Origin of the sequence: Natrinema ejinorense (assembly GCF_002494345.1) — an archaeon.
GTDB lineage: Archaea > Halobacteriota > Halobacteria > Halobacteriales > Natrialbaceae > Natrinema > Natrinema longum.
The window spans coordinates 3,799,981-3,988,345 of sequence record NZ_NXNI01000001.1 but is presented as its reverse complement, the minus strand read 5'-3'; the positions used below and the strand labels follow the sequence as shown (position 1 = coordinate 3,988,345).

Here is a 188,365-nt window from a genome sequence, read left to right as displayed (position 1 = left end):
ACGCTGACAGTGGACGGCGGGCGGCAAAAACGGTCCCCTCGAGGACCGACGAGAAAAAGGGTATCCTCGACGACGGGACGGCGATATCGTCCGACACTGTCTGGCGGCTACGTTATTGGCGGATATGTTATGATAAATCGTCGAACGATCCGTTCCAGAGGCGCTCCCGAACGGGATGGCTGGTTGGAAAACCCTAATAAACTGGTAACCGCGGAATTTTTCAATCGGAATCCCGTAGGTTACACCGTATGGGATTCGGGAGCTACGACGAATCCGAGCAACAGGAAGTCGACGCTGATTTTGACGACGACGACGCGGTTCAGTCGGGAGAGAACAGCCACAACGGAACCATCGAGTTCGAAAACGGTGCGTCCAGCGACGAACTGCTCGATCGGCTCAAGGAGATCAAAGACGAGAACGACTAGCGGATGAAAAACGGGGTGCGGGCGCTGGGCGTCGCCGAATCGTATCGGGGCGATGCCGATCGTGGCCGGCAGAGCACGCTGGCCGGGGCCATCGTTCGCGCCGACCGCGTCTGCGACGGCCTCGCGTACGGTTCCTGTCGCGTCGGTGGGACCGACGGAACCGACGCCGTCATCGATCTGATCGACGGACTCGACCGTCCGGACGCCCGGTACGTCCTGCTCGGCGCCGTCGCCCCCGCGTGGTACAACCTCCTCGCGCTTTCGCGCATTCGAGCGGCAATCGAGCGGCCCGTCATCGCCGTCACCTTCGAGGCCAGCGACGGCCTCGAGGCCGGCCTCCGGGACGCGTTTTCCGGCCCCGAACTCGAGGCACGGCTCGCGACCTACCGAGCGCTGCCCGACCGGCGCGAACTGTCGGTCGGCGACGAGACCGTCTACGTCAGGCAGGTCGGCCTCGAGGCCGCCGAAGCCGACGACGTCGTCCGGGCGTTCACGCCCGACGGCGGCCGTCCGGAGCCGATCCGGGTCGCGAAGATGGCGGCTCGAGCGGCCGATTCGTACGCCCGTTCGTTCGAGTGAACCGGCGCGAGAGCGATCCGTGTCGCGAACCCGACCGCGAAGCTCGACTACCGGAGGCCGGCCGTCGCGGCCGTAGTTGCTCGACCGATCGGATATAGACCTTACTGGATTCTATACCGGAGCATTACTGTATTCGTCGCGCCGGTCTCGATGGGAATTCGTCACGTCGGTCTCGATGGGAATTCGTCACGTCGGTCTCGATGGGAACCGGCCGGGAGATCACGACCGGCGGCTGCGTCCCGAAAGACGTAGGAGGCGACCGACTGAGCCACCTGTATGGGAGAGATGGAGGATCTCTGTGTCACGGAGTGTACGCGCTGTCCGGCGCTCGTCGACTCTCGAAGCCGGATCGTCAACGGTGCCGGACCGGACGACGCCGACCTGTTGTTCGTCGGCGAAGGGCCCGGAGCCAACGAGGACGAGCAGGGCGAGCCGTTCGTCGGCCGCAGCGGCACCGTTCTGGACGACGGGCTCCGGGACGTCGGCCTCGAGCGCGGCGACATCCGCATCACCAACTGCGTGCGCTGTCGCCCTCCGGAGAACCGCGATCCGAACAAAGACGAACTCGCGAACTGTCGAGGCTACCTCGAGCGGGAGATCGCCCGCCTTGAGCCGGAAGTGATCGTGACGCTGGGCAAGGTTCCGAGCGAGCATCTCCTCGAGCGCTCGGTCGCAGTCACCAAAGAGGCGGGCAGCCTCGAAGAGGTACGAATCGACGGCACGCCGCGGCGACTCCTGATCTGTGTCCACCCGGCGGCGACGCTGTACGACCGCAGTCAGGAGGAGACGTTCGAGAACGCGCTCCAGCGGGCGGCCGAGCTCGCGGGTGTCGCGGACAGCGAGGGGGGCCAATCGCGGCTCGACGGCTTCTGAGCGCGCCTCTCGAGTTCGATCCGGCTCTCGATGGAGGGCGTACCGGCAAAACTGTTATTTTCACACAGGCGGTCATTTCGGGTATGTCCCCCGCTTCGGACTCCCCTCCGGCCTCGAATCCGTCGTGGCGGTACGGCGTCTACCTGTTCCCGATTCCGCCGCTGTTGTTGGTCGTCACGTACGCGACGGTGAGCCTGTTTACCGTGGCAGCGCAGGCCGAATCCCCGCTGCTAGCGATCGGAGCGTTCGCCGCGACGGTCCTCACCGGCTGGGTCGCGTACCTGATCGCGGCGGTGGTAGCGGTGGCGCTGGCCATGGACGCGCTCGCGCTCCGCGATCATCCGGCGTGGAATCCGAATCCGTGGCTCGCGGCCGTACTCGGCGTCGTTCACTTCGGCGGCGCGTTTCTGGCGGTTCCGTATCTCGCCTCGGTGCCGGGAATCAGCTACTACGTGTATCGCCGTCGGCAGTCCGTCGACGGCGATGGCAACGGCGGTCACGACGGCGAACGCGGATCGATCGACCCCTCGAGTGGCGAGTACTCGACGTGAGAGTAATAGGCGGTTGCCCGAATGGTAATTCACTTCAACGCGGCTCACCGAGTACGCGTATGAGCACCGTTTCGTCTCCACAGGAGGAAGCTCTCGCCTCCGTCGTCATCGTCGACTACGGACTCGGGAACCTCCGCAGCGTCACCCGCGGCCTCGAGCGTGCGGGTGCCGACGTCGAGATCACCGACGATCCTGCTTCGTTCGCCGCGGCCGACGGCGTGGTCCTGCCGGGCGTCGGCGCGTTTCGGGAAGGCGTCGAGAACGCCGATCCGCTCCGCGAGGACCTCCTCGCGGTCGCCGACAGCGGCACACCCCTCTTTGGCATCTGTCTGGGTATGCAGATGCTGCTGACGACCAGCGAGGAAGGGGAAACCGACGGCGAGTCCGCCGTTCAGGGGCTGGATCTGATCCCCGGAACCAACGTCCGGTTCGCCGAGGGGCAGAAGGTGCCACACATGGGCTGGAACGAACTCGAGGTCCAGCGCGAGCACCCGCTCGTAGAGGGTGTCGACGGAAACTACGCCTACTTCGTCCACTCCTACTACGCCGCCCCAGACGACGAGGCCGCAACGGTCGCGACGACCGACTACGGACGCGAGTTCCCGTCGATCGTGGCCAACGACGAGGGGACCGTCTTCGGCACGCAGTTCCACCCCGAAAAGAGCGGCGAGACCGGGTTGCAAATCCTCCGGAACTTCGTCGAGATCTGCGCCGAGGAGTAGTCGGGGCTCGAGAACACGGGTTTCGAGCGTCTGGGTTTTGATTCGAACGCCTTGGTTTCGATATCGCCTCGAGGCGCTGTTCTCTGGTCCGGCGAACCGATCACGTCTGCGGACTCGGTCTCGTCCACAGAACCGAGCCCGTCCACACAGCGTCAGCGACGATTCGAGACGACTCCCTGGAGACACGGGTCCGGAAGACGACCTCGTGGAGACACACCCCTCGGTGCCGCTGTATGCAGCCGGCAGATGGCTTGTCCATCGGTGAATCGCCGGAATCGTCGATCGCAGCTTCTGAAATGTTGCCGGTCACGATAGTGGCGCCAAACGGAAACACCACTCCTATATACCCGTTCTGCGTTACCGTCCATTGATAGTATTGGACGGATCGTCCGGATGGTATTGGACGCCTTTCCCCGCTCGAGAAGAACGACGCGTTTAGCTCTCGGGTGTGCTATGCGTCTGGCTTTCGGGTGTCCTGTGGTCCGTCTTAGCGCTGATTCGGTCCGTTCGGGTGCTGCCTCCATCCCGGACTATCGATCGGGCCGCGCCGTCAGAGCCCATCCCGTCAGAGCCCATCGATTGGGCCGCGCGCCTCCCTCTCGAGCACCGCTTCGAGTCGACACACGATCGGGTCGTTACAGCGGCACTGTGGGGTGTGTGTCCCCACATACAGCGGCACCGAGGGGTGGAAACCGGCCGGCACACGGTCGATAGAAACGCTTTTTATTCGATACAGCGGAACTACGGTATCGTCCCGCAGCCCGAACTCGACTCCCGCCGGCCGGAACGGGCAGCTACCCCACGGATCCCGCCGGACAGGTGGCGTCCGTCCTTCGTGCGACCGACCACCATACAGCGGCACTCCGGGGTCCGACGAGCGAAATACGGAATCGAGGCGACTATACAGCGGCACTGCGGAGTGCAGTTCCGTCTATACAGCGGCACTCCGGGGTTTCCGGGGGACGCCGTGAATCCCGGCGCGCCTGCGCCGCCCCGACGAGTGACGATGGGCGACCGGGACGCCTATACAGCGGAACCGAGGGGTGGATTTTCACCTATACAGCGGCACTCCGGGGTGTTTTTCGCCCATCTCAGGAACGCAAGCGGACGAGCTCCGTGTATACAGCGGCACTCCGGTTCGGAACGGTTAAGTAGTCGTCGCGACTTGTCCTCGCTATCCGAATGTCGGATTCGATGGATTACTTCGGCAGCGAGAACGAGATCTTTCGGAACAAGGAGTTGCTGCAGGTTTCACACCTTCCGGACGGCGATCGGATTATCGGCCGCGAGGCCGAACTGACGAATCTCGCGAACGCGATCAAACCCGCGACGCGGGGGAACACGCCGAACAACGTTCTCGTCTACGGGAAGACGGGAACCGGAAAATCGCTGTGTTCGAAGTTCATCACGAATCAGGCCATCGAACGGGCGAAGGGCAACGAGGTCTCGATCGGCGTCGCCTACATCGACTGCCTGCAGGAATCGACCGAAACGCAGGCCGTCCAGTCGGCCGGGCACCAACTCAACGAGCAGTCCGAGACGGACGTCTCGATCCCCCACTCGGGGCTGAGCACGGCCGAATACTACCGCCGACTGTGGCACATCGTCGACACCCGTCACGACGTCGCGCTGATCATCCTCGACGAAGTCGACAAGATCGAGGACGACGACATCCTGATGCAGCTCTCGCGGGCCGTCGAATCCGGCAAACTCACCGAGAGTACGGTCGGCGTCATCGGTATCTCGAACAAGGTCCGCTACAAGGACTCGCTGGACGAGCGAATCAAATCGAGCCTCTGTGAGCGGGAGTACGTCTTCTCGCCGTACGACGCGACCCAGATCCGGGAGATCCTGCGCTCGCGGTCGGACGCGTTCCACGAGGGCGTCCTCGAGGACGGCGTCGTCCCACGCGTGGCCGCACTCGCGGCCCGCGAACACGGCGACGCGCGGAAGGCGATCGACATCCTCCGATTCGCCGGCGAGATCGCCGAGGAGAACGACCTCGAGACGGTCACCGAGTCCTGCGTCGACCAGGCCCACGAGCGCGAGGAAACCAGCCGATTGGCCGAACTGATCTCCAAGAGTCCCAGTCACGCGAAACTCGTCCTCGAGGCGATGGCGCTGTCGACCCAACAGAAGAAAGGCGACGACGCGCCGGTAACGACCAACGAGGCCTACGACCTCTACAAACGGCTCTGTGACCGTGATGGCTCCGAACACCTGAAACTGCGCCGGGTTCGGGACATTCTCTCGGAACTCGAGTTCCTCTCGATCATCGAACAGGAGCGCAAGTGGGCCGGCAAGGGGAAGGGCAACTACATGGAAAACCGGCTGATCGACGAGCCGGAGGTCATCATCGCTGCCTGTAACGAGTCCGAGTAGCGGCGCTCGATCCGAACAGCGTAACGCCAGTCATCGAGTTCGCGGGCGACGAGCGAAACCGGATTACAGCAGTTCGCGGACCTCGGAGTACCACATGTCGTGGTAGTCGACGTGACCCACCCGACGAGCGATCGCGACGGCAAGCGAGTGCCAGCAGCGCTCGGTCGGATCGTCGGCGTCGAGGTTGTACTCGCTGTCCTTGCAGGTACAGCCGCCGTCTTCGACGATGTACTCGTCGTCGTACCCGACGACGATCGTGAAATCCCGATAGGATTTCACGCGGTTTTCGCCGACCGCTTCGATGGCCCGAACCCCGCGGTCACCGTGAATCTCGGAAATGTCGCCGACGATCTCGGGCGTGAGTTCGCCGGCTTCCTCGAGAGCCGCTTGCCATCGCTCGACGGGGTTGGCCTCCGACACGTCCGTGACTGTGCGCCGAACTGTAAAATCGGTTTGGTTGTGTTCTGCTCGAGCGTCGTGCTGCTAGGTCGGTCGGGTGACGTGACGGAACGATCGAAATCCGCGGTACCTGATCGCTGGCGGAACGCGAAAATAGATCCGATACCGAGTAGCGCTGATGAGCCACTGCCACCGGGTCAGGTCCCCGCTCAGGGGGAGAGGTACAATCGGGGCGATCGGGGCGCTTTACGTTCTGCTCGCGCTCGGATGGGCGTTCGAACGGCTGACCGCAGGCAGTCCCGTTTCGAGCGTCGCCCTCGTCGCGAGTTTCATCGGCGTTCCCGGCTTGGTGCTCCTGTACGGCAGCTATCGATTGCCCCGGGCGGACGTTCTTCCCGAGTTCTATCCGACGATCGTCCACTGGTGTCTCGGCGGACTCGGGGTGTTGCTCGGCGTGCTCGCCCTCTACCAACTCGAGCCCGCGGAGAGCGTGACCGATCCGTTTCGAGCGGCGCTCGTTCTCTCGGCGTTCGGGAGCGTCGCGGGCTTTGGCGTCGGGATCAGCGACGCGTTCGCCAAAACGCGAGCCCGCGAACTCGACCGACGTAATCGAGAGCTACAGCGAATTAGACGGCAACTCGAGGACGCCAACGGCGAGCTCGCGTCCTCGAACGAACGCCTCGAGCAGTTCGCCTACGCGGCCTCCCACGACTTACAGGAGCCCCTTCGAATGGTGACGAGCTACCTCACGCTGATCGAGAATCGGTACGGGAACGACCTCGATAGGGACGGCCGGGAGTTCATCGGCTACGCCGTCGACGGCGCCCAGCGCATGCGCGAGATGATCGACGCGCTCCTCGAGTACTCCCGCGTCGGGACGCAGGGCGATTCGTTCGAACCGGTCGACCTCGAGACCGTCTTTGCGGCCGTCAGGAAGGATCTCGAAGTGCCACTCGCCGAAAGCGACGCGACGCTGGAGACGGCGGCGTTACCCCGCGTCGAGGGCGACGAGAATCAACTCCGACAGCTGTTTCAAAACCTGGTGAGCAACGCGATCGAGTACAGCGGCGACGACCCCCCACACGTTCACGTCACCGCCGAGCGAAACGGGTCGAACTGGACGGTGTCCGTCGCCGACGAAGGGATCGGCATCGATCCCGACGACCAGGATCGAGTCTTCGAGGTGTTTCAGCGACTCCACAGCCGCGAGGAGCACGACGGGACCGGGATCGGCCTCGCGCTGTGTAAACGGATCGCCGAGCGCCACGGCGGCCAGATCCGGGTCGAGTCCGTGCCGGGCGACGGCTCGACGTTCTCGGTGACGCTGCCGGCGGTCAGTGCCCGCGTCGAGTGAGCCCCACACGGTCGTCGTCGACGTCGCCCGTCGGGCACCCGTCCGAGACCACACGGTTTTTCGCCCGCTACCGACGAGAGGGCGTATGCGCGTCACCGAGGGCGGGGTCGAACTCGAGGTCCCCGGCGAACAGACGGAGGGGATCGAGGAGTCGGTCTTCTACAACCCGCGACAGGAGCTGAATCGGGATCTGACGATCGCGACGCTGCGGGCCTATCGCGAGCGCGAGGAGCGGGCCACATCGTATCTGGACGCGATGACTGCAAGCGGCGTCCGCGGCGTTCGGGCCGCCGCCGACGGCTGGGACGTCACCTGCTGTGACGTCGACGAGGAAGCGGTCGAACTCGCACGATCGAACCTCGCGCGAAACGACTGCGAGGCGACGGTCGAGCACCGCAACGTCAGCGCCCTCATGCACGACGAGCCCTTCGACGTGATCGATCTCGACCCCTACGGGACGCCGATGCCGTTCGCCGACGCCGCATTCGCGAACTGTCGCGACCTCGTCTGTGTGACCGCGACGGACACCGCACCCATGTGTGGGGCACACTTCAACAGCGGCGTTCGCTCGTATTCCGCGATCCCCCAGAATACCGACTACCACGCCGAGATGGGCGTTCGGATCCTCGTCTCTGCGCTCGCCCGAAGCGCCGCTCGCTTCGACGTCGGCGTCGAACCGATCCTGACCCACGCGACCAGCCACTACGTTCGGACCTACCTCGAACTGACCAACAAGCCCACGTCGGCCGACGCCGCGATCGACGAGCTAGGCTATCTCTACCACTGCGAAGACTGTCTCTACCGCGAGGCCGATTCCGGGCTGATCGCCGATCCGCTCGAGACGTGCCCCCACTGCGACGGCAATCGGATGCTCACCGCCGGCCCCGTGTGGCTCGGGCCCGTCCAGGACCCGGCGTTCGTCGGCGCTGTCCGGGACGAAATCCCCTATACGTTCGACACCGCACCGGAGGCACGGGAACTCTGTGACACGCTCGCGGCGGAACTCGACGAGCCGACCCACTACGACCAGCACAAGCTCTGTCGCAACTGGGGGCTGCCCGCGAACGCGATGGACGAGTTCCTGGCCGATCTCCGCGAGGCGGGGCACGCGGCCTCGCGAGCCCACTACGGCGGGACGACGTTCAAGACGGACGCGAGCGTCGGCGAGATCCGCGCGGCGACTGCGTCGAATCTCGGCTAATCGAGTTACTCGACGTCGGCGTAGAGGCGGACGAGCCCGCACTCGGGGCAGCAGACGCCCTGCAGTTTCGTCGTGTTTTTCAGGCCGATCTTCCCCAGCAGCCCGTCGCGTTTCCCGGTCGCGATGGACAGGCTCATGCCCTCGGTGTCGCGAACGGGGACCGATTCCATCGTCACGCCACAGTCCGGACAGCGTCGCTGGTCCATACGAACCCATCGACGGAATGTTGGAAAAGGATACTGTCCCGGAGCGGAACGGCCACGAACGGACCGAACTGCGGCCGTCGATCGATACTGACCGGATCAACGGCTCGGCGATCGAAACCGACGGATACAGCGCTGGGGTGGGGTCCGGGTCGGTGCGACCCGCGGCCGTCACAGCGTAAGCGTTCGTTGTGGTTCCATCCGACGGGATTAGATATACCGGCCGGCGTGGAAGGGTCGCCCGTGATCGATCACAGACGGGGACTCGAGCTGACCGGAGCAGCGCTTCGGCTCGCGCGGACCGAACAGCTGACGCTGCTTGCGGCCGGCGTCGCGTTCTACGGGTTCATCTCGCTCGTACCACTCATGTTGCTCGCGCTGGGAATCGCCGCGTCGATCGGCGGGGAGGCGCTCGCAGCGCGGCTCACGGCAGCAGCCAGCGACATCCTGACGCCGACGGCCCAGGAGCTACTCGCCGAGACGCTCGTCGACGATACCGGTCGGCAGGGAGCGACCATCGCCGGCATCCTCGGGCTGTTGTGGGGGTCGAGCCGCGTCCTTCGGGGCCTCGATCGAGCCTTCTCGCAAGTGTACGGCACTGCGGGGGAGAAGTCGCTCCTCGATACCGTCTGGGATGCGACGATCGTCTCCATCGGCATCACGCTGGGACTCGTCGTCGTCGGTGTCCTCGAGCTCGTGCTCCGGTTCGTTCCCGGATTCGGCGTGTTGGTCGTCGGCCAACTGTTCGTCGTTCTCGGCCTGGTCGCGACGTTCCTGCCGCTGTACGTCGTCTTTCCCGACGCGAACGTCGGGCTTCGCGAGGCAGCTCCCGGAACGATCGTCGCCGCCGTCGGCTGGTACGCGCTGGGTCAGGGGTTCTCGCTGTATACCAGCCTGGCAACAAGCTACGCGATCTACGGTGCGCTCGGTGCCGTGTTCCTCGTCCTGGTCTGGCTGTACGTCGGTTCGATCATCCTGGTCTTCGGCGCAATCCTCAACGCCGTCCTCGTCGACCGTGAAGTGGATCGGCAGCTACAAAGTCCCGGACACCGACAGATTTCCACAGAAGCGATGACCGACGACGCTACGGGTGCCGACGAGGGAGCCACGGAGGACCGCGCGAGCGACGCTGGGGAGAGACGGCGGGCCAGCGCCCGGACCCGGGATCGCGCCGGCGACGCGGAAGTCCTCCGCGAGGAGATCGAGCGGCTGCGCGACCGCGTGGACGCCTTCGAAGACGACGTCGAGGACAGGACCGTTCGAAAAGAGTCCCTCGAGGGCGAGCTCAAACGCTACGTCCGACGACGGGTTCGGCGCGGCCACGCACAGGACTGGGGCCCATACCTCGTCTTGCTGTACGGAACGGCGATGTCGATCGCCGCGTTCTACTTCCTCGAGGGTCCCTGGGCGATCCTCTCGATGCTGGTCGTCTGGACCTCGACGCTCGGCGTCTACGTGCTGATGGTCCTGTTTGGATTCGGCATCTCCCTGCTCGGAATCCCCGGCCGCCTCCGGAACCTGATCGGCGACCGACGCTCCTGAGGAGGCGTCTGGCCCCCGCCCCACTCGACCATTCCGCCCGCCTCTCGTTCCCGTTCTCGGCTCCCGCTCGGAATCACTCCTCGGTGACCCCGTTCGTTGCTCCCGGACCGGCGATCCCCGCCGTACTCGAGTCGTCCTCCCGTCGTCTCGCGTGTGCATCGCCCTGCTGTCGTCTTACGTGTTCGTCGCCCTACTGTCGTGTGGGAACGGTTTGGTGGACGAACCGTCGTACTCGGTCCGTGTACGTCGCCGGTCGATGGAGATTACAAATGTGACCGACGCCGGCGAGGACCTCGACGCGACCGTCCTGTGCGACAGCGGCGTGAGCCGCTTCCCCGCGGCGCATGAATTTGTCGTTCTCGCCGTTGAGGATCAGCGTCGAGCCGGGATAGGTCGAGAGCTTCGCCCGAAAATCCTCGCCGGCGATGTCGGGTCCCGCGTCGCCGAACTGTTTCGGATAGAAGCCGGCCTCGATGATCTCCCGTTCGACGTCCGGCGGCAGGTCACGTTTCCGAACCCAGCGCGTTGCCAGTTTCTCGATCGCGCGTTTCCCGAAATCGGGTTTCGTCAGCAACCGCGCGACGCCACCGGTGAGCCGCGTTCCGAGTTCCATCGTCCCCGTCGGATTCACGCTACTCCCCGACAACACCAGCCCGTCAACCTGATCGGGGTGGCGGTAGGCGTACTCCGTCGCCACGTAGCCACCCAGCGAGAGCCCGACGAACACCGCCGATCCGTCGGTCCGTCTCGCGACGGTATCCTCGAGAACGTCGACCGCGGGCTCCATCCGAAACGGCTTGCCGGCGCGGGTGCCGTGTCCCGGCAAATCGGGGGCGACGGTGTGATACTCGTCGGAGAACTCGCGCTGTTGGGGGAGCCACATCTTCCGCGTGAATATCGCGCCGTGGACGAACACGATCGACTGTGCGTCGGACGGACCGGCGACGTCGACGCCGCTCTCACCTGTCGCAGTCATAGTCACAGGCAAGTACCACGAGGGCGGCCTTATACCGCCCGCCGACACACGACGACGCACAGCGCACGGAGTTCCCGATGGGGGCCCCGTCGATAGCAGCATCGACGATGATCGCCTCGCGAGCGGAACGCGGACGGCTTCGGACGGGGGCCGAGACGATCTTCACGAATCGCCTGCCAGGGGTTCAGCCGTCGCGCTCGAGCTGGTCGCCACCGAACTCGTCGTCGCTGCCGATGCGGGAGGCCTGCGGGCCGTCCTGATCCTGGTACTTCGAGCCCCGATCGCTGCCGTAGGGCCGCTCCGCCGGCGTCTTGAGCTCGGTAAACGTGAGCTGGGAGATACGCATACCGGGCGTGAGCGCGACCGGGGCGGAGCCGAGGTTCGATAGCTCGAGGGTGATCTGTCCCCGATAGCCGGGGTCGCACAGTCCTGCGGTCGCATGCACGACCACGGCGAGCCGCCCCAGCGACGAACGGCCCTCGACGTGGGCGATCAGATCCGCCGGGATTTCGACGCGCTCGTAGGTCGTGCCAAGCACGAAGTCACCGGGATGGAGAATGAAGTCGTCCCCCTCGTCGACGACGGTTTCGGTGATGTACTCGTCGATCTCCTGCTCCGAATCGGGATGAATACAGGAGATATTCGTCCGCTGAAACTCGAGGAACTCCCGACCTAACCGGAGGTCGACGCTCGCGGGCTGGATCTGTAGTTCCGGGTCGTCGAGAGGGTCGACGACGAGGTCGCCGGCCTCGAGACGCTCGAGGATATCCGCATCGGAGAGGATCATACCGAGTAGGAGCGAGCCACGGGACCCTAAATTCCTCGGTCCGCCGTCGATCGTCCCGAGCCGGACGGACTGGCCCACGACGCCGAAATTACCATAACAAATCCGAACATTCAGCTCGATCGGCCTAATCGGTTATACCACTGTTTCACGAAAGCAATCCCATGGACGGGACGCAGACCCGATTCAACGGCGACACGAGGGTTCTGCACCAGCGAGCGGTCCGAATTCCGCTTCCCGATATGGACGCCGAGCGGGTGTTCCACGAGAACATGATGACCGTGGCGGCCGCTCGAGAGCGGAAGGCCGAACACCTCGCTGACCCCACAGTGTCGGTTCTGGACGCCTACGAAGCCGAGCTCGATCGGATCGCCGAGACCTTCGAGCGGCGTCTTCGACGGATCGCGGGCAACGACTACGAAGAGGCTGCGATGGCGTACAACCGGGGAGAGCGTGACGATCGGATCGGTGCGCTCGCCGCGTACTACTTCGAGGGGGCGTGGCGGGCCCAACAGCGGGCCACTATTACGGACATGCTGTTCGCTCCGCTCATCCTGCGCTATCCCGACAGTTTCACCATGAACATCCGGTTTGCCAGCGGCTACACGACGAGGAAGTCCGTCCAATACGAGTCGCCGGCACACTCGTCCGACGAACTGGACGAGGAGTACGCCGAGACCTACTACGAGGAGAGTCTGTACTCACAGCAACAGGCGGCAGACTACATCCGAGAGACCGCGGAGATCATCCGCGAGGAGTTCCCCGATCCCGAGGAAACAGCGTTCGAAGACCGCAAATACGGCGGCGTTGTCTCGGCCAGCGGCCGGCGCGGGTCGGTGTTCTCTGCGATGCTCGAGCGCGTCGAACCCGACCCCGATCGGTTTTCGGAACCGGTCGACGAGCCGACCCTCGTCGATGCGGGCCCGGAAGCGGACCGAACGGAACGAGCGCTCCTCCGCGATAGCGAAATCGTCCACTGAACAGCGAACGGTATAACAGCCTGGCCCCGCTGGATCGACTCGAGAACCGATGACTCCCCGCGCGTTCAGGATCGCCTACGACGGGACGGAATACCACGGCTACCAGCGCCAGCCCGACGTCGCCACCGTCGAGGATGCGATCTTCGACGCGCTCCGCGCACTCGACGTCCTCGACCCTGCCGCCGACAAACCAACCGGCTACGCCGCCGCCGGCCGCACCGACGCCGGCGTCTCCGCGCTCGCACAGACGATCGCACTCGAGGCACCCGACTGGCTCGCGCCGCGGGCGTTGAACGCCGACCTCCCGGCCGACATCCGGGCGTGGGCGGCCGCCGACGTGCCGGCGGAGTTCCACGCGACCCACCACGCGAGCCACAGGGAGTACACGTACCATCTGTACGCGCCGCCCGCTGGTGAGGGTGTGTCCGCTTCGGACCGCGAGCCGGTCGACCCCGCCGTCGACGACGACCGTTTCCACGCGGCCTGTGAGGCGCTTTCCGGGAGCCACGACGTTCACAATCTGACGCCCGACGACCACAACACCGAGCGGTCGCTGACCCTCGCGGCGAACCGGGACGGCGACTACCTCCTCGTCACCGTCAGCGCGGGCGGCTTCGCTCGAGAACTCGTTCGGCGACTCGTCTCGCTGGCTCGTGAGATCGGGACCGGCGAGTCGACGCTGGCGAAGGTCGACCGCGTCCTCGAGCCCGATCCATTGCCCGGCCACGAAGGGATCGCACCCGCCCCGCCGGAGCCGCTCGTCCTGACCGACGTGGCCTACCCCGAACTCGCGTTCGAGATCGACGACGCCGCGGCCGCGAGCGCTCGAGCGGTGTTCGATCGCTGCCGGATCGATCGCCAAACGGGAGCGCGGGTCGCCCGAGAGGTGGCCGACGGGATGCGCTGACAGCGGGACGACTCGGCTCGAGGCAGCCACCGTGCCCGCAGTCTGCCATCCGTGTAGGAGCGTTTTTTACGGCCACGGACACACGTCGGCGCATGGAACTGTCCCCCGAGGAGTACGGTGCCTACTGGCGCGCGTCGATCCGTGTCGCTGCGGGCGTGCTCGTGATCTTCTTCGGACTCCGTCTCACGTCGCCGCTGCGAACCCATCCCGAGGTCGGTGCATCCGCCCTGGGCGTCGTCCTGTTCGTCTTGCTAGTCCTCGTCGGAACGTTCCTCGCCACGCTCGGCTTCGCCCGCGTCGTTCGGACGGCGGTCGACGCCGAAAGCTAAGTAGTCACCGAAACGATTTACACACCGATCGCAACGCCGTCGGACGATCAAGTGTGCAATGACGTTCAGTGAGTACTATCGGCCTCGAGTACCCCTGGCCGTGAAATCGGTCGCATCGTTTCCGTTTCGGAACCGATCCATCGAGAACAGTTCGTAGACCGAACGATCTCGTTATCGAACCGGTTCGAGGGCGTTCGTTGCCCGCTCGCATTCGAGCCGTCCCCGGTCGTCGCAAGCACGCCGTCACGCCGGCGTGTGGCTCAGTCGTCGCCGGAGCCGACGGGCGCGGCGTCAGCGGACTCCGCGCCAGATTCCGAATCGGTCGACGGGGCGTCGAACAGCGGGCTCCCCGCACCGGGGACGAACGTGTTGAGCGCCAGCGCCGACAGCGCGGTCACGATGACCGACTGTCCGAAGAACAGTTCCGCGCCACTCGGGAGTCCCGCGAGGGCTTCGGGCGTCGTCGCGACGCCGAGCCCGAGGCCGAGCGAGACGGCGACGATGACCGTGTTCCGACGATCGAGATCCACGTGCGTGACGATCAGTCGGAACCCGCTCGCGGCGACCATCCCGGCCATCAGCAGGACAGCGCCGCCGAAGACCGCGCTGGGGATCGTCGTGACGGCGGCGCCGACCTTCGGGCTCAGCCCGAGGACGGCGAGGAAGACGCCGCCGATGCCGACGACGTGACGGCTCATCACGCCGGTGAAGTTGACGATGCCGACGTTCTGAGAGAAGGAGGTGATCGGGAACGCGCCGAAGACGGCACCGATCGAACTCAGCAGCCCGTCGTTGAACAGCCCGCCGCGGAACTCCTCGTTCGTCGGATTGCGTCCCTCGGCGGCCGTGACGCCGGACATGTCGCCGACGGTCTCCATCGAGGAGACGAGAAAGAGGACGGCGAAGGTGGCGATCGCGATCGGTTCGAACTCGAAGCCGAAGCGGGTGGGCGACGGCAGCGCGATCCAGGCGGCGTCGCCGACGGTCGAGAAGTCGACGAGTTCGAGACCGGTGGTGAACGTGAGGGCGATGGCGGCCGCGTACCCGACGCCGATCGCGACGAGCACGGACAGCAGTCGCGTGACGCCGCGCGTGAACATGTTGAGGCCGACGGCGATCGCCAGCACGACCGCGGCGAGTCCGATGTGGTGCAAGGCACCGAAGTCCGACGCGCCGACACCGCCGGCAGCGTAGTCCATCGCGACGGGCACGAGGTAGAGGCCAATGATGACGACGACGAGTCCGGTCACCAGCGGCGGGAAGAAGGGTTTGATGCGTTTGAACTGCCAGCCGATCAGTCCCTCGACGACGAATCCCGTCACGAGGATCGCGCCGAAGACGGCGGCCATCCCGTAGTCCGCGCCGATCGAGATCGACGCGCCCACGAACGTGAAACTCGAGCCCATGACGATCGGCAGGCGCGCGCCGACGGGCCCGACGGTGTACGCCTGTACCATCGTCGCCAGCCCCGAGAACAGCAGGACCATTTGGACGAGGTAGGCCGTGTCGCCGTCGAGACCGACGCTGGTCCCGACGGCATAGGCCACTGCCGTCGCCGGGACGATCATCACCGCGACGTGTTGTAGGCCGAGCAGAATCGATTTCGGTAACGGCGGTTTGTCGTCCAGACCGTACTCGAGTTCGATGCCGCCGTCCGGTTCCGTCGACATTGTATGGCCGCCAGGTTGCAGATGGGTGTACAAAAAGATTCGCAAACACGCTCAAATGGGCGAGTTAGGTGCCCCATATGTGCACATAGATGCATACCCTGTGCCGAATACACGGGAGCGTCTTGCCCCCGTCGAGCTACCGGCTCGAGACGGACCGTTGGCCGCCGCCGGTCCTCGGCACGTCTACCGATGCGCCGAGTGGACGGTCACCTCGCCGTCCTCGACCGTGATGTCGACGAGGCTCGTCGCCTCGTATTCCGTGTCGTCGAGCGCCGACTCGCCGACCTTGCGCAACACGACGACGATGTCGACGATTTCGGCTCCGATGCCGTCGAGCGCGTCACAGATCGCAGCCAACGTGCCGCCGGTCGAGAGCATGTCGTCGACGATCACGACCCGGTCCCCCGCTTCGACGTCGTTGATGTACATCTCCGACTCCGAGTACCCCGTCTCCTGATGCAGGGAGACCTCCCCCTCGAGCCCGTAGGCCCGCTTTCGAATAACGACCAGCGGAACGTCGGCCTGCAGGGAAAGCGCGGTCGCGAGGTGGATGCCCATCGCCTCCGGCGCGACGATCTTGTCCACGTCGAGGTCCGCGGTCCGCATCACCTCGACAACGACCTCCCGCAACAGGGCGGGATCGAGCTGTGGAACCCCGTTGCTGATCGGGTGGACGAGGTACTCGTATCCGTCCTTGTCGATGATCGGTGCGTCGTCTAACGACTCGAGGAGCCGGTTCATACTGGCGATTCGGGAAATCGGAGTGAAAAGCCGTTCGTTCTGCCGCTCGCCGGTCCCCGTCGCGAACCCGCGGCACGACCGGGAGGGTGAACCATCGTCTTTCCGGCCCCTGAAGGGGTCCGACACGCTTTACCGACACCGCTTCGAACGCGTGTCTATGAGTTCCGTACCCGAACGCTCGGAGGTCGACGAGCAGTATACGTGGGACCTCGAGAGCATCTATGCGACCGACGACGACTGGGAAGCCGCCTACGAGGCCGTCGCCGAGCGCATCGACGAACTCGAGGCCTACGAAGGAACCGTCACCGACGACGCCGAGTCCCTCCTCGAGACCCTCGAGTTGCGCGACGAGATCATGCGGGAGGTGTCGACGGTCGCCGCCTACGCCCGGATGCGTCGCGACGAGGACACGACGAACCAGGAGTACCAGGCGCTGACCGCCCGATCGCAGTCGCTGGCGGCCGACGCCCAATCCGCCGCCTCCTTTATCGAGCCCGAACTCCAGGAGCTGACCCTCGAGGAGTTCGACGCGATGGTCGACGAGGAGTCGGGCCTCGAGACCTACGACCACTACGTCGACGACGTGCTCCGGATGAAACCCCACACGCGCTCGGCCGAGGTCGAAGCGCTGCTGGCGGACCTGAGCGAGGTGACCGGCGCGACGGGTGAAGTGTACAACATGCTCTCGAACGCGGACATGGCGTTTCCCACCGTCGAGGATCCCGAGGGCGAGGCCGTCGAGATCACCCAGAGCAACTTCACCAACCTGCTCAAGCGCCCCGATCGGGACTTCCGACGGCGCGTCTACGAGGGCTACTTCGACGAGTGGGAATCGGTGCGCAACACCGTCGCGGCCAGCTACAAAAACAGCGTCAAAGCCGACGTCAAGACCGCTCGAGCGCGCAATTACGACACTGCACGCGAGGCCGCCCTCGACGGTCCCAACGTCCCCGTCGACGTCTACGATACGCTCGTCGAAACCGTCCACGACAACATCGACAAGCTCCACCACCACGCCGACCTCAAACAGCGGGCCCTGGAGGTCGAGGAGCTACGGATGTGGGACCTCTACATGCCCCTGACCGGCGATGAGGGGCCCGACCTCGAGTACGACCAGGCGACCGAGTACGTCGTCGACGCGCTGGCTCCGCTGGGCGAGGACTACCAGTCCCGCGTCGCCGAGGGACTGGACTCCCAGTGGATCGACGTCTACGAGAACGAGGGCAAACAGTCGGGGGCGTACTCCGGGGGCACCTACGATACCCAGCCGTTCATCCTCCTGAACTACCAGCAGGACATCTCCTCGATGTACACGCTGGCCCACGAACTCGGCCACTCGATGCACTCCGAACTCACGAAAGACGAACAGCCGTTCGTCTACTCGAGCTACGAGATCTTCGTCGCCGAGGTCGCCAGCACGGTCAACGAGGCGCTGTTGACCAACCACCTGCTGGAAACCGTCGACGATCCACAGTTCCGGAAACACGTCCTCAACGAATTCCTCGAGCGCGTGCGCTCGACGCTCTACCGTCAGACCCTCTTCGCGGAGTTCGAACACGAAGCCCACCGGCTCGAGGAGGACGGCGAGCCCCTCACTGCAGACCGCCTCGACGAGCTCTACCGCGGGCTCAAGGCGGACTACTACGAACCCGCCGCGATCGACGACCGCATCGCCCGCGAGTGGATGCGGATCCCGCACTTCTACCGGGCGTTCTACGTCTACCAGTACGCGACCGGCATTTCGGCGGCGCTCGCGATCGTCGACACCATCCTCGAGGACGGCCAGTCCGCCGCCGACGACTACCTCGAGTTCCTCCGCCGGGGCTCCCGGGAGTACCCGCTCGAACTGCTCCGGATCGCCGGCGTCGACATGAGCAGTTCGGAACCGATCGATCGCGCTCTCGAGACCTACGGCGACCGACTCGAGGAATTCGAGTCGCTGCTGGCCTGATCGTCCGTTCGAGCGCCCCGTACCGGCGATCCGTCCAAACGGGACGTGCAGCCGACAGTCTCGCGGCGCGTGATCGTGTCCGGGCGAAATCCCTCCGGGACCCAAAGGCACATTTACTGTCGGAATCCTATCGGGGTATATCAGGATGTCTCGAAGCCCGTCTATTCCAGACCGACCTCACCGCGATATCGACTCAGATCTCCCCGACGACGAGCGGCTCGAGGCGCTCCGCGGGCACTACGAGGACCTCGTCGACGTCAACGACCAGCTGTCCGAACAGCTCGACGACGCCGAGGACCGCCGCGAGCGCCTCCGGGAGAAGGTCGACCGCGTCGAACGCGAAAACGAGACGCTGAAGAGTTCGTCGCTGTACATCGCGACGGTCGAGGACGTCCTCGACGACCAGGTCATCGTCAAACAACACGGGAACAACCAGGAGGTGCTCACCGACGTCTCCTCGCGTATCGGCGACCGCATCGAACCCGGCGATCGGGTCGCGGTCAACGACTCCTTTGCGATCCAGACGATCCTCAACACCGAGACCGACGCACGCGCCCAGTCGATGGAGATCACCGCGAAGCCGGCGGTCACCTACGCCGACATCGGCGGCATCGACGAGCAGGTCCGGGAAGTCCGCGAAGCCGTCGAGCAGCCCCTCGCCGAGCCCGAACTGTTCGACGAGGTCGGGATCGACCCACCGAGCGGCGTCCTCCTCTACGGGCCGCCGGGGACGGGCAAGACGATGCTCGCCAAAGCCGTCGCCAACGAGACCGACGCCACCTTCATCAAGATGGCCGGCTCGGAACTCGTCCGCAAGTTCATCGGCGAGGGCTCGCGGCTCGTCCGCGACCTCTTCGAGATGGCTCGCGAGCGCCAGCCCGCCATCATCTTCATTGACGAGATCGACGCCATCGCTTCGCGGCGCACCGAATCCAAGACCTCCGGCGACGCCGAGGTCCAGCGAACCATGATGCAACTCCTGAGCGAAATGGACGGCTTCGAGGCCCGCGGCGAGGTCCGCATCATCGCCGCAACCAACCGCTTCGACATGCTCGACCGCGCGATCCTCCGGCCCGGCCGGTTCGACCGCCTCATCGAAGTCCCCGAACCCGACCGCGACGGCCGCGAACAGATCCTGCAGATCCACACCCGCACGATGAACGTCGCCGACGGCGTCGACTTCGCCGACCTCGCCGACGACACCGACGGCTACTCCGGGGCCGAAATCGAGAGCCTCGCCACCGAAGCCGGCATGTTCGCCATCCGCAACGACCGCAACGAAGTCTCCCATCAGGACTTCACCGAGGCCTTAGAGAAGATCGAGAAAGACGACTCGAGCGACGTGATCTCCTCGGCCGGTTACTTCTATCAGTAACGAAAGCCGGACCGAGTTTCCCGTCGAATCGAATTCTGCTCTGACTGTCGCCGTTCGCCTACTCCGTTTTCGAGACCGCGTGGACGGTGCCCTCGTTGTCGCCGACGTATACCGTGTCGTTGACGACCGCAGGTGACGATTGCATTCCACCCGCGGCATCCGCCTGCAACTTCTCGCGGTGCTCGCCCGTGTCGCGATCGATGGCGTGCAGTCCGTCATCGGACCCGAAGTAGACGCGATCGCCGGCGATGACCGGAGATGTCACGTACACGATCTGCTTGAGATCGTCCGCCCGCCACCGTTCTCGTCCCGAGTGCGGCTCGAACGCTCGAACCTCGCCCGTGTTCCACGTTCCGACGACCAGTAGGTCGTCGTCGACCGCCGGTGACGGGTACAGCATGCCCAGCTCGCCGGCTCCGCTGTTCCACTCTTCCGTCCCGGTTTCCCGATCGAGTGCGTGGACGATACCGCTCTGGGTGCCGACGTAGACGGTGCCGTCGCGAACGGTCGGGGCTGCGACGACGCCTCCGCTCGCATCGAACTGCCAGCGTTCCGTGCCGTCATCGGCATCCAGCGCGAGTACGCGGCTGTTCGTCGAACCGGCGTAGACGGTTCCGTCGACGATCGCCGGCGGCCCGAAGAGTTCGCTCCCGACGTCGACCGACCACTGCTCCCGCCCGGTCTCGGCCTCGAGTGCGATGAGCGCCGCCCCCTCGTCGTCGCTGCCGACGAAGACGGTTCCGTCGACACACGCGATCGAACGGGACCCGTGCGTGGTCGGGAACGTCCACTCCGTATCGCCCGTCTCTGCATCCAGCGCGAGTGCCGTCCGCTCGCCGCGTCCGTTCAGGTACACGCGCCCGCCGTCGACTGCCGGCGCTGCGAGATGGTCTCTCCCGCCGGTCGATCGCTTCCACAGCACTTCTCCGGTGTGTTCATCGAGGCAAGCGGTTTTCCCCGCGCCCCTATCGTGGACGTACACCCGTCCATCGACGACGATCGGCGTGGACCGTATCTCGCTGCCGATCTCGACCGACCAGCGCTGACCCGACGAGAGCGAAACTGGGTCGGACTGCGGACTCACACTCGTTCGTGCCAAGTCATATCCATCAGTGGGCCACTCGTCTGTCTGGACGAACGCCGGACCGGAGTCGTTCATTTCGGCGAGCGACGTGCATCCGGCCGTCAAAAGGGGGAGTGTTCCCGCTAGGTATGCTCTACGTTTCATTTCACTCAGTTATAAAAATTGGCGTGAATGGTTATAGTCTTAGTCGTTCCTCGTTGCGTCCATATTGGAATGTGCCTCTGCATCCCAGTCAAAATTGCTTGTAATATCTGACGATCCAGTGAACTTCTCATCTGCTTGAATATCTACTACAGATACCGACGTAAGTGGATCGTACGCCTGATGATCGTCTCCATCAAACACCATCTCGTAATGTCCACCTTGATCTAGATCTCGATTACAGTGTTGGATACCGTCTTTCACGTATACTGTACTCCCAAGGGAGACGCCAGCCCCGGACGGAAGCGTAGCTCCTACAGAAACGTCGTATCCTCGCTCACGTTTATACAATTCACCTAATGGATCGGCGTCACGGAAGATTATGTCGTAATCGTCCGTCTCAAATTTCATGCTCTGATCTTTCAGCCATGGATGATCTCCGACTCCGGAGTCTGGCTTCCACTGAAGATCCATGAGGACCATATAAATATAACTATCATTAATCTTCTCAGGAGCTCGGTATACTCGAAGTCCCGTCTCAACCTTTCCATCGTTCCGGATAGCGTTGGACAAGTCAATCTCACCTGTCATGGCGTCTACCCAGATCATTTCGGAATCCACATCATGATCTGGAGCAGTTGCTTGCACCGAGAACCCGGAGTTGTTACTTCTCTTTTCTCTGAATTCTGCTTTTGAGAGGTCGGAATCGGTCACCTTCATGTTGCCATGAATTGTCTCATCCTCTCCCTTCTCATCGCTTGAGTTCGACTCGGCCGCTACTGACGACCCAGAAACGACTGTTGTTCCAATAACTGTGCCAACGCTTCGTTTGATCAACGTTCTGCGATTGAAGCCTTTCATTCTTCATATAACAATGCCGTGGACATACATATAAATTCATCTTATAGAGTAAAATTAAAATAATGATATGGTCGTCCAAATATGCTGCAAAAACATCAAATATCATTGTGTTTGTCTGCTATAACCATAACGAATATCCTACAATTACAGATTACATTTGATATTTGGACATAAGATGGTGTAGATGATGGGGTAGGGGTGTGAATTACTGCATATTATACCGGAATAAAATTGGTATTCGATCCAAACAATACACAGGTCACGAGATCGCAACGCCTTACGCTGTTCGCCCCTAAAAACCAATATGAGCACGATTCGAGTCGTCTGGGGGTCGGCATCGGCTCCCACGGCGATGGCCTCCTACGATGCCGCGCTCGCGGAGGCCGGCATCGAGAACTACAACCTCGTCTCGGTTTCCTCGATGATCCCCGCTGAGACCCCCGTCGAAGCCGTCGGCACCGCGCCCGATCTCGGCCCCGCCGGCGAGCGCCTGACCGTCGTCGAGGCTCGAGCCACCACCGCCGGTCCCGGCCGCGTAAGCGCCGCGCTCGCGTGGACCCAGTCGGTCGACGACGGCCCGGGGCTGTTCTACGAAACCGCGGGCGAGATGGATCACGAGACCGTCGAACGCCGGGTCCGCGAGGGACTGGCCGCGGGACAGGACCTGCGCGAGTGGGAGTTTGGCGATTCGGCGGTCGCCGTCGAGAGCCAACAGGCCGAGTCGGGAGCACACACGACGGCGGTCGTACTCGCGGTCTACGGCGAGAGCGAGCCGATCCTCTCGGATTGACTGAAGGCGAACCCTTTTGAACCGGCGGCACATTGCTACGGGTACACACTTCTCATGAACGGAAATACGCCGTACGCAGGGCTACCGGGCGAGACTGGTGCTGGGCAGCGTGCAGCGGCGGACGTTCCGGACCTCTCGAGTACGCAGAAACGACTGCTCCACCGCGACGTCTCGCGGATCGCCGCCCGAACCCGCGAGTTCCTTCCCAGCGAGTACGTCGTCGACGCAGACGTCTCGAGCGGGATGACCGGGCCACAGGTCACCGTCGCGGTCCGCCCGCCGGTCGGCCACGCCGTCAGTGCCGGCTTTACGCCCGACCTGGAGGAGGCGGCCGCCGAAGAGGTCATCACCGCCGACGAACGCGACGAAGTCGCCCGCGGGCTGGCCGCCAGCGCCGCCCTGCAGGTGAAACAGGCCGTCAGCAACAACGTGCGGCCGACCGGGAAGTAATCAATACAGTAGCTGTTCGAGCTGGTGGCTCCGCCGTTCGAGATCGATCGCTGGCTCGACCGACGGATCGGCACTGAGCCGATCGAGGACGAGCAACGGATCCGTCCCGGCTCGTTCGACCGCCTCGAGCAGGGGTTCGATCGCGGCGCGGTTCGTCGCGAGCGACGAACACAGACCGACCGCGAGCGCAAGCGGGATCGCACGCTCGGGGGTAGTGGGGAAGGCGTCGCTGACGCGCAAAAAGTCGGGCTCGCGATCCACGGCTCCGTTTCCGGCCGCGTCGAGCGTCGCGTCCGGCGTTGGCTCGAGGCGCAGACAGCGCGGACAGAACGAAACGACAGCGGCCTCCGACGGCGCGTCAGCGCGGTACTCGTCCGGAACTGAAAACGAAACGACAGCCGTGCCGCAGTCGGGACAGGTCATCGGGATCGAGAACGCGGGTGAATATCGGATCGAGGGCGGGAAGGCGGTCGGTGCGCCTTACTGGTTCGCCGCGGGCGACTGCGCGGCCGTATCCGGCTGCACGTCTTCGAGTTCGTCCTGTTTTGCTTCCGCTTCTTCGGCGGCGGCCGCCTCGGCCTCTCGCTCTGCCTTCTCTTCGGCCTCTTTCTTCTCCTTGATCTTCTTCAGGCGGAACGTCTCCTCGCGCTCCTGTTCCTCGAGTTTCTGCTCGATGTACTCCTGGTTGTCGTAGAGCTCCGGCAGGAGCTTGAACTCGAGGGCGTTGACGCGTCGCTTGGTGGTCTCGATCTCGCGGAGCATCTTTTTCATCGCCGTCTCGACCTCGGCGGCGAGGATGATGCTCTCCAAGAGGTCCTCGTAGGCTTCGGCGGCCTCGTCGATGCGGGCGGAGGTGCCCATGATCCCGTAGCCGCGCTGATCGAGGCTCTTGGAGACCCGCGAGGACTCGATCTGTGGGACGACGACGCCCATGATGTTCTTGGACTCGGTGGTGATCTCGGGGTGTTCCTGCAGCGCCGCCGCGGCACCGCGAACCGCGACGTCACCTTCCATCGCGCGGGCCATGTTGATCTTCTTCTGGGCGTCCTCGTAGTCCTGTGCGAGGTCGCCACGGACGTCCTGTGCCTTGTCCAGGATGTCCATGAACTCCATGATCAGCCCGTCGCGTTTCTTCTCGAGGGTGCCGTGGCCCCGCTCGGAGAGCTCGATGCGATCCTCGATCGCCATCAAGTTCTTGCGGGTGGGCTTGACGTCGTTGGCCATCTTGTGGGGGGATAGCGGCCCCAGTCGGATAACTGTTTACAGTTTTCCGCGCACTGCTCGCGCTCAACGTGGGGAAATCGGCGTCGCGAGTCGCGCTCGGGGACGGGTTCCTACCCGAGAAACAGGTCGATCATGTCTCCCGACGACTGTCCCTTGTAGAGTTCCGAATAGCCGCAGTTCGTACAGCTCACGACGTGAAAACGGCGGTTTTGGATGTCGAACATCTTCGAGAGCCCGCCCCCGGTCGTCGCGATCTCGTCGATCTCCGTCTCCGTGTGGTCGCACTTCGGACAGCCGCGATCGTCGTCTCTCATAGTCGACGGTTTCGTGTCAGTTCACAAAATCTTTGTGCACGGCTCCACGAGTGAACGCCACGCCATGTCCGCCGCTCTCGGTATCCTCGTCGTCCTCGCGTCCCTGGCGGTTCCGCTCGTCCTCTGGCTGGCGATCAGTCGGGAAACGTCGGACCCGACGGTGGTCGACCGCGCGGAGGCGGAACGGATCGCGAAGGAGCGCGGCGGCCGCGATACGGCACGCTCGACTGACGGCACGGACCGTTCCGCCGCCGACGACCGCGACGGGTGGGGCGATCGACGGACGTAGCCCGGGCGTTCTCGCCGCGACCGTCGCTACGCGTCGACGCCGCTATCCCGACTCGAGGACGTGAACCCGATCCTCGTCGATCGAGAGCGCCAGGGAGTCGCCGGCTCGATAGTCGTCGATCCCATCGGCGCGTAGCGTCACGGTCGTCTCGTCCGGGAGCGTCGCCGAGAGGTGGGTCCGATCGCCGAGATAGGTCGCGTCGGCGACTTCGGCGTGGATCGGTCCCGACCCGACCTCGAACGCCTCGGGGCGGACCGCGACCGTCACGTCGCCGTCCGTTCGGGCTGTGACCGGGAGTTGCGCGAACCCGAGATCGACGTGCCCGTTCGTCGCCGTCCCCTCGAGCAGGGTCGAACTCCCGACGAAGTTCGCGACGAAAGTGTTCGCGGGACGGCGGTAGATCTCCGCGGGCGTCCCCACCTGTTCGACGGTCCCCTCCGCGAGGACGGCGATCCGGTCGCACATCGCCATGGCCTCCTCCTGATCGTGCGTGACGTAGAGGGCGGTGACCTCGAGGTCGGCCAGCAGGTCGCCGACTTCCTCGCGCAGGCGCGTCTTGAGTTCCGCGTCCAGCCCCGTCATCGGTTCGTCGAGCAGGAGGACGCGGGGTTCGATCGCGAGCGCCCGTGCGAGGCCGACCCGCTGTTGTTGGCCCCCCGAGAGAGTCGTCGGGTCGCGGTCGGCCAGCTCGGCGATGTCGAGCATGGCGAGCAGTTCGTCGGCCCGCTCGCGGCGCTCGGCCTTCGGGACGCCCTGCATCTTCGGCCCGAAGGCGACGTTCTCGCGGACGGTCATGGTGTCGAACAGGGCGTAGGACTGGAAGACCAGCCCGACGTTGCGTTCCTCCGGCGGGACGTGGGTGACGTCGACGCCGTCGAACAGCACTCGCCCGTCGCTCGGCGTCTCGAAGCCCGCGATGGTTCGCAACGTCGTCGTCTTCCCGCAGCCCGACGGACCGACGATGCCGAGTATCTCCCCGTCGCGGATCGTCAAGTCGATCCCGTCGACGGCGACCTCGTCGCCGTAGGCCTTGGTCAGCGACTCGAGGGTGATCCGGCTCACGAACGACCACCCCGGTCCGTGGAGCCAGTTCGAGCGCGGTGTCGTCCGCGATCGATCGATGCCGGTTCCGAGCCGCCAGTGAGCGTGTGTATCAGTCTCATCGTTGTCGTACGGTCGTGAATCCACTACTGCCAAGCCACTGCAAGACGAGGATCGCGGCGACGACGATCAGGAAATACACCGAGACGGCCGCCGCGGACTGCAGATGGGTCGCGTTCGAGATGTTCCGATAGAGGAAGATCGCGAACGGGTCCGGGCTCCCGCTCGCGACCATGTACGTGAAGTTGAACTCCGCGGCCGCGAGCGTCCAGGTGATAATCGAGCCCGCCACGATCCCCCGCTTAGCGTGTGGTACGACGATCGTCAGGAACGTCCGGGGCCACGATGCGCCCAACGACCGGGCGCTCTCCTCGAGGCGGACGAGGTCCATCGACTGGAACGAACTCTGTACTGTCAGGACCATGTACGGCGATTTGAGCAGGCAATAGCCCGCGATCAACCCGAACGCCGAACGGCCGAACTCGGGGTAGGTCTGGACGAAGGCGATGCCGAGGATCAGCCCCGGAACGAGCGGCAGGATCGCGACCGTGTTCACCCAGTCCCGTGCGAAAAACTCGTACCGCGCGAGCGCGTACGCGATGGGGACCCCGATCACTACGTTCAAGAGCATCCCACCGGTCGCGATGGCGAGACTGAACGCGAGGCCCGGAATCGCGTTCGTCCGGACGCCGTAGTCACCGAAGCCAAGCACCTGTCGCCAGTGCTCGAGGGTGACGAATCCCCGCGGGACGACGCCCGTCGCCGACTGAGCGAACGAGGAGACGAACGTGACGACGACGGGGACGGTCAGGAACGCGACGACGATCGAGACGACGCCGACGAGGATCGGTCGACCGAGCATGGTCGACAGCGCGGATCCTGACCGCGACCACTCCGCGGACGCGTCGGCGGTGACAGTACCGCCATCGGAGCGTGTCTCCGGTCGGTCAGCCCCGGTCCCCACGCTCGAGTCGTCGGCCGCGGTCGTCGGCTCGATAGGGTCGGTCATCTCAGATCCCCACCGTGTCGTTCTCGACGAACCGCAGCCCGACGAACGTGAACGCGACGATGAAGACGACGTAGACGAGCCCGATCGCGGCCGCGACGTCGGGCTGGTACGAGCCGACGCTCGTCTCCTCGTGTATCTGGAGCGTGATCACGCGGTGACTCTGCAGGATCAGGACGGTCCCGAAGATCGCGAGCCCGGAACGGAACGTGAGGATCGCCGCCGCGACGATTCCCGGTCGAATTTCGGGGAGCGTCACGTGATAGAACGTCTCCCAGCGGCTCGCACCGAGTGCGCGGGCCGCTTCCTCGGCCTGCGTGTTGACCTCGGCGTAGGTCCCACGAAGCACCATCGTCGCTCGCGGCAGCAGCGAGTAGACGTAGCCGAGGAACAGTCCGCTGATTGCGGTCGCACTCGCCAGATCGAGCGCGCTCTGCCCCGTCGCGACCGCCACGGCGTTCGTCATCAGCCCCTGTCGGCCCAGGAGGACGACGATCAGATACGCGACGATGATCCCCGGCAGCGCGATCGGGAACGAGACCGCCGCGACGACGGCCCGCTCGGCGGGGAGGTCGTACTTCTCGAGGACGTGGGTGACGGCCACGCCGAGTGCGACGCTGACCAGCGTCGCCAGCCCGACGAACCACAGCGTGTTCCAGGCGACCCCCCGGTACTCGGCGGTCGTCGCGAGGGTTCGCCAGGCCTCGAGCGACCAGCCCGTCATCCAGATCGTGTCCTCGGCGAGGCTGATCCGTGCCAGCATCGCGAGCGGGACGAACCCCGCAACTATCGCGAGGACGAAGAAGGGCAGACACATGATCGCGATCCGCCGGCGTTCGCGGTCGCGTTCGGTCGTCGGGCGGGCAGTCGCGACGGCAAGCGTCGCGACTCGACGGACCGACGCCGACATCGATTGCCGAAGAGACATACCGTGCTCTCACTGGGCTCCCTGTAGCGGGGTTCGGTCGACGAGCGTTTCTTGAATGTCGGCTTGCTTCGAGACGAGTTCCTCCTGATCGATCGTGAATCCCGCCGCCTCGTAGGACGACTGGTCCGGGAACTCGTCGGGCTGGTCGAGTTCGTTCGCCCGGATCGGACGGACGTAGGCGTCGAAGAACAGCTTCTGGCAGTCCTCGGTCAGGACGTAGTCCATGAACAGCTTCGCCGCCTCGGGATTTGGCGCGTTTCGCAACAGGGCGTAGCCGTAGGGGACGTTCATCGCGCCCGGTTCCCCCTCGGGCCCCTCGAGGATCGCGACCTCGATCTGGTCCTCGTCGAACTCCTCGTTGTTGTACTTGAGGTTCAGCCCGGTGTAGTCGTACTCGATGACCGTCGAGATCTCGCCCGCAGTCATCGGTCCCTCGACGTTGCGTCGGAAGTCCGCGCCGTGCTCGGCGATCGCCTCGTGGTACTCGATGACCGGATCGAGATCGTCCAGATCGCCGCCGTAGGCCCGGTTGACCGATAGCGCGGAGGCCTGTCCGTTGGCGGTGTGTGGCGGCGTAAAGGCCAGGTCCTTCGCGATGTCGGGATGTTTCAGGTCCTCCCACGTTTCGGGGGCGTCCAACCCCCGCTCCTCGTAGACGTCCGCCCGGTAGGTCACCGCGGTCGTCATCTGCCGCGTCGCGGTCACGTGGCCGTTGTCGGTCTTCAGATCGTCGGGGACCACGTCCCAGTTCGCCGGCTTGTACTCGGTCGTCAACTCGTCGTTCATCGCCTCGAGGCCAAAGGAGTAGCCGCCGTTGTACGCCGAGTGGGTCGGGTTCTGCGCGTTGGCTCGCATGTCCTCGAGGGCCTCGCCCGACGATCCCTGCGCGTCGTAGAGTGGGATGCCATACTCCTCTTCGAAGGCTTCCATGACGGCCCCCCAGTTCGACCACCCGGTCTGGACGCAGTAGATCTGTAGCTCCTCGGGGAACGCCGCGGCGTCGACCTCCGTTTCGTACTCGCCGTGACCGACCGTGTAGGTCTGGCCGCCGCTCCCACCGACGAAATCGCCCAGACACCCTGCAACCGAGAGCGTACTCGCAGTCACGCCACTCGCAAGCACCGATCGCCGCGTCGTCCCTGTCGACTCGGACATAGATACGCAAGCCGACAAGAGACACTAAGCCGTTGCTATGTTAGAAATATGATCCTATATAGTGTCTCGGAGCGGAACATATCGCTCGGCGACACTTTCGAACGACTCGATCGAGCTGTTAGGAGAGCGGTCCGCTTCTCGGGTTCGGCTTACCCCTGTCCGACCATTCGTTCTTCGTCCTCCCACTCCTCCTGACGGAGTTCGTATTTCTGCACTTTGCCCGTCGCGGTCGTCGGCAATTCCTCGACGAACTCGACCCGGTGGACGGTCTTGTACCCCGCGAGGTTCTCCCGCGTGAAGGCCTCGAGGTCGCGTGCCGTCACGTCCGGATCGGCCGGATCACCGCTGTCCGGGACGACGAACGCCTTCGGCGTCTCACCCCACTCGTCGCTGGGCGCTGGAATCACCGCCACGTCCGACACCTCGGGGTGGTCGAACAGGGTGTCCTCGAGTTCGATACTCGAGATGTTCTCCCCGCCCGAAATGATGATGTCCTTCTTCCGGTCTTGAATCGCGATCATGCCGTTCTCGTCGATCGTCGCGAGGTCGCCGGTGTGGTAGTATCCCTCGAGTCGGTCGGTGAAGGCCTCCTCGGTCGCCTCGGGTTTCTCCCAGTACTTCTCCATGATCTGGTTGCCACGGACGACGACCTCGCCGAGGGTTTCGTCGTCGTGGGGAACGTCCGCGCCGTCCTCGTCGACGACGCGGATTTCCGTTCCGAGATAGGCCAATCCCTGCCGTTTCTTGATCCGGAATCGGTCGTCGCTGTCGTCCGCGAAGTGTCGGCGCGCGTCGGAGGTCGTGATCAGCGGCCCGGTCTCGGTCGCCCCGTAGACGTGTTTCAGGTACCAGCCGAACTCGTCCTCGACGGTCCGGATGGTCGCCTCCGGCGGCGCACTGCCCGCGGTCGCGAGCCGCACGTCCCGCTCGCCGGTCGTCTCCGGCTCGTGCTCTTCGTAGTGGTCGATCAGCATGTTCAACACCGTCGGCGCACCGCACATGTACGAGACGTCCTCGGATCGCACGGTCTCGAAGATCTCCCCGGCGTCGATACCGCGCGTGCAGACGTGTTTCGCGCCGATTCCCGTCACCGCGAAGATGTGGCCCCAGCCGTTCGCGTGGAACATCGGCAGCGTCCACAGGTAGACGTCGTCGTCCGCGATCTCCTGATGGCCGACCAGCAAGTAGGCGTGGATCGTCTCGCAGCGATGCGTTCGGCAGACCCCCTTCGGATCGCCCGTCGTTCCCGAGGTGTAGTTGATCGTGATGATCTCGTCCTCGGCCATCTCGGGGCGCTCGTAGTCGGTGCCCGCGTCCTCGAGTACCGCGTCAAACGATTCCCAATCGCCGTCCACGGCATCCGCGTCGTTCGTGACGAACGTCTCCGTCGGTACCTCGTCGCGGATCTCCTCGATCCTGTCGGCGAAGTCGTAGTCGGCGTAGATGGCGTCGACGCCCGCGTCCGACAGGATGTACTCGAAGTCGTCGGGCGTGAGCCGGTAGTTCAGCGGGGTGTGAACCGCCCCGAGTTGCATGATCCCGTAGGCCGCCTCGAGGTGATAGTGCGTGTTCGGGTCGAGGACGGCGACCCGATCGCCCTTCTCGATCCCTCGCTCCTGCAGCGCCGCGGAAAATCGGTCGGCTCGCTCGCCGAGTTCGTCGTACGTGAACCGTTCGCCCGTGGTGGCGACCACCGCCTCGTCGTCGCCGTAGTGCGTTCGTGCCCGGTCTAAGAACTCCGGGACGAGCAATGGTTTGTGCATACATACCACAATTAATCAACGAGGTATACGGTTGTTTCGATTTGTTACATTACCTGACAGTTCCTGTGGCCGCCGCCGTCGACCCGACGCTACCGCCCCGGCTTGCCGGGCCGCCACACGCCTTCGGCTCGATCCATCGCCGAGACGACGACGATGTGGGGGAGAGTCAACACGGCGACGAAGACGAGATACAACGCCGCGATGCCGAGGTCGGATCGGGGATCGCCCGGGACGGCGACGGCGAATCCGGCAAGCAACACGACCGACAGGGCGGACAGCGGGGCGGCGTCCCGCGCGAACCGACCGAGTGCGGGGAGCCACCGACCGGACCGGAGCGCGTCGGCCGCGTCGTCGTCGACCAACAGGAGTCGCGCGACGTGTCGGATCGCGTGCCACAGCGGGAAGTACGTCCCCACGGCGAGCAACGGCGGCACCGTCAGGAAGTAGATCCACAGGAGGACTGTCTCGGCAGCATCGATCCGCCACCCGCGGTCGTTCGCGCCGGCGCGGAGACGACCCAGCGTCAGGGTCACGATCGTCAGCGCGAGGAATCCGCCCCCGAGTACGAGCCGCACCCTCGGTTCGAAGAGCTGTTCCCAACTGCCCAGCGACCCCTCGCCGAACAGCGCGACGAACGCCGTCAGGACGCGCCGATACGTCTCCGGAAAGCCGAGCAGCGGGACCAGCATCGGCAGGCCGCCGCGGACGACCACGAACAGGACGCGCTGAACGCGCGTCTCGAGGTGGTCGCCCCCGGCGAACGTCACTGCAGCGTGGAGGTCCCCTTGCCCCCAGTGGAACCACGTCATCGCGATGAACGCGACGGCTGCGAAAACGGGAGCGAAAAACCAGAGAGCGGCGTAGGCACCGCCCAGCAGGAGGTAGAGGGCCCCCACGGCGAGTACGCCTCGCCGGGTCGGGGTCGTGCCTCGAGCGCGGGCGACGGCGAGGTGATCGACGGCCCCGTGTGGCAGCCCGAAGACGACGACGCTCAGCGCGAGCGGGACGTACTGTACTCCGGGTGGGATCGTCGCTCCCGCGGCGACTGTGACGACGAGCACGGCGACGACGACCCACGAGGGGACCAGGAGAGCCGTTCGGAGACGCCGGCGGCTGGCCGACGAGAAGCCGGCGAATCGATCTACTGCCACCGTGGGATCACCAACTCGTCCGGTACTAGCCCGTGAGCGCTAAAGAGGTTCGTGGCCCGGAATTCGGCGTCCGTGGCGGGGTGGGTTGGAGACATGTTTGGTTCGGGACCACCCGTTCCGACGGGCCGGCGTCGGATGGTCGCGGTGGCGGTCACGTCGTGTGAGTCTCGAGCGGGGATCGCTGGTGGGACTTACGGAGCCGTCGCCCGCGCACGCGAGATGTCGGTCGCAGCGTCGAGCACCGAGTGGCTCCGGAGCAACACGAATCCGAATCCGACCTTCGCGGAGAGGTCGAGCATCATGAACGCCGCGGTCTCCCAGTACAGCGGGAGGATACCGAGTCCCTCGGTCCCGACGAGCCACACGACCGGGTACGCGATCCACAACACGATCAGCAGGTTCTGGAGTCGGTTCACCAGGGTGGAGACTTCCGCCGGAAGGCCTCCGGAGAGTTCGTCCAGCGATCGCACCAGGAAGTACAGCAAGAACAACAGCGCCGCAGTGCTGATACCCCACCACGTGAGCCGGAAGACGACGGCCGCCGTCGCTAACGCACCGCCCAGCCCGGTGGCGATCATGAACACGTCCAGCCCGACGAGGGTGTATATCGTGTTCCGATCGGCTCTGGCGAGCAGCGCCAGGTCGAGTAACAACAACGGCGTCGTGAACAGCCAGTCGGCGTATCTGGCCCAGTAGATGTCGAGGGTCTCTCCCGCCACCTCGATCTCCGTCAGGCCGAAGCCGGTCGCCATCGCGAAGTACGACGCCGCCGCGATGGCGGTGATGAAGATCGTGATGACGTAGAACAGTTCCTGCTCGGGATCCCGCAGGTTCCAGCCGCTGGCGATGAAGTACACCATCCCGAGGGTCATCCCGAGCGTACCGATCCACAGCCATATCGACTCAGCACCTGGTGGTGCCATGTCTGTGGGTCTAGGTAACAGCCGACAATAATGAAACGCCAAACAGGGTAGGTGCGTTTCGCCGGATCGAGCCCGAGGATTCCGTCGTGGAACTAGTCACGGTTCGCCGTCCTCAGACGGTTTAGCCGTCCGATAGCGGTCGAAGGAGTATCGAAGCCGCTCGGAGACGAGCGACTACTCGAGTCGGAAGCGTCCCGATCCAACGGCAAAAAGCGTCGCGTCGCAGCGGACCTGCGACGATCAGTCCGCCTGCACGGCTTCGGCCGTCTCGTCCTCGCGGTAGTGCTCGTCGATGAGGTCCTCGTCGATGCGGTTGAGCGCCTCTTTGGGGAGGTCCGAGAGCAGGTCCCAGCCGACCTCGAGCGTGTCGTCGATCGAGCGGTTGGTGTCGTACCCCTGCTGGACGAACTCCTCCTCGAAGCGGTCGGCGAAGTCGAGGAACTTGTTGTCCCGCTCGGAGAGCGCTTCGCGACCGACGATGTTCACGAGGTCGCGCAGGTCCTCACCCTCCGCGTAGGCGGCGTACATCTGGTCGGAGACGTCGCCGTGGTCTTCGCGGGTCAGGCCCTCGCCGATCCCGTCGTCCATCAGCCGCGAGAGGCTGGGCAGGACGTTGACCGGCGGCTCGATCCCCTGACTGTTGAGGTCGCGATCCATCATGATCTGACCCTCGGTAATGTAGCCGGTCAGGTCGGGAATCGGGTGCGTGTCGTCGTCGCCGGGCATCGTCAGGATCGGGATCTGCGTGACCGACCCATCCTTGCCCTCGATACGACCGGCGCGCTCGTAGAGCTGTGCCAGGTCGGTGTACATGTATCCGGGGTAGCCACGGCGACCCGGGACCTCCTCGCGTGCGGCACCGATCTCGCGCAGTGCCTCACAGTAGTTGGTCATGTCCGTCAGGATGACGAGGACGTGGTAGTCCTTCTCGAAGGCCAGGTACTCGGCCGTGGTGAGCGCGAGTCGCGGGGTGACCTGCCGCTCGACTGCGGGGTCGTCCGCGAGGTTCATGAAGACGACCGAGCGCTCGAGCGCGCCGGTGCGCTCGAAGTCGTCCATGAACTCGTTTGCCTCCTCGGCGGTGATTCCCATCGCACCGAAGATGACTGCGAACTCCGAGCCCTCGCCGGACTCGTCCTCTTCGGGGACGGTCGCCTGGCGGGCGATCTGGAGTGCAAGTTCGTTGTGTGGAAGCCCCGAGCCGGAGAAGATCGGGAGCTTCTGCCCCCGAACCAGCGTGTTCATGCCGTCGATGGCAGAGACGCCGGTCTGGATGAACTCCTCTGGGTACTCCCGCGAGTAGGGGTTGATCGCTTTCCCGACGATGTCTTGGCGCTTGTCGGGGACGATCTCCGGACCGCCGTCGATCGGGTTCCCGGAGCCGTCGAGCACCCGTCCGAGCAGGTCCTCGGTGACCGGCATTTTCATCGTCTCGCCCAGGAAGCGAACGGAGGCGTTGCGGTCGATCCCGCCCGTGCCTTCGAACACCTGGATCGAGACGATCCCTTCGCTCGATTCCAGCACCTGGCCGCGCAGCGTTCGCCCGTCTTCGGTCTCGATCTCGACGATCTCGTCGTAACCGACCGGCTCGTCGACCTCGGCGAACACCAGCGGACCGCTGATTTCCGTGATAGTCTGGTACTCTTTCATCGTTAGTACAGTGCTCGTAGTTGTTCTTTGAGGTCGTTCTCGATCTCGTCGATGAACTCCTCCCACTCCTCGGCCGTGCCCATCCGGTTGAGCTGTGGCGCAGCGTCGACGTCCGTGATCTCCTCGGGTGGCACACCGGCGTCGAGTGCCTCGAAGGCCTCGTCGTTGAACGTCTGGATCGCACCGAGCATCCGGTAGGTCTTCTCGGGTTCGCAGTAGGTGTCGACGTCGTGGAGCGCGTTTTGCTGGAGCCACGCCTCACGCAGGTAGCGTGCGACCTCGAGGGTCAGCTGCTGGTCCTCCGGCAGCGCGTCCTTGCCGACGAGTTGGACGATCTCTTGGAGTTCGTCCTCCTCGTCGAGTACGTCGACTGCCCACTGGCGGGTCTCCGCCCAGTCGCCGGCGACGTTGCTCTCCCACCACGGGTCGAGCTGGTCCTTGTACAGCGAGTAGGACTCGTTCCAGTTGATCGAGGGGAAGTGCCGACGCTCCGCGAGGTCGGCGTCCAGCGCCCAGAACGTCTTGACGATACGCAGCGTGTTCTGGGTGACCGGCTCGGAGAAGTCACCGCCCGGCGGCGAGACTGCCCCGACGACCGAAATCGACCCTTCGCCGCCGTTGATCAGCTGGAACTTGCCGGCGCGCTCGTAGAACTCGGAGAGTGCGGCCGCCAGGTACGCGGGGTAGCCCTCTTCGCCGGGCATCTCCTCGAGTCGACTCGAAATCTCCCGCATGGCCTCGGCCCACCGCGAGGTGGAGTCGGCCATCAGCGCGACGTCGTAGCCCATGTCGCGGTAGTACTCCGCGATCGTGATGCCCGTGTAAATACAGGACTCGCGGGCTGCGACGGGCATGTTCGACGTGTTGGCGATGAGGCAGGTCCGGGCCATCAGCGGGTTCCCGGTCTGTGGGTCCGGCAGTTCCGGGAAGTCCTCGATGACCTCGGTCATCTCGTTGCCGCGCTCGCCACAGCCAATGTAAACGACGATGTCCGCGTCGGACCACTTGGCGAGTTGCTGCTGGGTGACGGTCTTCCCGGAGCCAAAGGGTCCGGGAATCGCCGCCGTCCCGCCCTTCGCGAGCGGGAAGAGGCCGTCCTGGACGCGCTGGCCCGTCACCAGCGGCTCGGTCGGCGTCTCCTTGTCACCGGCGGGCCGGGCTTCCCGAACCGGCCACTCCTGGTGCATCTGGATCTCCTCGCCGTTGTCGAGTTCGACGACCGTCTCCTCGACGGTGAACTCGCCGGCCTCGATGGCCGTGACCTCGCCGCCCTCGTAGTCCGGCGGCACCATGACCTTGTGGTCGATGGTGACGGTCTCCTCGACGATCCCGACGACGTCGCCGGGTTCGACGGTATCGCCCGTTTCGACCTCGGGGGAGAACTCCCACTGCTTCTCGAGGTCGATCCCCGGGGCGTCGACCCCGCGGTCCAAAAAGGCCGTCCCCATCTTCTCCTCGAGGACGTCGAGTGGCCGCTGGACGCCGTCGTAAATGGAGTCCAGCATGCCGGGTCCGAGGTCGACGCTCAGGGGCTCGCCCGTGTTCTGGACGGGTTCGCCCGGGCCGACGCCGGAAGTTTCCTCGTACACCTGAATCGTGGTCAGGTTCCCTTCGATCTCGATGACCTCGCCCATCAGCCCTTCGTCGCCGACGTAGACGACGTCGTTCATCCGGGCGTCGAGGTCCGTGGCGGTCACGACGGGACCGCTCACGCTTTCGATTACACCGTCTTCGTCGACGGATTCGATTTCTTCTGCCTGGCTCATAGTTTAGCTGTCTTCGTCCTCGTCCATCAGGTCGATCCCGATCGCGCGTTTGATCTGGTCGCGCAGCCCGCCGCCTCCCGTACCGCTGCCGATCGTGACGACGACCGGCTCGACGCTCGTCTCGACTTCCTGGCGAACGTTTCGCGACAGGTGCTCGAGGTCGTCGTCGTGCATGACGACGATCCCGACGCCCTCGTCTTCGAGGGCTGTCGTTGCAGCGTCGTCCAGCCGTTCGTCCTTCTCGTCGTCCGGGACGTTCTCGAACCGACGGACGCCAGCGAGGCGGAAGCCGGTCGTAAACTCCGGACTGCCAACGACTGCGATTTCCTGGCTCATAGGATCACCAGCTCCTCTTCGATCTCGGTTTCGTCGAGTCCGACCTCGCGACCCCGCGCGATGGCGCGGATGTTCTCGACCTCGCGTTCCTTCCCGAGAACGAACGACAGAACGGGTGAGATCGAGGTCGGATACACGCTCGAAAGCAGGTCCGCGTACTCGAGCAACGCAGCGTCAAGTGCGTGCTCGAACTGTATAAGGCTGTCAGCATCCCGCAGTCGGTCGAGCGCCCCCGAGAGGCGGTCGCCGTAGCGTTTGTTCTCGGCGATGTGATCGACGAGGGCGTCGTAGTCACCGACCAACCGGTTCAGATCCGACTCGTCGAACAACACGCCACCCTCGATGTAGTAGGCCGCGGGATCGAGATCCGAACCGCTTCGCGCGAGACGCAACGCGTTCCGGGCGTTCCGGAAGTCGATCTCGGCCTCGAGGAACTCGACGTACTTCGCTTCCGGCCCCTCCTGGGGCCGACCGAGATCCGCGAGCAAGTTCTCGTAGAACGCCCGATCGAGCGCGTTCTCGAGGGGGACGAGCGCGCCGCTCTCTTCGTACTCCTCGAATGCGACTTCGAGCTGCTCGGCGAAGATCGTCCCATCGAGCAGTTCGATGACGTCCTCGATCGAGTCGACCTCGACGAGCCGATCGATCGTCCCGTCATCGAGTTCGCCAGCGCGAATGAGGTCCGTCCGAATATCCTCGGGGTCGGTATCCGTGTAGATGCCACGGATGATCGTCTTCAGGTTCCAGACGTCGAACTTCCGGAGGTACCGAACGATGCGGTCGTAGAGTTTCCCCTCCGACCACTCGAGCAAGTCGTCGAAGTGCTTCGCGAGGTTGCGGTTGAGCGCGTACTCGATCAGGTCGACGCCCGAGAACCGCGTTCCGAGCTCGTTGATCTCGCGCTCGTACTCCGTCTCCTCCATGAACCGTGCGATCTCGCTCGGCCCCATCCGGATCAGCTTTCGGTAATCCTCGTCGGACAACATCGCCGCTCGACGCGAGCGAACGCGAGCGTTCACGTACTCCGGATTCGAGGCACCCGTACTCATTGCTCGAAGAGTCTGTTGCTGATTTCCTGGAGATTGTCTTCCCATACGTCCTCGAGCACCGAGTCGAACGTGTTGTTGACGCGGACACGGGACTGGTCGCTCTCGACGACGACGCCGCCGAGACAGTCGTACCCGCCGGCGTACTGGTAGCCGTCGTACTCCTCGAGGATCGATTCGAGCACCTCTTCGTCGTCGCTGCGGCCGTAGACGTTGACGTCGTCGCCCTCGTCGAATTCGACCGTCGCCGCCTCGAGCAGGTCACGAGTGAGCGCTTCGCGGGTGTCTCCCTCGAGAGCGGCGAGTTCGTCCTCGACCGCGTCGCGGACCTCCGCGAGGGCGTCGCGGCGTGCCTCCAGTCGTTTCTGTTTCGCCTCCAGCTTCGCGCTGGAGAGTCGCTGTTCGCGCAACTGCTCGATCTCGCTCTCGACCTCGGCTTCGGCGTCGGCGATGATCTCGTCGGCGTCCTCTCGGGCGGCTGACTCGATCTCTTCGGCGCGCGTTTCGCCCTCACTGCGGATGTCCTCCGCACGCGCGTGAGCCTCTTCTCGAATGTCCTCAACGACTGTGTCCAGACTCATTGTAAGAAAGTTCGATGGGGACGCTTTAGACGAAGAGCGCGACCAGTGCGAAGATCACGAGCGTCTCGGGCAGGACCGTCAGGAGAATCCCGATACCCGGCGAGATGGAGTCCTCGGCGAGTGCCCCGACGACCGACGCACCGATCGCTCGCTCCGCATAGCCCGCGCCGATAGCTGCGAGACCGATACCGATCGCCGCAGCCCCTCCCTGCTCGAGCATCGGGCCACCGCCACCCTGCTGCAGTACGACGTTCTCTGCGAAACTGTTCAGTGCAAATGCGACCTCGGGTAGAGTTTCGATTGTCATGATTGAGTTTCCTCGTGGTTTTGCAACCGGACAGGTGGTACTACTCCCCAGCGTGTTCTTAAAACTTCCCAAACTAAACCGCCGATTTCACCGGCGTAGCCGTTAATACTCGGTATCCAGAGGTATTACCCTTTCGATGAAGGTCCCGGAATGCGTGCCCGATTGCCACGCGGAACGAGTCCGTGGCGTGGTGGCCGGCGACGTCAGTCGTCGTCGGATCGAATCCCACCGAAGGGTTCGAACTTCCGGCCACCGCCCTCGTAGAACCGATTGAAGAACTCGACGTACTCGAGACGGATCCCCTGCAGGCCGGCGCTCGTAATGCCGAGCAGGAGGACGACGATGTGACCCACGACGAGGATGACCACGCCGAGGATGGCCATCACGAGACCGCCGTGGAGCAGGCCGCCGAACATGACCTCGGACACTTCGTGACCGTGGTAGGTCCCCTGTTCGAGCATGTGCTGGGGTGCGTGGCTGGTACCGAAGTGCCACTCCGCGCCGTGATCGGTCTCGACGACGTACACCCCGAAGAAGAGCATGTTGACGACGAACGCCATGCCCGCCTTCGCCAGGATGACCGCCGCGATCCGCAGGTACGAGAGCACGTCTCCGAGGACGTTGAAGCTCTCGAGCCCGCCGATGATGATGCCGAGGACGCCGTAGTGTTTGACTTCGCCGTAGACCATCGTCACGAACCCGATCGCGATGAGCGGGAGTCCGACGTACATCCCGATTTCGGTGGCGAAGCCGGTGAATCCGAGTTCGAACGCCGCCTCGGAGCCGTTCCCGAACGAGGTGAACAGGAACTCCGGCTTGACGCTCTCACCGTGGCGACTGAAGATCCAGACCCAGACGCCGATCATGAGCAGCGCCCACGAGCCGTTCTCGAGGAACGCATCGCCGACGCCGTGATCGAGATCGTTGAAGAAGCCGAAGGCGTACCCGAGGGTAAGGTGGGCCAGTCCGATCAGGACGCTCACCATCAGCCACGTCGTTCCGTAGTTCGCGTACACGGGCTGCAGTCCCTTGTGCAACGGCGGACTCCCGCCAAAGACGATGTCTCCCAGGAAGTGCATCCCGAAGAACTCGCCGTAGAGGACGCCGAACAGCATCGTGAACCCGCCGGCCCACATGCCGATCGCACCCAGACTTCGGATGATGTCCTCGTCGAACCGGCTGTACATGAGGAAGCCGGCGGTTGTGTAGATCATCCCGTAGCCGAGGTCGCCCAGCATGAAGCCGTAGAACGCCGGGAACGTCAACAGCAGGACGATCGTCGGGTCGAGTTCGCTGTACTTGGGCCGGTCGATCAGCCGCAACAGGAACTCGAAGGGCTTCGCGGGGCCGGTGTTGTCCTGAATGACCGGCGGTTCGTCGACCATCGTCACGACATCGCCGCTGGCAGCGGTCGTACCGCCGTCGGCGATCGCCTCCTGCGTCGCGGCCTCCCGCTTTTCCTCCTCGGTCGTCTCCTCGGCACCGCCGGAGCCGCCGTGGTCGACGTCTTCCGTCCGCGTCGGATACCCCTCGTCGTTGTAATCGGCTCTGACGAGTTCTTCGGTTTCGACACTGTCGCCGACCGCGTCGTTCAGCGTGGCGACGAGTCGGTCGTACTCCTCGGAGGGAAGCCAGCCTTCGGCGACGAACGCGTGGTCCGTCGTCGCGAACTGCAGCGGCGCTTCCGCCTGCTGGACCTCGATCGTCAGTTCCTCCTCGACTCGCAGGAGGAAGGCCGCTTCCTCCTGTTTGATCTCCGCGAGCTCCGCGTCGATCTCTTCGAGTTGGGACTCGAGGTCCCGCTTCCGGCTCTCGAGGTCCGCGACGTAGTCCTCGGGACTCTGTTCGGTGTCGGGCACCTCGTAGCGGGTGAACTCGACGCCGACCAGGGCGTCGTCGATCGGCTCCTCGTCGGCTCCCTCGGCGGGCGCGGCCACGATAGCCACGACGTCGCCACCGGTGAACGTCTCGAACGCCCGAACGTCGTCGGACGCGTCGACGGCAGCCTCGACTTCCTCGAGGGGGCCCTCGCCGACGAGCACGTCGACCGTCTCGTACCCCGACAGCAGGTCGAGGTCGATACCGAGTTCCGCAAAGGGTGCCACGCGGTCGATCTTCTCGTCGACCTGCCGCAGTTCGTCGTTGATCTCCACGCGGCGGTCGTCGAGGTCGTTGATCCGCGTTCGGATCTCCTCGAGCCGGGCTTCCCAGCCCTCCTCGAGCGTCCCCGGATCGGCCTCGTCGGCCGATAGCTCGAGGGTACTCTCGAGGGCGCGGACGGTCACCAGCTTCTCGGATGCGTCGTCGGCACCCGTCATCGGGTCGCCGTTGTCGAATCCGTCCCAGGAGCCGTCGTAGTCCGAGAGGTGGACGAGACTCAGCTCGTGGACCGCCTCGATGACCGTGGGCATGACGCGCCTGGAACCGGTCACCGAGACCTTGCTCATACGCTCAGGTCTGAGCATGGACGTCCTCCTGGAACAGGTCGACGACGTGGTCGGTCACGTCGCCGACCCGTTTCCGGGCGCGCTCGGCGAGTTCCTCACGCTCCTGTTCGCCTGCTTCGAGGACCTGCTCGCACTCCGCATCGATCTCCTCGCGAGCCTCCTCCAGGCGGCGCTCTTTGAGCTCCCTGGCCTCCTGTTCCGCTTCCGTGCGAATCTCCTCGGCACGTTCCCGGGCCTCGGCTATCCGCTCGTCGCGGTCGTTGTCTGCCAATGCGACGATCTCGTCGGCCTCTTCCTCCGCCGACTTAATTCGTTCGAGAACCTCTGGCCTCGGCATATTCTAAGCAGTCGGACGTTTGCCAGAGCGCGTATATGGTAGTTGCGAAAGTGACTCAGCGCGATCCGAGCCCGAACGGACGATAATCACGTTTTACTTCGCCTTCACAGCGTCGGGAACGGCAGACATATGCCGATCCGATCGAAACCCCTCACTAATGGGACTTCTCGAGAACAAGGCCCGTGCTCGACTGTTCTATAAGTACCTCTCACGGGTCTACGATCAGGTGAACCCGTTCATCTGGACCGAGGACATGCGCACCGCGGCGCTTTCGTTGCTCGACATCGAGGACGACATGACGGTCCTCGACGTCGGCTGTGGCACCGGCTTCGCCACCGAAGGGCTGCTCGAGCACGTCGACGAGGTCTACGCGCTCGACCAGAGCGAACACCAACTCGAACAGGCCTACGAGAAGTTCGGCAAACGCGCGCCGCCGGTTCACTTCCACCGCGGCGATGCCGAACGGCTGCCGTTTGCGACGGACACGTTCGACGTCGTCTGGTCGTCGGGTTCGATCGAGTACTGGCCGACCCCGATCCTCGCGCTGCGGGAATTCCGTCGCGTGCTCAAACCCGGCGGCCAGGTGCTCGTCGTCGGCCCGAACTATCCCGACAACGTCATCAGCCAGCTGCTGGCCGACTCGATCATGCTCTTTTACGACGAGTACGAGGCCGACGAGATGTTCAAAACCGCCGGTTTCGAGGACGTGAAACACGCGTTCATGGGTCCGTCCTACGACCCCGACGTCGCGATCACGACGATCGGACGCGCACCCGAGTGACGCCCCGGGGCCGAGCGGACCTCATCGGACCGTCGTCTCGAGTTCGGCGATCCGGCGGCCGTCGACGTCGAGCGAGACGGTGATCGAATCGTCCGTCTCGAGCGTCGGAGAGTTCGTCTCGGCGACGGACACGCCGGCCCGTTCTCCCGCCGTCCACTCCGGATCGGCCTCCCGATTGAACGGGCCCTCGGGTGAGCCATTGAACCCGCTCGCGCCGACGAACGGGACGGGCGGCTGTTCGGTGAGTTCCGTCCCGTTTATCGCGATCGTCACCGAGAGTGCCTCGACGTCGACGGGATCACCGGCGACGTGCTCGATCGTGATCGAGGAGCGGTCGCCGTCGGCCGAGAGTTCGAACGTCGCCGTCGGACCGGGAGCCTCGAGTGACCATGCGCCGACGCCGACCGCGACCACCGTCGCCAGGCAGACGGTAATTGCGAGCAACGCGAGGACGCCGACGAGCGGGCTCACCGCGCGTGGCGCGCTCGAAGTGGAGCGTCGTCGGGGACGGAACCGCTTTGGGATCACGCATCGCTCTGGCCGCTCCTTCGCGTATAAATGACAGTCAACCCAGACGTGGAAAAACACGTTCCCGGGTCGAAGCCGAATCGTGACTCCGTCCGGACACACCGAATTAGGACGTGATCGTCGCGTTGACGGTCCCGTTTGCAGTCCGTGCCGTCAGCTCTGATTGGCCGAGGGTTGGAACGATCCACAGCGACCCGTCCTCGCCGGTTTTCCCGATTTCGATCCCGTCAATGATGATGGTTGCCTGCTCGGGTTCGCCGGTCGCCTGGTCGGTCACCGTCACCTCGATCGGACTGTTAACGTTCTCCGCCGGCGGCGTCTCGTTGATCGACAGCTCGAGCCCGTCATTGGACCGCGTCGTCTCGTCCGTTACGGGGAGCGATTGTGTGGTCAGTTCCTGTGTCTCGCGATAGACGTTTCCGGTCTGGGTATTGAAGTAGAAATCGAGCCGGCCCTGATCAAGCTTCGGCTCCGCCCAGTAGTGATCAGGACTGTTTTCCTGGAAGTGGGGCCCGTCGTCGCTGGAGGCCCATGGGTAGAGGTCCTCCGCGTGATTGTACGCGTCGCTGTGGTCGAGCTGGTTCGAGCCAGTTTGGTCGCGATTATCGAATCTGGCCGTTTCGACGAGGTATCGGTCCCCGTCTACCATCGCGAGGCTGTACCCCGTCTGTGAAGCCGAGACGGTCACGTCGAGTCCGCTCCCGCGTGTCGGCCGATCGGTGAGTGCTTCGAGGTTCTCTCGGAGCGGCGTTCGATGGTACTCCAGGGTCTTGTAGTCGGAGTAGTCAGCCGGCAGCGAATACCCGGAGACCTGGTTTGCTCGTCCCTCGAGTTCCCGAAGGGTATCGGCCAGCATCGCCGCCTCCTTGTGGTTTCGCAGCAACGTCTGGAGGAGTTCGTTCGTCGATTGCTCGCCGGCTGCGTATGCTCGTACCGCCTCGCGCTCGCGTTGCTCGAGTTCGTCGGCCCGTTCGTTGATACGCTCGTAGGCCTGCTGGACCATCGCTGCTTGCTGCTCAGTGGTTGCATCGTCGAACTCGTCGTCGACGAGCGTGTACTGCTCGTAGTCGAGCCTGAGTTCGTCGTCGGCATTCGCGAAAACCAGCCCGAGGCCGCTCCCGTAGTCGGTGTACTCGCTTCTGACGTCACCGGTCAAGGGGAGACGGTTGGTCGTGTTCTCGGCCTCGACCGGGGCCGTTCGATCCGGGAGTTCCTGCTGGAGGGTCGCCGCCGATCCGTCGAGGCGCTCGCCGCTAGGGGCCGCTGCGACGACGGTCATCGCAGGCAGCGAGAGGACGAGGAGGAACGCGAGGAGGGCAGGCGTCGCGTTGTTCATCGCCACACCGTATGGCCTCCTGATACAAAAACTGGTCGTCTATCGGTCAGGCACGGAGACGCCCGTTACAGACCCGGTTACGACGTATTACGCCGTTCAGCCGCGTCAGAAGGAGTTTATTATCGATGGAAAGTGTTTTTTCCCCGTGGAAACCACCCAATTGGTACACATGCGGATGTCCACCGCCGCCGCACTCGCCCTCACAGTCCTCCTCGCTACGTCCGGTCTGGGGGCAGTGGCCGCCGCCACACCGTCGGCGCCTGCGTCGACGACTGGTGAGCGGTCCCCGCCGACGTCTCCCTTCCCAGCCTTAGCCCTCGAGCAGCCAGAGTCGGTATCGGCCCTCCAATCGTCCTCGTCGCCCCTCGAGAGCCCCGAGACGCGGCAGGTGATCCGGGTTCGAATCACCGACGATGGCGATGCCGAATGGTATATCGAAAGCCGGTTCCTCGTGACCGACGACTCCGAGGCCGAAACCTTCCACGACTACGCCGACGCGGTCATGGCGGGCCAGCGAGACCCACAGTACGATCCGCGAGTGTTCGACCGGTACGCGAGCCGCGTCGCCGAGTCGAACAGCCGCGAGATGGACATCGAGAACGCCGGCTGGGACGGGGCACGAATCGAACCCCTCGATACCGACGACGAACCGGCCACAAACGGCGACGATGTCCGGGTCGGTATCCTTTCGTATTCGTTCACCTGGACGAATTTCGGAACCGTCGACGGGGATCGGATTCGCGTCGGCGACAGCTTCCAGACGACCGAGGGACTCCTGTTCGAGTCGTTAGCGAGCTGGCAACGGCTCGTCATCGAACCCCCGGAGAACTACGGCTTCGTCGACGCGCCGACAGGGACCGAAAACGGCTCGCTCGTCTGGAACGGGCCCTATCACTTCGAGGAGGACGGGCTCGAGATGACGCTCCTTCAGGGAGCTGGCCCGAATTCGCCGAACTCGAATACGACCGTGCTGATCGCTGCGCTGCTCGGAGTCGTCGCCCTCATCGGGGCTGGCGGCTACGTCCTCGCGAGGCGAAAGACCGACGACGACCGGGAGGGGGCGACCGATCCGCTGGCGTCGCTCGCAACCACCGGGCCACTCGGGCTGTTGAAGCGACTCGATCCCCGCGAACGTGACGGGAACGGTTCCGATGGGACCACGACCCACGGCGATGGGGGCGCCGAACCGGTCGCCAACGCGGCGGTCGACTCGCCCGCAGCCGCCGATACCGACGGCGGATCGGGCACCCACCTCGAGTTCGAGGAACCGGTTGACGACGAAATCGATCCCGAACTGTTAAGCGACGAGGAACGCGTCCTTCGATTGCTCAAACGAAACGGCGGTCGGATGAAACAGGCGTCCATCGTCACGGAGACCGGCTGGTCGAACGCCAAGGTCTCACAACTCCTCTCGAAGATGGACGACGACGACGAGATCGAGAAGCTCCGGATCGGCCGGGAAAACCTCATCACGCTGCCGGGCGTCGATCCGACCGAGGTGGAGTGATCGTCTCGGTCCGGGACGGTCGATCCGCCGGCAGGCTCAGTTCTCGCTGGTCTCCGACCCGTCCTCGGTGCTGGACGAGTCGTCCGCGTCCGGGTTGTACTGGATGTCCCTGCCGACGGAGTCGTAGATGTCGTCCCAGTCTTTGTCCTCGTCCATCAGGAAAACCTCGACGGTCAACGAGCCCGCACCGAACTCTTCGATACCGGCCGGCCGAACGTCGATGTGGAACGTCCCGTTCTCTTCCATGCGAACCTCATCCGTTCGCTCGAGTAGCTTCTGCTCGTCCTCGTTGATCTTGACGAAGAAGTACGGTTCACCCTCCACGTCACCGTGTTCCGGCGGATCGACGTCCTCCATGCTGGTGTTGGCAACGACCTCGAGGTTGAAGTTCGAGTAGCCGTCACCACTCGCTACGGGTTCTTTGTCGACGAACTCGACGGATTCGATTCGATCCTCGCGTTCGTCTTCTATCGGACGGTTCGGTTCCTCGGGCGGGGACCACTCCGCATCAGCAGTGTCGTCTCCGTCGTCCGTGTCGTTCGCAGTTCCGTTCGATTCGATGTCGTCGCTAGTGTCGGTTTCTGTGTCGTCGGAACCGTTCGATTCCGACTGGGTTTCGTTCAATGGCTCCGAATCGGACTCGGTCGCTTGGTCATCCGCCTGCGATCCACCGAGAGCACTGCACCCGGAGAGGGCGACGAGCAGTGCAACCGCGACGACTGCTATGGTTCGGGATTTCATCGTAGCCGCCCATTTCGGGACACCCGCCATTATTACAACCCGGATAAGTGGCACCGACTCGCTCGGCGATGAACGGGACACGATAGTCTCGAGACGGCCATATTCGGGGGGTTGCACGCTGTGGGACGATCGTTATAGCGTGCACAATCGATGCGAATCCCAGTTCGCTCGCGGTCCTCCGCTAGCGGCGTCCGCTCGACGACCTGCCACGTGGACCTTTTTTCTCGTCGGGTTCGCTTCGCTCACCCACCTCCAAAAATCACCATCAAAAAGCCGCTCGCTCACCGCGTTCGCTCGCGGTCTTTATGCCAGCGGCGTCCGCTCGACGACCTGCCACGTGGACCTTTTTCTCGTCGGGTTCACTGCGTTCACCCTCCTCGAAAAATCTCCACCAAAAAACCGCTCACTCGCTTCGCTCGCTCGCGGTACTCACGCTAACGGCGTCCGCTCGACGACCTGTCCGTCGTAGGTCGGATACTGCTCGACGATTTCGCCGTCGTCGAGGTCGCCGTCCTCGATCATCTCCTCTAAGAGCCACCAGGCGACCTCGACGTGGTCGGGTTTGACGGTGTAGAACTCCTCGGGGACGCCCAGGGCTTCGAACTCCGCGGGGTCGGCGTGGGTCTTGCCGTAGACGAGCGTGCCGTCGTCGGTGACGTCGTCGAACTCGCGGCGGATGTTGCGGGCCATGCGTTTGAGGCGGCGACGATGCTGGGCAGCGTCCTTGAATACGGACGTACAGAAGTAGACCTTCTCGTGGTCGCCCATCACCTCGAGGATCTCTTCGCGGGAGCCGTCGACGGCGCTCATGTGGTCTTCCTTGAGTTCGAACCCTTGTTCTTGCATCCGTCGGTAGTTCCCGTCGCTCATCTCGAACTCGTTGACGTTACAGAACTCGGCTGCGCCCTCGTCGATGAGTTCGAGGAACTCCGTCTCGGGGCGGATGCCTGGAATCTCGAACGCGGGGGTGAGCCCTTCTTCGCGGGCGATGTAGAGGATCTCCTCCCACTCGGTCCCGTGGAGGTCCCCCCACTGTTCGTACGGCGGATGGAACCGAATCTCGTCCAAGCCGGCCTCGGAGAGTCGCCGCATGTTCTCGCGGCCGCCGGTGATACCGGTATAGAGGTGGGTGTGGTGATCCTCGCCGAACTCGTCTTTGAGCAACTCGAGGTAGTGACAGGTCCGGCCGAGCGCCTCCTGGGGCTCGCCGCCGGTGATCGACGTGCCCAGCGCGTCCATTCGGTGGGCCTCGGTGAGCACGTCCTCGTCCGCTTCGACGAGTCGCTCGTTAGCGTAGACGTCGGTGACGTTCTTGCGGTTCTCCCCGAGCGGGCAGTAAAAGCAGTCGCGCTGGTCGCAGTAGCCATAGACGAACAGCACCATCTTGCCACCTTTCGCACACTGCTCACAGCCCTTCGAGATCATTCGACGGAACGTAGCCACCCGAGCCTCAAAAGCCGTGCGAAACTGCAGTGGACTGGAGCGTGTCGACGCCTCGTTTCTAGCCACATGTTATTATACGATGGGGATGGAAGGGAGAACAGCCGATGTCAGCGAGGATCCACGTCCTGTGTGTCGACGACGATCCGAGCGTTCGCGACTTCCTCGCGACCGCCCTCGAGCGAACGAACGACGAGTTCGACGTAACGACCGCTGACAGCGGGCGTGCGGGGCTTGCGATCCTCGACGACGTCGATGTCGACTGTCTCATCAGCGACTACGAGATGCCCGGAATGAACGGACTCGAGTTCTTCCAGGCCGTCCGTGACCGCGATCCGGACGTCCCGTTTCTCCTAGTTACGGGCGCTGATCCGGCGGAGATCGCACGCAAGGCGATCGATGCCGGCGTGACCGACTACCTGCGAAAGGAGACTGCCACCGCCCAGTATACGGTCCTCGCACATCGAATCGAGAACGCCGTCGAGAAACGCCGTGTGGAAGACCGTCGAGCGGAGATCGATCGGCAACTCGAGCGGTACCGGTCGGTCGTCGAGAACGCTGCCGACCCGATCTGTCTCTTCGATCGGAACGGGACGATTACGATGGTAAACGACGCGGCGGTCGACTGGCTGGGGTACGACCGAGATCGACTGCTCGGGTCGACCATCGGGACGTTTCTCACCGACGAAACGGCCGCAGGTGCAAGCGATGTGTCGGACCCAGAGACCACAGCAGCGCCCCCGGAGAGATCGCGCTTCGAGTGGACGTTCGAAACCGGGGATGGACGACGGGACGGCGAGATGAGCGTCGCACCGCTGGATATCGACGACGAGCCCGCCGGCTCCATCGGCATCGTTCGGAAACTCACACGCCACGAGGAACGACGCCGCGAACGCTACCGGGACGAGACGATCCTCGAGACCGCACCGTTCGGGCTGTTCGTACTCGATGCGGACGCGACTATCGTCTGGTTGAACGACGAGTATCTGTCCAAATTCGAGGAGACCAAAGACGAACTCCTGGGGATGGCGTTTCCGACGCTCATCGAACGCGGATACTATCGCGAGTCGACGATCGATCAGTACATCGAGGCCGTCCGTCAGCTCCTCTCCGCGGACACCGACGACGAGAAAGCCACGTACAACGTCCGCTTTCGCCGACCCGACGGCGACGAACGGATCTACGATGTCCATACGAAATTGCTCCCGCTCGAGGACGGCGAGTTCGCCGGAACCGTCCACGCGTTCCGCGATATCACCCAACAGGAACGCTACCGACGCGAACTCGAGCGCCAGAACGACCGGCTCGAACAGTTCGCCAGCCTCGTCAGCCACGACCTCCGAAACCCGCTGAACGTCGCACAGGGGCATCTCGACCCCCTCGACGAGCAACTGGACAGTCGACACGTCGACGAACTGCAGTGGTCGCTGTCGCGGATGGGGGAACTCGTCGACGGGCTGTTGCAGTTGGCCCGGCAGGGCAAAACGATCGGCGAGCGGGAATGGCTCCCGCTTGCCGGCGTGGCTCGCGACGCGTGGTCGACCGTCGATACCGGTGGTGCCCGTCTCGAGATCGACGGCGAGATGCGAGTGTACGGCGACGACGCTCGACTTCGGACGCTGTTCGAGAACCTGTTCCGAAATTCGGTCAAGCATGGAACCGACGAGGCCGGCACCGGCGAGACGGAGCCGCTGGTCGTCACCGTCGGGTCGCTCGCGGCTGATGGGGACTCGACCGGCGACGAGACGAGCCGACGTGGGTTCTACGTCGAGGACACGGGCGTGGGACTGCCGGCCGATACGGACTCGGTGTTCGAGTTCGGCTATACGACGAAGCCGGACGGGACCGGCTTCGGGCTGGCGATCGTCACGGAAATCGCCGAGGCTCACGGCTGGTCGGTCACGGCTCGGAACGGATCGGCCGGCGGTGCTCGGTTCGAGATCACGAACGTGACGACGTCCGACGCCGACGTCGGATCGATACCCGACGAATCCGACGCCGGGAGGGACGGCTCCGGCTGATTTCGACTGCTATCGACGCCGTTTCGGCGTCCCAGAAGAGAAAAATACCGCGGCGTACAACTACGACCCGATGCTGTTGGTCCTCTGTGTCGATCTCGACGACGATCTCGGCCGGAAGACCGGTTTCTCGACGCCGGTTATCGGCCGCGCTCCAGTCGAGGAGGCAGCGGTCGCACTCGCCACCGCGGATCCGGAGGACTCCGACGTCAACGTCATCTTTCAGGGATTGCACGTCTACGACGACCTCGCCGACCGCGACGAGAACGTCGAAGTCGCCGTCGTCACCGGTAACGATCAGGGCGACGTCAGCGCCAACCGGGAAGTCGGCGACGAAGTCGACACCGTCCTCGCGAGTCTCTCGACCGCGGAAGACGTCACGACCCTCGTCGTCACGGACGGCGCACAGGACGAGTCCGTCATCCCGATCATCCGTTCGCGTGTCCCCATCGACGGCGTTCGGCGGGTCGTCGTCCGGCAGGCACAGGATCTCGAGTCGATGTACTACACGATCAAGCAGGTGTTAGACGACCCCGAGACGCGCGGGACGGTCCTCATCCCCCTCGGTATTCTCCTATTGATCTATCCGCTCGCGCTGATCGGGACCGTCCTGGACATGCCGGGGTTCGTACTGGGAATGACGTCCGCGCTGCTTGGGTTCTATCTCATCTCGCGCGGGCTCGGCCTCGGCGACCGGCTGGACACCGCCGTCGAACGCGCCCGCCGCTCGCTGTACGCCGGCCGAACGACGCTGCTGGCGTACGTCGTCGCCGCGGCGCTGTTCGTCCTCGGCGGCGTCAGCGGGGTCGACACGCTCGAGGGAGTCCAACGATCGACCGCCGGCGACCTCGAGGTTCCCGTCATGCTCGCCGCACTGGTCAACGGCTCGATCCTCTGGCTGGCCGCGGCGGGGCTGACGACCAGCCTCGGACAGATCACCGACGAATACATCGCCGGCTCGCTTGAGTGGCGATACCTCAACGCCCCCTTCTACGTAGTCTCGATCGCGATCGTCCTCTATGCGGTGAGTGCGTTCTTCCTCGAGGAGGTGGGCATCACCTATCTCGCGACGGCACTGACGGCAGGGACGCTGCTCGGAATTATGAGCACGCTTACCTTCGCCGTCGCAGAATCGTGGTTCGACGATCCGGACCGCGAAGAGGGGACGCGGGCCGAACGCGTCTGACCTGGACCCGATCTCCGCGAACCCAACGGCGGTGCTCGCCGGTGTCGGAGCGAGTCGCCGCTTATCGCTCGCGCTCGACGACGAATTCCGCGAGATCGAGCAAATACTGTCGGGCCTCGGGATCGGCGACTTCGACTCGATCCAGGGCGTCGATCGCTCGATCGGCCTCCCGCCGGGCGTGAGCGTTGGCTTCCTCGGGCGTGAGATCCGTCACCTGGACGACCGACGGGCGCTCGAGTGCTGCGTCGTTGCCGGTCGGTTTGCCCAGTTCCTCGGGATCGGCGACGGCATCGAGCACGTCGTCTCTGATCTGGAAGGCGATACCGACTCGTTCGGCGTACTCGCCCAGTGCCTCGACGGTGACGGGATCGGAGTCGGCAGCGATCGCCCCGAGTTCCGCCGCCGCCCGGAACAGCGCCCCGGTCTTGCGGCGTGCCAGGGTCATGTACTCTTCCTCGTTGGTCGGCTCGGCGGACAGTTCGGTCGCCTCGCCGATGCCGAGTTCGACCATCGCTTCGGCGACGACGCGGGTCGCGTTCGGGTCGGCCGAAAACAGGGCGAACGCCTCTCCGAGCAGCCCATCGCTGGTGATGATCGCCGGGCCATGACCGAACTCGGCCCAGGCGCTGGTCGTCCCGCGTCGCAGCTCCGAGCGGTCGATGATGTCGTCGACGACCAGCGAGGCCGCGTGAACGAGTTCGATCCCGACGCCGAACTCGACTGCGTCCTCGGCCCGTCCGCCGACGGTCTCACAGGCCAATAGCGTCACCATCGGTCGGACGCGCTTCCCGCCCGAGAGCGCAACGTGGCGCACTTCGTCGCTGAGCGTCTCGGGTTCGACCCCCTCGACTACCTCGACGAGACGCTCCTCGATCAGCGCCCGTCGGCGCTCCAGCAGTTCCATCACCCGCGCTTAGGACGGCGGTGAAAAGTACGTGACGGTTCGACCGTCGACTCGGTCTTACTCGTCGTCGAACTGAGTGAAGGTGAATTCGTCGTCCGACGACCCGTCAGCGTCCGTGTCGTCGGCCTCCGACTCGGACTCGATTCCCGTCTCGGCCGCCCCGTCTTCGTCGGCATCGTTTCCGTCTCCCGCGTCGGTCACGCCCCTCGTGGCCTCCGTCGATGCTCGGTCGTCCGGTTCGGACTCGGTTATACTCTTGGCCACCGCATCGGGATTTCCATCACGGTTCTCAACCATGTCGTCGCCGTCGATGTTCGTTTCCTCGAACTCGAAGGACATCTCGTGGTCGGATTCGTACCCCTCGACGGAGACGTCTTCCGCTCGGTCGGTTTCGAAGTGATCGAGCGTCTCGCTCAGGTGTGCCGCCTGATCGGTGAGTGAACTCGCACTCTCCGACACCTCCGAAAGGGCGGAGGTTTGCTCTTCGGCAGCCGCCGCGACGCGCTGGGATTCGGCCGCGGTCGCTTCGGAGATGTTCGTCGCCGACGAGACCATGGCGACGACCTCCTGCGTCGAGGCCGCTTGTTCCTCGGTCGCCGCGGAAATCTCCTGGACGCCGTCGTTGGTCCGATCGGCGTAGTGGGAGATCTCGTCGAGCGCCTCCGCAGCGTTTTCGACGGAGCCGACGTGCTCCGAGATCCGCTCTGCGGTGCGCTGGACCTCGGTCGCCGTTTCCGTCGTCTGTTCGTCGATCCGCTCTAACCGCTGTTCGATGTCCTCGGCGGTCGATTTCGTGTCCGCGGCCAACTCCTTGACCTGCGTAGCGACGGCACCGAACCCGGAGCCGTCCTCGCCGCTGTCGCCCCGCGAGGCTTCGATGTTCGCGTTCAGGGCGAGCATGTTCGTCTCGCGGGCGACGTCGGAGATGAACTCGACGAGTTCGTCGACCTGTGCCATCTCCTCTTCGAGGTCCTGGATCGCATCGACGGCATCGGTCGACTCCGATTCGATCACGTGCATCCCGTCGATCGCTTCCTGTGCCGCTTGGCGACCGAGTCGTCCAGTTTCGGCCGTCTGCTCCGCGAGGTCGGCGACGTTGTTCGAGGAGGCCGCGATCTCCTCAGTCGTCGTCGACAGGTCACTCATCTCTTGGTTAACCGACTGCAGGTTCTGGTTCTGGCGGTCCGCACCGTCCGAAATCGACTGAATCGACTCGGAAACCTGCTGTGACGCCGAACGAACCTCCTCGGAGCTGGCAGTCACCTGTTCGCTGGCCGCCGCCACCTCGTCGGCGAAGGCCTTGACGTTGGCCGTCGTCTCCTCGAGTTCCACGAGCATCTCGTTGAACGCGACCGCGATATCGGTCATCGCCTCGCTCTCGCTCTCGGGGTCGAGCCGCTGGGTTAGATCACCGTCGGCACACTCGTCCATCACGCTGCTGAACTCCTCGGCTTTCATCTCGAGGTGGCGATTCATCGATTCGGTCTGCTCGCGGGCCGCTTCCGCCTCCTCACGGGCGACCTCGGCCGCCTCGATCTGGTTTCGCAACGAGGTGCGCATGCTGTCGAAGCCATCGTACAGCCGGCCGATCTCGTCGACACGGTTCGTCTCGAGATCGACGTCGAGGTTGCCTTCTTCCATCTCGGCCGTCCGGTCGCGGAGCCGAGTCAGCGGGACGACGGTCTGCCGTCCGAGGACGCCGCCGATGACTCCGAGGGCGATCAGACTCGCAAGCACCATCGTGATGACGTTGGTCTCGACATCGTTCGCGACGCCGTAGGCTTGCTCCGCCGGGACGCTCGTGACGGCGACCCACTGAGTGTTGCCCACGGGGACGTACGCCCGGACGACATCATCGTCCTGGGTACGAGTCATCCGGCCGCCGAGGGCAGCCTCGACCGCATCGCTGTCGGCCGCGTCAGCGTCGAGCGACGCCGACTCGGCCTTGAAGACTGTCGCGCCGTCGCCGCCGATGATGGCCGTCGAGGCGGACGTGTTCTCCTCGTGGAGTTGGTCGACCTGATACTCGAGGGTGCCGATGATGACGACGGCCCGATCGTCGCGGTCGGTGACCGGACTGGCGAAGGCCATCACCTGATCCTCGAGGCTCGGCGACTTGTAGGCCGACTGGGAGTGCCAGACGGACTCGTCGAGTCCGAGGTTGTCCTCGAAGCCGTCCGTGGCCCACGGTTCCTCCAGATCGGCGAACGATTCGCCGCGGTAAGCCGCGTTCGTGCTCGTGACGATCTCGTTGTTCTCGGTGTCGACGTAGTGGATCGCACGGACGTCGACGTCCATCCGGGCCTGCTCTTCGACGAGTTTGCCCTGGACTGCCTGCGGATCGCCCTCCCGAAGGACCGACGAATCGGACGCCGTCCGGGTCTGGACGCGCATCGACTCGACCCAGTTACTGATCGTATCCGCATGCGTTTCGGCGGTCGATTCGAGCTGTTCGTTCGAGTCGGTCCGGACCGTCTGGTCGATCTGGACGTAGCTGACCGCCCCGACGCTCCCGATCACGAGCACGACCGCCAGGATCGAGACCACGAACTTCAGGAGGTACCGCCGCCTGATGAACGACGGCACCAGCGATGCGAGCGACACCATTATGGACTCACCCGGTCTATTTCGGCGATTCCGCCGGAAGCACTTTCGTCGAACTCCCAGTACTGGATGACGCCGTCGGTCACGTCGCCGTTCTGGTCGAAGTTAACCGAGCCGGACGCCCCCTGATACGTGACGGCATCGCCCTCGGCCGCGAGTTCGATTCCCTCCGCGAGGTTGTTCGGGGTGATCTCCTTCCCGTCTCCGGTCGTGACAACCGGCATGGCGCTGCCGATCGCTTGGCCGTCGTTTTGCCCAGCGTAGGCGTTCGCGAGCAGCAAGACGGCGCTCGCGTCGTACGAATGGGGCGTGAAGATGCTCGGTTCGGTGTCGTACTCGCCCTCGAATAGCTCCGTGAACGTCTGGTTACCCGGCCCGTTGACCAGCGGCGCGGTGCCGCGGATGCCGTCGAGCGAGTAATCGATCTCGTCGTGGAGGGCCCCATCTTGCATCCCGTCGGTAACGAGGATGTCTTCCGGGGCGTCGGCACCGAGGTCAGTGAGTACCTGGCCGCCGGTCTCCGGATAGCCGATCACGAGCAACAGGTCGGGATCGTCCGTCCTGGCCCGCTCGATGGCCGCGTCGTAGGAGTTCGAGTCGCCTTTCAGCGGGACCTGTGACGTGACCGTGCCGCCGTGTGTGCGCTGGAACGATCGCGTGAACGCCTGGCCCAACTGCCAGCCGTAGTCGTTGTTCTCGTAGAGGATCGCGGCGTTGTCGTGGCCGAGGTCGTTCGCCGCCTCCTGAGCCAGAACGATCGCCTGCAGCCGGTCCGACAGTGCGGTCCGGAAGACGAGACCGGCGTCGTTGAGCGACGTGATCGTCGGCGACGTCGCGCTGGGCGAACAGCAGACGGTCCGGTACGGAATGAGTACCTGCTGTGTCGCCTGTAGCGTCACGTCGGCCGCCGCCGGACCGTTGACCATCGGGTACTCCTCGTTGGCGAGCGTGGAAGCGCCTTGAACGCCCGCGGACGGGGACGTTTCCGTGTCGACGACAGTGTAATCGATGTCGAGCGATACGTCGTCTCGTACTTGTTTGATCGGGAGTTCTGCGGCGTCTCGAATCGGTTTCCCGAGCGACTCGAGATTGCCGCTCAGCGGTTGCATGATACCGAGTTTGAGCGTCCGGTCGGTACCACCAACGTCGGTCCCGGACTCGGCATCGTTCGAGTCGAGTCCGGGTACCGAACTGAGACAGCCGGCAAGACCGCCGAGACCAGCGGTACAGAGACCAGACAGCAGCGTTCGTCGATTCGATTGTCCGGGCATATCTCCGAATCCAACTCATACCATATAACTATACTGTCTGCAAGATCCGAACAGTTAGCTGGCTATCAATAGAACGGCGATATCACCGGTCGAGAAACCGGGATCGCCGCCAGTAGTCGACGGTGACACTCTCGACCGGGAACTGATCGTGTGGCGTGGACCGCCCGACACCGAGGACGCGTCGCAGAAAGTCGGCGTGCACCACCGCAACTGCAATCCCATCGAAACGGCCACTCGTTTCACCGCGGCGCTACGCGCCGCGATTCCGTTCGGCCGGATGCTATCGCTTCCCCGTCGAACTCCTCGATGCGGTCCGACACGACGTGCGACCACCTTTTTCCGCTCGAGTCGCTCGCTCAGTTCGCGACCGCTCGCGCAAAAATTTGGACCGAAAAACCGCTTATTCGTCGAACTCCTCGATGAGTTCCGGCACGACGTCGAAGAGGTCGTCGACGATCGCGTAGTCGGCGATGTCCATGATCGGCGCGTTGGGGTCCGTGTTGATCGCGACGATCGTATCGGAGCCTTTCATCCCGGCGACGTGTTGTACTGCACCGGAGATCCCGATAGCGATGTAGACGTCGGGCGTGACGACCTTTCCGGACTGGCCGACCTGCCGGTTCTTGGGCAGCCAGCCGTTGTCGACGATCGGACGGGACGAGGACAGTGTCGCGCCGAGCGTGTCCGCAAGGTCGCGGATCAGATCGAGGTTCTCCTCTTCTTCGATCCCGCGGCCGACCGAGACCAGCAGGTCGGCCTCGCTGATGTCGACGTCGCCGCCGCCGACTTCTTCGAAGCCGTTGACAGTCGACCCGATCGCGTCTTCGTCGATGTCCGCGTCGAAGGCCTCGATCGCGGCGTCGCCGGTTCCCTCAGCGGCGGGCCACTCGGCACCGCGGATGGTGACGACGGCGTCGCCCTCGAGTTCGTTCGTCGTCTCGACCTTGCCACCGTACATCTCGCGGGTCGCGACGAGCGTCTCGCCGTCGTTGTCGAGGCCGATCGTGTCGGTGACGACCGGGAGATCGAGTTGATTGGCGATCGCGGGCGCGTAGTCGAGCCCGTTGACGCTGTTGGGCGTCAGCACGTACTGCGGGGCGAGCTCGTCGTAGAGCTGCGTGATCGCCTGCGTGTAGACATCGTGGTTGAACTCCTCGCCGTGGGAGACGGTGTGGATCGCGTCGACGCCCTCGCGGTTGAGTTTGTCGGCGAAGTCGTCGACGGTGCCGCTGATAACGGCGAGGTGGAGGTCGCCGCCGGTTTCGTCGGCGAGCTGGCGACCGGCGGTGATGATCTCGTAGCTGACGTCGCGCAGTTCGCCACGTCGGTGGTCCGCGACTGCGAGGACGTCCGTCATTGTGCCACCCCCTTGTCACGGAGCAGTTCACCCAGCTCCGAGGCCGTCTCCTCGGCGCTGCCCTCCCAGAACGTCGCGTCGCTTTCACTTTCGGGCTCGTACATGTCCGTCAGCTCGAGTTCGGTTTCGATGGTGCTCTCGTCGACGCCGATGTCGGCCAGCGTCTGGACGTCCATCGGTTTCTGCTGTGCCTGCCGGATGCCACGGAGGCTGGCGTAGCGGGGCTCGTTGATCCCCGTCTGGATCGTCAATACGGCGGGAAGATCGATGTTCGTCAGCTCCTCGACGCCGCCCTCGAGTTCGCGTCGCACGGACGCGATGCCGTCCTCGAGGTCGTGCTCGAGGTGGTTGACGACGGCTCCCCACTGGAAGCCGATGTTCTCCGCGACGGAGACGCCGGTCGCGGCGAAGCTGTCGTCGCCGGCCTGCACGCCCGAGAGCACGAGGTCGGGGTCTTCCTCCTCGATAACGGCGCTGAGGATCTCCGTCTTGGCGTTGACGTCGAGGAGGTCGACGTCCTCCAGCGCGTCGTCCCAGACGCGGACGGCGCGGTCGGCACCCTTCGCGAGGGCCTGACGGATGGTCTGTTCACAGTCTTCCGGACCGATGGTGACCGCGACGACCTCGTCGGCGATGCCGCCTTCCTGGAGCTGGACGGCCTCTTCGATCGCGTAATCGTCCCACTCGTTCAAATCGGCACCGAGATACTGATCCGCGATCTCGGTTCCGTCGATCTCGAACTCGTCTTCGACGGTCGCCACCTCTTTGACCGTAACGAGAATTTTCATCGTCTGTCACTGCTACGCCCATACCGTAAATCTTTTCGAAACCGCCCGTCGCGTGGAAGGCGTTCAGTTTCCAGAATTCACAAATCGTCGCTCGGAGATTAGACTTGCTGTCGGTTCGTTCAACGTGGACTACCAGCATTTCACTCGAACGCGGTCACGAACGCAAAGACGGAAACGGTTTAACGCCACCGCTGGTAGTGTCGACCATGGCAGACTGTCCACTCGCAGATGACTGCCCGATCTTCTCGGAACGGATCTCGGGAATGGGATGTCAACACTACGGTGACCGGGGTGGCAAGGAGTGGTGTAACCACTACAACCAGCCGATCGAAGACCTCAAGACACAGCCGGTCAAGCCGGGTGAAGAGGTCGTCATCGACGTCGTCGACATGCACGAAAGCGGTGCCGGTGTCGGCCGAACCGACGACGGGTTTATCGTCATGGTCGACGGCGTCCTGCCGGAGGCTCGTGCACGAGTCGAGATTACACGGGTCCACAGCAATCACGCCCGTGCCGAGGAACTGGAACTCCTGCCGATGACTCCCGACGGCGAGACCGAGGACACGGACGAAACGGACGGGACGGACGGCGACGTCGCCGCTGACGAAACCGATGCGGACGACGGCGACGGCGGCCCCGAACGTGAGCGGCTCGGGAGCCGTGACAACTTCTGGGGCTCGTAAAGACGCCCTCGAGTGGACAGTTCGCGCAGCCGGTTTCTTCGTCGGGTTCGCGCTGTCACCCATGCAGTGAGATCGCCCCGTCGGCCGCGTCGCAGTCGCACGAACGGCGACGTATGGTGGGCACGATCGGGCCGCGGTCATCCGTTCGCGACGTTCCGCTTCACATAACGTTTTCTCGATTCCTGTTGGATCGATCCTCATGGAACGCATTTCGCTGTCGAACTCGGCGTTCGAGGGGGACAACAACGCCTACCTCTTTTCGGACGGTTCGGAGACGGTACTGATCGATACCGGCGACTGGATGGCGACGACGCGAGAGCAACTCGAGGCCGCCCTCGCCGACCGCCGACTCGGCTTCGACGACGTCGACCGGATCTTCCTCACCCACTGGCACCACGATCACTGTGGACTGGCCGGCGAGATTCAGGCCGAGAGCGGTGCCGAGGTGTACGTCCACGCCGACGACGCGGCGCTCGTGGAGGGCGACGAAGACGCCTGGGACGAGATGTACGATCGACAGAAGCGATACTTCGCGGAGTGGGGGATGCCCGAGCCGAAGCAGGAGGTCCTGCTCGAGCACATGGCCGACGGCGAGACGACGGTCGAGACGCCGACCGTGACGGCGTTCGAGGACGGCGATACCTTCTCGTTCGACGACACCGAACTCGAGGTCGTCCACACGTCCGGCCACGCCGCCGGCCTCAGCATGTTCGAGGCGGACCTCGACGGCGGGCGGGCGGTTTTCTCCGGGGACGCGTTGCTGCCCGTCTACACGCCCAACGTCGGCGGGGCCGACGTTCGCGTCGAGCAGCCACTCGCGAAGTACCTCCGCGCGCTCCAGGGGATCGTCGACGCCGACTACGACCGCGCGTGGCCGGGCCATCGCGATCCGATCGACGACCCCGCCGATCGCGCCAGGCACATCATCGACCACCACGAGGAGCGCTCCTGGCGAGTCCTCGACGCCCTCGATCGGAAGGGGCCCTGCGACACCTGGACGGTCAGCGCCGACCTGTTCGGCGACCTGGAGGGCATCCACATCCTCCACGGTCCCGGCGAGTCCTACGCGCACCTGGAACACCTCGAGCGGGCGGGCACCGTCGTCCGCGAGGACACCGAGTATCGCCTCGCCGACGGCGTGTCGGACGAACTGGCCGCGACCGACGGGGAGCGCTGGGAACTCGAGTACTGAGCGCCGTCACTCGAGCAATCGCCCTCGACCGGGTTACTATAGGTACCCCTGAAACGATTGACGCGCTGATCGCAACGCAGTCGTGCGATCAGGTGTGCACAGACTGTCAGGGGCTCCGATAGCGGCGGTGCCGGGACCGTGGAAGCTTTGATCCCGCCGACGGCTAGATGGTCGTATGCAGACGCGAGCCTGTAACCGCAAGCGAGGCGAGTCGCCGTGATCGACGACATCGAGGAACTCCTCGCGGAGATCGGGTTCGATCCCGAGACGAGCGTGTTGACCTACCGGCAGGCACAGGTGCTCGCACTGCGCGAACGCGACATCTCACAGGCGGATATCGCCGCGGCGCTGGGAACCTCGCGGGCGAACGTCTCCTCGATCGAATCGAGTGCCCGCGAGAACGTCGCGAAAGCCCGCGAGACGGTCGCGTTCGCCGAAGCGCTTCGTGCACCAGTTCGGGTTCGCGTCCCGGCCGAAACCGATCTCTACGACGTTCCACAGATGGTATACGAGGCCTGCGACGAGGCCGGCGTCAAGGTCGATCACACCGCGCCGGACCTGATGAAGATCGTCAGCGACGCCGCGGGGGCGGCCGTCACCGGCCGGCAGGTGTCGACCCCGCTGATCGTCGGGGTCACGTCGGAGGGGATGGTTCGCGTTCGGCACCAGGAGTGAGTTCGATACCGGTTCCCAGAGAGATTTGTACGCCGCCGCCATCGATGCCGGTATGGACTTCGAACTCGACGGCAACAGCGCACTGGTGACCGCCGCCTCGAGCGGCCTCGGATTCGCGAGCGCACGGGCACTCGCCGAGGAGGGCGCAAACGTCGCGATCTGTGGTCGGGACGAGACGCGTCTCGAGGCGGCCCGCGAGGAGCTCGCGGGGACGGCGACGGGCGACGTTCTGGCCGTCCAGGCTGATCTCACCGATCCCGACGACGTGTCGGGGCTCGTTCGCGAGACGGTTGAGGCGTTCGGCGGCCTCGATCACGTCGTCACCTCCTCGGGAGGACCGCCGAGTACGACGTTTCTCGAGACCGACGAGCAGGACTGGTACCAGGCCTACGACCTGCTGGTGATGAGCGTCGTCTGGACGATCGAGGCGGCCCACGAGCACTTACTGGAGTCCGAGTACGGAACGATCACCTGCATCACCTCTCGAACGGTCCGGGAGGTCGCGGACGGCTTGCTGCTCTCGAACTCGGTGCGGCGGGGCGTGATCGGGCTCGTCAAGACGGTGTCTCGGGAGTTCGCACCCGACATCCGGGCCAACGCGGTCCTGCCAGGGACGATCGAAACGCCCCGGATCGAGGAACTCATCGAGGCTGGCGTCGAGCGTGGGACCTACGACGACTACGAGGACGGGCTGACGGCGATGGCGAGCGAAATCCCGATGGATCGCATCGGCGACCCCCGAGAACTCGGCGACGTCGTCGCCTTCCTCTCGAGCCCGCGGGCGAGTTTCGTCAACGGCACAGAGGTGCCCATCGACGGCGGGCTGTTACGGAGCTAGGGCCTCGAGTGTCGGCCCGTCGACCTGTCACGCCCGCGATCTGACAGCCGGCGCTAGGTTCTCCGAACCGTAACCCTCTCGGATTCCCTTGGGAGAGTTCGGATGTGTACGGTTCGATTCGAGTCATCGGCTACCTCGCGTTGCTGGTGACGCCGGCCACGTTGTTCCTCGGTGCCGTCCGTGCGCCGCCCGAACTCCACGTCGGTGCGGTTGGCATCCCGCTCGGTGTCGGGCTCACCGGAACCGTCGTCGCCGCGACGGAGCGACGGCAGCTCTCGAGGCTCGACAGGAGTGGACTCACACGAGACGACGCCGTCGACGCGGTCGCGGTCGCAGTCGCGGCAGTCGTCACCGACGCCCTGAGCGTTCACGCCGGCCTCGGCCCGGTCCTGGCCGCCGCCGCCGTCGGTTTGCTCGTCGGCATCTGGCTCCCCCGAATCGACGGCCCGGCCTACTGCGGGACGTTCGTCGGGATGGCCTCGCCGGCCGTGTTCCCGTCGCTCGAGGGGGTCGCGATCGCCGGGGTGATCGCCGGCCTCGCGTTCGTCGCGACGGCCGGCTCGTTCGACGGCTTCGGTGGTAAGTACGGGACGATCGCGCTCTTTGGCTGCATCGTGACGGTCGCCTTGCTCGACGTCGACTACGCCGCCGCCAGCGCGCTCGAGCCGCGACTCGCCCTGCCGGTGGTCGCCGTCGCCGGCGTCGCGGCGGTCGCGACCGTCGCGCTTCGGACCCACGGCGGGGCCAGTTCCGTCGTCGCCTCCGCCGTGATCGGACTCGTCGCCGGCGTCGCGCTCCCCCCGCTTTTCCCGGCACTCGGGTCGACGCTGGCCGCGGTCGCGTTCTGTGCTTCGTTCGTCGGAATGTCGGGCGACGAGCGACTGGCGACCACGGTCCAGGTCGCCGCCGCCGGCTGCCTCTGTGGCCTCGTCTATCTCGCGGTCGCGCCGTCCCTCTCCGGGGCGGGTGGCAAACTGGGGACCACCGCGTTCGCTTCCTGTCTCGCCGTCGCCGGCGCGGTGCGACTGCCCGCCGTCGTTCGCTCGAGGCTCGGACGCACCGTCTCGAGCGGGTGACGGCGAAGCCGGTTCCCGCCCCTGGGCCCGGATCGCGCGTCGACTCGAGGAGTACTTTGAATAGTCGCTGTATCTGACAGTCGGCTAACTACAATGCCCCCGCTTCGCAACACCCTCGCGGACCTGTCCGACGAGCGGTTCCGAACGGCGGTCCTCCTCGGTCTCGCGTCGATTCCGTTCACCGTCGCCCTCTCGTGGGAGTCCGCGCCGATGTCGTTTTCGGGCGAAGCCGTCGTCGTCGCCGGCTTGCTCGCTGGCCTCCACTACGCCGACCGCTCGGCCGAGGACGGGGACATCGGTCTGCTCGAGGCCGTTCGATACGGCAAACGACCGTCCGTGAGCCGCCGGGCTGGTGTGGTCGCCGGCGCCGTCGGCTCCGCGCCGGCGATCGGCTGGGAGATCGCTTACACGGCCGAACTCGCGTGGACGCTTTCGGGCTGGCAGAGGGCGGTCGCTGCCGTCGCGCTCCCGATCGTCGTCCCGTTTCTCGTCGCGCTCTTCGGGCTCGGCGGCGGCGTCGGCGCGGCCGTCGGCGACTGGCTGGTCACGCGAGTCGATCGGACTCGAGACAGGGCCCGTTCCCGGGCGGATTCCGATGCGGACGGCGACGTCTCCGGCTGGTGGCGGTGGGTCGCCGCGTACCTCGTCTTCGCGCCGGCGGTCCTGCTCTCCGTGTTCGCCGTCGGTCCCGAGAACGGTGCCGTGTTCGTTCTCTCGGCGCTGGCGTTGCTCGTGCTGATCCCGTTCGCCGTCTTCGTGGCCGTCGCGCTCTTCGAGGACGCGGTCACCCTCCGCGAGACGGGACGCGAGTGGAATCCCAACTACTGGACGTACGTCGGCGTGCCGCTGGCCGCCTACGTCGTCGTCTACCTGCTCGCGACGGTGCTGGAGTCGGCGAACCCGTCGGGGGACGGCGTGTACGGGTTCGTCGTCGCGCTCTGGGTCTCGGCGGCGGTCTACCTCGCCCACAGGCGTCGGTACGTCGGCACGTAGAGCGACCCGCCGCTCAGTCGGCCGAAATTTCGCAGGTCCCCTCGTAGGCCACGTCCGAGACGGACTCGATCTCGGGGTCGTCGCCACAGACCGGACACGCCGGGTTCGGCTGGACCGGCACTTCCTCGAAACTCATGCCCATCGCGTCGTACAGCAGGAGGCGACCCTCGAGGAGATCGCCCTTCCCGAGCAGGTACTTGACGACCTCCGTGGCCTGGATGCAGCCGACGGTGCCGGGGAGGACGCCGAGGACGCCCGTTGTGGCACAGTCGGGGACGGTGCCGGGTTCGGGGGCTTCGGGGAAGAGACACCGGTAGCACGGTCGCCGCTCGTCGCCGCCGCGCTCGTTCGTGAAGGAGGTGATCTGGCCCTCGAAGCGGTAGATCGCGCCGTGGAACAGCGGCGTCTCAGTGAGGACGCAGTGGTCGTTGAGCAGGTAGCGGGTCGCGAAGTTGTCGCTGGCGTCCAGGACGACGTCGTACTCCGCGACGAGGTCGTCGACCGTGTCGGCGGTAACGCGGATCTCGTGGGTCTCGACGTCGATGTCGGGGTTCAGTGCCGTCACGTAGTCGGCGGCGCTCTCGACTTTCGGTCGGCCGACGTCGGCGTCGCCGTGGACGATCTGTCGTTGCAGGTTCGAGCGCTCGACGACGTCGTCGTCGACGATCCCCAGCCGGCCGACCCCCGCGGCGGCGAGATACTGGATCGCCGGCGAGCCGAGGCCGCCCGCGCCGACGACCAGGACGGCGCTCTCGAGCAACCGCTGTTGGCCGTCCGGACCGATCTCGTCCATGATGACGTGTCTCGAGTAGCGATCGAGTTGCGTTGCGTCGAGGCGCAGGTCGCTCATACTGAGCCGTTGGGCCGAGAGCGAGAAAAGTTCGCGGGTCGGGGTCGTCTCCGCGAGAGAGCGATGGCTCGAACTCGTGGGATGTGTGGCGTTCGCTGTCGATCGATGGCACCGTGGATATTCCCCGCCGTAGGCGGGGCAACAACGTGTGGTCTCGCGGAGGTGGCAGCATCTTCAGCGACCCAACGATTTAATAACGTGGTGTGCCTTCACACACCTATGGCAACCTCACCCACTGATGCCGGTGACGACGTCATCGATCAATTCCTGTCCGATCGCGGTCACTCGGTCGAACGAGTAGGGTGGGAGCAGGAGTATAACAAGAAGCAGTGCCCCGAATGTGGCGGCCTCCACGATACGTCCGCGAGTTCCTGTACCGTCTGTGGGTGGCAGCCGGCGCCGTAACCCTCCAGTGGCGACGAGCGACGGCGGCCGCTGCGTAACTATCCCGTATTTTTATCACCGATAATTCGACAGGATTATAACCTTTTATCGATCACATCGCAGTGGGAATACCAATGCCGGAATGCCAGAACTGCGGCGCGTTCGTCACCGAGACGTACGCCCGCGTCTTCACCCCCCGCGGTGTCGACGACCCCCGCGTGTGTCCGGACTGTCAGGACAAGATCCGCGACGGCGCCGACGTCCGAGACGCCCGCTCTCCCCGCGATCCCTGAGCGTCAGTTCCTGTCGAAGAAAACCCACGTCACTTATAGGTATCGCGCTCCTGTACAGCTACAATGACTACGACGGACACGACGGTCACCCGCCTGTTCGGTGGTCCGGGAAGCGGCAAGACGACTGCCCTTCTCGACCACGTCGAGGACATTCTCGAGCAGGAGGGCGTTACGTTCCGGGATATTCTCGTCGTCTCGTATACGCGAGCGGCAGCACAGGAGGTTCGGGAGCGTCTCGCAGACCGGCTCGACGAGAGCCCGCGTGCGCTGCAGGGAAACGTCTGTACGATGCACGCGAAGGCCTACGAGCTGCTCGATCTCTCTCGGAGCGACGTTATCGGCGAGTCGGACAAAGAGGAGTTCTGCGAGGAGTACGGCATCGAGTACGAGGACGAGTATTCGGGTGCCGGCCGCCGAACCGCTCGATCGACGACGATCGGCAACAAGGTCATCGCGACGAGCCAGTGGCTCCAGCGGACCAGCCGTGAGGTGTCGGACTGGTACGACGTCCCCTTCCAGTGGGACGAAGAGGAAGTCCGTCTCCCGCCCGAGATCGACCCCAACGCCCAGGAGGGGAACAAGTACACCCCGACCTGGCCCAGCGACGACGACCGAATCGACGTTCCCGAGACGATCCGGGCCTGGCGGTCCTACAAGGGCGAACACGGCAAGATCGGCTTCGCCGACATGCTCGAGCGGGTCAAACAGCGATCCTTGCTGCCGAACGTCGACTACCTGGTGATCGACGAGTTTCAGGACATCACCACGCTGCAGTACGACGTCTACGAGGAGTGGAAACCCCACATGGAGCAGGTCCTGATCGCCGGCGACGACGACCAGGTCGTCTACTCCTGGCAGGGTGCCGACCCCGCATTGCTCCTCGAGGAGGAGGTCGACGAGGACGTCATCCTTCCCAACTCCTATCGGCTGCCCTCGAACGTGCTCAACGCGGTCAACAAGGAGATCCGTCACATCGATCACCGCCAGGACAAGGACCTCAAGCCACGTACCGAAGGCGGTGCCGTCGAGGCGCGCACGAACGGCTCGATGCTCGACGTCGTCCGGATGGTTCGGCGCACGCTCGTCGAGGGCGATGGCACGATCATGGTGCTGTTCCGGGCCCGCTACCAGATGTTCCAGTTCATCGATGAGTTCATCACCGAGGGCGTCCCCTTTACCTCGCTGACTGACCAGCGGATGTGGACCGATCGGCTCACCCAGTACGTCCGCGCCGTCGAGGCGATCGACGCGGGTGAGGACGTCACCGGCCTGCAGGCCCGCCGACTCGCCGACATGCTCCAGGAGTCGGCGTTCGGTACCAACGATCGCGACGCCCTCTTCGACGAGATCGACGAGCGCCAGGAGGAGGCCGGCATCGACGACCTGGAGCAACTCATGATCCCCAGCGAGGTCATCGTCGACCACGCGCCGTTCATGCCCGATCCCGCCTCGGCGGCCGACATGCTCCGGAAAGTCACCAACTTCCAGAAGAAGAGCGTCCGCTCGTACTTCGGGATCGGCGAGTACAAGGGAATGGACACCGACCGCGTCCGCGTCGGTACGATCCACTCCGCGAAGGGCCGCGAGGCGGACCACGTGTTCGTCGGCACCGATCTCACCGAAAAGGTCGTCGAACAGATGGTTGCCACCGTCGACGATCCCGAGGCGGTCCCCGGCTGCGAGGAGTTCACCAAGACCACCTCGCCCGTGCCCGTGCTGACGGACAACGAACGCCGCGTCTTCTACGTCGGTATGTCCCGCGCCCGCGAACGCCTCGTCTTGCTCGAGAACCTCGTCGACGGCGCGCCGACGCTCCCAATCGACGTCCTGTTGCAGAATCGGCTAACCGACTCGACGCTCGAGGAGCTGATCGAGCAGGCTCAGGAACCCATCGAGGCGGACGCGGACGAGCTCGAGGCGGAAGCCGAAGCGCCGTGACCGGTCGGACCGACCGCGACGCCACGGCTGGCGGCCGGATCGGTGATCGCCCCGACGTCGGCCGCGAGCGCCGCGACCACGCGGCCGACGTCTTCTCGACGGTACTCGCGGACCGCGACGCCACGGCCGTCGTCCACGTCGGCACTGCTCGCGATCCTGGAATCCGGTACGTCTGCCCGACGCCTCCCACTGATCTCACCGCGATCGCGTACGTCGGTGACGACGACGAGTGGCTCGTCCGGTCGGCGGGCGACGACGCGAGCGGGCACCCCGCCCGGCGACTCGCAACGACGCTCGCGGATCGCGGACTCGAGGGGACGGTACTGACGCCACCGCGAGTGCCCCACGACGCCGCTCTCTATCTCGAGGGGGCGGGCGTCGAATTGGCGTCGACGAACGCCCTCGAGCGGGCGCGAACGACGAAGACGGACGGCGAGCGGACGGCGATCGCGGCCGCCCAGCGAGCCGCCGCCGCCGGGATCCGCCGAGCGGCGTCGCTACTGGCGGATGCGACGGTCGCCGACGGGCTGCTCGCGGCCGGCGGCGAGCCGAGTACCGACGCCGAACCGTTGACGACCACCCGGTTGCGGACCGCCATCGACGAGGCGATCGTGCGCGCGGGTGCGTTTCCGGTCGGGAACACTATCGTCAATCCCGACTCGAGGGACGGAACCGATCCCGATGAACCGCTCCGACCGGGCGAGCCGATCGTTCTCGAGGCTGCGCCGCGCGGGCCGACCGGCTACTACGGCGGGCTGGTTCGGACGCTCGTCGTCGACAGCGACGGCGGCCGCGAGCGGCGGGTCCACGTCGGCGTCACGCAGTCGTTTCGCTCCGCGCGATCGATGTTGACCGCCGGACCGGAATCGGTGACCGCCGTCGCAGCCGACCTCGAGGCGGAGGTACGCTCGTTCGGGTTCGGCGAGGACGACGCGATCGAAACGCGGGTGTCCGGTGTCGGGCTCGAACCCCTCGAACGGCCGATCGACGGCGGTGACGACGTCGGCCCGGGGAGCGTGGTTCGACTCGACGTGGCCGGACAGGTCGGTGCGGAGAGTCGGATTCGGATCGCCGACGTGCTCGCAGTCCACGGCGAGGGCGAGCGCCCCGACTGGCTCGCCGCGCCGTCGCAATCGCTCGAGCCGACGGCGCTCCTGGAGTGACCGCCGCCGCGGGTTGCGGGGCGTGGAGTGTCGACCGTTGGACGATACTGTCGGCCAGACGGACGGATACAGCGTCTCCAACTGCGTCGTTCGAGTGGTGGGTGCCACTCGAGAAGGCGATAACGCTCGGCGAGCGATCGACCCGTCGCTACCGTTCGTCGTCGGGTTCGGTGTCGGGCTCTTTCGTGACCGTTCCGACGACTCGCTTGACCAGCAGTTCGGGAATGTCAGTGGGCATCGTCAGCCAGTGTTGGACGGCCACGAGGCCGATCGCGAGTCCCAGAAGCGCCACGCCGACGGCCGTTTGGTCCCGAACGAGCAGGAGTTCGAGCCCGGCGATCGCGGCGGGAAGCGCGAGGACGAGCGTTCCCGCGAGTTTGATCGTGTCGATAATGCCGCTCATTGGCTCCAGATAGCGGGCCACCGGCTAAAAACACGGCGACGTGTGCGATCGCCGGGTCGTCCGATCGATGCCCGACAGTCGGAGTCCACGTTTCCTCGAGCGCCCGTTCGGTCACAGCGACCCTCGAGCCGAGGCGCTTCGACCGGGGCTCACGACGCGATAGCGGCTCGGATCGTGCACACGGCTTCGTCGCCGTCCCGTGGCTCGGTCGCCGAGCCACGTCGGCGGAGAGTCGCCACTGCGTGGCGGAAATCGTGGAGAAGCGACGGAGCCACCGGACGGTCAGTCGTCGGCGGGAACCGCTCGCGTGTCCGCTCGCTCGGAAGCCATAGCGAGCACGTCGTCGAAGAAGTCGAGGGTGTCTTCGGGGCCGGGGTTCGCTTCGGGGTGGTACTGACGGGTGAGCACGTCGTACTCGATGCCGTCGATCCCTTCGGGCGTGTCGTCGTTGACGTTGATCTGCGTGACCTCGAGGTGCTCGCCGGGGTCGGCGACGGTGTAGCCGTGGTTCTGGGTGGTCATGACGACCTGCCCCGACTCGAGGTCGAGGACCGGCTGGTTGACGCCGCGGTGACCGAAGGTCATCTTCTCGGTCGAGCCGCCCAGCGCCTCGGCGACGATCTGCTGGCCGAGACAGATGCCGGCCACGGGCGTGTCCTCGACGAATTCCTCGACGAGCGTGATGGCCCCCTCGAAGTTGACCGGGTCGCCGGGACCGTTCGAGATGAACAGGAGATCGGGGTCGACGGCCTCGACATCGGCGACGTCGGCGTCGTAGGGGAACACGTGGACGGTCGCGTCACGCTCGAGCAGCGAACTGATGATCGAGCCCTTCGCGCCGCAGTCGATCAGGGCGACCGTCTCGCCGTCGTTGTCCGCGCCGTGGGCGACCGGCTCGTCGACGCTGACCTGTGCGCCGATGTCGGTGTGATCGCTCATGGCCTTGCACTGCTCGAGCTCGGCCAGCGCGTCTTCTTCGGTGACGTCCTCACCGACGGCGATGCCACACTTCATGGCGCCGCCGTCGCGGATGTCGGTGACGATCTCGCGCGTGTCGAGGTGGTCGACGGCCGGGACGCCCTCGCTTGCGAGCCAGTCGACGACGTCTTCGGTGAGTTCCTTCGCGACGACGCCACGCGGGTGGACGCGGTCGTCCTCGAACCGCTCCTCGCGGACGCCGTAGTTACCGATCAGGGGGTACGAGAAGGTCAGGATCTGTTCCTCGTAAGAGGGATCAGTCAGACTCTCTTCGTAGCCCGTATACGCTGTTGTAAACACGATTTCGCCGCGAGCCGTTCCTGGCGCACGACCACGCCCCTCGAGTACGTGACCGCCTTCCAGTGCGACGTAGGCTTCCGTCATTACGATCTACGTATCGGATGGACCATCATAAGTGTTGTCTTCGAAGCTCAGTTACGATTTTCGTAATCGGTAAATGCGAGTTCGACGTAGGTACGCATCTCCATGGACGACCTGGACCGACAGATCCTCGATATTCTCCGGCGAGACGCCCGCACGCCGTACACCGAGATCGCCGACGAGGTCGGCACGAGCGAGGGAACCGTCCGCAACCGCGTCGAGCGCATGATGGACGACGACGTCATCGAGCGCTTTACCATCTCGACCCGGACCGGCAACGTGCAGGCGATGCTCGAGATCAGCGTCGCGGTCGACGTCGACACCAAGGCGGTCTCCGAGCGGATGGCCGAGTGGGACGAGGTCGACTTCGTCTGGATGGTCTCGGGCGAACAGGACGTCGTCCTCGTGGTCGACGCCGCGGACACGCGCGGGGTCAACGATCTGATCACGAAGGCCCGCGATCAGGAGGAGGTCGTGAGCACGAAGACGCGGCTGATTCTGGACGAGGAACTCGGCTAGGACGATCGGTCGAACACGTCAGTCGAGTGCTCCCAACCGGCCGGTCGGCCGCTGGTCGACGGTCACGTGCTGGAAGGCATATGCCAGCTCGAAAAGTGGTCCGATGAACGCTTTAGCGAGCAGTTCGATATCGATCGGGACGATAACCGTAGGCAGTCTCGTATGCGCGGAAAACTCTTTCTAGAGCATGTATGAAAGTAGATAGTCGATGATATCGGTCGTTTATTTGCGAATAGTGACCAAGAGCTATAAGAATGGGTAGTTAAATTTATTATATAACATTCTATTCATTAATATAATAATTATTATAAAGGGAAACATTGAAATATACCTATAGCATTCATTTAATTATGGGTGTACGGTATTGGGTTCGTATCATACTTACGGTTATTGTTTATAGTGCTGGAATTAGTCTTGCTAGCTATGTTTTTGTATCGTCCACAACTAACGTTTTAATTGCTCTTCCGGTTGGCAGTGGATTCCTTCTCCTTATACACGCGACAAGAACGTCGCACCTTGACGAACTTGGCTACGCGATTATGGTTATGTGGGCTGTGATTCTCGCGATATCAGTCGTTTCCGGAATCCTAAACGAATATACACAAACGATGAATGGGAATCCTTCCGCCATAATTGGCATCTTCAGTATTACTGGCGTTCTTATTGTTAGCTATCTATTGGTAGTAGTCTATTTCAGGAATACTATGTGGTCGCTTTTATAATGGCTCCTAAGCAGGATATTATATAAATTATGGCTCAAATAAAATTTAGTATAGAATAATTAGTTATTTATACTATAACCCCATGAGTAGAAGATGGAATGGAATCAGATAGATTCCCAACACGAAGGGACGCGATAAAAGGAATAGTTACAGTCAGTACTACAATGGTAGGAACAGCTTCTGCTAAATCAAAAAACGGATCTGAATTAGATCCTCAAGAACATATTAAGAAGTTAATCGAGAAACACGGGACGCTTCGTATCGGACGTGGATATTTCTTGAATGACGAAGACGAAGTCATCGTTGACACTACTGGAAAACGTTATTCTGCATTCGATCAGGATTACGAAATGGACATGGTGAAATTCCATCAACACCTCCATTTCGAGGACGAATATAGTACACGTACGGAGACTATACTTAAATTTGATGAAAAACAAGAACTGTCCGCTATGTCTGTGAACGATTCACACTCCCCCTCAGGATCAGCCACATTAATTAATAAAGTAGATGGAGAAAAATATCAGAAGGATTTTTCATTGAATGAATTCGAAAGAAAAACATCAGAAAAAGAAGAAGAATACATTGCTAACGAGGGTCCTACTCAGGATTCAAGCCCAATATCTCTAAACAGTGGATCATGGCATATTGGTACTTCAGACGATGGTACAGAAGACCTTGACCAAGGGATCCCAGTTATTAACACCGTCGGTGCAAATTATAAAACTAGTGACAATAGATGTGGTGTCGCACAGCAAAGTACATACTTAACAGTAGACGCTAGTGCTACAGCAGAAGTTTATGAAGAGAAATCAGTTGATGAGGACATTTCTAATGCTACAATAAAATATGATGGGAGTATCATGGGAGTGATTTCGACTGTTGGAATGGGAGGTTCTGTAACAGCAGAAGGGTTCATAAGAGATGATTCAGGCGAAGAATCAACATTATTGATGGATGTCGATACAGGTATAGCTGAAATACCATATCTCACAAATAGCGGTGATGTGGACGAGGAGTTTGGTCCTAATGATGGTGTCATAGGAGACAAGTCATACTTGGATTATGAAATGACTACGGATATTGAATCAGGTGACATAGAAATTGGTGTTCGAATGGAGGTAGCATTTAACGGACTTAAGGGAGGTATTACACAAACCAATTTCATGCCGGCAGAGAGGTTTTATCAACCAGAGGATCTGGGAACTAGGTACTCTAGTATTCGTGTTGATTACTGATTAAGTGCGACCATAGGATAGTTCGACATCAGTAGACTGAGATCACAGGGAGACTGATCGACATCTCTCAGTCGGACTCTTCTTCACCTGGCGGCGTCCCGACACCCGGCGTCGGCCGTTCGATCGCGTCGATCACGTGTTTGCGCTCGTGGATCGCTCGGTAGGCCCGACGGAGCAGGCGGTCGAAGCCGGACCGGGCGACCCGTGCGCTCACTCGGCCGTTGCGGATCGCGTCGACGATCGACTCGGGCGTGAGCCGGTCCGCTTCGACGACCGTGTACGCCCGGCCCACCTCGAAGGGGTAGTGGGCGTCGCTGCCGCCGACCAGCGGCAGGTCCCGCTCGGCGGCCAGTTCCTCCACGAGCGGCTGCGAGCGGGGGTGTTTGCCGTTGACCTCGATCGCGTCGAAGGGGACCTCCTCGAGTTCTCGCACCGTACTGTTCCGAAACGGGTGGGCGACGATGGCGGCGCAGTCCCGGTCGTGTGCCAGCGCGACCGCCTCCTCGGGGGAGAGCGCGCCGGGTTTCGTCGCCGCCGGGGGATCGGGGCCGACGACGAGGACGTGGCCGCGGTCGGTCGTGATCTCGATCCCCGGCAGCGTCGCGACCGCGGGGGAGGGATCGAACGCCGTGTAGTAATCGTGGTTCGTCGTCGCGACGCCGTCGAGGCCGCGGCGCTTGGCCATCCCGGCGAGCAAGCGAACGCCCAGCGGATCGAACCGGTCGCCAAGCGAGCGCCGACCGTGGAAGAATCGCGTGTGCGCGTGGAGATCGACCGTATACATACCGGGGCAAACGCCGGCCAGATCCTTTTGGATGCGGCCGGCATGGGCTGCAGTATGCCATCTCACGAGACGAGCGGCCGCGTTCTCGTTCTCAACCCCGTCAGCGGGGGCGGGGATCACGTCGACGAGGTCGTCGGCCTCGCGACCGAACACGGGTTCGAGGTCCGGACGACCGAGGAGAGCGGCGACGCGAAGCGCTTCGCCCGCGAGGCCGCCCCGAGCGCGGATCTCGTCGCCGCGGCCGGCGGCGACGGCACGCTCAACGCCGTCGTCAACGGCATCGCCGACGCGGAGGCCCTCGAGACGACCGCCGTCGCCGTCGTCCCCGCGGGGACGGGGAACAACTTCGCCGCGAACGTCGGAATCGAGGGCCTCGAGCACGCCTTTACCGTCGTCGAGGACGGCCGCCGGCGGGAGATCGACGTCGGCACGGCGAACGGTCGGGTGTTCGTCAACTCCTGTGTCGGCGGGATCACCGCCGAGGCGAGCAGCGAGACGACCACCGAGAGCAAGGCGGAGCTGGGCGTGCTCGCCTACGTGAAAACCACCCTCGAGACGGTCGGCGAGTTCGACTCGCTCCCGCTGCGAGTGGAGACCGCGACGGGACTCAACGGCGAGCGGGCGCGGGCCTGGGAGGGCGAGGCGCTGTTCGTCCTCGTCGGGAACTGTCGGCGCTTTACCGGGGCGCGAACCGCACAGGCAAACGTCGAAGACGGCCTCCTCGAGGTGACGATCATCGAGGACGCGGCGACGACCGATCTGCTCGGCGGCGCGGCCCTCGAGGGCCTGTTCGGCCAGAAAAGCACGCACATCGTCCGCCGTCGGGCGTCGTCGCTGGTGATCGAGAGCCACGCCGACGCCATCGAGTACAGCCTCGACGGCGAGATGCTCGAGACCGAAACGATCCACCTCGGGACGGAGCCGGCGACGCTCACCATCGCCGTCGGCGATGGCTATCGACCGGATCCGGACGACGGGAAGCGGTGGCCCCTCGAGACGCGCGGATAGACGGACTGTATCGATTCGAAACCGTCGGGACGAGACGATACTGGTTTCAAGAGTCGTCGTGAGTGTACGACTATGAGCACGCCGGAGGAGGACCTCCAACACGAGAACGCCGGACAGGACGTGATCGCCGTCGACGCCGACGACACCGAACTCGAACTCGTCAACCGACTCGACGCCCATACCGGCGAGGGAATCCGCCATCGGGCCTTCACGTCGCTGGTCTTCGACGGCGAGGGGAACGTTCTCCTCGCCCAGCGAGCGCCGGACAAACGTCTCTGGGGAACGTACTGGGACGGCACCGTCGCCTCCCACCCCGTCGAGGGACAGAGCCAGGAGGAAGCGACCCGCCAGCGACTCGAGGAGGAACTGGGGATCACCCCCGATCAGTACGACGACCTGGAGCTAACGGATCGCTTCGAGTACAAACGCTACTTCGAGAACGCGGGCGTCGAACACGAGGTCTGTGCCGTCTTGCAACTGACGCTGACGGACCGCAGCCTCGACCCCAACGAGGAGGAGGTCGCCGGGCTGATGTGGGTCCCCTACGAGCGACTGCACTCCAATCCGGAGTGGTACCGCCAGCTTCGGCTCTGTCCGTGGTTCGAGATCGCGATGCGACGGGACGTCCGGTGAGACTCGACGGCCGAACCGACCGACACCGGCCGGAGCCGGGGGCAAACACCACATCGAGGGAGCCGCCGCGAAACCACGACGGACCCGACCGCGACTGAGCACTCGAGCCCACGGAGGGCGACGCCGGTGCCCGAGCCCGATCGGCGCATGGCCTCCGCTCGAGACCGAACGCCGCCGGAAAACAGTACACGAACGGGAGGTTTATAGGGGAGTGCTCACACATGCAGGATAGACTGCGATGGTCACTGGCACGCTCAGACGGCTTCTCCGGGGGAGTACGATCGCGTCGTCCGCGTCGGCGGACGGATCGACCGCCGCGGGGGCGACGGCGGAATCGGAGCCCACGCCCGGGACGGGGCGGGTCGCCGACGAGTCCCTCGATATCTGTCTCCTCAGTTATCGATCGAACCCGTATTCCGGCGGACAGGGCGTCTACGTGAAATATCTGAGTCGGGCGCTGACCGCCCGCGGCCACTCCGTCGACGTGATCTCGGGGAAACCCTACCCCGAACTCGACGACGACGTCGGACTGGTGAAACTCCCCGGCGAGAACATCGTCGACGAACTCGACAGGCTCGGACAGTTCGAGCCCGCCTATCTCGGCGACCCCCTCGCGCTCTACGAGTGGCTCAGCGCGCTCACCGGTGGCTTTCCGGATCCCTACGCCTTCGGCCGCCGGGTCGTCGACTACTTCGAGGAGCAGGAGCCGTCGTACGACGTCGTCCACGACAATCAGTCGCTGTGTCACGGCCTCAACACGCTCCGCGAGCGGGGCCACCCGGTCGTGGCGACCGTCCACCATCCGATCACCGTCGACCGCGAGGCCGACCTCGCCGCGGCCGATAGCTGGGGGGAACGCCTGCTGATCCGTCGCTGGTATCGCTTCCTCCGGATGCAACGCGAGGTCGTCCAGGAGCTCCCACACATCCTGACCGTCTCCGAATCGGCCAGACACCGCACTGTCACCGACTTCGGGGCCGACCCCGAGTCGGTTCGTGTCGTCTACAACGGGATCGACACCGAACTGTTCGAACCCCGCGAGCGCACGCACGACCGCCCGCGCGTGATGACGACCGTCAGCGCCGACGTCCCGCTGAAAGGAACACGACACCTGCTCGAGGCCTTCGCGACCGTTCGGGGAGACGTCGACGCCGAACTCGTCGTCGTCGGGGAGTTCGACGAGGGCGGCGACTGTGCCCGACTCGTCTCGAAACTCGGGATCGAGGAGGCGATCGAAACCCACAGCGAGATCAGCTACGAGCGGATGATCGAGCTCTACGGCACCGCCGACGTGGCGGTCGTCCCGTCGCTGTACGAGGGCTTCGGCCTCCCCGCCGGCGAGGCACTGGCCTGTGGCGTTCCGGTCGTCGCCACCACCGGCGGCGCGCTCCCCGAAGTGGTCGGCGACGCGGGGGTACTCGTCGAACCGGGCGAACCCGACGCGTTAGCCGAGGGGATTCGGGAACTGCTCACGGACGAGCAGCGCCGTCAGCGCCTCGGCGAGCAGGGCCGCGAACGCATCGTCGAGGAGTTCGACTGGGATCGGGCCGCCCGCGAGACGGTCCGAACGTACCGCAACGCGATCGAAACGCAGTCACAGGTGGGATAAGATGGAGACGATCGATTTCGACCGGATGACCCTGACGCCGAGTCTGCGCGTCCTCGACGTCGGTTGTGGCGAGGGCCGTCACGTCCACGCCGCCGCCCTCGAGAACGTCGCCGAAGTCGTCGGGCTCGACCTCGAACGGGAGAGCCTGCACGCGGCCCAGGCGGACTACGAGGAGTACATCGCCGGCGAGACGGACGTGCCGGTGACCTTCCTGTCGGGGGACGCGCTCAGGCTCCCCTTCGAGGACGGCGCGTTCGACGTCGTCTGCTGTACCGAGGTCTTAGAGCACATCCCCGACTACGAGGCCGCCATCGACGAACTCCGGCGTGTCTGTGCGCCAGGGGGCACGCTCGCGGTGAGCGTGCCTCGAGCCGGCCCCGAGCGGGTCTGTTGGGCGCTCTCCGACGAGTACCACGAGGTCGAGGGCGGTCACGTCCGTATTTTCGACCGCGAGGAGTTACAGGCCGCCATCGAACACCGCGGGTTCCGGCGGGTCGACGGCCACTTCGCCCACGCCCTGCACGCGCCCTACTGGTGGCTGAAGTGTCTCTGGTGGGACCGCGACGAGCGGGGCGACCCGCCGCTGCCCTTGCGGGCCTACGACCGGTTTTTGGAGTGGGACGTGCTGGAATCCCCCCGCCCGGTCCGGCTGCTCGAGCGGGCGCTCGATCCTGTCGTCGGGAAGAGCGTCGTCTACTACTTCCAGCTGGAGGGGGCGGCGTGAGCAACGTCGCCTCGGGACGGTCGCTCGCCGACTGGGAGCTCGCGCCCGCAGTCGACTACATCGAACGCGTCCAGCGATCGGACGGGCTCATCCCCTGGTATCCCGACGGCCCCGCCGATCCCTGGGATCACGTCGAGAGCGCGATGGGGCTGTCGGTCGCCGAGCGCCACGAGGCCGCCCGTCGGGCCTACCGGTGGATCGCCGACGCCCAGCACGAGGACGGATCGCTGTGGGCGACCTACGGCGAGGCCGAGGCGGGCGACGGCGCACACGCCGGCGACGAACCCCGCAAGGAGACCCACCGCAGCGCCTACGTCGCGGTCGGCGTCTGGCACCACTACCTGTGTACCGGCGAGCGGGCGTTCCTCGAGACGCTCTGGCCGACCGTCCGCGACGCCCTCGAATTCGCCTGCGCCCAGCAGGCCGCGACCGGCGAGATCTACTGGACCGTCGGCGCGGACGGCGAGGTCTACGAGGACGCCCTCGTCGCCGGCTGTGCCTCGATCTACAAGAGCCTGGCCTGCGGGGCGGCGATCGCCGCGGAACTGGGCCACACCGACGCTCGCGAGCGCTGGCTCGCGGCCCGCGCCGACCTCGGTGCCGCGATCCGCGAGCGGCCCGACCGCTTCGATCGCACGTGGGAGAGCAAGTCCCGCTACGCGATGGACTGGTTCTATCCCGTCCTCTGTGGCGTGCTGGGCGGCGACCCGGCGCGACAGCGCCTCGAGGCGGGGATGGATCGCTACCTCGAGGCGGGACTGGGCTGTCGCTGCGTGGCGGACGAGCCCTGGGTGACCGTCGCGGAATCCTGCGAACTGGTCGTGTCGCTGGCCGCGGTCGGCGAGGCAGAACGCGCGCGTGAGATCTACGAGTGGCTCTTCCAGTGGACCGACGACGAGGGGGTCTTCTGGACGGGGTATCAGTTCGAGGACGAGGAGTTCTGGCCGGGCGAGCGGCCGACGTGGACGGGCGGGGCGGCGGTGCTGGCCGCGGACGCGCTGTCGGGGGTGTCGCCGGCCGCGGATCTGTTTACTGATCCCCTGCCGGAAAGGGAGTGAACTGTAGTGCTCGAGAGTGCTGGGACCGTCGGAACCGGACCGAGCGGCGGCTCTGAGGAAGGGGCGCATTTTCTCAGTGTGAATGCGCTGAGACTACTTTACGGAGTCTGCCTCCGAGATACTTGGTAAGGGGATAGCCAATGGACGAAGCGACGCAGGAGGAAGTCGAAGAGGCGATTCTACAACTCGAAGACGAGGACGATTCTGACGAGATCATCGTAGCGGATCGATAGCTGTGTCCCCAAGGGGACAGTACCAAAAAATTACAGTGCCCCGTCCCACCTCCGCACAGCAGTCCTCCAGTTGAATCACATGAAACGGGGGTCGTATTCCATGCTTTTATTGGCAATCTATCTGAGTGTATATCATGCCATCAGAATCGGTCATTGCGGCTTCAGCAGCGATTATCGGCGGTATTGCCCCCAAAATTGTTGACTTCCTGCTTGAAAGCCGGTCTCAAAACCAGACGGACAAGAGAGAATTCCATCATGAAGTTGTTTCATTAACCGATAGGGCGATACGGTCATATGAACAATATGTTCAAGATTACGAAAAGGGCGATGAAATCCCGTATACTAACGCGACACGCTGCAAGGGTCGTCTTCCAGATAATGAAATCAGGCAATTCAACATCAATAGACCGGGGCTTGCTACTGATGAATTGATAAATGACCTAAGGAATCTTCAAAATGTGGCGTGGGATATAGATCAATTTAATCTACCTCCTCGAACTGAGATGGACCCACTTACGGTGGAAAAGAGTGAGGAATATCTTGAGTTAATGAATCGGTTCTACAATATTTCAAGGAAGGTCCATTCAGAATCACTGTCTCAACTGGAGTAGTACCCCTGAGGGGAAAGGGCAATTGCGCGGCACGCGCTCTGTGCGCCGCGCTAGTGAAAATTTACCGAGCCTGCTTAGAGAGGGAATTCAGACATGAATGTTCTTTAGGCTAAAACACAGTCTTTGACCAATGAGTAATGAACTCGATGAGCAAACCATTGAGCCTGAAGAAGCAGAACGGATCGAATTCAGTTTGATTTTGGATATTATCTTGGATGATGCTGAATCGTTTGAAGAAATAAATATAGAAGATAAGGACGCGACAAGAGGTACACTCTCACGACTACGTCTTATAAAAGTCGCTGCCGACGCCTACAAAGAAGTCACAGAATTTGAAGACGAGATATCTATGATCTCTGACGATCTCGGTGACGATGCAGGGGCTGTGGCTCAAAAAGCTAGAAACATTCAGACTAGTTCTGATAAGTTAATACTCCTGTTTTCTATCGCGTCGGAAATGATGCAAGAGTATTCAGCAGAACTTCTCAGAGACCATATGATTGTTGATGAATTTAAGGAATCGAATAAGACTCAGGATCTCTTAGAGAGAGATCTAAACCAAACTGTCCGAGAAGAATTACTTTTGCGTACGGGAATTATTGACGAAGGGCTGAAAAGTGAAATGGTTCACCTCCGAAAATTTAGAAATCAGCTGATACACGGAGATCCTGTAGAGGCACTAAACAAGACACCAAATGAGTTAGAGTCCGAAATTGAACGGTGCCTTCAGACAATCAATGAGCTATTAGAGCATTCCTCTGAAAATCTATCCACAGAGTTGGCCATAACTGTTGAGACAGATAATACGGAGTCTTAGAAGAATTAGGCTCTGTTGAAATCCTATTCGTTAGACATCTCATCTGATGAAACTGCTGTGAGGTAGGCGTGCGAACTAATGGGATTCGTCGACAGTGAACTCGACCGCCAGATATGGCGTCGTTCCCAAAACAAGGAATCGGTGGGTTCCGGACTGAGGCCCGCCATCCAGAGGGAAGGCTCGCTCTGTCAATTATTGAGTAGGGTGCGGTATGTATGGTCCTGTTTAGGTGTTTCGGAGGTTCTACAGACATCATTGGGGTGATTCTCTGTGTGTTTCTATTTAACAAATGGAAAGTAATTCCACAATGTTTTAGTTCCTCAGTTCACAATTACTATTTTCATGGCCGATGGTAATTCCGGGCGGTACTTGACGAGACGAACCGCTCTGAAACTGTCCGCCCTCTCCCTCAGCACCACAGCGACCACCGGTCTCGCAACCGCAACCACCACCGACGACCCACGAGAAAAGGCAAAAACCCTCTTCCAAAAACAGGAGACCTCCAAAGCAGTTGAAATCCTCGAAGACGCCGGCATCCCGCACAAACACGCCGAACACTCCGTCCCAATCTCCGACGACCCCAGCGCAGCAGACTCAACCAACGACGAAGATGGCATCTCAACCCAAGACTTCTTCACCAACCCCGAATCGAACAAGATCAGCACCCTCCTGTACGAAACCTATACCGATGGCGTCTGGCACCTCAGTACGGGCTGGAACCTCACCCGAAACTCAGATTTCGATGGCCCCGAACCCACGGACGCACTGATTCTTGCCTGGGACGACTCCCACTTCAAATACGATCCCAACTCCCTCGACTACGAAGTCACGCACGAGTACGACATGCCGTCAGGGACCGTCACCCACACCGACGGCCACACCCTCGAAGGCGGAAAATACGTCGACTACATGGAGGTGTCCAACGGCCCACTCATCGGTGACTACAACAACGGCATCGGATTCCGAATCTTCGACCACGCACAGGAATCCACCGGCGTCAGCGTGTACTGGCCCCAGCGACAGTACGGCCATGCAAATATCGAAATCGAACGTCAGGCAGACGGCCCCGCAAACGTCCAGACGCGGTTCGAACACACCTGGTCGATCGGCAACGTCTCCCAATTCGACCCGATATTCAACACTAGCATTTCAAAAAATGCTAGCTCCGTTGACATCACTATTCCAGTTGAAGCTGATTCTTGGAATAAAGATGCTCTGAAAGAAATCCCAGACAACACCTGAAAATACATCAGTTGAACTGTCGAAGAACCGCTGGACAGCACGCACGATTCCAACACCATTTTTACGCTGCAATAATCGAACCCAAACATGGAAAAAGACGACAGACGATTTATCATTCTAGCTGCCTTAGCAGCAATGATACTAATAAACAGCCTCGAGAACCAACCCGCCAGATGGTTCCAACAAGTCTCCTTTTTCCTCTCATACGGCATACTCGCCTATCTCATCTATCTACTCGGAACCAACCTCGTACAGGCAATCCAACAATAAAGGGATGTGTTGGGTCGCGCCCTGAACGACCCGCTGGAGTGGCGTCGAGGAACGACGCGAGGTCGTTACGCTGTCGTAACCCGGGTCCCAGCTGGGGTCGTAACGCGCAGGCACTCGTCGGGGACTCGCCCATTGCTGGACGAGTCCCGGACGAGTCTACGGACCTCACGCTGGCCGACCCATGCTTGCAGCGCCAGTCCGGGTGGAAGCGTTTGGGTTCGTGATAAGTTGGGGCGATCGCCCACGTAGGTGTGTTACGGGAGTCTTGTTTGGTGGTTTGCCTGTATCTACCGGTTAGAATGATCGGTCGATATTGTGAACAACGCAGGTGATAGCGAGTTCTCGAAACTGTTTCCACCAGTGCCGTGACCGGACGAACGCACCGTACTTGCGTTTGAGTCGGGAGTTCACAGTCTCGTTCTGACTACGCTGACCATAGAGATCAGCATCCAGTCGAGCATTCCACGCCTTGTGGAGCGACGAAAACTCGCGGTGCTTGATGAGCGGTCGAACACCGGTCTCACAGGCTACTGCGCGAACCTTCTGGTCGTCGTATCCCTTGTCGCCAAGGAGAACCGCTACGTCCCCGGTATTCCGCTTGATGAGCGACGGTGCAATCTTTGAGTCGTGCTTTCGTGTCGTCGTTACGTGTACGTCGATAATCGCGTTCGACCTCGTGTCCACCAGAAGAGTCACCTTCAACTGCTGAATCGTTAGCTTCGTTCGCTTCGTGTAGTGTTTCGAGGCGTGACTCCGGTCAAACCCTGAAGCGTCGATCCCAACGATACCGTTAGTCGGGAGAAGCGTGACCGAGAGGTTAAGCAGAACACGCCAGACAGCCATATCGAGTCGGTTGAACGCTTTGCACAACGTTGAGGGTGACGGGAGTTCGTCCAAGTTGATGGCTCTCCGAATGCGGGGCATCTCGATGAGTTCGTCGAGAAGCGCCCGATACGTCGTGTTCTTCCGAACTTTGAGACAGAGTAGAACGATGTGCTGGTGGAGTGTGTAGCGTCGTTTCGAGAACTTCGAGGAGTAGTGAGCGACAGTTCGTCGGGCCAAGTGGACTGCCTGCTCAACGAACTGGAGCAATCGTGACTTTGGGAGGGCCTGCATTCACTTACACTAGCTGTCGAGCCTGTAACCCTGTGAGGATTTCAACGGTAGTGTTCAGATAAGCTGATTCCATGCGAAGCTGAACGATCTGAGCCAGTCGTCGGCAGTTTCTGCTTCGGCGTTGCTGAAGCAGTTTGAGAAGCAGAGTGTTCGTCGTTTTATCTCTCTAAAGACACGTTCAACAGCATTTCGATTTCCATGCTTTTCGTATCTGAAATCGAAGCCGTGGCGCTGACATGCATCTTGTAACGAGTGCGACCCATCAACGAGAAACACGGCGTCAGAGACGTTGTGTTTCTCGGATAGTTCCGTAAGAAACGAATGAGCGAGAACCTTCGTTGTTGTCGGTTCAAGCTTTGTATGGAGCAATTCGTTTGTCTCTGGATCGATTGCGGCGTACAGCCAATACTGCTCATCGTTCAGTCGGATCACGGTCTCGTCAACCGCAACGTGATCCGGACACCGGCCAGATTCGGGCTGTAGATCGGCCTTGTGTACCCAATTGTGAACAGTAGACCGAGCGCGTTTGACACCGAATACCTCAAGAACAGAGACAGTATTCGAAAGCGAAAGTCCAGCGAGGTGCAGTTGAATACTGAGCTTCATCAGCAATCGCGGTGTCGCTTCTCGTTCAACAAACTCTAAGTTGATCTCGTCTAAACAACCGTTGAGGCGGTCGTTTTCGGGCATAGATCACTCAGAAAACGAACCGCCTCATCCTTCATCCTTATCTGAACACCGCCATTTCAACAGAGCCAAGAATTATAGCATCGCTCCTTGGACCGTCCCCGCCTAAGGGGTTGCATGTCGACAGAATCCGATCCCCGAATATGCACACAAACCGCTATTCGTTATGTGTATATATCGAATCCATCCACCGGTTGGCCTATTAGTTTTCTCGAGCAGCCAGCGTGTTCCGCTGATTTTGGTCCGAAATAGGTTATTCAGCGAGTCGAAAAGACAGGATTTCAGGTATCGTGGGTACGAGTTCGTTACGATGGTTCGAGGTCGTCACTTTCCAGTTCCCCCTCGAGATAGGCGCGACCTCGATCCGTAATTCGGTAATAGCCTCGATCGTCGTCTACTTTTTCCAGTAGATCGTGATCCACTAAAACAGGAAGGCGTCTTTTGATCGTAGATTTTGAAACGCCCTCCAAATTGTATTCTGCAACCGCTGGGGGAATAGCGATCCCCGCTTCCTCGAAAATTTCGAGAATCGCGGGATCAGACTTCGTCATCCACGAAACCAGCGGGCGCATTCAGTCGGAAGTCACGCTTTCCTATCATAACTGCAGGTGGCATGCAGTTGAATGGGATTATACGAGTTCTATTTGATCCCATATAGGGTCAATTATAAGTCCTCTCCGTCCGTTAATCAGAGCAACGGAGGCCAGACGGACCCACGACTACCCACATCGGTCCTCGAAAATGCGGACCCGGTGCCCTACCACCGGCCCGCGTGGCTTCCGTACCCTGCCGAAAGCCATGTCAGACGACGATTCGCGGGATCTTGAACGTCCCGCTCGAGCAGACGCATCGCCCCCAAATACCACGGACGACCGGCGCGCGTGGGCCAAACTCACCGGCTTCCAGCGCGACTGTCTCGAGGCCGTCGCCCGCCGCGAACACGAGGGCTACCCCTGCTATCCCTGGGGGATCGCGGAGACCATCGAGCGCTGGTATCCGAGGGTCAGCCCCGGCCGACTCGAGTCGAGCCTGCGCGCGCTCGTCGATCGCGACCTCGTCACGACGCGCGATGGCTTCCCGGGCTCCGTCCACGCCTATCGCCTCACGGGTGCCGGGCGCGCGCTGCTCGTCCAGCGCGCCGACCGGCTCGCCGTCCTCCGCGAGCGACGACCCGACCACGACGCGATAACGGAGGGGACCACTCGAGGGGAGGGGGCCGATCGGTCGAGTGGGACTCGAGACGAGGACTCGAGTGGCGACTGAACGTCACTGCACACCCGCTCGCACGACGGCCGTCAGATCCTGGGAAACGGGACGGCGTCCTCCCTCGAGGGAAGTCCCTGATCTGGCAGAACAACTGTTATAGTCGTACTCCATCTAGTGAAGAATACGATGTCCCCCTCTCAGACCTTCGACGACGAAGAGGTCGCTACTGTCGTTGGGTTGCACGTTCTCGGCGAACTCACCGTTACGGAAGGTGCAGACCGGTTGGGAATAGATCCGGGGGAATTTCGTGACATCTTGCTGGAGGCCGATGTCGTTCCCCGACATGGGCCAGCGACTCGACAAGACATCGACGACGAAATCGATGTTGCCCGCCGAATCGAATGACGGACGACTCCGACAGTAGTGATTCGATCGAGGGAGTTGTGTTAGATACGACCGTCCTGTCGAACTACGCTGCATCGGATTCTGTCGGATTCCTCACCGCTACGTTCGCTCACCCGCTGTCAGTAGCTGCTGTGAAAGAGGAACTCGAACGGGGGAGTAAACAGGGTCGTCCCTATCTCGAGGAGGCGCTCCGATATTTGACTGGGAGCGGCCAGACGGAGACGATTCCGGTAGGGAGCGTTCAGGACCGATCGATCCAGCAAATCCAGAAATTAGACTACGGCGAACGGCACGCTCTCGCCTACGCACGAGATCACGGATGGGCACTAGCGACGGATGACATGGAAGCTCGATCGGCAGCAGAAACGGTCGATGTTCCGTGTACCGGGTCGCTCGGGATCCTTATTCGTGGGATCGAGAACGAAGAAATATCTGTAGCAGAAGCAGAATCCTGGCATACGACGTGAGTCGAAAAGAACGGGTATTATTCACCTGTCGATAGCGTCACTGAACTCATCGAATAGCTGAACGAGACGTGTTCCCCAGCCCACCGACGTTGCACGTCGATAGAATTCGCGTCACGAATATCCATACGAGTCGTATCTCGTCGTGTGTCTCTCTCAGGCCGATCGAGCGCTTGGCCGATCATCGCTCTCCGATGAACCGATACGACCTGCCGGTTTGGTCCGAACTATAGTAGCAACTGAAACGATTTACACACTGATCGCAACGCTGTCGTGCGATCAGGTGTGCAATGACTGTCAGTTGCTACTATAGGTCGATCGACCCCGCCCGTTGCAAGGGTAAGGACTCGAGTTTACTCACCGGCCAACCACGAGCTACGTATGCGGCTACTCGATCGGCGAACGACGATCAAAGCGATCGGCTCGAGCCTCGCACTCGGCGGGCTCGGTGCCACCGTGAGCGCACAGGACGACGAGGAACCGGACTACGGCGACTGGTTCGACGACGTCGACGACTACGAGGAAACCGAGGACCTCACCGGGGAGGACGAGGTCACGGTCGACGTCGGGGCCGGGGACGACGGCCTCCAGTTCGATCCGCCCGCGATCCGCATCGACCAGGACGCGACGGTCGTCTGGGAGTGGACCGGCGAGGGCGGCAGTCACAACGTCGTCCACGTGCCCGAAGACGAGGAAGAACTCGAGATCGAGGGCGCGACCGGCGCGGACGAACCCGTCTTCGAGACCGAAATCACGGACGAGGAGGGCATCACCTTCGAACACCAGTTCGAGGAGACGGGGACGTACCTCTACGTCTGTGAGCCCCACCGAGAACAGGGAATGAAAGGCGCAGTCGTCGTCGAGTAAGGTCTCCGGTCGGTCCCGGAATCGGCGGCCCCGTCACGACCGGCTCGAGTCCGGCCGAGCGCTCGAGGACGGGAGCCGCCCGATGCCGGTATCACAGACGACGCACGATCGAAGGCCGTTGGCCTCGGTAAATCGATCGAACAGCCTCGAGAGACGAACGTCGTGGCTCGCGAGCACGCCCCCCGGCGTGAGGTGAGCGAGCGCCGTCTCGTACTCGAATCGCATGTGGGGCAACCGGTGGTCCGAGTCGTGCAGAAAGAGGTCGACGGGGCCGACGGTCTCGAGTAGCTCCGGGAGTACCTCGCGTGCGTCGCCCTCGCGAAGCTCCCAGTGGTCCCGACAGCGATCCGGGATCAGGTGGCCGTACTCGAAGGGGCCGGGCGGTCCGCCGGGGAGATCCACCGCGTAGAGCGTCCCGCCGCCGTTCTCGGACAGTGCGGCGAGGATGTGCGCGTCGAACGACCCGAAGAGCACGCCGGTCTCGACGACCGTCTCGACCGCGAGTGCGCGACAGACGACGTAGAGCGTCACCCCATCGCGCCAGTGGGTCGTGTCGGTGGCGACGCCGGCCTCGTGGATCTCGGCGACCCGGTCGGCGTAGCTCTCGTGGAACCACTCGAGGTCGTCGTATTCCTGCTCGTACGCCCGCAGTTCGGCGGCCGACGCCGGGAGCACGTCGGCCAGCCGCTCGGCCCGCTCGCGCGTCTCCCGGCCGTAGTCGAGTCGACGGCGCTCGAGCCCCAACCGAGCTTTCCGAACGGCGTAAATCGCGTCGCGAAGGGGGGTCGTCATCGGTAACCCAGCGCCTCGAGGCGCGATTCGACCGCGGGTTCGTTCGCGCTGGCCGGGTCGTCGTCGCGGAGTCCATCCGGAAGGGCGGGATCGCACGTCCCGCGATCCTGCCCCTCGCTGACCGCCCAGGGCACCCGGCGCAGGGCGGGAACTGGCGTTCCGGGCGGGTGCGACCAGACGCCGAACTCGCCGATGGCGTTGCCGTGATCGCTGGTCATCGCGACCCGTCCGTCGCAGTTCGCGAGGAGTCGCGCGACGTCGTCGAGCACCCACTCGAGGTTGTCCCGGTAGGCCGCCCAGACCGCGTCGTAGGAGAGTTCGCCGTTCCGAAGTTTGATCCAGGGGTCGTTCATCGAGTCCGTGTCGTCGTCTTCCTCGGCTTCGGCCTCGGCCAGCGCCTCCAGTGCCTCGCGTTCCTCCGGCTCGAGGTCCGCGAGGTCGATCTCCTCCTCGTCGTCCCCGTCGGTGAACTGCCCCCAGTGTTCGATGTCGGCCGAGCCGAAGAACCAGCCCGGTTGCGACCGGAAGGGGGCGTGGGGTTGCATGTAATGAATCAGTACGCGGTCGACGCCCAGCTCCGCCCGGTTGCGCCAGATCGCGATCGCGGCGTCGGTCAGCGGGTCGGGCGGGATCGTCGAGATGTCGTCGTCGACCCACTCCTCCCGCCAGGCCTCGTGGAAGACGCCGAAGTCGTCGGCCTCGAGCGGGAGGACCTCGTCGGAGGTGACGAGAATGTGCTCGCAGGGCTGGGAGGAGAAGGGGTTGCCGGTGACGTAGGCGGTCCGGGCCATCTCCTCGCGGTACTGCGGGGCGAACGTTCGGTCCATCCACTCGGCGGACTGGGACCCGACCGACCACAGCGAATCGACCCCGTCGGCGTCGGGCAGCGCCGGATGGCCGGCCCTCGCGACCTCACGCATGAGATCGAGGCGACAGCCGTCGAGGACGCAACAGACGTCCCACTCACGCTCCCAGATCGGCGTGGCGGGGACGAGTTGCGAGAGCGTATAGCCGATGCGTCCGGTCGCGATCTTGCCGGATACCGTCGCGAAATCAATCACCGTCGGCTCCTACCTGAGTGGTGGATCCGATTCTGTTAGTAGCTTTTGATCGCCAGCGTGACCGTTCGGAGCGACGGACCGGCGACTCCCGCTCGAGACGCCGGGTGGCCGACCCCGCCGCTGGCCCGGCGAGTTCCCAGCAACTATGCCACACTGTGACAAGGCTTATTAGGACGGTGTTCGTAGCTTCGGTCGAGGACCACCCCGGTCCCGTCCGACGAAATGAGCTCCTCACCACCGACAACCGAGACGTACGAAGTCCCGCTCTCCAGAGACGAGCAATGGGTCGTCCACCACGTCCTGTCGACCCGCCTCGACGAGGCCCTCGACGCGGACGAACGACCACCCGAGTGGGTACTCGAGGTCATCGAGATACTCGAGACCGACGGCGACACGGAACGATTCACCGGCCTGCAGGCCGATCGCATCTATGCGGAACTCGCCACGTACGTCGACCACGAGGAGACACCCGACCGGGACGTCGATCACGGATCGGCCGTCCTCGAACGACTCGAGGAGATCCAAGAGACGCCGGCATAACGGCCGCCAGCGCTCGAGCGCTGGAGACACTCGCTGGTAGATTTATTAGACGAACGGGACGAACGCCCTCGAGCAGCCACGCGGTCGGCCCGGCTCAGGGCCGCGTCGTCGCCCAGACGGCCGTGATCGCGAGCAAGATCGCGGGTGCGAGCGGGAGAATCAGCAACGCGAAGCGATACCCCTCCGCACTCGGCGGGAAGAGATAGATCGCCATCGGGGCGACGAGAAATGCGAAGACCAGGACACCGACGAGGATCCAGCCGCGCCAGTCGAACTCCCGGTCGATCGTCGCTGGATGGGGCGGATCGGCGCCGTCTCCGTCGTCGGCCGACGAATCGGTCCCCTGTTCGTCGTCCGCGCCGGCATCGAACGCCGCAGGATCGTGGACGTAGCCGCCGTCGTCGCTCGAGGTCACTATCGGATCGTTCGACCGCAGAGTGAAAGCCCTCACGGTTGGCCACCCTGACGTTCCACCGGATCGGGGCGGTCGGGAAGCGTCGACGGGGTGGTCTAGAGTTCGCTGTCCGGTCGGACGACGACTTTGCCGAACCCTTCCCGGTTCTCGATGATCTCGTGGGCGCGTGCGGTTTCGCTCATCGGCAGTTCCTCGCGGATCGCGGGCTCGAACGTCCCGTCCCAGACGAGTTCCAACACGTCGTCGACTTGATCGGGCGTGGCCATCGTCGAGCCAATGATCTGGAGCTGATTCCAGAAGATACGCGGAATGTCCGTCTCGGGATTGCCGCCGCCGGTACCGCCACAGGTGACGAGTCGCCCGCCCTTGGTCAGGCTCTTCAGCGAGTTCTGCCAGGTGGGCGCGCCGACGTGTTCGACGACGATGTCGACGCCGCGACCACCCGTCTCCGAGAGGACCCAGTCCGCGAAGTCCTCCTCTTCGTAGTTACAGACGTGGTCCGCGCCGTGTTCCTCGGCGTAGTCGAGCTTCTCCGCCGTACTGCCGGTCGCGTAGACCTCCGCGCCCGCGTAGTCGGCGATCTGGAGGGCAGCGTGGCCGACCCCGCCGCTGGCCCCCAACACGAGCACCGACTCGCCGGCTTCGAGGTCGGCCCGTTCGATGAGCATCCGCCACGCGGTCTGGAAGACCAGCGAACTCGAGCCGGCGACCGTCCAGTCGACGTGGTCGGGAACGGGAATCAGGTTGTCCTCGGGGATCGCGGCGTATTCGGAGTGGACGCCGGTGACGTGTTCGCCGATGATGTGAAAGCGCGGGTCGAGCGTCGGGTCGTCCATCCGCAGGTCGCCGACGCCGGCCGAGAGCGCGACGTGGTCGCCCTCCTCGAAGCGGCTGACGTCCTCGCCGACGTCCTCGACGACGCCGGCCCCGTCGCTGCCCGGAATGTGGGGCATCTCGAGGTCGATCCCCGGCATTCCCCGCCGGGTCCAGATGTCCAGGTGGTTGAGGGCGGCCGCCTTGATGTCGACCAGTACCTCGTCCCGATCGATTTCGGGGTCGGGATAGTCGCCGTACTCGATGACGTCCGTGTCGCCGTGTTCCGCGAATTGGACTGCCTTCATACACGCAGGCAACGGAAAGCCGATGCATAACAGTTTGGCAACCCGACGCGGCGTGCCCCCTCTTCGCCCAGTACTTTACCCACTCCCTCCCGAAGACGAGGTATGACGGAAACGGCTGCGGACGAGACGTCCGACGATAGCGACGGGACGCTCTGTACCGGTGTCCTCACGATCGCCTCGGATCGAAGCCTCGAGACCGACGAACCCGGGGAGGCACTCACCGAGATCCTCGAGGCCGACGGCAACGAAGTCACGGTGCGAGAACACGTCGGCCCGGATCACGATACCGTCCAGTCGATCGTCTCGCGATTGATCGACCGCAACGACGTCCACGTCGTGCTCACGGCCGGCGCGACGGGCGTCGAATCGACCGACGTCGCCATCGAGGCCGTCGCCCCGTTACTCGACAAGGAGCTGGCGACCTTCAGCGAACTCTTCACCGTGTTGGCCTACGACCGGGTGGGGACGAGCGCCGTGACCGCGCGGACGCTTGCCGGCATCGCCGACGAAACGCCGGTCTTCTGTCTGCCCGGCAACGCCGATGCGGTCCGCCTCGCACTCGAGGAGATCGTCCTGTCGGAAGCGCCCGAGATCATCGACTGTCTCCGGGAGGACGAGCCGGACACCGAGGACGACGACAATGCCGAGGACGACCTGGACGCTGCGGCCGACGACGACGCCGAAAACGACCCGGACGCCGCGGCCGGAGACCCAACCGAAGTCGACGCGACCGACGGAGGTGCCTGACGTGGGGGCCGCCGACGACGATCGAGGGGACCACGGCACCGATAAGGAGTCCATCCGCGAGCGCGTCTGGGACGACCTCGAGGAGAGCGGCGAGGCCCGGTTTCCGTTTCCACCCCACGGCCGGATTCCGAACTTCGCCGGGGCGGACGACGCAGCCGATCGGCTGGCCGAGCAACCGGAGTGGACGGACGCGACGACGATCAAGGCCAATCCCGACGCGCCGCAACTCCCCGTCCGACGGCGCGCGCTCCGCGAGGGGAAGACGGTCTACATGGCGGTGCCGCGACTGCGAGACGAGAAGTGTTTCCTGAAACTCGATCCCGCGGCACTCGAGGACTACGACGCCGCGACGACCGTCTCCGGTTCCTCGGAGCACGGCGAACAGGTGGGGCCCGACGAGGTCGACCGCGTCGATCTGATCGTCTCCGGGAGCGTCGCCGTCAGCGCGGAGCCGGAGTCCGCACGGACGGGGAGCGACGATCGCCACACGACCGACGACGGCGGCCGGATCGGCAAGGGCGAGGGCTACAGCGACCTCGAGTACGCCGTGCTCCGAGAGCTCGGACTCGTCGACGCGTCCACGCCGGTGGCGACGACGATCCACGAACGGCAATTGATCGACGAGCGCGTCGCGATGGGGGACCACGACGTCGCGATGGATCTCGTCGTCACGCCCGATCGGGTGATCCGACCCGAGGGGAGCGACCAGCCGACGGGGATCGACTGGGACCTGCTCGCCGACGAGCGACTCGAGGAAATCCCCGTTCTCGACGGGTTCCGAGGGAACGTCTCGTAGCAACTGAACGTCACTGCACACCGACTCGCACGACAGCGTTGCGGAGTCAATCGTTCCAGTGGCTCCTCTCGCTCGCGGCGCTCCGGACTCGAAATCGGAACGATCCCGGGGTCGATTCGCTGGACGTCGGTCTACCCAGTCGTAGCAATGAAAGGGTGTCCATCCCCGGAACGCGGCGGAACCCGCCGCGTTCCGAACGCCAGATTCCCAAAAGCGACACGAGCCGGGTGGGTGAGCGGCTCGCGTCAGCGAGAATCGATTGGCAGTGGTGGGGAAGGGTGCTGTGGTGGGATTGCTGGAAGTCGCGGGAAGGCGGTGGATGCCATCGGTGGGATCTGCCCGTCGACCTCCATCACGACGTGATGGCCGATACCACTTGAACGGGGGTGATGGTATACCGATTTTACGCCGAATTACGCCGAATTCAACGCGAGTTCAGCCGCCCGAATTCCGGCTCGAAAAAGTTTATACTGGCTTCATAGCCGACTCCGGTCCCGAAAAAACTGCGTCCGGAGACCGGATCGACGCTGTCGTACGGACGCCTGTCAGTCAGTGGCGGCCCAGCGCCACAGCGAGTCGCGGGTGCGCCGGGACCCGGCGACACCGGAGCGTCTCACTCGACCAGTTCGTCGGCGACGACGTGTGCATCCATCAACTGTGGATCGATCGCGATATCGAGTTGCCCCTTGACGAACTCGGGGACCGTTCGTCGCGCGTAGACGACGGTCCGCACGTCGTCGTTCAGATCACAGACGATCGGGATGGTGGTCGCCTGTCCCACGTCGGTCAGGACGTACAGGTCGACCCCGACGACGCCCGCCTCTTCGAGTTGGGGTCGAGAGATGACGCCATCGAGCCGGGTCACGTCGACACCCTCGCCCTCGAGTGCAGCGCCGATGCCGTCGTCGTCGGGGCCGGCGACGACCGCGGTCGTCGTGGAACTCATTCGTACTCGATGGTCGCGGGCGGTTTGTGGGTTACGTCGTAAACGACGCGGGCGACGTTCTCGTGGGACCCCGTAATTCGGGACTGGATGCGCTGGAGGGTGTCCCAGTCGATCTCCTGGGCGCGGGCAGTCATCCCGTCGCGTGACTCGACCGAGCGGACGGAGACGACCCAGCCGTGGACCCGATTGTCACCCTTGACACCCGTCGCCTTCCCGATGACGGCAGCAAGCGCCTGCCAGGGCTCGTATTCTTCGAGTTCCTCCTCGACGACGTGGTTGGCCTCGCGGGCCACCTCGAGTTTCTCCGCGGTGATCTCGCCGATGATCCGCACGGCGAGGCCGGGACCGGGGAACGGCATGCGCTCGGAGATGATCTCCTCGAGGCCGAGTTCGCGTGCGACCTCGCGGACCTCGTCCTTGTAGAGGTCGCGCATGGGTTCGACGATACCCTCGAAGTCGACGACCTCGGGGAGGCCGCCGACGTTGTGGTGGGACTTGATCGTTCCCTCGCTCTCGATGCGGTCGGGGTAGATCGTCCCCTGCACGAGATAGTCGGCGTCGACGTCCGTGGCGACCGTCTCGAACTCCCGGATGAACTGTTCGCCGATGATGTGGCGCTTCTCCTCGGGATCGGTGACGCCTTCCAGTGCGTCGAGGAAGCGGTCCTGTGCCTCCACGATCCGGAGACTGTCCATGTAGCCGAAGGTCTCGCGGATCTCCTCGGTCTCGCCTTTCCGCATCAGCCCGGTGTCGACGTAGACGGGCGTGAGCTGGTCGCCGATCGCCTCGTAGGCCAGCGCGGCGGCCGTCGAGGAGTCGACGCCGCCCGACAGCGCGATGACGGCGTTCGCATCGCCGATTTTCTCGTCGATCTCTGCGACTGCGTCGGGGACGAACGTCTCGGTATCTACCATCAGTGGGTTACCTCCGTTTCGGCGTCGGCATCGTCGGGTTCGCTCTCACTCTCGGCATCGGGTTCCTCGAGGACGGCCTCGACCAGCCCGAGGAAGGGTGGACTCGGCTGCCCCGGTCGGGACGTGTACTCGGGGTGAAACTGCGTGCCGAGGAAAAACGGGTGGTCGTCGAGCTCGAGGATCTCCATCCGGTTGCCCGCGGTACCGGAGAAGACGAGGGGTTCGTCCTCGAAGCGGTCGAAGTACTCGGGGTTGACCTCGTAGCGGTGGCGATGTCGTTCCGAGCAGGACGTGTCGCCGTAGAGGTCGTAGGCCAGCGTCTCGGGTTCGATGACGGTCGTGTGCTCGCCGAGTCGCATCGTGCCGCCCATGTCCTCGACCTCGTACTGTTCGGGCAGGATGTCGATGACGGGATGGGGCGTGTCCGCCTCCATCTCGGCGGAGTGGGCCCCCTCGAGACCGAGCACGTTCCGGGCGTACTCGACGACGGCCATCTGGAAGCCCAGACACAGGCCCAGGAAGGGGACGTCGTTCTCGCGGGCGTACTGGACCGCCCGGATCTTGCCCTCGGAGCCACGCATTCCGAACCCGCCGGGGACGATGACTCCGTCCATTCCCTCGAGTTGGCCGTCGTGGCCCTTGCTCAGTTCGTCGGCGGCCACCCAGTGGACGTCGACGTCCACGCCGACCTCGAAGCCGGCGTGTTTCAGCGACTCGTGGATCGACATGTACGCGTCCTCGAGGTCGTACTTCCCGACCAGCGCGATGTCGACCGTCCCTTCCTTCTCGGTGGTGACGATCTCACGCCAGTCGTTCGCCCGCTCGCCCTCCGGGAGCGCCTCGTCGTCGAGCCCGAAGTGCTCGAGGACGTACTGGTCGAGCCCTTCGTCTTCGACCATCAGGGGAACGTGATAGACGTCCTCGACGTCGGGGTTCGAGAACACCGCTTCCGTGGGAATGTCACAGAACAGCGCGATCTTCTCCTTGGTTTCGGGGTCGAGCCGATCCTCACAGCGGCCGACGATCACGTCGGGCTGGAGGCCGATCGACCGGACTTCCTTGACCGAGTGCTGGGTCGGCTTGGTCTTTTGCTCGCCGTTTTTCGAGTACGGGACGAGGGTCACGTGGGTAAAGAGGACGTTCTCCTCGGGTTCCTCGTGGGCGAACTGGCGCAGGGCCTCGAGGTAGGGCATCCCCTCGATGTCCCCGACGGTACCGCCGACTTCGATGATACAGACGTCGGTCCCTTCCGCGGCCTCGCGGATGCGCCGCTTGATGTCGTCAGTGATGTGTGGAATGATCTGGACCGTCTTGCCCAGGTAGTCCCCCGCGCGTTCCTTCTCGATGACGTGCTGATAGGTCTTCCCCGTCGTGATGTTGTGATCCGAGGTCATGTCGATGTCGAGGAACCGTTCGTAGTTCCCGAGATCGAGGTCGACCTCGCCGCCATCCTCGAGGACGTAGACCTCCCCGTGCTGGTAGGGATTCATCGTCCCCGCGTCGACGTTCAGGTACGGGTCGATCTTCACCGCGGTGACGTCGAACCCGGCGTTTTTGAGGAGCCGGCCGGTGCTCGCGGCCGTGATCCCCTTGCCGAGCCCCGACATGACGCCGCCGGTGACGAAGATGAACTTGTTCCCCAGCGAGGGGTCATAATGAGTGTCCGATTCCGTCGGCATACCGAGTGTGCGCGCGACCGCTTGAAAACGATTTCGGGACCGCACCGCCTCCGACAGAGATTGTCACTCCTCGCCGGCGGTGCCACCGTTCACTCGGCCGTCGATCCCTGTGGGTTCTCGTCTTGCACTTCGACGATCGCGGCCTGCTCGAGGGATTCGATGCCGCCCTCCATCCGCACCTGGACGGTCCGTCCGGGGAGGGCGGGGTCCCCCTCGTCGATCGGGTCCTGTGGCACCGAGACGGCTGTGACCCCATCGAGCGTGAGCGAACGGCGCTGAATCGGATCACCCTCGTACTCGACGGTATCCCACGTCTCGACGTCGAGGTCGGCCATGTCTTTGCCGAAGTATCCTTCGGCATCCGGGTTGACCGTGTCTTCGGTCTGGGACTCACCGGTCGTCCTGTTGTCGTCGAACTGGACCTCCTCGTGTTTGTACTGGCGGAGCTGGACGAGCATACCGGGTTCACCACGAGCAGCGTGTTAATGCTTCCAGTGGAAGTCGCCGGGGGCCTCCGACTCGAGTCGAGAGAACTGGCGACCGCCACCGAGAAGTGGCCGCTGTTCGTGGACGCATCTATGACCGATCTGCGCGTTACCGTCGACGGCCGCGAACTCGAGGCCACGTGGACCGACGATGCACCCGAAACGCGAGCCGCGCTCGAGGACGCACTGCCGGTCGCCGGCGACGCGATCCGCTGGGGCGAGGAACTCTATTTCGATCTCGCGCTCGACGCGCCGCCGGAAAACGCCAGCGCGGCCGTCCCCGAGGGCGCGATCGCCTACTGGCCGGCCGGGAAGAAACTGTGTCTCTTCTGGGGCGAGACGCCGGCCAGCGAGGACGGCGAACCGCGCGCCGCCGCGCCCGTGACCGTCGTCGCGCGCATCGACGAGACGGTGGCGCTGGCCGATCTCGAGGGTGGGGCGCGGGTTCGCCTCGAGCGGACTGAGGGGTGAACGAGCGCTGCGAGCGACCCCGAGGCCGAAACCCGTCCGCTACTCGCCCCAGAAGCGAACGCTGGAACGAAGTGTACACGACAGGTCGTTCAGTCAGGTAGATTTCCGGCTATCGAGATAGTTGTTGACGACCATCGGTGCGACGACACCGACGAAGAGGAGTACCCCCAGCAGAATTTCCGATGGGAGATCGGTTACCCAGAAGCCTCCGTACGCGAGGACGAAAGCGACGACGACGAATCCACCGACCACTTTGTTTTCACGGGAAACCATATCACCCGTTCCCGCTCGATATCACAAAATAATGTCGGTCAAGTGAATATTATTTGCCCCAGAAGGGATCCCGGCTACGCTGCTTGTCGAGGTACATGTTCAGCGCCTCGAGTTCGTCGCCGGGAATCTCGCTGGCCAGTTCCTGCTCGAGGATCTTCGCGTGTTTCTCCGGGATCTCGATCCAGAGTTCGTCGTCCTCCTCGATCTGGCGGCCGACGGTCGGGCCGTCGATGGCGACGGAGACGCGGTTGCCCGCGCGGGCCTCGTCGACGTCCTCGCCTTGCTCCTGAATGCCCTTGACCTGGCCGACCCGGTCGGGGTCGTTGCCCTCGAACTTGACGACGTTCGCGTTGTTCTGGATCGTTCCCGAATTCACCTCGACGCCGACGACCGCGGGGTCGTTCTGGCGGAAGGTGTGATCCGGCAGGATGCGAAAGCGGGCGGGCCGGGTGATGTTGTCGAGGATGGTGTCCTGCTGGGCCTGCTCGATCCCCTCGACGTACTCCTCGTACTCCTCGATGAGTTGGTAGATGACCTCGTCGGTAAAGATCGTCACGTCCTCGATCTCCGCGCGCTGTTCGGCGTCGTCGAGGACGTCGACGTTGAATCCGAGAATTGCCTTTTGCTTGCCGTCCTCGGCCGTCGAGGCGACCGAGACGTCCCGCGGTGCAACGTCGCCGACCTCCGCGCGGACGATCGGCACCTCCGCGTCGTCCAAGGCGTCGGCCATCGCCTCGAGGCTCCCGAGGGTGTCGGCTTTGACGACGACGCCCTCTTCGGCGGTGTCGACGGCGATGTCCGCGAGTTCGGCCTGGACCTCCGCGACGACCTCGTCGATGTCACGGTCGCGGACGACCCGGACCGGCGCGCCGGCCATCGCATCTGCGAGTTCGGGGGCGGCGACCTTGATCCCGGACGCGGCCGACACTTCGTCGACCTTCTCGAACCGGCTCTCGGTCCGGATTTCCGCGAGCGGCCGCGGCTGGAGCAACGCGCGCACCTCGGTGACGATCGGCTCGTTCTGTCCGCCGACGACGATCCGATCGTCCGAACGGATCGTCCCGTCGTACAGCACCGTATCGATCGTCGTCCCGAACCCTTTCTCCTCTTTGACCTCGAGGACGGTGCCGACCCCGGGACCGGCGACGTCGATCTCCATCTCCTCTTTCATGTAGCGCTGGGAGAGCCCCATCATGACGGTCAGGAGGTCGGGGACGCCCTCGCCGGTCATCGCCGAGACGGGGACGACGCCGACGTTACGCTGGAAGTTCTGGACCCGCCAGTAGAGGTCCGCGGAGAAGCCCTCGTCGGAGAGGTTTCCGATGATCTCGTAGAGGCTCTCGTCGAGGCGCTCGCGCACGCGATCCGACTGGGCCTCGTAGGTGTCGTTGATCGGGGAATCCTCGTTGGCGTTCCAGCCCGGAACGGTGTCGATCTTGTTCGCCGCGACGATAAAGGGGGTTTCCGAACGCCGGAGGATGTCCAAGGCCTCGAGCGTCTGGGGCTGGAAGCCGTCGTTGACGTCGACGACGAGAATGGCGATGTCGGCCAGCGCGCCCCCGCGGGACCGGAGCGTCGTAAAGGAGTGGTGCCCCGGCGTGTCGATAAAGAGGAGGCCGGGGAGGTCGAAGTCGTCCGGGTCGACGAGATCGCCCGCGATCGTGGAGATGATGTCCAGCGGGACGGCGGTCGCGCCGATGTGCTGGGTGATCGCGCCTGCTTCGCCCTCGATGACCGCGGAGCCGCGGATCTTATCGAGGAGACTTGTCTTGCCGTGATCGACGTGTCCGAGGACGGCGACGATCGGCGTTCTGAGAGATGTGGGGTCGCGTGTATCCGTATCCGACATGGTGAACCACCCGAGAAGGTCTTACCTAAAACCTCCGTAGCGCCGTAGTTAAACCCATCGTCATCCGCGTTCCGGAGGCCGCGACGCGAGCCGCGGTCACGCCCGCCACCGATCGGCGCTCCGGACATGGGAGGGATCGCCGGCTTAGACTCGAGCAGCGTGCCATCGCCGTTCGGTCGGCCGGATCGCGCGACGATCCGCTCGTCGCCGACCGCCGCCCGATTCCGACGCCGTTGCGCGCGGTCCCCCATTGTTTAATACCGATTAGTAAGTACGGGCATACATGAGCGATATACTCGCTGAAAACCTCTCGGGGAAGTCCGTCATGGGGTCCGACGGCACCGAGCTTGGACTGCTCTACAACATCACGATGGATCTGAAATCCGGCAAGCTCCACGACCTCGTTATCGAGCCCGACGAGGAGCTGCCTCGGCGCGGGGTCGACTTCGATCTCGACGACGCCGGTCGCTTTCTCGTTCCCGTCAACCGCGTTCAAGCGGTGAAAGACTACATCGTCGTCCAGCGCTAACGGTATGTACGTTCTCGACTCCTCCGCTTTTATCCACGACTTTCACACGACAGAACAGACTGCAACGATCCCGCTCGTCCGCGAAGAACTCGAGGACGAGAGCGCCTATCGCTACGACGCGATGGAAGGCTCCGGGATGCACATCCACATTCCCAACGACGACACCACCGAAAAGGTCGAGCGGGCCGCGCGCGAATCCGGCGACCTCGAGGTGCTCTCGGATACCGACGTTCGGCTCGTCGCGGCGAGTTTCGAACTCGACGGCGTTCTGGTGACCGACGACTACGCGATGCAAAACGTCTCGGAGAAACTCAACGTCGACGTCGAGGTGATCGCTCGGGAGGGCATCGACGAACAGCGCCACTGGCGGTTCCAGTGTCAGGGCTGTGGTCGGGAGTTCGACGAGGAGAAGGATCGATGCCCGATCTGCGGATCGGCGCTTGCCCGAAAGAATCCGTCGTAACCCACGATCGCGCTCGGTCGCGGTCGGCCGTTCGATCCTGTCGCCGTCGGCGACTCGGTCTCTCGGTCAGCCGTAGGTGAAATACAGGCTCACGAACGTCACTGCGTTGTACACCCCGTGGATCAGTGCCGGTACGAGGAGGTTGTCCGTTCGTTCGTAGATCGTTCCGAGGACGATCGAGAGCCCGAATATCGTCCCCAAACTGGCAATCACGGCACCGATACCGGCAGTGGCGTACGCGAGGACGTGTACTGCAGCGAAGATCACGCTGGCCACGGCGACGGCCCCGGGTCGCGAGAACGTCTCGTACAGGGACTTCTGAATCACGTTCCGGTAGAGCAGTTCCTCGAACGGACCGATAATCAAAATCGCGAGGGGAGCCAGTATCAGCATCAGTTCAGGGTTGTCCTGAGCTCGCTGGGTCGTCGAGTGATCGGCGCTCTCGACGCCGGCCGATTGCATGAGCGTGGAGATTGCAAAGAGTGCCCCGAAGAGGACGAACAATCCGCCGAGTATCCAGCCCAGTTCCCGCAGCGTGGGTCGTCGGAGGTCGATAAAGGACAGGTCACGGTCGGTCATGGCGAGGTAGCCCGCGGTGACGAGCATCGCACCGATAGCCATCGACACCTGGGTGAAGACGGCTTCTTCGAACGTCGAGAGCGGCTCGAGAAGCGGGACGATCGGAATCGCGAGGATCGCAATCACGACCGGTGTCGCGAGCAGTCCTGCGATCCCGACGGCAGACAGTGACACGACCTGCAAGCTCCGGCGCTTGAGTCCCGTCGGGGTGATTCCGTAGTAGTCGGCAACCCCCATCGCAGCGGCCAGCCCCGCCGTGACGAACGCGACGAAGACGACCGGTATCGACACCGATCCCGTCGGCAAAGCGGCGGGCGCGGTAACCCCCTGATTCAGCGCGTAGCCGGCGAGCAACACGACCAGAACGCTCGAGGCGGCGGCGATCGGCCCCCCGATCCGCCGCTCGAGCCCGGCGTGGCGTCGAACCAGAAACGTGAGGACCGCCGCGAGGGCGAAGCCGACACCGGCGAGGACGATCGGGTCGTCGACGCCGCGGCGAACGGGGACGAGCAGTGCGACCATCGTGATTCCGGCCAGGACGGTCCCGATCCCTGGAACGACGTTGGAGGCGATCGGGCCGGCCTCGTCGGCCCGTGCGGTCTCGGTCATACGTACGTATTCGTGTGCGGATTCATATGCGCACCGCAACTCGACGTTCCGGCTCGGGAAGGACAGCCGGTCGCCGGCGAGCGATCGACCCGGCGGTTATCGCTCTACCCGAAGCTCGGTTTTTTCGGCGACAGCATCGGCCTCTTCGAACTCGCCACCGCCGAGCAGCCCGCGAGTCGCTTTCTTCGCCCACTCGACGGCCGGCTGCTCGAAGGTATTGACGCCGTAGAGTTCGCCCGCGAGCACGCAGGCGGCTTCCATCCCGTAGAGCAGGCCGCCGAGTTCGTACTCGTCGACGGCCTCGAGTTCGACGCGGACGTTCGGTCGGCCGGCGGCCGCGAGGCTGGCTTCCGTGGCTTCGAACTCCGCCTCGAGCAGTTCGCCCAGCGTCGCGTCGCCCAGATACGCCAACTCCTCGACGTCGGTCGCCGGGATCGATCGGTCCGGACGCTCCCGTGTCGTGACGAAGCTGACGAGTTTGTCCCGCGGGCCCGCACGATAGAGCTGGAGCTGCGAGTGTTGGTCGGTGACGCCGAGTGCCCGCACGGGCGTCTGTCCGAGGTCGTCTTTTCCCAGGCTCTCGGCCCACAGCTGGGCGAACCACTCCGCGGCGGTCTCCAGGGACTCCGCGTAGGGCATCACGGCGTTGACCCCCGCCCCGCGCTGATCCAGCGCGTAGGTCGTCGCGCCGTAGGCGTAGGCAGGACAGTCGAACAGCGAGCCCGTCAGCGTCTCGCGCTCGGCGGCCGCGCCCGCGATCAGGGCCTCGAGGTCGTGTCCGCAGACGGCCGCGGCGACCATGCCGACCGCCGACAGCGCGGAGAAGCGACCCGGAACACCGTCGGGAACCATCAGCGACGGCAGCCCGTGCCGCGCCGCGAGGTCGCGAAGCGGGCCCGATTCGCCGGTCGTGACGATCGTTCGCTCGGTCCAGTCGACGCCGGCCGACTCGAACGCCTCGCGGACGACGAGGAAGTTCGCCAGCGTCTCCGCCGTCGTCCCCGATCGGGACACCACGTTGATCGCCGCGTTCTCGAGGGACACTCCGGCGAGCCGACTCGAGACCCACTCGGGGTCGACGTTGTCGAGGAAGACGGTCTCGGTTTCCGAGTCGAGCGCGTTCGTGATCGTCGCCGCGCCGAGCGAACTGCCGCCGATGCCGACTGTGAGCAGGGCCTCGGCATCGGCGACCGGCTCCACCGCGGCTCGGATCGCGTCCGGATCGGTTCGGTGGGGGAGGTTCAGCGCCTCGTAGCCGTGTTCTTCGTTCGCCATCCCGCGTTCGATCCGCTCGTGGGCAACCGCCACCTGCTCGTCCAAGCGCTCGAGGGACTCCCTCGAGACGCCCGGCGACGCGACGGACGCGAGTGCGTTACCGATATCGACGTTCATGTCTCAGCAGGCGACCGCCTGGGCTAAAGACGTTCCGTGACGGCATCGCGACGCGATGGTGGTGGGAGAGTGCGTGCCTGCTCGAGTGTCTCGCGTGCTCAGTACGGGCGGAAAAGCGAGGGATCGACTCAGGCGGTCGGGCTCGTTTCAAACTCCGGGAGGACGGCGTACCACGACCACAGCGCTGTCGCGACCGCTGTAACCACATAGATCGAACCCACCGAGAGGGCCGAGTACCATCGTGTGACCAAGAAGATGGCAGCCACACCGCCGAGGAGTATCCCAACGATCACGGACAGGACGATACCGGCCTGAGACTGTACCTGAAGTTCGCCCTCCGTTCGGAGGCGGATTCCGATCATACCGCCGGTTAGGACGGCCCATGTAAGGATCGGCAATCCAAATACAGTGACCAACGTCCCGTCTACCCACGCGAACTCGGAAACGATAATCGCCCATCCGACCAGTCCGAGACCCGCCCAGACGACGCTTCGCCAGAGTTCCTCGGTGACGATGCGCCGAGTGTTCACATTCATGTTAGAAATTTGTGGTGACTGTTGGTATAACAGTTTGGGTGTCTGAGAGGCCAGCGATCAGTTCGTACACCGGCTGGGCGGCTATTCCCGTCGAAAGCCGACTCTCGATATCTATCGGAAGCCGAAACTCGGAAAGCGATTCGCCCGCTACGACCCCCCATGACCGAAAAGACCGGAACCTTCGTCGTTACACACGCCGAGAGCGAGTCGGCGGTCGTCCGCGACGTCGAAACCGCACAGGTCCACACCCTCGGGTCGAACCCCGGCCTCGAGGTCCACGATGTCCTCGAAGCGACCGTCGCGCCCGAGCCACCCATGGAGATCACCTGGGAGGTGATCGACGTCGACGACAGACGCACGATCGAACTGGTCGACAGCGACCTCGAGCCGACCACCCACGAGAAAGAGCTAGCCGCAGAGAGCGACGTCGGCGATCTCGTTCGAGAGGAGCGGGCCGGGACCGGCGAAATCCACGTGTTCAGCGTCCCCGAGGGGGAGGCCGAACCCGCGGCCCGGGACGTCCTCGCGGACGAGGAGACGATCGCTCGAGCGGCCCGGCTCGAGGCCGTTCGCGTGGAAGTGCGTCGGTCGGCCGACGACGGCGTCGTGAGCGTGCGCTACCTGCCGGACTGATCGACGGACCGCGCGGTCGGAATTGAGAAAGCTTACTTCGGGGGGAGACAAGTGGTCGGGTATATGGCGTATTTCGACGTACCGGAGATCGATTACACCCGGTACAGCAACCGCCAGCTCGCGGCGGTTCCGCTCGCGGTTCTCGCAGTTGCACTGCTCGTTCTCAGCGGCTCGTTTCTCGTATACGGCTCGCCGGTTCCGTTGGGAATGGACTTCACCGGTGGATCGGAACTAACCGTCCAGACGACGACGCCGGAAGGCGAGATTTCGGCGGCGTTCGAGGAGACGCCCGAATCCGTGACCGGAACGGCGGGTGCCAACCAGTATATCGTCCGCTTCTCCGAGACTGACGCACAGTCCCTGAGCGATCAGGCCGAGGCGAACCTCGAGCAAGACGGCGACGCCGAGATCGTCCGGTCGGTGTTGTCGACCTCGGCGAGTTTCGGCGAGGGGAGCCAACAGACGGCCATGATCGGGGTCGTCGTCGCGTTCGTCGGGATGAGCGCGATCGCGTTCATCCTCTTTCGGACGTTCGTCCCGTCGATCGCGATCGTTCTCTCGGCGTTTTCCGACCTCGTGATCCCGCTCGCGTTCATGCGCCTCGCCGGGATCCCGCTCTCTCTGGGGACGGTCGCGGGCTTGCTGATGCTCATCGGGTACTCGGTCGACTCCGATATCCTGTTGAACAACCACGTTCTGCGTCGGAGCGGTGACTTCTACGAGAGCACCCACCGCGCGATGCGGACCGGTGTCACGATGACGGTCACGTCGATGGCCGCGATGCTCGTCATGTGGATCTCCGCGTCCATCTTCGGCATCGACCTGCTGGCATCGATCGGTCTCATCCTGTTCGTCGGCCTCGCAGCCGACCTGCTGAACACCTACATGTTGAATCTGAGCTTACTTCGCTGGTACAAGTTCGAGGGGGTGCGGTCATGAGCGCGATCAAGGACAACTGGCGCGTCCTCCTGCTCGCCCTGTTCATCGGCTTTGCCGTCGTCGCGCTCTTCATCCCCGGCGGCATCGTCGCAGACGACAGCCTCGGCGGAAACGAGAGCGTCGAGAGCAGTCCGACCAACCTCGAGTTCGGCCTCGGACTCGAGGGCGGGACCCGAATCAGGGTCCCGGTCGTCGGTATGACCGCCGAGGGCATCGCGCCTGACGCAGTCAGCGACAACGGGCAGGTCGACGAAGATCGGCGCGACGAGATCGAGTCGACGTTACAGGACGAACTCGACCTCGATCCCGCCGACACTAACGTCGAAGCTCAGGAGGACGGAACCCTTTCCGCAGAGGTGTTCTCCAAGAATGTGACCGAAGCGGAGTTCGCCAGAGCCCTGCAGTCGGCGAACGTCGACGCCTCCGAGGACGGTATCCGTGACGGTGTTACCCAAGGGACCCGTGACGATATTATCGAGACGATCCAGACGAAAATTAACGCAGCGGGTCTCTCCGGCGGGACGGCGTATCAGTCGTCGACACCGAACGGAGAGCACTACATCGTCGTCGAGGTACCCAACATGGGTGCCAGCGAGCTCCGGAGTCTCCTCTCCGAGCGCGGCGTCGTCGAGGTGCAGGCCTACTACCCGACCGAGAACGGCACTCAGACGAACGAGACGGTGCTAACTCGTGACCAATTAGCGAATATCGATCCACCAGAGCAAAACCAGGGTGGATCCGGCTATTACGTTCCTGTACAAGTCAAGGAGGACGAGGCACGGGAATTCCAACAGAAAATGAACGATTTCGGGTTCACGAGTGAGGGTGTCGGCCGGTGTAGTCTCCGTGGCGATGGCGAAACCATCGACTTCAACCACGACGGTGAACAATACTGTCTCCTCACCGTCGTCGACGGGGAGGTCATCGACGCCCACAGTATGGGTGATGGTGGTCCCGGTCAGCCCGGACCCGGACTCGCAACCTCCATGCGAAACGGCGAGTGGGCGAACGATCCGACCTTCCAGATGGGCGCACCGGATCAGGAGCGAGCACAATCGCTCTCGCTCAACCTCCGCGCGGGGAGTCTGCCCGCCCCACTCGACATGGAGGACAATCAGGTCTACTCGATCGATGCCAGTCACGCCGAACAGTTCAAGCAGTACTCCTTGCTGATCGGACTGCTCTCGGTGATCACCGTCAGTGGCGTCGTCTACTCCCGATACACGGACACGCGCGTCGCCTTGCCGATGATCGTCACGGCGATGGCGGAGGTGGTGATCCTGCTCGGGTTCGCGGCGCTGATACGCATGCCGCTTGACCTCTCCCACGTCGCCGGGTTCATCGCCGTCGTCGGGACCGGGGTCGACGACCTCGTGATCATCGCCGACGAGGTGATGGACGAAGGGGACGTCAGCTCCGTCCGGGTCTTCCAATCGCGGTTCCGCAAGGCGTTCTGGGTCATCGGTGCCGCCGCGGCGACGACCGTCGTTGCCCTCTCACCGCTGGCGGTCCTGAGCCTCGGTGACCTCAAGGGATTCGCGATCATCACCATCCTCGGCGTGTTTATCGGCGTTCTCATCACCCGGCCCGCCTACGGTGACATCCTGCGACGGCTACTGACCGACAAGTAGGGCGTTTCGCCGTTCGTCCGGACGACACTCCTGATCGAGTACCGCTCTGCCAGTACAGCGTCGATCGACGACGGACGACTACTGATTCTGCCGACAGCGTGGACACCAGTCGACAGTCCCGTTCTCACCGTGAGCGCGGGCGAAATCGTACGAAACGTTATTTCCACAAGTAGTACAAACGGGCATTCGGTTCACCACGCCAACGCAGTAGCGGAACGGCGATGGGCAGGGGGCCTTCGACTGCGGCCTCCACTCGAGGATCGCCCCACAGCACCGTCGTCGCCGGTGAGCCACCCAAAAGAGACCGCAGTCGCGGCCCTACTCGGGCCGTTGTATGTCGCGCTGAAACTCGTCGAAGACCACGAGGTCGTCGGGCAGGTCGTACTCGAGGTGGCGCTCCTCCTGTCGGTTGGTCCCGGCGTCGTCGATCGGCGTGGCGACGTCCTCCCAGCCGGGCTTGATCTTGACGCTTTTCGCGGGCATCCCGAGCGCGATGTGGTGGGCGGGGATGTCGTGTTGAACGATGCCGCGTGCGCCGACGATGGCGTTTTCGCCGACCTTGCAGCCGGCACGAACCATCGCGTCGTAGGTGAGGCGGACGTCGTCCTCGACGATGGTGTGGTAGTTGCGGACCTCGGTCTGGTCGACGACGTCGTGATCGTGGCTGTAAATGTGGACGCCGTCGGAGATCGAGACGCGGTCGCCGATGGTGAGTTTCCCGCGGTCGTCGAGGTGGACGTCGTCGTGGACGACGGTGTTGTCGCCGATCGTGATGTTGTGGCCGTAGGTAAACGAGATCCCCTTGAAGAACCGGCAGTCGTCGCCACACTCCTCGAAGAGGTGGTCGGCGAGCATCCGCCTGAATCGCAGGGCGAACTCGACGTTGTCCGCGATCGGCAGGCTATCGAACTGTCGCCAGAGCCACTGGAGGTGTTTCGAGCGGCGGAACTGCTCCTCGTCTTTCTCGGCGTAGTATTCGCTCTCGAGGGTCGTATTGCAGGGATCGTAACTCTGCAGGCGGACGCGTTCGGCCGCCGAAACCGACTCGCCGCGCTGCCAGCGCTCGTATGCCTCGCGGTCTCCCGAGAGATCGATCAGGACGTCCTCGACGACCGAGCAGGTATCCTCGTCGCTCGAGAGCCGTCGATCGACCTCGTCGATGAACTCGCGCATCCCCGCTTCCGCCTCCTCGGGGAGCGACACGTACCGCTTTGTCATACCCGTGGTATTGCCCGCCGAGTTGATAGGGGTTCGGTTGTGCGTTCCGGGTTGCCGGACCTGCTGTCGTGTGGGGAACCTGTTCGGTTGGACTGGGAACCGACTCCCGTATCCGGGATCACCTCTCGCTGGACTGCCACTCTGAGAGGAGCACGGCGGGCAACACGAGCGCGCCGATCACCAGCAAGGCACCCCCCACGACAGCGCCGATCGTGAGGCGATCGCTGGGAAACTCGAACAGCCACACGGCGAGGTATCCGAGCAGGACGACGACGACGAGGACCGCCAACAGGTGTCGGCTCGAGCCTCGAGGGCGGGATTCGGCCATGGGGAGTCTTGTCATCCGTTGCCCAAGAGCGGTTCGGCTCGAGGCCGACCAGTGGGCCCGAACCCGTTCGACGCGGTCGGATCGGGTACTCGAGCGTTCCGTTCACCCTAAGTTCCCCCACTACGAAGGGGTTGGTATGCAATACAGCGAACTCGGCGACTCCGGAGTCGAGGTCAGCGAGGTCGGTTTCGGCGCGTGGACCGTCGGCACCGACTGGTGGGGCGACCGCTCGGAAGAAGACGCCATCGAGATGCTGCAGTATGCCGTCGAGCAGGGGATCACGTACGTCGATACGGGCGACGTCTACGGCCACGGCCGCAGCGAGGAACTGGTCGGACGGGCGCTCTCCGACGTCCGCGAGGACGTCACCGTCGCGACCAAGGTCGGCTACGACTTCTACAACAACCCACAGGCCGGCCACGGCGAACTCCCCAAGGAGATGGATCCGGAGTACCTCCGGGACGCCGTCGACAAGAGCCTCGATCGGCTCGGGCTCGAGTCGGTCGACCTGCTCCAGCTCCACAACGCCGACGTCGAGGAAATCACCCCCGACGTGCTCGAACTGCTCGACGAACTCGAGGAGGAGGGCAAGATCGAGGCCGTCGGCCTCGCGCTGGGTCCCTCGATCGGGTGGCTCGCCGAGGGTGACCTGGCGATCGAAGAGGAGTTCGACTCCGTCCAGCTGGTCTGGAACGTACTCGAACAGGAGGTGGGGAACCACTTCCTCGAGACGATCGAGCGAACGGGCTCCGCGACGAGTCTGATCCCCCGCGTGCCCCACTCGTCGGGCATCCTCAACGAGCAGGTCACCCCCGAGACCGAACTCGGCGAGGGCGACCATCGAGGCTTCCGCCCCGAGGAGTGGTACGAGACCGGCTGGGAGAAACTCGAGCAGTTGCGATTCCTCGAGCGAGACGGCGAGCGAACCATGGGCCAGGCGTCGATCGCGTGGCTCCTGAGCCACGATCCCGTCGCGACCGTGACGCCGACGTTCCGCACCACGGACGACATCGACGAGTGGGCCGCGGCCAGCGACGTGCCGAAGCTCACCGACGAGGAGCTGACGCGCGTCGCGGAGCTGTACGAAGCCGACTTCGACATCGACCGCGACGACGGGATGGACGCGCTCCGCTCGTCGGTCGGGGGCGAGGACATCGAATCCGCCGGACTGGACAAGCTCGCGGCCGACTGATCGGGGCGGGCTCGAGGGGGGCCGTCGGCGGCCGGATTACTCCGACTCCGATTCGCTCAGCCTGAACTCGAACTCCAGCATCCCGTCCGTTTTCACGGCCACGCCGCCCAGTTCGTTCGAGAGCTGTTCTCGGGCTCGAGAGCTCGGCTCGACCGTGACCGAGACGCTATTGCTGTTGGCGTTGTACGTGATGTTTCCGACGGCGACGTCGAACTCGAAGAACGCCGGAACGTCCTCTCTGAGTTGGCCTCGCACGTCGTCGACGTCCGACCGGACGTCGGCCATCTCTTCGTTTAACGTGCTCATACGGTGTTGGTAACACTTCGCAAGGCATAACGATTGAGCATGCCGCTTCGAGCAGTCCCGATCCGTGTTCCGGGGAACGATCGCCACACCGCCGCCAGCGGGAACACGCTCACCGGCATTCGGCGTTCCGGTACTCGCGGCGGCGACGCGTCTCGGACCCAGGGCGCTCGGGGCCGGCCTCGAGCGCGCCGACGTGTTCGACGAGGCCGACGCCCGTGGGATCTACGATCTGTGTGTCCTGGTGACCCAGGTGGTGCTCGTGCAGGTCGCGTTCGTCGTTGCGAACCTCTGGTGAGTGGCTCCCGGCGGGGAGGACGATCGGTGGTCAGTCACAGCGTGCCCTGACCCACTCGCGCCAGGTCACCGTCCCGACCGTTCGGTCCGGGCAGGTTCCGTCGCCGGATCGAAACCCGGCAGCGATCTCTCCGGGAAGCGGGAGGCGGACGAGAGGGCGGCTCAACCCCTTTGCGTCGCGATAGGTCCGCGCGAGTTCGCCGACGGTCCGGACCTCGGGACCGCCGACGTCGGGCACGCGACCGGCCGGTTCGGGCGTCGCGTACTCGGCGATCGTGTCCGCCGCTTCGCCGACGTGGATCGGCTGGAGCCGGAACGCCGTCGGGAGCGGCCAGACCGGCAGGCGAGCGACCGACTCGAGGAGATCGAAGACGAACGAGTGGAACTGCGTTGCCCGGACGATAGTCGACGGGACGGAACTCGTCTCGACGGCTCGTTCGGCCGCGACCTTGTGCCGGTAGTACGAGTAGGGAATCGCATCGACGCCGACGATAGAGACGTACACGACGTTCGAGACCCCGACGTCGGCGGCCGCCTCGAGCAATCGTTCGGTACCGCGGACGTCCACTGCCTCGCTATCGCCGGTCGCAGCGGTCGCCGCGTGGACGACGACGTCGACGTCTGCGATGGCTTCGCGGATACCCGTTCCGTCGGCCAGGTTCATCGCGACCCACGCGCCGTCGTCGGACGGCGGCGAGCGACTCGCCGCCCGCACGTCGTGGCCCGCATCGCGCAATCGAGGACGCAACGCCGTCCCGAGCGTTCCGGTCGCACCCGTGAGAAGCGTCCGACAGGTCATGGGTAGCGTCGATTCGTCCTCGAGCGCCGAATCACCGGTGCCGGATCCGTCTGTGGGGTTTAAGCGTTGGAGACAAACACTCACCGTATGAAACACGTCCGGATATCGCTCGACGCGAACGGTCGCGAGGCCGAGATCCATCCGGTATACGACGTCCTGGTCAACGCACCGTACGTCGGCCGCTCGAGGGCGTTGCAGTGGAACTTCGCCGGGGACGAACTCGGCATCATGCACTACGTCGAGGGCGATCGGGAGCGGTTCGACGCAGCGATCGAAGCGATTCCCCACGTGTTGGCGTCCGAAATCGCGCCGGCGGGCGACGAGGCCTTCTACACCTACATCAGGGACGCGATGACCGAACCGCTCCGAGGGGTGTTCGAACTCGCCACTGGAAGCCCCGTTGTCGTAATCCCACCGGTCGAGTACGCGGCCGACGGCACCGTCTCGTACTCGGTCGTCGGGCCGTCGGGAGCGATTCAGACGGCGATTGAACGGATCCCGGATCCGATCGCGGTGACGGTCACCGAAATCGGCGGGATGGAGACAGCGCCCGGGATCACCGAGTCCCGGCTGAGCGACCGCCAGCGCGAGGCGATCGAGACGGCGGTCGATCTCGGCTACTACGAGATCCCTCGGGACGCCGGTCACGAGGCCGTCGCGAACGCGATCGACTGTGCGCCGAGTACGGCCGCCGAACACCTCCGGAAGGCCGAAGCCACGCTCCTGAAATCGGTACTCGGGGAGTGAAACGGGGACGTTGCCACCGCATGGTAAATAGGGCCCTCCATATCTGGGTCGTCTCCCTATCCCGAACGAGAGCAATGAATCAACTGGAGCATCCCCACCGAGACCCATGAGACCGTACGAATTCACCTGCCCGGACTGTCGCCGAGAGATCCAAGTAACCGACCCGATGCGCGAGGCAACGCTGGCGAACGGCTGTCCCGTTTGCGGACGGTCCGTGGCCGAGGACAACTTCGCGACCTGATCCCAGGTCGATCGACGGACACTCGAGGCGGGTCGGAGAGCGTCGCGAACCCGAGAGAACGAGTCACGCCGTGGTCGACGTCTCCAGTCGATCGAGCGAAAACCGACAGCGGGCCACGGAAGTCGTAGTATTGAAATATCAGTCCCACAGACGGTCGAGCATGATCCTCGAGACGGTGAGAATTCGATGAGCTGGCAACGCTACCTGGAGAAAATAGGCTCGCTGACGAGTAAATATTTCGTCGTCTGGGTACTAATTGTTTTCCCACTGGCACTTTATTCGCCCGAGACGTTCACGCCGATCGCACCGTATATTACGCCGCTTCTGGGGATCATCATGCTCGGGATGGGGCTGACGCTGACCCCGGCGGATTTCCGCCGGATCCTCGAGCGGCCGCGGGACGTTTTCATCGGGGCGATGGGGCAATGGATTCTGATGCCGACGATCGCCTACGCCCTCGTCGTCGTGCTCGGACTGCCCGCGGAGATCGGCATCGGGCTGATCCTCGTCGGCGCAGCGCCGGGCGGCACCGCGTCGAACGTGATGACCTACCTCGGTCGCGGCGACGTCGCGCTGTCGGTGTCGATCACGTCGCTGACGACGATCGCCGCGCCGGTAGTGATGCCCGCGTGGATCGTCCTGCTCGCGGGCGAGTCGATCACGGTCACGTTCGCCGAGATGGCGTCCTCGATCGTGCAGGTCGTCTTGCTCCCGGTCATCGGCGGCCTGGTGTTGCGCTACGTACTCGACGAGTACGCCCCGGCGGTCGCACAGGCGGGGCTCTCGATCTTCCCCGCGATCAGCGTGGTCGCGATCGTCGCCATCGTCGCGGCGGTCGTGGGACTCAGCGTCGAGACGATACTCGGCGCGAGCGTCCTCGTCTTCCTCGCGGTCGTGCTGCACAACGGCCTCGGGCTGGGAGCCGGGTACGCTGTCGGGCACGCGGCGAACATGGCCGAAGATCGGGCGCGGGCGTGTGCGTTCGAAGTCGGCCTGCAAAACAGCGGACTGGCCGTCGCCCTCGCGACGGCTCACTTCAGCCCGAGCGCCGCGTTGATCCCGGCGCTCTTTAGCGTCTGGCACAACATCTCCGGGCCGGCGCTCGCGACGTTGTTCACCTATCTCGACGGCGAGGAACCCGTCGGAGAGGCGGAACCGGCTATCGCTTCCGACTGAGTACACCGATCGTCGCATTTTTGCCACGATTCCCGGACATACAACTCCCTTAATCCCCTAGAAGATCCTCGATGATAGACTTTTATGGGAGAACAGTGTTTGCATGTAGCATGACCGATGTCACGTACGTCCAGAAGGCGTGTGCGTACATCACCCGCGACACGGACGAGTTACTGGTCTTCGAGGGACCGGGACACGACGGCCTACAGATCCCCAAGGGAACGCTCGAGGACGGCGAATCACCAAGAGAAGCGCTGTTCAGGGAGGTCCTCGAGGAGAGCGGACTCGGGACGCTGAACGGAACGCGACACCTGACGACCGATGTCTGGACGCGACGCGAGGAGCCGCCAAAGCGCTACGTGCGCCACTTCTTCCACGCGACGGTCCACGAGCCACGCGACCGGTGGACGCACACTGTCACCGACGGCGGGGGCGAACACGGTGCCGAGTTCGAGTTTCGCTGGGTCCGGCCCCAGCGTACAGGGACGTTCGCGCTCGACCTGGACGATTACGTCGGCGTGCTTCCGAGCGCCAGCGGCGTGGATGAAGTCGCGAGCGCCTCGGACTGAATCTTCGAGCGGCGTGCTCGATCACGGTCGCGTCCGACGGGAAGTGCGAACATATCAACATATATACGCTATCGTTGCGTGACAGGATCCGTGATCACTGTCGGTATCCCTGGCGGGATTGGCGGTCCGGAACTGCTGATACTGCTGTTACTGGCCGTCTTCTTCCTCGCTGTTCCGATCATCGTCATCGTTGCGATCGTCACGTTCCTCGATAGAAGGCGCAACGACGACGAACGGGTTCGGGCGCTCGAGCAACGAGTCGAGGCGCTCGAAGATGAACGTCCATAGCAGTACTCGACGCTACGTCGAGAGCGCTCGCTGGACGGCCTCCGCGACGTCCATCGCCTTTTCCGAGAGCGCCTCGGAAACCAGTCCGTCGTCGACGGCCGCCTCGAGTTCGTCCGCATCCACGATCTCGACCGTCCCGTCGGCTCCCCGAATCACGTCGACGTAGAGGTCCACGTAGCGCGCACAGTCCGGAAAGAGTTCGACCGGCGTACAGACGTTGACGTACGTTCCCTTCGCCGCGCCGCTCGCGTCTTTGTACGTCGTCGGATACCACCATCGCCCTTCCCTGAACTTCGTCACGGCGACGTCGCCCGACTCCTTGGGAACGCCGAGCGCGTCGTAGCTGCCCCCGCCGCGCATCGAGCGCTCGAGCGTGAGCTTCCCCTCGGGCTCCCAGTCGGTGACCTCGCCGCGACCCAGCGAGATGCATCGCCCGTCGGGCTTGCCGTGGCCGATCTCGAGGCGATCGCCCCTCGTGGGGCCGAACTGGCGAGCGACCGCGGCGAAGGGGAACTCGCCGCCGTCGGCGCTCGGATCGTCCCCGAGGGAGCCACAGACCGCCTCCGCGAAGTCGACCGCCGCGCTCGCGGCTCGATCGGCCGCTTTCGTCCGGTGATGGCCCGGCATCGTCGTCTCCACCCGACGCCGGACCCCGTCCAGCGCGAGCCGCGACTCGCGACCGAACCAGAGCCACTCGGTCCCACGCGGTGCGGCGAGGAGTCCTGGCTCGCCGGGCTCCGCGGGCGCATCGGCGAGCGCAGCCTCGAGCGCCCGTGCCCGGTTCGCGGCGTCCTCGAGGGCCGTTCCCATCGCCTCGAGGTCGGCGTCGGCCGCGGCGTGTTGCCAGCGCAGGCCCCAGCCCTCCGGAATCTCGACGGCGAGCAACTCGGTCATGCCGACCAACTCCTCCGCGCGCTCGCCGCGCAGCGACGCCGAAACACCGGTTCGGTCACGGGAGAGCGTACAGAGCCCGCCCCCGACCTCGAGCGTGGGCACTACGAGCGGCCGGTCGTCCTCCCACGGCGGTGCGGGTTCGTGGACCTGGACCCGGTATCGATTCCCGGCGTCGACGTAGCCGTCGGCGTCGTCGTAGTTCAGAAAGCCGCGCCGGCCGTCGCCGAGGTCGACGACCGCGCCGCTGCCGCCACCGCCCTCGAGTACCTCGGCGTCGAAGACCGCGCCGCGGGACGCCTCGTCGGTCCAGCGGAACGCGTCGATGGCGAGCGCCGCGAGTTCGTCCGCGACGGTCTCGACCGCGTCGGGATCGCCCGAGAGCTCGACGCCCTGCCGGTCGCGCGTCGTCTCGACCGAGACGTCGGCCGGCGCGGGCTCGAACGACTGCTCGAAGCGCTCCCGGATCGGTTCGGAGGCCTGGACGACCTCGTAGCCGGCCTCGCTCAGCAGCTGGGTAACCGCGGTCGTGTAGATCCCGCGGACGCGAGCCCTCGTCATCGGAGGCGGTCGCGGTCGGCGGCGAACCGCACCCGGTCGTCGATCGTCGGCCCGAGGCGCAACTCGACGGAGCCGTCGTCCAGGATCCGACCGTCCTCGACGGGGACGCCCCAGCTCTCGAACCGGAGCCAGCCGCGCATCTCGTCGGCGTGGGTCGGAATGTCCGCGTAGTCGACGTCGTGTGCCGGATAGTCGGCGCTCGAATGCGCCAGCTCCATGTCGGAGTAGACGGTGTCGTGCTCGTCGAAGAAGGCCTCGAGGAGCGCCGCGTCCTCGGCGACGGCCTCGACGACCGCCTCCGAGGCCGTCCGGAGGTCGTCGGTCTCGAGGCCGACATCGCGAAGCGCCCGCTGGGTTCGCTGGTCGAAGTGCATACACGCCGGTTGGGACGGGAGGCCTTTGATAATTCCGAGTCGGTGCGTCGCGGTGATCGTCGAGTCGCCGGTTGCCGAACCTATACCGGGCCGGCGGGTGTATACGCCGCCATGCAGCGTAGGCGCGACCCGGTCGAACGAGCCACGGACCGAAACGGCGAGCCGACGGACCTCCAGGACGTCTCGACGTGGGAGCCGCGATCGATTCTCGATCTGTTCGCGTACACGCTTTACAACGCGGTCAGCTACGGGCTTCGAGGGATCGTCCTGCTGATCGCGATCGTGATCACACTCGTGTTGTTGATCTCACCGGCCGCGCTCGTCCTCGAGGAACCGTTCGTCGGACTCTTCTTCGCGCTCTCGGTCGTTCCCGCCGGGTTGCTCGCGGCCTACGTCTGGTACGCCGACATCACGACGAACGAACCCCTCTCCTTGGTCGTCGTGACCTTTCTGCTGGCGATCCTGTTCGCGACGTTCGCAGCGGTCGTCAACTCCGTTGCACAGCTGATCTTCGGTGCCGGCTTCCTCGCGACCCTGCTCTACTTTTACCTGATCGTCGGGCCCATCGAAGAGCTGGTCAAGCTACTCGCCGTGCAGGTGTTCGCCTATCGAAGCGACAGCTTCAACGCGGTCATCGACGGGGCGGTCTACGGTGCCGTCGCGGGGCTTGGCTTTGCGGCCATCGAGAACGCGATCTACATCGGCCGCGTCGTGGGAGAATCGGAACCGGAGGCGGGGCTGCTCGTGACCGTCAGCGGCATCACGGCGGTTCGAGCGCTGGCCGGCCCCGGTCACGTCATCTACTCGGCGATCGCGGGTTACTACCTCGGGCTGGCGAAGTTCAACCGCGAGTACGCCGGCCCGATCGTCCTCAAGGGTCTGCTCGTCGCCGCCTTCGTCCACGGCACGTACAACGTGACGGTCGGCATCGTTCCCGGCCTGCTCACGGAGATCCTGCCGATCGCGCCCGGACTCGCGTTCGTCGGCTACGTGATCGTCTACGACGCCACGATCGGCTACTACCTCTACCGCAAGCTCGCGCGCTACCGTCGAACGTATCAGACCATCGTCTCCGATGTGGACCGCGACAGCCGGGCGGAACTGACGGAGTTCGAACCGCCACAGCGCTGACCGTCCGGACCAGCCCCCGGTTGCCACTGTCGTCGTACAGCGCGTCCACGTCACTCCTCGAAGCGCGCCTCGAGCAACCGCTCGACGTACTTCGCGAGCACGTCGACCTCGAGGTGAATCGGGTCGCCGGGTGCTTTCTCCGAGAGCGTCGTCAGTCGGTAGGTCGTCGGAATGATCGCGACGGTCACCCGGCCGTTCGCGGCGTCGAACTCCGCGACGGTCAGACTGATGCCGTCGAGCGTGATCGATCCCTTTTCGACGACGTAGCGGTCGTACCCCTCGGGAAGGTCGAATTCGAAGAACCAGTCCTCGTCGACCGATTCGACGTTCCGGACGGTCGCGACCGCGTCGACGTGGCCCTGGACGACGTGGCCGTCGAACCGGCCGTCGGCCGGCATCGCTCGCTCGAGATTGACCGTCTCGCCCTCGTCGAGCCCGCCGAGATAGGTCCGTTCGACGGTCTCGGTCGCCAGAAAGACCTCGAACCACTCGCCCGGCTCGTACTCCTCGACGGTGAGACACGCGCCGCTGACGCTGACGCTCTGGCCGTACTCGAGTCCCGTCGCGACCTCGTCGGCGCCGACGCGGAGCCGGAGGCCGTCCTCGGTGCGCTCTCGGGCGACGATCTCGCCGGCTTCTTCGACGATCCCGGTAAACATACGTCTAGCTGACGGGCGAGGCGAAAAAGCCGTTCCGGGTCGGGCCGACCCCGCCGTGAGCCCCGAGGGAATCGGGCACAGACCACCGGGGAAGCGACGCTTACCCGTCGAACGGGTCGTCGGAGATGGCGGTTCGAACGCCGGTGAAATCGAAGCGCGCACCGCCGGCCGTACTCGCGGTGACGGAAACGTCCCACTCGTGGGCCCCTGCGATCTCGCGAACGATGTTCAGTCCGAGTCCCGTGCCGCCTTCCGTCGTCGTCCACCCTGGTTCCAGCACGCGGTCGCGCTCGGTCGGGGGGATGCCGGGACCGTCGTCAGCAATGTAAAACCCGCCTTCGAAGACGCCGGCAGTCACCGTGACCCCCTCGCCGGCGTGGTCCACGGCGTTTCGAAACAGGTTCTCGAACAGGTTCCGGATCCGGCTCGAGTCGGCATAGATGAACCCGTTGGACTCGACCCGGACCGATGCAGTCTCGGTCGCGACGGCGTCCCAGCACGCGCCGACGGTCGATGCGAACTCGAGCGCCTCGACGCCGTCGACGTCGTAGCCGCTCCGGACCATGGTCAACACGTCGTCGACGATCCCGGCCATCCGATCGAGGACGGTCTCGATCTCGTCGAGTTCCTCGCTCGTATCCGCCTCTCGAACGGTATCGAGCAATCCCTGCGCGACGTTGAGCGGGTTCCTGAGGTCGTGGGCGAGGACGCTCGCGAACTCGTCGAGACGTTCGTTCTGTCGCTCGAGATCCCGCTGGTAGAGGATCCGTTTGAGTGCGATTTCGGCGTTGAGCGACAGAATGGACGCGAGTTCCTCGTCGGACTCGTCGAACGCGCCGACTGCGGGGTCGACGATACTGATCACGCCGTACTCGCCTAGCGGGAGATACATCGCGGATCGTGCCTCGCCGCGATCGTAGCCGTCATCCAGGGACCGAACGTCGTCGTATCGGAGCGAGTCGCCGTTGTCGTACGCGCGACTGACCGGTGCGGGGCCGGTGATCGGGTAGTCCGGCCGGTCGCCCATCTCAGTTTCCGCTTTCTCGGTCACTGCGACCGGCTGTAATCGCGTTTCGTCGGCGACGAGTCGGACGACGTTGTGCTCGTATCCGAGGATCGTCCGCGCTGCATCGGCGACGAGACGGGCGATCTCCTCGCAGTCGGTTGCATCCATCAACTCCCGCGTCACCGCGTGAAGCGTCCGGAGTTGCCGCCCGTACTCCTTGCGGGTCGTTAACTCGCGGAAGACGCCGGCGACCAGTCGTCGCTCTTGGAGTTCGAAAACGTGGGCGTTGATTTCGACGGGAACGTGGCGGCCGGTCTTCGTTTCGACGTAGAGATCGGAGCCGTCCGGTCGCTGGCCCAGGATTTGGTTCTCGTTCACCATGTACTCGTCGAAGAGTTCCCGATAGCGGTCTTCCGCTCCCGTCGGATGGAGGATCGTCTGTGGCCGTCCGAGGAGTTCCTCGGGAGCGTAGCCCAGCAGATCCGTGACGTGGTCGTTGACCTCGATGATCTCGCCCGTCGCCGCGTCCGCGACGATGACTGCGTCCGGCACGGCCGCGAGGATCGTCCGATACTTCGCCCGGAGCGCCTCCTGCTCGCTGATGTCCCGGATGGCGGCCATGAACTCGCGGTGGCCGTCGGTCTCGATCGGGCTCAACATGATGTCGATCGGGACCGCCGATCCGTCCTTCCGCCGACCCGAGAGATCCAGGTCCGCACCCATCGGGCGGATCTCGGGGGCGTCGGTGTACGCGTCCCGCTTGGCTATGTGCTGGTCTCGAGCGGCTTCGGGAACGAGGATTTCGACCGGTTCACCGACGAGCTCCGCCGGTTCGTAGCCGAACAGATCGGTAACCCGTGCGTTCGCGTAGGTGATTCGACCGTCGGAATCGACGAGGACGATCGCATCCGGTGACGCTTCACAGATCGCTTCGTACCGCTGTCGTGGGTGCCGAGGCATGAGGTTCTTCTGTCGCTTGTGTTGTCGATACGACTACCAGATACGCCACCTATTTCAAGCATATGGCTTCCGTCGTCGACGACTCGAGTCGGGCCGACACGGCTCGTTTCCGCGGGGGCGTCTGTTTTGACGGCGTATCAAAAACGGGACAGTGTTGACTCCGAAACGAGCGCCGGCAGTCGTCGTTCTCGCTGCCGGTGTCGCTCCGTTCCACGCGGTACCGCCGCCGCCGTCCCGTTCCACACGTTACTGCCGTCGAACCGACACCGGGTCTGAGTCGACCCGATACCGTCGACAGCGACGCTCACTCGACACCGTCGGTAACGATCGTCGCGACGCGTTGCCGATCGAACAGCTGCTCGGCCGTCGGAATCGACGGATACGGCTCGCCAGGTTGGGAGCCGGGCCACTCGCCGAACTGCTCGGGATAGAGCTGTTTGGCCGTCATCTCGAGCTGGAACAGGTTCATCAGCGGCCCCTGGTATCGCATCCCGCTGGCGAAGACCCGGTCGTTCCGGACCGCAGTCAACTCGCTGCCGGCCGCATCGGCTGCCAGCTGGGCGCGGATGTCCCCGATGGCATACCGCGAGGTGATGCCCCAGAGGTGGAGGATGACGTCCGGATCGGCCTCGAGCATGGTCTCGTAGCTGATCTCGCCCCAGTCGCCCGACCACGCTACGTCGGCGAGTGCGTCGCGAGCCCCCAGCGGTCGCGTCTCCGCCTGCCAGAAGCCGGGCGTGTTGAGGTGATAGGCGTAGAAAACGCCGTTGTCGGCATCCAGCGTGACCCGTGCAACCGTCGGTCGCTCGTGTTCGGGCGGGAGGGCCGACTCGATCTGCGATCGGGTTTCGTCGTAGACTTCGGCGAGCGCCTCGTACCGGTTCCGTTCCCGGAAGACGGCTGCCACGTTCTCGAACAGTTCCCAGAGCGTGTAGTACTCGTAACTGTCGGCGTAAGTCTCGGCCGGGTCGCTGTGAACGCCGCTGTGGTAGCTGCCGACCCACGGGCCGACCGTGTCGGCGATCTCCTCGATGTCGGATTCGTCCCAATCGGGCTGGGTCGTCAACACGTACGACGGATCGAGGAAGTGGACGTCGCTCTCCGCGCTGTAGAGTTGCTCTTTCGTCACGCCCCCCTGGAGTGGGTTCGTCAGCCCCTTCCAATCGAAGGAGACGCCCTCGAGGCGCTCGTAGAACCCGTTCATCGTCGTCCCCGACATCTCCGGGGCGAACAGCGTCCGTACCGTATCGCCGTGGCCAAGCGCGACCGCCATGTCGGCGTACTGCGTGAAGCTGACGAAGGCGTTCTCGGGGACGGCGTCGAACGGAATCTCGCCCATCGGGGCCATCGACACCGTATACGAGTCTCGACTGCTCTCCGGGCCGGAGTCGCCGCCGAGACAGCCGGCCAGCGCCCCGCTCCCCGCCGCGATCCCCGTCGCCACGAACGCACGCCGACTTCGATCGAACTGCCGCGTCGGTTTCATACGTTTTAGGCTAGCCTAACAATTCAAAAGTCGTTCGGTTAGCGGCGGACCAAAAGAACCGCTCGCGGTGAATTCGGTCGTCGGCAGTCACTCGGCGAACGCGTACGTGACAGTGACGCTCGCGCTCACACTCACGGGATCGGCATCGATCTCCGTCGACGTCGCCGCGTCGTCAGCCGCACCCGCGCTGGCGTAGGTCTCGACGCGAACGGGGTTTACCCGGACGTCGCCGGTCGTGACTGACGTCGTCCCCGCGAGGTCGACCCCGCGATTGTCGGCGATGTGGGCGGCCTCCTCGTCGGCGTTCTCGAGTGCAGCGTCGATCGCGTCCTCTCGAAGGGCCGACCGCGTGTCTTCCTGGAGCGTAAAGTTCACTCGGCCGATATTGTCGGCACCGGCGTCGATCGCCGCGTCGATGACGTCGCCGACGCGGTCGATGTCGGCGAGCGTCACCTCGAACGAGTGGGCACCCTCGAACCCCTGGGCATCGCGTCCGTGCGCCGGATGGACCCGGTAGCGGCCTTCCTCGACGTTTTCCTCGGGGATATCGAGGTCGTCGAACGCCGCCCGGAGCTGTTCGGCTCCGGTCGCGAGTTCGTCGGTCACGTCGCTGGCGGTTTCGCCGGTCGCCTCCACCCCGACGGTAACGATCGCCCGATCGGGCTCCGTTTCGACCTCGCCGCTGGCACCCACCGTTATGTTGCCGTCACTCTCGCTCGCATCCGATTCCGATCCGGGATCGTCCGCCGCGCCGGGATCGTCGGTATCGAGTTGGCCGCCGGTACAGCCCGCCATCGTCGCTGCGAGTCCGATGCTCGAGGCCGCAAGGAACTGTCGTCGATCCATAGGAGAGTGATGAGTAGGGGACGGAAAAAAGGTCGCCCCTAGCTCAAAGGACGGTTTGAGCTTCGGGTACTGGTGGCTCCGAAGACGTTCGGGGCAACTGCTACCGGGACTGTCTCGGTTACGGAGACTAATGGGACGGACTGTCGAATCCGCAAGCGATATTGACGCCGCCGAGACCGTCGGCGAACTGATCGGCGAAACGCCGCTGTTACGGCTGGACGCGTTCGCCGACAACTGCGTCGGGAAGATCGAGGCACAGAACCCGTACTCCGTCAAGGATCGGATCGCGCGGGCGATCATCGACGCCGCCGAACGAGCCGGCGCGCTCGAGCCCGGCGGCACCGTCGTGGAATCGACCAGTGGCAATACGGGTATCGGCCTGGCGGCGGTTTCGGCCGCCCGCGGGTACGACTGCGTGCTGACGATGCCGTCTTCGATGTCCACCGAGCGACGGCAGCTCCTGCGAGCACTGGGGGCCGACCTCGAACTCACTCCCGCCGAGGACGGGATGACGGGAGCGAACGAGCGCGCCGAGGAGATCGTCGCCGACCGCGAGGACGCGATCATGGCTCGACAGTTCGAGAACGAAGCCAATCCCGCGGCTCACCGGGAGACGACGGGGCCGGAAATCTGGGCGGCCACCGACGGCGCGGTCGACGCGGTCGTCGCGGGTGTCGGCACCGGTGGGACGATTACCGGCGTCTCGGAGCATCTGAAAACAGACAGGGGGAAGACCGAACTCACGTCGGTCGCGGTCGAACCGGCCGAATCGCCGACTCTCTCGGAACTGAGTTCCGCAGGCCACGACATTCAAGGGATCGGCCCCGGCTTCGTCCCCGACATCCTCCGGACCGAACTCGTCGACGAGGTCCGCGCGGTCGAGGCGTCCGAGGCCAAAGACGCAGCCCGAAAGCTGGGTCGGAGCGAGGGGCTGTTGGTCGGGATCTCCTCGGGTGCGGCGCTAGCTGCGGCCGCCGACTACGCGGCCGACAACCCCGACGAACTGACCGTCGTCGTCCTCCCGGATACCGGCGAACGCTATCTCTCGACCGATCTCTACGACATCGAGTAACCGAACACTCACCGAGCCTGAACTCCCATTCTCGCTGAAATCGGGGAATATCCAAGTGCCTCGAGAACGTACCACACGACGATGGAGCTCTGGGGCTGGCTCATCGGTTACGTCGTGTTGTTCGCCCTGCTTCATCTGTTACTGTACTACCTGTACGTTCGACGCGGCGACGAGGAGAGCGAACGCACGCCGTCGCTCGCCGACCCGAATCGGACGCGAATGCAGTCTGCACCCGGGCCGGATCGGTACCCCCGTCGGGGCGACGATTTCGGCGACGTCGACCGGGTCGACGACGACCGCGAACCCGAGTTCGACGGGAAGACGACCCGGTGTCCCCATTGTGGCGCACGAAACGAGGCCGACCAGACGTTTACGTACTGCTGGAACTGTATCTCGGGGTTACGTCGGTGACGGACTCGAGCGGATCGGCGGGAGGCCGAACCGCTGTGAGTTTCCCGTCCGGAACCGCTCCACGAATACCACGGTCTCCCCACCGTCGGTTCGTTCTTCATACGGAGACTTTCACCGATACGTGCCAGTATAGCGGCCAAATGCGACAATCTATCCAGTAATCAACGGTTACGCTTTTGGTCACCAAGGTGAGAGTGAGAGACGACGAACAGTGATGAACGGATACACCCCCGCCACCTCGCAGTCTCGCTCTCAGCCCCTGTATCGCGCGACGCACGACCCAACCGGGCCGGCAACACTCAGTACGACCGTCATCCACGCGCTGGCCGACTGCATGGGCGTCGACGTGACCGACAGCCGCGTCTCGCTGTACGATACCGTCGATCCGGGCGCTCTGGACGAACTCTTTCGACCGCGCCACGACGGCACACCACGAGCCGGCGGGACGCTTTCGTTCGTCGTCAACGGACACCACGTAAGCGTCAGCGGTGACGGCGAAATCCTCATCGAACCGCCGACGCGACGGTAGCAGTCTCCGGAGAAAACCGATCCTCACGCCGAGAGTTCCGTTTCGAGTCGCTCGAGGTGGTCGACACCCACGACGGCGACGACGTCGCCGGGAGCCGACCGAACGGTCTCGAGGCGCTCGATCATACACTCCTCGCGCGTCTCGTCTCGGTAGGCGATCGCCGACCCGTCCGTGTCGATGCTCCCGAGAAGCGCCTGCACGCCGGCGACGTGAGACCGTTCGTGGGCGGCCTGCTGGGCCGGGGGGTCGTCTGGCTCACAGTCATACTCGACCCGATCCCCGGGGACGACAGTCATCGACGTCGCGTGAGTCAGCGTCGCGGCGACTCGGCACGCGAGGGCCTCGCGGGTCGCGCCACCGACGCTCGAGAGGACGCGTCGGGCCGTCGCCGGCGCGGCGCGGTCGGCGACCAGCCGTCCCACGAGTCGCCGAAGGAACGACCAGTTCGGCGCGTCGATGCCGACCGGGTCGGCGTCGGGTACGGCACGGATCGCCGCACTCATCTCGCCACCGAACCGCGGCGATGGCGAGTCGTCGGCATCGGCGTTGTGTGCATAGACGCGGTACAGCGGCATCGCGACGGGTGGCAATTCGAGTGCGAGCGTTTCCGGCTCGACGTACTCGAGGACGCGTTCGACGCGTGCGACGCTTGCGGGGTGGTCGTGGACGACGCCGAGGAGAACGAGGTCGCCGGTCTCGCCGGAGAGTCGACGGCAGAACTGCGGTGTGATTCGGGGATCGTCGAACGATTCGGTGACGGACGGTGGCTCGTCCATTGCTCGAATGGTAATACGCGACTACCGGCATAACCCTTCTGTTGGGTTTACTCGAATCCGAGTCAGTAACAATATACTACCGCGACGAGGCCAGTTTCAGCCGAACAAACAGACGATTATCGAACTGAAACCGACCGCCGCTGACGAGACACGGCTCGATCGCGTCGGCCGACCGTTCGCCACACCCACTAATATAAAAGCACCGTATCGCCGATCGACTGGGAACGATTGACGATCGGATTGAACGAACGGAAACCGTCGTGATTGGCGCGCACTATGCCGATTTTTTGTTTCGCACCGACCGACGTACACCCGCTATGGTCTGTCGATGTTTGGAAACTTTTATGTAGAAGCACAATCAATCATCCGCTCGACTATGAGTCAGCGAATGCAGCAGGGCCAGCCGATGATCGTAATGAGCGAGGACTCCCAGCGCGTCAAGGACAAGGACGCGCAGGATTACAACATCAGCGCCGCCCGTGCGGTCGCTGAAGCCGTTCGCTCCACGCTCGGACCGAAGGGCATGGACAAGATGCTCGTCGACTCCATGGGATCGGTGACGATCACCAACGACGGCGTCACCATCCTCAAGGAGATGGACATCGACAACCCGACGGCCGAGATGATCATCGAGGTCGCCGAGACTCAGGAGGACGAAGCGGGCGACGGCACCACGACGGCCGTCGCGATCGCCGGCGAACTCCTCAAGAACGCCGAGGACCTCCTCGAACAGGACATCCACCCCACGGCGATCATCAAGGGCTTCCACCTCGCAAGCGAGCAGGCCCGCGAGGAGATCGACGACATCGCGACCGACATCGACACCGACGACGAAGAACTGCTGCGCAAAACGGCGGAAACCTCGATGACCGGCAAGGGGACCGAGGTCAACAAGGAGCATCTCTCCCAGTTGATCGTCGAAGCCATCCGTCAGGTCACCGTGGAAGACGAGAACGGCGACAACGTCGTCGACCTCGAGTTCCTCAACATCGAGACCCAGACCGGCCGCAGCGCCGGCGAATCCGACCTCCTCGAAGGGGGCATCATCGACAAAGACCCCACCCACGACAACATGCCCCGCTCGGCGGAAGACGCCGACATCCTGCTGCTCAACGAGGCCATCGAGGTCGAGGAGACCGACGTCGACACCGAAGTCTCCGTCACCGACCCCGATCAGCTCCAGAAGTTCCTCGACCGCGAGGAGAAACAGCTCCGCGAGAAGGTCGATACGATCGCCGACCTCGGCGCGGACGTCGTCTTCTGCCAGAAAGGTATCGACGACCTCGCCCAGCACTACCTCGCCAAGGAAGGCATCCTCGCAGTCCGCCGCGCCAAGAAGTCCGACCTCGAGTTCCTCCAGGAGGTCGTCGGCGCGTCGATCGTCTCCGACCTCGAGAGCGCAACCGAGGAGGACCTCGGCTTCGGTGACGTCACCCGCGACGAGGAAGACGAACTGTTCTACGTCGAGGGCGAGGACGCCCACGGCGTCACGCTCCTGCTTCGGGGCTCGACCGACCACGTCGTCGACGAACTCGAGCGCGGCGTCAACGACGCGCTCGACGTCGTCGCACAGACCGTCTCCGACGGCCGCGTGCTGGCCGGCGGCGGTGCGATCGAGGTCGAACTCGCCAGCCGCCTGCGCGACTACGCCGACTCCGTCTCCGGCCGCGAGCAGCTGGCCGTCGAGGCCTTCGCCGACTCACTCGAACTCGTCCCGCGCGTCCTCGCCGGGAACGCGGGACTGGACTCGATCGACACGCTCGTCGACCTGCGTGCGGCCCACGACGACGGCCAGATCACGGCCGGTCTGAACGTCTTCTCGGGCGACGTCGAGGACACCTTCGAGGCCGGCGTCGTCGAACCGGCCCACGCCAAGGAACAGGCCGTCACCTCCGCCGCCGAAGCGGCCAACCTCGTGCTCAAAATCGACGACATCATCTCCGCCGGTGACCTGTCGACCGACAAGGGCGACGACGAGGAAGGCGGCCCCGGCGGCGCGCCCGGCGGCATGGGCGGCATGGGCGGCGGCATGGGCGGCATGATGTAGGCCTAAATTTTGCTCTGCGGGCCGCCTTCGGCGGCCCTCGGCAAAATTTAGTATAAAAGCACTCCTCGCTCCCGGGCTCACGGCTAGCGCCGTTCGCCATCCCGCGGCGCGAAGCGCCGCGCTTTGGTCGCTCGTCGGCCCGAACGCGAAGCGTTCGGTGAACGGCGTCGCTCGGGTTCTTCGAACCGCTCGCTCGCCGACATTTGCTCGAGTGGCTGGTAGCGTGTCGACAGATGACGCGGAGTCGCCACTACTCGAGATGGTGTCCCGTCAGAAAGGGGCCGTTCGATTACTCCTCGTCGTCGACCGCGAGTTCGAACTGTTCGTTCTCGCTGACGGCGTTGAGGACGACGCTGGTGTTCGAGGCTTTGATGTCGGGATCGGTCAGCAGTTGTTTGATCTGGTCGTTCATCCCGTCGGTGTCTTCGAACTTGCCGATGGCGATCACGTCGTAGTCGCCGGTGACTTCGTAGACGCTGGTCATCTGGCGGTGGTCGCGCAGCGTGTCGGTGACGTCGGGCAGGGCGTTGCCTTCGACCTGGAGTTGAATGACCGCGGTCACGTCGTAGCCGACCGCATCGTAATCGACCTTCGGCGTGTAGCCGTCGATCACGCCCTGCTCCTCGAGATCCGAGAGGTGATTCGAGACGGTCGTGACGGAAACGTCGAGATCCTCGGCGAGGCTTCGCAGGCTCGCTCGCCCGTCGCCGAGAAGTGCATTCACTAGCTTTGCATCGAGATTTTCGTACGTCATACATCAATTCACTCACTCGCCCCTTTAGAACTTTACGAATATACAGTTTGGTGGGAGAGACCGAAGATTTGCTCGGAACAGTAGTGTTTTAGTAGGCTGGTTCCGAGAATACGACGACGAGAAAGATGACAAGCGGCAACCTTACTGAGACCGAACAGGCGGTACTGGACGAGATCGAGGAGGAGGACGTCGACTTCCTCCGACTGCAGTTTACCGACATTCTGGGGACGGTCAAGAACGTCTCCGTGCCGGCGCGACAGGCCGAGAAGGCCTTTACCGAGGGAATCTACTTCGACGGTTCTTCTATCGAGGGCTTCGTTCGCATTCAGGAATCGGACATGCGGCTCAAGCCCGATCCGGACACCTTCGCGATTCTCCCGTGGCGCCAGAAGGAGGAAAGCGCCGCCGCCCGAATGATCTGTGACGTCTACGACACCTCCACGGGCGAGCCCTTCGAGGGTGACCCGCGCCGCGTCCTCAAGAACGCGCTGGACCGGGCCAACGAGATGGGCTATACGGTCAACGCCGCCCCCGAACCGGAGTTCTTCCTCTTCGAAGAGGACGAGGAGGGGCGAGCGACGACCAAGACCAACGACGCCGGCGGCTACTTCGACCTCGCACCGAAAGACCTCGCGAGCGACGTTCGCCGCGACATCATCTACGGCCTCGAGAGCATGGGCTTCGAGGTCGAGGCGAGCCACCACGAGGTCGCCGAGGGCCAACACGAGATCAACTTCACCTACGACGACGCCCTGACGACGGCCGACAACGTCGGAACCTTCCGCACCGTCGTCCGCGCGATCGCCGCCCAACACGACCTGCACGCGACGTTCATGCCCAAACCGATCCCGCGCATCAACGGCTCGGGGATGCACACGCACCTCTCCCTGTTCACCGAGGACGGCGAGAACGCGTTCCACGACGAGGACGACGAGTTCAACCTGAGCGAGGAGGCCCACGCCTTCACCGCCGGTATCCTCGAGCACGCGCCGGCGATCACGGCGATCGCGAACCCGACGGTCAACAGCTACAAGCGGCTCGTGCCCGGCTACGAAGCGCCGGTCTACGTCGCCTGGTCGGACCGCAACCGCTCGGCGCTGATCCGCAAGCCGGCAGCACGTACGCCTGCAGCGTCGCGCGTCGAACTGCGCTCGCCGGACCCGTCCTGTAACCCCTACCTCGCGCTCGCCGTCATGATCCACGCCGGTCTCGACGGGATCGAACAGGACCTCGAGTGTCCGGACCCGGTTCGGGAGAACATCTACGAGTTCGACGAGGCAAAGCGCGACGAGTACGGCATCGACACCCTGCCGTCGAACCTCGGCGCAGCCGTCGACGCGCTCGAGGAGGACGACGCGATCTACAACGCACTCGGCGACCACGTCAGCTCCAAGTTCGTCGAGGCCAAGCGCCAGGAGTTCGAGGACTACCTCGTCGACGTCTCCGACTGGGAACTCGACCGCTACCTCGAGACGTTCTGAGACGGTCTCCTGTCCGTCGGTGCCGGTGGCACCGGGACCGCCCTGCGGTCCCACCGGGATATCGGGACAGCAAACCGTATGAGGCAATAGCGACCGCCGTCGGCGTCGGTTCGTTTTCTTCCCTTCTCTCTAATCACCCACGGACAGATCGTGTTCGTGGCCCTCGAGCGCCAGCGTTTCGGGCTCGAGCGTGTAGTATCGCTCCCAGGCTGGGGCGAGACTGACGACCCTGGTCCCCGCGATCACGGCCTCCCGGTGGCGGTGGTGGTGGCCGACCAGACAGAGTTCGGGGGAGATCGTCTCGAGCAGGTCGTCGACGTACTCGCAGCCGGGATCGTAGCCGTAGGACAGCAAGCCGTTCGGGGCCTCGTGCGTGAGGAAGACATCGATGTCCTCGAGTTTGGCCGCTCGTTCGACGTCTTCGTGCGTGAAGTGGCGGCGGCGCTCGCCCGCGAGGTCGGCCCGCGATCGGCCGTACCTCGTGGGAGCGAAGTTCCCCGAGAGGCCCGCAACGCGGAGCCCGTCGACCGTCGCCGCCGTGCTCGCGAGGAGGGAGACGTTGTGCGTTTCGACGGTATCGTCGCCCGCGCGCAACGCTTCGATCACGTCGAAGTCCTCGTTGTTTCCCGCGACGAACCACGTCGGTGCCGGCAGGTCGTATCGCTCGAGGTCGCCGAGCTGGAGCACCCGATCGGGCTCGAGGGCCCGGTAGAGCTCGAGCAGCGTTTCACAGTGGTCGGGGTCGGACGCGTGGGCGTCGCCGAGGACGAGCATGGGACCACAGAGGGGTTCGATTCGGATATACTGCCGGCCAAAAGCTCGAGACCACCCGAACTGCAGTTCGAGTGTGATCGGCACGTAACCGTTTCGGCCGGCGTATTCACGCCGAATACTGCCGCTTCGCTGTGGCCGAGCGGGTGTCTGGTCGATGGGTGTGAAACGGTCGATCCGGGCACGTTCAGGGCCGAGATTTAGGCAGACTGGCGTCGGAGAAGCGAGTATGGTTGATACGCCCGATATCGACAGCGTCGAAACGGACGGCGACTACATCCACGTCCGGTTTCGCGACCTCGATCGGTACGACGAGATCCGAACGCCCGACTGGGCGGAGCAGCCGGCACGATCCGTCTCCGAGGGGAGCGAGGTTCGCACCGGGAAACTCGAGGGCGAAGACGAGTGGGAGGTCACCAGCGTCCTGATCGACAAGCACGTCGGCGAGGAAAAAGCGAGAGAGCAAGCCCGCGAAATCGTGGCGAAAATCCAGTCGTGAGCGATCGCCGGCCGTTCGCTCGGCTACGACCGACTGGAAGGAGTTACGGGAAGCCGACGGTCCCGGTCCCCCTCAGGCCTCGGCCTGCTCGATCCACTCTTCGGCCTGACTCTCCGAGATGTCGGCGGCTTCTGCGACGGACTCGGGGCCGGCACGCGTGAGGTCGTCGATCGTCGCGATGCCGGCCTCCGAGAGCCGTTCGCGGGTGTCCGCGTCGATACCCTCGACGGACTCGAGCGTGTGCTCCGGATCGGTCTCGATCTTCGTGTGTGGCTCGTCGGTTCCCTGCACCGGAATCTCCTGGATCATCGACTCGGTCTGTGCTTCGAGTTGCTGCTGGAACTGCTCGATCTGTTCGGCCTGTCGTTCGAGCAGTTCCTCGACGTCGCTGGTCTGGTCCTCGAGTTTGTCTTCGAGCCGGTCCTGAAGCTCCTGGGTCCGCTCGAGTTGCTCGCGGAGTTGCCCCGAGAGCTCGTCGACGTTCTGGACCGTCTGGTCCTCGACGGACCGCGTCATCTCGAGGAGCTGGTCGGTCTGCTCGTCGAGCGCGTCGACGAACTCCTCGGAGAGCTCGTTGGCGGAGTCGACGTCTCGCTCCAGTTCGCGCTCGAGAGCGTCGTAGAACTCGGTGTGAGTCGTTTCCAACTGGCCGAACGCCTCGTCGATCGTCCGGTGGACCTCGGGAGCGTCGTCGCTGGGCAGCATCGCTGCCGTCGCGCTGAGATACCCGTGGGTCGCCGCCTGTGCGATCTCGAGTTGCTGGCGCTGGAGGGACTTCTGGCCTTTCAGGCCGGTGAGAGCCATCGTGTCGGCGTTTCGCTGGGTGGCCATACCCTGCTTGAATAGCTGCTGGCTCTGTTTGACGGCGGTTCGCTGTGCGTCGAACATCGCTCGAATCGGGGATTCTGACTGGCTCATGTTCGACTAGTCGTTCGACTCGACACGGGATAAATAGTGGGCTTGCAGACCATTGAATGGTGTTCAATGGTATGCCCCTCCCTCGAGTCGACGGAGCCGGCGTCGATTTCGTGTCGACGTCCGTCCGATCGACGGTGACTGTCAGGATAGTCGTGGTGCAGTATTATGCGCGCGATCGTGGATCGGCTATGTATGGTCGACAGCAGAAGCTACGCATTCGAGGGAGACCGACCGACGATCGACGACGCGGCACGGGTAAGCCGGGACGCAACGCTCGTCGGTGACGTCGAGATCGACGCGGACGCGAGCGTCTGGCCGGGGGTCGTCCTCCGTGGCGATATCGGTCCCGTCCGAATCGGACGGGAAACTCACGTCGGCGACAACGCGACGATTCACGCCTCGCGACTCGGCGACGAGGTCATGGTCGGACACGGGGCCGTGCTCAACGAGACGACCGTCGAAGAACGGGCGCTAGTCGGGTTCAACGCGACGATCAACTCCGACGTCACCGTCGGCAGCGAGAGCATCGTCGCCGCGGGAACCGTCGTCCCGGACGAGTACGCGATCCCACCGGAGTCGTTCGTCCGCGGCGTTCCGGCGGAGATCACGCCACTCGAGAAGACGGGAATCGATGCGACGGAAATCCTCGACGAGTTCTCCTCGGGAGCGTACACGGATCTGGCGGACCGCCACGAGGAACTGTTCGAGTGATCGATTACGACGTGAACTCGAATATCTCCCGGTAGAGGCTCTCGGCGACGCGGTCGATGTTCGCCGCCGCTTCGTCGGCAGCCATCGTATCGCCGACACCCTGCCACTCGACGGAGAGCCGAGCGATCGGCACCAGTGCGATCCCGCCGATGACGATCTCGCCGTCGGGCGTGTGCACGCGCCACTCCGTCTGCATGCCGGTGGACGAACGCGTGACGGCTTCGATCTCCCCGCCCGCCGCGTCCCAGCGCTCGACGAGGTCGTCGGTGAGTCGGCGAAGTTTCCGTTCACCGAACAGGTGGCAGGCGACGCCACCGCCTGCCAGCAGCGCAAACGCCCCAGCAGCCATCGGCAATCCGCCGTAGGGAACGTTTATCGAGGCCGCGAGGGCCGCCGTCACGACGACGAGTCCCACCACCCGCGCGTCGACCGCACTCGGCACCGTGCCGCTCCAGGTCGCCCTCCCGGACGACTGCTCGAGTTGCATTTCGACTGCAGGTCACTGCGGGGGCCACATCGCCCTTCGCCTGTCCCACTGCCGGTTTTATATACTCGCGGGGGCGCTTACTCGTCTTCGAGTAATGCGCTGTCGCCGTGGCGTTCCCGCAGGTCCGCGAGGGCGTCGCGTTGTGCCTCGAGTCGCGGGGTTGGCTCCGCGTAGGCGTACTCGAACATCTCGCTGGGATCGACAGCGACGCCTTCGGCGCGGTCGACGAGCGTCGCGAGCGTCTCCTCGATTTCGGTGTCGATCGCGTCGATCCGGTCGTCGTCGAGGACACCCTCGGTTCGCAGGTAGGCCTCGAACCGGTCGATCGGGTCCCGTTCGCGCCACTGTTCGACCTCCTCGTCCTCCCGGTAGGCGCTCGGGTCGTCCGCCGTCGTGTGTGCGCCGTAGCGATACTGGACCGCTTCGATCAGCGTCGGTCGCGGCCGGTCGCCGTCGGCCTCGAGGGCCTTCTCTCGAGCGGCCGCCGTGACGACGTAGGTCGCCAGCGGGTCCATTCCGTCGACCTGGACGCCCTCGAAGCCGTAGGCGTGTGCCTTCTGTGCGATCGTGGCACTCGCGGTTTGCTGTTCGCGGGGGATCGAGATGGCCCACTGATTGTTGTTACAGAAGAAGATGTTCGGGGTGTCGAACACGCCCGCGAAGTTCATCGCCTCGTGGAAGTCCCCTTCCGACGTCGAGCCGTCGCCGAAGTGGACGACGCTCACGCGGTCGTCGCCGTTCAGTTTCGCCGCCCACGACCAGCCCACCGCGTGTGGGAGGTGGCTGGCGATCGAGATGTTCAGCGGGAAGACGTCGATATCCGCCAGCGCGGCGTTGCCGTCCTCGTGGCCCATCCAGTACAGCAGGTACTCCCAGGGGAGCCCCCGCGCGACCAGGGCACCGTGTTCGCGGTACTGAAAGGAAAGCAGGTCGTCGTCGGCCAGCGCGTACGTCGACCCGATCTGGGACCCCTCCTGTCCCGCCAGCGACGAATACGTTCCCATGCGGCCCTGTCGCTGGAGGCTGATCATTCGTTCGTCGAACCGCCGGGAAAACCGCATATCGCGGTACATCGATCGCAGCGTCTCCGCCGCGAGAGTGGGCTCTAGCTCCGGCGCAACGACGGTCCCGTCGGCGTCGAGCACCTGGATCCGATCGTCGGGCTCCCGATCGAAGAGGTCGCGTTCGAGGACGTCTCCTGACATGGATTGACCGTTGTGTTCGGTCCATATAACAGTAGCTCTGACCGTAGGGTCGCGAGCGACCGCCGGGACCTCGCGATCGCGTCCCGACCGATGGCGGGCCGTTCACTCGGTTAATCAAAACTCGCCCGAGCATGAAAATGGACCGTCTTCAAGGAGTGGACGGTCCTATATCAGCATGGAAATGGATCAGATATACGATTCGTTATTCGAAGCGCTAGCGAACGAACATCGTCGACGAATCCTGTTCGAACTCATCGACCAGAACTCGCAAAACGAAACACCGGTTCACATCGACGCACCGCCGGACAGGACCGATACCCGACAGGCTAGCGATATCGAGTGGTATTACGTTCATCTCCCCAAACTGGACGACTACGGCTTCATCGACTGGAACCGGCACACGAGCGCCGTCGAACCGGGGGATCGGTTCGCCGATATCAGACCGGTTCTGGAGCGCTTACGCGGTCAACGGCCCGAAGCGACCCTCGAGTTCGTCTGACCACCGCTCGCGGGCGGCAGGTAGTGGCTCGCCTGCCGTCAGTCCGTGAGCGCGTGTTCGGTACCGTTCCGTGACTGCTCTAGCAACAACTGCACCTTTAGTCGTCACCGAACCGATTGACACACTGCTCGCACCGCTGTCGTACGATCAGGTGTGCATTGACTCGCAGTGGCTACTACAGCGGGCCAGAACCCAGGCTTGGAACGCAGTGAGTTCGAGTTCCGTTCCGGCGAAACTGAAACACCGGACGAGACACGTCTCTGTTGCCGATCTGTCAGTGAAAACGTCTTGGCGAGTCCCGCGTGGTTGGGCCTAACAGGACTCGCCACTCACCCATATCAACCGTGCCCCCAAGTAGCTTGTGTGATAATTCGAGTGAACGGGCTATCACGACGGATATTTCCGTAAAAACACGGGCGCTAACGGCCGGGGAAGACACGAATCCTTATCCATCCGCGCGCTCTATTTCGCGTGTTCGGATATCCGAATTCGTGGTTGGGCCATGACAAAGGACGACACTACAACGGAAGCGATTAGCCTGTTGCAGGACCTCGGGCTACAGGAGTACGAAGCGCGCTGTTTTATAGCGTTGAACAGACTGCCCAGTGGAACGGCAAAGGAGATACACGAAATATCCGAGGTCCCACGAACGAGGGTATACGACGCGATCCGTGTCCTCGAGTCACAGGGATTGGTCGAAGTACAACACACGAGCCCACAGGTGTACCGCGCCGTCAGTATCGACGAGGCGACACAGACCCTGCGTCAGAAGTACAACGACCGGATCGAGACGCTCCAGACGTACCTCGAGAACACGGAGGTACAGAACGTCGAACAGGACGATCAGCTCCAAGAAGTCTGGTCGCTGACCGGTCACGAGGCGATCGAGTCACGAACGATCGACCTCATCGACGGAGCCGAATCCGAAATCGCATTGCTCGTCGTCGACGAAGACATCCTCTCCGAGGCGCTGTTCGACGGCTTGCGCTCGGCGGTGACTCGAGACCTCTCGCTCGTGCTGGGCGGACAGACCGACGCGATTACGGAGCAACTCGGGACGGAAGTCGCGACGACGCACGTGTTCGAGACCGGCCTCGAGTGGCTCACCGGGTTCGAAAGCGAAGGCGAAGTCGCGATCAGCCGAATCCTGCTCGTCGACCGCGAGACGCTCCTGATCGGCTCGTACTATCCGAGCGCCTCCGACGGGAGAGCGAAAGAGCAGGCGGTCTTCGCCCAGGGCCTCGAGAACGGGGTCGTGGTACTCCTTCGCCGACTGGTGACCGCGGGCTTGCCACAGATCGAAGATCCGGGGATCTGATCGGGAATCGCCTCCGACTCGGAGTGTCAGAGAGGGGTTCTCGGTTCCGTCGGACGCGAACCGCAGAAAGAGCGGAAACACATAGCTGCGCGCTACGTTCTACGGCAGCCGTCCACACGGCTCAACACGAAGCGAGACGACCGAAGCCGCGGCCGTGTCCGGCTACTGGTAGACGGGGAGGCGCGCCGATCGATCCGATCCCTCGACGAACGGCAGTTCGGTGCGGGTCGCGGCCACCTCGTCGCCGTCGACTCGGACCGTCAACTCGTCGCTTTCCAGATCGTAGTCGACGATCGCGAGCGCGATAACGGCTCCGAGCATCGGGCTCTCTCCCGCTCGGGTCACCTCGCCGACCGACGCGTCGCCGTCGAAGACCGCAGCGCCCGATTCGGGGACCGCCTCGCCCTCGAGGGTCAGCCCGACGAGGCGTCGACTGGGCTGGCCGCGGTTCTCGACGCGGGAGACGACTTCCTGACCGACGTAACACCCCTTCTCGAAGTCGAGCGCCGTGCGCAGGCCGAGCACGTTGGGCAGCGTCCCCTCGAGCTCGGTGTGAAAGAGCGCCGAGCCGGCCTCGAGCGCGAGGCTCTCGACGGTTCGATAGCCGAAGGGAGCGGCGTTGAGCCCCTGATTGAGCAGCGTGTCGTGGACGGCCGCGGCGTCGTCGGCGGCACAGATCACTTCGTAGCTTTCCTCGCCGGTGAGCGCGTCGGTTCGGATGACGGAGACGCCCTCGTCACCCATCGTTCCGCGGACGAACGAGTAGCGCTCGTCCGGCGACCCGGCACCGTTGAGGACGCTCGCGATCTTTTCGGTCGCCTGGGGACCGTGGATACCGAAGACGGCGAAGTCGTCGGTTGCGACGCGGATGTCGACGTCCTGAATGAACACCTTCTCGGCCCACTCCTCGGCGAGGGGTTCGGCGGTCTCGGGCTGGGTAAAGAGCAGGAGGCGCTCGCCCGCGTTGTAGACGTAGAGTTCCACCTCGATCCCACCCTGGGGGTCGAGCACGAGCGCGTAACAGCCCTGCCCGTCTTCCGCTGGGACGCGGTTCGAGACCACGTTATCCACGTACTCGACGCGGTCGTCGCCCTCCACGACGATCACGCCGTAGGCCAGTTCGAGCAGGCCGACGCCGTTGCGGACCGCCCGATGGGTTCGCTCCGGCCGACCGTAGTGTTCGACGATCCGGCGGTCGGCGCGTTCGCCGAACGTGGCCCCGTGATCCTCGTGGATCGACTCGATGACGCTCATGCATACTCCCTGGGGCCTGAGCGTATCAGGCGTTTCGATTCAGAAAGGAATCCGCTCGCGGAGCCAGTCCCCGATCGACTGCTCCTCGTCCTCGTCGGTCGGCGCGTCGGGAACCACGCGATCGGCGGGCTTGATCACCGTCTCCGATCCCGATTCGACGACGATCAGGTCGTCGTCTTTGAGCGTCGACAGGGCCTCCTCGAGTTCGTCGATGTCCACCTCGACGGCCGCGCGGAGTTCGAAGACGGTCATCCCGTCGTCGACGCGGTCGACCAGCGCGTCGAGTACCGCCACCTCCGTCCCCTCCCGGTTCCGGTACTCCCGCTTTGCTCTCATCTACGTTCCTATTCGACCACCTGGGATTTGACGTTTGTCGTTCCGTCCACGGGCTCGAGACGAGAACGAACGCGTCGCAGGGAACGAGCGGCCCCGTTCGGCTCGAGTGGCTGTCACGAAACCCCGGGTACCAGGCAGTACGTTTTTTATGGGCTGGGTCGGTACGGTGGGACAATGGCCCTTCGATGTTCGCTGCTCGGACACGACTTCGGCGATCCAGACGTCGAACGCGAGCGCGAAGAACGGGGCAGCGAGGTCGTCGTTACCGTCCAGGAGTACGAGGAGTGTACCCGGTGTGGCGAGCGAAACGTCATCAGCGAGAACACCGAAGTGACCAGCCTCACCATAGGGACGGACGACTCGCTCCCCGACGAACCCGATGCCGAACCGCCCGAACCACCACTCGAGTCCGACGCGGAGACGACGGACGCCGAGGTCGTCGATACCGAGTTCGTCGACGCCGGTGCCGCCGAGCGGACCGCTCCCGAGCCCGAGCCACAAGACACGGCGGCGGACGCGGCGACTACCGCGACATCGACCGACGACGACGAGTTCGAGCTTCCGACCGACGAGAACGGCGATCCGGTCACCGACGACGGTGAGATCCTCGAGGACGACGAGCCGTCGGTCGCTCGGGACCGCGACCACGGCGAGTGGCCCGATTCGGACGACGTCGGCCCACCGGTCGACGCGGATTCCGAGCCAGCCACCTGGCCGGACGACCCGGCCGACGATGAGACGGTTCCCGACGACGATCCCGATCCGGCTGCGATCGACGACGATGCCGTCGTCCTCGAAAGCGACGACGCAGCACGTATCGGAGCCGACGGCGCAGACGGCGACGGAGCGGCCGCGGGGGAAGCCGACGCCCGATCGGTGACGGCCGACCCCCCGACCGACGATCGCGCCGCTGCCGACGCCGATGCCGACCCCGCGGCCGATCACGGCACCGGCATCGAACGCGCCGACTCCGTGCCGGCACCGGCCGAGAGCGACGCGACGCCCGACGAGGACGTCCCGACGGAGTTCTACTGTCCGCGGTGTGAGTTCGTCGCCGCTGGCGATCGGGGGTCCCTGCGTACCGGCGACATCTGTCCCGACTGTCGGAAAGGCTATCTCAGCGAGCGCGAGCGACGGTAGGACGGGCGGCCGACGACGATCCCCGCTCACACGGGTTCTTTTCCCGAGGCGTCGATCCGAACGGACGATCCGATGGACACCGTTCGGTCCGATCCACTCCCGCCACGGATAGCGGATCGACTGTCTCCGCGCTCGAGTACCCATCAGGCGCCCGAAACGTCGGCTATGAAAAGAGGTAAACACTCCGCCGTGTTTCTCCAATCCATGAAGGAGTACAAGATGCGTCGCGGTGAATATCTCGAGGAACGAATCCCCGATATGGAGGCGACCGTCGAGGACTACTTCGGCCCCATCACCGGCACCCAGGAGTTCAAGGGCAGTGACCTCTTCGTCGTCGCCGAGCCCGACAACGCCGTCTTCGAGAAGATCATCGTCGGAGCCGTCGAGTACTCCGGGAAGAAGGACAAACTCGCGGTCGAGTTCCACGAACGCGACCCCACCGAACTCGGGCCCGACGAACTCGAGGACGCGGGCGACGCCGTCGACGCGAAAAACGACTTCCTGCTCGAGGCGACCGGCCGGGACGCCAAGTCCCGCCGCGAATCGATGAAACGGAAGGTCGAAGACGACCCCGACCACGACTTCTGACGGCCCGTTTCGCTTCGTTCCCCGGCTCAGCACGCTCCCTTCGGGAGGCGAGCGTAATCGGTTTACTTGCCCCGCCGCTACGAGGGGGCAGTGACCGACGAACTGTCCTCGAGTGACCGCGATGACGATATCGAGTCGCGGGATGACGACCCCGAGTCTCCGACCGACGAGTTTACCATCGCCGACTTTCACGACGCCAGCCAGCAGGCGGGACGGCCCGTACTGACCGCCGCAGCCGTCTCCCGCGCGCTTGAGGTCCCCCACGAGGCCGCCAGCGAACGCCTCGAGGACCTCGCCGACCGGGGCGACCTCGAGCGGCTCTCGGTCTCGACCGATCCGGTCGTCTGGTACCCGAGCGAACTCGAGGATCTGACCGATCGCGAACGGGTGGTCGTCTTCCCGAAGCGCCGAGAAATCGTCGTGGATCGGCCCGACCAGTTTACCCGCGCACAGCTCTCCCAGTTCGCCCATCTCGCCGACGCGAACGGCGAACAGGGGTATCGCTACGTCGTTCGACCGGCCGACGTCTGGGGGACGCCCCACGATTCCTTCGAGGACCTCGCGCGAACGATGCGACAGGCGCTGGGGCAACGCTCCGACGCGCTCGAGGAGTGGGTCCACAGCCAGTGGGAGCGATCCCACCAGTTCCGGCTCGTGACTCACGAGGAGGGATACACCGTCCTCGAGGCCCAGAGTCCGGAGATCATGGGCAACGTCGCCCGGCAGAAACTCGACGAGGAACACGTCCACGCGCCGATCTCGGAGACCGAAGACTGGGTCCGGGAGGGGTCGGAGGCCGCGATCAAGCGCATCCTCTACGAGGCCGGCTATCCCGTCCAGGACCACCGCGAACTCGAGTCCGGCGAGGAGTTGCCGATCGATCTCGAGGGACGCCTCCGGGACTACCAACGGACCTGGGTCGATCGCTTCGCCGACGCCGGGGAAGGGGTCTTCGTCGGCCCGCCGGGCAGCGGCAAGACCGTCGCTGCGATGGGTGCGATGGCCCACGTCGACGGCGAGACCCTCGTGTTGGTCCCGAGTCGCGACCTCGCACAGCAGTGGGCCGACGCCATCGTGGAGTACACCTCGCTCGAGGCGAGCCAGATCGGCCAGTACCACGGTGGCCGGAAGGAGGTCCGGCCCGTGACGATCGCCACCTACCAGATCGCGGGGATGGACCGCCACCGATCGCTGTTCGACGACCGCGAGTGGGGGCTCGTGATCTTCGACGAGTGCCAACACGTCCCCTCGGACGTCTACCGACGGAGTACGCATCTCCAGTCGAAACACCGCCTCGGCCTTTCCGCGAGTCCGATCCGGGAGGACGACCGCCAGACCGAGATCTTCACCCTGGTCGGCCCGCCGATCGGGACCGACTGGGACGCCCTGTTCGAGGCCGGCTTCGTCGCCGAGCCCGAACTCGAGATCCGCTACGTGCCGTGGGGTGACGACGAACAGGCCAACGCCTACGGCTCGGCCGACGGCCGAGAGAAGTACCGGATCGCCGCACGAAACCGGGGGAAGATCGATGAGGTTCGATATCTGCTGTCGGCCCACCCCGACTCGAAGGCGATCGTCTTCGTCGACTACTTAGAGCAGGGCCGCGAGCTCTCCGAGGCCCTCGAGGTTCCCTTCCTCAGCGGCGAGACGCCCCACCACGAGCGCCGGCGGCTGCTCGAGGAGTTCCGCCGCGACGAGCGGGCGCTGTTGCTCGTCTCGCGGGTCGGCGACGAGGGGATCGACCTGCCGACGGCCGATCTGGCGATCGTCGCCTCGGGACTGGGTGGCTCCCGACGGCAGGGAACCCAGCGAGCCGGTCGAACGATGCGGCCCGCGGGCGGCGCGCTCGTCTACGTCCTCGCGACGCGGGGCACGCGCGAGGAGGACTTCGCCCGGAAACAGCTCCAACATCTGGGCCGCAAGGGGATGACGATCCGCGAGCAGACGGTCGAGCGCGAGGGCGAGTGACGAACGCGGGGCCAATATTCAAGGTCGCGTGTTCGGACTGTACAGATAGCATGAACGACTCGCGCGCGAGCAGGGTGATCGGTCGGTGAGCGACGACTCGAGGCAGCGACAGATCCGCGTCGGGCGGACGGCCGACGGTGCCGATCTCAAGCTCCCCGTCATCGAGATCCTGACCGGTCGGGGGTTCGCGACCGGCAAGTCCGGCTCGGGGAAGTCAAACACCGCGTCGGTCGTCGCCGAGGAGCTGCTCGAGGCCGGCTATCCACTCCTCATCGTCGATACGGACGGCGAGTACTACGGGCTCAAAGAGGAGTACGAGATGCTGCACGCGGGGGCCGACGAGGAGTGTGACATCCAGATCGGGCCCGAACACGCCGAACAGATGGCCACGCTCGCACTCGAGGAGAACGTCCCCGTCATCCTCGACGTCTCGGGCTATCTCGACGAGGAGGTGGCCGACGAACTCCTCCGGAAGATCGCCCGCCAGCTGTTCGTCAAGGAGAAGAAGCTCAAGAAGCCGTTCCTGCTGGTCGTCGAGGAGGTCCACGAGTACATTCCGGAAGGTGGCGGTGTCGGCGAGACCGGCAAGCTGCTGATCAAGATCAGCAAGCGCGGTCGCAAACACGGGCTTGGGATCTTGGGAATCAGCCAGCGGCCGGCCGACGTCAAGAAGGACTTCATCACGCAAGCGAACTGGCTCGTCTGGCATCGACTGACCTGGGACAACGATACGAAGGTCGTCGGGCGGATCATCGACACCGAGTACAAGGAACTCGTCTCCGACCTCGACGACGGCCAGGCGTTCGTCCAGACCGACTGGACCGAGGTCGACGTCCGGAAGGTCCAGTTCCGCCGGAAACGGACCTTCGATGCCGGCGCGACGCCCGGCCTCGACGACTTCGAGCGCCCCGAACTCAAGTCCGTCTCGGACGCGCTGGTCGGCGACCTGCAGGACATCTCCGAGCGCAAGGAGCGCGAACAGGACCGGATCAACGAACTCGAGGCCGAACTCGAGAAAAAGGAGACCCGGATCGAGACCTTGGAGGACGAACTCTCCTCCGCGCGGGACGTCTCGAGTGCGGCCAGACAGATGGCCGACGCCTTGCAGAACACCGACACGATCCAGTCACAGCTCCCTGGGTCCGACGAGGACCTGCGCCGGCTCCACGAGGAGATCGCCGATCTCGAGGCCGAGCGAGACGAACTCGAGGCGGAGCTCGCGGCTCGCGACGACCGCATCGAGCGCCTCGAGGACCAGCTCGCGGGCCGAGAGGCGGAAGTCGATCGGCTCCGAACCGAAGCCACGCAGTTGCGAGAGATCGTCCGCGACCGCGAGAGCGACGAGGAGGACGATGGCGCGACGGGGCGGGGCGACGGCGGCGACGGTGAGACGTCGATCGTCCAGGCCGGCGGTGACGCCGTCGAGTTCGGCTACACGTCCGTCGACGAGGAACAGGGTTCGGAGACGGAGACAACCGAGGAGTCGGGATTCGTCGTCGCGGACGAAGAGCGTGATCTCTCGGAGTTACTCGAGCACTCGTGGATCGACGAGCGGATCACCCGCGCGTGCGAGGGATCGCAGTGTTCGGCCGAAACGGCCGAGGAAATCCTGGCCGTCTTCGTCCGGGACGGCCCCCTCGAGACGGCACCCATCGCCGGTCAGGTGGATCGATCGCGAGTCGCGGTCCAGAGTCTGCTTTCGGAACTCCGAACGGCGGGGCTACTCGAGCGGTCGGGCGAACGGACGTACGCGCTGAGCGAGGCCCTTCGCGAGGAACTGGCGGCCACGACGCCGACCGAGTGAGGCCGCTCCTACCGCCGAAGTCGAGTCCCGACCCGCTCGATCGCCGACGGTTCGATGCCCTGGTGGACGGGGAGCACGACGAGTTCCGCCGCGAGCGTCCTCGCGATCTCGTAGGTCTCGTCCTCGCGCACGCGCCGGCGGAGCGTCGGCCAAGTGTGGGCCCCCACGACGCCACAGTCCTCGAGTTCCGCGAGGAACGACGCCGGCTCGCTCGCCCGGATTGGGACCCCGTACGGACTGATCCCCGCTGGCAGCCGTTCGTAGTACATCGTCACGTCGTCACGGGCGCTCAGTACTCGTTTCCACGCGAGGTAGTTCTCCCGGCGAGCGGTCCGGATCGCCGCCGGATCGGCAGTATCGATGACGAGCGTCGACAGCTTCGACATCGGAACTTTTGCGGCCTCGTATCGGTCGCCGGGCTCGGCGGCCGACGAGCCGTCGCCGTCGGAGACGGCCCGTTCGACGGATCGGTAGAGCGCCGGGCTCCGCTCGAGGACGGCTCCGGCGGCCGACGTAGCGACGAATCGCCAGTCTCTGGCGGTGAACCGGTCCGACCGGCCGGCCAGCGACGACGGGGAACACTCGGCCGTGACCGTCCCGTCGGTGCAGTAGAGCAACGCACCGTCAGGAACCGGGAGCAGTTTCCGCAACGACGTAATGCCGAGATCGCCGCTGGTCCCGAGGAGCCGACCCTCGTGGACGCTGAGCGGTGAATGTGCGTTGTCGTCGATGTGGTACAGGTCGTAGGTGTCGGCCAGCGACGCGATCAGCTCGAGGTCGGGCTGTGGAAACCCGAAGTAGTTGACCGACATGACGGCGACGGTGTCGTCGTCGATCCGGGCCTCGAGATCCGCACCATCCGGTGCGAGCGTGTCCTGCATGGCGTAGAACCGAGATTCGAGCCCGAGTTCGTGGAACGGCTCGACGACGGCGGGCGAGAGATAGGCCGGGACGAGGACGTTCTCGCCGGGTTCGACCACTCCGGCGAGGCCGTCCCGGAGCGCGACCTTTCCAGATCCGTACTCGATCGCCACGGCCTCGTCGGCGTGTCGGTCGACGAACGCGTCGATTCCCGTCCCTGAACGCGAGAGCGACCGATCGAACAGGGAGGGGACTGTACTGATCATATCGAGGCACGGAACGGTCGGTCCCAGTCCACGACTGGACTGTGGGCTCGAGGTCGGGAGCACCGACCGGGGCGGCCCTGGAGCCGGCGCGTGGAACCAAACGAGTCGGTCGCAGTAGAACCGATCATGGACGTACGACGGCCACGGGCGGGGATTTAGTGATAGGGAGAGTACAGACCGGAGCCGTCGAACAATCGAGGCATACACCCGTCGACGGGGACAGACAGTCACGATATCCGAGCCGCTATTCCGAGCGTACAGCCGCCAGTACGAGCATACACTCCGCCAGCGGTCGCATAACAAAGCACGAACGGACGAACAACGCGGCTATGGCAGGTTCGACCGACGGAGACGACCTCCGTCTGCTCGTCATCGGGGTGGACGCTGGCTGTCGGCCGGTGCTCGAGCCGTTGTTCGAGTCGGGCGACGTTCCGACCCTCGAGGGGCTGTTCGATCGCGGGACTGCCGGGGGGCTCGAATCCCAAATCCCGCCGTGGACGGCCAGCGCCTGGCCGTCGCTGTACACCGGAAAGAATCCGGGCAAACACGGCGTCTACGATTTCCTCTCGTTCGACGGCTACGACTGGGACGTCGTCAACGCGACGCACGTCCGTGCACGACCGATCTGGGAGCTGTTGAGCGAGCACGGCTTCTCGAGCGTCGTCGTCAACGTCCCCGTCACCCACCCCCCGCGGGCGTTCGACGGCGCGTTGATTCCCGGACTGACCGCCCCCGAGGAGCCGGACTGTCACCCGGCGGGGATCCTCGAGGACGTGAAACTCGCCTGCGGCGGCGACTACTGGCTCTATCCACAGAGCGCTCCGACACCGGACCGGTCGATCGAGGGGTACGAACGGACGGTCGAACTCCGGGGCCGGGCGTTTCGTTATCTCAGCCGACGGTTCGATCCCGACTTCGGCTTTCTCCAGTTCCAGCAGACCGACTCGGTGTTCCACGAACGACCGGGGGACAAGCGGGCGATCGAAGCGGTCTACCGCGAGGTCGATCGACAGCTCGAGGCGACCCTCGAGCGGACCGAGCCCGACAACGTCCTGGTCGTCAGCGACCACGGCATGGGGAAGGTGACCGGCGACGAGTTCCGCGTCAACGAGTTCCTCCGGGAGCGGGGCGACGTCCGCGCGAAAAGCGGCGGCGAGGGGATGCCCAACTGGTCGACATCCTGGGAGAACGACCTCCTCGAGGGTTCCGAGGCCAGCGATCACGAGCCGGGGCCGATCGAGCGGGCGATGAACGTCGCCGCGAAAGTCGGACTCACGACACAACGGGTCGCGAGCGCGCTCGACCGCGTCGGACTGAAGGAACCGATCGGGAAACGGGTCCCCAACGAGATGATCCGGGCGGCGAGCGAACAGGTCGACTTCCCCGAGTCGCGAGCGTACGTCCGTTCGAAGAGCGAACTCGGCGTCCGCATCAATCTCGAGGGTCGCGAACCCGACGGACAGGTCCCGGCCGGGGCCTACGAGAGCGTCCGCGAGGACCTCATCGAGGCGCTCTCGAGCGTTCGAACGCCCGACGGCGAGCCGATGTTCGAGGCCGTCGAGCCACGGGAGACGTACTTCGAGGGGCCACACGTCGAGGCGGCACCGGACGTGCTGACGGTCCCGCGAGGATTCGACAACGCGATCGCGGCCGACCTCGGGAACTCACAGTTCGGCGAGCCAATGGAGTCGTGGAATCACAAGCGAACCGGCGTCGTCGCCGCCGCCGGGACCGCGTTCGACCACGAGGTCGACCTCGAGGGAGCGACGATATTCGACGTCGCGCCGACGATCTGTTCGCTGTTCGACGTGCCGGTCGACGCCGCGATGGACGGGACACCGCTCCCGGCCGTCGAGGGGAGCGGAGAGCGATCGTATCCGGCGTACGATCCGGCCCCGATCACGGCAACTGACGACGGTACCGTCGAAGATCGGCTGTCCGATCTGGGCTATCTATGAGTGTCGAGATACGTACCCTCGATCCCGAAACCGACGCCGACGAGTGGAACCGCTACGTCGACCGAGCGGACGGATCGAATCCGTTTTTCCGGGCCGACGCCCTCCGGTTGCAGGCCGCGGATACTGACTCCGCGCTGTCCCTGCTCGCCGGCTTCAAAGGCCAGGAGCCGGTGGGGATCTTTCCGGTCTTCGAGTACGCCAAGGGTCCGGTCACCGGGGCGTTCTCCCCGGCCCCCCACTCGTGGGTGGGGTACCTCGGCCCTGCGCTGCTGAACGTCGCGAAACTCAAACAGCGAAAGGCCGATCGCCGGACGAAACGCTTCCTCGAGGGCTGTCTCGGGTGGATCGACGAGGAGATCTCCCCGCTGTATTGCAAGTTCGTCACCGGCGAGTTCGACGACATCCGGCCGTTCGTCTGGAACGAATACGACGTCGAACCGAGATACACGTACGTGGTCGATCTCGATGGGACCGAATCGGAGCTGTTGGACCGATTCAGCAGCGACGCGCGAAGCAACATCAGGAACGCCGACGACACGAGGGCCGTCATCGAGGAGGGCGACGCCGACGACGTCGAACGCATCGTCGAGCAGGTCCGACAGCGATACGCGAACCAGAACCGGCCGTTCCGACTGGGAGCCGAGTTCGCGCGGTCGCTGTACGAAACGCTCCCCGACGGCGCGATCCGGCCGTACGTCTGTCGGCTCGACGGCGAGTTCCTCGGCGGTATCCTGGTCGTCGAATCGGATCGAACGCGGTATCGATGGCAGGGCGGCGTCAAACCGGACGTCGACGTCGACGTCGCGATCAACGACGTCCTCGACTGGCAGGTAATGCGCGACGGCCTCGAGAACGGGATCGCGGCCTACGACCTCGTCGGGGCCGGCGTTCCGAGCATCAACCGCTACAAGGCGAAGTTCAATCCCCGCCTCGAGACTCACTACGAGGTCACCGCCGGCTCGTTCGGGATCGACCTGCTGGTCGATCGGTACCAGAAACACCGGTAGCGCCTGCGTCAGTACGACTTCCGAACGGGAGCCGTGGGGTCGAACCAGCGGCGGCTGCCGGCTTCGCGGTCGGACCTCGAGCTGCGTCCACGAACGCTCATCCCGTTCCATGAGGCGACACGACCGTTGCGAGATGTTCCCGCGTGCGACCCTTTTCCGGGACTCATTCCACGCAGCGTGACCTCCCTGTTGCGCAGGGATGTGCCGTCCGTCGTGGGGACCCCACCCGTAGTCGTGACCATGTGACCGCCGGGGCGACGGCCTCGAAGATCCACCGCCAAGCCAACGGCTTCAGCCGTTGGTAGCTGCCCGGGACAGGATGGTGATGAACAGGAGGACCCCGGCGACCCCGAAGATGGCCGGCAGGGCCCAGAAGAACGCCGTGAACGTCCGCTGTGAATCGAGGACGGCGTTCGTCGTCAGGAGCATCCATCCCAACGACATGCAGACGAGGAGTCCCGCGAGGGATGCCTGGGCGAGTACGATCGGATAAGACACGTCGAATTCCGAATCGTCCGTCCGATCGGTGTCCTCGGCCGCTCGGTTTGTAGTCATACTGGATTCAAGCGTGGAATGCATATAACATTCCATCGCGCCCCCGCGTCCCTCATGGGAGCGCGCCGAAGGGATCGAGTCCCCTCGAGGATGGTGACGGAAACTCGATAGCTCTCCGTCGGACGGTTCGCTGTACGCCATTGACGGTGTAACCGCGAACCGGCTTGCGGTTACACCGGTACATCGGGACGGGAGCCCGTCTCAGCCGTCGATCCGGTAGTTCGACTGGCGGGCGTCCTCGAGACAGACGCGACTGGTCACCAGCCCCTCGGCCTCGAGTTTCCCCAACGCGTAGCGGACGGTCCGTGAGCAAAGGCGGGATTCGGCCGCGATCCCCTCCTGGGTCAGCGGCGCCTCGTACTCGAGGACCTTGTAGACGAGTTTCGCACTCGGTGGGAGTTCGGAAAGCGGCCCATCGACGGCGGTTCCGTCGCCGGTCTCGGCGTCCGATTCGGTTGCACTCATGCGTCTCGGGTCGTCCACTGGGCAGCCGACGTCTCGAAATCCGATGCTCGAGCACGAACTGCGGACGGTTCCTCCGAAGGAAGCTGAGGCGGTCGCATTCTCACTCGAGCGTACGCCAGTGCATCGTATATACGGTACTGACAGTTCAATACGACAGGGAGGACCTACCGACCAGCGGCCGGGGGTAGTCGGCGGATGGAGCGCGAGTCGTGTTCGCGACCGCGTCTCGAATCGACGCCGCCGCGGCGACGCCGGGTGGGGGACTCCGCAAACGCGCGGGCAGTAACCCGTGCATAGTAAGGCAATGGCTCCCGGAGAAGCGGATATGTTCGGAACCAGCGGCATTCGCGGGCGGATCGGAGACGAGGTGACGGCAACGCTGGCACTGTCGGTCGGCCGAGCGGTCGCCTCGGAAGGGTACGACAGGGTCGTCGTCGGGCGTGACGTGCGCGAGAGCGGCTCGATGCTCGTCGACGCGGTCGGCGCGGGACTGTGTGAGTGCGGGGCGGAGGTCGTCACGGTCGGCGTCGAGGCGACGCCGACGGTCGCTCGAGCGATCGCCCACCTCGAGGCCGACGCGGGAGTGGTGGTGACGGCCTCGCACAACCCCGCGGAAGACAACGGGATCAAGCTCTGGAACCCGTCGGGGAAGGCGTTCGGTCCCGACCAGCGGGCGGCGATCGAACGACGGCTCCGCGAGGACGACTACGACCTGGTCGCGTGGGACGGCGTCGGCGATCGCTCCCACCGTGAGGGCGTCCGCGATCACCACGCCGGCACGCTCCGGAACGCCGTCGCCCTCGAGCGATCGCCGAGCGTCATCGTCGATCTCGGCAACGGTGCCGGCGGCGTGACGGCGTCGGTACTCGACGAGCTGGGCTGTCGCGTCCGCACCTTGAACGGCCAGGAAGACGGCTCCTTCCCCGGGCGGGCCAGCGAGCCGACCGAGGAGAGCCTCGAGACGCTGTCGACCCTGGTCGCGGAGACGGACGCCGAGGTGGGGATCGCCCACGACGGCGACGCCGATCGGATGCTGGCGGTCGATGAAACCGGGTCCTTCGTGCCGAAAGACGCGTTACTCGCGCTGTTCGCTCGAGAGGCAGCCGGCGCGGGAGACCGCGTCGCCGTCCCCGTCGATACCAGTCTCGCCGTCGAAGACGCGCTGGCGGGAGTCGATGCCTCGCTGACCCGCACGCGAGTCGGGGACGTGTACGTCGCGGAACGGACGACGGAACCCGACGTCGTCTTCGGTGGCGAACCGAGCGGGGCCTGGATCTGGCCCGACGAGACGCGCTGTCCGGACGGTCCGCTGGCGGCCTGCAAGCTGGTCGAACTGGTCGACCAGCGGGGGCCGCTGTCCGAACTCGTCGCAGCCATCGAGTCGTATCCGATCCGGCGAACGTCGATCGAAGTCGCGGACAAAACGGCGGTGATGGCGGCCGTGACCGACCGGGTCCGCGAACGATACGAGGACATCGACACGCTCGACGGCGTCAGGGTCTCGACCGAGGACGGCTGGTTCCTGCTCCGTGCGAGCGGGACGCAACCGCTGATCCGGGCCACTGCGGAGGCGCGGTCGGCGTCCGACACGGCGGCGCTGTTCGAGACTGCACGGCAACTCGTGACCGAGACGATGACAGCGGACTGAGGAGGGTGGGCAGCCCCGTCCTGATTCGGGACGACGCAGGGAGAGGCGGGGGCGGAACTCGCTCGAGGGAGCCGATCGGGACGCTATCTCGCGTCTTTGGGGATGAAATCGGACGTCTTCATCTCACGGTACGTCGCGCAGTCGGGGCAGGCGTGGACGACGTCGCGGTTGTCGCCGAAGACACGAGCGAACTGGCGAGTGACCTGGTTGCCACAGTTGACACATCGAGGGGCGCTCGTTTGCTCTCTGGACGACATTGGCGTCCACTTCGCGGATTGGTCCGTCGACATCAACAACCCGTATCCACAGAACGGTATTTACTATAGACCGCATAATCTCCCTCAATACTGGTAGTCACGTGTTTCGACGGTAATTCACAGGTGAGACAGACGGTTCGGATATGGAGAGTGTCGGCGGCTCGTTCGGTAGAAATACGATATTTCGACCGAGTAATACGACATTTCACGGCCGGAGACCGGAAAGTCGGGAGCGGTTCCCGACCCGACGGGCGGACAGGAGTCGACCGGCCAGTCGGATCCACACCGGGAACGCCACGTTTGGCTACCGGCCGGTCGCCGTCGCATCGATTATCGGCAGGTGTCTCGTTCCGACCGCGACTGCGACGCACGGAGAGACACCGGACACGCGAGGATCTTTTGAATCCATCTGCCCGGATACCAACGACGACGTCCACTCGGTCGAAGACCTCGAAGAGCGATCGAACGCACCCCCGATGGCCACGGTGCTGGCACCCGCCAAGAAGGGGCGATCACGATGTCCTGGAAAGAGACCGGTTGGGAGCTACTTTCAGGCGCTACCCGGCCTCGAGAGGGTGCTCACGGCCGGGGCCTCGAACGAGACCACCGTCCTCGAAGTGTAACGACGGTCGCTCTGCCCCGACGACGAAACACCTAACACGGTTCCCGAGGCAAGCAGTAGATATGGGCGATTCCGTCGCTCCCACGGCGTTCTCGGGTCCACGCGCCACCGTTTTCGTAGGGGCTCCGTAGCCCCCCATTTCCCCACCCCGTTTCGACGGATGTATTGTCGCCGACCAGCATTCACCGAGCAACGACCGCTCTATGGACGAGATCCAATCAGACAGTTCGACGACGTACCGACGGCGCCCACGACGGGCGGTGAGAGCATGAGCATGGACACGCCCGAGCGAGAAGACGAACCCTCCCTCGAGGGCGGCTACGACCCGGAATCGGTCGAAACCCGCTGGCAACGGCGCTGGATCGACGAGGATGTCTACGCGTACGAGGCCGAAGAAGAGCGGGACCCGAACACGGTCTACGCGATCGACACGCCGCCACCGACGGTCTCGGGGAGCCTGCATATGGGCCACCTCTATGGTTCGACCTTGCAGGATTTCGCCGCGCGATTCCAGCGAATGCACGACGGCGACGTGCTCTTTCCGTTTGGCTACGACGACAACGGGATCGCGAGCGAACGGTTGACCGAATCGGAACTGGACATCCGCCACCAGGACTACGAGCGTCGGGAGTTTCAGGAACTCTGCCGCGAGGTCTGTGCGGAGTACGAGGCCGAATTCACGGAGAAGATGCAGAACCTCGGGACCTCGATCGACTGGTCGAACACCTACAAGACGATCGAGCCCCGCGTCCAGCGGATCTCCCAACTGTCCTTCCTCGACCTCTACGAGAAGGGACGTGAGTACCGCAAGAAGGCACCCGCGATCTGGTGTCCCGACTGCGAGACGGCCATCTCGCAGGTCGAGATGGAAGACGACGAGCGCGGCTCGCACTTCAACGACATCGCGTTCGAACTCGTCGGTGACGATGCGCCCCGCGAGGAGTTCGTCATCTCCACGACCCGACCGGAACTCATCCCGGCCTGCGTCTCCGTCTTCGTCCACCCCGACGACGAGGACAATCAGGATCTCGTCGGCGAAACCGCTCGCATTCCCCTCTTCGGCCACGAGGTGCCGATCATCGAGGACGAGCGCGTCGACATGGAGAAAGGCAGCGGCGTCGTGATGTGTTGTACGTTCGGCGACCAGAACGACATCGAGTGGTACCAGGCCCACGACCTGCCCCTGCGCGTCGCGATCGACGAATCCGCGACGATGACCGATCTCGCGGGCGAATACGAGGGCATGTCCACCGAAGACGCCCGCGACGCCATCGTCGAGGATCTCGACGACGAGGGCTCCCTGCGCGACCGCTGGGAGATCACCCACGCCGTGCAGGTCCACGAACGCTGCGACACCGCCGTCGAGTACCGCGTCTCCAAGCAGTGGTACGTCGAAATCTTAGATCACAAGGAGGAGTACCTCGAGGCCGGCCGCGAGATGGACTGGTACCCCGAGAAGATGTTCACCAGGTACGAACACTGGATCGAGGGCCTCGAGTGGGACTGGCTGATCTCGCGCCAGCGCGACTCGGGGATCCCGTTCCCGGTCTGGTATTGCGGGGACTGCGACCATCCGATCATGGCCAAGCGGGAGGACCTGCCGGTCGATCCGCTGAGCGACGAGCCCCCAGTCGATGCCTGTCCCGAATGCGGCCACGACGAGTTCGAGGCCGAAGAGGACGTCTTCGACACGTGGGCGACCTCCTCGCTGACGCCGCTGATCAATGCGGGTTGGGACTGGGACGCCGACGCCGAGGCGTTCACGATGGACAACCCCGAGCTCTACCCCTTCGACCTCCGCCCGCAGGGCCACGACATCATCTCGTTCTGGCTGTTCCACACCATCGTCAAGTGCTACGAGCACACCGGCGAGGTACCCTTCGACGCGACGATGATCAACGGCCACGTCCTCGACGAGAACCGCGAGAAGATGTCCAAATCGCGGGGCAACGTCGTCGAACCCGACGAAGTCCTGTCCGAATATCCCGTCGACGCCGTCCGGTTCTGGGCGGCAAGCGCCGCCGTCGGCGACGACTTCCCCTACCAGGAGAAGGACCTGACGGCAGGCGAGAAGCTCCTGCGGAAACTCTGGAACGCCTCGAAGCTCGTCGACACGCTCGCGCCCGCCCACCCGGACGAGCCCGCCGACCTCGAGGCGATCGACCGCTGGCTCCTCGCGGAGCTAGACGACGCCGTCGACGACCTCACGGCCCACCTCGAGGACTACGAGTTCGCGAAGGCCCGCGATCGGCTGCGGACCTTCTTCTGGAACACCTTCTGTGACGACTACCTCGAGATCGCCAAGACGCGCGAGGACAACCCGTCGACGCAGTACGCGCTGCGGACGGCTCACCGAACGTTCCTCGAGCTGTGGGCGCCGTTCCTGCCCCACGCGACGGAGGAGGTCTGGCAGGCCGTCTACGCGGACAGCGAGGCGCGTAGCGCCTCGGATACGTCGAACGGCGAGGGAAGCGAGCCGCGAGACAGTGACGGCGACTTCGAGAGCATCCACACCCGCGAGTGGCCCGTCCCGCAGGGCTACGAGGCCGACCTCGAGGCCGGCGAGACGGCCATGGAGGTCATCTCCGCGCTGCGTCGCTACAAGAGCGAACACCAGTTGCCGCTGAACGCCGATCTCGAGTCCGTGGCCGTCTACGGCTCCATCGAAGGCTTCGAGAACGCGATCCAGAACGTGATGCACGTCGACGAACTCACGGTACTCGCGGAACCGCCGGAGATCACGACCGAGGTCGCCGAAATCGACCTCGACTACTCGACGCTCGGCCCGAAATTCGGGTCGAAGGTCGGCGAGATCGACGCCGGCATCGAGAGCGGCGAGTACGAGATCGACGACGACGAGGACGTTCTGAGAGTCGCCGGCGAGGAGCTCGAAGACGACCTCTTCGAAGTCGAACTCGCGCGGACCTACTCGGGCGCGGGCGAGATGATCGAAACCGAGTCGGCGGTTCTCATCCTCGAGTAGCGCCCGCCGTCCCGTCTCCGAGTGTGGACCGCCGACTCACGGTGTCGGCGTGATCGACCCCGAACCACCGGGCAACGATGCCGCGCGCCGGTCTCCCGTGTCCGTTCGGCGTGTCGGCGATCGGACCCGCTCAATTCTACCAGACTGTCTGGAAATCCGTCCGAAAATACCGGTTGTAACGGAACAGTTATGCCACTATCGGCCAATCGTGAGCCGTACTCTGCGACAGTCGCTACGAGCCGACGGGTAGATCGCCGCCGTATCAGCCGAGTACAGCGCACTATGACGACAAATATCTCGGACGCGAACCCCGTGGACATCGATCCGCCCGTGGCCCTGAACACGATCTTCGAGCTTCTACTCGAGGAACGACGCCGATACGCGTTGTACTACCTCTCCCGGAACGTGGGAGCAGTCAGCCTCGTGGACCTCATCGACCGGATCGCCGATCGAGAGGATGCCGATCAGGACGGACTCGAACGGATCGCCGTCGAGTTCCACCACAACCACTTGCGAAAGCTGATCGACACGGGAGTCCTGCGCTACGACGAAGACGCCGGGACGGTCGAACGGCGGACCGCAGCCCGCTCGCTGGACCCGTACCTCGAACTCACGTACGTCGACGACCTGTAGAACACACCCGACGCTGCCCGAATCGGCAGCTACGGGTGACTCCGGGCCGATTCACACTTTTTGACCCGGGTCGCGAGCGCGAGAAACAGCGCCAGGAGGACGAACGTAACTTCACCCGCGGCGATCACGCCGAGTGCGTCGGCCTCGAGGAACACGCTCGTCTCCCGCGCGACGGGGATGATCGTGTGGTGGGGCTCCCCGACGATCGGGACGAAGTAGTCGACGACGAGGTTGCTCCAGTACCAGACCGCGGCGACGGCGACGGCCCACACCGGGAAGTCGCTGATCCGGTAGAGGACGAACGCCTGGACGACCATCGCGAGGTGGCTCCAGAAGAGGAACTGATACATCAGCGGGTGGAGATACGCGTACGAGTCGGCGAATACGAGCAGCGTATACGGGGTCCAAAGCCCCAGGACGACGTTTCCGAAGAAGGCCAGCGCGGTGAGCCACGGCTGTTCCCGACCGAGCTTCCAGGCGGAGATCGCCAGCGCGATAAACAGCGTCGCGAGCGGGCTATCCGGTACCCAGGGCCACAGCGCGGCCGCCGTCCCCGCGAACTGCCCCGAGTAGTACCAGAACCCGAAGGCCGTCCCTGCGAGGTTGATCGCCACGACGAGCCACGCGAACCGCAGGCCGAGGTCCTCGAGTATCGTCGGCACTGGTGCGAGATAGGCCGGGAGCGACTCGTCGTCGGGTCGCTGGCGATTGGACAGCAGAGTCGACGCGGTCATTGTCCGGCGCGACGGACGGAGCCTGCAAAACAGTAGCGGTTGGCTTGCGGTCGCGACCCGTACCCGCCCACGTAGGCGGTGGGGAGGAGACGCGACGGGGCTCGAGGTGGCGTCGGAGCTGGCACGTGAACTCGGACCGTGGCAACGGCCGCTCACACGGGTGTACGGCTCGGCGATCCGGGCGCGATTGTCCACGGGTGAGCGGATAGCGAAGCGACGCGAGCAGATTGGGCGAACCCAGTCGTGAACCGTGAACGCAACTGCCGAACGATTTCGGCTCCTGCGGCCGAATCGTCCCCAAAGAACACGCGTAAGTGCGGTGACTCCTAACGCGGCATATGGCCGATAACACCGATCTCGAGGAACTACGGCGCGGGACCGATCTCGTCAAACGCGGGTTCGCACGGATGCAGAAAGGCGGCGTCATCATGGACGTCGTCAACGAGGAGCAGGCCCGAATCGCCGAGGACGCCGGTGCCGTCGCGGTCATGGCGCTGGAAGCGGTCCCGGCGGACATCCGCAAGCGTGGCGGCGTCGCTCGGATGGCCGACCCCGCCGACGTCGAGGACATCGTCGGCTCCGTTTCGATCCCAGTCATGGGGAAATCCCGAATCGGACACACGAAGGAAGCCCAGATCCTCGAGGCCGTCGGGGTCGACATGATCGACGAATCGGAGGTGCTGACCCCCGCCGACGACGCCTACCACATCGACAAGCGCGACTTTACCGCGCCGTTCGTCTGTGGCGCACGCGACCTCGGCGAGGCGCTGCGCCGGATCGACGAGGGAGCGGCGATGATCCGGACGAAAGGCGAGGCCGGCACCGGCGACGTCAACCAGGCCGTCCACCACCAGCGGACGATCAAGGGTGCGATCCGAAAGCTCGAGGGAATGAGCCACGAGGAACGCGAGGCGTTCGCCCGCGAGATCGAGGCACCCGCGGAACTCGTCCACGAGACCGCCGAGATGGGCCGTCTTCCCGTCGTGAACTTCGCCGCCGGCGGGATCGCGACGCCCGCCGACGCGGCGCTCATGATGCACCACGAGTGTGACGGCATCTTCGTGGGCAGCGGGATCTTCGGCGCGGAGAACCCGCCCGAAATGGCCGACGCGATCGTCCAGGCGACGAACAACTGGGACGACCCCGAGACGCTCGCGGAGATCTCGAAGAACCTCGGTAAGAGCATGAAAGGCGACGCGAACGTCGACCTCCCCGAGGAAGAGAAGATGCAGGGTCGCGGCGTCTAGCTGACGGAGGACCCAGTTCCGTTTTCCGACGCTCCAGAATGCGACTGATTGGCAAGCACGCCCGTTTTGTGCGTCTACTGCGTCCCGACTATATGAGTCAGACATCGTCCTCGACCAGCGTCGAGCAACTCCTGGCCCGAATTACGGCGGGAACCGAACGGTTGCTCCAGGAAGCCACACCCGACGGATCGGACGAGACGAGGGCGACGATAGCAGAACTCCTGGATGTCGTCGAGGAAGTCGACGACCTCCTCGAGACGATCGATTTCGAAAGACTCCCGGACGCCGTCGAGGTGTCGGCGCTGCCGGACCTCGTCAAGCTGGACGGAGTCCCGAACGCGATCCGTGAACACGATCCGGATCTGGCGCTGGATCTCAGCGCGATCCGGGACGTCATCCACCTCCGCGGGCTCTGGAACGCCGTCGATCTCGTCGACTTTCTGCGGGAGTTGCGACAACTCAAGTCCGAACTCGAGGACGTCCTCGGTCCCGACGCGTTCGGGTCGTCCGGTGACTCCGAGGCGGCAGCCGAGATCAGGAAGTTCGCCGACGAGGTGAAACCGGATGCGACGAACGCGGCGCTTCAGCAAGAGGCGAAAGAAGGCGCGAAAGCGGCTCGAAAGGGCGTTATCGACGGCCACTCGAAGTTCGAGGACCTGTACGAGTCGACACAGCGCGGCCCCGGCTACGCTGGTCGGAAACCGGTCTCGAACAACCCGACTGCGGTCTCGTCGGTGCCCTACGGTCCGTTACCGGCCAGCGTCTCGACGAGAGTGTCGACCGTCCCGACGAGCGTTCGACACGCAAAGATCGATGCCCTCCCGCGGATCTACAGTCGTCGCTGGAAGACTGCCGGCCGAACGGAGTGAGCCGTCGCTCCCACCGCGGCCGACACGGCGAACCGACTACCACCACCGCCGGAGCGGCGGAACGATGCCCGCTCGGACGAGCGCGAGAACGGCGAGATACGTTATGGTCGCGCCACAACACAGCGATAGTATCACCACAGGCGCGATTCGAGTCCCGACGGCGGCACCGCCGATCGCCGCCACGAGCGACCCGATCTGGACGGTCCGTCGGTCCCAGTACCGCCGGACGGTGTCGTACTCTCGAGTGGCGAGCAGTTCGAACGCGATCGTCGCGATACCGCCGACGAGCAGGAAAAACGGGGACAGCGATACGTCGGCGAGGACGGCGAGGCCCACGAACGCGGCGAGTGCGAGCGCCGCGAGCACGGCGTCAGTTCGCGTTCCCATTCGTGATTACGAGCCGTCGCGATACAGCGTCGTACCCTCGCCGATCGCGGTCTGATACGCACGACTCTCAACGCCGGCCACGTCGAAAGCGTCGACCATCGCCGAGGCGATCGCCCGCTGATCCCGGCGGCGACAGACCGCGAGGATCCCCGGGCCGGCACCGCTGACCGTCACGCCGGTCGCGCCCGCCTCGAGGGCGGCCTCGCGAACCGACTCGTAGCCGTCGATCAGTTTGGTCCGTTCGGGCGTGACGATGTCGTCGTGCATTCCGCTCCCGACGAGGGCGGGATCGTCTCGCGTCATGCCGACAGTCAGCGTGGCGGCGCTGCCGACGGTGTCGACGACTTCGTCCATGGAAGCCGAATCAGGGACGACGCCGCGTGCATCGCGCGTGGACACGGAGATTTCGGGAAGACAGGCGACGACGGGGACGGCGGCATCGACCTGCGTGACGCCGTCGTCGGTGACGATAGTGAACCCGCCTAACAGCGCGGGGGCGACGTTGTCGGCGTGGGCCTCACCGGAGACGAGCGCCTCGCCTTCGGCGGCGACGGGGACGAGTTCCCGACGGGACCGCCCGCGGTCGTAGAGCGCGTTCAGTGCCACGGCAGCGCCGGCGGCGCTCGCTGCCGACGATCCCAGCCCCGAGGACGGCCGGACGCCCTTGTCGATCCGGATACGAGCGGGGGCGTCCAACGCCTTCGCAACCGCACCGACGGTGTTCTTTTCGGGGTCTTCCGGGATGTACTCGCTGCCAGCGCCGGTAACCGTAATCGTCGTTTCCGGGGCGCGTTCGACCCTGATCACGTCGGCGGGCGTCCCGAGAGCAACGCCGAAGACATCGAAGCCACTCCCGAGGTTCGCACTCGTCGCAGGTGCCCGCACGGTGAGCATGCCGATTCCTTCCGAGACGGCAGTCAAAAAGGTAGCGAACGAGACCGACCACCGACGGTGCGGTCAGAAAGTCGAATCGATCCGAGCGTGGCACCGCTCGAACGGCCGACCGTACGGTCGAACTGGACAGGGGCCTACGTCTCGTCGTCGGTCGCCCCGAAGGTGAACACGTCGTCGCTCTCGGACTCACTGTCGTCGTCCTCGTCATCCGTCTCGAGGTCGCCGTCCGCCGAGTCGTCGACGGATTCGGATTCGTCCGTCGTCTCGTCGGCCGCAAGCGGATCCGCCGGTTCCGCCGACTCCGGCGAGTCGACTGCAAGCGGATCGCCCGCGTCTTCCGAGTCCGACTCCGGCGGTTCGACTGCAAGCGGATCGCCCGCGTCTTCCGAGTCCGACTCCGGCGGTTCGACTGCAAGCGGATCGCCCGCGTCTTCCGAGTCCGATTCCGGCGGCTCGGCCGCAAACGGCTCCTCCGCGTCTTCCGAGTCCGACGCCGGCGATTCGCCGCCGATCGGATCCGTCGATTCGGCCGCTGCACCGAATCCACCGTCGTCGCCGTCGTCATCCGGGTCCTCGATCCCGAGGATCTCTTCGGCACCGATCTCGTCGGTGTCCCCGTCGACCGCTGGCTCGTCACCGGGTTCGCGATCTTCGGGGGTCTCGGCCGGCGTCTCGTCCTCGAGTCCGTCGAGCGACGAGCCCTCCTCGGGCGTCGCGGCCGTCGATCGGTCGGTGGTGTCCGCGTCCGAATCCACGTCGAGATCGAGTGTCTCCTCGGCTGCACCGTCGTCGAACGTCAGCGTCCCCTCGGCGTCGTCCTGTCCGCTTTCCGCGTCGGCGTCGAAGGTGATGCCACGATCCTCGTCACCCGGTTCGTCGTCGGTCGCGTCATCGACGCCCAACTCGGGGTCGTCCAGCTCCGCGTCCACGTCGAAACTCGACTCGAAGTCGACTGCCGTGCTGTCGACGTCAGTGTCGAACCGGTCGAGCGCTTCGGAAAGCTGGGAGGCCTGTTCGGAGAGGCTCGAGGCCGACTTCGTGACTTCGGTCAGCGCAGTGGTCTGCTCTTCGGCCGCCGCGGCGACGTTCTCGGCCTCCGAGGTCGTCTCCTCGGAGATCGTCGCCGCGTCGTCGACCATCGCGACGACTTCCTGCGTCGATGCGGCCTGCTCTTCGGTCGCTGCGGAGATTTCCTGAACGCCGACGTTGGTCTCCTGGGCGAGGTCGGCGATCTCCTGGAGCGCGTCGACTGCCTCCTGAACCTGGTGGGTCGCGTCTTCGATGTCGGCGCTCGTTCCTTCGACCTCGGCGGCGGAGCGCTCGGTCCGTTCGCGGATCGCTTCGAGCCGGTCTTCGGCTTCGTCGGCCGCCTCGGCGACGTCCTCGGAGAGTGCCTTGACCTCCTTTGCGACGACGGAGAACCCTTCGTCGTCGCTGCCGCCCGCGGATCGGGAAGCCTCGATGTTGGCGTTCAGCGCCAGCATGTTCGTCTGGCGAGCGATCTCGGAAATCGTATTGATGAGTTCGTCGATCTGCTGAACCTCCTCCTCGAGCCGGCGCATCTCGGCGACAGCGTCGCCGGCTTCGCCCTCGATTTCATCCATGGCAGTGATCGCCGCCTGCGCGGCCTCCTGCCCTTCTTTCCCGGTGTCGACGGTCCGTTCGGCGATGTCGGCCACCTCGTTCGAGGAGGCGGCGATCTCCTCGGTCGTCGTCGAGAGACCGCTCATCTCCTGGTTGACCGACTGGAGCGACTCGTTCTGTCGGTCCGCACCGTCGGAAATCTCCTGAATGGACTCCGTGACCTGCTGGGAGGCCGACCGGACTTCTTCGCTCGAGGCGGTCACCTGCTCGGAGGCGGTCGCGACGTCGGTCGCGAACCGGTTGAGCTCGGCGATAGTCTGCTCGATCTCGTCGAGCATCTCGTTGAAGTCCTCCCCGATCTGTTGCATCTGCTCGTTGTCGCTTTCGGCGTCCGCGCGGGCGGTGAGGTCGCCGTCGGCGGCATCGCCCATGACCGCACAGTACTCGGCGGCCTTCTCCTGGAGATGGTCGTTGATCTGCTGGACGCGTTCGCGTTCGCGCTCGGCCTCCTCGCGGGCGGCTTCCGCTTCCTCGATCTGCTCGCGCAAGGCGACGCGCATCGAGTCGAAGCCGTCGTACAGTCGGCCGATGTTGTCGATCCGTTTGGTCTCGAGGTCGACCTCGAGGTTCCCTTTCTCCATCTCGCTTGCCTTGTCCGTGAGGCGGTCGATCGAAACGGCGGTGTTCCGACCGAGAACGGCACCGACCGCGCCGATCATGACGATGCCGAGGATCGTCGCGTAGATCCCATACTGGGTGACGTTGTTGACGTACCCGAGCGCCTGGTCGGCGGGCTCGTGTCTGACGATGACCCAGTCGGTACCGAACACCGGAGCGGCACTCGTGACGTAGTCGCTATCGCTTTGGAAACTGTAGTAGTCGTTGTCGAACGCAAACGAGGAACCCGATACTTCCTGGGTGTTCGCACCGACGGTCCGGGCGGACGTGATGGACTCGCTATCGCCACCGTATGCGAGGCCGACCGAATCGTGGCCCTCGGCGTAGTCGTCGGTGTTGTCGAGCATGACCTCGTCGTCACCGCCGAGGACCATCGTCGTCACACCCTCCTCGTCCTGTAGCTGGTTGGCGTAGGCCTCGAGGTTAGCGGTGTAGACGATCGCTCGATCCTCGTTTTCCGACGAGAGTTGGACGTAGGTGACGACGGTCGTATTCTGTCCGAACTGATCCTGAGTGAGGTAGGCGTCCGAAACCCACATGACACCCTGATCAGCCGTCGAGTAGGCCTCTTCGGGAACGTTGTCAATGCTGCTGGCCGGCTGGTTGCGGAACGCGTCGTTGGTACTCGCGGTTACCGTCTGGGTATCCCGGTTGACGTAAGAGATATCGAACGTATCGGCATCTAGATGTTCCTCCCAGTCGAGGAAGCGGGCCTGGATCGCCTCGGGGTCGTCACTCGCGACGACGTCCGACCGGGCGAGCATCCCCACGGTGTGTTCGTTCTGTTCGTTCCACATCTGCAGACTCTGTGCCTCCTGTTGAACCGCAGCCGTCTGATCGCTTTGAACTCGATCCTCCGCCTGATCCGAGATTGCCGCCGTTGCACCGTATCCGATCAGCCCGACCGAGAGCCCGAGAACGAGCAACGCGATCGCGAACTTGACCGCGTATCTACGTCGGATAGCTTTTGGCACCAATCGTCGCGCGAAATCCATGGATAGGAAACGGGTGCTTTCGTCACTACATAAATTGTCAGCCACAGTTATCGAAGCTGATAATCGGATCGCGATACCAGATATTCCACATATATCAGCATTAGTCAACCACTATGACATATATCGAGGCACACGATATAAAATTAATAATTTCTTCACATATTACACAGTGATCATCCGACGGACGTTCGTCCGACTACCCAATACCAATGGAGAGATATCATCCGGTGTGCGGATAGATTGACAGAGCGATAGCGATTTATATTGAGACGCGTTGACAGAATTAAATCGGCGCGGTCGATTGCGATAAAACGGTAGTAAATTGAATTGGAGTTTAAATTTGCACGGAGGGTTAACAGCCCGTCCGGAATCTGGCTTCTTTCCTTCCATCCAGTATCATCTGGCCGAAACGATTAAGAATGCCAGAAACAGAGACAGTAAAGAATGACTGAACGTAACCGGCGCAGTGGTGAACCGAAACTCCCCTCGAGCGCCGACGGGCGACCGAGCGGGCTCGACCGACGGACGCTCCTCAAAACGGGGGCCGGTGGCGTCGCGGGGGTTTCATTTGCGGGCTGTCTGGAGATGGCTGGCATGAACGGCGGGAGCAGCGACGGTCCGGAGCCGATCAAGATCGGCGTTCTAGCGCCGAATCCGGAAAGGGACGCGATCGGTCAATCGATCGTACGCGGAGCGGAAGTCGCAGTCAAGGAACTTCAGAACAACGATAGGATCGACGGGAGGGATATCGAACTGATCGTCGGCGACACGAACGAGAGTCCACTCGAGGGGCGTCGCGAGTACCAGCGACTCACCCTCGAGGAGGACGTGGACGTGACGGTCGGCGTCTTCGCCAGCGAAGTGCTGATGAACATCATAGACGATATCGCCAAACAAGAGACCCTCCACCTGACCTCCGGTGCCGCGACCACGGCGGCGAGTGAACTGGTGAAAAACCAGTACGAGGACTACAAGTACCACTTCCGCGTGGGACCGAACAACGACTACGACCTCGGCCGGATGCAGATGGACTTCCTGGACGACATGGCCAGCGATATCGGCTGGAACTCCATCGCCGTCCTGGCGGAGGACTACGACTGGACCGAAAAGCCGTGGGAGGTCTATCAGGAACGACTCCCGGAGATGGATATCGATGTCGCCATGGAACGGCGATATCCGGCAGCGACCGACGACTTCTCGGAGATCTACAGCGAGGTCGCGGATGCGGAGGCCGACGCGGCCTTCATCACGACGGCACACACCGGGAACAGCGCGCTCTCGGACTGGTCCAATCCGCGGGACCGATCCGAACCACAGCCGTTCGCGTTCGGCGGTATCCACGTTCCGATGCAGCTCCCGTCGTACTACGAGCTAGTCGACGGTGCCTGTGAGTATGGCGTCATGCAAAACAGCGCCTCAAAACAGAGTACACGGTCCGAGACACAGGCGTTCATCGAACTGTACGAAAACCAGTACGATGGGGAGAGCCCCGTCTATACGGGGTATCACGCGTACGACGCAGTCACCCTGTTCGCCAACGCCGTCGAGGAGAGCGGCACGGTCGATTCGACGGAACTCGTCCCGGTTCTCGAGGAGTTCAGTTTCACCGGTGCTGCCGGTACCATCGAGTTCTACGGCTCCGATCACGACTTCCCGCACGATCTCAGATACAACGCTTCGGACCCCGACCCGGTCTACCTCCAGTGGCAGGAAGACGACGACGGCACCGGTGTACAAGAAATCATCTGGCCCGAAGCGCAGGCGACCGCGGACTACATCGCACCGCCCTGGCTCTGATACGGTCGACTGTCCGTCAGTGCCGCTGGGACCGGGACCGCCCTGCGGTCTCACCGGGAAATCGGGACGGCAAACCGTATGAGGCGTTTTGCTTCGGACGCCGAATCAGTTCGCCCGCGATTCCGTTCGACGGGGATCAGTCGTCGGCCTCGAGCGCCCCCTCCGTCGGTACGAATCGCCCGCTCCCGACCAGCAGGACGCCCGCGAGGAGTCCCCCACCGACCGCGAAGCCGGCGATCAGGACGAAAAACGCCGTTCGGGAGAGTTCGCCGAGCATGAAGCCGCCGAGAGCGATGCTCGCCGAGCCGAAGCCGAACTCGGCGAGATAGGTGTAGCCATAGGAGAGGCCGCGGGCGTCCGGCGGCGTGTAAACCGCGACCGCGTTCTGGTAGAACGGCTGGATGGCAAAGAGGAAGAAGCCGAGCACGCCACAGAGCACGACGATCGGGCCGAGCCCGCCCCCCGTTGCAGTCACCGGAATAAACAGGAGCGCGAGCGCTGCGAGGACGACGAAGAGTCCTGCGAGCCCGCGCGCCGGCCGGACGCGGCCCGTCAGTTTTCCGCCGGCGTACTGACCTGCCATCCCGACGACCAGCAGGCCGACGTAGATGTAGTCCGCCGGCTCGATCCCCTCGAGCCCCGCCGGCAACGCCAGCCCCGAAATCGCCGGGAGCGCGTGGAGGATCTCCGGCAGATAGGTCAGCATTCCCCGGTAGTAGAGTCCTTCGAAGGTGACGAGGACGAAGACGACGGCGAACGCGCTCGCGAACAGCGTTCGCGTGTTTCCGAAGAGGTCCGACAGCGACAGCGCCTCGTCGGGTCCCGCCTCGGCGTCGTCCGCGACCGCTGCCGTCGGATCGAACGTCGCGCTCAATCCATAGAGGACTGCGACGACGCCCGGAACCGCGAGCACCGCTGCGACGAGCGACCACTCGAGGAAGATCAGGAGGGTCGCGGCGACGAACGGGCCGAGCGCGATGCCGGCGTTGCCGGCGATGCCGTGCCAGGCGAAGACGGTCCCGCGATCCTCGACGCCGGTGCTGATGAGTGCGAGACCGGCGGGGTGGTAGACGCTGGCCGCGACCCCCCACAGGATCAGCCCGACGGCGATGGTGTAGATCGACGTCGCAAGCGAGAGGACCAGAAAGGAAAGCGACATCCCGGCGAGACAGACCAGAACGAGCCGCTTGGTCCCATACCGGTCCGCGAGGATCCCGCCGGGGAGCGCGCCCAGCCCGAACGGGGCGTAGCCGAGTGCGACGACGATGCCAAACAGTGCAACGCCGATGTCGAACTCGGCGAGCCAGACGACCAGAAAGATCGGAATCGACGTCTCGAACCAGTGGACGAGCGCGTGTCCGGCCATGGTGAACCCGGCGATCGAACGGTCGTTGGCGTTCAGCGCCATGTGTGAATCGGTGCCTGTACTCGAAGGCTCTGCACACTTAGCCGCTTGGAAACCAGCGTCCGACGGTTCTCCATCCCCTCAGAAGTGAGATAGGTACTCGCCCTCGAGCGTCGGCGGCAGGATCGCCTCGAGACGGTGGAAGAACAGCGAGGTGATGCCGCGCGCTCGACGATAGCGAGCGTTCGAGTCGAAATCTCGGGCTCCCTCGGCGAACTCCGACCCGTCGGCGACGAATCGAACGCGTCCAACGTGACACAGCCGGCCAGACGGAGTGACGAGGTCAGCGCGAGGGAGCGTCGCCGTCGCATTCACCGCGAGAACACGTCGACGAGGGACAGTATCACAGTCGCGTTACCGTCCCGGTTTCCGACGGACGCCGACGCTGAACGAACGCGGGCGACTCCGGTCGGGCGTTCGCCTGCGGTTCTCGTGACTCCGACACGCGATTCCAGCGACGTCGACGCGGCGACAGCACGCGCTCGACCGGGCAATCAGGCGTCGTCGTCCGCGCTGACGACCGTCGAGACATCGATGTCGTCGGGTTCGTCCCTGCCGCCGACGACGAGTTCGCCGTCCTCGGTCTCGACGTAGACGTCGTCGGCGAATCCGCCCTCTGCGTGGGGGTGTTCGGGCGAATCGAGTTTCTCGGGCGTCGACGGTGCTTCGGGGAGGCCCTCCGGCGGCGCGAACTGACCGAGTGGCTCGGCGATCGTAACGTCCCACCGGTCGAAGAAGTCCCCGTAGCGGTCGTAATGGGCCTCGAGTTCGTCGGCAGGGAACTCCATCATCTCGGTCCAGCCGTGGTTGTAGAAATCGAAGTTGGCCTGGATGTGGGTTATCTCGCGGGCCTCGGCCTCCGAATAGCCCTCCTGAAGCGCTCGCAGGTAGGCGTCCATCGTCGCGTCGAAGAGTCCGTCGAGGTGGGCTTTCCGTTCTTCGGCGTGGGCGGGATCGGCCTTCCCGGCAAAGATCTTGGTGTGGAGTCTGACCAGTCCTGCGTTGGCGACCGATCGGACGCCCGGCGTCTCGAGGGCCTTCCGATAGGCGAAGTGTTTCGCGTTTTGGCGGAGTTTCATGACCGGGACTTGGGCGCAAAGAGGGAAGAACGATTCGGACAACAATGTTGTACTGTGAATCCCGTCGTCGTCTCGATGCGGTCCGCGAGGGGGTGGGCAGTCGTCCGAGATAGCGGCAAACCTCCCTCTCTCGAGAAACGGTGTCGAAAGACCGGCGATCGATACACTCGAGTGAACATATTCGGCGTTCAGTGTACGTTCGTTGTGTGCTATCAGCCAGTCCAGCAAAATAGACGAGATAGCAACCCACTTTAACCCGCATTACGAACGTTCGGGATATGACTCAGTACGTCATCATCGGTGACGGGATCTCGGGTAGCTCGGCTGCCGAGACCCTCCGGGAGGAAGACCCGGACGCGAAGATTACCGTCATCACCGATGAGGGGGAGCCACTGTACAATCGGATCCTCATCAAGGAACACGCGAAAGGAAAGCTCCCTGAAGCCCCCATCTCGATCCACGAGGAAGAGTGGTACGAGGACCGCAACATCGAGCTTTCGTTGAACACCTACGTTACGAGCGTCGATACCGACGCGAAGGTGGTCAATACCCACGAAAGCGGCGAGATTCCGTACGACAAACTGCTCGTCGCGACCGGTGGGACGCCGACACAACTGCCCGTCGAGAACAGCGACGCCGACGGCATCCACCACTTCTGGACGTTTCAGGACGCTCGCGGGATTCGCGAGCACGCGGAGCGATCCGACACCGGCGTCATCGTCGGTGCCGGCCTCCTGGGCATCGACTTCGCGGCGGTCTGTGGCGCACAGGGGATCGACGCCAACTACCTGATGCGTGGCGACCGGTGGTGGCGATACGCGCTCTCGAGCGACGGCGCGGAGATCATGCACGAGGGGATGCGAGAGGTCGGCGTCGAGCCCGTCTTCGATAGCGGAGTCGATCGCTTCGAGGTCGACGACGAGGGACACGTCACGGCCGCGGTCGACCCCAACGGCGATCGCTTCGAGTGTGACTTCGCGGGGGTCGCTATCGGACTGAACTTCAACACCGAATTCCTCCGTGGAGCCGGCATCGAACAGGACAACGGGATCGTCGTCGACGAATACATGCAGACCAACGTCGATGACGTCTACGCCGCGGGCGATCTCACCCGCTTCTACGACGTCCTGTTGGGCGAACAGGGCCAGAACGGTTCGTGGGGGTCCGCCAAAGAACAGGGTCGCGTCGCCGCGGTCAACATGGCCGCCGACGAGGAAGCCGAAGCGTTCCAGTGGGTCTCTTCGTACTCGATTACGCACTTCGACTTCCCGTTCCTTTCCTTTGGCCACCCGACGCTCGGCGACGAACACGCCGAGCGCCGCTACAGCGACACCGAGTGGCGACGCATCGCGTTCAAAGACGGCAGGATCGTCGGCGGCGTCCTCATCGGCGACCTCTCGCCACAGAGCAAGTTCAAGCAGCTGATGCGTGAACAGCGCATCGTCGCCGATCAGGCCGACGTCCTCCTCGAGCAGACCGTCGACCTCGACGACCTCGCCGCGCCACAGGAACAGTAACCGGCGTCCGGTACCGCAGTTCGAAATCAGTTTTTCCTCGATCGATCTCCGTCAGTGCGTTGGTTCGCCGAAAGCGGCCAGCAAGCCCCACGGACAGCCGTGTCCGTTCTCCAGGAGACGCAGTGTCTCGCCGGCGATCGGCCCGTCGGTCGGCACCCGTACTCTCGAGTGCCCCAGCGGGTCGGGCCACCGAATCGAACGACCAGCCGGCAGGAATGTCACCCGAACGCGACGTCGGTGGGATGACGAGCGGAACTATTAAGTCCTATCAAGTTATTTGGTAACAATGTACATGGCAGCCAGTGAACACCGCAGTCGATCAGTACAACTCGAGGCCGTCGAGGTCCGACTCGAACCCGTCGAGTCGGTCGGTGCGGATGCGACGGTTCGTCACATCGATCAACTCGATTCGGAGACACTGGCCGCCGTCTATCGTGCCGCTGCGGCGGATCGGACCGTCTCGGTCGCCGAAACGGAACTCGAGCCGGGCGAAGTGATCGTCGCGACGGACTACTACCGCGTCGAACCGGTCTGAGTTTCCACGCCACCGGCCCTGTCGGCCTCACTGAGCGCTCGTATCGAAGTCGTTTTCCCGCGTGCGCGCCTTCGATAGCGCATGAACGGCGACAGCGACATGACACTGGCGTTCGAACTCGAGGCGCTCAAAGAGCTCGCCTCGCCCGAACGCGTGTTCGAAGACGCCAGAGGCTGGACCGAGTACATCGGCGTCGTCTCCGAGAAACCGACCTACGTGGTGACGAACTTCACCCGGAAGAACCGCATCCGACAGGACTTCTTCTCCGGCCCACGCGGGAAAGCCGAGAGCCTCGAGGGCGTCAAAGACCAGTTCGACACCGATCGCTACGTCTACATCGGTGCCAGCGACGAGGACGAAGAGCTCGCAGACTCGGTCGACTGGGAGTATCTCGCCGTCGAAGACGCGGCCGACGCGGCCGACTGGATCCTGGCGACGACGGCCGACGACGAGGACGACGACGCAGAGCAGGTCCGCGACGACTGGCCCTGAGACCGTCCTGACGAGCGCCCGCGATAGTTCGCCTCCGGTTGCTGTATCGCGTCTTCTCGAGGTGTCCGTCGCGGTCCCGCTCCGAACTCGGCCACCGACCGAAGAACACACCCGATGAATCCAGCAGACGACCCCGACATCGACCAGGACACCGTGGATGCGATCGGTGCACTCGGAAACCGCACGCGCCTCGAAATTCTGCTTGCGCTCGCGAACGCACAACGGGACCGACAGGAACAGTGGCTGACCCTGTCGTTTACCGAGTTGTACGAGGCGATCGATGTCGACAGCACCTCCCAGTTTTCCTATCATCTCGACCGACTCGTCGGCCCGTTCGTCGCGGAGACACCGACGGGCTACCGATTGACCGACAGCGGTGCCAAGATCGTCCGGACGGTCCGCGCCGGCGTCTACGAGAGCGCCCACTCGTTCGCCGCGGTCGAACTGGCCGGCGTCTGCGTCGTTTGCGAGACTCCGTCGCTCGTTGCGACGGTCGAGAAGGATCGGTTCGTCGTCCGGTGTCGATCGTGCGAATCGACCCTGTTGGTCGATCTCCTGTCCCGGAGTCAGACGCGGAATCGGTCGGCAACCGAAATCGTCGACAGCGTCGGTCACCGAATCTGGAGTACGTACGTCTTGGTCCGGGGTGGCGTCTGCCCGGAGTGTTACGGCCCCATCGACACCGCTGTCGCGACGGTCTCCCACGAAACCGACGCGGATCCGTGGTACGCGCTCGAGCACACGTGTCGGGAGTGTTGGTTTACCGTTACCATCCCGCTCGAAGTGTCGGCGGCGTTTCATCCCGCGGCCATCGGCTTCTTCTGGGCCCATGGAATCTCGCTGCTTGACACGCCCCTCTGGGAGTTCTTCGAATTCGTCGTCATGGGGACGATCACGACGGACGTCACCAGCGTCGAGCCGCTCGTGGCGTCGTTCGAACTCACACTCGATGACGAGACGATGTCCTTACGGATAGACGACTCGTTTGCGGTCACCGTCGGCCGAATCGACGGCGAGTCGGACCGGACCTGCTGATTAGCCGTCTCAAACGTATTTGAGTAGGGCCGTTGTCAATATGTAGGGCATACGACAATACTTATACTGCCTGCGGAGTATGAGTGAGTATGCAGACCGTCTTATCGACAGTGTACGACGCGACGCCGGCTCAGAGGGGCGACCATGGCGGCGATTGAACTCGAGGGGCTGACGAAACGGTTCGGCGACGTCGTCGCGGTCGATGGGCTGGATCTGACCGTCGAAGCGGGGGAAATCTTCGGCTTTCTGGGCCCCAACGGCGCGGGGAAGTCGACCACGATCGATATACTCCTGGATTTCATCCGCCCGACCAGCGGGACCGCGACCGTGCTGGGCCACGACGCCCAGTCGGAGGGGCTGGCCGTGCGCGCTCGGACCGGTGTCCTGCCGGACGCCTACCACGTCTACGACCGACTCACCGGCCGCCAGCACGTCGAGTTCGCCATCGAAATGAAAGGCGTCGACGACGATCCCGACGCGCTGCTCGAGCGGGTCCGTATCGCCGATGCCGCCGACCGGAAGGCCGGCGGGTATTCGAAGGGGATGCGCCAGCGGATGGTGTTGGCCATGGCGCTGGTGGGCGACCCCGACCTGCTCGTCCTCGACGAACCCTCGACCGGGCTCGACCCCAACGGTGCTCGCGAGATGCGCGAGATCATCCGCGAGGAGAACGACCGCGGGACGACCGTCTTCTTCTCGAGTCACATCATGGAGCAGGTCGAGGCGGTCTGTGATCGCGTGGCGATCATCGATCGCGGCCGACTCGTCGCCGTCGATACGATCGACGGGCTCCGGGATTCGTCGGAGACCGGCGAAACGCTGTACGTCTACGTCGCGGAACTCGACGCGGACGTCCTCGAGCGCGTCAAACCGCTCGAAGGCGTCGGGGGCGTGGCGATCGACGACGGTCGCCTGCGGGTGACGGTCGACGGCGTCTCGAAGTTCGCCGTCCTGCACGCCATCGACGAGGTGGCCCCCGTCCAGGACTTCTCGGTCGTCGAGTCGTCCCTGGAGGATCTGTTCGTCCGCTACACCAACGAGGGACAGGAGGGAGAGGCATGACCTGGCTTGCCGTCGCGAAGAAGGACTTCCGTGACGCCATCCAGTCGCGCGCCCTGTGGGCGCTCGTCGCCGTCTTCGCCGTGCTCTCGCTCGTCTCCACCTACGCGTACGTCGAAGCGCCCGCGCTGTTAGGGTCGGCGACGGAAGCGACGTTCGGCGGCCTGGTTTTCTTCACGATCGGGCTCACCGGACTCTTCGTGCCGCTGGCGGCGATCGTCGTCTGCTACAAGTCCCTCGCCGGCGAGCGCGAACTCGGGAGCATCAAGCTGTTGCTCTCCTTACCGACTACCCGAGGGCAGGTCTTCGCCGGGAAGGTCGTCGGACGGGCCGCCGTCCTCGCGTTCGGGCTCGGCGTCGGACTCGTCGTCGGGCTCGGCTTCGGCTCCGCGTTGCTCGGTTCCCTCGACGCCGCCGCGCTCCTGGTGTTCGTGCTCGTCACGCTGGCGTTTACAGCCATCTACGCGTCGATCGTCGTCGGCATCTCGGCGACGACGGGGTCGACCTCGCGTGCGACGACGCTGGCGCTCGGGTTCTTCGTCGTCTTCGAACTGCTGTGGGACGTCATCCCGATGGGGATCCTCTACGTCGTCGAGGGGTTCTCGCTCCCGTCGACGATTCCAGACTGGGTGTTTCCCGTCATGCAGCTGTCGCCGTCCTCGGCGTACCTCTCGACGATCGTCGCGCTGTTGCCCGATCTCGCTGACGTGGCCGGTGCCGACCCGACCCAGTCGGGGGCCGGCATCCAGGTCCCGGCCGACGCGGCCGAGCCGTTCTACGCGAGCCCCGAGGTCGGCATCGTCGTCTTGCTCCTGTGGCTCGTCGTCCCGTTCGTCGTCGGCTCCTATCGGTTCAGCGCGGCCGATCTCTGACGCGCTCACGATCGCCGTCGTCCCCTCCCTTGCTGCCGACCGATACGCCGAGTCGTCGCGCTTATGCCCGCCGCTTACGAAGGAGGGCCAATGGCAGACCCCCGCGGTCCGGGTTCGGCTGTCGACGGCCTCGAGTTACCCTGCGGGGAGACCGTCGACCCCCACGAGATCGATCTCGGGATGCGCGAGTACAGTTGTCCCTGCGGTGACGTCCACGCCGTCGTGACGGACGTCCACCCGCCCTCGCGCTTTTTCCCCGAATCGCTCGTCGCCGTCCTCCAGGAGACGATCGAGACGGACGACGAGTTCGAGGAGTTCGGCACGCCCCACCTGCTGGGTGTCGTTCTCGAGGAATTCCCCGACGACGTTGTCGTCCACGACGCGAGCGACGACGGTGCCGTCGGCTACACCCTGCTGTGGATGACCGCGTTCGACGCCCGCCGGCTCCACGAGGTCGTCGTCGAACTCGTCGTCGAACTGATGGAACACGCGATCAGTCACGCCGACGACGACACCGCAGTCACCGAGTTCGAGTCCCAGATGCTCGAGTTCGACGTCGCGGAGTTCGTCGAGCAATACCGGCGAGAGCGGGACTTCGAGAGCGAACACGATCAGCCGATCTGACGGCTCTACTCGGCGCTGCCCCGGGTATCGAGGGTGGCCGAACTATTTACCGACTGGTAGTTCCAACCGTCGGCCATGTCGACGCCGGACCAGATGGAACTGCTTGGGAACCGGGCGTTCCAGCGCTTCGTGGTCGAGACGTTCCTGCTCATGTTCGTGGTTATTGCGTGTTTCAAGTGGCTGATCGCACCGCAACTGCAGTCGCAGTATCCCGCGGTCTTCCCGCAGTCGATGGCCCGGACGACGGGCAAGGAACTCCCGAAGACCCGGCTCGGATGGGCCCAGCTCGGCACCCTGCTGGCCCTCTGTGGCCCGTTCATCTACTACCGTCTCTCCCATACCGAACTCGGTCGAACGCTCACCGCTCTCTTCGAACCCGAGACGGAAGCGCGTCAGTAAGCGTCGTCGTACCGGCGTCCTGCGTTACTGTCGGTCTTGTACTGGAGTCACCGTGACGACCGAACCGTCCTCGTCTGCCGTCGAGATCTCGAATCGGAGTCCACCCGCGTCGCTCTCGCTGACGGTGATCCGCCAGCCGTGGGCTTCGACGACTTCGAAGACGATCGCGAACCCGCCGTCGGTCGCCTCGATCATGATCGTGACATCGCTTCCGACGCCCCCGACGGTGTCGGAACACGTGCTCGAAGAGGACGAGCAGGCGATCCTCGTCGGGCCTACTCGATTTCTAGGGGACCACTCCCGCCGTCTTCGGTCTCGGCGTTTTCGTCCCACTCGAGTTCGAACTCGACGCTCAGTTCGCCGGGACCGTCCGTCGGCCCCTCGCGTTCGGCTTTGACCTCGAACGTCGGACTCGCCGGTGGGTTCAGCGATATCGAGTCGGTGCCCGTTTTCAGCGTAATCGCGTCCCCGCTCTCGAGTCTGTCGGCGACCGTGCGGAGATACGACGCGATGTCGGCTCTGGGCTGGCTGCTTTCGGATTTGAACAGAACTTCTTCTGGCATACGATAGTCGATACGTCGTCCGAACCGATAAGTGCGTCTCTGCCTCGAGCGTCGTGTGACGCCCCCGTCTCGTGACGGCGCGGCTCTCGATGACCTGCTGGGGGACTCGAGAGAGTGAGTGAGCTTCACACCCAGCCGGGAGAGATCGGTCGTTGCTGTGTGATATCGGGACGTATCGGGCGACCGCCCCGTCTCGAGTTCGAATTTCGAAAAGCCGTTTCGAGATTCGTACTGTATCGTGGGGCTTATTACGATGTGCGAACTCCGATTGGACAAGACAAATGAGTACGGACACCGCCACAGACGGCGAGACGGGGGACGGACGCACGATCCTGTTGATCGGGAGCGGTCCGATCCAGATCGGCCAGGCCGCTGAATTCGACTACTCGGGTGCACAGGCCTGCCGAGCCCTCCAGGAGGAGGGGGCTCGCGTCGTGCTCGTCAACTCGAACCCCGCGACGATCATGACGGATCCGGAGATGGCCGACGAGGTCTACATCGAGCCGATCACGACCGACGCCATCGCCGAGATCATCCGCAAGGAGAATCCCGACGGCGTCATCGCCGGCCTGGGTGGGCAGACCGGGCTGAACGTCACCGCCGAACTCGCCGAGGAGGGCGTCCTCGAGGAGTACGACGTCGACATCATGGGCACGCCCCTGGATACGATCTACGCGACCGAGGACCGCGACCTCTTCCGCCAGCGCATGGAGAAGATCGGGCAGCCGGTCCCCGCGTCGACCACCATCTCGCTCGAGGACGGCGAGTCGGTCGCCGACATGACCGAGGAGGGCCTGAAAGAACGTGTACAGGCCGCCGTCGACGAGGTCGGCGGACTGCCGGTCATCGCCCGCACGACCTATACCCTCGGGGGTAGCGGCTCCGGCGTCGTCCACGAGATGGACGAACTCCTCCGCCGCGTCCGCAAGGGACTGCGCCTCTCTCGCAACAGCGAGGTGCTCATCACCGAGTCCATCGCCGGCTGGGTCGAGTACGAGTACGAAGTGATGCGCGACGCCGACGACTCGTGTATCATCATCTGTAACATGGAGAACATCGACCCGATGGGGATCCACACGGGCGAGTCGACGGTCGTCACGCCCTCCCAGATCGTCCCCGACGAGGGCCACCAGGAGATGCGCACCGCCGCGCTCGACGTCATCCGCGAACTCGGCATTCAGGGCGGCTGCAACATCCAGTTCGCGTGGCGCGACGACGGCACGCCCGGCGGCGAGTACCGCGTCGTCGAGGTCAACCCGCGCGTCTCCCGCTCCTCCGCGCTGGCCTCCAAGGCAACCGGGTATCCGATCGCCCGCGTGACCGCGAAGGTCGCGCTCGGCAAGCGCCTCCACGAGATCACGAACGAAATCACGGGCGAGACCACTGCCGCCTTCGAGCCCGCGATCGACTACGTCGTCACGAAGGTGCCCCGGTGGCCCAAGGACAAGTTCGACGACGTCGACTTCGAGCTGACGACGGCGATGAAGTCGACCGGCGAGGCGATGGCCATCGGCCGCACCTTCGAGGAGTCGCTGCTCAAGGCCCTTCGCTCGAGCGAGTACGAACCCGACGTCGACTGGGCCGAGGTTAGCGACGAGGAACTCGAGGAGCACTACCTCGCGCGTCCGTCGCCGGATCGCCCCTACGCGATGTTCGAGGCCTTCGAACGCGGCTACACCGTCGACGAGGTCCAGGAGCTGACGGGCATCTTCGAGTGGTACACCGAGCGCTTCAAGCGCATCGCCGACTCGACGCTCGCCGCACAGGAGGGCGACTTCACCGAGGCCGCGATCGCCGGACACACCAACGCGACGATCGCCGCGAGCGCCGGCGCGGACGTCGACACCGTCGAAACCGAGGTCCCGGGTCGCACCTACAAGCAGGTCGACACCTGTGCGGGCGAGTTCGAGGCCGAGACGCCGTACTACTACTCCGCGCGCAAGTCGGAGTTCGAGTCCGGTCCGCTGCTCGGCGACGCGGCCGCGGGCGAACTCGAGGTCGACCGCGACATCGAGAGCGTGATCGTCGTCGGCGGCGGCCCGATCCGAATCGGACAGGGCGTCGAGTTCGACTACTGTTCGGTCCACGCGGTCCGTGCGCTGCGCGAACTCGGCATCGACGCCTACGTCGTGAACAACAATCCCGAAACGGTGTCGACCGACTACGACACCTCCGACGGGCTCTTCTTCGAGCCGATCACGGCGGAGGAAGTCGCCGACGTCGCCGAGGCGACCGGTGCCGACGGCGTGATGGTCCAGTTCGGCGGCCAGACCTCCGTCAACATCGGCGAACCCCTCGAGGACGAACTCAAGCGCCGCGGCCTGGACTGTGAGGTCATGGGCACCTCCGTCGAGGCGATGGACTTAGCGGAGGACCGCGACCGGTTCAACGCCCTGATGGACGAACTCGAGATCTCCCAGCCCGACGGCGGGACGGCCTTCTCCGAGGAGGAGGCCCTCGAGCTCGCCCACGACATCGGCTACCCCGTCCTCGTCCGCCCCTCCTACGTGCTGGGCGGTCGCGCGATGCAGGTCGTCTACGACGACGCGGAACTCGAGACCTACATCGAGGAGGCCGTCCGCGTCGCCCCCGACAAGCCGATCCTCGTCGACGACTTCCTCGAGGACGCGATCGAGCTCGACGTGGACGCGGTCTCCGACGGCCGCAGCGTCATCATCGGCGGCGTCATGGAACACGTCGAGAGCGCGGGCGTCCACTCGGGCGACTCCGCGTGTATGATCCCGCCGCGTTCACTGGACGAAGCGACTTTAGAGCGCGTCCGCGAGGTCACCGAGGACATCGCCGAGGCGCTGAAGACCAAGGGCCTGCTGAACGTGCAGCTCGCAGTCAGGGACGGCGAGGTCTACGTGCTCGAGGCCAACCCGCGCTCCTCGCGTACCGTCCCCTTCGTCTCCAAGGCGACCGGCGTCCCGATCGCCAAGCTGGCAGCGCAGGTCATGGCCGGCGAGACGCTGGCCAGTCTCGAGGCCGACGAGCAGATCCCCGACCACACCTCGATCAAGGAGGTCGTCCTCCCCTTCGACCGCCTGCCGGGCTCGGACCCGCGTCTCGGTCCGGAGATGAAGTCCACGGGCGAGGTCATGGGCACGGCGAGCGACTTCGGCACGGCCTACTGGAAGGCCCAGCAGGCCGCCGACAACGCCGTCAGCGAGGGAACCGCCGTCGTCGACCTCGACGTCGACGGCTTCGAAAATCACTTCGAGGTGGCTGACTTCGACGACGTGCCACAGGCGATCCGCGAGAACGAGGTCGACTTCGTCGTCAGCCGCGACCGCGACACCCTCGAGATGGCCGTCGAGGAGGAGATCCCCTACCTGTCGACGGCTGCCAGCGCCGAGGCCTACGTCGAAGCGCTCGATAGCTTCGACGGGGACCTCGAGGTCGAATCGGTATCCAGCCGCCCGAAGCACGCCGCCGAGTGGGGCACGTCCGAGTAATCCGCCGGCCGTTACTCCGTTGAGCGCGTAGCTGGTGTTGCGCTTGAAGCCCCCTCGCCTATCGCCGTTTTCGTGTCGCCGAGACGACGGCGAATCTGCAGACCGAACGTCGTCCCCGGGCTCCGATTTCCTTATACTTCGGTAGTCCCGATAGCCGTCTATGAGCACGGACGTCGACCTCACCGAGCGCGAGCGGGCGGTTATCAACGCCTTTCAGGGCGGCTTCCCCGTCGTACCGCGACCGTTCGAAGACGCCGCCGCCGCAATGTGCGACCGCGGGGTCGACATCGACGCGACGGAACTACTCGAGACGATCCGAGACCTCGACGAACGGGGCACGCTATCGCGGTTCGGGCCGCTCGTCAACGCCCAGGAGATCGGCGGCGCAGCGACGCTCGTCGCCATGCACGCCCCCGAGGAGCGGTTCGACGAGATCGTCGACCTGGTCAACGACCACCGCGAGGTCGCGCACAACTACGAGCGAGCGCATCCCCACCTGAACGTCTGGTTCGTCGTGAGCGTCGCCGACGAGGATCGCGTCGAGGACGTCCTCGCCGAGATCGAGGACGAAACGGGCCAGGAGACGTACAACCTCCCGAAACGACGGGAGTTCCGCGTCGAAGCCAAGTTCTACGTCGACGGCCCCCTCGACGGCGACGGTGACGTCGCGGCCGCCGGGATCGACTGTACCGATCTCGGCCCCGACGTGACACCGACCGACGAACCCACGCTGTCGCCGGCCGAACGCGATCTCGTCCTCGAGGTACAGGACGGGGTGCCACTCACCGAGACGCCCTACGCGGACGTGGCCGATTCGATCGGAGCCGACGTCGAGTGGGTACTCGAGACCGTCAAACGGTTCGAACGCGAGGGGAAGATCCGACGGATCGGTGTCGTTCCGAACCACTACGCGCTGGGCTACACGGAAAACGGGATGACGGTCTGGAACGTGCCCGACGACGTCGTTCCCGAGGTCGGTCCCGAAGTCGCCTCGCTGCCGTTCGTGACACACTGTTACCGGCGGCCGCGCCACGAGAGCGTCTGGCCGTACAACTTCTTTGCGATGACCCACGGCCGCAGCGAGGCGGAAAGTCGACGGCGCATCGAGCAGGTCCGTGAAACCATGAGCGAGTACTGGGACGTGACCGACGACGACTGGGACACCCTGTTTTCGACGCAAATATTGAAGAAAACCGGGATTCGGATGGAAGAGCGTGCCGACGCGAACACCAGAGAGCGATAACGCCGGCCGAACGGCACAGATTCCCCACATGATTCCACTCTTGCACGATTTCACGAACGCGACCGTGCTCGTCGTCGGCGGCGGACCGGTCGGTGCCCGGAAAGCGCGACGGTTCGCCCGCGAAGCGCGGGTGCTCGTCGTCAGTCCGGCGTTCGCCGATCGCGACTTCGGCGATGCCGAGCTGATCCGGGCCGCCCCCGACGCCGACGACGTTCCGGCGTGGCTCGAGCGAACCGCACCTGCGTTGGTCGTCGCCGCGACGGACGACGCGGCGATCAACGAGGCCGTCGTCGACGCGGCCCACGATCGGGGGATCCTCGTCAACCGGGCGGATCGCTCGGGGGCGCGCGAACCCGGCAGCGTCGTCGTTCCCGCGACCGTCCGCGAGGAGCCGGTGACCGTCGCGATCGCGACCGGCGGCCGGGCACCCGCACTGAGCAAGCACCTCCGCCAGGAACTCGAGGAGACGCTCGAGGGAGCCGGCGAGATGGCGCGGGTCTGTAGCGGGGTCCGCGAGCAACTCAAGGCACGGGACGTGCCAGCGGACCGGCGACGAGAGATCGTGACGGATGTCGTCAATTCTCCGGATGTTTGGACAGCTTTACGTACGGGTACTTCCAACTGTCCGCAAGTGATCGAGGACGTGCTCGGCGAAGAACTGGCAACTGGGGGTGATCGGCCGTGATGTCGACAGGGGTCGTGACTGCCGGACGGGTGACCCACAAGAGCGGCGGCGTCGACGAGCTAGCCGCCGCAAGCCCGGAGAGTCAGGGAGCCGCCGTCCGGGAACTCCTGACCGTTCCCGATATCGACGAAGCGTACGTCCTCTCGACGTGCAACCGGGTAGAGGCATACGTCGTCGGTGCCGACCACGCCGTCGGCCGGGCCGCGCTCGCGGAGTTTTTCGCCGCGGTCGACGACGATGCCGTCGTGACGACCGCCCACGACGAGAGTCTCCGGCACCTGCTCCGAGTCGCTGCCGGCCTCGAGTCGGTGATCCTCGGCGAAGACCAGATCATCGGCCAGGTACGAACCGCCTACGAGGACGCTCGCGACGCCGGAGGCATCGGCTCGATGCTCGAGGCCGCCGTCACGAAGGCGATCCACGTCGGCGAGCGTGCCCGCACCGAAACCGCGATCAACGAAGGTGTCGTCTCGCTTGGTTCGGCCGCGACGCGACGCGCCGCCGAGGAACTCGACCTCGAGGGGGCGACCGCGCTGGTCGTCGGGGCCGGCGAGATGGGGCAACTCGCGGCCCGGAGCCTCGGGGCCGCCGGCGTCGACGAACTCGTCGTCGCCAATCGAACCGTCGCCCACGCCGAACACCTCGTCGACGACATCGAGGACGAGACCGACGCCGCGGCCGTCCCGCTCGAGGCGCTCGAGACCGCCACGAGCCGTGCCGATATCATCGTCGCGGCGACCGGCAGCGAGGAGCCAGTGCTCGGGACACACCACCTCGACGGCGATACCGGGACCGACGAAACCGACCCCGAACAGGTCGTCGTCGATCTCGGCCAGCCACGAGACGTCGAACCGGCGGCCGACGCCCTCCCCACGGTACGGGTGTTCGATCTAGACGATCTCGAGTCGATCACCGCGGAGACCCGCGAACAGCGGGCCGACGCCGCCCGCGAGGTCGAGTCGATGATCGACGCCGAGTTCGACCTGCTCTGTGACCAGTACAAACGCGCTCGCGCCGACGAAGCGATCGCGGCGATGTACGAATCCGCCGAGCGGATCAAGGACCGCGAGGTCGAGACAGCGCTCTCACACCTCGAGGGCGAAGTGACCGACGACCAGCGCGAGGTCGTCGAAGCGATGGCCGACGCGCTGGTCAACCAGTTGCTCGCACCGCCGACCAAGAGCCTCCGCGAGGCGGCGGCCGAAGACGACTGGAGTACGATCCATACCGCGTTGCAACTGTTCAATCCGGAGTTCGATTCGGACGACGGCCCGCTCGCACCACCGTCGGTCGTCACCGCAAGTGCTGACACGGGAATCGGCGCGACGGACGACGACTAACGAGGGGTCACCCCCGAATGGATTTTCGTTTCGGTTCCGCTCGAGCGTCCAGCGGCGCAGACGGTCTGCTGTCACTGAGTGCCGGTACATCCGCGACCCGCTGTGGGGTGGGCCCGAGCTGACCGACAGGAGTCCGTTTCAGTACCGAGCGCTGCCGGCGTGTTGTGTCCCGGAATCGATCCGACGGCACCCCCAGAACCCCCTCCCCTCTCACTCGGCCGTCTCGAGGTCGCGTTATCGGGTCGGTGCGCCGTACTCCACGTGGACCGTCGGGACGCTCGCGGAGTCGGCCGCTTCGGTGCCGTTCCAGTCGACGAGGCGGACGTTCGCCATCTCCCCGGAAAAACGGAATCGTCGGACGCCGACGTCGATCGCACCCTCGGCGACGCTCCCGGCGACGACCGGACCCTCGGCGACGCTCCCGGCGACGACCGGACCCTCGGCCGCGGGGTCGTCCGCGAGGGACTCGAGGTCGCCGTCGACGGCGACCTCGTAGTTCGAGGGAACCCCGCGTCCGACGATCGTCACGAGGTTCGGGAGTTGACGTTCGTTTGCAGCCGCATCGGTTCGGTTCTGCACCGATGTATCGCGTGTCATGCTTGGATAAGCCCAGCATCCCAGCATAAGCTTTCCTGTCGAAAAAACGGTAAGAAAGCGTGAATGCAGACGCGGGTCACGAAAACAGGCCAGTCGGCGATCGTAAACGGCCCCAGACCGCCGACCGGCGAGCGAGAGACCAGGGGGTCGGACCAATCGCCCACTCGCAAGTCTATTTTTCAATCGGTTCCCGATTCAATCATTGTATATTTTCATCACAGTACTCGGAATCAGAAAATTTTTAATACACATCGTAGTTAATTTCTGCGTAGATGACTGATAGGCCACCTCGGCTCACAGCCCGACGGACGCTCTTGCAAGCATCGGCCACGTTGCTGGCAGGCAGTGCACTCGCATCTTCCACTGCACTGGCCGATCATTACGACTCGAAAATCCATCACGAACCGGAACTCGACGATGACGACCTCCAGACGTTGTTCGTTCGAGATTACGATGTCCTCGAGGATGGGGTGAAAGTCGACCTCGGCGAGTACGAGGGATACGTCCGCCTGTTCGCCGACGATATGGCGCGGGTCTCGATCGTCGAACCCGGCGAGGAGGAGTACGAGTCCCGCGGTATTGCAGCGGGGAGAGCGGAATGGGAGACGCCGAGTTTCAGTGTCGACGAGACCGAAGACCGGATCGCTCTCGAGACGGAGACGATCACCGTCGAGATCAACAACGGACTCTTCGGCGTCGCGTTCCGCGACGAAGACGGAACCGTCATCAACGAAGACTATCTGGATAAGGGATCACCGGGCTACGAGGACGGCAAACCGTACGCCTACAAGAAAACCGACGAGGACGAGGCCTTCTACGGGTTCGGCGAACAGCCCGGCAACGAACTCAACAAACGGGGCGAGAAACTCGAGCACTGGAACACGGACCAGTACGCCTACGGTGCGGACAACGACTACGTCTACACGTCGATTCCGTTCTTCGTCGGCGTGAAAGACGTCGGCGCCTACGGGATCTTCTTCGACGACCCGTATCACTCCGTATTCGAGATGGCGACCGAATCGGACGACTACTACTACTTCCTCGCCGACGGCGGTCAGTTGACCTACTATTTCGCGTACGGCCCCGAAATCGAGGGGGTCCTCGAGCGGTACACGGAACTGACCGGGACGATGGAACTGCCGCCGAAGTGGGGGCTCGGCCTCCACCAGAGCAAGTGGGAGTACACCCCAGACGAGATCGTCGAGACCGCCGAAACCTACCGCGAGAAGGGGATTCCCCTGGATGCGATGCACTTCGACATCGACTACATGAACGAGTATCGCGTCTTCACCTGGGACGACGACTACCTCGATGCGCTCCAGCGGGTCGAGTCGGTCCCGGGGATCAGAACGGTCGCCGTCAACGACCCCGGCGTCGCCGCGGCGGAATCGTACGATCCCACGCCCGATGATTCGGCTCCGGACGAGAGCCAGTACGACGGTGACTCCGGCGGCGATACGTCCGACGGCGACGACTCCGACGACGATTCAGCCGGTGACACGCCCTACGCGGAGACGCCCGACACCGGCACCCAAGAGGACGGCGTCTCCCTCGCGACGACCGATATCCCGAACGACCACACTCGGTACGATGTCTACATCGAGGGGACGGAAAACGACTACTGGGTGAAAAACGCCGACGGCGAGACCTTCGTCGGGAGGGTCTGGCCGGACGAGACGGTCTGGCCTGATTTCTCACGGCCGGAGGTCCGCTCGTGGTGGGCCCGACAACACGACGCGCTGTTCGACGCCGGCATCGACGGGATCAAAAACGACATGGCCGAACCGGCGGTGTTCCAGGAGAACGAGAAGTACGACTGGACGATGCCGGTCGACAACGTCCACGGGACGGGCGACGACACGATGCTCCACGAGGAGTATCACAACATGTACGGCTTCGACATGGCCAGAGCGGCCCACGAATCCTACGACGTCTACAAGCCCGACGAGCGGCCGTTCCTGTTGAACCGGAACCTCTACGCAGGGGGACAGCGCTACGCGGCGCTCTGGACCGGAGACAACGTAAGCTCGTGGAAACACCTGCGGAAGTCGATTCCGATGCACCTGAACCTGGGATTGTCCGGACTGGCGTTCGTCGGCCACGACATCGGCGGCTTCGTCGGCCGACCCGACCCGGAACTGTTCGCCCGCTGGATGGAACTCGGAGCGTTCGTCCCCTACTGCCGGAATCACGCGGACAGCCACACCAAGGTCGACGACGGGGAACCGCGGAACCAACACCCCTGGACGTTCGGTGACGAGGTCGAGGCGATTAGCAAGAAGTACCTTCGACTGCGCTACCGGCTGCTCCCGTACCTCTACAACGAGTTCCGGGACGCGACCGAGACCGGAAAGCCGGTCCAGCAGCCGCTGGTGGTCCACTTCCAGGACGACGAGCGAACCCACGATATCGCCGACCAGTTCATGTTCGGCGACGACATGATGGTCGCACCGGTGCTCGAGGAAGGCGCGACCTCCCGCGAGGCCTACCTGCCGGAGGGGGAGCAGTGGATCGACTACTGGACCGGCGAGGAGTACGATGGCGGGCAGACGCTCACAGTCGATGCCCCGCTCGAACACATCCCGGTCTTCGTTCGGAACGACACCATCATCCCGATGCGGGAGGTCCAGCAGTACACCGGCGAACAGCCGCTGACGACGCTCGTCCTCGATACGTACGTCGACGGGGAAGCGTCGTACTCCTTCTACGAGGACGACGGTGAGAGTCGATCCTACCGGGACGGTGCGTACAACGTGACTGACTTTACCGTCTCGGCCACATCCGGCGGTGTCGTCAGCTTCGAGCGCGAGGCGGTCGTCCGAAACTACGCGGACTCGCAGGTCTCGTCGTATCTATTGAAACTCGACCGGTCGGACGCACCGCGGAAGGTGCAAGCGGCCTCAAAAAAGTACGAGGCAGTCAGCGACGCCGAGACGGTCGAGGAGACGCCCGAGACGTTCACCTACAGCGAAGCGGCCGACGCCGTCCTCGTGCACGTTCCCGCCGACGAGGACGAGACGGTGAAGCTGTTCTTCAACGGAAATCGCGGTGACGGGGACCGCGGTGACAGAGATCGCGGTGACAGAAACCACGGTAACAGAAATCGCGGTGGCAGAGATCGCGGTGACAGAAACCACGGTAACAGAAATCGCGGTGGCAGAGATCGCGGTGACAGAAACCACGGTAACGGAACCAGAGGGAACGGAAACCACGGTACTGGTAGCCGTGCCGGTAACAACCGACGGTAAGCGAGACAGAATCGTGCGAGCCGTGCTGTCGAGATCGGTAGGAATTCGTCGCACGCGGTCAGAACGGCAGCGGGTTCCGAATCGTCGTTTGCCGGCGGACGATCAGGACAGTTCGTCGAACGAGCGGACGCGATAGTCGCCGAGTACGCACTGCCCTCGTCGCTCGTGGCCGACCCGTTCGACGTGAATCGCGTCGAGGCCGGCGTTCCAGGCCGCACCGACGTCGTTTGCACCGTCGCCCGCGAGCACACCCTGGTGGCCGTTGTGAGCGACGCCGAGCTCGGACATGACCGACTGGACTGGCGTCGGATCGGGTTTCCACCCGGTCTCCTCGGTACAGCAGAGTTGCGCGTCGAACCAGTCGCGGATTCCCACGGTGTCGAGGACGGGCTCGGCGAGGAACTCCTGACAGTGGGTGACCAGTCCGACCGGTACCTCGAGGTCGGCGACGAACGCGGCATCCTCGTGGAGGTACGTCTGCTCGGCTCGCACCAGCGGGTCCTCCTCCTCGTGGAACGCCTCCCAGAACGCGGTCGGATCGACGCCCCATTCTCGAAGCTGGTGATCTCGAGACCCGGTCAGGCCGTTCCAGATGATGTCGGCCTCTCGATCGGTGAACTCCCGGCCGAGTCGGTCGCCGACCCGATCGAACACCTCGCGAGTGTAGGACCACTCGACGTCGACGAGGGTGCCGTCGAGATCGAGGAGCCAGAAGTCGTAGTCGCGCTCGAGATCCATCGGACGCCGATATATGTGTTTCTCGACTAAATGCTTATCGACCGATTCGGCCGGGACGGCGGGAGGCCACGGTCGTCGCGTTCAGTCCACCCGCAACTGCGCCCGGTCGGCGTACTCCGCGACGATCGGGTCGTCGTCCGGCCGGTACTCGTCCGTCCACGCGGCGTCCGGATCGATCGACCCCTCGAGCAGCGCCGTCTCCGCTAACGTCTCGCCGAGTCGCCGCCAGCGGGCCCGCTCCTGTGTGCCCCAGCCGTGTTCCCCCACATGCGGCGTGAACTGCAACCGGTGGGCCGCGGTTTCGAATTTCAGTTGCTCGATCGCCCGCCTCCGCTCGAGGGTGGCGTTGCGGTCGACGAGTGCGTCGACGGCACGCTCGGGATCGCGGGTCGCGACGGCCCAGCCGCGGGCGGTCGCCCGGAGGAACGAGCGGACGGTCTCGGGCTGCTCGTCGGCGAACGCGGGGCCGGTGACGAGCGTCATGCCGTAGATGTCCAGGAACTCACCGATCGGCAGTTCGTCGGGCGTCCGGCCGTGTTCCCGCCCGAGTTCGATCCCGTTCGTGACGACCCCGACCGCCGCGTCGACCGTCCCGTCGAGGACCTTGTGCTGGACGCGGTGGTGCGTGTGCGGATCGACTGACAGGAGTTCGACCTCGTCGCGGACTCCCGCGTTCTCGAGCAACTGCGCGGCGAGGATCCGCGTCTTCGTCGCGGAGGGGGCGACGGTCCGGCCCGCGAGTTGCTCGGGCTCGGTGAGGGGCTCCCCGAACACGTCTCGCAGGGTGTAGACCGCCGCCGGCGTCTTCTGTGTCACCGCCGCGACGGCGAGGGGCTCGACGCCCTCGCTTTGTTTCGCCAGCACGGCGCTCGCGCCGGCGAGCGCGATATCGGCCCCGCCGCGGGCGGCGCGTTCGACCGCGTACGGCGAGCCGTGGCCCTCGAGGAACTCGACCTCGAGGCCTTCCTCGCGGTAGAACCCCGCCTCGCGGGCCAGGAAGTACGGCGACTGGAACCCGTTTGGCTCCCAGTTGAGCTGAAAGGAGAGGGGTTCCATCACGGACGGCCCTCCGCCTCGAGGTCGGTCCGGAACAGCCCCTCGGGAAGCTCGTCGACACCGAGCGCGTCCGGGCCGACGACCGCCCGGAGTTCGTCGAACAGTCGCTCCATCCCCTCGACGGTCGAGTCGTCCCAGTCGGGGACGACCATCTCGCGCCACCGATCGCGAACGGCGCGGACGACCGCGGGGTCGTCTTCGTACATGAGTTCCTCGCCGATCGTTTCCCAGAGCGCATCGTCGCGCTGGAGGCGGTCGACGGCGTCCCGAAACGCGCCCCGGAACCCGCGAATCCCATCGGGGTGGTCGGCCAGATACGCCTCGCTCGTCAGGAACGTCGAGACGGGGATCGGCCCCTCGCCGTCGCTCGCCGCGAGGCGGTCGACGAGCCGCGACATCGGCATTACCTCACGGTAGGGTCCGGTCTCGACGATCGCCGGAACGAGCTGCCAGAACTGGCAGATCCCCTCGACCTCGCCGTCCTCGAGCAGCCGCGTGAGCTCGACCTTCGAGCCGGCTTCGACCGCCGTCGCCGTCTCGTCGGGATCGAAGCCGTGGAATTTCCGGCAGGCCGCCCGGACGAGGATCCAGTTCTTGTCGAGGCGTCTGACGACGCCGATCCGGTGGCCCGACAGGTCCGCGAGCCCCGCGACCGGCGACTCGGCCGGCGTGACCAGACCGCCGACCGTCTGACCGTAGGGGTGGACGGCGACGATCGGCGCACCCCCCGCACGCTCCCGGGCCGCCGAGATGTAGTCGATGTCGATCAGGTCGGCGTCGCCCGTCTGGAGTTTCGCCTCGACGGTTTCGCGGCCCTCGTCGAGTTCGTCCGAGACGAGTTGCAGGTCGAGGTGAAACCCGTGGTCGTGGTCGAACCCGAACCGCTTGATCGTATAGAGCATGTACCGCGGACTGCCGTTGTGCTCGAACCGTGCGCGCACCACGGGCTGGTCGCCGGGTTCGCCCTGGAATTCGTCGATCGCGGCCTGCTGTGAACTGATGTCGATGTCGGTCATGGGTTGGTGGTCGGTGGTTCGATGTGGGTCACAGCGGTGCGACGATGTCGTCGACCGCGGCGTTCTCGTCGAGCAGTCCGCGCTCTTGCATCCACTCGAGGTGGTCGTCGAGCGCCGCGCGATCGACCGGCTCGGGGACCTCGTATCGCGGAACGACGATCCCCTCGCGGACGGCGTCCATGTCGACGTCGTCGAACAGATCCGGTGCGACCGCCGCATCGGCCTCGAGCATCGCCAGATACGTCTCCCGGAACGCGTCGGGATCGGCGTTGATATCGTCGACCGCACGGCCGTAGGCCCGCAGGAACGCCTCGAGTAGCTCGCGGTCGACGTCGTCGCCGCCGACGATCCCCATGTGGTTGTCGTACTCGAGGAGCCGCCGGTAACCGAGATGGTCGGCGAGGGTGCTGTGGGGGTCGATGAGCGTCACGGCGTCGACGCGACCCTCGTGGAGTGCCGCCAGTCGATCGGTCGGCATCCCACAGCCGACGAGATCGATCTCGTCGGCGGGGACGTGTTCCTCGAGGGCCTTCCGGGCGGTGTACTCCTGTCCGGTTCGTCGGTTGACCCCGACCGGAACGCCGGCGAGGTCGGCCGGCGTCTCGACGTCGGAATCGGGACGCGTGAAGACCGTGTACGGGAGGGTCGCGAAGGTACCCGTCGCGACGATGCGTCCGTCGCCCATCGTCCACGTCCGACGGATGCTCTCCCACTTGCAGACGGGATAGAGGTCGACGTCGTACTCCCCGGTCAGCGTCTCCCCCGCCGGAACGTACTTGACCTCGACGTCGCGCCTGTCTCGCTCGACCAGGTCGACGTCGAGCCCCGCCTCGCGGAAATAGCCCCGGTCGGCCGCCACCGTCTGTGGCAGCAGAAACGAGAACGGGAGGTGGAACAGTCGGACCGGCTCGCTTGCTAACATGGAACACCCCACACCGAAGAGTGGCTTAAAACGTTTCCATGGTACGTTTATCAGTGCAGCCGTGGGGAGTGGGGACTACCATGAGACAAGTATCGGCAACCCAGGCTGAGTTCGAGGCGGTCGCCGACGGGGTCTCCCTCGCGGAGCTGCCGACGGGAGCGCGGGCGAGCATGGTCTGCTGGCGGATCGAACCGGGGGCGACGCTGCCGGTGCACAGCCACGACAACGAGCAGATCGGCTTCGTCCTCGAGGGAGAACTCACTGCGATCGTCGAGGGCGAAGAGTACACCCTTACGGCCGGCGACGCCTACGCGTTCCGGCCCAACGAGCGCCACGGTGCGGAAAACCGGAGCCGCGAAGCCGCGACCGGCATCGGAGTCCACGCACCCCCTCGAGGGGAACCGGAGTGGCGACGAATCCCAGCGAGCGACGATCGGTCCTGACGGGGTCGAGCACGTCGACGACGGTCACAGAGCCAGTACTCACGGACGACGACCGGCACGGCTCGAGGCGACTCACACTGCTGGAACGGATACGCTCTTGTAGCCCCCCGTGGTATCGGCCCGCATGGACGCCGTCGATCATCTCAACGTCGACGTCGACAGGCTCGAGCCCTGCTATGACTTCTACCGCGAGACCCTCGACCTCGAATTGCTCAGGCCGCCCGCGGATTTCCGGGGCGAGCACGCGATGTTGCGGGCCGGCGAGACGGTCGTGACGCTAGCCCAGACGGGCCGAGCCGAGAACTGGGACGAGGGCGGGATCGACCATCCACTCGACAAAGCCCACCTCGCGTTCGAAACCGACCGTGACAGCTACGAGTCGCTGATCGACGACCTCGACGGACAGTTCCCGAAACAGGGGCCCTACGACTGGGGAGCGTTCGAAGGGTTCTATTTCCTCGACCCCGACGGCAACCTCCTCGAGGTCGTTACCTACGAGCCGCCTGCAGACGAGCGAACGCGACCGTTGTTGACCCACGACGACGTCGAGTGAGTTCACCGACGGTGTCGCGGCGGGAGACTCGAGTGTCGCAGAAGAGACGGTGGTTCGACAGCGGGCTCGTTCCTTTCAGCGACGGTCCAGAACCGTTCGCGAACCGGTTCCACTCGAATGCCGTGACTCATTGCCCTTCCAGCGGCGTGGTCTGCCCGGTTCCTGGCTCGTTCGGTGCCGTGTCGAGGAGCGTTCGTTCGACCGCAGTGAGCCACTGGTCGACGGTATACGTCCGTCCGTCGTCGGGATGTGACTCGTCCGTACACGGCACGACCCCCCGGAGCCTCTCCGCGTCGGTATCCGCCTCGTAGAACGCCAGTGCCACCAGCGGAACGCGCGTCCGATCGCGCGGTTCGTCATCGAGACCAAGCGGTGAGGGCGGCGTTATCCGACGACGGAACGCCGGCTCGAGCGAGTAGCCGTGCTGGGCGGCCCACCGTTCGAAGGCGTCGACGAGTTCGTCCCGCGTGCCCCGAGATTCGTCCGCAACCGAGCCGTTCATTGGCCACTGATCGACCCGTACGTCTGCGACGACCCCCCGTTCGCTGAGCGTCCGAAGCCGTTCGACGAGGGTCGTGATTCGGGAGGCAACGGCCGTCGAGAGGGGAGACCGGACGTAGCAGTCCACCCGGATTTCCCGCTGCAGGGCCGTCTCGACGACCGAGAGAGCCGTCGGATCACCGGACGACATAGCCAGCCTCCGTTCGCCGGACGAGTTCGTTCGCAGTGAGCGATTCGAGAACGGCAAAGAGCGTGAGCTTCGAGAGTCCCAACAGCCCCTGGAGGTCAGTCGCTTTCGGCTCGTCGGCGACAAGGAGGGACATGTATACGAGTTTAGTCTGCGGTGACGCGATCTCGTCCGGGATCACAAATTGCGGGTTGCTCAAAGACATCATAGAAGGCGGCCACAAGCGAATACATAAAGGTGGGGCAGTTGCATGATACCAATCGACAGTATTACACATCTAATGAATATAATCTCCTTATACTACTGTGACGGGACGGTCCGCTCGAGACGGCAGTTCCTGGTCCAGTCCCGAAGAGGGGAACGACCCCGATCCGTGACCCGGCGCGGAGACGTGATCCGTCAGGGCGACCTCGAGCGGAGGACAGCGGACCACGATCGGACGGGTCAGCGATCAGGGTGAGCGGACGTGGACGCTCGAGCCCAGATACTTCGAGAGCACCGCCGAGACGGTGTCGGCGTTGAACGGCTCGAGGTCGGCGGCGATTTCCCGTTTCAGCGCGTCGACGTACTCCTCGTCGGCCTGGAGTTCGCGGAAGTCGACGTCCTCGATACGCCGTGCTGGAACGCCGAGCCACTCCGCGGCGAGTCGGCGGGCGTACGGTTGGTCGGCCACCTCGCCACGCCAGAGCGTATTCCGGAAGAAGAGCCACCCTTCCGTGCCCGGCTCCGGTGCCTCGCGAAAGAGCGTGACCGTCGTCTCGGCGCTGCTCGGCTCGAGGGAGACCTCCTCCCGGGCGGGCTCGAGGCGGAGCCGAACGCGGAAGACGTAACGGGCGTCCATCGGGTGCTCGTCTGGCCGGGCGGGCTCAGTGGTCGCGCTCGGACTCGATCAGCTCCGCCATCTCGATATCGCTCTCGGTAATCCCGCCTTCCTCGTGGGATGTCAGCCGAATCTCGACGCCGGCATACCGGATGACGATCTCGGGGTGGTGGAACTGGGCTTCGGCGATCTCACCGACCATCTGAGCGAAGTTGACGCCGCGAAGGTAGTCGTCGAACTCGTAGACCCGGACGATCTCGTCGTCCCCCCGTTCCCACTCGTCGGGGAGCCGGTCCTCGATTTCCTCGTCGGAAAGTAGCGCAGCCATGTTCGGCCGAACGCAAGCCAATCAAATAACGATTGTGCCACGTTTCCACCCGTTG

General features: G+C 64.3%; 195 protein-coding genes. 99 read left to right on the top strand and 96 right to left on the bottom strand.

Features of this window, described 5'->3' with window-relative positions; translation table 11 throughout:
• Window positions 1-248 precede the first annotated feature (248 nt).
• The 6 genes from CP557_RS19580 to CP557_RS19555 all read left to right on the top strand — a co-directional run bounded on the left by CP557_RS19580 (window position 249) and on the right by CP557_RS19555 (window position 5,532).
• Window positions 249-425 carry a DUF5786 family protein gene (locus CP557_RS19580; RefSeq protein WP_097381462.1) on the top strand — a complete coding sequence of 59 codons (177 nt, stop codon included), beginning with the start codon at window positions 249-251 and terminating at the stop codon, window positions 423-425.
• A 3-nt stretch (window positions 426-428) separates the two neighbouring features.
• Complete coding sequence (locus CP557_RS19575) at window positions 429-1,004, top strand: endonuclease dU (RefSeq protein ID WP_097381461.1); 576 nt, start codon at window positions 429-431, stop codon at window positions 1,002-1,004.
• Window positions 1,005-1,280: 276 nt separating this feature from the next.
• Window positions 1,281-1,877 (top strand): uracil-DNA glycosylase, encoded by a 597-nt coding sequence (locus CP557_RS19570; RefSeq protein ID WP_097381460.1) that lies wholly within the window; start codon window positions 1,281-1,283, stop codon window positions 1,875-1,877.
• 83 nt (window positions 1,878-1,960) lie between these two features.
• Window positions 1,961-2,428, top strand: a complete 468-nt coding sequence (locus CP557_RS19565; protein WP_245853062.1) for a hypothetical protein — start codon at window positions 1,961-1,963, stop codon at window positions 2,426-2,428.
• Between the two features lie 59 nt (window positions 2,429-2,487).
• Window positions 2,488-3,150: an imidazole glycerol phosphate synthase subunit HisH gene (gene hisH / locus CP557_RS19560; protein WP_097381459.1), complete on the top strand. Its 663-nt coding sequence runs from the start codon at window positions 2,488-2,490 to the stop codon at window positions 3,148-3,150.
• A gap of 1,182 nt (window positions 3,151-4,332) precedes the next feature.
• The gene (locus tag CP557_RS19555) at window positions 4,333-5,532 is read left to right on the top strand and encodes a Cdc6/Cdc18 family protein (RefSeq protein WP_097381458.1); all 1,200 of its coding nucleotides are present in this window, start codon (window positions 4,333-4,335) and stop codon (window positions 5,530-5,532) included.
• A gap of 63 nt (window positions 5,533-5,595) precedes the next feature.
• Here CP557_RS19555 and CP557_RS19550 read toward each other — a convergent pair whose 3' ends face one another.
• Window positions 5,596-5,952 (bottom strand): hypothetical protein, encoded by a 357-nt coding sequence (locus tag CP557_RS19550; RefSeq protein WP_097381457.1) that lies wholly within the window; start codon window positions 5,950-5,952, stop codon window positions 5,596-5,598.
• A gap of 157 nt (window positions 5,953-6,109) precedes the next feature.
• Between CP557_RS19550 and CP557_RS19545 the strand changes: the two genes are divergently transcribed.
• Both CP557_RS19545 and CP557_RS19540 read left to right on the top strand, forming a co-directional pair.
• The gene (locus tag CP557_RS19545) at window positions 6,110-7,285 is read left to right on the top strand and encodes a sensor histidine kinase (RefSeq protein ID WP_097381456.1); all 1,176 of its coding nucleotides are present in this window, start codon (window positions 6,110-6,112) and stop codon (window positions 7,283-7,285) included.
• An 85-nt stretch (window positions 7,286-7,370) separates the two neighbouring features.
• The gene (locus tag CP557_RS19540; protein WP_097381455.1) at window positions 7,371-8,486 is read left to right on the top strand and encodes a tRNA (guanine(26)-N(2))-dimethyltransferase; all 1,116 of its coding nucleotides are present in this window, start codon (window positions 7,371-7,373) and stop codon (window positions 8,484-8,486) included.
• 5 nt (window positions 8,487-8,491) lie between these two features.
• On the opposite strand, the gene CP557_RS19535 is transcribed toward CP557_RS19540, so the two are convergent.
• Window positions 8,492-8,692: a hypothetical protein gene (locus CP557_RS19535; protein WP_097381454.1), complete on the bottom strand. Its 201-nt coding sequence runs from the start codon at window positions 8,690-8,692 to the stop codon at window positions 8,492-8,494.
• Between the two features lie 240 nt (window positions 8,693-8,932).
• Here CP557_RS19535 and CP557_RS19530 point away from each other — a divergent pair, with 240 nt between their 5' ends.
• A complete protein-coding gene (locus CP557_RS19530) occupies window positions 8,933-10,231 on the top strand; it encodes a YihY/virulence factor BrkB family protein (RefSeq protein WP_097381727.1) in 1,299 nt (432 codons plus the stop codon).
• A 190-nt stretch (window positions 10,232-10,421) separates the two neighbouring features.
• Here the strand turns inward: CP557_RS19530 and CP557_RS19525 are convergent, their stop codons facing one another.
• Both CP557_RS19525 and dcd read right to left on the bottom strand, forming a co-directional pair.
• Window positions 10,422-11,207, bottom strand: a complete 786-nt coding sequence (locus CP557_RS19525) for an alpha/beta fold hydrolase (RefSeq protein ID WP_097381453.1) — start codon at window positions 11,205-11,207, stop codon at window positions 10,422-10,424.
• 184 nt (window positions 11,208-11,391) lie between these two features.
• On the bottom strand, window positions 11,392-11,994 hold the full coding sequence (gene dcd / locus CP557_RS19520; protein WP_097381452.1) for a dCTP deaminase: 603 nt from the start codon (window positions 11,992-11,994) through the stop codon (window positions 11,392-11,394).
• 161 nt (window positions 11,995-12,155) lie between these two features.
• On the opposite strand from dcd, the gene CP557_RS19515 reads away from it, so the two are divergent.
• The 3 genes from CP557_RS19515 (at window position 12,156) to CP557_RS19505 (ending at window position 14,207) form a co-directional block, all read left to right on the top strand.
• A complete protein-coding gene (locus CP557_RS19515; RefSeq protein ID WP_097381451.1) occupies window positions 12,156-12,971 on the top strand; it encodes a hypothetical protein in 816 nt (271 codons plus the stop codon).
• 49 nt (window positions 12,972-13,020) lie between these two features.
• Window positions 13,021-13,878: a tRNA pseudouridine(38-40) synthase TruA gene (truA, locus tag CP557_RS19510; RefSeq protein WP_097381450.1), complete on the top strand. Its 858-nt coding sequence runs from the start codon at window positions 13,021-13,023 to the stop codon at window positions 13,876-13,878.
• A 92-nt stretch (window positions 13,879-13,970) separates the two neighbouring features.
• Window positions 13,971-14,207 (top strand): hypothetical protein, encoded by a 237-nt coding sequence (locus CP557_RS19505; protein ID WP_097381449.1) that lies wholly within the window; start codon window positions 13,971-13,973, stop codon window positions 14,205-14,207.
• Between the two features lie 260 nt (window positions 14,208-14,467).
• On the opposite strand, the gene CP557_RS19500 is transcribed toward CP557_RS19505, so the two are convergent.
• Together CP557_RS19500 and hpt are read right to left on the bottom strand one after the other, a co-directional pair.
• Window positions 14,468-15,877 (bottom strand): uracil-xanthine permease family protein, encoded by a 1,410-nt coding sequence (locus CP557_RS19500; protein ID WP_097381448.1) that lies wholly within the window; start codon window positions 15,875-15,877, stop codon window positions 14,468-14,470.
• A gap of 183 nt (window positions 15,878-16,060) precedes the next feature.
• Entirely contained in the window at window positions 16,061-16,618 is a 558-nt protein-coding gene (hpt, locus tag CP557_RS19495) for a hypoxanthine/guanine phosphoribosyltransferase (RefSeq protein ID WP_097381447.1), read from the bottom strand.
• A 157-nt stretch (window positions 16,619-16,775) separates the two neighbouring features.
• Between hpt and pepF the strand changes: the two genes are divergently transcribed.
• Both pepF and pan2 read left to right on the top strand, forming a co-directional pair.
• Window positions 16,776-18,569 (top strand): oligoendopeptidase F, encoded by a 1,794-nt coding sequence (gene pepF, locus CP557_RS19490; protein ID WP_097381446.1) that lies wholly within the window; start codon window positions 16,776-16,778, stop codon window positions 18,567-18,569.
• A gap of 145 nt (window positions 18,570-18,714) precedes the next feature.
• Window positions 18,715-19,944, top strand: coding sequence for a proteasome-activating nucleotidase Pan2 (gene pan2, locus CP557_RS19485; protein ID WP_097381445.1), 1,230 nt, complete (start codon window positions 18,715-18,717; stop codon window positions 19,942-19,944).
• Between the two features lie 58 nt (window positions 19,945-20,002).
• On the opposite strand, the gene CP557_RS19480 is transcribed toward pan2, so the two are convergent.
• Window positions 20,003-21,028: an outer membrane protein assembly factor BamB family protein gene (locus CP557_RS19480; RefSeq protein WP_169924412.1), complete on the bottom strand. Its 1,026-nt coding sequence runs from the start codon at window positions 21,026-21,028 to the stop codon at window positions 20,003-20,005.
• Window positions 21,029-21,211: 183 nt separating this feature from the next.
• A complete protein-coding gene (locus CP557_RS19475) occupies window positions 21,212-22,030 on the bottom strand; it encodes a hypothetical protein (protein WP_143825100.1) in 819 nt (272 codons plus the stop codon).
• A 304-nt stretch (window positions 22,031-22,334) separates the two neighbouring features.
• Here CP557_RS19475 and CP557_RS19470 point away from each other — a divergent pair, with 304 nt between their 5' ends.
• Complete coding sequence (locus CP557_RS19470) at window positions 22,335-22,820, top strand: pyruvoyl-dependent arginine decarboxylase (protein WP_097381442.1); 486 nt, start codon at window positions 22,335-22,337, stop codon at window positions 22,818-22,820.
• A gap of 54 nt (window positions 22,821-22,874) precedes the next feature.
• Window positions 22,875-23,270, top strand: coding sequence for a DUF5811 family protein (locus CP557_RS19465; protein WP_097381441.1), 396 nt, complete (start codon window positions 22,875-22,877; stop codon window positions 23,268-23,270).
• On the opposite strand, the gene CP557_RS19460 is transcribed toward CP557_RS19465, so the two are convergent.
• The 3 genes from CP557_RS19460 to CP557_RS19450 all read right to left on the bottom strand — a co-directional run bounded on the left by CP557_RS19460 (window position 23,271) and on the right by CP557_RS19450 (window position 24,808).
• The gene (locus CP557_RS19460; protein WP_097381440.1) at window positions 23,271-23,693 is read right to left on the bottom strand and encodes a DUF6276 family protein; all 423 of its coding nucleotides are present in this window, start codon (window positions 23,691-23,693) and stop codon (window positions 23,271-23,273) included.
• 57 nt (window positions 23,694-23,750) lie between these two features.
• On the bottom strand, window positions 23,751-24,494 hold the full coding sequence (locus tag CP557_RS19455; RefSeq protein WP_097381439.1) for a V-type ATP synthase subunit D: 744 nt from the start codon (window positions 24,492-24,494) through the stop codon (window positions 23,751-23,753).
• A 110-nt stretch (window positions 24,495-24,604) separates the two neighbouring features.
• A complete protein-coding gene (locus CP557_RS19450; RefSeq protein WP_097381438.1) occupies window positions 24,605-24,808 on the bottom strand; it encodes a zinc ribbon domain-containing protein in 204 nt (67 codons plus the stop codon).
• 64 nt (window positions 24,809-24,872) lie between these two features.
• Here CP557_RS19450 and CP557_RS19445 point away from each other — a divergent pair, with 64 nt between their 5' ends.
• Entirely contained in the window at window positions 24,873-25,097 is a 225-nt protein-coding gene (locus tag CP557_RS19445; RefSeq protein WP_097381437.1) for a hypothetical protein, read from the top strand.
• A 42-nt stretch (window positions 25,098-25,139) separates the two neighbouring features.
• On the opposite strand, the gene CP557_RS19440 is transcribed toward CP557_RS19445, so the two are convergent.
• The 15 genes from CP557_RS19440 to ahaH all read right to left on the bottom strand — a co-directional run bounded on the left by CP557_RS19440 (window position 25,140) and on the right by ahaH (window position 41,594).
• A complete protein-coding gene (locus tag CP557_RS19440; RefSeq protein ID WP_097381726.1) occupies window positions 25,140-26,159 on the bottom strand; it encodes an ABC transporter ATP-binding protein in 1,020 nt (339 codons plus the stop codon).
• A gap of 97 nt (window positions 26,160-26,256) precedes the next feature.
• Entirely contained in the window at window positions 26,257-27,207 is a 951-nt protein-coding gene (locus tag CP557_RS19435; RefSeq protein WP_097381436.1) for an ABC transporter permease, read from the bottom strand.
• A 1-nt stretch (window position 27,208) separates the two neighbouring features.
• On the bottom strand, window positions 27,209-28,132 hold the full coding sequence (locus tag CP557_RS19430) for an ABC transporter permease (RefSeq protein ID WP_097381435.1): 924 nt from the start codon (window positions 28,130-28,132) through the stop codon (window positions 27,209-27,211).
• 9 nt (window positions 28,133-28,141) lie between these two features.
• Window positions 28,142-29,287: an extracellular solute-binding protein gene (locus CP557_RS19425; protein WP_097381434.1), complete on the bottom strand. Its 1,146-nt coding sequence runs from the start codon at window positions 29,285-29,287 to the stop codon at window positions 28,142-28,144.
• 149 nt (window positions 29,288-29,436) lie between these two features.
• Complete coding sequence (locus tag CP557_RS19420) at window positions 29,437-31,050, bottom strand: long-chain-fatty-acid--CoA ligase (RefSeq protein ID WP_097381433.1); 1,614 nt, start codon at window positions 31,048-31,050, stop codon at window positions 29,437-29,439.
• 89 nt (window positions 31,051-31,139) lie between these two features.
• Window positions 31,140-32,201, bottom strand: a complete 1,062-nt coding sequence (locus CP557_RS19415) for a Brp/Blh family beta-carotene 15,15'-dioxygenase (RefSeq protein WP_097381432.1) — start codon at window positions 32,199-32,201, stop codon at window positions 31,140-31,142.
• A gap of 191 nt (window positions 32,202-32,392) precedes the next feature.
• The gene (locus tag CP557_RS19410; protein ID WP_097381431.1) at window positions 32,393-33,124 is read right to left on the bottom strand and encodes a bacteriorhodopsin; all 732 of its coding nucleotides are present in this window, start codon (window positions 33,122-33,124) and stop codon (window positions 32,393-32,395) included.
• 240 nt (window positions 33,125-33,364) lie between these two features.
• Window positions 33,365-34,774, bottom strand: coding sequence for an ATP synthase subunit B (locus tag CP557_RS19405; RefSeq protein WP_097381430.1), 1,410 nt, complete (start codon window positions 34,772-34,774; stop codon window positions 33,365-33,367).
• A gap of 2 nt (window positions 34,775-34,776) precedes the next feature.
• Complete coding sequence (locus CP557_RS19400) at window positions 34,777-36,540, bottom strand: ATP synthase subunit A (RefSeq protein WP_097381429.1); 1,764 nt, start codon at window positions 36,538-36,540, stop codon at window positions 34,777-34,779.
• A gap of 3 nt (window positions 36,541-36,543) precedes the next feature.
• A complete protein-coding gene (locus tag CP557_RS19395) occupies window positions 36,544-36,876 on the bottom strand; it encodes a V-type ATP synthase subunit F (protein WP_097381428.1) in 333 nt (110 codons plus the stop codon).
• Window positions 36,873-37,925 carry a V-type ATP synthase subunit C gene (locus CP557_RS19390; protein ID WP_097381427.1) on the bottom strand — a complete coding sequence of 351 codons (1,053 nt, stop codon included), beginning with the start codon at window positions 37,923-37,925 and terminating at the stop codon, window positions 36,873-36,875. Before CP557_RS19390 ends, CP557_RS19395 begins: the two co-directional genes overlap by 4 nt.
• The gene (locus CP557_RS19385) at window positions 37,922-38,503 is read right to left on the bottom strand and encodes a V-type ATP synthase subunit E (RefSeq protein WP_097381426.1); all 582 of its coding nucleotides are present in this window, start codon (window positions 38,501-38,503) and stop codon (window positions 37,922-37,924) included. The genes CP557_RS19390 and CP557_RS19385 overlap by 4 nt, the downstream gene beginning before the upstream one ends.
• Window positions 38,504-38,528: 25 nt before the next feature.
• Window positions 38,529-38,810 (bottom strand): hypothetical protein, encoded by a 282-nt coding sequence (locus CP557_RS19380; RefSeq protein ID WP_097381425.1) that lies wholly within the window; start codon window positions 38,808-38,810, stop codon window positions 38,529-38,531.
• 203 nt (window positions 38,811-39,013) lie between these two features.
• Window positions 39,014-41,275: a V-type ATP synthase subunit I gene (locus CP557_RS19375; RefSeq protein ID WP_245853061.1), complete on the bottom strand. Its 2,262-nt coding sequence runs from the start codon at window positions 41,273-41,275 to the stop codon at window positions 39,014-39,016.
• Window positions 41,262-41,594 carry an ATP synthase archaeal subunit H gene (gene ahaH, locus CP557_RS19370; RefSeq protein ID WP_097381423.1) on the bottom strand — a complete coding sequence of 111 codons (333 nt, stop codon included), beginning with the start codon at window positions 41,592-41,594 and terminating at the stop codon, window positions 41,262-41,264. Before ahaH ends, CP557_RS19375 begins: the two co-directional genes overlap by 14 nt.
• Before the next feature lie 157 nt (window positions 41,595-41,751).
• On the opposite strand from ahaH, the gene CP557_RS19365 reads away from it, so the two are divergent.
• Window positions 41,752-42,375, top strand: coding sequence for a methyltransferase domain-containing protein (locus tag CP557_RS19365; RefSeq protein ID WP_097381422.1), 624 nt, complete (start codon window positions 41,752-41,754; stop codon window positions 42,373-42,375).
• Window positions 42,376-42,396: 21 nt separating this feature from the next.
• Here the strand turns inward: CP557_RS19365 and CP557_RS19360 are convergent, their stop codons facing one another.
• Together CP557_RS19360 and CP557_RS19355 are read right to left on the bottom strand one after the other, a co-directional pair.
• Complete coding sequence (locus CP557_RS19360; protein WP_097381421.1) at window positions 42,397-42,846, bottom strand: type IV pilin N-terminal domain-containing protein; 450 nt, start codon at window positions 42,844-42,846, stop codon at window positions 42,397-42,399.
• Between the two features lie 163 nt (window positions 42,847-43,009).
• The gene (locus CP557_RS19355; RefSeq protein ID WP_097381420.1) at window positions 43,010-44,239 is read right to left on the bottom strand and encodes a DUF7096 domain-containing protein; all 1,230 of its coding nucleotides are present in this window, start codon (window positions 44,237-44,239) and stop codon (window positions 43,010-43,012) included.
• 169 nt (window positions 44,240-44,408) lie between these two features.
• Here CP557_RS19355 and CP557_RS19350 point away from each other — a divergent pair, with 169 nt between their 5' ends.
• Entirely contained in the window at window positions 44,409-45,746 is a 1,338-nt protein-coding gene (locus CP557_RS19350) for a helix-turn-helix transcriptional regulator (RefSeq protein WP_097381419.1), read from the top strand.
• Between the two features lie 36 nt (window positions 45,747-45,782).
• On the opposite strand, the gene CP557_RS19345 is transcribed toward CP557_RS19350, so the two are convergent.
• Complete coding sequence (locus CP557_RS19345) at window positions 45,783-46,487, bottom strand: hypothetical protein (protein WP_097381418.1); 705 nt, start codon at window positions 46,485-46,487, stop codon at window positions 45,783-45,785.
• A 429-nt stretch (window positions 46,488-46,916) separates the two neighbouring features.
• The gene (locus CP557_RS19340; RefSeq protein ID WP_097381417.1) at window positions 46,917-47,912 is read right to left on the bottom strand and encodes a radical SAM protein; all 996 of its coding nucleotides are present in this window, start codon (window positions 47,910-47,912) and stop codon (window positions 46,917-46,919) included.
• A gap of 122 nt (window positions 47,913-48,034) precedes the next feature.
• Between CP557_RS19340 and CP557_RS19335 the strand changes: the two genes are divergently transcribed.
• Together CP557_RS19335 and CP557_RS19330 are read left to right on the top strand one after the other, a co-directional pair.
• Entirely contained in the window at window positions 48,035-49,948 is a 1,914-nt protein-coding gene (locus tag CP557_RS19335) for a hybrid sensor histidine kinase/response regulator (protein WP_097381416.1), read from the top strand.
• Window positions 49,949-50,018: 70 nt separating this feature from the next.
• Complete coding sequence (locus CP557_RS19330; RefSeq protein WP_097381415.1) at window positions 50,019-51,131, top strand: DUF373 family protein; 1,113 nt, start codon at window positions 50,019-50,021, stop codon at window positions 51,129-51,131.
• Window positions 51,132-51,192: 61 nt separating this feature from the next.
• Here CP557_RS19330 and CP557_RS19325 read toward each other — a convergent pair whose 3' ends face one another.
• The 5 genes from CP557_RS19325 to CP557_RS19305 all read right to left on the bottom strand — a co-directional run bounded on the left by CP557_RS19325 (window position 51,193) and on the right by CP557_RS19305 (window position 58,055).
• Entirely contained in the window at window positions 51,193-52,035 is an 843-nt protein-coding gene (locus tag CP557_RS19325) for a polyprenyl synthetase family protein (RefSeq protein WP_097381414.1), read from the bottom strand.
• A 57-nt stretch (window positions 52,036-52,092) separates the two neighbouring features.
• The gene (locus CP557_RS19320; protein WP_097381413.1) at window positions 52,093-54,642 is read right to left on the bottom strand and encodes a methyl-accepting chemotaxis protein; all 2,550 of its coding nucleotides are present in this window, start codon (window positions 54,640-54,642) and stop codon (window positions 52,093-52,095) included.
• Window positions 54,642-55,910, bottom strand: coding sequence for an ABC transporter substrate-binding protein (locus tag CP557_RS19315; protein ID WP_097381412.1), 1,269 nt, complete (start codon window positions 55,908-55,910; stop codon window positions 54,642-54,644). The genes CP557_RS19320 and CP557_RS19315 overlap by 1 nt, the downstream gene beginning before the upstream one ends.
• Before the next feature lie 400 nt (window positions 55,911-56,310).
• Window positions 56,311-57,267 carry an electron transfer flavoprotein subunit alpha/FixB family protein gene (locus tag CP557_RS19310; RefSeq protein ID WP_097381411.1) on the bottom strand — a complete coding sequence of 319 codons (957 nt, stop codon included), beginning with the start codon at window positions 57,265-57,267 and terminating at the stop codon, window positions 56,311-56,313.
• Window positions 57,264-58,055: an electron transfer flavoprotein subunit beta/FixA family protein gene (locus CP557_RS19305; protein WP_097381410.1), complete on the bottom strand. Its 792-nt coding sequence runs from the start codon at window positions 58,053-58,055 to the stop codon at window positions 57,264-57,266. The genes CP557_RS19310 and CP557_RS19305 overlap by 4 nt, the downstream gene beginning before the upstream one ends.
• Window positions 58,056-58,261: 206 nt before the next feature.
• Between CP557_RS19305 and CP557_RS19300 the strand changes: the two genes are divergently transcribed.
• From CP557_RS19300 to CP557_RS19275, 6 genes are all read left to right on the top strand, one after another.
• Window positions 58,262-58,738: a TRAM domain-containing protein gene (locus tag CP557_RS19300; protein ID WP_097381409.1), complete on the top strand. Its 477-nt coding sequence runs from the start codon at window positions 58,262-58,264 to the stop codon at window positions 58,736-58,738.
• Window positions 58,739-58,937: 199 nt separating this feature from the next.
• Entirely contained in the window at window positions 58,938-59,930 is a 993-nt protein-coding gene (locus tag CP557_RS19295) for an MBL fold metallo-hydrolase (protein ID WP_097381408.1), read from the top strand.
• Window positions 59,931-60,146: 216 nt separating this feature from the next.
• The gene (locus CP557_RS19290) at window positions 60,147-60,605 is read left to right on the top strand and encodes a Tfx family DNA-binding protein (protein ID WP_097381407.1); all 459 of its coding nucleotides are present in this window, start codon (window positions 60,147-60,149) and stop codon (window positions 60,603-60,605) included.
• Window positions 60,606-60,657: 52 nt separating this feature from the next.
• Complete coding sequence (locus CP557_RS19285) at window positions 60,658-61,443, top strand: SDR family oxidoreductase (protein WP_097381406.1); 786 nt, start codon at window positions 60,658-60,660, stop codon at window positions 61,441-61,443.
• Window positions 61,444-61,547: 104 nt separating this feature from the next.
• Complete coding sequence (locus CP557_RS19280) at window positions 61,548-62,519, top strand: hypothetical protein (protein WP_097381405.1); 972 nt, start codon at window positions 61,548-61,550, stop codon at window positions 62,517-62,519.
• Window positions 62,520-62,612: 93 nt separating this feature from the next.
• The gene (locus tag CP557_RS19275; RefSeq protein WP_097381404.1) at window positions 62,613-63,512 is read left to right on the top strand and encodes a transposase; all 900 of its coding nucleotides are present in this window, start codon (window positions 62,613-62,615) and stop codon (window positions 63,510-63,512) included.
• A gap of 13 nt (window positions 63,513-63,525) precedes the next feature.
• Here the strand turns inward: CP557_RS19275 and ubaA are convergent, their stop codons facing one another.
• On the bottom strand, window positions 63,526-64,362 hold the full coding sequence (gene ubaA / locus CP557_RS19270; RefSeq protein ID WP_097381403.1) for an SAMP-activating enzyme E1: 837 nt from the start codon (window positions 64,360-64,362) through the stop codon (window positions 63,526-63,528).
• A gap of 219 nt (window positions 64,363-64,581) precedes the next feature.
• On the opposite strand from ubaA, the gene CP557_RS19265 reads away from it, so the two are divergent.
• The 4 genes from CP557_RS19265 to CP557_RS19255 all read left to right on the top strand — a co-directional run bounded on the left by CP557_RS19265 (window position 64,582) and on the right by CP557_RS19255 (window position 68,140).
• The gene (locus tag CP557_RS19265; protein WP_097381402.1) at window positions 64,582-64,767 is read left to right on the top strand and encodes an HVO_0416 family zinc finger protein; all 186 of its coding nucleotides are present in this window, start codon (window positions 64,582-64,584) and stop codon (window positions 64,765-64,767) included.
• A gap of 113 nt (window positions 64,768-64,880) precedes the next feature.
• Entirely contained in the window at window positions 64,881-65,039 is a 159-nt protein-coding gene (locus CP557_RS22715; protein WP_169924411.1) for a DUF7563 family protein, read from the top strand.
• Between the two features lie 63 nt (window positions 65,040-65,102).
• Entirely contained in the window at window positions 65,103-66,977 is a 1,875-nt protein-coding gene (locus CP557_RS19260) for a UvrD-helicase domain-containing protein (protein WP_097381401.1), read from the top strand.
• On the top strand, window positions 66,974-68,140 hold the full coding sequence (locus CP557_RS19255) for a M24 family metallopeptidase (protein ID WP_394340603.1): 1,167 nt from the start codon (window positions 66,974-66,976) through the stop codon (window positions 68,138-68,140). The genes CP557_RS19260 and CP557_RS19255 overlap by 4 nt, the downstream gene beginning before the upstream one ends.
• A gap of 148 nt (window positions 68,141-68,288) precedes the next feature.
• Here the strand turns inward: CP557_RS19255 and CP557_RS19250 are convergent, their stop codons facing one another.
• A complete protein-coding gene (locus CP557_RS19250; RefSeq protein WP_097381400.1) occupies window positions 68,289-68,543 on the bottom strand; it encodes a DUF7533 family protein in 255 nt (84 codons plus the stop codon).
• Window positions 68,544-68,825: 282 nt separating this feature from the next.
• A complete protein-coding gene (carA, locus tag CP557_RS19245; protein ID WP_097381399.1) occupies window positions 68,826-69,905 on the bottom strand; it encodes a glutamine-hydrolyzing carbamoyl-phosphate synthase small subunit in 1,080 nt (359 codons plus the stop codon).
• 102 nt (window positions 69,906-70,007) lie between these two features.
• Here carA and CP557_RS19240 point away from each other — a divergent pair, with 102 nt between their 5' ends.
• Window positions 70,008-70,421 carry an Lrp/AsnC family transcriptional regulator gene (locus CP557_RS19240; protein WP_097381398.1) on the top strand — a complete coding sequence of 138 codons (414 nt, stop codon included), beginning with the start codon at window positions 70,008-70,010 and terminating at the stop codon, window positions 70,419-70,421.
• A gap of 820 nt (window positions 70,422-71,241) precedes the next feature.
• A complete protein-coding gene (locus CP557_RS22285) occupies window positions 71,242-72,381 on the top strand; it encodes a hypothetical protein (protein WP_143825099.1) in 1,140 nt (379 codons plus the stop codon).
• Between the two features lie 67 nt (window positions 72,382-72,448).
• On the opposite strand, the gene CP557_RS19235 is transcribed toward CP557_RS22285, so the two are convergent.
• Window positions 72,449-73,165, bottom strand: a complete 717-nt coding sequence (locus CP557_RS19235) for a PHP domain-containing protein (protein ID WP_097381397.1) — start codon at window positions 73,163-73,165, stop codon at window positions 72,449-72,451.
• 54 nt (window positions 73,166-73,219) lie between these two features.
• Here CP557_RS19235 and CP557_RS19230 point away from each other — a divergent pair, with 54 nt between their 5' ends.
• From CP557_RS19230 to CP557_RS19195, 9 genes are all read left to right on the top strand, one after another.
• Window positions 73,220-74,173, top strand: a complete 954-nt coding sequence (locus CP557_RS19230; RefSeq protein ID WP_097381396.1) for a diacylglycerol/lipid kinase family protein — start codon at window positions 73,220-73,222, stop codon at window positions 74,171-74,173.
• A 72-nt stretch (window positions 74,174-74,245) separates the two neighbouring features.
• Window positions 74,246-74,806: an NUDIX hydrolase gene (locus tag CP557_RS19225; protein WP_097381395.1), complete on the top strand. Its 561-nt coding sequence runs from the start codon at window positions 74,246-74,248 to the stop codon at window positions 74,804-74,806.
• Between the two features lie 238 nt (window positions 74,807-75,044).
• Entirely contained in the window at window positions 75,045-76,415 is a 1,371-nt protein-coding gene (locus CP557_RS19220; protein WP_097381394.1) for a glycosyltransferase family 4 protein, read from the top strand.
• 1 nt (window position 76,416) lies between these two features.
• Window positions 76,417-77,139, top strand: a complete 723-nt coding sequence (locus CP557_RS19215) for a class I SAM-dependent methyltransferase (RefSeq protein ID WP_097381393.1) — start codon at window positions 76,417-76,419, stop codon at window positions 77,137-77,139.
• Window positions 77,136-78,197 carry a prenyltransferase gene (locus CP557_RS19210; protein WP_097381392.1) on the top strand — a complete coding sequence of 354 codons (1,062 nt, stop codon included), beginning with the start codon at window positions 77,136-77,138 and terminating at the stop codon, window positions 78,195-78,197. Before CP557_RS19215 ends, CP557_RS19210 begins: the two co-directional genes overlap by 4 nt.
• 367 nt (window positions 78,198-78,564) lie before the next feature.
• The gene (locus CP557_RS22280) at window positions 78,565-79,041 is read left to right on the top strand and encodes a hypothetical protein (protein ID WP_143825098.1); all 477 of its coding nucleotides are present in this window, start codon (window positions 78,565-78,567) and stop codon (window positions 79,039-79,041) included.
• 130 nt (window positions 79,042-79,171) lie between these two features.
• A complete protein-coding gene (locus tag CP557_RS19205; RefSeq protein WP_097381391.1) occupies window positions 79,172-79,858 on the top strand; it encodes a hypothetical protein in 687 nt (228 codons plus the stop codon).
• 342 nt (window positions 79,859-80,200) lie between these two features.
• Entirely contained in the window at window positions 80,201-81,100 is a 900-nt protein-coding gene (locus CP557_RS19200) for a hypothetical protein (protein WP_143825097.1), read from the top strand.
• 87 nt (window positions 81,101-81,187) lie between these two features.
• Window positions 81,188-81,370: a hypothetical protein gene (locus CP557_RS19195; RefSeq protein ID WP_097381389.1), complete on the top strand. Its 183-nt coding sequence runs from the start codon at window positions 81,188-81,190 to the stop codon at window positions 81,368-81,370.
• 294 nt (window positions 81,371-81,664) lie between these two features.
• Here the strand turns inward: CP557_RS19195 and CP557_RS19190 are convergent, their stop codons facing one another.
• The 3 genes from CP557_RS19190 to CP557_RS19180 all read right to left on the bottom strand — a co-directional run bounded on the left by CP557_RS19190 (window position 81,665) and on the right by CP557_RS19180 (window position 83,745).
• The gene (locus CP557_RS19190) at window positions 81,665-82,486 is read right to left on the bottom strand and encodes an IS5 family transposase (protein ID WP_097381388.1); all 822 of its coding nucleotides are present in this window, start codon (window positions 82,484-82,486) and stop codon (window positions 81,665-81,667) included.
• A 54-nt stretch (window positions 82,487-82,540) separates the two neighbouring features.
• The gene (locus tag CP557_RS19185) at window positions 82,541-83,176 is read right to left on the bottom strand and encodes an IS6 family transposase (protein WP_097378791.1); all 636 of its coding nucleotides are present in this window, start codon (window positions 83,174-83,176) and stop codon (window positions 82,541-82,543) included.
• A 302-nt stretch (window positions 83,177-83,478) separates the two neighbouring features.
• Window positions 83,479-83,745 (bottom strand): helix-turn-helix transcriptional regulator, encoded by a 267-nt coding sequence (locus tag CP557_RS19180; RefSeq protein ID WP_097381387.1) that lies wholly within the window; start codon window positions 83,743-83,745, stop codon window positions 83,479-83,481.
• A 226-nt stretch (window positions 83,746-83,971) separates the two neighbouring features.
• Between CP557_RS19180 and CP557_RS19175 the strand changes: the two genes are divergently transcribed.
• The 4 genes from CP557_RS19175 (at window position 83,972) to CP557_RS19160 (ending at window position 86,115) form a co-directional block, all read left to right on the top strand.
• Window positions 83,972-84,436, top strand: a complete 465-nt coding sequence (locus CP557_RS19175; protein ID WP_097381386.1) for a PadR family transcriptional regulator — start codon at window positions 83,972-83,974, stop codon at window positions 84,434-84,436.
• A gap of 129 nt (window positions 84,437-84,565) precedes the next feature.
• Complete coding sequence (locus CP557_RS19170) at window positions 84,566-84,784, top strand: hypothetical protein (protein WP_097381385.1); 219 nt, start codon at window positions 84,566-84,568, stop codon at window positions 84,782-84,784.
• The gene (locus CP557_RS19165; protein ID WP_097381384.1) at window positions 84,781-85,251 is read left to right on the top strand and encodes a hypothetical protein; all 471 of its coding nucleotides are present in this window, start codon (window positions 84,781-84,783) and stop codon (window positions 85,249-85,251) included. The genes CP557_RS19170 and CP557_RS19165 overlap by 4 nt, the downstream gene beginning before the upstream one ends.
• A gap of 378 nt (window positions 85,252-85,629) precedes the next feature.
• Window positions 85,630-86,115, top strand: a complete 486-nt coding sequence (locus CP557_RS19160) for a halocyanin domain-containing protein (protein ID WP_097381383.1) — start codon at window positions 85,630-85,632, stop codon at window positions 86,113-86,115.
• Window positions 86,116-86,148: 33 nt separating this feature from the next.
• Here the strand turns inward: CP557_RS19160 and CP557_RS19155 are convergent, their stop codons facing one another.
• Window positions 86,149-86,907, bottom strand: coding sequence for a class I SAM-dependent methyltransferase (locus CP557_RS19155; RefSeq protein ID WP_097381382.1), 759 nt, complete (start codon window positions 86,905-86,907; stop codon window positions 86,149-86,151).
• Window positions 86,904-87,965 (bottom strand): alkaline phosphatase family protein, encoded by a 1,062-nt coding sequence (locus CP557_RS19150; protein ID WP_097381724.1) that lies wholly within the window; start codon window positions 87,963-87,965, stop codon window positions 86,904-86,906. The genes CP557_RS19155 and CP557_RS19150 overlap by 4 nt, the downstream gene beginning before the upstream one ends.
• Window positions 87,966-88,190: 225 nt before the next feature.
• Here CP557_RS19150 and CP557_RS19145 point away from each other — a divergent pair, with 225 nt between their 5' ends.
• On the top strand, window positions 88,191-88,508 hold the full coding sequence (locus CP557_RS19145) for a DUF7853 family protein (RefSeq protein WP_097381381.1): 318 nt from the start codon (window positions 88,191-88,193) through the stop codon (window positions 88,506-88,508).
• A gap of 94 nt (window positions 88,509-88,602) precedes the next feature.
• On the opposite strand, the gene CP557_RS19140 is transcribed toward CP557_RS19145, so the two are convergent.
• Both CP557_RS19140 and CP557_RS19135 read right to left on the bottom strand, forming a co-directional pair.
• Complete coding sequence (locus CP557_RS19140; protein ID WP_097381380.1) at window positions 88,603-88,923, bottom strand: hypothetical protein; 321 nt, start codon at window positions 88,921-88,923, stop codon at window positions 88,603-88,605.
• Window positions 88,924-89,018: 95 nt separating this feature from the next.
• Window positions 89,019-90,044: a zinc-binding dehydrogenase gene (locus CP557_RS19135; protein ID WP_097381379.1), complete on the bottom strand. Its 1,026-nt coding sequence runs from the start codon at window positions 90,042-90,044 to the stop codon at window positions 89,019-89,021.
• Window positions 90,045-90,146: 102 nt separating this feature from the next.
• Here CP557_RS19135 and CP557_RS19130 point away from each other — a divergent pair, with 102 nt between their 5' ends.
• Together CP557_RS19130 and CP557_RS19125 are read left to right on the top strand one after the other, a co-directional pair.
• Complete coding sequence (locus tag CP557_RS19130) at window positions 90,147-90,791, top strand: MogA/MoaB family molybdenum cofactor biosynthesis protein (protein ID WP_097381378.1); 645 nt, start codon at window positions 90,147-90,149, stop codon at window positions 90,789-90,791.
• Window position 90,792: 1 nt separating this feature from the next.
• A complete protein-coding gene (locus CP557_RS19125) occupies window positions 90,793-91,587 on the top strand; it encodes a 5-formyltetrahydrofolate cyclo-ligase (protein ID WP_245853095.1) in 795 nt (264 codons plus the stop codon).
• Between the two features lie 613 nt (window positions 91,588-92,200).
• Here the strand turns inward: CP557_RS19125 and CP557_RS19120 are convergent.
• From CP557_RS19120 to CP557_RS19105, 4 genes are all read right to left on the bottom strand, one after another.
• A complete protein-coding gene (locus tag CP557_RS19120; RefSeq protein WP_097381376.1) occupies window positions 92,201-92,533 on the bottom strand; it encodes a DUF7126 family protein in 333 nt (110 codons plus the stop codon).
• Window positions 92,530-93,447: a glutamine-hydrolyzing GMP synthase gene (gene guaA, locus CP557_RS19115; RefSeq protein WP_097381375.1), complete on the bottom strand. Its 918-nt coding sequence runs from the start codon at window positions 93,445-93,447 to the stop codon at window positions 92,530-92,532. The genes CP557_RS19120 and guaA overlap by 4 nt, the downstream gene beginning before the upstream one ends.
• Window positions 93,447-95,126, bottom strand: a complete 1,680-nt coding sequence (gene pyrG / locus CP557_RS19110; RefSeq protein ID WP_097381374.1) for a glutamine hydrolyzing CTP synthase — start codon at window positions 95,124-95,126, stop codon at window positions 93,447-93,449. Before pyrG ends, guaA begins: the two co-directional genes overlap by 1 nt.
• A gap of 89 nt (window positions 95,127-95,215) precedes the next feature.
• Entirely contained in the window at window positions 95,216-95,584 is a 369-nt protein-coding gene (locus tag CP557_RS19105) for a hypothetical protein (protein ID WP_097381373.1), read from the bottom strand.
• A gap of 120 nt (window positions 95,585-95,704) precedes the next feature.
• Here CP557_RS19105 and CP557_RS19100 point away from each other — a divergent pair, with 120 nt between their 5' ends.
• Window positions 95,705-96,082 (top strand): cyclophilin-like family protein, encoded by a 378-nt coding sequence (locus tag CP557_RS19100; RefSeq protein ID WP_097381723.1) that lies wholly within the window; start codon window positions 95,705-95,707, stop codon window positions 96,080-96,082.
• A 93-nt stretch (window positions 96,083-96,175) separates the two neighbouring features.
• Here CP557_RS19100 and CP557_RS19095 read toward each other — a convergent pair whose 3' ends face one another.
• Together CP557_RS19095 and infB are read right to left on the bottom strand one after the other, a co-directional pair.
• Complete coding sequence (locus CP557_RS19095; protein WP_097381372.1) at window positions 96,176-96,355, bottom strand: hypothetical protein; 180 nt, start codon at window positions 96,353-96,355, stop codon at window positions 96,176-96,178.
• Between the two features lie 49 nt (window positions 96,356-96,404).
• Window positions 96,405-98,204 (bottom strand): translation initiation factor IF-2, encoded by a 1,800-nt coding sequence (gene infB / locus CP557_RS19090; RefSeq protein ID WP_097381371.1) that lies wholly within the window; start codon window positions 98,202-98,204, stop codon window positions 96,405-96,407.
• A gap of 283 nt (window positions 98,205-98,487) precedes the next feature.
• On the opposite strand from infB, the gene CP557_RS19085 reads away from it, so the two are divergent.
• Both CP557_RS19085 and CP557_RS19080 read left to right on the top strand, forming a co-directional pair.
• The gene (locus CP557_RS19085; protein ID WP_097381370.1) at window positions 98,488-98,733 is read left to right on the top strand and encodes a PRC-barrel domain-containing protein; all 246 of its coding nucleotides are present in this window, start codon (window positions 98,488-98,490) and stop codon (window positions 98,731-98,733) included.
• Between the two features lie 4 nt (window positions 98,734-98,737).
• The gene (locus tag CP557_RS19080; RefSeq protein ID WP_097381369.1) at window positions 98,738-99,196 is read left to right on the top strand and encodes an NOB1 family endonuclease; all 459 of its coding nucleotides are present in this window, start codon (window positions 98,738-98,740) and stop codon (window positions 99,194-99,196) included.
• Window positions 99,197-99,262: 66 nt separating this feature from the next.
• Here CP557_RS19080 and CP557_RS19075 read toward each other — a convergent pair whose 3' ends face one another.
• The 3 genes from CP557_RS19075 to CP557_RS19065 form a co-directional block, all read right to left on the bottom strand.
• Window positions 99,263-100,384 carry a CPBP family intramembrane glutamic endopeptidase gene (locus CP557_RS19075; RefSeq protein WP_097381368.1) on the bottom strand — a complete coding sequence of 374 codons (1,122 nt, stop codon included), beginning with the start codon at window positions 100,382-100,384 and terminating at the stop codon, window positions 99,263-99,265.
• Window positions 100,385-100,480: 96 nt separating this feature from the next.
• Window positions 100,481-101,776, bottom strand: coding sequence for a glucose-6-phosphate isomerase (locus CP557_RS19070; RefSeq protein WP_097381367.1), 1,296 nt, complete (start codon window positions 101,774-101,776; stop codon window positions 100,481-100,483).
• A gap of 128 nt (window positions 101,777-101,904) precedes the next feature.
• The gene (locus tag CP557_RS19065; protein ID WP_097381366.1) at window positions 101,905-102,312 is read right to left on the bottom strand and encodes a hypothetical protein; all 408 of its coding nucleotides are present in this window, start codon (window positions 102,310-102,312) and stop codon (window positions 101,905-101,907) included.
• Between the two features lie 159 nt (window positions 102,313-102,471).
• On the opposite strand from CP557_RS19065, the gene CP557_RS19060 reads away from it, so the two are divergent.
• The 3 genes from CP557_RS19060 to CP557_RS19050 all read left to right on the top strand — a co-directional run bounded on the left by CP557_RS19060 (window position 102,472) and on the right by CP557_RS19050 (window position 105,515).
• Window positions 102,472-102,945, top strand: coding sequence for a DUF5812 family protein (locus CP557_RS19060; protein ID WP_097381365.1), 474 nt, complete (start codon window positions 102,472-102,474; stop codon window positions 102,943-102,945).
• Window positions 102,946-103,008: 63 nt separating this feature from the next.
• The gene (gene secF / locus CP557_RS19055) at window positions 103,009-103,884 is read left to right on the top strand and encodes a protein translocase subunit SecF (RefSeq protein WP_097381364.1); all 876 of its coding nucleotides are present in this window, start codon (window positions 103,009-103,011) and stop codon (window positions 103,882-103,884) included.
• Window positions 103,881-105,515 (top strand): preprotein translocase subunit SecD, encoded by a 1,635-nt coding sequence (locus CP557_RS19050; protein WP_097381363.1) that lies wholly within the window; start codon window positions 103,881-103,883, stop codon window positions 105,513-105,515. Before secF ends, CP557_RS19050 begins: the two co-directional genes overlap by 4 nt.
• Window positions 105,516-105,593: 78 nt before the next feature.
• Here CP557_RS19050 and CP557_RS23590 read toward each other — a convergent pair whose 3' ends face one another.
• From CP557_RS23590 to CP557_RS19040, 3 genes are all read right to left on the bottom strand, one after another.
• A complete protein-coding gene (locus CP557_RS23590; RefSeq protein ID WP_449406608.1) occupies window positions 105,594-105,701 on the bottom strand; it encodes a DUF7563 family protein in 108 nt (35 codons plus the stop codon).
• A 132-nt stretch (window positions 105,702-105,833) separates the two neighbouring features.
• On the bottom strand, window positions 105,834-106,733 hold the full coding sequence (locus CP557_RS19045) for an acyltransferase (RefSeq protein WP_097381362.1): 900 nt from the start codon (window positions 106,731-106,733) through the stop codon (window positions 105,834-105,836).
• A 118-nt stretch (window positions 106,734-106,851) separates the two neighbouring features.
• Window positions 106,852-107,061 (bottom strand): hypothetical protein, encoded by a 210-nt coding sequence (locus tag CP557_RS19040; RefSeq protein ID WP_097381361.1) that lies wholly within the window; start codon window positions 107,059-107,061, stop codon window positions 106,852-106,854.
• 136 nt (window positions 107,062-107,197) lie between these two features.
• On the opposite strand from CP557_RS19040, the gene CP557_RS19035 reads away from it, so the two are divergent.
• Entirely contained in the window at window positions 107,198-108,253 is a 1,056-nt protein-coding gene (locus CP557_RS19035) for an aldo/keto reductase (RefSeq protein ID WP_097381360.1), read from the top strand.
• A gap of 36 nt (window positions 108,254-108,289) precedes the next feature.
• Here CP557_RS19035 and CP557_RS19030 read toward each other — a convergent pair whose 3' ends face one another.
• Entirely contained in the window at window positions 108,290-108,559 is a 270-nt protein-coding gene (locus CP557_RS19030) for a hypothetical protein (protein ID WP_097381359.1), read from the bottom strand.
• 64 nt (window positions 108,560-108,623) lie between these two features.
• Here CP557_RS19030 and CP557_RS19025 point away from each other — a divergent pair, with 64 nt between their 5' ends.
• Window positions 108,624-108,854, top strand: coding sequence for a hypothetical protein (locus CP557_RS19025; protein WP_097381358.1), 231 nt, complete (start codon window positions 108,624-108,626; stop codon window positions 108,852-108,854).
• Between the two features lie 30 nt (window positions 108,855-108,884).
• On the opposite strand, the gene CP557_RS19020 is transcribed toward CP557_RS19025, so the two are convergent.
• Window positions 108,885-109,652: an SDR family oxidoreductase gene (locus tag CP557_RS19020; protein ID WP_097381357.1), complete on the bottom strand. Its 768-nt coding sequence runs from the start codon at window positions 109,650-109,652 to the stop codon at window positions 108,885-108,887.
• An 87-nt stretch (window positions 109,653-109,739) separates the two neighbouring features.
• On the opposite strand from CP557_RS19020, the gene CP557_RS19015 reads away from it, so the two are divergent.
• From CP557_RS19015 to CP557_RS18995, 5 genes are all read left to right on the top strand, one after another.
• Window positions 109,740-110,399: a helix-turn-helix domain-containing protein gene (locus CP557_RS19015; protein ID WP_097381356.1), complete on the top strand. Its 660-nt coding sequence runs from the start codon at window positions 109,740-109,742 to the stop codon at window positions 110,397-110,399.
• 106 nt (window positions 110,400-110,505) lie between these two features.
• A complete protein-coding gene (locus CP557_RS19010; protein ID WP_097381355.1) occupies window positions 110,506-110,640 on the top strand; it encodes a DUF7560 family zinc ribbon protein in 135 nt (44 codons plus the stop codon).
• Between the two features lie 186 nt (window positions 110,641-110,826).
• Window positions 110,827-111,816, top strand: a complete 990-nt coding sequence (locus CP557_RS19005) for a bile acid:sodium symporter family protein (RefSeq protein WP_097381354.1) — start codon at window positions 110,827-110,829, stop codon at window positions 111,814-111,816.
• A 110-nt stretch (window positions 111,817-111,926) separates the two neighbouring features.
• The gene (locus CP557_RS19000) at window positions 111,927-112,385 is read left to right on the top strand and encodes an NUDIX hydrolase (protein ID WP_097381353.1); all 459 of its coding nucleotides are present in this window, start codon (window positions 111,927-111,929) and stop codon (window positions 112,383-112,385) included.
• Between the two features lie 90 nt (window positions 112,386-112,475).
• The gene (locus tag CP557_RS18995; protein WP_097381352.1) at window positions 112,476-112,673 is read left to right on the top strand and encodes a hypothetical protein; all 198 of its coding nucleotides are present in this window, start codon (window positions 112,476-112,478) and stop codon (window positions 112,671-112,673) included.
• Between the two features lie 12 nt (window positions 112,674-112,685).
• On the opposite strand, the gene CP557_RS18990 is transcribed toward CP557_RS18995, so the two are convergent.
• Window positions 112,686-114,125: a DUF402 domain-containing protein gene (locus CP557_RS18990; protein ID WP_097381351.1), complete on the bottom strand. Its 1,440-nt coding sequence runs from the start codon at window positions 114,123-114,125 to the stop codon at window positions 112,686-112,688.
• Window positions 114,122-114,499 carry a DUF7532 family protein gene (locus tag CP557_RS18985; RefSeq protein ID WP_097381350.1) on the bottom strand — a complete coding sequence of 126 codons (378 nt, stop codon included), beginning with the start codon at window positions 114,497-114,499 and terminating at the stop codon, window positions 114,122-114,124. Before CP557_RS18985 ends, CP557_RS18990 begins: the two co-directional genes overlap by 4 nt.
• Window positions 114,500-114,610: 111 nt before the next feature.
• Here CP557_RS18985 and CP557_RS18980 point away from each other — a divergent pair, with 111 nt between their 5' ends.
• Window positions 114,611-115,630 carry a PrsW family intramembrane metalloprotease gene (locus CP557_RS18980; protein ID WP_097381349.1) on the top strand — a complete coding sequence of 340 codons (1,020 nt, stop codon included), beginning with the start codon at window positions 114,611-114,613 and terminating at the stop codon, window positions 115,628-115,630.
• 50 nt (window positions 115,631-115,680) lie between these two features.
• On the opposite strand, the gene CP557_RS18975 is transcribed toward CP557_RS18980, so the two are convergent.
• From CP557_RS18975 to CP557_RS18960, 4 genes are all read right to left on the bottom strand, one after another.
• Window positions 115,681-116,289, bottom strand: a complete 609-nt coding sequence (locus tag CP557_RS18975) for a riboflavin synthase (protein ID WP_097381348.1) — start codon at window positions 116,287-116,289, stop codon at window positions 115,681-115,683.
• Between the two features lie 100 nt (window positions 116,290-116,389).
• Entirely contained in the window at window positions 116,390-118,255 is a 1,866-nt protein-coding gene (locus tag CP557_RS18970; protein WP_097381347.1) for a PAS domain-containing sensor histidine kinase, read from the bottom strand.
• A gap of 304 nt (window positions 118,256-118,559) precedes the next feature.
• Window positions 118,560-119,741 carry an ABC transporter substrate-binding protein gene (locus CP557_RS18965; RefSeq protein WP_097381346.1) on the bottom strand — a complete coding sequence of 394 codons (1,182 nt, stop codon included), beginning with the start codon at window positions 119,739-119,741 and terminating at the stop codon, window positions 118,560-118,562.
• A gap of 87 nt (window positions 119,742-119,828) precedes the next feature.
• Window positions 119,829-120,587 (bottom strand): SIMPL domain-containing protein, encoded by a 759-nt coding sequence (locus CP557_RS18960; protein ID WP_097381345.1) that lies wholly within the window; start codon window positions 120,585-120,587, stop codon window positions 119,829-119,831.
• Between the two features lie 130 nt (window positions 120,588-120,717).
• Here CP557_RS18960 and cysK point away from each other — a divergent pair, with 130 nt between their 5' ends.
• The 3 genes from cysK to CP557_RS18945 all read left to right on the top strand — a co-directional run bounded on the left by cysK (window position 120,718) and on the right by CP557_RS18945 (window position 122,599).
• On the top strand, window positions 120,718-121,659 hold the full coding sequence (gene cysK, locus CP557_RS18955) for a cysteine synthase A (protein ID WP_097381344.1): 942 nt from the start codon (window positions 120,718-120,720) through the stop codon (window positions 121,657-121,659).
• A gap of 81 nt (window positions 121,660-121,740) precedes the next feature.
• Window positions 121,741-122,070, top strand: coding sequence for a DUF7577 domain-containing protein (locus CP557_RS18950; RefSeq protein WP_097381343.1), 330 nt, complete (start codon window positions 121,741-121,743; stop codon window positions 122,068-122,070).
• Window positions 122,071-122,284: 214 nt separating this feature from the next.
• Window positions 122,285-122,599: a HalOD1 output domain-containing protein gene (locus tag CP557_RS18945; protein WP_097381342.1), complete on the top strand. Its 315-nt coding sequence runs from the start codon at window positions 122,285-122,287 to the stop codon at window positions 122,597-122,599.
• Window positions 122,600-122,622: 23 nt separating this feature from the next.
• Here the strand turns inward: CP557_RS18945 and CP557_RS18940 are convergent, their stop codons facing one another.
• Complete coding sequence (locus CP557_RS18940; RefSeq protein ID WP_097381341.1) at window positions 122,623-123,375, bottom strand: hypothetical protein; 753 nt, start codon at window positions 123,373-123,375, stop codon at window positions 122,623-122,625.
• 376 nt (window positions 123,376-123,751) lie between these two features.
• On the opposite strand from CP557_RS18940, the gene thsB reads away from it, so the two are divergent.
• The gene (gene thsB, locus CP557_RS18935; RefSeq protein WP_097381340.1) at window positions 123,752-125,422 is read left to right on the top strand and encodes a thermosome subunit beta; all 1,671 of its coding nucleotides are present in this window, start codon (window positions 123,752-123,754) and stop codon (window positions 125,420-125,422) included.
• Between the two features lie 289 nt (window positions 125,423-125,711).
• Here thsB and lrp read toward each other — a convergent pair whose 3' ends face one another.
• On the bottom strand, window positions 125,712-126,176 hold the full coding sequence (gene lrp, locus CP557_RS18930; protein WP_097381339.1) for an HTH-type transcriptional regulator Lrp: 465 nt from the start codon (window positions 126,174-126,176) through the stop codon (window positions 125,712-125,714).
• 125 nt (window positions 126,177-126,301) lie between these two features.
• On the opposite strand from lrp, the gene glnA reads away from it, so the two are divergent.
• Window positions 126,302-127,657 (top strand): type I glutamate--ammonia ligase, encoded by a 1,356-nt coding sequence (gene glnA, locus CP557_RS18925; protein WP_097381338.1) that lies wholly within the window; start codon window positions 126,302-126,304, stop codon window positions 127,655-127,657.
• A gap of 129 nt (window positions 127,658-127,786) precedes the next feature.
• Here the strand turns inward: glnA and CP557_RS18920 are convergent, their stop codons facing one another.
• Window positions 127,787-128,431 (bottom strand): metallophosphoesterase family protein, encoded by a 645-nt coding sequence (locus tag CP557_RS18920; protein WP_097381337.1) that lies wholly within the window; start codon window positions 128,429-128,431, stop codon window positions 127,787-127,789.
• Between the two features lie 226 nt (window positions 128,432-128,657).
• Between CP557_RS18920 and CP557_RS18915 the strand changes: the two genes are divergently transcribed.
• A complete protein-coding gene (locus CP557_RS18915) occupies window positions 128,658-128,927 on the top strand; it encodes a hypothetical protein (RefSeq protein ID WP_097381336.1) in 270 nt (89 codons plus the stop codon).
• Window positions 128,928-128,999: 72 nt separating this feature from the next.
• Here the strand turns inward: CP557_RS18915 and CP557_RS18910 are convergent, their stop codons facing one another.
• A complete protein-coding gene (locus CP557_RS18910; protein WP_245853059.1) occupies window positions 129,000-129,845 on the bottom strand; it encodes a helix-hairpin-helix domain-containing protein in 846 nt (281 codons plus the stop codon).
• A gap of 192 nt (window positions 129,846-130,037) precedes the next feature.
• On the opposite strand from CP557_RS18910, the gene CP557_RS18905 reads away from it, so the two are divergent.
• Window positions 130,038-130,556 (top strand): gamma carbonic anhydrase family protein, encoded by a 519-nt coding sequence (locus CP557_RS18905; protein ID WP_097381722.1) that lies wholly within the window; start codon window positions 130,038-130,040, stop codon window positions 130,554-130,556.
• Between the two features lie 4 nt (window positions 130,557-130,560).
• Here the strand turns inward: CP557_RS18905 and CP557_RS18900 are convergent, their stop codons facing one another.
• Together CP557_RS18900 and pdhA are read right to left on the bottom strand one after the other, a co-directional pair.
• On the bottom strand, window positions 130,561-131,043 hold the full coding sequence (locus tag CP557_RS18900) for a hypothetical protein (protein WP_097381334.1): 483 nt from the start codon (window positions 131,041-131,043) through the stop codon (window positions 130,561-130,563).
• A gap of 77 nt (window positions 131,044-131,120) precedes the next feature.
• A complete protein-coding gene (gene pdhA, locus CP557_RS18895) occupies window positions 131,121-132,248 on the bottom strand; it encodes a pyruvate dehydrogenase (acetyl-transferring) E1 component subunit alpha (protein ID WP_097381333.1) in 1,128 nt (375 codons plus the stop codon).
• 175 nt (window positions 132,249-132,423) lie between these two features.
• On the opposite strand from pdhA, the gene CP557_RS18890 reads away from it, so the two are divergent.
• On the top strand, window positions 132,424-132,747 hold the full coding sequence (locus tag CP557_RS18890; protein WP_097381332.1) for a hypothetical protein: 324 nt from the start codon (window positions 132,424-132,426) through the stop codon (window positions 132,745-132,747).
• Window positions 132,748-133,249: 502 nt separating this feature from the next.
• Complete coding sequence (locus tag CP557_RS18885) at window positions 133,250-134,065, top strand: TrmB family transcriptional regulator (protein WP_097381331.1); 816 nt, start codon at window positions 133,250-133,252, stop codon at window positions 134,063-134,065.
• Between the two features lie 162 nt (window positions 134,066-134,227).
• Here the strand turns inward: CP557_RS18885 and ygfZ are convergent, their stop codons facing one another.
• Together ygfZ and CP557_RS18875 are read right to left on the bottom strand one after the other, a co-directional pair.
• Window positions 134,228-135,319 carry a CAF17-like 4Fe-4S cluster assembly/insertion protein YgfZ gene (gene ygfZ / locus CP557_RS18880; RefSeq protein ID WP_097381330.1) on the bottom strand — a complete coding sequence of 364 codons (1,092 nt, stop codon included), beginning with the start codon at window positions 135,317-135,319 and terminating at the stop codon, window positions 134,228-134,230.
• Window positions 135,320-135,358: 39 nt separating this feature from the next.
• Window positions 135,359-135,655 carry a DUF6432 family protein gene (locus CP557_RS18875; RefSeq protein ID WP_097381329.1) on the bottom strand — a complete coding sequence of 99 codons (297 nt, stop codon included), beginning with the start codon at window positions 135,653-135,655 and terminating at the stop codon, window positions 135,359-135,361.
• Window positions 135,656-135,829: 174 nt separating this feature from the next.
• On the opposite strand from CP557_RS18875, the gene CP557_RS18870 reads away from it, so the two are divergent.
• The 4 genes from CP557_RS18870 to CP557_RS18855 all read left to right on the top strand — a co-directional run bounded on the left by CP557_RS18870 (window position 135,830) and on the right by CP557_RS18855 (window position 141,155).
• Window positions 135,830-136,795 (top strand): DUF7093 family protein, encoded by a 966-nt coding sequence (locus CP557_RS18870; RefSeq protein WP_097381328.1) that lies wholly within the window; start codon window positions 135,830-135,832, stop codon window positions 136,793-136,795.
• Between the two features lie 204 nt (window positions 136,796-136,999).
• Window positions 137,000-137,383, top strand: coding sequence for a DUF5611 family protein (locus CP557_RS18865; RefSeq protein ID WP_097381721.1), 384 nt, complete (start codon window positions 137,000-137,002; stop codon window positions 137,381-137,383).
• Between the two features lie 90 nt (window positions 137,384-137,473).
• Complete coding sequence (locus tag CP557_RS18860; protein WP_097381327.1) at window positions 137,474-139,351, top strand: DEAD/DEAH box helicase; 1,878 nt, start codon at window positions 137,474-137,476, stop codon at window positions 139,349-139,351.
• Window positions 139,352-139,436: 85 nt separating this feature from the next.
• Entirely contained in the window at window positions 139,437-141,155 is a 1,719-nt protein-coding gene (locus tag CP557_RS18855) for a helicase HerA domain-containing protein (RefSeq protein WP_097381326.1), read from the top strand.
• A gap of 8 nt (window positions 141,156-141,163) precedes the next feature.
• On the opposite strand, the gene CP557_RS18850 is transcribed toward CP557_RS18855, so the two are convergent.
• Window positions 141,164-142,282 (bottom strand): DegT/DnrJ/EryC1/StrS family aminotransferase, encoded by a 1,119-nt coding sequence (locus CP557_RS18850; RefSeq protein WP_097381325.1) that lies wholly within the window; start codon window positions 142,280-142,282, stop codon window positions 141,164-141,166.
• A gap of 329 nt (window positions 142,283-142,611) precedes the next feature.
• Here CP557_RS18850 and CP557_RS18845 point away from each other — a divergent pair, with 329 nt between their 5' ends.
• Both CP557_RS18845 and CP557_RS18840 read left to right on the top strand, forming a co-directional pair.
• The gene (locus tag CP557_RS18845; protein WP_097381324.1) at window positions 142,612-144,240 is read left to right on the top strand and encodes an alkaline phosphatase family protein; all 1,629 of its coding nucleotides are present in this window, start codon (window positions 142,612-142,614) and stop codon (window positions 144,238-144,240) included.
• Entirely contained in the window at window positions 144,237-145,247 is a 1,011-nt protein-coding gene (locus CP557_RS18840; RefSeq protein ID WP_097381323.1) for a lipid II:glycine glycyltransferase FemX, read from the top strand. Before CP557_RS18845 ends, CP557_RS18840 begins: the two co-directional genes overlap by 4 nt.
• 291 nt (window positions 145,248-145,538) lie before the next feature.
• Here CP557_RS18840 and CP557_RS18835 read toward each other — a convergent pair whose 3' ends face one another.
• Window positions 145,539-145,802: a hypothetical protein gene (locus tag CP557_RS18835; protein ID WP_097381322.1), complete on the bottom strand. Its 264-nt coding sequence runs from the start codon at window positions 145,800-145,802 to the stop codon at window positions 145,539-145,541.
• Window positions 145,803-146,003: 201 nt separating this feature from the next.
• Window positions 146,004-146,267: a MarR family transcriptional regulator gene (locus CP557_RS18830; RefSeq protein WP_097381321.1), complete on the bottom strand. Its 264-nt coding sequence runs from the start codon at window positions 146,265-146,267 to the stop codon at window positions 146,004-146,006.
• 325 nt (window positions 146,268-146,592) lie between these two features.
• Between CP557_RS18830 and glmM the strand changes: the two genes are divergently transcribed.
• The gene (glmM, locus tag CP557_RS18825; RefSeq protein ID WP_097381320.1) at window positions 146,593-147,915 is read left to right on the top strand and encodes a phosphoglucosamine mutase; all 1,323 of its coding nucleotides are present in this window, start codon (window positions 146,593-146,595) and stop codon (window positions 147,913-147,915) included.
• Window positions 147,916-147,998: 83 nt separating this feature from the next.
• Here the strand turns inward: glmM and CP557_RS18820 are convergent, their stop codons facing one another.
• Entirely contained in the window at window positions 147,999-148,205 is a 207-nt protein-coding gene (locus CP557_RS18820) for a DUF7563 family protein (RefSeq protein ID WP_097381319.1), read from the bottom strand.
• Between the two features lie 863 nt (window positions 148,206-149,068).
• Here CP557_RS18820 and CP557_RS18810 point away from each other — a divergent pair.
• Complete coding sequence (locus CP557_RS18810; protein ID WP_097381317.1) at window positions 149,069-151,777, top strand: valine--tRNA ligase; 2,709 nt, start codon at window positions 149,069-149,071, stop codon at window positions 151,775-151,777.
• Window positions 151,778-152,059: 282 nt separating this feature from the next.
• Entirely contained in the window at window positions 152,060-152,410 is a 351-nt protein-coding gene (locus tag CP557_RS18805) for a DUF7344 domain-containing protein (RefSeq protein ID WP_097381316.1), read from the top strand.
• A 29-nt stretch (window positions 152,411-152,439) separates the two neighbouring features.
• Here CP557_RS18805 and CP557_RS18800 read toward each other — a convergent pair whose 3' ends face one another.
• On the bottom strand, window positions 152,440-153,144 hold the full coding sequence (locus CP557_RS18800) for a DUF1405 domain-containing protein (protein WP_097381315.1): 705 nt from the start codon (window positions 153,142-153,144) through the stop codon (window positions 152,440-152,442).
• A 338-nt stretch (window positions 153,145-153,482) separates the two neighbouring features.
• On the opposite strand from CP557_RS18800, the gene pdxS reads away from it, so the two are divergent.
• Both pdxS and CP557_RS18790 read left to right on the top strand, forming a co-directional pair.
• Window positions 153,483-154,391: a pyridoxal 5'-phosphate synthase lyase subunit PdxS gene (gene pdxS, locus CP557_RS18795; RefSeq protein WP_097381314.1), complete on the top strand. Its 909-nt coding sequence runs from the start codon at window positions 153,483-153,485 to the stop codon at window positions 154,389-154,391.
• 92 nt (window positions 154,392-154,483) lie between these two features.
• The gene (locus tag CP557_RS18790; protein WP_097381313.1) at window positions 154,484-155,260 is read left to right on the top strand and encodes a hypothetical protein; all 777 of its coding nucleotides are present in this window, start codon (window positions 154,484-154,486) and stop codon (window positions 155,258-155,260) included.
• A 36-nt stretch (window positions 155,261-155,296) separates the two neighbouring features.
• On the opposite strand, the gene CP557_RS18785 is transcribed toward CP557_RS18790, so the two are convergent.
• The 3 genes from CP557_RS18785 to CP557_RS18775 form a co-directional block, all read right to left on the bottom strand.
• A complete protein-coding gene (locus tag CP557_RS18785; RefSeq protein WP_097381312.1) occupies window positions 155,297-155,647 on the bottom strand; it encodes a hypothetical protein in 351 nt (116 codons plus the stop codon).
• Between the two features lie 6 nt (window positions 155,648-155,653).
• Window positions 155,654-156,541 (bottom strand): homoserine kinase, encoded by an 888-nt coding sequence (locus CP557_RS18780; protein ID WP_097381311.1) that lies wholly within the window; start codon window positions 156,539-156,541, stop codon window positions 155,654-155,656.
• A 134-nt stretch (window positions 156,542-156,675) separates the two neighbouring features.
• Entirely contained in the window at window positions 156,676-159,798 is a 3,123-nt protein-coding gene (locus CP557_RS18775; RefSeq protein WP_097381310.1) for a methyl-accepting chemotaxis protein, read from the bottom strand.
• A gap of 444 nt (window positions 159,799-160,242) precedes the next feature.
• On the opposite strand from CP557_RS18775, the gene CP557_RS18770 reads away from it, so the two are divergent.
• The gene (locus CP557_RS18770; RefSeq protein WP_097381309.1) at window positions 160,243-161,595 is read left to right on the top strand and encodes an ABC transporter substrate-binding protein; all 1,353 of its coding nucleotides are present in this window, start codon (window positions 160,243-160,245) and stop codon (window positions 161,593-161,595) included.
• Between the two features lie 136 nt (window positions 161,596-161,731).
• Here CP557_RS18770 and CP557_RS18765 read toward each other — a convergent pair whose 3' ends face one another.
• From CP557_RS18765 to CP557_RS18755, 3 genes are all read right to left on the bottom strand, one after another.
• Window positions 161,732-163,003: an MFS transporter gene (locus tag CP557_RS18765; protein WP_097381308.1), complete on the bottom strand. Its 1,272-nt coding sequence runs from the start codon at window positions 163,001-163,003 to the stop codon at window positions 161,732-161,734.
• Between the two features lie 78 nt (window positions 163,004-163,081).
• Window positions 163,082-163,315: a hypothetical protein gene (locus tag CP557_RS18760; protein ID WP_097381307.1), complete on the bottom strand. Its 234-nt coding sequence runs from the start codon at window positions 163,313-163,315 to the stop codon at window positions 163,082-163,084.
• 179 nt (window positions 163,316-163,494) lie between these two features.
• The gene (locus CP557_RS18755; RefSeq protein WP_097381306.1) at window positions 163,495-164,079 is read right to left on the bottom strand and encodes a DUF6149 family protein; all 585 of its coding nucleotides are present in this window, start codon (window positions 164,077-164,079) and stop codon (window positions 163,495-163,497) included.
• A 278-nt stretch (window positions 164,080-164,357) separates the two neighbouring features.
• Here CP557_RS18755 and CP557_RS18750 point away from each other — a divergent pair, with 278 nt between their 5' ends.
• The 8 genes from CP557_RS18750 (at window position 164,358) to CP557_RS18715 (ending at window position 170,612) form a co-directional block, all read left to right on the top strand.
• On the top strand, window positions 164,358-165,596 hold the full coding sequence (locus CP557_RS18750; protein ID WP_097381305.1) for an NAD(P)/FAD-dependent oxidoreductase: 1,239 nt from the start codon (window positions 164,358-164,360) through the stop codon (window positions 165,594-165,596).
• A gap of 286 nt (window positions 165,597-165,882) precedes the next feature.
• The gene (locus CP557_RS18745; RefSeq protein WP_097381304.1) at window positions 165,883-166,131 is read left to right on the top strand and encodes a hypothetical protein; all 249 of its coding nucleotides are present in this window, start codon (window positions 165,883-165,885) and stop codon (window positions 166,129-166,131) included.
• 81 nt (window positions 166,132-166,212) lie between these two features.
• Window positions 166,213-166,623, top strand: coding sequence for a DUF7124 domain-containing protein (locus CP557_RS18740; protein WP_097381303.1), 411 nt, complete (start codon window positions 166,213-166,215; stop codon window positions 166,621-166,623).
• Window positions 166,624-166,737: 114 nt separating this feature from the next.
• Complete coding sequence (locus CP557_RS18735; protein ID WP_097381302.1) at window positions 166,738-167,658, top strand: ArsR/SmtB family transcription factor; 921 nt, start codon at window positions 166,738-166,740, stop codon at window positions 167,656-167,658.
• A gap of 144 nt (window positions 167,659-167,802) precedes the next feature.
• Window positions 167,803-168,720 (top strand): ABC transporter ATP-binding protein, encoded by a 918-nt coding sequence (locus CP557_RS18730; RefSeq protein WP_097381301.1) that lies wholly within the window; start codon window positions 167,803-167,805, stop codon window positions 168,718-168,720.
• Window positions 168,717-169,589: an ABC transporter permease gene (locus CP557_RS18725; protein ID WP_097381300.1), complete on the top strand. Its 873-nt coding sequence runs from the start codon at window positions 168,717-168,719 to the stop codon at window positions 169,587-169,589. Before CP557_RS18730 ends, CP557_RS18725 begins: the two co-directional genes overlap by 4 nt.
• Before the next feature lie 90 nt (window positions 169,590-169,679).
• Entirely contained in the window at window positions 169,680-170,213 is a 534-nt protein-coding gene (locus CP557_RS18720) for a DUF5815 family protein (protein WP_097381299.1), read from the top strand.
• Window positions 170,214-170,288: 75 nt separating this feature from the next.
• Window positions 170,289-170,612 carry a hypothetical protein gene (locus CP557_RS18715; protein ID WP_097381298.1) on the top strand — a complete coding sequence of 108 codons (324 nt, stop codon included), beginning with the start codon at window positions 170,289-170,291 and terminating at the stop codon, window positions 170,610-170,612.
• A 24-nt stretch (window positions 170,613-170,636) separates the two neighbouring features.
• Here the strand turns inward: CP557_RS18715 and CP557_RS18710 are convergent, their stop codons facing one another.
• Entirely contained in the window at window positions 170,637-170,807 is a 171-nt protein-coding gene (locus CP557_RS18710) for a sensor histidine kinase (RefSeq protein WP_211290228.1), read from the bottom strand.
• Window positions 170,808-170,887: 80 nt separating this feature from the next.
• Window positions 170,888-171,175 (bottom strand): amphi-Trp domain-containing protein, encoded by a 288-nt coding sequence (locus CP557_RS18705; RefSeq protein ID WP_097381297.1) that lies wholly within the window; start codon window positions 171,173-171,175, stop codon window positions 170,888-170,890.
• Between the two features lie 281 nt (window positions 171,176-171,456).
• Between CP557_RS18705 and carB the strand changes: the two genes are divergently transcribed.
• The 4 genes from carB to hemA all read left to right on the top strand — a co-directional run bounded on the left by carB (window position 171,457) and on the right by hemA (window position 177,901).
• Window positions 171,457-174,633 (top strand): carbamoyl-phosphate synthase large subunit, encoded by a 3,177-nt coding sequence (carB, locus tag CP557_RS18700; RefSeq protein ID WP_097381296.1) that lies wholly within the window; start codon window positions 171,457-171,459, stop codon window positions 174,631-174,633.
• A gap of 160 nt (window positions 174,634-174,793) precedes the next feature.
• Complete coding sequence (gene ahbB, locus CP557_RS18695; protein WP_097381295.1) at window positions 174,794-175,876, top strand: siroheme decarboxylase subunit beta; 1,083 nt, start codon at window positions 174,794-174,796, stop codon at window positions 175,874-175,876.
• Window positions 175,877-175,904: 28 nt separating this feature from the next.
• Window positions 175,905-176,561, top strand: coding sequence for a precorrin-2 dehydrogenase/sirohydrochlorin ferrochelatase family protein (locus tag CP557_RS18690; RefSeq protein WP_097381294.1), 657 nt, complete (start codon window positions 175,905-175,907; stop codon window positions 176,559-176,561).
• Window positions 176,561-177,901: a glutamyl-tRNA reductase gene (gene hemA / locus CP557_RS18685; protein WP_097381293.1), complete on the top strand. Its 1,341-nt coding sequence runs from the start codon at window positions 176,561-176,563 to the stop codon at window positions 177,899-177,901. Before CP557_RS18690 ends, hemA begins: the two co-directional genes overlap by 1 nt.
• Window positions 177,902-178,135: 234 nt before the next feature.
• Here the strand turns inward: hemA and CP557_RS18680 are convergent, their stop codons facing one another.
• Window positions 178,136-178,498, bottom strand: a complete 363-nt coding sequence (locus CP557_RS18680) for a hypothetical protein (protein WP_097381292.1) — start codon at window positions 178,496-178,498, stop codon at window positions 178,136-178,138.
• Between the two features lie 272 nt (window positions 178,499-178,770).
• Here CP557_RS18680 and CP557_RS18675 point away from each other — a divergent pair, with 272 nt between their 5' ends.
• Window positions 178,771-181,746: a glycoside hydrolase family 31 protein gene (locus tag CP557_RS18675; RefSeq protein ID WP_245853058.1), complete on the top strand. Its 2,976-nt coding sequence runs from the start codon at window positions 178,771-178,773 to the stop codon at window positions 181,744-181,746.
• Window positions 181,747-181,848: 102 nt separating this feature from the next.
• Here the strand turns inward: CP557_RS18675 and CP557_RS18670 are convergent, their stop codons facing one another.
• From CP557_RS18670 to CP557_RS18655, 4 genes are all read right to left on the bottom strand, one after another.
• Window positions 181,849-182,484, bottom strand: a complete 636-nt coding sequence (locus CP557_RS18670) for an HAD family hydrolase (protein WP_097381290.1) — start codon at window positions 182,482-182,484, stop codon at window positions 181,849-181,851.
• An 81-nt stretch (window positions 182,485-182,565) separates the two neighbouring features.
• Complete coding sequence (locus CP557_RS18665) at window positions 182,566-183,540, bottom strand: ABC transporter substrate-binding protein (protein WP_097381289.1); 975 nt, start codon at window positions 183,538-183,540, stop codon at window positions 182,566-182,568.
• Window positions 183,540-184,556 (bottom strand): ABC transporter substrate-binding protein, encoded by a 1,017-nt coding sequence (locus tag CP557_RS18660; RefSeq protein WP_097381288.1) that lies wholly within the window; start codon window positions 184,554-184,556, stop codon window positions 183,540-183,542. The genes CP557_RS18665 and CP557_RS18660 overlap by 1 nt, the downstream gene beginning before the upstream one ends.
• Window positions 184,557-184,584: 28 nt before the next feature.
• The gene (locus CP557_RS18655; RefSeq protein ID WP_097381287.1) at window positions 184,585-185,478 is read right to left on the bottom strand and encodes an ABC transporter substrate-binding protein; all 894 of its coding nucleotides are present in this window, start codon (window positions 185,476-185,478) and stop codon (window positions 184,585-184,587) included.
• Between the two features lie 80 nt (window positions 185,479-185,558).
• Between CP557_RS18655 and CP557_RS18650 the strand changes: the two genes are divergently transcribed.
• Together CP557_RS18650 and CP557_RS18645 are read left to right on the top strand one after the other, a co-directional pair.
• On the top strand, window positions 185,559-185,921 hold the full coding sequence (locus CP557_RS18650; RefSeq protein WP_097381286.1) for a cupin domain-containing protein: 363 nt from the start codon (window positions 185,559-185,561) through the stop codon (window positions 185,919-185,921).
• A gap of 124 nt (window positions 185,922-186,045) precedes the next feature.
• Entirely contained in the window at window positions 186,046-186,474 is a 429-nt protein-coding gene (locus CP557_RS18645; protein ID WP_097381285.1) for a VOC family protein, read from the top strand.
• A gap of 127 nt (window positions 186,475-186,601) precedes the next feature.
• Here the strand turns inward: CP557_RS18645 and CP557_RS18640 are convergent, their stop codons facing one another.
• From CP557_RS18640 to CP557_RS18625, 4 genes are all read right to left on the bottom strand, one after another.
• On the bottom strand, window positions 186,602-187,165 hold the full coding sequence (locus CP557_RS18640; protein ID WP_097381284.1) for an HTH domain-containing protein: 564 nt from the start codon (window positions 187,163-187,165) through the stop codon (window positions 186,602-186,604).
• Window positions 187,152-187,298: a hypothetical protein gene (locus tag CP557_RS18635; protein ID WP_342746479.1), complete on the bottom strand. Its 147-nt coding sequence runs from the start codon at window positions 187,296-187,298 to the stop codon at window positions 187,152-187,154. The genes CP557_RS18640 and CP557_RS18635 overlap by 14 nt, the downstream gene beginning before the upstream one ends.
• Before the next feature lie 315 nt (window positions 187,299-187,613).
• Entirely contained in the window at window positions 187,614-188,003 is a 390-nt protein-coding gene (gene lwrS, locus CP557_RS18630; RefSeq protein WP_097381283.1) for an LWR-salt protein, read from the bottom strand.
• A 25-nt stretch (window positions 188,004-188,028) separates the two neighbouring features.
• On the bottom strand, window positions 188,029-188,310 hold the full coding sequence (locus tag CP557_RS18625) for a 4a-hydroxytetrahydrobiopterin dehydratase (protein WP_097381282.1): 282 nt from the start codon (window positions 188,308-188,310) through the stop codon (window positions 188,029-188,031).
• Window positions 188,311-188,365 lie beyond the last annotated feature (55 nt).

Excerpts from the sequence above, each read along its gene's own strand:
- CP557_RS19580 (WP_097381462.1), top strand. The coding sequence starts at position 249 with ATGGGATTCGGGAGCTACGACGAATCCGAGCAACAGGAAGTCGACGCT.
- CP557_RS19575 (WP_097381461.1), top strand. The coding sequence starts at position 429 with ATGAAAAACGGGGTGCGGGCGCTGGGCGTCGCCGAATCGTATCGGGGC.
- CP557_RS19570 (WP_097381460.1), top strand. The coding sequence starts at position 1,281 with ATGGGAGAGATGGAGGATCTCTGTGTCACGGAGTGTACGCGCTGTCCG.
- CP557_RS19565 (WP_245853062.1), top strand. The coding sequence starts at position 1,961 with ATGTCCCCCGCTTCGGACTCCCCTCCGGCCTCGAATCCGTCGTGGCGG.
- hisH (WP_097381459.1), top strand. The coding sequence starts at position 2,488 with ATGAGCACCGTTTCGTCTCCACAGGAGGAAGCTCTCGCCTCCGTCGTC.
- CP557_RS19555 (WP_097381458.1), top strand. The coding sequence starts at position 4,333 with ATGTCGGATTCGATGGATTACTTCGGCAGCGAGAACGAGATCTTTCGG.
- CP557_RS19545 (WP_097381456.1), top strand. The coding sequence starts at position 6,110 with ATGAGCCACTGCCACCGGGTCAGGTCCCCGCTCAGGGGGAGAGGTACA.
- CP557_RS19540 (WP_097381455.1), top strand. The coding sequence starts at position 7,371 with ATGCGCGTCACCGAGGGCGGGGTCGAACTCGAGGTCCCCGGCGAACAG.
- CP557_RS19535 (WP_097381454.1), bottom strand. The coding sequence starts at position 8,692 with ATGGACCAGCGACGCTGTCCGGACTGTGGCGTGACGATGGAATCGGTC.
- CP557_RS19525 (WP_097381453.1), bottom strand. The coding sequence starts at position 11,207 with ATGACTGCGACAGGTGAGAGCGGCGTCGACGTCGCCGGTCCGTCCGAC.
- dcd (WP_097381452.1), bottom strand. The coding sequence starts at position 11,994 with ATGATCCTCTCCGATGCGGATATCCTCGAGCGTCTCGAGGCCGGCGAC.
- CP557_RS19515 (WP_097381451.1), top strand. The coding sequence starts at position 12,156 with ATGGACGGGACGCAGACCCGATTCAACGGCGACACGAGGGTTCTGCAC.
- truA (WP_097381450.1), top strand. The coding sequence starts at position 13,021 with ATGACTCCCCGCGCGTTCAGGATCGCCTACGACGGGACGGAATACCAC.
- CP557_RS19505 (WP_097381449.1), top strand. The coding sequence starts at position 13,971 with ATGGAACTGTCCCCCGAGGAGTACGGTGCCTACTGGCGCGCGTCGATC.
- CP557_RS19500 (WP_097381448.1), bottom strand. The coding sequence starts at position 15,877 with ATGTCGACGGAACCGGACGGCGGCATCGAACTCGAGTACGGTCTGGAC.
- hpt (WP_097381447.1), bottom strand. The coding sequence starts at position 16,618 with ATGAACCGGCTCCTCGAGTCGTTAGACGACGCACCGATCATCGACAAG.
- pepF (WP_097381446.1), top strand. The coding sequence starts at position 16,776 with ATGAGTTCCGTACCCGAACGCTCGGAGGTCGACGAGCAGTATACGTGG.
- pan2 (WP_097381445.1), top strand. The coding sequence starts at position 18,715 with ATGTCTCGAAGCCCGTCTATTCCAGACCGACCTCACCGCGATATCGAC.
- CP557_RS19475 (WP_143825100.1), bottom strand. The coding sequence starts at position 22,030 with ATGAAAGGCTTCAATCGCAGAACGTTGATCAAACGAAGCGTTGGCACA.
- CP557_RS19470 (WP_097381442.1), top strand. The coding sequence starts at position 22,335 with ATGAGCACGATTCGAGTCGTCTGGGGGTCGGCATCGGCTCCCACGGCG.
- CP557_RS19465 (WP_097381441.1), top strand. The coding sequence starts at position 22,875 with ATGAACGGAAATACGCCGTACGCAGGGCTACCGGGCGAGACTGGTGCT.
- CP557_RS19460 (WP_097381440.1), bottom strand. The coding sequence starts at position 23,693 with ATGACCTGTCCCGACTGCGGCACGGCTGTCGTTTCGTTTTCAGTTCCG.
- CP557_RS19455 (WP_097381439.1), bottom strand. The coding sequence starts at position 24,494 with ATGGCCAACGACGTCAAGCCCACCCGCAAGAACTTGATGGCGATCGAG.
- CP557_RS19450 (WP_097381438.1), bottom strand. The coding sequence starts at position 24,808 with ATGAGAGACGACGATCGCGGCTGTCCGAAGTGCGACCACACGGAGACG.
- CP557_RS19445 (WP_097381437.1), top strand. The coding sequence starts at position 24,873 with ATGTCCGCCGCTCTCGGTATCCTCGTCGTCCTCGCGTCCCTGGCGGTT.
- CP557_RS19435 (WP_097381436.1), bottom strand. The coding sequence starts at position 27,207 with ATGACCGACCCTATCGAGCCGACGACCGCGGCCGACGACTCGAGCGTG.
- CP557_RS19430 (WP_097381435.1), bottom strand. The coding sequence starts at position 28,132 with ATGTCTCTTCGGCAATCGATGTCGGCGTCGGTCCGTCGAGTCGCGACG.
- CP557_RS19425 (WP_097381434.1), bottom strand. The coding sequence starts at position 29,287 with ATGTCCGAGTCGACAGGGACGACGCGGCGATCGGTGCTTGCGAGTGGC.
- CP557_RS19420 (WP_097381433.1), bottom strand. The coding sequence starts at position 31,050 with ATGCACAAACCATTGCTCGTCCCGGAGTTCTTAGACCGGGCACGAACG.
- CP557_RS19410 (WP_097381431.1), bottom strand. The coding sequence starts at position 33,124 with ATGGCACCACCAGGTGCTGAGTCGATATGGCTGTGGATCGGTACGCTC.
- CP557_RS19405 (WP_097381430.1), bottom strand. The coding sequence starts at position 34,774 with ATGAAAGAGTACCAGACTATCACGGAAATCAGCGGTCCGCTGGTGTTC.
- CP557_RS19400 (WP_097381429.1), bottom strand. The coding sequence starts at position 36,540 with ATGAGCCAGGCAGAAGAAATCGAATCCGTCGACGAAGACGGTGTAATC.
- CP557_RS19395 (WP_097381428.1), bottom strand. The coding sequence starts at position 36,876 with ATGAGCCAGGAAATCGCAGTCGTTGGCAGTCCGGAGTTTACGACCGGC.
- CP557_RS19390 (WP_097381427.1), bottom strand. The coding sequence starts at position 37,925 with ATGAGTACGGGTGCCTCGAATCCGGAGTACGTGAACGCTCGCGTTCGC.
- CP557_RS19385 (WP_097381426.1), bottom strand. The coding sequence starts at position 38,503 with ATGAGTCTGGACACAGTCGTTGAGGACATTCGAGAAGAGGCTCACGCG.
- CP557_RS19380 (WP_097381425.1), bottom strand. The coding sequence starts at position 38,810 with ATGACAATCGAAACTCTACCCGAGGTCGCATTTGCACTGAACAGTTTC.
- CP557_RS19375 (WP_245853061.1), bottom strand. The coding sequence starts at position 41,275 with ATGCTCAGACCTGAGCGTATGAGCAAGGTCTCGGTGACCGGTTCCAGG.
- ahaH (WP_097381423.1), bottom strand. The coding sequence starts at position 41,594 with ATGCCGAGGCCAGAGGTTCTCGAACGAATTAAGTCGGCGGAGGAAGAG.
- CP557_RS19365 (WP_097381422.1), top strand. The coding sequence starts at position 41,752 with ATGGGACTTCTCGAGAACAAGGCCCGTGCTCGACTGTTCTATAAGTAC.
- CP557_RS19355 (WP_097381420.1), bottom strand. The coding sequence starts at position 44,239 with ATGAACAACGCGACGCCTGCCCTCCTCGCGTTCCTCCTCGTCCTCTCG.
- CP557_RS19350 (WP_097381419.1), top strand. The coding sequence starts at position 44,409 with ATGCGGATGTCCACCGCCGCCGCACTCGCCCTCACAGTCCTCCTCGCT.
- CP557_RS19345 (WP_097381418.1), bottom strand. The coding sequence starts at position 46,487 with ATGAAATCCCGAACCATAGCAGTCGTCGCGGTTGCACTGCTCGTCGCC.
- CP557_RS19340 (WP_097381417.1), bottom strand. The coding sequence starts at position 47,912 with ATGATCTCGAAGGGCTGTGAGCAGTGTGCGAAAGGTGGCAAGATGGTG.
- CP557_RS19335 (WP_097381416.1), top strand. The coding sequence starts at position 48,035 with ATGTCAGCGAGGATCCACGTCCTGTGTGTCGACGACGATCCGAGCGTT.
- CP557_RS19330 (WP_097381415.1), top strand. The coding sequence starts at position 50,019 with ATGCTGTTGGTCCTCTGTGTCGATCTCGACGACGATCTCGGCCGGAAG.
- CP557_RS19325 (WP_097381414.1), bottom strand. The coding sequence starts at position 52,035 with ATGGAACTGCTGGAGCGCCGACGGGCGCTGATCGAGGAGCGTCTCGTC.
- CP557_RS19320 (WP_097381413.1), bottom strand. The coding sequence starts at position 54,642 with ATGGTGTCGCTCGCATCGCTGGTGCCGTCGTTCATCAGGCGGCGGTAC.
- CP557_RS19315 (WP_097381412.1), bottom strand. The coding sequence starts at position 55,910 with ATGCCCGGACAATCGAATCGACGAACGCTGCTGTCTGGTCTCTGTACC.
- CP557_RS19310 (WP_097381411.1), bottom strand. The coding sequence starts at position 57,267 with ATGACGGACGTCCTCGCAGTCGCGGACCACCGACGTGGCGAACTGCGC.
- CP557_RS19305 (WP_097381410.1), bottom strand. The coding sequence starts at position 58,055 with ATGAAAATTCTCGTTACGGTCAAAGAGGTGGCGACCGTCGAAGACGAG.
- CP557_RS19300 (WP_097381409.1), top strand. The coding sequence starts at position 58,262 with ATGGCAGACTGTCCACTCGCAGATGACTGCCCGATCTTCTCGGAACGG.
- CP557_RS19295 (WP_097381408.1), top strand. The coding sequence starts at position 58,938 with ATGGAACGCATTTCGCTGTCGAACTCGGCGTTCGAGGGGGACAACAAC.
- CP557_RS19285 (WP_097381406.1), top strand. The coding sequence starts at position 60,658 with ATGGACTTCGAACTCGACGGCAACAGCGCACTGGTGACCGCCGCCTCG.
- CP557_RS19275 (WP_097381404.1), top strand. The coding sequence starts at position 62,613 with ATGCCCCCGCTTCGCAACACCCTCGCGGACCTGTCCGACGAGCGGTTC.
- ubaA (WP_097381403.1), bottom strand. The coding sequence starts at position 64,362 with ATGAGCGACCTGCGCCTCGACGCAACGCAACTCGATCGCTACTCGAGA.
- CP557_RS19265 (WP_097381402.1), top strand. The coding sequence starts at position 64,582 with ATGGCAACCTCACCCACTGATGCCGGTGACGACGTCATCGATCAATTC.
- CP557_RS22715 (WP_169924411.1), top strand. The coding sequence starts at position 64,881 with ATGCCGGAATGCCAGAACTGCGGCGCGTTCGTCACCGAGACGTACGCC.
- CP557_RS19260 (WP_097381401.1), top strand. The coding sequence starts at position 65,103 with ATGACTACGACGGACACGACGGTCACCCGCCTGTTCGGTGGTCCGGGA.
- CP557_RS19250 (WP_097381400.1), bottom strand. The coding sequence starts at position 68,543 with ATGAGCGGCATTATCGACACGATCAAACTCGCGGGAACGCTCGTCCTC.
- carA (WP_097381399.1), bottom strand. The coding sequence starts at position 69,905 with ATGACGGAAGCCTACGTCGCACTGGAAGGCGGTCACGTACTCGAGGGG.
- CP557_RS19240 (WP_097381398.1), top strand. The coding sequence starts at position 70,008 with ATGGACGACCTGGACCGACAGATCCTCGATATTCTCCGGCGAGACGCC.
- CP557_RS22285 (WP_143825099.1), top strand. The coding sequence starts at position 71,242 with ATGGAATCAGATAGATTCCCAACACGAAGGGACGCGATAAAAGGAATA.
- CP557_RS19235 (WP_097381397.1), bottom strand. The coding sequence starts at position 73,165 with ATGTATACGGTCGATCTCCACGCGCACACGCGATTCTTCCACGGTCGG.
- CP557_RS19230 (WP_097381396.1), top strand. The coding sequence starts at position 73,220 with ATGCCATCTCACGAGACGAGCGGCCGCGTTCTCGTTCTCAACCCCGTC.
- CP557_RS19225 (WP_097381395.1), top strand. The coding sequence starts at position 74,246 with ATGAGCACGCCGGAGGAGGACCTCCAACACGAGAACGCCGGACAGGAC.
- CP557_RS19220 (WP_097381394.1), top strand. The coding sequence starts at position 75,045 with ATGGTCACTGGCACGCTCAGACGGCTTCTCCGGGGGAGTACGATCGCG.
- CP557_RS19215 (WP_097381393.1), top strand. The coding sequence starts at position 76,417 with ATGGAGACGATCGATTTCGACCGGATGACCCTGACGCCGAGTCTGCGC.
- CP557_RS22280 (WP_143825098.1), top strand. The coding sequence starts at position 78,565 with ATGCCATCAGAATCGGTCATTGCGGCTTCAGCAGCGATTATCGGCGGT.
- CP557_RS19205 (WP_097381391.1), top strand. The coding sequence starts at position 79,172 with ATGAGTAATGAACTCGATGAGCAAACCATTGAGCCTGAAGAAGCAGAA.
- CP557_RS19200 (WP_143825097.1), top strand. The coding sequence starts at position 80,201 with ATGGCCGATGGTAATTCCGGGCGGTACTTGACGAGACGAACCGCTCTG.
- CP557_RS19195 (WP_097381389.1), top strand. The coding sequence starts at position 81,188 with ATGGAAAAAGACGACAGACGATTTATCATTCTAGCTGCCTTAGCAGCA.
- CP557_RS19190 (WP_097381388.1), bottom strand. The coding sequence starts at position 82,486 with ATGCAGGCCCTCCCAAAGTCACGATTGCTCCAGTTCGTTGAGCAGGCA.
- CP557_RS19185 (WP_097378791.1), bottom strand. The coding sequence starts at position 83,176 with ATGCCCGAAAACGACCGCCTCAACGGTTGTTTAGACGAGATCAACTTA.
- CP557_RS19180 (WP_097381387.1), bottom strand. The coding sequence starts at position 83,745 with ATGCGCCCGCTGGTTTCGTGGATGACGAAGTCTGATCCCGCGATTCTC.
- CP557_RS19175 (WP_097381386.1), top strand. The coding sequence starts at position 83,972 with ATGTCAGACGACGATTCGCGGGATCTTGAACGTCCCGCTCGAGCAGAC.
- CP557_RS19170 (WP_097381385.1), top strand. The coding sequence starts at position 84,566 with ATGTCCCCCTCTCAGACCTTCGACGACGAAGAGGTCGCTACTGTCGTT.
- CP557_RS19165 (WP_097381384.1), top strand. The coding sequence starts at position 84,781 with ATGACGGACGACTCCGACAGTAGTGATTCGATCGAGGGAGTTGTGTTA.
- CP557_RS19160 (WP_097381383.1), top strand. The coding sequence starts at position 85,630 with ATGCGGCTACTCGATCGGCGAACGACGATCAAAGCGATCGGCTCGAGC.
- CP557_RS19155 (WP_097381382.1), bottom strand. The coding sequence starts at position 86,907 with ATGACGACCCCCCTTCGCGACGCGATTTACGCCGTTCGGAAAGCTCGG.
- CP557_RS19145 (WP_097381381.1), top strand. The coding sequence starts at position 88,191 with ATGAGCTCCTCACCACCGACAACCGAGACGTACGAAGTCCCGCTCTCC.
- CP557_RS19135 (WP_097381379.1), bottom strand. The coding sequence starts at position 90,044 with ATGAAGGCAGTCCAATTCGCGGAACACGGCGACACGGACGTCATCGAG.
- CP557_RS19130 (WP_097381378.1), top strand. The coding sequence starts at position 90,147 with ATGACGGAAACGGCTGCGGACGAGACGTCCGACGATAGCGACGGGACG.
- CP557_RS19120 (WP_097381376.1), bottom strand. The coding sequence starts at position 92,533 with ATGAGTTCCACGACGACCGCGGTCGTCGCCGGCCCCGACGACGACGGC.
- guaA (WP_097381375.1), bottom strand. The coding sequence starts at position 93,447 with ATGGTAGATACCGAGACGTTCGTCCCCGACGCAGTCGCAGAGATCGAC.
- pyrG (WP_097381374.1), bottom strand. The coding sequence starts at position 95,126 with ATGCCGACGGAATCGGACACTCATTATGACCCCTCGCTGGGGAACAAG.
- CP557_RS19105 (WP_097381373.1), bottom strand. The coding sequence starts at position 95,584 with ATGCTCGTCCAGCTCCGCCAGTACAAACACGAGGAGGTCCAGTTCGAC.
- CP557_RS19100 (WP_097381723.1), top strand. The coding sequence starts at position 95,705 with ATGACCGATCTGCGCGTTACCGTCGACGGCCGCGAACTCGAGGCCACG.
- CP557_RS19095 (WP_097381372.1), bottom strand. The coding sequence starts at position 96,355 with ATGGTTTCCCGTGAAAACAAAGTGGTCGGTGGATTCGTCGTCGTCGCT.
- infB (WP_097381371.1), bottom strand. The coding sequence starts at position 98,204 with ATGTCGGATACGGATACACGCGACCCCACATCTCTCAGAACGCCGATC.
- CP557_RS19085 (WP_097381370.1), top strand. The coding sequence starts at position 98,488 with ATGAGCGATATACTCGCTGAAAACCTCTCGGGGAAGTCCGTCATGGGG.
- CP557_RS19080 (WP_097381369.1), top strand. The coding sequence starts at position 98,738 with ATGTACGTTCTCGACTCCTCCGCTTTTATCCACGACTTTCACACGACA.
- CP557_RS19075 (WP_097381368.1), bottom strand. The coding sequence starts at position 100,384 with ATGACCGAGACCGCACGGGCCGACGAGGCCGGCCCGATCGCCTCCAAC.
- CP557_RS19070 (WP_097381367.1), bottom strand. The coding sequence starts at position 101,776 with ATGAACGTCGATATCGGTAACGCACTCGCGTCCGTCGCGTCGCCGGGC.
- CP557_RS19065 (WP_097381366.1), bottom strand. The coding sequence starts at position 102,312 with ATGAATGTGAACACTCGGCGCATCGTCACCGAGGAACTCTGGCGAAGC.
- CP557_RS19060 (WP_097381365.1), top strand. The coding sequence starts at position 102,472 with ATGACCGAAAAGACCGGAACCTTCGTCGTTACACACGCCGAGAGCGAG.
- secF (WP_097381364.1), top strand. The coding sequence starts at position 103,009 with ATGGCGTATTTCGACGTACCGGAGATCGATTACACCCGGTACAGCAAC.
- CP557_RS19050 (WP_097381363.1), top strand. The coding sequence starts at position 103,881 with ATGAGCGCGATCAAGGACAACTGGCGCGTCCTCCTGCTCGCCCTGTTC.
- CP557_RS23590 (WP_449406608.1), bottom strand. The coding sequence starts at position 105,701 with ATGCCCGTTTGTACTACTTGTGGAAATAACGTTTCGTACGATTTCGCC.
- CP557_RS19045 (WP_097381362.1), bottom strand. The coding sequence starts at position 106,733 with ATGACAAAGCGGTACGTGTCGCTCCCCGAGGAGGCGGAAGCGGGGATG.
- CP557_RS19040 (WP_097381361.1), bottom strand. The coding sequence starts at position 107,061 with ATGGCCGAATCCCGCCCTCGAGGCTCGAGCCGACACCTGTTGGCGGTC.
- CP557_RS19035 (WP_097381360.1), top strand. The coding sequence starts at position 107,198 with ATGCAATACAGCGAACTCGGCGACTCCGGAGTCGAGGTCAGCGAGGTC.
- CP557_RS19030 (WP_097381359.1), bottom strand. The coding sequence starts at position 108,559 with ATGAGCACGTTAAACGAAGAGATGGCCGACGTCCGGTCGGACGTCGAC.
- CP557_RS19020 (WP_097381357.1), bottom strand. The coding sequence starts at position 109,652 with ATGACCTGTCGGACGCTTCTCACGGGTGCGACCGGAACGCTCGGGACG.
- CP557_RS19015 (WP_097381356.1), top strand. The coding sequence starts at position 109,740 with ATGAAACACGTCCGGATATCGCTCGACGCGAACGGTCGCGAGGCCGAG.
- CP557_RS19010 (WP_097381355.1), top strand. The coding sequence starts at position 110,506 with ATGAGACCGTACGAATTCACCTGCCCGGACTGTCGCCGAGAGATCCAA.
- CP557_RS19005 (WP_097381354.1), top strand. The coding sequence starts at position 110,827 with ATGAGCTGGCAACGCTACCTGGAGAAAATAGGCTCGCTGACGAGTAAA.
- CP557_RS19000 (WP_097381353.1), top strand. The coding sequence starts at position 111,927 with ATGACCGATGTCACGTACGTCCAGAAGGCGTGTGCGTACATCACCCGC.
- CP557_RS18990 (WP_097381351.1), bottom strand. The coding sequence starts at position 114,125 with ATGACGAGGGCTCGCGTCCGCGGGATCTACACGACCGCGGTTACCCAG.
- CP557_RS18985 (WP_097381350.1), bottom strand. The coding sequence starts at position 114,499 with ATGCACTTCGACCAGCGAACCCAGCGGGCGCTTCGCGATGTCGGCCTC.
- CP557_RS18980 (WP_097381349.1), top strand. The coding sequence starts at position 114,611 with ATGCAGCGTAGGCGCGACCCGGTCGAACGAGCCACGGACCGAAACGGC.
- CP557_RS18975 (WP_097381348.1), bottom strand. The coding sequence starts at position 116,289 with ATGTTTACCGGGATCGTCGAAGAAGCCGGCGAGATCGTCGCCCGAGAG.
- CP557_RS18970 (WP_097381347.1), bottom strand. The coding sequence starts at position 118,255 with ATGCCTCGGCACCCACGACAGCGGTACGAAGCGATCTGTGAAGCGTCA.
- CP557_RS18965 (WP_097381346.1), bottom strand. The coding sequence starts at position 119,741 with ATGAAACCGACGCGGCAGTTCGATCGAAGTCGGCGTGCGTTCGTGGCG.
- CP557_RS18960 (WP_097381345.1), bottom strand. The coding sequence starts at position 120,587 with ATGGATCGACGACAGTTCCTTGCGGCCTCGAGCATCGGACTCGCAGCG.
- cysK (WP_097381344.1), top strand. The coding sequence starts at position 120,718 with ATGGGACGGACTGTCGAATCCGCAAGCGATATTGACGCCGCCGAGACC.
- CP557_RS18950 (WP_097381343.1), top strand. The coding sequence starts at position 121,741 with ATGGAGCTCTGGGGCTGGCTCATCGGTTACGTCGTGTTGTTCGCCCTG.
- CP557_RS18945 (WP_097381342.1), top strand. The coding sequence starts at position 122,285 with ATGAACGGATACACCCCCGCCACCTCGCAGTCTCGCTCTCAGCCCCTG.
- CP557_RS18940 (WP_097381341.1), bottom strand. The coding sequence starts at position 123,375 with ATGGACGAGCCACCGTCCGTCACCGAATCGTTCGACGATCCCCGAATC.
- thsB (WP_097381340.1), top strand. The coding sequence starts at position 123,752 with ATGAGTCAGCGAATGCAGCAGGGCCAGCCGATGATCGTAATGAGCGAG.
- lrp (WP_097381339.1), bottom strand. The coding sequence starts at position 126,176 with ATGACGTACGAAAATCTCGATGCAAAGCTAGTGAATGCACTTCTCGGC.
- glnA (WP_097381338.1), top strand. The coding sequence starts at position 126,302 with ATGACAAGCGGCAACCTTACTGAGACCGAACAGGCGGTACTGGACGAG.
- CP557_RS18920 (WP_097381337.1), bottom strand. The coding sequence starts at position 128,431 with ATGCTCGTCCTCGGCGACGCCCACGCGTCCGACCCCGACCACTGTGAA.
- CP557_RS18915 (WP_097381336.1), top strand. The coding sequence starts at position 128,658 with ATGGTTGATACGCCCGATATCGACAGCGTCGAAACGGACGGCGACTAC.
- CP557_RS18910 (WP_245853059.1), bottom strand. The coding sequence starts at position 129,845 with ATGAGCCAGTCAGAATCCCCGATTCGAGCGATGTTCGACGCACAGCGA.
- CP557_RS18905 (WP_097381722.1), top strand. The coding sequence starts at position 130,038 with ATGGTCGACAGCAGAAGCTACGCATTCGAGGGAGACCGACCGACGATC.
- CP557_RS18900 (WP_097381334.1), bottom strand. The coding sequence starts at position 131,043 with ATGCAACTCGAGCAGTCGTCCGGGAGGGCGACCTGGAGCGGCACGGTG.
- pdhA (WP_097381333.1), bottom strand. The coding sequence starts at position 132,248 with ATGTCAGGAGACGTCCTCGAACGCGACCTCTTCGATCGGGAGCCCGAC.
- CP557_RS18890 (WP_097381332.1), top strand. The coding sequence starts at position 132,424 with ATGGAAATGGATCAGATATACGATTCGTTATTCGAAGCGCTAGCGAAC.
- CP557_RS18885 (WP_097381331.1), top strand. The coding sequence starts at position 133,250 with ATGACAAAGGACGACACTACAACGGAAGCGATTAGCCTGTTGCAGGAC.
- ygfZ (WP_097381330.1), bottom strand. The coding sequence starts at position 135,319 with ATGAGCGTCATCGAGTCGATCCACGAGGATCACGGGGCCACGTTCGGC.
- CP557_RS18875 (WP_097381329.1), bottom strand. The coding sequence starts at position 135,655 with ATGAGAGCAAAGCGGGAGTACCGGAACCGGGAGGGGACGGAGGTGGCG.
- CP557_RS18870 (WP_097381328.1), top strand. The coding sequence starts at position 135,830 with ATGGCCCTTCGATGTTCGCTGCTCGGACACGACTTCGGCGATCCAGAC.
- CP557_RS18865 (WP_097381721.1), top strand. The coding sequence starts at position 137,000 with ATGAAGGAGTACAAGATGCGTCGCGGTGAATATCTCGAGGAACGAATC.
- CP557_RS18850 (WP_097381325.1), bottom strand. The coding sequence starts at position 142,282 with ATGATCAGTACAGTCCCCTCCCTGTTCGATCGGTCGCTCTCGCGTTCA.
- CP557_RS18845 (WP_097381324.1), top strand. The coding sequence starts at position 142,612 with ATGGCAGGTTCGACCGACGGAGACGACCTCCGTCTGCTCGTCATCGGG.
- CP557_RS18840 (WP_097381323.1), top strand. The coding sequence starts at position 144,237 with ATGAGTGTCGAGATACGTACCCTCGATCCCGAAACCGACGCCGACGAG.
- CP557_RS18835 (WP_097381322.1), bottom strand. The coding sequence starts at position 145,802 with ATGACTACAAACCGAGCGGCCGAGGACACCGATCGGACGGACGATTCG.
- CP557_RS18830 (WP_097381321.1), bottom strand. The coding sequence starts at position 146,267 with ATGAGTGCAACCGAATCGGACGCCGAGACCGGCGACGGAACCGCCGTC.
- glmM (WP_097381320.1), top strand. The coding sequence starts at position 146,593 with ATGTTCGGAACCAGCGGCATTCGCGGGCGGATCGGAGACGAGGTGACG.
- CP557_RS18820 (WP_097381319.1), bottom strand. The coding sequence starts at position 148,205 with ATGTCGACGGACCAATCCGCGAAGTGGACGCCAATGTCGTCCAGAGAG.
- CP557_RS18810 (WP_097381317.1), top strand. The coding sequence starts at position 149,069 with ATGGACACGCCCGAGCGAGAAGACGAACCCTCCCTCGAGGGCGGCTAC.
- CP557_RS18805 (WP_097381316.1), top strand. The coding sequence starts at position 152,060 with ATGACGACAAATATCTCGGACGCGAACCCCGTGGACATCGATCCGCCC.
- CP557_RS18800 (WP_097381315.1), bottom strand. The coding sequence starts at position 153,144 with ATGACCGCGTCGACTCTGCTGTCCAATCGCCAGCGACCCGACGACGAG.
- pdxS (WP_097381314.1), top strand. The coding sequence starts at position 153,483 with ATGGCCGATAACACCGATCTCGAGGAACTACGGCGCGGGACCGATCTC.
- CP557_RS18790 (WP_097381313.1), top strand. The coding sequence starts at position 154,484 with ATGAGTCAGACATCGTCCTCGACCAGCGTCGAGCAACTCCTGGCCCGA.
- CP557_RS18785 (WP_097381312.1), bottom strand. The coding sequence starts at position 155,647 with ATGGGAACGCGAACTGACGCCGTGCTCGCGGCGCTCGCACTCGCCGCG.
- CP557_RS18780 (WP_097381311.1), bottom strand. The coding sequence starts at position 156,541 with ATGCTCACCGTGCGGGCACCTGCGACGAGTGCGAACCTCGGGAGTGGC.
- CP557_RS18775 (WP_097381310.1), bottom strand. The coding sequence starts at position 159,798 with ATGGATTTCGCGCGACGATTGGTGCCAAAAGCTATCCGACGTAGATAC.
- CP557_RS18770 (WP_097381309.1), top strand. The coding sequence starts at position 160,243 with ATGACTGAACGTAACCGGCGCAGTGGTGAACCGAAACTCCCCTCGAGC.
- CP557_RS18765 (WP_097381308.1), bottom strand. The coding sequence starts at position 163,003 with ATGGCGCTGAACGCCAACGACCGTTCGATCGCCGGGTTCACCATGGCC.
- CP557_RS18755 (WP_097381306.1), bottom strand. The coding sequence starts at position 164,079 with ATGAAACTCCGCCAAAACGCGAAACACTTCGCCTATCGGAAGGCCCTC.
- CP557_RS18750 (WP_097381305.1), top strand. The coding sequence starts at position 164,358 with ATGACTCAGTACGTCATCATCGGTGACGGGATCTCGGGTAGCTCGGCT.
- CP557_RS18745 (WP_097381304.1), top strand. The coding sequence starts at position 165,883 with ATGTACATGGCAGCCAGTGAACACCGCAGTCGATCAGTACAACTCGAG.
- CP557_RS18740 (WP_097381303.1), top strand. The coding sequence starts at position 166,213 with ATGAACGGCGACAGCGACATGACACTGGCGTTCGAACTCGAGGCGCTC.
- CP557_RS18735 (WP_097381302.1), top strand. The coding sequence starts at position 166,738 with ATGAATCCAGCAGACGACCCCGACATCGACCAGGACACCGTGGATGCG.
- CP557_RS18730 (WP_097381301.1), top strand. The coding sequence starts at position 167,803 with ATGGCGGCGATTGAACTCGAGGGGCTGACGAAACGGTTCGGCGACGTC.
- CP557_RS18725 (WP_097381300.1), top strand. The coding sequence starts at position 168,717 with ATGACCTGGCTTGCCGTCGCGAAGAAGGACTTCCGTGACGCCATCCAG.
- CP557_RS18720 (WP_097381299.1), top strand. The coding sequence starts at position 169,680 with ATGGCAGACCCCCGCGGTCCGGGTTCGGCTGTCGACGGCCTCGAGTTA.
- CP557_RS18715 (WP_097381298.1), top strand. The coding sequence starts at position 170,289 with ATGTCGACGCCGGACCAGATGGAACTGCTTGGGAACCGGGCGTTCCAG.
- CP557_RS18710 (WP_211290228.1), bottom strand. The coding sequence starts at position 170,807 with ATGATCGAGGCGACCGACGGCGGGTTCGCGATCGTCTTCGAAGTCGTC.
- CP557_RS18705 (WP_097381297.1), bottom strand. The coding sequence starts at position 171,175 with ATGCCAGAAGAAGTTCTGTTCAAATCCGAAAGCAGCCAGCCCAGAGCC.
- carB (WP_097381296.1), top strand. The coding sequence starts at position 171,457 with ATGAGTACGGACACCGCCACAGACGGCGAGACGGGGGACGGACGCACG.
- ahbB (WP_097381295.1), top strand. The coding sequence starts at position 174,794 with ATGAGCACGGACGTCGACCTCACCGAGCGCGAGCGGGCGGTTATCAAC.
- CP557_RS18690 (WP_097381294.1), top strand. The coding sequence starts at position 175,905 with ATGATTCCACTCTTGCACGATTTCACGAACGCGACCGTGCTCGTCGTC.
- hemA (WP_097381293.1), top strand. The coding sequence starts at position 176,561 with ATGTCGACAGGGGTCGTGACTGCCGGACGGGTGACCCACAAGAGCGGC.
- CP557_RS18680 (WP_097381292.1), bottom strand. The coding sequence starts at position 178,498 with ATGACACGCGATACATCGGTGCAGAACCGAACCGATGCGGCTGCAAAC.
- CP557_RS18675 (WP_245853058.1), top strand. The coding sequence starts at position 178,771 with ATGACTGATAGGCCACCTCGGCTCACAGCCCGACGGACGCTCTTGCAA.
- CP557_RS18670 (WP_097381290.1), bottom strand. The coding sequence starts at position 182,484 with ATGGATCTCGAGCGCGACTACGACTTCTGGCTCCTCGATCTCGACGGC.
- CP557_RS18665 (WP_097381289.1), bottom strand. The coding sequence starts at position 183,540 with ATGGAACCCCTCTCCTTTCAGCTCAACTGGGAGCCAAACGGGTTCCAG.
- CP557_RS18660 (WP_097381288.1), bottom strand. The coding sequence starts at position 184,556 with ATGACCGACATCGACATCAGTTCACAGCAGGCCGCGATCGACGAATTC.
- CP557_RS18655 (WP_097381287.1), bottom strand. The coding sequence starts at position 185,478 with ATGTTAGCAAGCGAGCCGGTCCGACTGTTCCACCTCCCGTTCTCGTTT.
- CP557_RS18650 (WP_097381286.1), top strand. The coding sequence starts at position 185,559 with ATGAGACAAGTATCGGCAACCCAGGCTGAGTTCGAGGCGGTCGCCGAC.
- CP557_RS18645 (WP_097381285.1), top strand. The coding sequence starts at position 186,046 with ATGGACGCCGTCGATCATCTCAACGTCGACGTCGACAGGCTCGAGCCC.
- CP557_RS18640 (WP_097381284.1), bottom strand. The coding sequence starts at position 187,165 with ATGTCGTCCGGTGATCCGACGGCTCTCTCGGTCGTCGAGACGGCCCTG.
- CP557_RS18635 (WP_342746479.1), bottom strand. The coding sequence starts at position 187,298 with ATGTCCCTCCTTGTCGCCGACGAGCCGAAAGCGACTGACCTCCAGGGG.
- lwrS (WP_097381283.1), bottom strand. The coding sequence starts at position 188,003 with ATGGACGCCCGTTACGTCTTCCGCGTTCGGCTCCGCCTCGAGCCCGCC.
- CP557_RS18625 (WP_097381282.1), bottom strand. The coding sequence starts at position 188,310 with ATGGCTGCGCTACTTTCCGACGAGGAAATCGAGGACCGGCTCCCCGAC.